Raw genomic sequence first — 230,686 nt, forward strand, 5'->3', positions numbered from 1 at the left:
ATCCGCGCCATTCAAAACCAATCGCGCGCTCATGCGTGCTTGATCGGACGCATTTTGTTTGAAGGTCAGCGCAGCACCAAAAAAGTAGGAGCCTGACACGGGTGCAACGAATTGGTTTGCAGTGGCATCAAAAGCGCTCTGGTCGTTGAATTCAATCTGGTTGATCGCGATTTTGATCCAGGCATCCGCAGCAGCATAGTTGTCAAAGTTTGTCGCCCCTTTGAACCGAGGCAGATTGGGTTGATCAACAATACCGGTCTCCGCATCCACAATGATCCCGTCGTGGAACGAAATACCGTCCGCAGATGTAGCCAGGCGCAGGTTGTCGTTGCCAAACAAGCCGAAGAGCCCGCGCGTGCCAAAATCCTGTTGAAAAACGAAGCCTGTATCGTTGCTTGTGGTTTCCTTGTTCAGGGTGCTTATCATGCTGCCGTCGCCGCCGTCGCTCTGATACAGGCCCGTCCATAGAGCCGCATTCAGTTTTGCCGAAAAGGGCGTGGCGGGCAGGGAGGTCATCCCCAAACCAAAGGCTTCGATATCTTGTATCTCCGCACTTTCGAGATCTATCCAGTCTGCCCCGTCATGCACGATCAACGCTTCGCGCCCGGTCACGTAGGCGCGCCATCCCGCTTTCGGCGCGAAAAACTGCCACCCTCCGTTCTCAAACAGCGCCACATCGCCCTCATGGCCAGTCCAATCACCAGTTGGAGCATCCGCAATAATGTAACGATCGCCATCTGCGGGGACGGCCGGTGGGGTTGCCTGATCGTCTGCCATGACCCCTAATTGGGTGACTACGTCCAGTATGCGGAGCGCTTCGTTATGGGTGACATGCTTTTGGGCCTGACTCGGTTGAATGAACGGCAAAGACAGGCTGCTGGAGGTATCGGCCATTGGATTTCCCTGAGAAATTTTGATCAAGCCCGAAAATGCAGCAGTTCTCTTGCGGCGCGCTTAAAGCAGCGCACGGTCGGGTTAACAGCGCGCTTCGGGAGGCGATCTCCGGACTTCCAATTGCTTTGTTCGGTTTGTGCGAGTGGACCTCTGTTTTAATAGTTCTTGTTTCTTAAAGGAAGTTTCCATTCGCAGGGCTAGGCCAAGGTTTTGCGCAGGCCCATCTTTGAAATAGCGCTGATGAATCGATGGGGATGTGCGACTGCAATGCGCGATATGCTCACACCGGTGGGACCAGTCGCAACGAGCACGTAGTTAAAACTGGGACGTTTTCAGACCCCTCCCCCAAAAAGAGAATGTGCCAAAAACCCAGAAAAAGAACATCACAAGGCTTTAAGCCTGACCTGATGTCTGATCTCCGGTTGGATTATCCCGGGATGTCGCAAACCGTGGCGACACGGTGGCGCGCTTGAAGGTAGGAAGTCCCAGGCGCGCGTAGATCATGGCAAACACTCCGATTGGTTTGCCGCGAGAAACGTTCGTTTCTCAACCCGGGCATGCCCGGTGAAATCAAGTGGAAGCCGAAACCCAATACATACGAACGAATTCAGTGCGACGGAACTACCGGATCGAATTCAACCGTAGATGTTATCGATTGATTCGTTTGTCGGACGTTATTGAGTTCGCGTAGTTCATACCGATGGTTGCGTTGATTGGCATTGAGCTCCAATCGCTCGCCAATAGGATGTAAAATTCTGAAAATTCTTGTCTTGGGCTTTGGTTTGGATAGGATTTCTTAACTATTTTCAAGGTTCGAGGGAGTTAACAATATGCCATTTAAAAAAATCAGAAAAGCTTTTGCGGTCGCGGGGGTCGCCACTCTCGCATTTGTAGGCGCGCACGCGGCGTCCGCAGCGACATTCGATTTTGTATCAATTGCGGACAATGCGGGCGATGCAAATTACATTGGAGGAACGGAACTCAATTGGGGGGATACGGCTTTTGCCGCAGGTCTGACGATTGACGGTATCACTCTGATTGCTTCAGGCAGCAACGTGAACAATAATTTCGCGGATGCGTTTTTTGACAAGGGCACGGCTGGTCTCGGTGTTTGCTCGACTGTTCTTGGCTGTGCGACGGGCGGTCCTGGAAATACCGCGGATGACAATGTCAGTGCGTCGCAGGGCGGTGAAACTTTGACACTAGACTTCGGTACTGAAGTCAGCATCACGGACATTTTCTTCCGTGCCGCCGGTCATGGCGCGCTGACTGGATCACTTAACCTGAATGGAGGTGTTCTTGGTATCACCAACGGTTTCGCCACGAGCGGGCTTTCCTTGTTGTCTGGAGCATCTGTCTACGACTTTAAATACACAAACAGCGAATTCTACATCTCTTCGGCGGTAGTGTCGGCGGTTCCGATCCCCGCTGCCGGTCTCATGCTGTTGACGGCATTGGGTGGCCTGACAGCTGTCCGTCGACGCAAGCAAAAAGCGGCTTAACAGAGTTCAGCGCGTTGAAAAGATTTTAAGGGGCAGCCTGCAAAGGCTGCCCTTTTCGCGTGACTAGATTGCTGTGGAGCGGTCAGACTGCTATTCAGCTACACGGAACTGAACAGCGCAGGTGCATTATGATTGCGGATGTGCGGATGCCTGAATAGGCGTCATATAAAAGTGATATCGTCGTAAATACTGTGAGCGTTTTGCGTGTATAGATCTCTCGTGCATGCGCAGCTTGGACCGTTGGCGTTTTACACGTCCCCCCGGGGCGATCATCGCCGCGTCAACAGTATCGTTTCAAGCATTGGCTGCCGCCGAAAACCTGAACAAAGAGGATGCCAGACCGTGCTGGTGATCATCGAGTGCTTGCGTCGCCGCATGAGCGTTCATCGCAGGGGCAGTCCTTCAATCGTGTTCACATGGCAGATGTCAAAACACTGGGTACCGGCTACATCTTGTGAAAGCAGGCAAAGCATGCATTCTTTGGCCAGTATCCAAATGCTTAACGCATGAAACCCAATTGAAGGAACCCAATGCTCCAGAGCTTCCATGACCTTGCAAGAAAGATGCGGAATTGTAGGATTTGCGAAGGCCTGGAATTAGGACCGCGACCGATTTTTCAATTGGATCAGGGTGCGAAGATCCTCATTGTGGGACAAGCACCCGGCCGTATCACGCATCTGAAAGATCGTCCTTTTGATGACCCATCAGGAGAGCGTCTGCGTGCCTGGTTAGGTGTTACCAGAGAAACCTTTTACGAAGATCGAAGGATCGGTATCTTTCCGATGGGGCTTTGTTTTCCTGGAACCGGCAAAAGCGGCGACAATCCCCCGCGTGCAATTTGTGCTGAAACCTGGCGGTCCAAAGTCATGGCGGCTCTGGATCAGCTCGCACTGACAATTGTGCTTGGACGCTATGCGATTGAATGGCACTTGCCCGAGATGAAAAACAGATCTGTCGGCGACGCGGTGAAGTGTTCAGCAAAAGGTCAAAACGGTGTTTTCGTCCTACCGCATCCCAGTCCGCGCAATAACAGATGGCTCAAACAAAATGAATGGTTTGAGAGGGATGTCATCCCGCGTATGCGACACCGGGTCGCCGAATTGCTGGTTGAGCCAGACGTAAACAGTCAATGAAACGCATTTACAATCAGGCACAGGGCTGCACGATTGATTGCCCATACGGATATATTTTGCCTGGTATGCTGTAAACTTGGCTTCCAAGTCTTTCGGTTTCCGGTCTTGATTACTGGCTCATTGCAGCGCGCGATGTCATTTGGTTGTTTCGAAGAAAAAGACCAATCCTGTTTCAATACCTCTCAGGATTGGATGCCGAGGCCATGTTCACCTTGTGGTTCGAGGTAGTGCCGCATAGATCATCATTTGCGTGCAGCCAAAAAGGGGATCGGGATTTGCGGTGGACTTGCTTTCATGATTGGGGGAGTACACCCTGTGCATCCCAGACACACATGATGATATGCCATATCCTCGGACCTGGCTTGAGCGCGCGACGCCCATACACTCGAAGGTATTGAAGAACGCAATGATTGCTTGCTCCGGTCCGATCCTACATGTGCGGCACATCCGCATGAAAACCTTATGCCCGGGTTTGACATGAATGAACGCACACCGCTGGACGATGCGCATGCCATGATGGAGGCCGCTCCAGATGATGATACCGCCCGGTTGAGGTACTTTGAGCGTTTGGCCGAAAGTGAGCTGTTTTTGATGCTGGCGGCGGACGCTGCGGGCGGAAATCAGGTGACGCCTGAACTGTTTGAGGTCAATGATGCGCGTTATGTTCTGGTGTTTGATCGCGAAGAGCGGCTAGCACATTTTGCCGAACGACCCGCGCCCTACGTTGCGCTTTCTGGTCGCGTCATCGCCGGTATGTTGGCTGCACAGGGCATTGGTCTTGGGGTGAATCTGGACGTGGCACCTTCCGCCATTTTGCTGCCTGCAACAGCGGTGGACTGGCTCAACAGCACTCTTGGAAACACACCTGATGAGATCGAAGCGACTTTTGCGCAGGTCCACCCGCCGACCGGTCTGCCCGAAAACCTGATCTCTGCGATTGACGGCAAACTGGCGACGGCAATGGGGCTGGCGAAATGTGCTTATTTGATAGGAGTGACCTATGACACGGGCGCGCGGGGTCACGTTTTGGGATTTGTGGATGCAGTTGCGGAGGCGCAGGACGCATTGGCCAGCGCCGCAGCTGAGGCACTGACCTTTTCCGGCATTGAAGCAGGTGCCATGGACGTCGGTTTTTTTCGCGCCGGTGATCCGTTGACATCACGCATGGCGAAAGTGGGTTTGCGTTTTGACTTGCCGCAGTTTCAAGAAGCAGCAAGTCCAGCGATCCCGGCACCGGGGTCGGATCCGAGCAAACCGCCGAAATTACGATAAAAAGACACTGTGATCTTCACGACGCGATCACGTAGAAACGTCGCGTTTTCACAAGGGCGCGAGAGTATGCTTCAAAGGGTGCACAGAACGGTTTCGGTCGACTAAGTGTCAGTTGCGACAATGTCGTACAGAGTTGTATCCCTGCTGAACTGGAGCCCTAAATGAACCGTTTCCCTTTGAAAATTGCTGGTATTGCAATCGCCTTGACCATGGCCTCATCGGCTTGGGCTGGCGATCAATATGTCGACCCCACGGGCTTTGCTGTGTCTGGTTATGACGTGGTCGCCTATTTCGATCTGGAACAGAATGCTGTTGGCCAATCACAGCCTGCGGCTGTCCCAGGCAACAAGAGCATCACCTCGACGCACAATGGTGCGACATTCGCATTCGCGACGGAGGCAAATAAGGCAGCTTTTGATGCCGCGCCGGAAAAATATTTGCCGCAATACGACGGGCATTGTGCTTATGGTGTAGCCAAGGGCGGTAAAGTGCCCGGCAACCCGAACTTGTGGCGGATCCTTGATGGCAAACTCTATCTCAACATTACCCAAAATGTTGTTGGGTTCTGGGAGGAGGACATTCCCGGCAATCTCGAGCTTTCGGAAAACAACTGGGTCAGCATCGAAGCAGATCCAGCATCTGATCGCGCGATCCCACAATTCGAAAGTGCTGCACCGGTTGAATAGCTGTGGATAAAAATAACATGCCTGATCAGGCGTCAAAGACCTCGCCGCGCTTGTCGCGACGGGGCTTTTTGGCTTTGGGAGCTATTTCCGCTATTGCGGGTGGAGCCGTTGCTGCGCGCTGGTACAATATTTGGGCGGAGACGGGCGAGGGCGCGTTGACCGCGCCTGAGGCGCATTCTGCTGCGCTATCTGGGGATGTTTTGCTGATCGACATCCGGCGCCCTGATGAGTGGGCGTTGACCGGGGTGGGCGAAGGAGCAATCCCGCTTGATATGCGGCGTGACGACTTCATTGAAGCTTTGATGGTTGAGGCCGACAATGACACAGCGCGTGCTGTTGCCCTGATTTGCGCTCGCGGGGTGCGTTCTCGTCATCAGGGGGCAAAGCTGACGAACGCGGGTTTTGCCCGGATCATTGATGTGCCTGAGGGCATGCTCGGATCGGGAGCGGGTCCCGGGTGGATCAAACGGGGGCTCCCCGTCAGGGAAGTGGTCTGACGCGCTGCAATAAATAACTCCGCCTGCAACATATCATATAGCTGACTCTGGTGGTTCAAAAACGCAGCGGCGTCTTGGCCTTAGGAGGCAAGTAGCGCCATCATGGACGTCCGGCGCGCCATCGCTCGGATGTCACGACCCATGCCGGACCTTGTTTATTCAGCGGGAAAACGCGAGGCGCTCAGCAGAGCCTGTAAACGCAAGCGTTCGATACGCGCACGGCTCACAATACCCGGTTCACGGATTGTATTTGGGCTTTGCATTTTCAAACCGCTCGGCAAGGAACGGGGCAGGGCTACCGCACTCAATGCGGACAGGGGCACGGCAAGGCATAGACTGAACACAATCGGAATGAGCCAAAGCGAAACCAGACCTGCACTCAGACCAATCAGGAGCATCAGGCCAAGAAGAGTTTCCATCCAATGAAATCGGACGAGGGTCCCAAGCGGATAAGCTTGCGCGTGACGGGACTGGGCCACCCAGGTATCCGAACGCCCGAAGAGGGCGCGCAAGACGGCGCGGGTCTGCTGGATCATCATGATGGGTGCGTAGGCAATGGAAAGGAGAATCTCCACCACAAAGGCCATCAGAAAGGCACCGCGTCCGCCGTAAACCCGCGTTGCTTTTGGATGCAGCGCTATGATCCCTGCACCTACCAGCTTGGGCGTTAACAGCATGGCATACATGATGATCAGGAACACCGCAGAGTCGATATGACTCATTTCGGGCGGCCAGTCCGGGAAAAGCGGATTGGATTCATTAAAGTAACGCACCACGTTTGTCTCGGAATCCACGCCGAGTAATGCCCAGACGATGAGTAAAAAGAACCATGCCGGCGAGAGCAGGTAGCTGACGGCGCCGTGGAACAGATGAAACCGCGATACAGGATGCAACCCGGCGGTTTTCAGCAGCCGCAGATGCTGAAGGTTGCCCCTGCACCAGCGCTGATCTCGCAACGCATAGTCGATGAGAGTGCCGGGAGTTTCCTCGAAACTGCCCGTCACGCGGGGCAGAAACCGGACCCGCCAACCGGCCCGCCGCAAAAGACCGGCCTCGACAAAGTCATGGCTCAGGATCAGTTCTGCCTTGCCTTTTCGACCCCGTAAATAGGGCAACCCGGCTGACGCGGCAAAGGCCTTGGTGCGAATGATCGCGTTGTGACCCCAATAATTTCCCTCGCTGCGCGCCCATTTGGCCAGACCTTCAGCCAGTAGCCATCCATAAGCGATATTGGAGAATTGTTGCAGGCGGGCGAAGACCGTCTCAGCGCCAATCAACATGGGGAAGGTTTGGATCAACCCGGCGCGCGGATCAACGCTTAGCTCATCCGCCAGACGTTCAATGGCGCGGCCGGTCATCAGGCTATCCGCGTCCAGTACTAACATCGCCTCGTAAGCCGCGCCCCACCCGGTGATCCAGTCCAACAGATTGCCGACTTTCTTGTCGGAATTGGTCACGCGTCTGCGGTAATGAACGGCAAACCTATCAGGGGCCGAGCCAGACAATGCTGCAAATGCCGTCAATTCCGCTTGCGCAATTATGTCATCACGCGTGTCAGATAGCACAAAGAGTGTGTAGCAATGCAGGCTGTCCCGCCGCGCAAGGTCATCCAGCATCGCAGCAGCATTTCCGAAGACATCGCTTGGCACTTCGTTGTAGATCGGTACAAGCAATGCGACGTCCATTGGGACGATGTCGCAGCGTTGACGTGCATTCGCGTCCTCGCGCGCCAGCAGTCCCGCGATGGCCACGCCGACGGTACTGACGGAAAGCGTCACCCAGATGAAAGTCACGCCGATGAGTGTCAGCAAAACCCATTCCAGGCCTGTCATCCCCGCTTCGGCCAACCACCCGTGCATGCCAGCCACCAGCAACCCGGTTGCAATTACCGCCGGGACAAACAACGCAACACGCCATCCTAAGCTGCGTTCGGCCTGTTGATGCTTGTCGTCGCCCCTTGCTTTTGGAAACGCGGATAGGTCCTGAGCCCGCATACGCAAAGGCGTACGCGGAGGCATCAACGCTGGCAGCGTGTCTGTGTTGCCCATGTTATCTGTCACCCCGTGGTCCACCTGTAGAGCCAAACTTCACTCAGAGGCGCGCCATCCAAACGCAACTGCGCCCTGAATTCTATGTAGGCCGCATCCTCTGGTTCAAAGGTAAACGCCAACCGCGGCCCATTTGTTTCCGGATTTCTTTGTACAAGACCTGATGACAACGATCCTGAACTGCTGCGCAACACAATATCCAGTCGATCAAGGTCAGCAGGCACAAGAGCACCGTCGTCAAAATCAATTGTGACAATCTTACCGCCTTCAGGGCGCCCACCGATTGCCGTGTTCAGCACACGCAGGGGCATTCCGGCCTTGGGCGCAGGATCCTCGCCCCAGTCTAAAAGATAGCTCATCTTGTGACTTTGCCCCGCCGCAATAGGTGCGGCGGGTCGCCAGAAGGCAACGATATTGTCGTAGATCTCAAGATCAGCGGGGATTTCGACCAGCGTTACGGATCCTGGTCCCCAGTCTTCTTGCGGCGTGATCCAGGCGGAGGGACGTGAATGGTAGAGCGCCTCCAAATCAGCGAAATCGCGGAAATTACGCGCGCGCTGCATCAGCCCAAAACCGCGCGGATTATTATCTGAAAATGCGCTGATCTGAAGCGTTATGGGGTTTGCCAAAGGTCGCCAGATGGTTTCGCCCGCGCCGTTGTGAATCAACAATCCGTCATTGTCATGAACAGCAGGGCGGAAATCATCAAACCGCTGGCGCATCGTTTCGTCGAATAAAAACATAGATGTCAGCGGCGCGATTCCCACATGGTTCAGGTCCGAGCGTGCGAATATTTCCGCTGTGACAGACATGCGCAGAGCGTCTCCATGCGCAATATCAAAGCGATAGGCCCCGCTACAACTGGGGCTGTCCAACAGCGCATGAACGACAATTGAATCCGCACCGGGACGCGGCGTTTCCATCCAGAAAGCTGTGAAATCGGGGAATTCCTCGCCCATTGGGTCGCCTGTCTTGAGCGCCAACCCCCGGGCCGACAGCCCGTAGGTTTCTCCGGTGCCGATGCCGCGAAAATAGCTCGCGCCCTGAAAAACCGCATACTCCTGAAAGATACCGGGTTGTTCCAGCTCACCGCGCAAACGCAGGCCAGAATATCCCACTGTGGCATCTATTTCGACCTCTGGGAATTTGTCGGTCGTATCAAAGACGCCCATGTCGAAGGCGAGCGGGCGTGCCATGCCATCTTCGACAACGTTGATTTGAACCGCTTGTGGGAAGTAGAGGCCAGGCGGCAGGAAATCTACGCGCGCGGGGCGCTGAGACCCCTGCCACAAAGAGTTGCGGCCATCAAACCATATCTTGCGGTATTGATCATAACTCAAATTGCGCCAGCTTTCCGGAACCAGCGGGCGCGGTTGGTATTCGCTTGCGCCCAGCGCTTTCGCGTGTGCGCGTACGGTTTCGGCATTGAACGGCAAAGCGTCGCCCAGTTGTAAACCGGGTACGCCTGCGAAGCTGGCAGACGGTAGGACGGCCATTGTGGCCAGTGATTTCAGAACTTCACGCCGCAGCATCATTGCAACGCTTTTTTGCGCCAGGGCTGGGACTTGTACCACCCCGCGCCATAGGCAACCAGAACCAAAACCCCCATGCCGGCGAAATTCACCGCTACGACGGTCCAGGTATCGCGACCAAGGTTATCCATCACAAAGCCGCTGATCCGCGCAATGAACATGCTCGTGATGAAAACCGCCAGGGATTGCTGACCGACCTTAAGGATGATGGCGAGAATGTTTTGCCACAGGCGCGCCAAGCTTCCGTCACCGGTCGCCAGAAGACGCACGCCCTTGTCACCAGCGGCAACCCAGCACAGATAGGCAAGTGCCAGAAAGTGGATATACCGCAGGATCCCGAAATCCGATTTAGTAATCCAGATCGTATTCGCAATCCGCCAGTCCCGGGCCCAGTCAAAGCCAAATTCGCGGACGCCAATATTTGAGAGCGGGATATTCATGAGGACCAACGCCAGGGCCAGACCGATCAGCATCGGCGTCACGGGCGGTTTGGGCAACCAGCCCCGCATGAAGGCAAAACCGGAAAAGAATATCAGTTGCCAGCCAAACGGGTTGAAGAACCATTTGCGCTCTGACCAAGGCTCTGCGGGCAAGCCGAGATGAAAATCCTCGAGGCCAAGCTCAGCGAGCAAGCGGCGTTGCGCAAAGAACCAGACCAGGATCACAAGACCTGCAACCAGTCCCAGATGAATCCGTGACAGCGCCATGAGCAAGGGCATCATCATCAGTACGACCATATACATTGGTAATATGTCGAAATAGTTGGGCACATAGGTGAGCGTGAGCAGGCCCACAAGCTGCGGTCCCGGATCTGCAAAGAACTTCCACAGGTTCAATGTACCGATATACACCTTGTCATATGCACCGGTCATGTCGATGGCAGCAAGAAGTGTCGCGACGGCGAAGAACAACCCGATGTGCGCCCAATAGACCTGCCAGACTCTAAAACTGACACGGGCCGTGCCCAAGCGCCATCCTACGGTATCATAAGCGCGCCCAAACGCGATTGCTGACGCCATACCCGAGCAAAAAACGAATATCTCAGTCGCATCCGAAAAGCCCCAGCGGGCGGGAATCCACGAAGTGAAAAAATTGCCCGGCGTATGCGCAAACAGGATGATGAACATCGCAATGCCGCGAAAGAAATCCAATCGGACATCACGTTGCCTGACCACGGGCGCCGCCTGCGCTGACGTACCAGCGCTTGGCGGTGTAATCTGAGAGGGGTCAGCAAGTGTCATAAGCGGTCTTTATGCTGTGTCCAAAGAAAAGTCATTAGTTTGCTGGTACTACTGTGCGGGGATCCGCCGGGCGTCGTTCAGTGACGCTAGACGGGTGGTTGTGAATCGGTCCTGGCGCCCCGCGCGACGTGCCAATCGATCCAGAAGAACAGTTTCGGTTTGCTCATAGCGCCCCGCGCGCAGACCTGCGTCAATTGTGATCCTCTCAAACACGTCCCGTTGCGCGTGGCTGCCCCCAATAGTCTGTATTGTCGAGCGGACGGATACCAGATCGGCAAAGGCGGCGTCATAGCGCCCTTCGGCAAAGGCATTTAGGCCGGAAAGCGCGCCCAAGCCGGGATCCTTATAGCGTTGCGGCATTTCGCCGGTCTTTGCTGCGTCGCGCGTGAAACGCTGCATCATCGCTTTTTTCGCCTCGGGACGATCAGCTCCCGTCAGCGCCAGCATGTAGTGCAGATCAGCAAACACCACGCACCCGTCGTCGGTCCGATTCTGCGCCAGATCTGCCAGCTCGTCCCAACGGGGACCAACGTCAATGCCCTCCAATTCTAAGCGCACAAGTAGCGAAGTCGCATTGGAGATGTCACGGTAATCATCGGTTTTATCGGCTCGGATCCGTGCATCATACAATCCCAGAGCGGTGTCTAGCTGCCCCTGATCCATATGTAGCAAAGCCTTATGCCACCACACGTGGTAGCGAAAATTGTTGCAATGGTCCCATGCACTTGTGTGTGTTTCGATCAGTTCGATACCAAGGTCAGGGCGCGCCGTCATGTCATAGACATGTGTTATGGCGTGGAGCCCCCATGAATCGTCGGGCGCAAGCTGCAACCCCTTGCGACCAACAGCCTCTGCCTGCTCATACGCGCCGGTTTCTTCAAGGGCGAAGGCGTGACACCCCAGCAGGTACCCACGACACGCGTGATCTTGTTCATGCGCATCAAGGACACGCTCGATGGAAGAACGCATGCCCTGCGCATCACCAAGAATGAACCTTATTGCGTGGCTGACTTTAGCGCTCAGCGTATCTGTCGGATGCTTTGTCATAACATCTTCCATCGCGGCGATGGCCCCGGACGGGCGGCCAGCCAGCCAATGATCCAGCGCATCGACCCAGAGTATTTCACGCGCAGACGCTGGTGAATTTGATAAGGCGATACGGGCAGAGGTCGCCGCTTCTTGCGCGACAGATGTCAGTTCGGCCCGACCCATCATGAGTGAAAACAGGCCGCGTGCTGCGTGCCCCATGGCAAAATCAGGATTGCTTTGCATGACGGCTGCCAGATGGGTGGGCGTTGCTGTACCATGAGCCAGAAAGGCGCGGATCATTCTGTTCCAGTCTTCCACAGCTGAAGGCGTGGAGAGGGACACTGGGCTTTGACAAATGTCATACATCATTAAGATCGCACCTTTTTCAACAAACTGATCAAACGTTTAACGCAATATCAGTATGTACGCAGGCTGATGCGCGGCGAAACACGCCAACGTGAAGGGGCGTGTTGAAACTTTGCCATTATTTCAGCAATTCAACCCTGGAATAGGCGGATTAAGGCCGAATTCTGACAGTTGTTTCACTCCGCTTTGGGCGTGATGCCAAACATTTCAAACACCAGCTGCGTGTCCTGCCCAAACCGGGGCGGGGGGCGACGGTATTGGACGGGCGTGCGGGAAAATTTCAACGGATTACCCAAGAGATCGACCGATCCCCGAGCCGTGCTCTGCACAGGAATGGAAACGACGCTGTCCCGTGCTTTGGACTGATCGGAGTGGAGCGCTTCGGCAACGGTATGGATCGGGCCCGCCGGTACCTTGACGGCATGACAGCGCTTTAGGACCTCGTCGCATGACAGAAAAGAGAGGGCGTCATTGATCAGCTTGCTCAAAGCTACCCGGTTCTCAATACGCGCAAGGTTTGTGGTGTATCGGCCATTGTCCGACACGCCATCCAGCCCCACGGCATCACAAAACCGCGCGAATTGAGCGTCATTGCCGACAGCGAGCAAGATATGTCCGTCAGCGCAGGGAAAGGCATCATAGGGCACGATATTGGGGTGCGCATTGCCCCTGCGTTCCGGCAAATTGCCAGAGGTCAGGAAATTGGTGCCTTCATTGATGAGCCACGCCATTTGCGCATCCACAAGGCTCAGGTCGATATGTTGACCATCGCCTGTTGCATCCCGGTGTCGCAGTGCCGCGAGGACCCCGATAGTCGCATACATGCCGCACATCACGTCCGCGATGCCGACACCGACTTTCATGGGAGGTCCGTCAGGCGCACCGGTCAATGACATGATCCCGCCATAACCCTGCGCCATCAGATCATAACCCGGTTGGTCGCGGTTCGGACCGGTTTGACCAAAGCCCGAGATCGAACAATAAACGAGGGCAGGGTGCGCCTTGAGCAGTGTCGCGTGATCTAACCCGTATTTCACCAATCCGCCGGGTTTGTAGTTTTCCACGACCACGTCTGCGCGCGCGGCAAGGTGGCGTATGGTGTCCTGTCCCTCGGGCGTGGACAGATCAACAGATATTGAAAGCTTGTTGCGGTTGGCCGCCATAAAATAAGCCGACAAGTCAGTGGGTTGTCCCTCTTTGCCCATCGCATAATTTGGCCCCCAGCCTCGGGTGTCATCACCGCTGGATTTGGGGTTTTCCACCTTGATTACGGTGGCCCCCAAATCTCCAAGCATCTGCGTGGCAGTGGGACCTGCCAAAATACGGCTCAGGTCGAGAACGACCAATCCGTCCAGCGCCATTGGGGTGTCAGATGCGGCCATCATAGGCTCCGCGTTCAATCACGGCTGCAATGACGGTAAAGGTGTCTGCGGTCATCGCGGTTTTGAGTGATGCGGCCAAGTCTTCGCGGTTGTGCACGGTATGACCTGCCCCGCCAAATGCGGTGCCCATGGCCGCAAAATCATGTTTGGCAAAATCCACACCACGGTTCTTCATCTGACGCGAGCGTTGTTTGAGTTCAATCAGCGACAGCGAGGCGTCGACAAACACCAGGATGATGGGTTTCAGGCCGAGTTCCGCCGCCGTCGACAACTCCCCGGCGACCATCAGGAACCCGGCGTCTCCGCAGAATCCAATGACGGGGCGATCCGGGGATGCCAGCTTTGTGCCCATCGCAAGCGGTATCGCACACCCCATCGTGCACAGGGCCGTCGATTGTGTCAGCCCTCGCGGCTCGTAACACTGCCACATCTGGCTGAGCAGAATGCGATGAGCGCCGCTATCTACTGTTGCGAGTGTATCGCGTGGCAAAACTTCGCGGCAGGTGTCTATGACTGCTGCTGGACCCCAATCGTCGTCCGCCGGAAAGGCCGTTGTCAGAGCTGATTTCGTAGCTTCAACAGCGCCATCAGGCCATGTCTCGCGGGGTGCGATGCCTTCGGAAAGGGCGGCCAGACTTGCGGCGCAATCGGTGATAAAATTCAGGCCGGCCTGATGCATGTAGTGGTGATTGGGTTCAGCGGTAATGTCGATGACGCGCTGCTGTACTGGGTTCCAGACATTGCGCCATCCCGTGCGCATCTCAATAGGATCATAGCCGACGCACAGGATGAGATCAGCCTTTTCGACCAACGGCAGCAGGTGTCGGTCCGCGAGCGGGGACAGACCCGCGCCACCAAGTGCGAGCTCATGATCCTCCGCCAACAGACCTTTGGCTTTATATGTTGTAATCACCGGCACATTGAATCGTTCGGCAAAGGAAACAATTGCTGCCTCGGCCCCTTCGACCATTGCATCCAACCCAACAATCATGACCGGGCGCAAGGCGTCAGTCAGCCAGTCGCGGGCGGTCGCCAGATCCGCTCCTGAAGGCGCGGTTGTAGAGCTTTTCGATCGCGTCGGTGGCGCGGTGGCAGGAACCTGTGCATCTGCGACAGCAATGGGAACGTCGATGTGCACCGGCCCGGGGCGTCCTTCGGTGGCAATGGCAACGGCCTTATCAATGATGACGTGTGCCGCTCCCGGCACCAGCGAGAAACTGGCCTTTGTGATGGGGCGAAAAACGGCCTGCTGATCCAGTACCTGATGCGTATAAGTCTGTGCTTCATCCGGATCAACGGCGCCTGCCAGAATGATCATTGGCACACGATCCTGATGCGCGTTTTCTACTGCATTCACACCATTCAACGCACCAGGACCAACGGTGGCCACAAGGATACCCGGTGCGCCCGTTCGATGGTAAGCACCTTCCGCCATAAACGCAGCGGCGTTTTCGTGTTTCGCCAGAATAAACTCTATCCCGGCGTCTTCCAGCGCATCAACCAAGGTCAGAACTTCGCCACCGGGCATCCCAAATGCGAAACGGCACCCTTCGGCATAGAGACGGCGTGCGACTGCATCTGCTGCCCTGATCGTGGATTTTGATGGCATTTTTACGTTCCCGTTCGCAAGTTCCTCGCAAGGTCATAAACGATGCAGAGCGGAGCGCAATTCACCATTGCGTTCGAAGTATTGCAGAACCCAAAAACCCGCGCAGTCCGGCGCGGGTTTTTGGGTTTCTCATCTGCTTGCTTGCCTGTTCAGCGACGGCGATCACGCCGGGATGACATTGGCTGGAAAGCTACGCCAACATGGGCCTCGCAATAGGGTTTGCCCTGCTGCACAGGCAAGCCACAGAACCAGAAGTCTTCGGTTGCTGGATCCCCGACGGGCCACTTGCATGTTCGTTCAGTCAACTCCATCAAGCTCAGCCGCTTCGCTTTCTTCTCGATTTCAGAGACTTTGGCGAGGGCCTCCGGACTGATTTCGTTCGCAGAAGGCTGTGGTGGCAGTGGCTGGCCAGCGGGGATGATCTGTTTGCGCGCAGGCAAAGTGCGCGGCACCGGGGGGGCATCTGTCTTGGCTGCCGGTGCTGCCGGTTTTGGTGCGGGCTTTGGTTTCGCTTCCGGTTTTGGTGCGGGTTTTGGTTTGGCGTCTGTCTTGGCAGTAGCAGAGGCAGTTGCACGATTGGACAAACCCAGGCGATGAACCTTGCCGATGACCGCGTTACGCGTCACACCACCCAATTCTTTGGCGATCTGGCTGGCGGATTGTCCTTCGCCCCACATCTTCTTGAGCAGTTCCACGCGATCGTCAGTCCACGACATCAGCCATTCCCTAAGTTAAAAGCGGTCCTGCTGTGCGCGGACCGCTTTGTATCTATCGTCAGCGCCCTATTCTAATCACTAAAAGCGGAGTTACAAGCGGTGAACGCAGGGTCAGTGTAGCCCTTTTCAAAGCTGTTGCTATGCCCTTGCTTAATACGAGCCTAAAACATGACCCTCAGATGGAACGGTTTTGTGCTCGGTAAGAGTGATCTGCTCGGAGAAAGTACCAAACAGGAGTAGTTCATTAAACACCGCGAAAAGCGGCGCTGGAAAAGAGTTCTTAGTTTTGCGCGCGGGTGCGGTTTCCTGTTTTTTGCGTAAGCAACAGGAACGCAGGGAAGCTGCCAAACTCGGATTGAAGAATGTGTTAACGATCTCATCTGCCTGTCGGAAGAGAGGCGGGGCCAACATCATAAGAACATGGGTAAAACTGGTTCGATCCATGCGACAATCAGCGGCAACTCTGGAATGGTCATATACGTCCGCAAGAAAGCCGCAGCATTGATCACCTAAATCTTTGCAAAGGTAAGACGTTCGTTTTGTCCGCCATGGCCTCAAGAAGAGGGCCGTTATTTCGCCATGCGAAACTTGGTCAGACAGTGTATACATTTGAAAAAGCTCGTGGCGTTCATCCAAAACAGCGCGGTACCCCTAGGGATTTGTATTGGATTGAAGGACAAGTGGGCCGAGCGCCCGAAGTTTTCGCCGATTGATCGCAGAAAAACAGCTTTGCAATCCGGCCGCCATGCAATAGGAGGAAGGGATGACCACACTGGCAAATAATTCGATCCGACGACGCACACGCGCCTGACCCGGCCGCTGTGATACTGCGCCTGAAGGCGTGCAATTTCCCAACTTACATTATTGACCTGCCTGCCAGCCTCATGCACGTTCCGTGTTCTTGCCGCAGGCTTTATCCCAAGGAAGATCCGATGATCCCGACCCTATTGCCGACGTATTCCCGCGCTCCCTTCAGCTTTGAAAGAGGCGAAGGGATTTGGCTGATCGAGGCAGACGGGCGACGTTTTCTTGATCTGGGTGCGGGGATTGCGGTGAATGCATTGGGGCATGCCCATCCGACACTCGTTCAGGCACTGACAGACCAGGCGGGCGCTTTGTGGCATACATCGAACCTCTACCAGATTCCCAAGCAACAGGAGTTGGCGGATAAACTCACCGCGCATACTTTTGCCGATACTGTGTTCTTCACCAATTCCGGAACAGAAGCCTGCGAGTTGGCTGTGAAAATGGCGCGCAAATACTGGTTTGAAAAAGGCCAGCCGGAAAAGACCGATATCATCACGTTTTCGGGCTCTTTTCATGGGCGTTCTTCTGCAGGGATCGCCGCCGCGGGCTCTGAAAAAATGACCAAGGGTTTTGGGCCACTCTTGCCCGGGTTTGTGCATCTGGAATTTGGCGATCATGACGCTTTGACCGCGGCGATCACCCAAAACACGGGCGCAATTCTGATCGAACCGGTGCAAGGCGAGGGCGGTATTCGGCCAGTACCCGATCAGTGCCTGAAGGGATTGCGCGATCTCTGTGATGAGCATGGTATTCTGTTGATCTTTGACGAGGTGCAATGCGGTGTGGCGCGGACTGGCAAGCTTTTTGCGCATGAATGGTCCGGGATCACACCAGACATCATGATGGTGGCCAAGGGAATTGGCGGTGGATTTCCGATTGGGGCGCTGCTCGCAACAGAAGAGGCAGCCAGCGGCATGACCCTTGGTACGCATGGTTCGACCTATGGCGGTAACCCATTGGGATGCGCTGTGGGATGTGCGGTTCTGGATCATGTCACCGCGCCAGGATTTCTGGAGGACGTCAACCGAAAAGCGGGCCTGATGCGGCAAAAACTTGAAGGGCTTGTTGCGTCTCATCCTGACGTTTTTGAAGAGGTGCGCGGGTCGGGGCTCATGCTCGGGGTCAAATGTAAAATGGCAAATACCGATGTCGTGAAGGCGGGTTATGACCAATTGATCCTGACTGTGCCCGCCGCCGACAATGTAATCCGGCTCTTGCCACCTTTGACGATTGAAGATGATGAGATTGCCAATGCAATTGATCGTTTGGAGGCTGCCGCAATATCGCTTTCCGCTGCCTGAACCACACATATACCCCTCGCGGTTTTCACGCGCGAGCCAGTTTTTATTGAGACCTAACTATGAACCATTTTCTTGACATTCACTTGACGGATTCTGCCGATTTGCGGCGGATCATTGACTCCGCTGTTCACATGAAATCGGCGAGATCGGGACAACCACGCGGGGCATTGGACGCTGACCAACCTCTTAAAGACCGAATGGTGGCGCTGATTTTCGAGAAACCCTCTACGCGAACGCGGGTGTCTTTCGATGTAGGCGTACGCCAGATGGGTGGGCAGACGATGGTTCTCTCCGGCAGTGACATGCAGTTGGGTCATGGTGAAACCATCGCAGATACGGCGCGCGTGTTAAGCCGTTATGTTGATCTCATCATGATCCGGACCTTTGATGAAGCTGTGCTGACGGAAATGGCGGAATTCGCCACTGTACCGGTCATCAATGGGCTGACAGATCGCACACATCCTTGCCAGATAATGGCGGATCTGCTCACGTTTGAAGAACACCGAGGCCCGATCAAGGGCAAGAAAGTAGTCTGGTCGGGCGACGGCAACAATGTGTGCGCCTCATTTCTGCATGCAGCTGGGCAATTCGGTTTTGATTTTACATTCACAGGGCCCCCAACCTTGGATCCGGAGCAAGAATTCGTCGATCTGGCACGTTCCAAGGGATCGAAGGTGGAAATTGAGCGCGATCCGGTCAAAGCGGTTCAGGAAGCGGATCTCATCGTGACCGATACATGGGTGTCGATGCACGATGCGCAATCCGCTCGAGAACGGCGCCACAATCAACTGAGACCCTACCGCGTGGATGCCCGGCTGATTGCGCAAGCCAAGCCGGATGCTTTGTTCATGCACTGCCTACCGGCACATCGGGATGATGAAGTCACGTCAGAGGTCATGGACGGCCCGCAGTCCGTCATTTTTGACGAGGCCGAAAACAGACTACATGCGCAAAAAGCCATCCTGCGCTGGTGTCTTGAAGTGTAGCCGTTTTAAAGGTCTCGTAAAATCTCTTTGAGCTCAGGCTCTTGGACACGTGATGCAGCTTCGTCCTGGGAGAACCATTGGCGCTCGCGCTGGTGGTCTTCGGGATAGGTTTCCGAAAGAGTTTCCACTTCGGCCAAATAGACCTGCGCCTGTATCGGGGTGACATCGCCACTCGACCGTTTCTTGTCGTAGTCATAATGCCCGACCGGTTTTGTCTCAACGTCTGCCGATTTGACGCCAGCTTCTTCCCAAGCTTCTTGCAATGCAGCTTGCGGATCATCCAAACCTTTGATTGGCCATCCTTTGGGCACGATCCAACGGCCTGTACCGCGGCTGGTGACAAGAAGCACCTTCTTTCCCGCTTTTGTGTCGCGATAGCACAACGCAGCGACCTGCCGCTCGCGCTCGGGGCGCTGGAAGATACGCACGGCGTTTTCAAGGGTCGTTTTTACGATGTTGATCATAGCGTTTTTGTTTTTCTGCCTGCTTTTAAACCACTGTATTTGAATTACTCAGGGATTTCAAATCATTGGGCTGTGATCTGCATGTTCTGAGCTTCGACTGTTTTCAGAGGATAAGCAAAAAGTTCAAATTTTCTGTAAACGACATCACACAGAGTGCGCGACAGGTTCTTCAATCAGCCTGACGTCAGCGCGTGACCCGGATTGCCAACCACGCGGGCGCCGGGGGGAACATCTTTAGTGATGACCGAGCCCGCGCCGACGATTGCGCCTGCTCCGATCCGCACGCCGGGCATGACGATAGCGCCGCCCCCAATCCAGACATCAGCCTCCAAAGTCACTGGAAACGCGCGCTCGATGCCTGCGCGTCGCTTTGAGGGATCGCGATGATGATCGGCGCAGTAAATCTGAACATTTGGACCCAGCATGCAGTGGGATCCAATGTTGACGGGCGCGCTGTCCAGTATGGTAACGCCCGCATTGAAGTAGACGTGATCCCCCAAGGTTGTGTTGCAGCCATAGGACGCATGGAAAGGCGCCTCGATGCAGCATTCGGCCCCTATTGCCTTGAACAATGTCATGAGCGAAGGTTCGATGAGCCCGCGTAGCGCCGGTGTGGATGTATTGTGAGCATGAACCGCGTGCCGCGCGACGTTGCGCAAAGCCTCCAGCTCAGGCACCAATGCGTTGTACCAGTTTCCACTCACCATCTGCGCCAGAGCTGATTGTGTCATCCGCACTACTTTCTTGGTTTTGCCCGCAGAGTTGGGTCTGCCTGTGTAGGATCTTCGGGCCAGGGGTGTTTCGGATAGCGTCCACGCATGTCTTTGCGTACATCTGTGTAAGAAGATCGCCAGAAGCCCGGCAGGTCTTCTGTCACCTGAACAGGTCGCTGTGCGGGTGATAACAAAGTGAGTTGCACGGGTGTTCCAGCTACTGTCGGATGCCGCGTGACGCCAAAAACCTCTTGCAACCGCAGGGAAATACAGGGCTGTGCACCATCATAATCGATGGGAACGTCGCGCCCCAGCGGGGTCGTGTAATGCGCTGGAACCGTTCGGTCCAGCGCGTGTGACTGGTCCCATGTAAGGCGTGCTTTCAAAGCGGGCGTAATGTCAAATCGTTTCCAGTCAGCACTGTTCTTGACGCCCACCATATGCGGTAACAGCCACTCTTGGAGATGCGCCATCAGATGAGATTCCGAAAAATCGGGAAATGTCTTGTCGACATTGCGCATCAGCTTGGCGCGGGCGATAAATCGGGTCGCTTTCGCGCTGGGCAGCAGTCCGAGTTGTCTGATGCCATCCAGCATGGCGCGCGCGATGTCTTCGGGCGGGGCGTCGTGCCATGGACGATCTTCCAAAACAAGGGCTGCGAATTTTTCCTGTTTGCGTGCCAGAACACGTCCTTCCCGACGCGACCAGAGGCACAGATCATGCCACGCAATCTGATTGGGAAAAGTATCACGCAAATCTGCTTTTGATAAAGTGATGGCTTGTCGAATGCGCGCTTCACGCGGGTCGCCGTCCAGATCGGTTGCAACGATCAAGGGAGCCGCAGCCAGCGCGTCACGCTCTGGCATAATCGCGCCTTTGCCTCCGGACAGAACATAGCGAGGCGCATCACCAGATCGTCGTAGCCCAATGCGATCAGGGTACGCCAGTGCAGCCAAAACACCGGGATCCTCAGATCCATGGCTTTGCACCATTGATCTCAAGCGTTTGGTATCGTCTCGGATGCGGGCAAGGGTGGCATGATTGGGTTCCCAATGGTGCCGGGCGCAAAACTGTTTCGTGTCTTTTGCTGCTTGTATGCGGAGCGACAAATCTGTGGGCGCATTTTTCAAAATATCGCGTTCAGACAATATCGAAGCCAAAAGCGGTGCGTCATGACCGCCTTTTGTGACCATATGTGCAAGCCTCGGATGCAAGGGTAGCGCAGCTAAACGTTTGCCATGTGGCGTGATGCGGTTGTCTGGATCCAGTGCACCCAGCATTCTGAGTACGGTTTGCGCTTCTGCAAGGCGGCCTTCGTGGGGCGGCGTGACAAACTGCATCTGATGTGGGGTACCACCCCACATGGCGATTTCAAGTGCCAGACCAGCAAGGTCGCCAACGTCGATTTCCGCTGGAGGATAGGCGGCAAGCGCGCCATCTTCTCCGCGGGTCCAGAGCTTGTAGCATGCCCCTTGCGCAACCCGCCCCGCACGGCCCGCGCGCTGGGTCGCTTCCGCCTTGCTCACGCGGGTTGTGATCAGGCGCGACATGCCGGATGCAGCGTCAAATTCTGCCCTCCGTGCACGACCTGCATCCACGACGATACGAATGTCTTCTATGGTCAGCGAGGTCTCGGCGATTGCCGTCGCCAGAACTATTTTTCGACCTGACGTAACCGGTGCAATGGCTGCGCGCTGATCCTTGAAGGGCATTGCCCCAAACAGAGGGCGCAGGCTGACGTCTGTGGGGAGATGCGGGCGCAGCGCTGCCTCGGTCCTTCTGATTTCTCCTTCGCCGGGCAAGAAAACCAGAACGCTTCCTTCATTTTCTAACATGGCCTTCAGCGTGAGATCCGCAACGGCTTGTTCCAGCCTTTGCTTTTTTGAAATCGGTTTTGACAACCACCGCAGGTCGACATCAAAAGACCGGCCTTGTGAGGTCAATATTGGCGCTTCCATCAGCGACGCGACCGGTTGTGCATCCAGCGTGGCAGACATGGCAATCAGTAAAAGATCATCGCGCAGTGCGCTTGCCACATCCAGCGTCAATGCAAGCCCGAGATCGGCATTAAGGGAACGTTCATGAAACTCATCAAAAATCAGTGCGCCGATATCCGGCACATCCGGGTTCGACTGCAACATGCGGGTCAGTATGCCTTCAGTTACGACCTCAATACGCGTCGATTTCGAGATTTTGGTTGCGCCCCGCATGCGGTAACCGACTGTCTCGCCAACATGCTCGCCCAATGTCTCGGACATTCGCTCGGCCGCCGCCCGAGCTGCAAGACGCCGCGGTTCCAGCATGATAATCTTCTTATCTGTCAGACCTGCGGTCAACACGGCCAATGGAACTCGCGTCGTTTTCCCCGCACCGGGAGGCGCTTGCAGCACCAGACGACCCTTTTCGCGTAGCGCTGCAATTACGTCAGGTAGAACGGCATCAATGGGCAAGGAGAAATCCATGACCCTGCTTAGCGAATGTATTAGACTTGGCCAAGCTCTGGACATTTGCGACTGCCTGCCGGAAAACCACAGCCATGAACAGGGCCAACGATAAAGATATCGCCGATCTGGCGGAACGCGTCGGAAACGGCGAACGGCGCGCTCTGGCCCGGGCGATCACATTGGTGGAAAGCGCGCGCGCCGATCACAAAGCCCAAGCCGCTGATTTGCTGGACGCCTTGCCCAAGGGTCGCCAAGCCTTGCGCATCGGGCTCTCGGGCACGCCAGGCGTGGGTAAGTCGACCTTTATCGAGAGTTTTGGCATGATGTTGACCGCGCAAGGGCTAAAAGTTGCGGTACTGGCGGTGGATCCTTCCTCAACGCGGTCGGGCGGCTCGATCCTGGGTGACAAAACGCGGATGGACAGGCTGTCGCGTGAACCTTCGGCGTTTATTCGCCCCTCACCGAGCCAGACCCATTTGGGCGGTGTGGCGCGCCGCTCGCGTGAGGCTGTGGCGCTCTGTGAGGGGGCGGGATTTGATGTGATCCTGATCGAAACCGTTGGCGTTGGTCAGTCTGAAACAGTTGTGGCGCATATGGCGGACATCTTTTTGTTGTTGCTGGCCCCGGCTGGTGGCGATGAGTTGCAGGGCGTCAAACGCGGGATCATGGAAATTGCTGACATCATCCTGATCAACAAGGCGGATGGCGATCTTAGATCAGCGGCAACGCGGACTTGTGCAGATTATGCTGGCGCATTGCGTCTTTTGCGCAAGCGCGCTCAGGACCCAGAAGGCTACCCTAAGGCAATGTTGGTATCCGCGCTTCAAGAGGACGGTTTGGATACTGTTTGGGCCGATCTGATTGCATTGCGCGATTGGCGGCAGGCAGAAGGTTTCTGGGAAAAGACCCGGGCGGATCAGGCACGCTACTGGTTCGAGCAAGAGGTCAGAAACGCGCTGTTGTCTCAGTTGGAAACCGCTGATGCGCGGGGAGCGCTTGCCGTTTTGGGAGAAGATGTTGCGGCAGGCAAAACATCCCCTGCTTCCGCCGCGCAAAGTTTTCTGGCCAGCCTGCGCCATTCTGATGCATCAAAACCGTGAATCCTGCGCACTCCGGGTTGACCGCCACAGCGATTCCCACTAAAGCCAGCGAACGAAATTCCGGGGCGTGGCCTATGGCTGCCCCCTTTTGTCGTTAACCGGACCGCCGGGACGATGTATCAAAAAAGGATGATCCCATGTCGCGTGTTTGCGAACTGACCGGAAAAGGCCCTATGACGGGCAACAACGTGAGCCACGCCAAAAACAGAACCCGGCGTCGGTTTTTGCCGAACCTGAACGATGTGTCCCTGCAATCCGAAGCATTGGGTCGCGCGTTCAAATTCCGTATTTCTGCGGCGGCTCTGCGCACCGTTGATCACCGCGGTGGATTGGACCAGTTTCTTGCGAAAGCAAAAGACAACGAGCTTTCGGCCAATGCGCTGAAAGTAAAGAAAGCGATCGCTAAATCTTCTGATACGGCTGAAGCGCTGAGCTGATCTGCACTCTACGCGACCGTTAAGACCCTGCTCTATTGGGCGGGGTTTTTGCGTTCATGATGATATTCAACCCTACCCGGCAAGAACATCCTTTACCCATGCGGGCAGTGTCTGCGTCGCGGGACCAATTCGAATATCATTGAACTGGCTGCCGACTAATGAGGGTTCGAGATTGAACTCGATAGTATCTGCACCGTACCTCCGGGCCTCAGCTACGAAACCTGCGGCGGGGTATACATTTCCAGATGTGCCAATGCTGGCAAAAACATCCGCTTCCGACAGATGCTCAAAAATCTCATCCATGTCATAGGGCATTTCGCCGAACCAAACGATATCGGGCCGCGCTGTTGGATTTTTGCATTGAGGACAGGGATCGCCCGGTGCCATGACTATGGGCGCAGGCCACCGGTTGTCGCAGGAGGCACAAAGCGCCCCGTTCAATGCCCCATGCATGTGCATGACTTTTTGCGAACCGGCCTTTTCATGGAGATCATCGACATTTTGCGTGATTAACACGACCTGACCGCGGAATTCCGCTTCGAGCTTCGCCAGAGCGTGGTGTCCGGCATTGGGTTCCGCCTCGGCGGCTTGCGCGCGTCGGGCATTGTAAAAATCGACAACGAGTCTGGGGTCGCGTGCGAACCCTTCTGGTGTGGCGACATCTTCGATCTTGTGCTGCGCCCAAAGCCCGCCTTCTGCGCGGAATGTGCCCAATCCGCTTTCTGCGGAAATTCCTGCTCCGGTAAGGATGACGATTTTTTGCATGATGTTAGCTCCTGTTGCGCTCAGCTTTGATGACGCGCTCAACTCTGAGTGTCAAAAACCATCGCTTGATCGGCTTCCAGAATCCGCAAATGACCTTCCAGAAAGGGCAATGCTGTCAAGGCAGGATCGATCATATGGGTTTGGATCAACTGCCGCATCGTTTTGGCCACGTTCAGTGGAACTTCATGAGTCCAATCTGCGCCGGCAAAGACTGAAATCTGACGCGCGAAGGGCTCAAACGGCAATGGATGCGCCGTAAGCTGGTCGTGAAATCGGTGCGCCCGCATAAAACCCAAAGGCGTTGTAATCGTCCAACCGATGCCGCGCGCGACCATGGCCATAAGTGCCAGATGGCTGCCGATCTCGAATGGGGCAGGGTGGTGCGCGATGTTTTGTGACAAATGCGCGTCGATCTGTTTGGCAATCATCTGATCCGCGTCATATCGCAAAAATGCAAGCTCGTCTGGTGCAGGCAGGCAATCCACCGGGACGCGTGTGCCTTTCGGCGCCACCAGCATAAAAGGGTCCAAGGCCAATGGGTGTTCAACCACCCCTTCGAGGCTGCGCTCGGTACTCGCCGAGATCACCATGTGTAATCGTTGTTCGCAAATGGCGTCGATCAAATCATTGCTGGAGGCCGTGATCATCTTGAACTTGCAGCGCCGCAAGCTTTCCGCGAGGATCGTGGCCAACCGGGGTGTCAAACTATCGTCAAAGTCGTCGATGATGCCAATGCTCAGCGATTGCAGGTGCGCAAGGTCCATAACGGTCAATTCGCTTTGCGCACGTCTGAGTTCGGCCAGCGCGGCTTCAGCCCGGGTCAAAAACAAAATGCCAGCGGGGGTCAATCGCATGGGTCTGCGTCCATGATCGATCAACTCAGTGCTCAGCGCGGCTTCCAGGTTGCGCAATTGCTGACTGACCGCAGGTTGACTCAATCCTGTTAGCGCCGCTGCTTTGGCAACGGAACCCGATGCCGCCAGCGCCTCGAAAACTTCGAGGCCACGCAGCGTGACGCCCTTCATCATATGTGCTGGCCTTCAAGTATATCCCACGGTCCTATGATGCCCGCCTTTAAGCGTGATAGGCAAGCATGCGATTGCGGCAGAGTCTTTCGAAGATAGAAACTGATGCAAGCGAAGGCATCCGCTCTTGCAGAGGGCGCTTGTTTTGGAAACGATGGCTGAACATCAGCATCGGAGTGTTCAGATGAAAATTGCCACCGCCGCCTACCCGTTGGATTTCCTGACATCCTGGGCGCAATATGAAGATAAAATTGCGGCTTGGGTTCTGGACGCGGCCAATGCAGGGGCCAAACTCGCGGTGTTTCCTGAATACGGTGCGATGGAGTTGGCTACGTTGGCGGGGCGCGATGTTGCACAGGATCTGGAGCGGTCGCTCTTTGCGGTGTCCGATCGGCTGGCGGACGCGGACGCATTGCATCAAAGACTAGCGACAGAGCATAACATGCACATTCTGGCGGCGTCCGGATCGGCTGCAACACTGACCCGGCCTGTGAACCGCGCGCGGTTGTTTGCGCCGCACGGCGGGATCGGCGTGCAGGACAAACAAATCATGACCCGGTTTGAGCGTGACATCTGGGGCGTGGTTGGCGGTGATCCCTTGCAGGTTTTTGATACCGCTATTGGCAAAATTGGCGTTTTGATCTGTTATGACAGTGAATTCCCTTTGTTGGGAAGGGCACTGGCGTCCTGTGACATGATTCTCGTCCCCTCCTGTACCGAAGCCCTGTCCGGATATTGGCGGGTGCGTATCGGTGCGATGGCGCGGGCCTTGGAGAATCAATGTGTGAGCATCATGGCATCGCTTGTGGGTGAGGTATCTTGGTCGGAGGCTGTCGATGTGACGACTGGTACGGGGGGTGTATTCGGCCCGCCAGACGTAGGGTTTCCAGACACAGGTGTAGTGGCGCAAGGAGAGATCAATCAGCCCGGATGGACCTACGCCGAGGTCGATCTGGACGTGATTGCCAATGTCCGCGCAGATGGTCGGGTTTTGGGACGGCTGCACTGGGAAGAGCAAAAAGGGCGTGATAACCCGCCGCCAAATGTTGTCTTGCGCTGAATCCCCCTTGAAAACCCCACCAAATGCGCGCATTTAAGCGGCGTCCACAAATGGGTGGACGTGTAATTTAGGAGAAAACATGGCCAAGGAAGATACGCTCGAATTTCCCGGTGTCGTGAAGGAACTCCTGCCGAACGCGACATTTCGGGTCGAGCTTGAAAACGGCCATGAAATCATCGCGCATACGGCAGGCAAGATGCGAAAGAACCGCATCCGTGTTCTGGCTGGCGATAAAGTGCAGGTCGAGATGACCCCCTATGATCTGACCAAGGGTCGGATCAACTACCGCTTCAAATAAGCCCTTGTTTATACTGGGGTCCGGAAGTCCGCGTCGCAAGGAATTGCTGGCGCAAATCGGCATTGTACCCGATGAAATTCGCGCGCCCGATATCAACGAAGACCCGCGCGCACGCGAATTACCACGGCCCTATTGCCAACGGATCGCGCGCGAAAAGGCTGCAGCTGTCACCGCTGGTGACGGGGATATTGTGCTTTGCGCGGATACAACCGTTGCTTTGGGGCGCCGCATCATGGGCAAACCGGCAGATTCTGATGAGGCTGCGGAGTTCCTGCGGGCGCTCTCAGGGCGCAGGCACCGGGTGATTACCGCAGTTGCGGTGCGTTGCGGCACAAAGGTCTGGGAAAGAGACGTCGTAAGCACGGTGCGCATGAAATCCATTTCCGATGAAGAGTTGGACGCCTATTTGCGGACAGAAGACTGGCGCGGCAAAGCGGGCGGTTATGGCATTCAGGGACCGGCTGGCGCGCTGATACCCTGGATCAGCGGCTCATTTACCGGCATCGTGGGGTTGCCGCTGGCAGAAACCGCGAACTTGCTGCGCGTCGCGGGTCACCCGGCGCTGAAAGCATCGTCGTGAAGGGACGCAGCATAATCCTAGATCATCTGGGTGATCTGGAAGCAGCGGCGCTGATCGTGGACGGTCAGCTTGAGGATCTGCTGATTGACGCAGAAGCGCCACGCCCGGGCACGATTTATCGGGCCATTGCGGATCGTCCTGTCAAAGGGCAGGGCGGTATGTTTCTTAAGACGCCGGACGGATCTGCGTTTCTGCGACAGATCAAGGGCCTTGCGCCCGGACAAGCGATTCTGGTGCAAGTGTCTGGTTATGCCGAACCCGGAAAAGCTTTGCCGGTGACGCAGAAGCTACTTTTCAAAAGCCGTTATGGAATTGTGACGCCGGGGGCGCCGGGCATCAACATCAGCCGATCCATCAAGGATGAGGCAGAAAGAGACCGGCTTTTGGAAATCGCCCATGATACATTGGACGGAACGCCGGTGGGCCTGATCCTGCGGTCGTCCTGTGCAGGTGCGCCGGATGATGAAATCGCGCAAGATATATCCAACATGGCCGACCTCGCGACGCGGGTTCTGGAGGATGACAGCTCCGAGATGGAAGTGCTGAGTGAGGGGGATGGTCCGCATGTGTTGGCATGGCGCGACTGGGTCGCTCCGGCAGACATAGTGACCGCACCGGGAGGGTTTGAGGATCACGGGGTTTTGGATGCCTTGGAGGGGCTGCGCTTGGCGCAAGTGTCTTTGGGGGCGGGCGCAAGCATTTATGTGGAACCAACGCGCGCTTTGGTGGCGGTGGATGTGAACACCGGCTCAGATGCCTCCCTGGCCGCCGGAATCAAAGCCAATATGGCCTGCGCCAAAGCCTTGCCGCGTGCCCTGCGCCTGCGCGGGCTCGGCGGACAGATCGTGCTTGATCTGGCCCCCATGCCCAAGAAAGACCGCCGCACCTTCGAAACGGCTTTGCGTCAGAGTTTCCGCGCGGATGATGTTGAGACGGCCCTGGTAGGATGGACGCCTCTGGGGCACTATGAATTGCAACGCAAACGTGCGCGGTTGCCGCTTTCGGAGGTCTTGCAATGAAATGCCCGATGTGTGGTCAACAACCGACACCTGACATGCGTCCTTTTTGCTCCAGACGCTGCGCCGATCTTGACCTCGCACGTTGGTTCAATGAGAGCTATGCACTGCCCTCAGAGGATCCCGGGGATCTTGAACAAGCCCACCATCAGGCGCAGCAAAACAAAATGCACTGATGCATGCGGCGCAAGGCGGGCTTCAGGCCACCCTGCACAATCTGCATATGGTCTTGCAACTGCGTGTTGCGGATGGGTTCCAGAGCACATCTTCCGGATCGAAAGGATGGAGAGCGGCTGGGCATTTGGGGAAGAAGACGCGCTGTAATTGCGGCGATGTCTGTCGCCGGTCCTCCATCACCCGCCGGGTGAGCTTTGCACGTCCGACGGCGTTTCCCATGTTTTCGCCCGCACAACGCGGAGATCGGATGACAAGAGGCAAGCAGGCTCGCTTGCACTTCAGAAAAGTGATCCTGCCTTTTGCTTGCGAACGACTGGACGCGTCGCGAGCGGGTTTTGTGACGTTTACTGCCGTTCCAACAGGTCGTTCGAGATATGGCCGCAGCTCTTGCCGTTGGTTTGTCACACCACTGGCGCACCACATTGGGAACGCGCCGGGCAGGTACGTTTTGTACAGAACTTTTGCCCGATCACTGCGTGACAATGCCAAAGCTGATCCCGCGTATCAGACAAATCACTGATCTTCATCGTCGAGCCATTTGCCGTGAAACCGATTGGCGCCTGTCCTTGTTCGGGATCGTCCTGCAATTCAACGCGCGCCAACTCGGATCGGCGTAATGAATGAATCCCGTCTTTCGCGATCCGGCGGTTGCTGCGGACTGCGATCAAATGGCAGCAGGTTGATCGCGACTGTCTTGGCATTGCATATGTGGGCCGCTTCAAGCACGATAGAGGCTGGCCTGGTGATCGGATCATCCGTCTCAAGTATGCTCTCCATGGAACAATGACCCGCAATGCTCTTTCCGGCAGTGGTTGGGAAGAAGTTTCTAGTGCAGAACAGCTTTCCGTATCGGTGAGGGCCGCCGTCAATGCGCATCAAGCCAGACCTAAAGCCCTGCGCCGTGCCGCGTTCATGATGCGGTGCCAGACCCGAATTCGCGTCAAGCGACGGTCTCCAAACGCCCAATATCCGCCTTACAGAAAGGGGTCATGTTCCACTGCCTCGCAGGGCGGGGGTGCAAGGCGAATCTGCCGATAGGGGCGATGGAATGGGGTCTCGGAAATATTGGGTATTTCCGTTGTGTGCTAGATCGGCAAAGACGATGCTTAAACCAGTCGGTGCGCCGTTGTGCGCAAACCAAGGGCGCAACGACAACGCACTCTGAAACTTCCCGGATGCAGGATGTCTCATGCCTTCTCCCTCTCCAGTACTCCGCCAGCGTAGTCCGACGCGCAGGCCTGAGCGAGTTTTTGGGTGGGCAACACGGTTCAAGCGACTGTGTTGCCGCAACTTTCTCCAGGTCGCGGGACCCCCGACGCAGATCCTTGACCTCATCAGCGGGCCCTGCACGCGCCGTGTCTTTGGCAAGTCGCTTCTTTCCGGCTCCGACAAAATCGTGTTACAAAAAAAAGTTGGCGCTCTCAGAAATGCCTTTGCCAGAGTAAAGGCGGGCCAGTTTTTCTTCTCACAGAGCCCGGCAACAGAATCAAGAGTCGTTCCTGTGCCGAGCACAGCTCTTAGATTATGCGGCGAATGCTCCACACTAATTGGTGAGCAGAGAATTTGAGTCTTCCGTACATCCGTCGTATCCTCTTACTTTGGCGGGTGCGCCGCGCCACAAAACCTCGACCCTTGGAACCCTTGAACTTCTGCAGCAGATGATCGTGACGGGCAATTGGTATCGATGCTACTTGAAAGTGATGCCTTTGACAGAGAGGCCCACGCCTGACGTGTCGTAAAAACAATGACCACCAGCCCCAGAATAACACGCGCACGACGTGTAAGCGTCTAAAGTGTCAGCAATGGGTGCGCTATGCAGCGGAGAAATTGGTGCCGCGCGCAAATTCAATTGCTCACCTCACCGCAGTTTTCTTTCGCCAACGATTCCATTGATCTGGTGATCCATTGAAACAGTTGAGATCGACCTCCTTTTCGATCCCGTCTAAAATCCCCGTTGAGGTATACTGCCAAAACCGCCAATTCCTGATTCCGTAACGTTTTTCAACATGGTTGGCGGTAGATCGCAGCCAGAAATCGCGTTTCAGTCGAGTGATGTCATTGCGCTTCCAAAAGTCGGGGGCCGTGTAAATCACGACTTTTGTTCTGTAATGGCGTTCAACGATGCGGATGAAGGTATTTGCCAAGCGCCGTACTTCGCGGGCTGGAGGGCGGCGAACACAAGTCGGAGAAAATGGGTTCCATTCCAGATCCAGCACTGGAGGCATTCCACCGCGCAGGCGTGGCACATTGTCGATGAACCATCTGGCCTGTGTTTCTGGATCAGTGCAAAAGTAGTAGAAATGATACGCACCGATTGGCACGCCAGCGCGCCTTGCGCCACGCCAGTTCGACTGAAATTCTGGATCAAGGAGATCTCCTCCTTCGGTCGCCTTGAGCCAGGCAAATTGAATCCCTTGCTGTCTGATCATTCGCCAATTCATCTGGCCCTGGAAGCGTGCTGCATCAATACCGTGCACAGGAAAAGACGAGGGGCCGCGGCGGCCAAAATCCACAGGATCTAGATCCCTGAATCTTGAGCGTGCCAGGAGCAAAGAGGGCGCCGATAGGAAGGGCAGGCTGACAAGGCCGGCTAGTGTGGAACGACGCGACAAAGGCAAAAGCTGGACTCCTGACTGAAAGACAAAGGCTCAAACCATTGATGATCATTTCACGCTAGCGCACAATGTTTAACGCAGCCTTGATGGCCTGTTTGAGAATACTGAACTCGAAGCGCAGATCGCTTTGGCGGGTAGAGCCTGTTGGTGTGGTGTTCATCCTCGAGCGGAGTGTGGAGCATGTCCATTACTTTGCGTTCAGTCCGGCACACCCGGTTTGCGCGATACACCGAAGACAGGCCAAATGGGTCGGATGGCGAGGGCGCGTCAGGCTTGAAAGGACTTTTGATAATAAAACTGCGGTCAGCACGCTCCGGAAACGGCGGCCTGGAGGGGCGCTCACGTCGTGCACGTCTGACGATGGATGTACCTTTGGCTAGCCGGCGCAACTGGGTCGGATTATACATCGGGCACACGGGCTCTGATGGCATCCGGAACATCAAAGGCGCGATGTATTGCCCGGGTTTTGTGGTTTAATTCTGCCAAATCCTGCTTCGCCAAAGCACTTCGGGCCCAATGCGTTTTTGGAAATCCTCGCACGCGCTTCGCCGCAACGACGCCGCGCCTGCGCTTGATGCGAAGGGCAGGCGGTCCCTTTACAAGCCACGTGGTGCAGCGGAAGAGACTGACGACCAGTGCCAGGAAACACACAGGAAAACCCACGCAGGCTGTTGGCTGCGTGGGTGGTGTTTGTCAGGCGGTAACGCCCATTGGAAGGTTGCGCCGGCGTTCTCCGGTTGCCTCAAACAATGCGTTTGCTATGGCAGGAGACACCGGTGGTACGCCGGGCTCGCCCACGCCTGTTGCGTGATCCGAAAAGGGGTGCGGTACGATATGTGTCACAACTGACGGATAGTTGTCGGATCGTACGACATCGTAGTCATTGAAATTTGACTCTAAGGCGGCGCCATCCTCAAACGTGATGCCCGAGTGCAGTGCGGTCGACATGCCCATGACTGCCGCGCCCTGCAATTGGCTTTCGATCCGCTCGGGATTGGCGGCAAAGCCGCAATCTATGGCCATATGCATGGCAGGCACGGTGATACGACCATCCACCATCTTTACATGGGCAGCACAGGCCACATAGGACACGAAACTGCGGTGTACGGCCAGTCCGATGCCTTCGCCGTCTGGCAACTCCTTGCCATAGCCAATGCCGTCAGCCGCAAGGTTCAGAACATTGATCAGCCGCCCTGTCTGGATCGGGAATTCCGCCATCGTCTCGCCATAGTTCCAGAAGTTGTCTGGCAGTCCCGCCGCAGCCGGGTCAAGTGTGCGCGGTGTGCCGATAAGTTCCAACCACATTTCCTTCTGATCACGCCCAAGCTCTTCTGCAAGTTCGCCCACAAACGATCCGATCGCCCAAGCATGCGGGATATTGGATACAGCCCGGAACCAACCAATCCGCGTATGGGCCAGAGCCTTGCCACTTTCGCAACGGATATTGGGAATATCAAAGGGCACATCGGTCATGCCCATCGCTTGCTCCAGGGGCAGAACATTGCCTTCGTCGGGCGCAAAAGTGGACAGGATTGAAGGTGCCACAGACCTATGCAACCAACCCGTGACCTTACCCCTATCATCGAGCGCTACCTCGATCCGTTCGGCGGAGGTGGTATGGTAGAAGGAGTGCCGAATATCATCCTCGCGCGTCCATTGCACGCGGACGGGCGCTCCGACCTCGCGCGACAGCAGTGCCGCTTCCGTCACATAGTCACCCTTGGATTTGCGACCGAACCCGCCTCCCAGAAGAGTGACGTTCAATGTGACTTTTTCGGGGTCAAGTCCAAGTGCCGCAGCGGTATCCGTGCGCGCGGTATAGGGGCTTTGTACCGGTGCCCAGATTTCCAACCCGTCGCCTGTGTAATTGGCAATAGCAGCAGGGGGCTCCATCGGGATGTGAGCCATGTGCGACTGCGTATAGGTCCGGGTGAAGGTTTTTGCGGCATTCGCAAAAGCCTGGTCGGTATCGCCCTGATCTCGGGCGGTGGTGCCAGACTGCTCTGACGTTGCGATCATGTCTGCCATGTAGGCTTCGGAATTATAATCGCCGTGTTCGCCGGCCTCCCATTCGATTTGCAGTAGCGCGCGACCCTCGGTCGCAGCCCAGGTGTTGGTCGCGACAACTGCGATACCACCCAGCGGCGCGAACTTCTGCGCCAAACCACCATAGGGGATCTCATGCACGCTTTCGACACCGGGCACAGTCAGCGCTTCGGTTGCATCAAATGACGTGGCTCTGCCGCCTACGACGGGTGGGCGGGCGATGACCGCAAATTTCATGCCCGGAAGAGCCACATCCGCGCCGTACACCGCCTTTCCTGTGGTGATATCATGTAGATCCGTGATCTGAATCTTGCCCTTGCCGATATAGCGGAACTGATCCTCGGTCTTGTAGGCAATTTCTTCGTGAGCCGGGACGGGCTGGGCCATCGCGGCCTTGGCAAGATCGCCGAAGCTCAGGATATTGCCCTTGGAGTTGATGCAGGCATGGTTTTCCACGCGGACGTCCGAAGGATCGACATTCCACTCCGCTGCCGCAGCCCGGGCCAGCATGGTGCGCACAGCCCCGCCCATGCGGCGCGCTGCCTGGATGTGATGCCGCAAGGACCGTGACCCATCTGTATCCTGATTGCCGTATTTCGGCTCATCGCCCGGGGCCTGGATGATCTTCACTTGATCCCAGTCGGCTTCCATCTCATCGGCCATGACCATCGGCAGTGACGTCTTTGCGCCGGTGCCCATTTCAGACCGGTGCGCAACCAGCGTCACAGTGCCGTCTGTGTCGATGGCGATAAAGATCAAAGGATCGTCCACCAACCCGTTGGCCATGTCGACCGCGCCGGTAGCATAAGTGTCAAAGGCCTGAGCAGGTACGGCATAGGCGGCGAGAGTGAAAGCACCCGTGGCACCCAGAAAACCACGACGGCTGATCTTAGTCAGATGCAGCGTAGGTGCGATTTCAGGGGCGGTTTCTTCAAGATATCTCAGCATGGTTCAGCTCCCTGTACTTGCGAGGCGAACCGCATCCACGATCCTCTGATAACAGCCACACCGGCATACGTTGCCCGACATGGCTTCCAGAATATCCTCATCGCTGGGTTTCGGGTTTTCAGTCAGCAAGGACGCGGCTTGCATGATCTGACCGCTCTGACAAAAACCGCATTGAGGCACGTTAAGATCACGCCAGGCGACCTGAACGCTGTGGTTTCCGGCGGGGTCCAGCCCTTCGATGGTGGTAACCTGCTTGTCGGCGACCTCGCCTAGCGTGACCTGGCAGGCGCGCACGGCTTTGCCATCCACATGGACCGTGCAAGCGCCGCAAAGTCCGACGCCACAGCCGTATTTGGTGCCTGTGAGCCCGGCGATATCGCGCACGGCCCAAAGCAGCGGCATGTCACGGGTACCGGATACGTCCTGCTGGACGCCGTTCAAAGTGATCTTTGTCATGGTTCCTCCCAATTTCGATTTCTGATGCGCCTCACAACGTGACAATCGGTACAATGCGACTGTTCCACTTGGGCGAGAATCGTAAACAGAGGGTCAGGATAGCACAGCAATAACGTCCCGAGTCAAAATTAACCGATCCGCAGCCAAGACCCTCCTGCGCCCGAAGGGAAAGCCATGCTCTACGCAAGTGCCTGACGTGATGAAACTGTTTTGCCGAAGTTGTCTTTGAGGGCTTTTGGCCGGTTTGGGCCACCTAAAGTTCAGATTTCCATGGTAGCTGAAGGCGGGTAAATCAGACATATAGCCGTCGCAGCCTTTGCGGATCCACTATGCCAATACAAAAAAGGCTTCGAGTAGAGCGTTAAGGGGCGGAAAACTTGGCGTTTCCCGCGTCTGATCCTTCATGCCGACACCCCCAAAAGACAGTCCAGCGTTGGTGCATCGCTGTACCAAAGCACGCCATAGGTAAATGATAATGGTGGCAGACCCTTACTGCCCTGAACCGCGTTGCAAAACCGGCCGACTTGCCAAGCCTCAGGGTATCCGTGAGATTTGATTCTTGACGCGGCGCAACGGAATTGAAGATTCGATGGAGGATACGCCACGCACTTTGGTCAGGCGTTGAGTTAGAAAACGCTCAAACTCCTTCAGATCTGTGGTAACAACACGCATGAGGTAGTCGCGATTGCCTGTCATTAACCAGCAATCAACTACTTCTTCAAAGGCCGACACCGCTTGTTCGAAAGTCGCGAGGGCCTCATCAATCTGCTTGTCAAGTTGGACAGACACAAAGACCGTCACCGAATAGCCCAATGCGTCTTCGTTGAATCGCGCGTTATAACCGGTAATGACACCGGCATCTTCAAGTGCACGCACCCGACGCGCCGTCGGGGTTGCGCTCAACCCGACAGCGTCCCCCAACTCGTTCATCGCGATCCGCCCATCTTTAGCGAGGCGGCGAACGATTCGTTTATCCAGATCATCCATAGCGCCATAATATGCTATGCTAGCCTGGATTTGCGAGATTTTACTGCGTAAAAGTCGGGATTGGTGGCGAAGTTTAGCGACCTTCATGCCAGACCCGGCACTATACCGTTCCCGATCTTGAAGGATAAAAGATAAAAGATGCCTCTTTTCGACCGAACAGAAATTGAATCTGCCGCTGAACTTGTTCACCAACAAATGGCTCCAACCCCTCAATACAGTTGGCCATTGCTGAATGAAGAACTGGGCACCGAGGTTTGGGTAAAGCACGAAAACCACGGCCCGACTGGTGCATTCAAAGTGCGCGGCGGGGTTACCTTCATCGACTGGCTCAAACGCACTCGGCCAGATATGCGTGGCATCTGCACAGCGACCCGGGGCAACCACGGTCAGAGCCAAGCACGTGCGGCGACGCGTGCCGGGCTCATCGCAAAAATCTATGTTCCCGAGGGCAATTCGATCGAAAAAAACGCCGCGATGGCGGCATTTGGCGGGGAGATTATTGTCCACGGTGCTGATTTCGACGTGGCGCGTATTGAGGCGATGCGGGTCGCTGAAGTTGATGGGCTTGCACCGGTTCCGCCATTTCATCCAGAGCTGGTGCGCGGCGTTTCCTCTTATGCTTTGGAATTCTTTACCCACGTACCTGATCTGGATACAGTTTATGTCCCGATCGGTTGCGGATCCGGTATCTGTTCAGTCATCACAGTCCGTGACGCTCTTGGCCTCAAAACAAAAGTTGTCGGCGTCGTCTCCACGGAGGCGCAAGCGGCCAAACTGTCCTTTGAAGCAGGCCGTTTGATCGAGACGAATTCGGCAAACACCTTCGCGGACGGCATGGCCGTTCGTATTCCGGTGAAAGAAGCTTTTGACATCTATTCAGAAGGCGCAGAGCGCATCGTGGCGGTATCTGACGTTGAAGTGGCTGACGCCATACGCGCTTATTTCCGGTGTACCCACAATGTCGCTGAAGGGGCTGGTGCTGCCCCACTTGCAGCACTGATGCAGGAGCGGGACGCGATGCGCGGCAAGCGCGTTGGTGTCATTCATTGCGGTGGAAACATCGACACGGACAAATTTCTTACAGTCCTCAAGGGCGGAGTGCCACAGGTTTGAACCACCTCAAGATAATCGAACAGCGCCTGTTATGGTTGTCCCACTGGATGATCCACAATGCGAATAACATCCGCCCAAAGGCCGATGGGATAAAGGTTGGAGGACACCAGGCGTCGTCGGCCTCGATGGTATCCATCATGACCGCCCTCTATTTCGGAGCCTTGCGGCCGGAAGATCGTGTGGCGGTCAAACCGCATGCTTCGCCCGTTTTTCATGCAATGCAGTACCTGATGGGCCATGTCACCCGCGAAAAGATGGAAAATTTCCGGGGCTTTGGAGGCGTACAGAGTTATCCGTCCAGAACCAAAGACGTGGATGATGTGGATTTCTCAACCGGATCAGTCGGACTTGGTGTGGCAATCACGTCCTTTGCATCCATGATACAAGATTACGTGCAGGCCAAAGCCTGGGGGAAAGACATCCGCCCTGGCCGTATGATCGCTCTGATGGGAGATGCCGAACTTGACGAGGGCAACATCTATGAGTGCTTGCAAGAAGGTTGGAAAAACGACCTGCGCAAGACCTGGTGGATCATTGACTACAACAGACAATCGCTCGACGGGATCGTGCGTGAGGGGCTGTTTGAACGGGCCGAGAGAGTGTTTGAGGCCTTTGGCTGGGAAGTTGTGCGTATCAAGTATGGCGCCCTGCAACGTGCGGCCTTCCTGGAACCCGGGGGGGATAAATTGCGCGCATGGATCGATGCCTGCCCGAACCAGCTTTACGCCGCGCTGACTTTCATGGGTGGGGCCGTTTGGCGCAAACATCTGATGGATGACCTTGGCGATCAGGGCGATGTGACCGCGCTTCTGGACGCGCGAGATGACTCCGCACTCGCGGCCCTGATGGAAAACCTTGGCGGCAACTGCGTGGACACCATGGCTGCGACCTTCGCCGCCATAGACCATGACCGCCCGGTGTGTTTTCTTGCCTATACAATCAAAGGCTGGGGCACCCCGATTGCAGGTCACAAAGACAATCACGGCGGTCTGATGAACACAGCACAGATGACCGATTGGCAGATACATATGGGCGTGCCCAAGGGGGCGGAATGGGATCCCATGGCAACAGTTGAGGACCAACACGGTTTCAGACGTTTCCTTGATACGGTGCCTTTTTTTGCAACAGGCGCGCGGCGTTTCACCGATGATGCGATCGACGTCCCCCAAATTGATGTCTCAGTTGGTCAGGAAATTTCCACCCAGATGAGTTTTGGCAAGATCCTCGATGATTTATCCAAAGGCGACAGCACCTTGGCAGAACGCATTGTCACCACGTCGCCCGATGTTACGGGAACAACGAGCCTTGGTCCCTGGGTGAACCGGCGCAAGTTGTTTGCGCGGACGCAGCAGGCAGATACTTTCAAGGATCACAAAATTCCCTCGACTGCCAAATGGGAATTTGCGCCGGAAGGCCAGCATATCGAACTGGGTATTGCCGAGATGAACCTGATGCTGTTGCTTGGGGCTGCGGGTCTCTCCCATTCCTTGTTCGGCAAGCGGCTGGTCCCGATCGGGACAGTCTATGATCCCTTTGTTTCGCGCGGGCTCGATGCATTGAACTATGCGTGTTATCAAAACGCACGGTTCATGCTGGTCGGGACACCGTCAGGCGTGACACTTGCCCCTGAGGGTGGTGCACACCAATCCATGGCGTCGCCTCTCATTGGCATGTCACAAGACGGGTTGGCCGCTTTCGAGCCTGCGTTTGCTGATGAATTGGCAATCATAATGCGGTGGGCTTTTGACTACCTGCAGCGCGATGGTGACGGCGACCCGAATGAGCGTACGTGGCTGCGTGACGAAACCGGCGGTTCGGTCTATCTGCGGCTTTCGACCAACCCGATTGAGCAACCGGGCAAGCGTGATGATGAAGCATTCCACCAGGGTGTGGTCGATGGGGCTTATTGGATGCGCAAACCGGGGCCCAATTGCGCCATCGTCATCGCTTATCAGGGGGTGGTTGCGCCAGAGGCAATAGCCGCTGCGGGGATGATCGGTGAATACCGCCGCGATGTTGGCGTGTTGGCCGTCACATCAGCAGATCGTCTGAATGCGGGTTGGAACGCTGCGCAGAGGGACAGGGCGCGGGGCAACAATAAGGCCACCAGCCATATTGAAGCCCTCATGGATGGATTGCCGAGCAATTGCACACTTGTCACCGTGATCGACGGGCACCCCGCAACCCTGTCCTGGATTGGCTCCGTCGCCGGGCATAAAACCATTCCCCACGGAGTAGAACATTTTGGCCAAACAGGCACGATCAATGATCTCTATCAGCATTTCCGCATTGACCGCCATTCCATCGTAGAATCCGTCAGCCAGTTGACAAAAGGAGGCCGGCCGCCCTCTGCCCAGCGGCGTGTTTCGCAACCGTCTTGAATTGCGGCCAGCGTCCATTTCTTCGCTGGTTGCACACAACAGCCTTGCCACTCTGTTCGCCTGCTTCCAACGCGCTGAGTCATAAGCAAATGGTCATGCCAAGCGGTTCCTTCATAGACGCGCAAAGACTTTTGTCTTTGCATACCCCATCGTTGACCCAAACGGGCACCGCCAGGCGATGGAATCCCCTGATTTTCTGCCTCCACTGAGGTCAGTCATCTGCAGTCCTTCATCGCCGGCTTCAGTCGATTGCATTTGGCTTATTTGCCAAACAACCCTCTGATTTCAAATTATTCTGGAGGCCCTTCCAATATTTCACATGCAAACATCGACGTACTGGCTTTGCCTCAGATGCCCGACCCATGGCGGGGATAGATGTCGAAATTGATCCGCTTCATTCTGGGATCAGAATTCAATCCGTGTTGGGGCGTGGTTTGTGACAACCTGGTCCGTTTGAAGACGGCGTATCGCGAAGCAAGCTGAGCATGGTGCGCGACCTTTGCGGATGATAGGTGATCCCAAAGCGTTTTTCAGGATTGAGATCGTTGAATTTCGGAGGTTTTTGCGAGCTTAAACGTACCCCTGCATTGCGAATGAACCGGAACGCAAAGTCACGCAACCGGTATGGAATATAGGTTGCCGTTGCGCGGGCATTGATGCGGGCGGCGGTCGCAAATGCGGATATTGAAGCCGAGATATTTCCGGCGCGTATATATGCAATCGCCAGTTCGGTGGTCGCGTAGGACCGCGCAATCGTCATGACTCTGTTGGAAACGTCCAAGTCTTTCGCGCCGATTATGTCCAGCATTTTGAGCCGGGCCAAAGCCATTCGCGTGTGGTCTCGGGACATGGATCCTTGATCGAACCGATAGCCAGTCAAATATTCTGGAACCACGCCAACAGTCCAGTCATGCGAAATGAGCAGTTGTAGCAGATAATCCTCGCATCCCCGTCGGTTCAGCGCCATGGAATAGCCGCCCGCTTGTTCGAACGCCTTGCGTCTTAACATGATCGAGCTTCCATTCCCGACACAATTGTAAAGAAGTGATGCGTCAAAAATTTCGCCGGACCAGCAGGTAAAAGCGCCATCGCGGATCAGGAAGTCCCATTGGTCTATCCGTCGAAACAGCGTGTAGACCATACCGATGTCGTCACCGCCCATGGCGAACTCCAGAAGTTGTTTCCGGATTTTTTCTGGATGCCAGACATCATCGCCATCTATGGGCGCGATGAACTCACCACGTCCCGCACGGGCGCCGGTATTTCGCGCCGCACATAAACCGTGGTTGGGCGTCACGACAACCGCGATCCGATCATCTTGTTCCGCATGGCGGCGGACCACCGACTCGGTCGCGTCTGTTGCGCCGTCTATCACAACGACAATTTCAAGGTTGCGATGGGTTTGATTGCGGACGCTGTCAAGCGTTGTGTCTATGGTCGCCTCGACGTTGTAAGCGGGAATGACCGCCGTAACCAAGACTTCATGATGTACCATTATTCTCGTCCGCCCGCGTCCGTCTATCACTCAGCTCAGTCCAAGCCCATATGCCAATGTGCTCCAGTGACGCAAAAGCAATCTTACAATCAACATAACAATCAAATGATAATGTTGTATGATTGACCGACGCGCAAGCATATCGCGGTGTGGATGCCGTTTCCTCCACGTCCATAGGGTAAATTCTTTTAAATCGCGGCATTTGTTTTGGCGGGTGGCATAAGGCACCCGAAGTTCGAATCCAGGTTCGATCGGGCCATAGAGAGCGCGCGGCGATGTTATCAATTCTATGCGCAACATTTTCGCGACAGATTAGTGAATTTGAATCGCCAGGTAATGCAGTCTCATCTCACTGCTCTCGGTGTGATGCCCAGCCTTGTTTCGATACACACGTTTCGCGAAGGGCTCCCGGTCGCGTGTCTTGAGCGGGATGTGGTAAATGGAATTGTATGGTCTCAGGCCGTAAGGGAATTGCGGAACCAAAGTGATCCGGGACTATTCGGCGTTTCATGTATCCACTCTCCTGCGGCGCAGTCGAGTTGACCTGGATCGACTTGTCACCGCCTTTGTTCAGCCCGTCTTGCAACGACGCTGCTGTTTTTTGAACTAATGCCAAAGCGGATCTGTACTTGCCTCGTGCACGGCTTAGACGTCTTTGGGGGGGGGTAGTAGGATGCTCGATAATGTTGTCCTTTCAAGGGTGCTGAGAGCGAGCTGAAAACGCCGACTTAGTGGCAAAAGACAGGGTTTGAGACACTGCGGGATCATGATGGCTTGCCGCGCCTGATCGGCCATTTTGTTCGCTGTGTTTCCAAAACTGTCCAGTGCAAACGCCTGCCAGATAGCCATAAGCCGGTTTAGAGATGATGGCCATCGACCATGACGCTGACGGTTTGATCGCTGATGTCAGCAAAATGCCTGCTTTGAACGCTCCAACATGACTGCAAAAGGCGGGGTTGCTGAGCGAGAAACTGTTCGACAACCGGGACGACGCCTGTCGAAAACTGCCGCGCTGGTAGTCGGATTACAACCAAATCAGGCCGTATCCATCTGAGGACGGACAAAAATTTTGCAATACCGCTCCGAACGCTGGAGCAACGTGAAGCGCCGCGCAAGACGCGCGCGCAAACTGAAATCGCGGGATAAGAGATACAATTCAAGAACGTGACACTGCGAAAGGATTTTTTTTGGAAACACTATTCTGAAACAGAGAGTTGTCAGTGGCAAATACCCGCAAGGCTGCAGCAGTGCTTGTATTATTGTCATCTTGGTGGTTGATGACGCCGGTGCCCGCCGCGCAGGCGGCAATGAGTTTGGCTGACGCAGGCGAAGTTGGGAATCGAGATCATATGAGCCTTCGGCGCGCAATTCGTGACAGGTTATTGAGCCGTCCCGCCGTAATGGCCGCCCATGCTGTTGCGCTGGTCGTTCTGTCGCGCCTGTTGTCGCCAACCGATTTCGGACTTTTTGCATTGGCGGCGGTTGTCCATCAGATTGTGGTCGCGATTGCTGATCTCGGCATCAAATCGCAATTGCTCAAGACCACGACGCTGGATCCAAGGCACCACGGCGAAGCGTTTGGATTGGCGCTTTTGTCAGCGTTTATCGTGGGCGTTGCCTTTCTTGGCGTCATTCATCTCCTGCCGGATGAGGTTGTGTCGCCGCGACTGGATCCAGCGCTCTGGATTCTGGCAGCGATGATTTTTCTCGGCCCGCTTGAACTATTGTTCAATATCCCGTTGATGCAGAGCATGCGCTTCGGACTGGTTTCGGTGATCAACGTCGCTGGCGCGTGGGTGCGCTGCGTTGTATCGATCGTTGCGGCAGTTTACGGGGCCGGACCGGCCGCGCTGGCAGCAGGTTTTCTGGCCGAACAGATCGTATCCTTTGCATTGTTCGCCTGTGCGCGGCGCGGCGACGCCATGCCGACCCCTCGGATAACTGGATGGTATGGGTTGATCGCCGACGGCTTGCATCTGAGTAGCGCTCAGGTTGTACGCCGCCTGGGCGATCTGGGCATGATGGGAGCGATCTCAGCGGTTCTTGGGGTTGCAACACTGGGCATTTACAACCGCGCCGATCAGATCATCAAGCTGTTCGACAAGGTTTTTATCGACAGCATCAGCCCTGTGGTCTTGCCGGCGTTTGTTCAGGCGATCGAGCACGGGCATCGTCCGGCGGCAATTTACCTCAAAAAAGTTGAGTTACTCTCCGCCTTGATCTGGCCGGCCTTCGCAATGCTAGCTCTGCTGGCGGAGCCTCTGTGTCGCGTGGTTCTGGGGCCCGGATGGCCCGCTGCACCCGCCATTGTGCAGTTCTTGGCGGTCATAGGAATTGTGAAACCATTTACTAAAATGAACCAGGCCCTCTTCATTGCGCTTGGTGAATTGAGGCTTGGCACTCGGTTGGACATTCTGCACCACGTCACCCGTGCCACCTTCGCGAGTGCGGGTGCATTGATATCACTTGAGGCCGCCTGTGTGGGTCTCATCCTTGCACAGATCACCAGTGGTGTCTGGCAAACTCTCGCATTCGGGCGTTTGACGGGGGTATCAAAGAAACAGCTTTCGAGTGTGGCTTTGAGTTCTGGTCTCCTCATGGCCTTTGCAGTTGGATCCGCTGCAGCGACCCTGTATTTTGTACCCAACGACAAAGACCTGTTGCAACTTTTCGTTGCTGGGATGGCAGGTGCCGCGGGTTTTGCAATCGCAGCGGTCATCATGCGCCATGCATTGTACTTCGAGGCACGAAAGGCCCTCAAAAGCCTTTCGTTCTAGTGTTTGCATCAACAGTGATATCGCGCAGAGGGTTGACTTCAGGTTCTGGGCCGCAATCGGCGTCTTATGGCGCTGATACCTTGCCAAAGTGCCTTTGGCAGTACCACCTTGATGATGGCAAAAGCTGCGCTGGACCCAAGCGTGCCCGGCAGAACCAGATACGGATAGAACATAACCGACGCGAGCCAAAAACGGAGCGCAGTTCCAACTTGTTTGTGGCGCGCCGCGATGAGCGACCAATATGCCCGCACCAGACCGAAATGGCGCATTCGCCCGAAAACGCCAATGTCGCGTAGTAAAGTCTCATGATTGCGCAGAAAACGTTTATGGCCTTCTTGCATACGTCGAACATCCGATGTGATCTGAGCCGATCTGATGCGATAATCGACGAAAGCATGGCCGCATTTCACCAGTTTTGACCGTCTAGCGCAGAGTATGCGCAACCAGCAATCGATATCATTGTTTGACTTCAGTGTTGTGTCAAAACCGCCTCCAGCCTTGAAAGCGTCCAGGCGGACGAGCACCCCGGTCGCGCTTTCTGCGGGTGACCCCACCAGTGTTTCACCCGCATCGAAGAGGTTGATTTCATTGCTTGGTTGCTGCGTCGCCCTCACCTGTTCGCCCAAGTAATTTACTTCCTCGCCATCTTCGTTAATCCGCCGATAGCGTGGGCATGCGATGTCGCATTTCGGGAAGCCATCAAGTGTTTCAACCAGATGAGCCAGCGTATCGGGTGACCACCTATCATCTGCGTCAATGAACGCTACCAAATCGCCTTTGGCCTTAGCGACGCCTGTGTTGCGTGCGCAGGCTGCGCCAGCATTGGGCTGATGCAAGAGTTTCAGTTCGCCGCTTGTTGGCGGCCAGGACTCCTTTGCGGAAAGCAAGATCTCCGGCGTGGCGTCGGTTGAGCCATCATCGACCAGGATCAATTCGAAAGACTGGAATGTCTGCACCGCAATCGAGTCAATCGCTTCGGTAACAAACCGCTGAACATTATGCGCAGGCATAATGATGGAAACACGTGGCGCATACATCATGCCTTGAGGGTCCACCCAAAACCAAAGCGATCTTGAACGGGTGTGCCGTATCCTGGACATACCAATTGTGTTGGAGTTGTCCGCCAAACCGAGTTTTCACGGAGATAGTGTCTCTCAGCCGTTTGAAGCCGTATTTTTTTTGACAAAAAATCCGGATAGCCCATCACGCGGTAATTCAATGGCACTGGCGAACACATCCTTCGGGGCCGCAGTTACATCCCTCACACAAGACTTCAATCGCTCCTCTTTGTCCGCGTTCCTCACCAAGATCTGACACTCGAACCTTTTGGACAAGATATAGCTGGCGGGATGCAGTGACCGAACGGGGCCGACGTATAACGGGTTGTCGCGCCAATTTAAAGCGTGGAGTGGGCGGTAGACATGACATGAAGGATGATGGTCGGGTCTCCTTTGCTTAGCCTATGCCGTGGGCACATTTTTGTGCAGAATACTTTCCGGTTCTGAGCCTGATGCCTTTTTATGGGATTGGCCACAGCGCTGTGCAACGCGAGCGTGTCTTTCCGCAACACTGCCATCGAACAGGAAGATGCCGACGCGTGATCGTCCGGCCCGCACCTCATAGAAATTGATTTTGATATCTGTATCATGGGCCCTGCGCTAAGCGCATATTACATTGAAATGCATCTGGCCGCAAAACGCTGAAATAATGGCGGGGTTCGGGTTTTGGTGTGCATGTCGCAATTCGACTCCACCAGGCATATCGCCGCGTTTTCGCGTAAAGGGATGCGGTCGCGGAAGACTGCTAGCATTTCGCGGGTTGGGGTCTTGAAGTGCGACGCGCGCCTTCTGGCGGTTTTCTCGTCGGTCCACACCGTTCCGTTCAAGCCAGCCGACAAGCCCGCACTGCCTTAAGCGATAGCGGGCATGGGCGCAGTGGGCCGATTGATAGACAAGAAAGGTTTCGATCAATTTGTTTGGGCGCGTTTGGAAAGCGGCCGCGCAGGCAGATGAAAAGTCGTCGTAAGTCTTTTTCGCCTGTCATGGCCACCTGAAAAATCGATGGATGCCAAAAAACGCTGTAAACGGAAAGCGATCAATGAGTGAGATCCCCGCCGTTTTAATCGCCAAGGAATGTGACTCATTGGAACTGACCCATGCGTTGCTTGAAAGCCTTTGGCGTGTGCCCTGTTGACCATTCAGGGCGACTTTGTTGATGGCGGGTGATCAAAGAAAACAATAGAAATTCTGCAAGAATAATCCGAAATACGTGTCTCCACGCATTTTCGCAGTGAATCTTTCCTGACTCCGAGTGAGGCGCGCTGTCTGAGGATTCTTTTCGCTCAGACCGTCAAGGTCATCATGATGCGGCCGCACCAATGGCCAGACTTCAGAGGACATTCGACAGACCAAGAGACGAGGTTACGCTCGGTGTTTAGCAACCCGAGGCAATCCAAAGGATTTCGCGAAGGAGAATAGCGTGGAACGGAGAAGCTACACCCCCTTTTTGACCGGCAGGGCATGTATACATGCCCGGGAGGGGGAATCTGACGGCCCAAATGGTCATCTTCGATCTGGACAGTCATGAGATCACGGCGCGTGCGCGATCTCACCCGGGCCACGATCCGCGCGGCGATCAACAGGCCGTCTGTGGGCGCCCCGGTCAATGCAGGAGGTTTCTGGCGGGTATGAATCCGCGGTCAGGTGCCGTCGTGTGGTCGGCCTCAAGATGTGGTTCGAACACGCCACGGATCCTTATGGGATATGCGCGGATCAGATCCATCTTGGATACGCGCGCTCAAAGGCGCACGGCCGATGTCGGGTTCTCCCGATCCCGTCTCGTGGCGTGTTGTCCTTAGTTAACCTGCGACCTGCCCACATACCCGGCACATGCCGGAGCCCTACAGGTCTCATGCGTCGTCTTCCGAGCTCAGGCGATGCGCGCCATCTTGTTGGCCAGTGCAACGCTCACGAGCATCCTGGGCTTGTGGGCCAGCCTCTGCCCGAGCCAACCACCATGGGTCTCACCCCGTCGAATGTCCCATCACAGGACAGATGCAGAACCGATGACAAGAAGGCGTCACAGGTCACGCTGGCCGATCTTTGATGTGCTCTTTGCCGCCTGATGAAGGTTGCTCGGGTGTAAGCCCGGTCCAGGCGGCGTCGTCGCGCCCTTTGCTAAAGGCGGCTGGAGATGGGCAGAGAGCAGCAAGGACTATGGCGGTGATCAGCCCAATGCCCAGGACCGTCATCAGCCGCTTTACAACAGGCCCCTGCAGCGCAGCAGGGTCAGTGGCGCGCGCTTGAGGTTAACAGCTGCCGAATTGCGATCCTTTTCGCTCTGTTCTGATGCCGTGCCAACCACATTAGCGTACCAAAACAATGATCCTGGGAACTGGGTCCCATGGCCCGATGCCGGTTACGGAAAAGCGCCCCGATCTTCACGACTTTGCAAACCCATCGCTGTCCCGCCTGCGAAATGCATCGCTGTTGAGGTGCCATCATCGACCGGGTGATCAACTGTGGCGGGGGTCACGAATTCATCGCCGCGATGTTTGAATGGCAGTTCTTAATGGGCACCGCATGTGTCATGCCGGTGACCGCATGGCTAATCGACGTCCACAGAACGCAAATCGACGGACCTTACGATGGTCTTCCGGGATGCGTCCTCAGCGCGTCAACCAAAATCGTGATGCGAGCAATTTGACGGGCTCGGCACAGGTGCTTCTGGAGAAAGCACAAAAAAGCTCTGTCTTGTCGTCAAAAACGTTGACCCGCAATCTTAGGAAAGGTTTACTCAATTGCAGGGGAAATCAAGGTGCGGTTTTTATTTACATGTTTATAGCAATTAATTGCGGGTGCGGCGCGTGAGCGAAGTCGTAAATGGTGATGCGGTCACAGATACTCAAATTGATCCGGAAGTGTTACGAAAAGTAGCGCAGGTCCGGTCGCAAGTCCGTGAGAATTTCGGTAAAATCGCAATGTCCATGATGGCGTTGCCACGGTACAGGCATCAATCGATCGGCGATTTGCAGCATCTGGTGCTGGAGCCTTTAGTGCGTGATCGTATCGCGATCGCCTACCCGGCAGACAAAGAGCAATCTGAATTGATTGACATCACAGGGCTGGCCATCTGGGCGAGTGTATCCAGCGAGGTGGATGCCAAGATCCGCGAGCAAATCAAGGCCGGCGTATTTCCGGTGCGGCTCAAATCCGAAGACTGGACATCAGGGAATATCAATTGGCTTCTGGATGTGATTGCCCCTGATACCAAAACCACTGCCTCTGTCATTGCGAATTTTCGCAAGGTCGTGTCGGAGGGTGATCTCAGGCTTCATCCATTGGTCACGCGCTTGGTGGATCCCGAAACACTGGAGCAAATGAAAAAGGCCAATCTAAAAGTCGGGACGTAACGAATTGCTTGTGTTGAGGGGGAGAGTTTCGAATGGCAGATGAAGTTTGGGCCAGCACAATCTACGGCAACAGTGATTTTTACACTGACCCGCTGCGCGTTCAGCACGCGCTCGACGATGGCCCGCGTATCGTGGAAATGTCCCAGCGCAACCTTCGTGGCGACGTGTTTGAAGCGTCCGAATTTCCACAGGTTATGGTCTACTCGGATCCGAAAAAGCAAATTGCAACTTTGCCTCACCTGTTTCTGGCAGGGGATTACATCGGCGTTTCCGAGCTTGCCGCCGAAGCAATCAAAGTGGATGAAATGGGGGCATGTTCGTTGTATCCGGTGGCCGCGTTTCAGGCCGACCAGACAACGCCAATTTCCGGCACGTATTTTTTGATCAATTTCGGCAATGTCAAATCGGGTGGTTTTTTGCCCGAACAATCAACCAAAATGCGTGCTGATCCTTTCCGCCAAGGCATTTGGCACGCACGCCAGACACTGAAAAACGGGCAGCTGGCGGTGTCAGCAGACGTGTTAAATGGCCCGGGAATTTGGGTTGATGATCGGCTGGAAGATGTTTTTTTCCTGTCCGGTTCTGTCGTTAAGGCACTGAAAAAGAAAAGTATTTTTGCAGGACTGCAGCTTAGAAAGTGTACCATCGTTTAAGTGAGCTCCGTGGGCTCTTTTTTGATCGGACGTAATTATGGTTGAGATTTATACCCAATTTGAGATGGAGCATAAGATTGCGAAGTCTCTTTTCAACAAGCCCGGAATGACAACGGTCATCGGTGATGCCTTGGCGCGTGCGGGGATGACCCCTGACATGCGCGGCAACCTCATTGCGCTTTATCGTAATGCTGAATTTGTTGAGGCCCTGCAGAACGGGCCGCAGTCCATGCAGGATTCGGTACAAGAAGCAGGTTGGGGCCTTGCCCAGCACCGGGGGAATGGACCCGGCGGCAATCAGAGGGGCAAGAATGACTTCCTGCGGGAAGAAATTCTGCTCATTGAAAGGTCTGGCGCTTCTGCTGAGGCCAAAGACGCTGCGATCTGGAATCTGGCGCGATGGGTCGATGATTATACGCGTGGAAACGTCACGGGTGCGGACGGTCGTCCCTTGCCGGTCATGGGCAACGCGGAATTTGCCGAAGTATTGGAGACGGCATTCAATTCAGACCGGATCGATCCTACTGCCATAGATGATCCGACCAATGCGCAGGCGCAGGCCGTCAAGGCGCAGGCGGACGCATATCAGGCGGGGTTTGACACCTCTTCGGCAGATCCAACGACCACTCAACGGGCGGAACGGGTCGAAGCTTTGACCAACCAGCTGGCTGACGATGGGCTGATCACGCAGGACCAGAAGAACGCAGCTTTGACAGCGCTTGGGGACCGCACGCCCGTTGAAGTTCAGAACGCTATTATCATGGCGTCATCAGATGCTACGGCCACCCTGAACAACCTGACGGGTGGAGATGACGCGGTTGCCCAAAGGATGACGGCCGGGACAACGACAGAATTGAAAAATGTGGCCGCGTTCAACGAGGAATTGCAGAAAAACGCCCAGATCATCGCGCAGGAAAGGGCCAATCAGCAAAACTTCCTGCCAACAATTGCGGATGCTAGCCCGGAAGCAGAGGCAAACGCGATAAGGTCACTCAACAACGTAATGGCAGGTGTCGGTGGCGGATTTGCCGGGGATGCGGTTGAGTATCTAAATATCAGCTATGACTCTTTGAAAAAGGGTTTGGCCACGGGCGAATGGGGCGATTTCTTTAAGGCCAGTGCGACTTTCGCCGCGTCCGCCGTTGTGAGTGCTGCTGTGATTGCAACCTCTATCATGGTTGCCGCGGCGATCCCGGTTGTTGGACCCGTGGCAGCCACCGTGGTTGCTGCGGGTTGGGCGATCTATGGCATCTATGACGTGATCACCAACGGCGCCGAGCTTCTGGGCAAAATCGGTAAGGACATTCAGGAAGCGATTGCTCTCGCGCAACAGGAATTCAACGACATTACCGATGCCATCGCCAACAAGGTTCTGGCGACGTTCGAGGTTGGCAAAGAGGCCCCGATCACCGAGCCCTTCAGCATTGCCTATGTAGCGGATGATCAGAATGATGAATTTGCTGACATCCTCATCGGTACTGACGGCGGCGAGGAAATGTTCGCGCTCAATGGTGCGCGGCTTGAGGGACGGGGCGGGAATGACGTCCTGCACCACCGCGGCTATGGTCAGGTACTGGGTGGCGATGGTGATGACCGCATTCTCGTGTTCCAGCCGGGCCCGACCATTTTCGCTGATGGTGGTGCGGGCAATGACATTGTTCTGTCGCAAGACGGCGCGGGCGGTGTGTTTCTGGGCGGAGAGGGGCGCGACTGGATTTTCGTCAAAACGCCCGGGGCGATCCTTTTTGGCGATACCATTGATGGGCTTGGGGCCGATGGCAACAATCTGGGCGGATCGGAGAATTCTGACAATTTCTGGTGGTGGCGCGGCACAACAATTTTTGATCCGAGCCCCAATGATGTTCTGAAATTCTTTGGTCTTCCCATGGTGGGCGGCAACAATAACATTCCTTTTGTCAGCCTGGGCCCCCTGAGTAGTTTCGGCCTTGGACTGGCTACCTTCCGCAGCCCGCTCTATTTTGATTTCCTGTTGCCATTCATGACTTACATGGTGGTCGACGGAAAACTCTATATTGCAAATGTTTTCGACCAGCTCTTCGGTCTGCCTGCGCCCACGGAATTGGGCGACGGAACATCCATTGTGGGCGCTCAGGCGGTGGTGAATTTCACAGCCCCGCGCACGATCTGGGGCGCGCAACTGCTGGATCCGGATTTCAAAGGTGATCTGGGCATGGCCTTCAAGGTGGCCAACCCGTTCCTTGCCATTCTGAGTATTATCCCGGTGCCCGCCATCGGAGGGTTGCTGCGCACGCTTCCGTTGATTGATGAATTGTTGACGCTGGCGGGGGCGTTGCAACGTGTCGCAAAAGTCGCGCAATGGGCTGACGGTGTGGACCCGCTGATCATTGATCTGGACGGGGACGGGATCGAGACGATTTCGATTGCAGATGCGGATGTCTATTTTGACATGGACGGGGATTTATTCGCAGAACGCACCGGGTGGCTGTCTGGCGATGACGGATTTCTTGTCCGGGACGCCAACGGCAACGGCTTGATCGACGACATCAGCGAATTGTTCGGGGGGCCGGGCGCTTTAGGCCTCGAAGAACTGGCGAGTTTTGACAGCAACGCGGACGGCAAAATTGATGTGGCGGACCTCATCTGGTCCGAATTGCAGGTCTGGCGTGATATTGATGGCGACGGAGAAACCGACGACGGGGAGCTTTTCTCGCTGGATGAGTTGGGTATTCTTTCCTTCAGCCTGTCGAGCACCGATGTAAACTCGGAAACGCCGCAGGGTGCTCTGTTGTTATCATTTGCAGATGTCCAGTTCGAAGATCGGGTGGGTCGGGCATTCGAGGCGATCTTTGATCTCAACGATACCGATACGCAGTTTGATGGCGAAGCGGGGATCGCGCCGTGGCTCGAAGGCTCGCAACTCAATGCACGCGGCTTTGGCAGGGTCACTGATCTGGCTGTCGCGCTGTCCAATGACTTCGAGCTGCGCGAGACAGCGCAAGCGGCGGCCGCACAGATGGTCAATCCGGACCTGAAAGAATTGCGCGCGCTGTCAGGAGAGACATTGGGTCAGTGGGGTTTTGCGCTGGAGCAGACCCGTGAATTGACGCCCGTGCTGCTGGAGACAGTGGGCGGCACCGTCACATTGGTTGATCGTGGGGTCTATGTGGAGGACGCCTCTGGCGGTTTTTGGACATTGGCGTCAGGGGCTGCGGTGTTGGACGAGGCCGGTGCGGAGATATTGCGACCAACGCTCGAAGACATTTTGGCGCAAGGTGCTGCAACCGGGCAGGGTTGGCAACTGGAGCAGGCTTTCTCGCCCACGTCGCGCGGCGAAGCGCTGAATTTCCGTTCGGAAGCGCCTTACCTTTACGAGGTAGTCGAGGGCCGCGCCGTCATTCTGGATTACGGTATCGACAATGGCGATGGCAGTTGGCGGCTGGCCAGCGGTGCAGATGTGTTGGACGGCGCGGGCGCAGTTATTGCGGCCCCGACGCTGGCAGACGTGCTGGCGCAGGCGACAGCGCAAGGCCGGAACTGGCGCACAGAGGCACTTGGGTTCAACCCGTACGGAGCCATCGAAGTAGAGGCCATTGGCGTCAATTTCATCGACGGCATCGTGGTCGATTATACAGTGGAAGTGACAGACCGGGACGGCAGTTTCTATGTTTGGGCACGCAATCTGGACCGTGCACTGGAATTGCAGGCGAAATTTGGCACGCCGCGTGATTTCAACCTGCGAAATTTCGAAGTGGACTTTGAGACGCTGGATGAGGTCGGATCGACGGACGACAGCACGTTTCGAGTGGAATTGCTGACGCCTGGACAATTCCATTTCGCAACCTCGTTGAATGGGATTGATTTCCAACCCGAAATCTTGACAGCCACGATCGACGACGTGGATGGCACGATTGATTATGCGGTGAACGATTCCGGGCAGACCAGCCTACGCGACGACATCTTTGACAGTGGCATCGATACGATGATCGAGTTGCTGGACATCGTCATGACGCAATACATCACCGTGAGCAGGGCTTTCGCGGCGCGTCTGGCGCTGCAAGGCGGGTTGAGCGATTTTGCGCGTGGCATCGCCTATGACGTGGAGGATGGGCTTTATAAACCCACCACAGACCGCGAACTGGCCCCAATGTTCGAGGCGATTTTCGAGGGTGCCCCGGCGGGATATGATGAGTCCTACGCCTACCTGCAAAGCTGGAATGAAATCCTCGCGCAGGTCTATCCGGAATATGAACTGTCCGGTGACGGCAATCTCTACGGCACCTCTGTCTCCGTCGATCAGCGGTTTGTGTTCCAGATGATGCTGCCTGCTTTTGAGAATGTGGGCATTGATGTCGACATCCGTGCAGCGATGGACGCACTTTCCATTGATGAAACAAGGCTGCGTGATCACGCCCCGGATGCGACGGAAGTCAACGGCACATCAGGCATTGATTTCTTTTACATGAGCCTTGGCGATCAGGTGTATCGTGGTGGGCGCGGGGCGGATATCTATTTCGTCGGCAAGGATTTTGGCACTGACTATATCTTTGATCAGGACCGCGGCGGTGTGGATGAGCTACGCTTCACGGATGTAAAATCCTCTGATGTCACAATGGTGCGCGACGGTCAGGATCTGATCATCACCATTGACGGTCGAGATGACGTTTTGCGCATCACAGATCAATTCCTGGGCGAGTTGAACCCGGTGCAGGGCGACAAGCGCCTGGAATCCGGCGTGGATACGATTGTCTTTGCAGATGGCGTCTATTGGGACCGCTTCCGCATGTCGATGGAGGTCGCTGATCCGCGTGACACCAATGACAGCTATCAGGGCTCGGGTGATGCGGATGTCCTGTGGGGCGGCAAGGGCAACGATGTGTTGCGCGGCGGTCTGGGCGGTGACTTCTACATTTTCGAACGTGGACACGGTCAGGATGTTGTGGGCGATGGCGGCGGTTTTAACGTTGGCCCGCTGAAGGGTGGGCTCGATTTCATCCGTTTCACCGGTGACGATATTTCCTCACAGGATCTTCTGTTGCGCCGTGATGGGGCAAGCGATGATTTGCAAATCACATTGCTTGATGAGCAAGGCAATGAGACCACCGATACAATCCTCGTCGAAGGTCAGTTCGGTGGCATTCGCCTGAATCTTGGAATCCTCGGCGATTTCGATCCATCGCTGGATATCGATTATGTTTCGCCCAACCTGATTGAACGGTTCATCTTTGAGGATGGCACGTCGATTGATTTCGAAGAGATCGCTGAGCGTGTCATACTGAACGCCAAAACCGACGGCGACGATGCGATCTACGGACTGCTCAATGAAAACACGCTGGATGGGGGCGCAGGCGATGACTATCTGAGCGCGCTGGAAGGGGGCGACACCTATATCTTCGGGCGCGGCTACGGCGATGATATCATTGAGGATGATGACTTCAGCTTGAAGATTTTCGGCGCGGATCCAGACCGTCTGAAATTCGTGGATGACCTGCGCTGGACCGATTTCGACTACCTGCGCGACGGGCCCTCGGACACGCTGACCATGCGCATTTCCGGGACCGAAGATCAGGTCACATTGTTGGATAATCTCGAAAGCATTCTCTTTATCGGATATACTAACCTGATTGAGGAAATCGAGTTTGGGGACGGGACGGTCTGGTCCTATACCAAACTTCACCAGCATTTCATCGACACTGCCAAAACTGCTGGAAATGACCTGATCTATGGTTTTGATCTGGCGGATTTCATTGACGGTGGTGCGGGTGATGACCGCCTTGAAGGTTTGGGCGGTTCGGACACCTATGTCTTCGCTCGGGGCTACGGTACGGACACGATCCTCGATGCAGGCGGTTCGGAACGCTTGATCCTTGAAGGTATAAACGCGGCGGACGTGACCTTCACGCGGACACCGCTGGATCTGATCATTACGGTGGACGATACAGGTGACCAGATTGTGCTGGAAAACCAATATGTGCGTGCAGGCCAGCAGGCTTTCGCTGTGGAGAGTTTCGAGTTTGCCGACCAGACGCTCCGGTTTACGGATTTCAATCCCGAGGATATCGATATTATCGGCACCTCCGCCGGTGAGACGCTGAACGGATCGAACTTTGGCGAAGTCATTGACGGGCGCGCCGGCGACGATACGCTTGTGGGCCGCGACGGCGGTGACATCTACAAATTTGACGTGGGTTACGGCGCTGATGTGATCATCGACCGCCAGGAGCGTGCCGCATGGGAAGACCGCCGGGGCGTCAATGTACGAACTGACGATGTTGTGGAATTCGGTGCCGACATCACCCGCGACAACGTGGTTTTCACCAAGGACAACCTTGATCTGGTGATCTCGATCGAAGGGCGCACTGATACGCTGCGCGTTCGCAACCAGTTCCGCGATATCGAGGACGGCGTGGAGCGTTTCAAGTTCTTTGATGGCTCGGAACTGTTGATTTCTGATGTCGAAGAATTGCTTCAGATCGAAGGTGGCAATCGTGGCGACAACGTCATTGAGGGGGTCCCGGATCAACCCAACACGCTTGACGGGCGACAGGGTGACGATCTGCTGATTGGCGGCACGGCTGCGGATACTTATGCGTTCTCGGCAGGGTATGATTTTGACACGGTTCAGGAGCGTAACGATCAGGCAGGGGTAATTGATCGGATCATTTTTGGCGCGACAGTACAGGCAGATGTCATCGTGGTGCGGCGCCAGGGCGAGGATCTGTTAATTGATCTGGGGAACGGCGCGGATGTTCTGACCATCAAAGGGGGCCTTGGCACCACAACGGTGGAAGAATTCCAGTTTGCCGATGGCACCGTCTGGACGGTGGAAACACTGCGCGACCGTCTGCTGGAAGGCAGTGACACGGACGATCAGCTGATCGGATTTGACGGGCGGGCCGATACCCTTGACGGGGGCGCAGGTTCTGACGCGCTGATCGGTGGTACGGGGGATGATACCTACCTGTTTGGCTTTGACGGGGGGCGCGACAGCATCGAGGAAACCGGAGGCGTGGACCGCGTTGTCTTTGGGACAGGTGTTACGCGAGGACAGGTCAAATTCGAAGACATCAACGGCGATCTGCTGATCACACTGCTTGCGACGGGCGACAATCTGGTGATATTTGGCGGGGCGTCTTTTGCGCCTGCCTCGGCGCATGTGGAAAGTTTCCTTTTCGCCGACGGTGAAAGCCTGAGCCTTGAAGAAGTTCGCAGCATCATCCGTTCCGAACAGACCAACACAGGTATGGATCTGATTGATGCACGAGGGCTTGATCCTGCCTTTGAGGTGACGCCGGGTGGGGCGTTCGACACCGTCATCATGGGATCGAATACCCAGCTTGTCTTCTCCGAAGGGGATGGTCTGGACCGGGTAATTTTGCCAGCTTCTGTTGGGAGCGCGGAAATACGATTCACTGATCTGACTTCCATTGGCGTCGAGGTGCGGGCGACCAATGCATCTGGTGGCGATCTTGTTCTGGCTTTCCCTGACACTGGCGATCAGGTGTTGCTGGCGGGTGCGCGCGATGCAGTACAAATTCCGACGATCCGTTTTGCAGATGGCGTAAGTTGGGACTATTCGGCGCTGATCGCGCGTTCCGTGGCCGACCAGATTGGCGAGGAGGCCGATGTTGTCTTTGGTACTGCGGGTGCAGACGTCATCGAAGCCTCGGGCGGTGATGACGATATCTTTGCAGGCGCGGGCAATGATGTTGTGATATTCCGTCGCGGTGACGGGCGCGACGTCATAACGGATGAAAGCGGTACCGACAGGCTGGAAATCTTTGGCTATCTCGCCGAGGAGATGCTGGTATCACGACCCGTTGCGGATCGCGACGAACTGGTGCTCAGTTTCGCCGGTTCCGACGATCAGATCGTCCTGAGATATGACAGCAGCTTGCGTGGCATTGACTCCGTGGTGTTCAGCGATGGCACAACCTTTTCGCGCGCGGCACTGTTCTCCCAAACTGTGGGACAGGGCACAGATTTTGATGATGTGCTGACCGGCACGACGGGTGCGGATACGCTTGTGGGCGGTCTGGGGGATGATACCCTGCGCGGTGAGAGCGGTGCAGACATCTACATTTTCCGCCGCGGCGATGGGCGCGATATCATCGACGAGTCCGGATCGCGGTTTGATCAGAACGTGTTGCGCCTGCCGGATCACTCAGCAGCAGAGGCATCTGTGATTGCGGTTGAAAGCCGAACCAATGATGTGGTGCTGCGCCTTGGGGGCGGCGATGAACTGGTGCTGGAATGGGCGTTGTCCACTTTCAATGCACGGGTTCAGCGGATCGAATTTGGCAGCGGCGAAGTCTGGACTCAGACTCAAATCAGGGCAGCGCTTGAGTCCTCCACCGCGGACGGCGGCCCATTGCTTTTGAACGGAACAAGCGCCAACAACCGTCTGGAAGGCACTTCAGAGGATGAGATTTTCGCCGGGGGCGATGGCAGTGACACCTTTGTCTATCAGCGCGGTGGTGGCCGGGATGTAGTTCGTTCCGAACCGGACAGCAATGCGGTCAATACGCTGATCCTCGAAGGGTTTACTCTGGCGGAGGCGCGTTTTACCCGCTCCGATGCTGATCCGCGCGATGTGGTTATCTCGCTTGGGGATGCCGGGGACGAGGTGCTGATCGAAGATGCGTTTTACAACAGCTCATACACATCTTCGGGTGGGTCGCGCACGTTTTGGCGCACAGTTGAAAACTTCCAGTTTGATGATCAGACCCTGAATTTCGCACAATTTCAGGCGCGGATTCTGGGCGACCAGATCAGTGACGGCGATGATGTGGTACGCGCGACTGACGCCATTGACGTGATCGAGGCGGGCCTCGGCGATGACGTGATCATCACCGATAACCAGCAGTCTTTCTTTAACGAGGTTGTGGTCTTCAATCGCGGCGACGGGCGGGACGAAATTCGCGGTAAGACCACGAGTGACGACGATGTCGATCTGCAGCTGCGTGGCTATTTGCCCGAAGATGTGATCGTGACCGCGCACCCCTATGAGCCAAAAGGGCTGGTCCTGACATTTGTTGGCACGGATGACCGCATAGAAATCCGCGCAGGCGACAGCAATTTTTCAAATCCCGCGATTGAACAGGTTATCTTTGAAGGCGGAACCACCTGGTCTCGTTCTTTTCTGCAAAGCCAGGTCGTCAGCGCCAGCAGCGAGGTTACCGCAGGTGACGACTACACCGTCGGCTCCGTCGGAGACGACATATTCGCCAGCACCACCGGGGATGACCTCATCGACCCGGTGCGAGGCGACGACACACTGATTTACGCCTTTGGCGACGGGGTGAAAACCGTGGCGGATGGTACGTCTTATGATCTGTCCATCACTTTCACCGACCTGTTGCCTGAGGATATCCGGATCGTTGAGAGCCCTTTCTACACAGGCTTCGGTACCCGTGATCTGGAAGTGCAGATTGTCGGTGACCGCGGTCGCATCTGGATTGTCGATACGAATTTCCAACTGCAAAATTTCCGTTTCTCTGACGACACAGTCTGGACCTACAACGACATACAGGCCGCAGTGACATTTTATGCGACGCCCGAAGGCGGGGAACGCGAGATTGTTCTGCCCGGTGGTGGTACAGGTTATTTCTCGACGCCTGCGGATGAACTCTTTTATGGGTACACATTTGAAGGGTATTTCGAGCAAACCGAGATCACCTACGCAAGTGGCGGCGGTCATGACCGGATTTCACTTCTCGATTATGACTACGGCTATGATGACGATAATGTGCAGATCATTCTGTCTGACATTGCGTCCACAGAAGTCACTGTCCAAAAACTGGCAACGATTTTTGAAGACAACGTCTTCAGCTCAGCCGAAGGTGATTTGCTGCTGACTTTCGGAACGCCTGGTGACAGCCTGCGTCTGATCGGGGCATCCAGCACTGGGCCGATTGAGGAAGGGTCGCGGATTACGTCGGTTGTGTTCTCCGATCTGGTTACGCTGACACTGCAGGACCTCACGGTCATGGCCGAGTCCTATGATCCGGATGATGCGCGTGTGGCAAGTGATACACTGACCTTTGAGCGCGGCGTTGATGCCGGTATTTATCAGCTTTCTCTGAACGGGCTGGATGGATTTGACGGACCCGGACGCCCGATTGAAGTGGGCTTTACGGAAGGTTCCGGGGACGATGGTCTGTTTGCGGATGAACCCCTTTTCAATGGCCCTTTTGGTCCGGGACAACTCATCCGTGATCTGACGCTGATTGGCGTGACAGCGGATGAGTTGAGCCTCGAAAATCGAGGGCCGGAAACAGTTCTTCTGATCGATGCTCGGTTGCCTGATGGGTCAGACGCCGGCGAAATCTGGCTGGATCGGTCTGAGGCCCTGGAATCGCTCAGAATTGCATTGGACGACGGCACTTTGATCAGCGGCGGTCTGATTCAGGCTGTGATTGCAACCGGTTCTGATCTCCCGATTGATGGCATCACGCGCAGCTTTACCGCCGAGGCGACGCTGGAACGGGGCGTGGATGCTGGTCTGTTTGCGCTCACGAATAATTTTGAGGTGTCCCAGACAGATCCGGACACAGGGGAACCGCTCTTTATATTCGAGAATGCTCTGACACTGAATGACGTTCTTGCTGAAGAGATTACCAGCCGTACCGTAAACAGCGACATTTACATCGATGTGGCGGCCCGCGCGCCGGATGGCAGTGACGCTATGACCATCTGGCTCGGTCGGTTGGCAAATGACATCATGACAACCGTTACACTGGAGGACGGTACCGTTTTGAACAGTGCCGCACTCTTGGCACGCCCGGCGCCGATTATTGGCTCGGATGCAGATGATGTCTTGCGCGATGATGCCATCGACAGCATTGCGCCGGTGGTTATCGATGCGGGCCTCGGCGATGATGTGATAAAGACCAACCGCTTCGCTGAAATCGTTTATGCTCGTGGTGATGGCGCTGATACGATCCGCGCCTTGTCTGATCCGATCATAAACCTGCAAGGCATTGATCCGGCAGATGTCACGCTCTTGAACCACAAGACGCATCTTCTCATCCGAATTGAGGAGAGCGCACCGGGCGCTGGGGACGGTGGACTTTTGCGTTTGGTCGATGCCGTTGAAGTGGGCGGAACGCCGCAGTCTCCCTCTATTGCCGATCTGCGTTTGCTGGAACTGCGTTTTGACGATGGTACAATTTGGAATAACGCCTTTGTCACCGATGCAATCGCCCGACCGATCGCGACGGACGGTGATGATGCCGTCAACAATCCTGGCATCGGACAGATCTACGAATTGGGCCTTGGGGACGACACCGTCAGGACAAGCGGGCAGGTAGACACCTATATTTATCGTAACGGCGACGGTCACGACCTGTATGTCGATACCGGCAATCAGGCGGATCTGCTTAGTCTGCCCGATCTGGCGGCAAATGATATTGAGATCACCCGGCGTGGCGATGATCTGATCGTGAAGGTTATTGAGGATCTTGCGCGCGGTATTTCTGCCGGTTCCATCACATTGCGTGATGCCTTTACCAGCACAGAGACTGCATCGCGGATGATCGAAACGCTGCGGTTCTCGGACGGCGTGGATCTGAGCACAGCGGATTTGGTTGCCGGTTTGATCAGTGATACCGCAACAGCGGGCAATGACGTTCAGATTGGCAGTAATCTGGATGATACACTACAGGCCGGAACCGGCGCTGACATCATGAAGGGTCTATTGGGATCAGATACATACATTTGGTCACGGGGCGACGGCAATGATGAAATCGTCGAAATTGACGGGTCCGGCGATACCGATACATTGAAACTTGTGGGCGTGGCGGCGGACACCCTCAGTTTCGAAAAAGCCTACCGTGGTTTGGTTCTGAACATTGCTCAAAGCGGGCCAGACGCAGGTGACAGCGCACAACTGCTGCTCACGGACATGTTTGTCGAAGGTGCCGGCACTGGAAGCGGCATCGAGCGGATCGAGTTGGATGACGGCACTGTCTTGACCGCCGGCGACATTTCCAATTCTCTGATCAGTGAGTTGGCGAGCCCATTTGCGGACCGTTTGGTCGGCACCGATGCGGATGAGCGTTTCGACGGTCTGGGCGGGGATGACGTCCTGATCGGTGAAGATGGCAGTGACACCTATGTTTACCGCCGGGGGGATGGGTTTGACCGCATTTCCGAGAGTTTTGATCGCGATAGCGTGGATGTTCTGGAACTCTATGGGATCACACCAGATCAGGTGAATTTCCGCCAAGGGTATGACGATGATCTGGAACTGATCATTGCAGACAGCGCGCCGGGCGCGGGTGACGGCAGTCGTTTGACGATCACGCAAGGGTTGTTGACCTTCTCCGGCTACGGCTTGGAGAAAATCGTCTTCGAGGATGGGACGGAAATCCTAAATACCAGCTTTGCGTCCCTGCTGGATCGCAATCCACCGACCGAAGGCGATGACCGCCTCACAGGGACGACTGGTGAGGATGTGCTGGAAGGGCGCGGAGGCGATGATTTGCTTTTGGGCCTCGGCGGCAATGATACCTACATTTATACCCGTGGGGATGGTGCTGACACTATAAGCGACAGTGGATTCGACAGCGCGGATCGCCTCGAAATCACCGGTTATGACGAGACCGAGATCAGTTTCTCGCGGCGAGGAATTGAAGGAGAAGACCTGATCATCCGTCTGTCCGATCTCGGGGATGAAATCACCATCGTTGGCGGGTTATCGACCTCATCGCGTGATGTGATCGAAGAGATCGTGCTGATCGACAGTGGCAAGACATTCACCCAGGCGGAAATTGCCTTGGGGCTATTGGCACAAACCGCGACCGATGAAGGTGATGTCATTGTCGGAAGCAATGGCAATGACATAATTCAGGGTGGTTTGGGCAATGATCTGCTGGAAGGCGGACGCGGCAACGACACCTATATTTACCTTGCTGGCGACGGGGATGACCGGATATCGGATGAAAGCGGATCGGCTGATGTTTTGGATCTGCAGGATCTCACACCGGAAGATCTGGCCTACGCTTTACGGGCTGGGCCTGACAGCCTCGATCTGGTGTTGCGCTTTGTGGGTGAACGCGACCGGATCATTATCGACAATGCGCTGGCAGATTTTGGTACAAGCATTGAAACAATCCGGTTTTCCAATGGTGTCGAATGGGACCGCGATGAGATGCGCGCCCAGTCCATTGTAAGTGCGGAAACTGCCAGAGATGACGCCGTTTATGGCTTTGATGGTGATGATGTTTTTGACGGTGACACGGGCAATGACCGCCTGATTGGGCGAGAAGGCAACGATCTTTATGTTTATGCCCGTGGTGATGGGCAGGATACCATTGCTGACCTCGGAACGGCCACAGGAGATGTGGACCAGGTGACGTTTGAAGATTTCGTAGCCTCTGAGACAACCGTCGAACGTCTCTTTAAGGGCAGTGACACAATTGTCTTCCGCTTTGCCTCAGCGCCCGAAGACTCGCTGACCATCATTGATGCATTGGCAGAAGACCAGCGTGGCATTGAAAGCTACACTTTCACAGATGGGGTGATCTGGACAAAGGCGATCCTGGACACTTTGCTGGACAACCGAGCGCCTGTGGCCACGGATGATGGGTATTTCACGACCGTGACGGGTGAGCCCGCTCTCATTCTGGCGCAGGATCTGCTGCGTAACGATTTTGATGCCGATGGTGATCCTGTGCAGATCATCGCCGTCAACGGTGGCGAAAATGGCGTGGCCGAACTCGATGCGGACGGCAACATCCTCTACACCGCGCAAGACGGTTATTTCGGTCCTACGCAGTTTACCTATACTGTATCGGATGGGCGCAATGGTCAGGCGACAGCAAGTGTCGATTTGCGCGTCCGCCCGGTTGCCGAAGCCCGCGATGACGAGGGTTTCGAAGTTGAGGAAGATGGGTTCCTGACAATCCGGACCGAACGTTTGCTGTCTAACGATTTGGATGGTGATCGCTTGCTGGTGGCGCAGATATTTGGTGCGCAGGGCGGTACGGCCAACCTGTCCTCCAATGGTGAAATTCTATTCACACCAGACGCGGATTATTCTGGGCCAGCGCGGTTTACCTATGTCGCCAATACGCCCGAAGGCGGTCGCGCCGAAGCCCAGGTCTTTATCAACGTCACTCCGGTCAATGATAATCCCGAAGCGCGCAACGACAGCGGATTTGCGACGCTGGAAGATGAGGCGTTCCAGATTGATACCGCCATCCTTCTGTCCAACGACAGGGATCAGGACGGTGACAGCATTCAATTGACCTCAGTGTCCAGCAATGCTGATCTGTCATTGGAACTGACCGAGGACGGTGTCGTAATCGTCACGCCAAGGCCGTATTTCTTTGGGGCAACGTCCTTTGAGTATACGATTGAGGATTCCCAGGGGGCGACTGATACGGGGACGGTGTCGCTGTTCGTAACGCCCGTTAACAATCGGCCTGAACCGCAAGATGACCGTTTCACCACAGACGAAGGCCTGCCGATCCGCGAAGACAATCCGATTGTCATCAATGTCGATGATCTGCTGGCCAATGACATTGAGCGCGATGGCGATCTTCTGACGGTAACCGGTATCGGTGCAGATTTTGGCGGCAATGCGCGCCTGCTGGATAATGGTACGGTACTGTTTACGCCCAGCTCAAATTTCAACGGCGAAGCGTATTTTGACTATATTGTCGATGACGGGCAGGGCGATACCGCCTCGGCGCGTGCCTTCATCGAGTATCAGGCGGTCAATGACGTACCTGTGGCGCGTAACGAGGGATACAACCCTACGCGACAGACACCCTATGAGGGGGATGAAGACATCCCGCTGGAAATTCCGATTTCGCTGCTGTTGGGCAATGATTTTGACCCCGAAGGTCTGGCGGTCACTTTCCAGAGCGCGGGCAACGCGATCAATGGCGATATCGAAATCACTGTTGATGACACGATCATCTTTACACCTGATCCTGACTTCTGGGGCGTTGCGACGTTCACCTATCTGATTGCGGATCCTGAAGGTGCCGTTGATGATGCGCAGGTAACGCTGTTTTTCAACAACGTGGGCGACGCTCCGCCGGTCGCGGTTGAGGACCAGATTCTGGTTCGCGAAGACGTGCCGACGGTGATCCCGATCGCAGCCCTTCTCGGCAATGATACGGATATTGACCGCGATACCATCGAATTTGTGAGTTGGCGCTACGCCAGCGCTCTTGATCCACGTGTGTTCTTTGAGGGTCCGATCAATGGCGACATTGTTTACAATGATGATGGCGACCTGCTTTTCACGCCGGATCTGAATTCGGAACGCTCCGGTGGTTTCTATTACCGGATCACGGATAATGCACAGGGAGAAGCTGAGGGCTGGGTCGATATCCAGATGATCCCGGTCGATGATGAGCCAACCGTTGTGGATGATGTGGAAGTGGCCACCGCCCAGTTCGGCGTCCCGGTCATCATCCGCATTGCCGATTTGATGGCCAATGACTTTGACGTTGATCAGGACGGCGAGCAACCGGTTGCTTTTGTTAGTGTGGACTCCGTCTCAAACGGGACAGTGGAGCGCTATGACGCTGATTTCCTGATCTTGCGGCCGACTGACGGCTTTAGCGGCGAGATCACCCTGACTTACCGGATCACGGATCCCACCGGACTGGAAGACACCGGCATGGCGACGACGCTGGTCTTTGACAGTTACAATGGGGAAATCAACGGCACGCCCCTGCGCGATCTGCTGATTGGGACCGAAGCGGGCGAAACCATCCGGGCGCTGGCGTCAAATGACGACATTCAGGCGCTCGGCGGGGATGATCTGATCGATGGTGGCGATGGCGACGATCTGATTGATGCCGGCGCTGGCAACGACACGATCATTGGCGGCGATGGTGCGGATGAGATCAACGGTGGCGAAGGGTTTGACATCGTTGATCTGGGCGGTTCTGACGTGCGACAGCGTGCTGATCTGGAATCCCGTGTCGGGCAGGGCGGTCACGCACAAGGCGATGTTTATCAGAACATCGAAGCACTTGCCGGCGGTTCATTCGCTGATGATCTGGGCGGTGATGGCGGGGATAACCTGCTCATCGGGCGCGATGGGGATGATCTTCTCGAAGGGCGTGACGGGATGGACCGGTTGCGTGGGGATGCTGGTGACGACACGCTGGATGGTGGCGCCGGGGCCGATGATCTGCAAGGCGGTGAAGGCTCGGATACTGCGCGGTACTTCTTTTCTGCCGGAGCCGTGCAGATCTCTCTCGCGGATGGTACGGCCGCGGGCGGTGAGGCCGCGGGCGATGTGCTGACCAGTATCGAAAACCTCACAGGTACTGAATTCGGCGATGTGCTGACGGGCGACAGCAACGACAACACTTTGGACGGCGGGCGTGGCGATGACCGGCTTGATGCGGGTGATGGCGATGACCGGTTGATTGGCGGGCGTGGCGCGGATCAGCTGATTGGTGGCGACGGCATTGATGTTGCAAGTTACAGCCTGTCCAACGACGGCGTGATCATCGACATGCAAACCGCCAGCGCGGGCGGCGGCGATGCGCTTGGCGATACATTCAGTGGGATCGAGATTATCGAGGCCTCTTTTGCGGATGATGAAATCCGCGGCGACGGGGAAGATAACATCATTCGCGGCGGGCGCGGCGCCGACATAATCGATGGGCGTGGTGGGTTTGACACCGCAGATTACAGTCAGGCCGACGAAGCAGTTGAAATTGATCTCGCTCTTGGTCAGGGCCTCGCGGGCGAAGCGCTGGGGGATCAAATCAGCAATATCGAATTGCTGCGCGGTTCCACTTTTAACGATGTGTTCCTTGGAAGCTCGGGTGCGGATAGTTTCGATGGCGAATTTGGCGATGACCGTCTTGAAGGTCGCGGGGGGAGCGACACCTATTTCTTTGGCTATGACAGCGACAATGATGTGGTCATTGAAGCCGGCGCAGGCACGGATGTGGACCGTGTTCAAATCCTGCCTGGTGTGGCACCGAAAGACGTCTCGCTGATCCGCGAGGGCGATGATTTGCTTCTCGAACTGGAGCGCGATGATGGCTTCCTGATCGACACGATGCGGGTCACCAATCACTTCGTTAGTGCGGAAGACGGCATCGAAGAAGTTGCGTTTGACGATGGCACAGTCTGGAACCGTGCCACAATCGAATTGCTGCAACGTCAAGGTCGCTTCAACGCTGCGGATGATGTCTACCGTCTGGGTGTGGAGGATGTGGTTGCCGTGATTGATCCGGTCGCGGATCTCATCGGCAACGATGCCGCCGAGGGTCTTGATCAGATCACGCTGGTTTCCGTTCAGGATGGCGTCAATGGCACGGCGACGATCAACGCTGAGGGCATGATCGAATTCCTCGGGGACGAAAATTTCAACGGCGATGCGTTTTTTGACTATACCGTACGGGACCAGTTCGGTCGTGAATCCACTGCGCGCGTGGAAGTCAATCTGGCGCCAGTGAACGATGCACCAACGGGTGTGGACGATCCCGTGATCAATGGGACCGAGGACACAATCCTGCGGATTTCCTTTGCCGATCTTCTGGCCAATGACTTTGACATTGACGGTGATCCGCTGACGATCGTAGGTCTTGGGCCGCTGCTGGATGATCAGGGCAACCCGCTCGGGACAGGTCTCTTCCATGACCTCACCAACGGCGACGGCAAGCTGCTCGGTGGGTTTGTTGAATTCGAGCCGATAGCGGATCATTTCGGATTCGCAGGATTCACTTATGTGCTTGCCGATCCTGATGGGCTGACCTCAACAGCCTCGGTTGAATTGTACATCGAGCCAGTCAATGACGCGCCCCGCAGCGGGCGCGATGAACGCACCGTCCGCCTGGGCGAGACGATAGAGATTACGCTGGCTTCCCTGCTCAGCAACGATTTTGACGTCGAGAATGATGCCTTTAGCGCACAAGGCGTGCATTCGGCCAGCAACGGCAGTCTGATTTATGATGCGGATACGGGGCTTATCCGCTTTACCCCGGACGCGCTGGGCGAGGCCACGTTCCAATACGATCTGATTGACGCCCGTGGCGCGCAAAGCACAATCACCGTTGAACTGGATGTGATCCCACTGAATGATCCGCCGAACGCAAGGGATGACACGGGTTTCGAAACACTCGAAGACGAGACGATTTTCTTTGAAGTGTCGGACCTACTGGCCAATGACAGCGATCCAAACGGAGATCCGCTGACGATTTCCGGGTTGGAGCGCTTTCCGCTCAATGGCAATGTCGGCTTTACGGATGACGGGCGCATCGCCTTCGTGCCCCGTTCAGATTACAACGGACCGGCCGGGTTCCTTTACCAGATCAGCGACGGGCGTGGTGGGTTTGACACGGCCTTTGTGTCGATCACCGTTCTGCCATCCAATGACGCGGCGATCCTGCGGGATGACATCACTGACGGATTTGAGGATATCCCAATTGTCGTGCTGGCGGCAGAAGCCTTTGGCAATGACATTGAACCGGATGGTGACGTGCTTTTCTTCGAAAGCACCTCCGTTTTAGGTAGGATTGACAATGAATATCTGTCTGACCCTGTCGAAGTTACCGCAACACTGGAGAGTGGCGCTGCCTTGCCTGCCTGGTTGGAGTTTGATGCCGACGCATTGAGCTTCAGCGGCGCGGTGCCCGCGGGTATTGTCGATCCAATTGATGTGACGATCACGTTTGCCTATTCCGAAGAGGGCACGGCGTTTGAACGATCCTTCAGCATTGATCCAACTGATCCTGAACTGGTGGACGGGGTTGCATACGATGGCGCATTGGCGGACAGCTACCAGGTACGTGCGCCCTTTGCCGATGCGTTGGAATTCACGCAGGCGGGAGACGGCGTTAGCGTAACGGCGACTTTGGATGACGGCACCGATCTGCCCCTCTGGTTGACCTTTGACCCCGTTGCTCTGTCTCTGAGCGGGACGCCACCCGTTGGTGTGACAGACGCGTTTGATGTGACCTTGACGTTTGCGATCGGAGGCCCGGCGCCTGAAGACATCAAGTCATTCGTAGACAAGATAGCAGTCGACCCGGCCGATACTGCTCTGGTTGATGGCATTGTCTATGACAGCGATCTGGCTCTCTTCGACATTGAAACAGCTACCGTGAGCGCGCAACTGGCCAGCGGGCGTCCGTTGCCGGCGTGGCTCGACGTTGATCTTGATACCATGACGCTTGGTTTCACCGACGTGGCGCCAGAGTCGGACGCCGATGTGGCGCGGGTCCAAATCGTCTTCACGCCGGAAGTGCCCGACCAGACCGCGCAGGGCATCTACACCACCAATGACAAACGGGTGACGCTGGAGTTTCTGGTTGACCCGGCTGTCGGCATTGACCCTGCGATCAACGCATTGCTGCAAAACGACCCTTTCTTCGCGGAACAGGGCTTGTTGGCGCTTGACCTTGGCGCGTCGCCCGAGGTCACGGCCCGCAAGGAAAACCTTGCCGATCTGCCGGATTGGCTGACATTTGATGCTGAGAGCATCAGCTTTGCGGGAACACCACCAGCGACCTTCGTTGGTACCGTGCCGGTGCGTTTGGATGTTGCGGGTAACGGGACTGACTTGCCGGCGATGTCGGTGATCACAGGTGTCGCGGTGGACGAAACTTATCGCATCATTGACGATGGCGGCATCGATGCATCTCTGGCGTCTGAACGGATCACCGTGACCACCGCTGAGGACTTCAACGGCGCATTGGCGATCACCTATACGGCAACCGATGAAAAAGGCGCGGTGTCTGAAGAACCGGCGATCATCATCGTAAACGTGTTGCCTTTGCCGGAAGTGCCTGATGCGGAAGCGGATGCCCTTGAGGCAATAGAAAATACCCCCCGGTCCTACCTTGCGGCGGAATTGCTGGCCAATGACCGCGACGATGATGGCGATGCCTTTTACCTGATCGGGATCGAGCAGCCGCAAAACGGGCAGATCGATATTGAAATCCCGGCGCAGGATGTCCCGGTTCCTGCGGGTTTGCCGATTCTGACGGGTGGCTTATACAGTGCCACGTTGGCGGATGGGACCGCATTGCCAGACTGGGTGAGCATTGATCCCGCGACAGGTATCCTGACAGCGATTCCGCCCCTTGGCCTGCCATTTGATCTGGAAATTACGGTTTTCGTTGATGATGGCAGCACGCAGGCATCCGAGACGATTGAAATCCAGTTTGTCGCGCAGGACGTGGCTTTCACCTATACACCTGATGCTGGTTTCTCCGGCAAAGACACATTCAATTACTTTATTTCTGACGGGAAAGAAGGCGAAGACTCTGCCACGGTGACGATAGATGTCGCAGCCACTGACGATGGGCCCGTAGCGGTAAGCGATACCGTGCAGGGGCTGGAAGATACGGTAACGATCATTAATCCGGCAACGCTGCTTGCCAACGACGTCGACGTGGATGGCGATCCGCTCACGTTGACCTCCGTTTTGAATGCAATCAACGGCACCGTGGAATTGGTTGGCGGTGAAATCGTCTTTACGCCGACGCCGAACTTCGACGGGCAGGCATTCTTTGACTATGTGGTCACCGATGGCATTGACGGTGATGACACGGGCCGTGTGACGGTGAATGTGGTCAAAACCAATCAGGGCCCGGTTGCGGGCCTCGATGTGGTCAACGGTCTGGAAGACACGCCGGTCACGGTTGCTATTGCCGATTTGCTGGCGAATGACTTTGACCCCGAGGGCGAAGCGTTTGATTTCGTTTCCATTCAGGCGGTATCCGGCGATGTGCGGTCCTTTATTCTGCCCGGTGGCGAAATCCAGTTCGTGCCTGATGAGAACGTTTTTGGCACTTATGATTTCAACTATACGGTCAGCGACGGGCGCGATAGCGGCACAGGCGTTGTGCAAGTTACGTTTGCTGCTCTGAACGACGCACCGATTGCCAATCCCGATGGACCGTTTCAGGGGAGCGAAGACACCGATCTTGTCCTCGACTTTGCGGATTTGCTTGCAAATGACCGGGATGTCGAAGGAGATAGCTTCACGATCACCGGTATCGAAGAAGCGGACAATGGGACTGCGCAAATCGTCGGCGATGCGATCGTCTTTACCCCGCGCGAAGATTATTTTGGCAACGCTGGAGTTTCCTACATCGTGCGCGATGCGAACGGGGCTGAGAGCACAGGGTTTGTCGCGATTACGCTACTGCCGCAGAACGACTTGCCGATTGCCGTGTCTGACGCAGGTTTTGTGGTGACCGAAGACAGTTTCATTGACATTGATGCGGCTGTTCTGCTGGCCAATGACATTGACCCGGACGGCGACGCACTGACCTTCCTCGGGTTGGGCGGCGCCGTCCAGCAGGCAAACGGTCTTTGGCGGGTGACACCTTCCCAAAACGCGGTGGATGACTTCACCCTGAGCTATCAGATTGCAGATCCCAGTGGCTTTGTCGTGACCGGTACGGTCTCATTCAGCATCACACCTACGCCTGATGCGCCGGAGGCGGGCGACGATACCTTGACCGGCACTGAAGACGTACCGATTGATCTGCTGGTCGGTGACCTTTTGTTGAACGATCGCGATATAGATGGCGATGCGATTGTTCTTGATGAAATCGTGGCAACGAATGGTGTGACGGTGACATTGGACGGAGACGGCCGCCTCCTGATCACACCGGATGCAAACCGTTCCGGCGAAGCGACGTTTGATTACCGCGTGGCGGACTCAACCGGCCTGACGGATATTGCGCGGGTGACAATCAATCTGGCTGCGGTCAATGACGCCCCCCAGATCGGCGTCGTAGATGTGATCGAAGGCACCGAGGACACCGCGTTCAGCGCAACGCTTCCGGTAGATCTTTTCTCTGACGCGGAAGGTGACGCACTCTTTATCGACCTGCGCGGACCAGACGACACGCCGTTGCCGGATTGGGTAAACTTTGATCGTAATACCCTGACACTTTCCGGCACGCCGCCTGCCGATCTTGATGGTTCGATATTTCTTGAGCTTTTGGTCTCGGATGGGCAGATCGCCACCACACAACCCGTCGAGATCGCACTTGCGCCGGTAAATGACGCGCCGGTTGCGGTTGAGGATCAATTGGAAGGCGGCACGGATACAACGATAACCATTCCTGTAGTCACTTTGCTTGCCAATGATGTGGACGTAGATGGTGATAGCCTCGCGATTGTAAGCGTGGCAAATGGACCGGGCTTTACGGCGGTACTGGATGGCCTTGGCAATATCGTCATCACCCGTGACGTGACACTGCAAGGGCCGTTGGAGTTGACTTATACAGTGTCGGATGGCGTGCTCGAGGATAGCGCGATCGCCACAATTGACCTGGTCGCCGTGAGCAACACAGTGCCAACGATTGATGTGATCGAAGCGCAGATCAGCGCCGAGGATACGGAAATCGATCTCGCCCTGCCTGATAACGTCGCCAGTGATGTGGACGGTGATCCTCTGGCGCTGACACTCACACGGGCAGGCGGCACGGAAAAACCGGAATGGTTGTCATTTGATGCCACGACGGGCCGGATTACGGGAACACCACCGTCAAACTTCTTTGGCACCATCGCTTTGGCTTTGGTTGCGGATGACGGTATTGCAAGCACCTCACGAGATTTCGATCTTGTCATCACACCGGTCAACGATATTCCGGTGCTGTCTGCGCCTTTCTCCGACCGTTTCTCCTCTGAAGACACGGCCATTAATCTACAATTGCAGCAAGGTCTGATCACGGATGTGGATGGTGATCCGCTGACCTTCGATCTGCGCCTTGATGATGGTAATGCCCTGCCCGATTGGCTGGGGTTCGATGCAACGACACTGGCACTGACGGGTCTGCCACCGCAGAATTTTGCAGGCGATATCGACCTACGACTGTTTATATCTGATGGCACTGCTGAAATCTCTGATGACTTCACACTCAGCATCACCAATATCAATGATGCGCCGGTGCTCGATGCGCCGCTCAATGATGTAACTGAGGATGATGGCGGCGAGACATTGGCCACCGGTCAAGCTTTCGTAGTCACTGCGGAAACCGATAATTTCTCCGATATTGACGATGATGCGCTTGCCTTTGGCGCATTGCTTGGGGATGGCTCGGCGCTGCCGGAGTGGCTCAGCTTTGACGGAGTGGCGTTCTCGGGACGCGCGCCAAGAGACGCCGCTGGTGTTCTCGAAATCGAACTCAAAGCCACGGATGGTCAATTCGAAGTTTCCGATATCTTCACCTTAACCTTTGAAGACCGCAATTCCGGTCCGGTTGCCGGGGATGATGCTTTTGACGCGGTCATTCCCGACAGCGTTGAAATTCCGGTTGCACTCCTGTTGCAAAACGACACGGATTTTGACGGCGACGCGCTTTCCATTACGGAGGTCACAAGTTCCGCCAATGCGTCCGTGACGCTTCAGGACGGCGTCATCACATATGACCCTGGTGTCGATTTCGAAGGCTCGGACCAGTTCACCTACACACTCAGTGACGGAACGGACACTGCTACAGGAACCGTCACCATGAATGTGACCAACCCATATGACAGTGTTACCGAAGGCACTGGCGGCAGTGATCGCTACAACGGCGGTGACGGTAATGACTATATCGACGCAGGTGCCGGCAACGACAGGGTGTCAGGGGGCGCCGGCGCAGATACAATCTTGGGTGGTCTTGGACGCGACCGTCTCTTTGGCGGCGCAGGGGCGGACCTTCTGGATGGCGGCGATGACCGCGACACTCTTGTCGGGGATCTTGGAGCCGACACACTGATTGGCGGCGGCGGTAACGATACCCTTTACGGGGGCGAGGGCGAGGACTCGCTGCGCGGCGGCACAGGAAATGACCGGCTTTTTGGCGGCGAAGGATCAGACACGTTTTTCTATGAAAACGGGGACGGCCGTGACGCCATCTGGGACTATCAGGTATCACAGTCTGGCGCGCGCGGGTTTATTCCTGGCGATCAACTGGCGTTGTCCGTCGAAGGTGTCGAGAGTTTTGCCGACCTGCTGGCCATTGCCGAAGAACGTAACGGCGGCGTGTTCTTCGACTTTGGAAATGGCGACTCGGTCTTCCTTCGCGGTACTCAGCTTGCAGCGCTGGATAGTGATCAGTTTTCGTTCTACTAAGGTGAAGCTGGTCGGCTGACCGGGGTAAAGAGGACGAATAGTGCGGACCGTAAAAAGCCCATATCGCGTCGCGACCGCGCGTTTGAAACGCACGTTCCTGCTGGTGGGCGTGTTCAGCGCCATCGTGAATATCCTCATGCTCACAGGCCCAATGTTCATGTTGCAGGTCTATGACCGGGTTTTGTCGAGCGGATCGATTGCGACGCTTCAGGGCCTCTTCATTATCGTGGTGGTTTGCTATGGATTTCTTGGACTCTATGACTTCCTGCGGACGCGGTTGTTGTCGCGCGCGGCGTACCGCCTGGATCAGGATGTAGGAAAATACGCGTTTGACGCTTGGGTGCGGTCCGGGCTGAGCAATGACCTTGGCACGCAACGGCCCTTGGTTGATCTATCCGTCCTGCGCGGGTTTCTGGCCAGCCCGGCGATGCTCGGATTTTTTGATCTGCCGTGGATTCCATTGTACCTTGCCGTAGTATTTTTTGTTCATCCATGGCTTGGGTGGCTGGCTTTGGCAGGGGCTATTGTCGTTGTGGTTGCAGCTCTGTTGAACCAATGGGCGACGCATCGGCATTTCGCGCGCGCCATGGGCATGGATGGGGCGGAGGCGGCTTTTGTCGAACAAAGCCACCGCACGGGGGAGGCCCTTGTTCCTTTGGGGATGTTGCAAAAGGTCCGCTCCCACTGGCAGAGCATGCATGCGCGCAGTCTCGCCACCGGACAGGTCGGTGGCGACCGTGCCGAGGGTTTTGCAGCGTTCTCCAAGTCGTTTCGTCTGCTCTTGCAGTCCTCACTTCTGGGTCTTGGTGGGTATCTGGCGTTGCAACAGGAAATATCCGCCGGGATGATCGTCGCGGCATCCATCATTGCCGGCCGCGCGTTGGCCCCCATCGACCAGGTCATCGGACAATGGCGCAATGTGGTGCGCAGCCGCGAAGCACACCGGCGATTGGGTGAGGCTCTTTCCGGGTCAGCTGCACCGGAAAAACGCACCTCCTTACCAGATCCAAAAGGACATCTGGATGTTTCCGGTGTGACAAAGTTCCCTCCGGGGTTAGGTCATAGGGGCGACGTACCCCCAATGCTGCAAAACCTGTCTTTCTCATTGGAACCCGGCGACGGGCTGGGTGTCATTGGACCAAGTGCCTCGGGGAAAACCACGCTGGCGCGAATCCTTGTTGGGGCATGGCAGCCCGACGCAGGCGAAGTGCGCCTTGACGGCGCGACGTTAAGTCAATGGGAGCCCGATCAATTGGGTCGCTTCATTGGATACTTGCCGCAATCCATGGAACTGCTGGCTGGTACGATCCGGGACAATATTTGCCGATTCAGCCCTGATGCCGAGGATGCTGCGATCGTACAAGCCGCCCAGATGGCAGGAGTCCACGAGATGATACTGCAATTGGCAGACGGCTATGAAACACGGTTGGACTATGGTGTGCCTCCGTTGTCGGGCGGTCAGATGCAACGCGTAGGACTGGCGCGCGCGGTGTATGGCCTACCCAAACTTGTGATCCTTGATGAGCCAAATGCCAATCTGGATGCGACCGGCGACGAGGCTCTGGCTTCCGCTATTGCCGGTTTGCGTGAAGCGGGATCCGTGGTGATTGTCATGGCACACCGTCCCAGTGCGATCGCAGCAGTCAACAAATTGATGGTTCTTAACAGCGGAAAGGTCGCAGACTTTGGCGAAAAGGCAGAAGTCTTGCGGCGGGCAACCCGGCCCACCAGCGGTCAGAGTCAAACAGCGCAATCAAAGGAACAGAGCATTGACCGGACAGGCTGATCCTTACGGCGATACACCCCTGCGCACAGCGCTGCGATGGCCTGCGGTTTTGGGGGTCATCGCCTCACTGATCATGGTCGGGGCAGGTGTTGGTTGGGCGCAATGGACCAAGATTAACGGAGCGGTCATTGCGTCGGGTTCGGTTGTCGTGCGTGGCAAGCCCAAGTCCGTGCAGCATCTCGATGGGGGCATTGTAGAAGAAATCCTAGTGCAGGATGGGGACAGGGTCCGGCGCGGTGATCCCTTGGTACGGCTTGACGCTGTTTTGTTGAGCGCAAACCTTGATATTTACCGCACAAGGCTCGCAGAAGCCCTGGCCCGACATGCAAGACTGGACGCTGAACGTAGTGGCGCGGAGACAGTGGAATTCGGTGCTGCCTCCGACCTGCTACAGGGGCAGGCCCTGGACGCCAGCCAACGCGGGCAGGTCGAGATTTTTTCGTCACGCCGCGAAGTACAGAAAGGGCGGTATGAGCAGCTGGCTGAAAAAGTGCGGCAATATGGCAATCAGGCAAATGGAACCAGCGCATTGAAGGCCGCGAAAGAAGATCAATTGGATCTGATCGGACAGGAACTCAAAACGATGCAGGACCTGGCCGACAAGGGTTTGACCCGCGAAAGTCAGGTTCTGGCGATCCAGCGCAGCCGCGCTGACCTTCTCGGCCAGGTTGCCGAGCACGAAAGCGAACTGGCGCGGATCGTGAATTCAATTCGGGACACGGAACTGGAGATGTTGCTCCTGGATATGCAGTTCAAAGAAGAAGCCGTAACTGAATTGCGCGAGGTGCGGACCCAGATCGAAGAGTTGACGCAGCAAATCATATCCACAGAAAAACAACTGGAGCGAGTCGATGTGCGCGCGCCTGTGGATGGGACCGTGCATGAAATGCAGGTTGTGACCGTTGGCGGCGTGGTGGCCCCGGGCGCTGTCATCTTACAGGTCATCCCAACGGGCGACGGCTTGCAATTTGAGACACAAGTTAACCCGGCGGCTATTGATCAAGTCTATATTGGCCAGAATGCGACGCTGCGCCTGACCGCGTTCAACCAACGAACAACGCCTGAACTCAAGGGAACGGTCTCCGGTATTTCACCTAATACGGTGACTGATCCGACCACAGGCATGGTGTTTTACCGCGCATTGTTGAGTGTATCACCAGAAGAAATTGCGCGGCTGGATGGTTTGGAAATTGTACCCGGAATGCCTGTTGAGGCTTTCATGCAAACCGGCGAACGCAGTGTATTGAGTTACCTGACCCGCCCTCTTCAGGACCAGTTGGACCGGGCCTTCCGAGAGGAATAGGGCTGTCCCCTTGCACCACGCGTCAGCAGATGACCTTGATACAACAGGTCTCAAACCTGCCATGCTCCTGCGGGTCACCTAAGGCAGGTTTCTCGATCCTGAAGCTCGATCGGCAGGCGTAGGATTGATCCGGTCCAACTGGGAATTGCGCTCGGTGTTACGTTGCTGCAATCCAGCCGCGTCATATGGCATCTTCCGTGTTAAATCTTACGGCAGGGCAAACATTGACGTTAAGACCGATTTTTCGAATTTGCCAACGACGCCTTTGTTGTTGGCGTCGTTTGTCCGCAAGGTACCGCGACTGGAACGAGGGGCAGACCCTACTCGCGTCTTTATGTTCCCGGTAAAAGGCGAGACCGGAAGGGTGCACGCGGCAAATCCGTTGTGAATCTTGCATTTTCTGACCTTGCCGCAACGAGATGCAGTCAATGGCTTCGATTCAACCCACGATTTGTTGATCCTTGCAGACGACACATATAAGCTGTCTGCGGAGAGTTATGGGAAGGGTTGCGATTCATCGTGAGAGTCGTGATCAGTCCACTATACTGAAAGAGTGGGAAAAAAGTATTAATTTGGTGTGGGTCGCCTCGCGACTTTCTGTTACATTGAGCGCCGATGTTAAAGGGATTTTGATTATGAAGTATTTATTTGGTTCAGGCGCGGCTCAACTGCGTCAAGGCATTGTAACAATGGTGCTGGCAGCAGGTATGATGTGTGGCGCTGGTGTTGCGCAGGCGGCAACAATAGGCAGTGTGATTGTTGGTGACGTAATTTACGAAGAAACCAGCCTGGATGTCATTGCAGATGACACTTTTATCGAGGCATCAGCTTTTAACTCCGATACAGTATTCGTCTCCGCTTTCCTTGACGGGTCGAGCAATGCCGTCCCTGGCCTTTTCGGCATTGATGCTGATCTTGACATCACAGACATCAACTTCTTTCCGGTTCTGCTCGGCGTGGCGCATGATGTTTCGGTGGACACCGGGGCGGACACCATCAGCATTCTTTACAAACTTAGTGAAAATACCCTGAGTTTCGATCCTTTCGCCTTGGCCGTCTTGTTCTTCGACGATGGCGTGTTTTCTGATCCGTTTAACTTCACAGACGTCGATTTTGCATTCGCGGATCTGAAAATTTACGGTGCGACAAGTGCGAGCGTTGTTCCGCTGCCTGCGGGTCTGCCCTTATTGCTGGTAGGGCTCGGGGGATTTGCGGTGGCCCGCCGTTTTAAAAAACGTACCCCCAGTTAAGATTTGGGCGGGCCACGAAACGTAAAAGTTCTTGCGATGCCTGCCCCATCCTATGACTTCCGGTGCTGACCGCTTGCCAAGCAAGGGTGAACGGCGCTGCCCGTGCGTTTAAACACACGATCAAGAAGTGTTCGGCAGTGGCCCCAGTACTGGCAGCGCGTGTCTGAAGTAACCGGTCTGACAACCAAAAACCGATGCTTGTCTTTGGCTCAAAATAGGTGCTGGCCATAACTTGTACCTGCCAATCACTCACGCCTTACTTACTGTTGAAACATTGCGGCGAAGGTCTTGTTTCAGATACGCGACAGTCCAGCGCCGCAAGTTTCCTCCAGCAAGGGTTTTTTCATATCCGATTGAGGCAAATGGTTACGGCACCGATCAGAGACTCCGGGCACTGGCGGCCGCGATTGCGTGTTTTGCCCTCCGTTTTCACCTGAAATTGTCATGACAAGGGTTGATAGAGCAGTTTCACTGCACACCCATTTTTGCACGTTCCCCGAAAAAATCCTTACACCTGTGGTTGAATTTTCCTATTTTGGCACATGCGGGAACCTTGTTCTCTTTGCGAAATGAATAGGGGCCGTCGAGCGCCGTTGCGCTGTTGTACAATCTGCAGGGGCTTTGCAAACCAGCAATAATTCATTGCAAAAAACGTTTTACCAGAAGGTTTTTTGCATGTGCCAAAAGCTGATCATCGGCGCGCGACAGTCTCAGTATTTCGGTGGATAACTCTGAAAAATCCAATTCAACGGGGCTTTTGTCGTGAACGTTTTGGAAAGAAATTCATGAAAAAAAACTTTCACAGCTAGTGCTAGGAGCGAATCAAATGTCGATTGTAATGCGTATTTATTTGGGAATGGGTGCAATGATTGCATTGGTTCTCGTTGTCGGGGGCTTTGCCTCTTTCCAGACGAACAACATCGCGAACACCTTTGTCGAGTATCGTAAAACGGCGCGGGAAAGCTTGCTCGCGGGCGATATCATGGAAGATATGTTCGAGGCGCGCTTGGCAGCTGGCAAGTACCGGCTCGTCAAAGATGAGAAATACCTCGACGTCCTGCGGGAAAATGTCGCCGAAATCACCGTGCTGGAAGCGGAACTTCATGACATGATGACGGGATATGAGGGGTTGGACAGCCTTGATGAGATCCCGGTTATGCTGGAAGAATATCAACAAGCGATGGATCAGGCTTTCGTATTGCAAAACCAGCGAGACGCGCTGGTTGAGGCAACCGAGACAACAGGCCTCAAGGCACGACAGCAGTTGTCGGAAGTGATGGAAACGGCGCTGCTCGACAATGATGCCCAGGCGAGCGCAGCTGCCGGACAGGCGAGTACCAACCTGATGTTGGCACGTTTTTATCTTGAAAAGTTTCTGGTCGACAATTTGCCAGAAGATGCAATCCGGTCCACCGAAGAAGTCGAAGCCGCCCGCGTTGGTTTGACCCGCCTGTTGGGGGAGCTGCAGAACCCGCGCCGACGCGAGTTGACACAGGCCACCATGGCGGATCTGGACGCCTTTGATGCTGCCTCGTCAGAGGTCGCAGAGGTAATCAAAGCCCGCAACGCGCACTATGACCGAATGGACGAAATTGGCCCCGAAGCGCTGCTGCGCGTCGAAGCGGCGGTTGATGCCGTTGTTGATCAGCAAAACACGCTTGGGCCAGCCGGTGCCGCCCTCGCGCAACGCGCCATCTTTGTGGTCTCTGTCTTCGTAGTGGTCGGCGCGGTTATCGGCGGTCTGCTTGCGTTCTTTACCGGACGGATCATCGCAATGCGTCTGAATACGATTACCGAAGGCATGAGCGAGTTGGCCGACGGAAACCTTGATGTCGACATTAAACCTAGCGAGGACAAGCACGAAATTGGCAAAATGACGAATGCCATGGTGGTGTTTCTGGACAACGCTCGCAAAGCGCGCGATCTGGACATTGAGGTCAAAGAGAAAGAGAAACAGGAACGCGAACGCGAGGAAGCAGACCGGGCAAAAGAAGCCGAGTTGGAAGAGGAACGTCGCGCGACCGAGAAACGCGAACGCGAAGTTGAACGTGCTCGCATGGAAACGCTCCAGAACTTCCAACAGGATATGGAGCGGGTCTTGGGTGACGCTGCGTCCGGCAACTTCTCCAACCGCATGTCAGATGATGTAGAGGACGAAAGCCTGGCAGGACTTGCAAATGTGATCAATCAGTTGCTGGAAGCCACCGAATCCAACATCGCGGACGTCGTCAGCAGCATTGGAGAATTGGCAAAAGGGAACCTTGGTATCCGCATAGAAGGCGAACGAGAGGGTGCATTTGAGCGGATGCAGAATGATTTCAACGAGGCTCTGACATCTTTGGCGCAAACCATGGGCAAGATCATGAACAGCGGCCAGAGTGTATCATCCACATCAGCTGAACTGGAAACGTCGTCTCTTGGTATGGCCCGGCGTGCGGAAGACAGCGCCGCCGCTGTTGAAGAAACCTCGGCAGCCGTTGAGGAAATCACGGCCAGTATCCACCAAGTGGTCACAAACGCGAAGACAGCGAATGAAGCTACTCAAAAGGTTCGCGAAAGTGCTGACAGAACACGTGAGGTCTCGAACAAGACGGAGGCTTCCATAAACGCGATGACAGAAGCTTCGGCTCAGATCACGCGCGTGGTCAAAGTGATCGAGGATATTGCTTTCCAAATCAACCTACTTGCCCTCAACGCTGGTGTGGAAGCTGCACGAGCCGGAGAGGCGGGTCGCGGCTTCTCCGTGGTTGCTTCTGAAGTCCGTGCTCTGGCGCAGCGCTCCCAAGAGGCGGTGCAGGAAATCAGCCAGGTCATTGATCAAAACACCCAAAGTGTCGAGGCGGGCGTCGAACAAGTTGGCCTGTCACGTGAAGCTCTGGAGGGGATTATTTCTGAGGTCGAAGTCGCATCAGATCAAATTTCTGACATTGCAAAGGCCGTTGAGGAACAATCGATGGGCATTGGCGAGGTCAATACCGCCATCCGATCAATCGATTCAACTGCGCAGACAAACGCAGCGGCTTTGGAAGAAATGACCGCCTCCAGTGTTTCTTTGAGCGAAGAAGCAACAAGTTTGGCTGACGCTTTGCGCCAATTCTATGGTGTTTCTTTGGACAAGGCGGAAACCGAAACGAGCAAAACTGTCAAGCCGGAAAGCCAGACTTCCAAGCCATCCCCGGCTCCTGCGAAAGCAGCGGTCGCTGGTGGCAGCGCACAGCCGTCACATGATGGATGGGATGAGTTTTGAGCAATTTGAGCGCGCGGGAGGGTTTAGTCCTCCCGCGCCCTTTTTTCGATAAATGAAAGGCACAAATATGTCTGACACTGATGTACTCGCCCGTTCGCAGTCCATGGAATACCTATCCTTCCAAGTCGGCGGTGAAGACTATGCAATCGACATCAGGCTCGTGCGCGAAATCCGAGGTTGGACGACACCATCGCCTATGCCGGATGCGCCGGCCTTTGTGCTTGGTGTTATCAACCTGAGAGGGGAGGTGTTGCCCCTCTTGGATCTTGCGGCGCGCCTGGGGTTAACCACCCAGGATGCCACAGAAAGAAATGTCACGATTGTAGCAGAAGTGGACAACGGTCAGATTGGTTTGCTGGTTGATGCCGTCTCCGACATTGTTGTGTTGTCTGAAGATGACATGCAACCTGCACCAGACATTGCAAACGCAGGCCAGCAGTCTTCGGTTCGAGCACTTACTTTCATTGGGGAGGAAACTGTCAGAATTCTTGATCTCGAAGCCATATTGCCAATGATGAATGCCGCACAAGACCAAACCTAAAGCCAGCTTCTGTCTCAAAAAAGGTCATCGGAAAAGCATCTAGTCAAAAAGTATTTTTCGCGCGCAGATTTCGGCGGATCTACCTGAATGAGCGTTTTGAGTGCTTATTGCTCAAGGCTTTTTTGGTTCCCGGTTCATTAAGGTGCAAGCAACCGGCGGTATGTATGGTCTCGTTGGTATTCTTTGTTTCTTGCGTTCTCTGCCAGGCCTTTTTTGGACGCTCTTAGCTTTTCTGCTGCGCGTAGGCGGAAACATCATCTTTGTTCGGTAGATCTTTCACGTCAATTTTTTTCAATTGATGCCATCGTTGATCTTGAGAGGTTTAGTTTTGCGTCCAAAGCAAATCCATGCTCGGCCAAATCGAAGTCAGCGCTGAGCGGTGGCATGTATGAACTATGCGACGGTGCCTGCGTGCGGGAGTGCAATTTCACTCTGTGGCACCGAGTCTATTTGAGGGGCCGCGGGATGGCGTGGTCATAGTAAAAAACGGGTTTTTCAGCTCAGATGTTTAGCATATCTAATCGCCAAGCTTCGGCACCAAGCCGTGTCTTGACACAATGCATCTATGGCTGCTTTTGCTCGCTGCCATCGGTGGCGAATGTGCGCTGACCACTGCGTTTCATATGTCAAACCTCTTAGGGCGGTGACAAAGAGTTGCTGATTTGGATTGGAGGTGGTCCGGCACGCAGAAGTATTGTTTTATGGCAGAACGGATTGATAAAACCCGAGCGAGATTCTCCGCCGATCAACATGCCCGCGTCGACGTTTCTTGTAACTGGAATGGCTGACGGCTGTTCTTGACGTTACCTGGGAAGCCTTCGAAGCAACAGTGTGCGACGTCAGGCGCAGAGTTTTGTTTGACATTGCTGTACGGCTAGATTTCGTCGGTGGTAATGAGTTTCGACATTCTGCTCTGCGTCATCACCTACTAACACAGCTTAGAAGTTGTTGCGGTTTTGACGCGTCCCCACCGAAGGAAAAAACCTAAAATGTCGTATTCTGATCCATGATCAATCTCCGCCGGAGCTCTGTGCTTTTGGTTCACTAGGTAACGTCGCTTACGTGCCAAAAGTTACAGAACTGACCTTGTTCGCCAGCAAGTCGTATCGGAGATAAACTTTGCAGGTGCGCGAAAAAAGGGAGCATGAATGGTCCCTTGTGCCAACTGTTGTCCGATCAGATATTGAGCATTTCAAATGCCCAGTCAAAGAAAGACAGCATGGGGCTACCGAGAATATACCACAGCAACGTCGACAAAAGCACATTTCCATAGCGTCATCACATACGAAACCCCTTAACAAGTTACAAAAGAAGCCGGGTATCAGCGAGAGGTGGCTTGTTCACGACATACGTGGCGACGAGATATTGCCCCAACTCGAGACCGCAAAGCACTCGGTTCGGGTAATTTCCGGTTCGGCACCAAACGCGAAACGACTCGTCGCCATGACAATCTACTTGTAATTTCTGCTCAGCCAAGTGCGGTCCAATCGATACCGCCGCATCGATCAGAACATTTTTTCCTAAGGCAAGCTCAATTGAGACATCCGTCCCCCGTCGATTGCATAAATCTGCCCAGTCACAAATCCGCTTTCTGCCGCTGCCAAAAAGGCGACCAAGGCTGCAACTTCACTAGGGTCGCCTGATCGTCCGACCGGGTGAATTCTGCCAATTTTGGTGCGAAAACTGGCTGGATATTCCATTGAGCCTATGAAGCCCTCATTGAGGTTTGTATCGATCCAACCGGGCGCCACAGCGTTGCAACGTACGCCTTCAGTACCGTGGTCGACAGCCACCGCGCGCGTTAATCCATGAAGTCCGGCTTTGGATGCGCAATAGGCTGCATGCGCCGAGTTGCTCCCCAGACCTTCAATTGACCCCACGTTTACAATACGACCACCTGTTTTTCGTAAATGAGACATTGCTGCTTTGATGATCAGAAAAGGGGCGGTCAGATTGATCATCAGAGTCCTGTGCCAGTCTTCCAGCGATATGTCTTCGATTTTGGATTCTTGCATCACGCCTGCATTGTTTACAACCACATCCAGGCCGTCGAGAGCGTCTCGCGCCGCAAGTGGCAACCCGCAGGAATATTCGGTGTTGGTGAGATCACCCGGCAGATGGGCGTCAGCTTCGACGCCGGTGACATCGCGATCTGCAACTGCAACGATTGCGCCAGAACTCCGCAACAGTCTCGCTATTGCGGAACCAATGCCCCCGGCGGCCCCGGTCACCAATGCACGTTTTCCTGAAAAATCCAATTTTCTCCTGCCTTTTAAAACGATGCGATGGGTGCCCCGAAGAGTGCTTCATCCGGTACTATTCCAAGGCCAGAGCCTTTGGGCAGGGCGATGTGGCCATTGACGATCTTAACGCCATCATTCTGGTCGTAGTGGCCGTCGATGTAGGGTTGCGCAAGCCAAACGCCCTCCAACAAGCGTGGGTTTACTGTTGCACCGATATGCACGCAGGCAGCCGCAATGATGTCGCCACCCCAGCTGTCGTCGCAGGTGTGCGGGAGCGCGCGTGCTTCACAAATATCGCGCACGGTTCGCATGGGGTGCAGACCTCCGATGCGGGTTACTTTCATACCGAAACCGTCGACGAGCTCAGACCCAACGGCGTTAATCACGGTCGCGACGTCAACCGAGCTTTCGTCCAGATAGACTGCATGTTGGACTTGAGCGCGAATTTTTCGCAAGTCATCCAGTGTATTGCAGGGTTGTTCCAAGATGAACGGGATTTGCGACAATTCGCGGCTCACCCGCAATGCATCTCGAGTGTTCCAGCCGCGATTGGCATCAACCGCCAGTCGCACGCCGGTGCTTCTCACGCCTTGCCAAACTTTGCGGATCGTTTCAATATCCAGTTCGACCGGGCGACCACCGACTTTGATCTGCAAACGAGGATATCCCTCTGCTTGTTTTTCAATTGCCAGCCGCGCGATTTCATCCGGCGCGCCGACGCCGGTGGCATAATAAGAAGGTACGCGATTTGTCGACGCCCCACCAAGCAGAGCGCTAACGCTCATTCCCAGAGCCCTACCCAGCGCATCATGGCCGGCGATATCTATCGCAGCCTTGGCGTAGTTGTGCCCATTCAGCAACCCGGCCATGCGACGCTGGAGGGTCAGTGGCAAAACGTCAGTGCCAATTAATCCCGGGGCCATTTCGCACAGCGCTGCCCTCGCGCCTCTCGCGTGGGCTTCAGCATAGGTTGGACCGACGGGACAGGTCTCGCCCCAGCCGACAACGCCATTCTCCAAGACAATTTTGACCAGCGTGGTTTCCAACTTCCAAACCTCGGCATTCGCCATGGTATAGGGGCCGTTCCTGACGGGGAGGTCATGTTTGAAAACGTGAATTTCCTTGATGATCATCGTCGCGTTGGCTTTCCCGTCTGACGGTCTGGATGCGAAGGTTTATCCGCACAGACAGATTTCGGTCTGGCGACGTCAGGTAAAAAGATTGAGCGAAAACTGTCGTTGCCGCCCAATCATGTCATTTCTTGCAGGGCGTTATTCTGCAGGGGCACCTGCTGGTTTGTGCATGACACCAGCTTTTTCACGTTTGCCATCACGCCACAGTGCTTTTGCCAGAGCCACACACATCAGGCCCATCACCATGGTAAAGGGCAGGGCACCGATGATCATGGCATTGCGCAGCGCATCCATCGGGTTGTTTTCGCCTGCCGCCAGGATTAGCGTGCCGATCACAGCCGTCAGAATGATACCCCAGATTATCTTGTGTTTGTTGCCGACTTCCTGCTCGCCGCCGGACATGATCGTATTCATCACAAGGATGCCTGAGTCCGCCGAAGTCACAAGGAATGTCATGATCAGTACAACACACATGATTGTAATCGCTGACAACAAACCGTCGCTGATCATCTGTCCCAAAGTGACAAACAGTTTCGCGGTGTTGGACGCAGCAATAATGGTCCCATCCGCACCACCTGTCAGCTCCAGATCAATCGCTGTGCCACCTAGAATGGTCATCCAGGCAAAGCAAACCATGGCAGGCGCGACAACACATCCCAGGATGAACTCACGTACGGTACGACCTTTGGAAATCCGCGCCAGAAACAGGCCGACGAAAGGTGAGAAAGCAATCCACCATGCCCAATAGAAGGTTGTCCAACCCGCTTGCCAGCCAAACTGACGCCCTTGATTGCCAGCCTCATAAACGGCAGCCAGTGTTTCAGGGGGCAGGGCTGCTGCATCTCCTTCAAGTCCAGACACAAACCCGTCAAAACTGCCCCAAGGATTTGTTGCACCTGCATAAAGCTGATCCGCGACCGGTCTTGCCGCTTCGGGCAGGGTTGATGCAAACGCGGTTGTATCCTGTGGTCCCCACGCCCCAAAGCCCAGTGACATGAAATTGATGAGATAGTCTATGAACGCTAGCCCGTAACTCGACATGGCAAAGGCAAAAGAGCCAAAGATCACGAACGTCATCAGCAGCACGAAAGACAAAACGAGGTTGAGGTTGGACAGGTACTTCACACCCCGTCCCACGCCCGAGACCGCCGAGATGATCGACATGCCCATGATGACCACGAGACCGGCGACAAGACCGACCTTGCCGGGCACAGGTGCTTCGCCTTCGGTAATGTTCATCATCCAGTCCATGCCTGTGATGGCGTAGAGACCGTCAATGAACTGGCTCACACCATAACCGATCGTTACCGATACGCCCAGAATTGTCGCGACCACTCCAAGGACATCCACGATATGGCCCAGAACGCCATTCATCGCCTTGCCAAAGAGCGGGGTGAGTGCGGAACGAATAGTCAACGGCATGTCGCGCGTGTAGGCGTAATAGGCCAAGGACAGGCCTGTCACGACATAAATGGCCCATGCATGAAACCCGTAATGCGCAAATGTGTAGCGCCAGGCCGATTGCAACGCATCTTCTGTATTGCCTTGGACGTCACCTGCAATGACCACCGGGTTCGAGCCCCAGAGTCCCAAGGGTTCGGCGGTCGCAAAGACCATTAGACCCACACCCAAACCCGCTCCAAACATCATTGAAAACCAGGAAAAGTTCGAAAACTCGGGTTTTTGCCCCGGCGTTCCCATAACGCGGGCACCGGTTTTAGGCAGGATTGCGATTGCGATCAGAAAGATCACGAAAATTCCGACTATATAGATGTAGAATGTGTTGAACACTTCCAGCAATTGACTGTTGAGGCTGCCTAGCGTGCCATTGGCGTTTGCCGGGAAAAGTAGAGCCCAAAGCACAAGTGCGACCATAATACCTTTGGAAATCAGGGCGATGGGAAGGCTGTTGTCTTTGTAAAAGCCCTCATCCTGCGTCTTGATGTCCAAATCCGTGAAGGGTGGTTTTATTGACATAATTTCCTCCGTTTCCGTTGGTTGCTGGCAATTTCTACAGTTCTGCGCCTGCTTTCATTTCTTGCCATTTGAGAAGCGCATATGCGCTGGGTTTCGTTAAGAATAATGGGGGGAGTCTGGTGGGGGCCGGCGCTGCAAGCGCCCTGTCAAGACGCTGGGATTTTGTCTGTGTGGCGAGTTCCGCCGCCAGCATTCCGGACAGCGTGCCGCGTGTTGTGCCTAGTCCATTCTGACAGCAAGCCGAATAAAGATCGCTTTCCAATTCTGTTACGACACTGACGTTATTACGACTAAGACAAAGGCGCCCACCCCAGCGATATTGCATCTCCACGTCATGCAGCATTGGGAAGCGTGCTTGAAATGCGCGATCATGATCCCGTTTGACTGACTGCATGCGATCTTCCGTGACCTCCATACTTGGCTCAAAGGTAAAGCGATTGCGCACGACAATGCGATCACCGTCAAGGCTGGAGATCCGGCGTACCGTCGTCCCCATGGGATCAGCCGGTGTTAACCCCCAAATCGACTGACCCCCGAGCCTTGCAGATTCATCTGCAGTAAGTGTCCGGGTCATTGATGCGTAGGTGAAGACATGCATCAATTGGTTTTTCAGATATCCGAAACTGTTGAGATGCCCGTTCACGGCGAGAATTACTTTTGCCGCCTTCACCGAACCGCTTGGTGTGCTTGCTGTCCAAGTGCCGTTCCGTTCCAATCGGATCACGGGGCTGTTCTCATAAATCTGCACCCGGTTTGACGACAATCCCTTGGCGACGCCACGCACATAGGCTGCAGGCTGAATCATGGCGGTTCCGGCCGTGAACAGTCCGCTGCAGTAATAGCTGGTGCCGGTCAGGGCCTTCATTTCGTCGCTGTTCAACAGCTCATACGGCTCACCCATGGCCGCGAGGTGTTTGGCGTACGCCCGGTTGTGCTTGTCGCCTTTTGCGGTTGCCGCGCCGTTTACTTTTCCGCTCTGACTGAAGACCTGCTGTCCCAGCCCGAAATCGGACGCCATTTGCGCGGCAAAATCAATAGCGTAACGATTGTCTGAGGTGAGGGTCATATCATGGTCCACAGCGCCGCCATAGTCGGAAGATGTCAAATCATGCGGCAGGTCGATCATGAACCCGGAGTTTCGCCCTGCTGGTCCGTCTGCGACGCGGCGTGCTTCCAATACGACGATGCGATCGGTCGGGCAGAGTTGCGAAAGGCGCCGCGCGGCAGCCAACCCGGCAAAGCCGGCACCAATCACCAACCAATCAGATTTGACATCTTGCGTGAGCGGACAGGCAGGCTGTGGCGCATCCAATATATTGTTCCATGCAGCCGGACCAGGGTCCACGGGTAACTTGCTGACCTCAATCCGGCTCATACTAGTGGTCCTGATTCAACGCGTCTGCGGGGGGTATTTCACGTTCCCTGCGCGCAATATAGTCTAGCAGCGCCTCATCTACTGCTGGATCAAGTTTGGGTTCCTCATATTCATTGAGCAGATCACGCGCCCTTGTGAGTGCACGCTTATTGATCTCCACAGCACCATCCGCCTCCCATTGCTCGATAGAATTGTTGTCAAACATTTCAGGCATGAAAAACGCCTGTTGGAAGTTTTCCAAGGTATGTGGATGCCCAAGATAGTGCCCGCCAGGGCCAACGTCGCGCACGGCCTGCAACGCCTCTTCGAAATCGTTCCAATTGATACCTGAAACCATCCGGTGGCCCATGGCGCATTGCTCCGCGTCCACGATGAATTTCGCCATCGAACAGTGCATACCTGCTTCGTTCCATCCAGCCGAGTGCCAAATGTAGTTTGCGCCCGACATCAGCACAGCCATCATCGTGCTGGCACTTTCATATCCCGCTTGTGCATCAAAGGTCTTGGCACCACCCAACGTGTTCGAGGTCCGCCACGGAACGTCATAATACCGTGCCATCTGGCCAATCATCATGTTCATCAGGCTGATCTCGGGCGTGCCCGCCATCGGAGCACCAGACTTCATTGAAACGGTGGAAAGGTAATGCCCATAGATTGCGGGTGTGCCCTTCTGGACGACTTGCGTGTAGGCCAAACCGCTCAGCGCTTCGGCGTTCAACTGCGCCACGGTGGGTGCCACACCAGCAGGTGTGTTGGCCCCCCCCAGGACAAAGGGTGAGCACAGCACAGGTTGATTGTATCTTGCGAAAGCACGCATCGCGCCGAGCATGGTTTCATCCCAGACCAGAGGCGAGTTGCCATTGCAATTACCTGTCACAACCGGGTTGTTCATCATGAACTCCTGGCCAAACAGAATAGCGCACATCTCCATAACGTCCTCCGCGTTCTTGGGGCTGGTGGTCATGCCCATGAACGTCTTGTCCGAGTGCTTCATCGATGAATAGGTGATGCGTAAATGTCGTTGGCTGATCGGATGGTCGTAAGGTTCGACAATATGATGCGCGGACGAATGGATCGCAGGCAGCATATGGCTGAGTTTGTGGAAATTTGCGAGATCATCAAGCGTAGGGTTGCGACGTTTGTCATCGAGGTCGCGCAGATAGGGAGCCCCTGTCATCGGCACAAAGATCGAGTGGTCATTGCCAAAGGGCAGGTTATTTACCGGGTTACGCGCGTTATAAGTAAAGCTTGCCGGGATGGAGCGGATCAATTCGCGGATCAGGCCACGATCCAGATGCACGGTTTCACCACGCACATCAGCGCCGGCACGTCTCCAGTCCGCGAGCGCTACAGGATCGCGAAAAACGACACCAACATCTTCGAGTATGGCAAGGGATGCGCCGTCAATCCGTGCGACTTGCTCTGCACTCATGGGCTCCACCAGAGGAATACCACGTTTCAGTGCGGGCAGCATATTGATGTCGCGTTTTTGACGCACTGCCTTGCGCGCACCGCGTCCACGCCGGGTTTTTCCTACGGCTTCAACGTTCATTCGACAGCGTCTCCTTCGGACGGATCGGTCAGATCGATCCAAATCGTTTTCAATTCTGTAAATTGATCGTGGGCATGAATGCCATTGTCGCGCCCCCCAAAACCGGATTGTTTGTACCCCCCGAACGGTGTCGAAATATCACCTTCGCCATAGCAATTCACCGTGACAGTGCCTGCTCTTATGTCGCGTGCGGCACGAATGGCGTTGCGGGTGTTGGCGGTGAACACGCTGGCTGAGAGCCCGTATTCGGTCTGATTGGCGATCTCGATGGCTTCGTCATTTGATGCGGCGTCAATCACGCTAAGGACCGGTCCAAAAATTTCGTTCTTTGCTTTTGGATCATCCTTGGCGACATGATAGATCACCGGCGACACAAACGGCCCGGTGCCTTTATCTTTCTTTTCCAGAAAACTGCGCACCTTTTCGCAATGCTCCGCGTCGATTAAGGCACCGATATGTATGCCCGGATCTAGCGGATCCCCGGTTTGCCAATCCCGCAACCGCGCCTCGATCCGTTTCATCAGGGGTGCCTTGACATTTTTATGGACAATCAACCGCGAAGTGGCGGAACAATTCTGACCTGCGTTCCAGAACGCCGCATTGACCACATGTCCGGCAACGGAATCGAGGTTTTCCGCATCGTCAAAAACCACAGCAGGGTTCTTGCCACCGCATTCCAAAACCACCTTCTTGAGGTTGCTGTCTGCCGCATAGCGCAAGAAACGTTTGCCGGTTTCTGTTGAGCCCGTGAAGCTGACCATATCCACATCCATATGCAATCCGAGCGGTGCGCCCGTATCGGGGCCATCCCCTGGCAAGACTTGCAAAACGCCACGTGGTACGCCGGCTTCATGGGCCAATTCGGCCACCCGTAACGCGGTCAATGATGTCTGTTCAGCCGGTTTGACGATCACCGAACACCCTGCCGCCAACGCGGGCCCAATTTTCCAGGCCATCATCATCAGCGGAAAATTCCAAGGCAAAACGGCGGCCACGACACCAATGGGTTCGCGCACAATCATCGAGATCGCGTCATCCCCATTCGGGCCGGTTTGACCATAAATCTTGTCAGCGGCCTCTGCGTGCCATTTGATGCAGTGGATTGTTTCGGGAACATCAATGGTTTCGCAATCCAGAATTGGTTTGCCGCTGTCGAGGCTTTCCATCACGGCCAATTCGCGACGGTTGCGCGTGATCAGTTTGCACAAACGGATCAGAACATCTTTTCGCTCTGACGGATGCAGCTTTGACCAATGCCCTTGTTCAAAGGCTGCACGCGCTTTTTCCACTGCAAAGTCAACGTCTTCCGCATTGCATCCTGAGATATCAGCCAGATTTTCGCCAGTCGCAGGGTTAATTGCTGCAAAAACCTTGCCGCTTCCTGCGCGGTACTTGCCGTCAATGAAGGGCGTTTTGGGGAGGTCCAGGCTTTGGGCAATCGCCTGATATTCGGCGTGGGTCAGTAAATCGCTCATATCGCCTTTCCGGTGATCATTGAAATTGTGGTGTTCATGGTGCGAATGACCTCGGCCAATTGACGTTTGTCGTCTTTATTGAGAGGTTGCAGCGGTTTGCGCGGTGGGCCCGCGTCAATGCCGCGCAGGGTCAATCCATATTTGATGCATTGAACGAACTTGCCGCCCTGCTCCAGCACGCTCATCAGAGGCAGCATGGCCGACATGATGGCCCGACCCTTCGTGAAATCACCCTCCAAAGCGCAGGCCGTGTACAGGGCGATATGAGCTTCAGGCGCGAAATTGGACCCTGCACAGACCCAAGACCGCGCGCCCCATGCGAAAAACTCAAGAGCCTGGTCATCCATGCCACAACTCAGCGCGATATGAGGGTAATCTCGCGCCAACATGTGAACCCGATTGATGTCACCAGAACTTTCCTTGATCGCGCAGAAATTGGGAGAACGACCAAGTCGATCCAGTGTTTCCTCGTCCATATTGACTGACATGCGGCCGGGATAATTGTACAGCAGCACCGGAAGGTTCGCGGCGCGATCTATGGCCAAAGCATGCAACGCAATCTCACGACCCGTTGGATAGGCATAGGGCGGTGTCGCAATCAACAATGCGTCAGCACCGGCTGCTTTGGCTGCCTGCGCCAAACGAATACTGTCTTCTGTACGGATGGCTCCCGTGCCGACAACCATTGGCACTCGACGGTTTATGAGATCAGCGCAGCGATTCATCATCCAGATACGCTCTTCTTCTGTCTGGGCGTAATATTCGCCTGTGGATCCAGCCACGATGATCCCATGTACACCGCTGTCAATCAGGTGTTCGACGGTTTGCGCGAGAGCGGCCTCATTGCAGGAAAAATCCTCAAAATAGGGCGTGACGATGGGAGTATAGATGCCCTCAAAGTGCATGACGTCTGTCTTTCAGCGAGATCACATCCAAAGGAAGCGGATCCGGTCGGACGTATTTCTCTAGCTGGTCACGTGACAGATCCCAGTGTTGAAGTGTCAAATCAGTTGCCAAGGTCAACTCGCGTCTTTCGATGGCCGAAATCATCGCATCATGCTGTTCAATCGCTTTGTTCACGCGAGTCTCATCTGCCGGAGACTGCGGTGCAAAAAAAGTTTGGCTGAGACGTGTGTGATCAACCAGCATGCGTTTGAGCCCGGCGAAGAGATATGGGTTCTGCGCCATATTCCCGATCTGTTCGTGAAAGTCGTGATTGAGCAGGCCCGCGATTGCTGCGTCTCCGTTCTTGGCGGCCTTTGAGAATTCAAGTTGGATGTCTTTGAGTTTTAAAATTTGTCGCGCGGATCGGTTTTCTGCCGCTTGACGTGCGATAGAGCAATAAATCAGCGGCGCAGTCTGAAAAAACACGCGCAGTGTTCCAAAATCCATGGATTCAACCTTCGCCCCGCGGTTCTCTTCGAGACGCACAAATCCACCTCCCGCCAAGCGGTGCAAAACTTCGCGCAGCGGCGTTCTGGAAATGCCGTATTCCTCGGCCAGACTTGCTTCATCGAGATCCGCGCCGGGCGGGATGGCTTGCGTCAGAATGCGAGCTCGCAGATCAGCCTCGCAAAAAGATTTTTTGTGTTTTGACAAAATTTTTCTCCTATATGAATTGTATACAAATAAAATACAAATTGGGTCAACGCGCATTCTGCTTCGCCTGCAGTGGAAAAAAGCTCTTCAGAAGAAACAGCGACTTTCCAAGGATCGGTTGCCGGGTCTGGCGAGCAAAGGGCGGCCAAAGCTTAGGCGGTGAGTCTGTTAAGCACTGGACATGCACAACGAAGGTCGAGCTCGCAAGGGTTCAAACACGTCCGGAGATGTGGTGCGTCGGCTGACGTGAAAGACAACAAAACAGCGCTTTGGTTATAATCCCTTGCCCGTTTGCAAGAACCCATCAGCGCGTCATCCCGTTTGCCTCTTGCCAACTTGGGATCGCTGGCGGACCCGGCCCTTGAGTCATCATCGTCACGGACAAACATTGGGTCCAGCACAGTCACCGACACGCTTCACGGTGTTTCCAATGCTGCTTTCCCGCAGCTCGCCTCCTGCACTACCGATCTGGATTTCTTTTCCGGCCCCGTCAAAGATTGGGTTATCCCCGCCAACTGCGTTGATCGCCACCGCTCAGCGTATTGTCACCGTCTCCCCTGTAGAGATTGTCATTGCCAGTGAATCGGAGAATGCAGTTATTTTCCGCTTGACCAAGTACGGCCACGTGGATTGCACGCGCCCAAGTTTGTCGTGAAAGTTGCCATGTTGGTTGGAGCATCTGCATTGACATATCACTCCCGGGGAGTCTTGCGAGTCGCTCGTCATTGCTCGCGGCTGTGATGGTCCTTGCAAAAACGACATTGGTATTGGTCGATGTTTGGACGGAAAACGCGATATTGCGCCCGCCGTGATCATTTTCTTGCAAGCGATAACGAAACTACCGGTGTTTAACATCGCGACACCCCTGAGCGGTTGTATTTAAAAATTTTTTTGGGCGGCGGGCAACCCAATGTCAACATTTGCAGACCGTTCAGTAACGCCGGCGTTGACGTCGATACTTCCACTGGAAAGGTATTTCTCGGTGATGAAAGTCTGGTCGTTACCCGGCGTTAGACTGGTGTCAATCTGTTGACCGTGCAGAAAACCATAGCGACATTCCTAACCTTGATCGGATCAAACCGCACTTCTGTCCGGGCCGCTTGGCCGAAACCGGCGTCAAACAAGCTTCTGGCAAAACGGGATGCATTGCTCAGATGTCAAACTCGCCGACATCAACAAGGTAGATCCCCCAAGGCCTAGCCGGCGCAAATTGTTTCCTTCGGCAGCAAGAAAAGTGGCAACAACGTCAGTTACACTCTCTGGCTCGACCATTCACGGCTCGCTTTTGAAACTGACCAAAACAATGCCCCTGTTTGCTGTCCCGACGAAACTGGGTTGCGCTGTAAAGCCGCTTTCGATTGGAACTGCTCACAGGGGCATTGTTGGTCATCGAATAGCAAGTCGATCTCCAAATTAGTCTCAATACAGTAACTATCGATACCAGACGATTGATAACCACCGCGCTCACGTGGCCTACCCATGCCACGGACTTCCATTGATCGATTGCTGTGCAATGATGTGTTGAAGTTGCTTGAAACAAATTAAAGCCGAACCGATTTGCCCAAGCGCTAACGTATTCTTTGTCTTTTAGCGCCCAAATAGCAGCCGGCACTACGAGTTTTGGAGCGATCATGTCTGCGTTTCAACAGATACAATGTCAGCCGCGCTGAAGGTGCCTGGACTGGAACTCGCTGCACAATCAGTTTCCTACCCGAGCGGTGCGGTGATGCGCATGACGCTGGTACTCGCGCCATCAACAAGGTGCCGCTTTGCGTGTTCATCGCAATTGCATGAACGTATTAACTGCGGTCAAAAAAACCATTAATCAGGAAAGGCGTTGGAATTTAAGAGGGCATGACGTTCTCTGAAGAGAACCTGTGGCGAGTCGATCGAAACAAAAGTCAAAGGCTTTGCGGCTAGCTCTGAACCTCTCGTCAAACATCAAGCGAAAAAGACCCGGGGAAACCAGCTCCTTTTGGCTGCGCCGGATATGCATTGTCTCAACCGTCCGACGTCTTCAGATTAGTGTGACGCCGTTTCGAGGCACCCGAATAATCAAGTGGTTCATGAGGGTCTCAAGTCACCACGCGCATTGCTGATGATCAGCGAGACGGCTCAGTATTCTTAACACATACTGGCAATTCTCGGGCTGCGATTTTCATTTGAAAGGAGTGAAATCCTCTCGCGACAATAAAGGTCAGCGCAAAAGGATTTCGGTAACAATATGAGGGCCCCGATTTAGAGGATGACGGGCGCGAATGATTGCTTCCGCCACAAGGCTGCAGTCAGGTTTGTGTGACGAAGACGCCACGCTTCGCACCGCCAGCGAGTTTAGGAGGCCCCATAAGCCTTGGGTCAGAGATTGGGGTACATCGGGAAACGAGCACACATCGCTTTGACGTCTGCTTTTACCTTAGCCTCCACGGCTGCATTGCCTTCTTCACCGTTTGCCGCAAGCCCGTCGACGACTTCGATGATCCAATCTGCGATCTGGCGGAATTCAGGCTCTCCGAACCCGCGCGTCGTGCCCGCAGGTGATCCCAGCCGAATTCCCGATGTAACCATTGGTTTTTCAGGATCAAACGGCACGCCGTTCTTGTTGCAGGTAATGTGAGCGCGCCCCAAGGCCTTTTCGGTGGCATTCCCCTTAACGCCTTTGGGTCGCAGATCCACCAGCAGAACATGCGTATCCGTGCCATGCGTGATGGTGTCCAAACCGCCCTTGATCAGTTGATCGCTGAGGGCCTGAGCATTGAGGATGACCTGTTTGATGTAGTCTTTGAACCCTGGCTGCAGTGCTTCGCCGAAAGCCACGGCTTTGCCTGCGATGACATGCATCAGGGGGCCGCCTTGAATGCCCGGAAAAATGGCGGAATTGAATTTCTTGGCCAGCGCTTCGTCGTTGGTCAGGATCATACCGCCACGTGGTCCGCGTAATGTCTTATGGGTCGTGGTCGTTGCCACATGCGCGTGTGGAAAGGGGGAAGGGTGCTCACCAGCCGCAACAAGGCCGGCAAAATGCGCCATGTCGACATGCAGATAGGCCCCGACCATATCGGCAATTGCGCGCATTTTTGCAAAGTCGATCTGGCGCGGGATGGCAGAACCACCCGCAATGATCATCTTGGGCTGATGCTCTTTCGCCAGAGCCTCGACCTGATCATAATCGAGCAGATTGTCTTCTTTGCGCACACCGTACTGAATGGCATTGAACCACTTACCGGACTGGTTGGGCTTTGCGCCGTGGGTTAGGTGGCCACCCGCATCCAGGGACATGCCCAGAATGGTATCGCCCGGCTGCAAAAGCGCCTGAAAGACACCTTGGTTTGCCTGTGACCCCGAATTGGGCTGCACGTTTGCAAACCCGCACTGAAACAGCTTGCACGCACGCTCAATCGCCAGTTCTTCGGCCACATCGACAAATTGGCACCCACCATAATACCGACGCCCGGGATATCCTTCGGCGTATTTGTTGGTCATGATCGACCCCTGCGCTTCGAGCACAGCGGCAGATACAATATTTTCAGATGCGATCAGTTCGATCTCGTCGCGCTGGCGCCCCAACTCATCGGTGATTGAGGCAAAAATTTCAGGATCGCTTTCAGCCAGCGACTTGGTGAAAAAGCCGGGGGCACGGTGCGGGGCATTCATGAGCGGTCTCCCTATCGAGTGAGCAAAGTTGCGAATTCCTAACGGAAAGTAAGCCGCCCGCAAAGAGTGTAAAGCAACCTTTGATTTATTCTATGCGGCCTTGATACGGTGCCGCGTGATCCGGCGCAATCCAGCCGAAAGGTGGTATCGGTGCAAAGCTGGCCATGGCGAGCGATATGTGATTGTTTCGGATCATAAAGTCGCGGATCGGAATACAGATGACCCCTAAGATCGCATTTACCGCCAGCCGCGCCGAGGTGGCGCAGACGGCGCGTGCCGCATTGATCACGCGCTATGGAAATGTGCCACTTGAAGACGCAGACATTATTGTTGCTCTGGGGGGTGATGGTTTCATGCTGCAAACTTTGCATGATGTAGAAAACTTGAAAAAACCAGTTTATGGTATGAACCGAGGTACCATCGGGTTTTTGATGAATACCTATTCAGAAACGGATTTGCCGGAAAGACTTCAAGCCGCCGAGGAGGCGGGGCTCAACCCTCTCAGTATGACAGCAACCCGGACAGATGGATCTGTGACTCAAGCGCTCGCCATAAACGAGGTCTCTTTGTTGCGCGCAGGTCCACAGGCGGCGAAGCTGAAAATTACCGTAGATGGGCGGTTGCGGATGCAGGAACTGGTCTGTGACGGCGCGTTGGTCAGCACACCTGCCGGGTCGACGGCCTATAATTATTCAGCGCATGGCCCGATTATTCCCATTGGTTCGGAAGTGTTGGCGCTCACGGCCATGAGCGCTTTTCGCCCACGCCGCTGGCGTGGCGCCTTACTGCCGAAAAAGGCTGTGGTACGCTTTGACGTGCTGGAGGCGGAAAAGCGCCCCGTTATGGCTGAAGCCGATGCCAATTCGGTGATGGGGGTGACAAGCGTGGAAATCAGGTCAGATCCAAGTACGGTGCACCGTATTTTGTTCGATCCCGGTCATGGGCTTGAAGAACGCTTGATCAACGAGCAGTTTACGTGATCCAGACGCCCGCCATTGGACCCGCCGAACCGCGCGGGCTTTGCACGGATTGTGGCGTATCGCGGATGAAAGACGCCAAAGCCTGCGGACGGGCTTGTCAGTTCATTGCGCCGGATTACCCGCGTTTTGAAACCCAGGTGCACGGGCGCGCCCGACGACATGGGGACGAGACGTTCTTTGGACCTTTTCAGGCTATGTACCGCGCCGAGATGATCGCGCCCAAACCTGGCGCGCAATGGACCGGCATCACGACTTCGCTGGGCGCGCGGTTGTTGGAAACCAAAGAGGTTGAGGCCGTTTTGACCATGGTGCCGGACCCGGCAGACGTCTGGCGGCCCAAACCGGCGCTGATCACCGAACCGCAGGACATGGCCAAGGCGCGCGGCATGCGCATGGGATACGCGCCATTACTGGCACTTCTTGAAACGGCGCAGGCGCAGGGGCTAACACGTCTGGCTGTGATCGGAATCCCTTGTCAGATTTACGCCCTGCGTGCTTTGGAAGCCGACCTCGGCTTGGACCGGCTTTTCGTGATCGGGACGCCCTGCTCGGACAACACCACAACCGAAAATTTTCACCACTTTCTCGGCTTGTTGGAAGAAGACCCTGCTTCAATAACATATCTGGAATTTCGCACTGATTTCAAAGTCGAACTGCGCTATTTGGATGGTCGGACGCGCCTGATCCCCTTTTTGTCGCTGCCCATTTCAGACCTGCCCCGTGATTTCTTTCCACTGACCTGCCGCAGCTGTGTGGATTACACCAATGCATTGGCAGATATTACTGTTGGCTATATGGGAGGGCAGGGGGAACAATGGCTTATCGTGCGCAACGCGCGCGGTGCGCAGATGCTTGAAACCCTCGCAGGCGATATCAGACTGAGTGCGCTGGGCACAGCCGGCAAGCGCGCAGGCGCAGTACGCGGATTTGTTGCCAATACCGAAAGAGCGGCCGGCGGCCTGCCTTTGCGCCGGATGCCCGACTGGTTGCGCCCAATTGTCAGTTGGCTACAACCGCGTGTGGGTCCGCGTGGGCTTGAGTTTGCGCGCGCACGTCTGGAGATGAAGGCCGCCGAAGCGATCCTGCATTTGCGACGCGAAGCCCCGGCCAAGATGAAGAATATGATCCCCCAACATGTTTGGGCTATCGCAAAACCATATGGATTAACGCCCCAAACCGGCGAAAACGATCAGAAAAAGAAATAAGCTTCGAACCCGCGCCGCCCTTAACCTTGCGGCGCCAGATACGCGCGCACGATCTCGGCCGTGCGATCGGTATCCAGAATAGGTGGCAAGAGCGTCAGCATTTCCCCTGACGCGTCGAGCAAATGCACAAAGCTGCCATGCGAGTAGATCCATCCGTATTCCGGATCCTGAAAAAGCGGTTCGACTTCAACGGAAAAAGCATCATAGGCCGTTTGCAACGCGTTCTCATCCCCAGTCAAGCCGATGAAGTCTTCGTGAACAACGGCCAAAGGCGCACCCATTGTCTCTACGCGGTCCTGATCCGGCGCGACGGTGATCATAACCGGAGTGATCGAAATTCCTTCGGCGTTCAATATGTCCACAACATCCGCCATGAGGGGCAGGGCCGCTGAACAGATATTCTGGCAGTTTGCATAGCCAAAAAACAAAAGCTGCGCGCGGCCATCTGGGTCAGCCTGTGTGCGCGTGTCGCCGTATTGATCCACCAGTGCGTACGGTCCACCGAGGTCAAAAGGTAGTGGGTTTTCAGCCTGGGCTGTTCCTGCGACTAGAAAAACCAGTGCTGCGCGCCACATCAAAAATTCTCTTCTGCATATGTGTCGTCGGCCTCAAGGCCCAAGCCCAAATATCCTTCTGAGGCAATGATGGATTTGATACGCGGATCGCGGCGAAACCAGGGACCTTTGCCTTTGGCCTCAGGATATTTAGCAGCCCATTTTTTGGTCCAGCTGTTTGCCTTGATCCAATCCGCATCACCTGACTTGATGCGTTGTACCAGATAGATGTTGGACGCGCCGACGTCTTCGTCCTCGATCATCAGGCCATCCACCTCGATCACCTGATTGCAATAGGGGGCGAGTTCTTCGGCAGCACCGGTAAACGCCGCTTGACTGTTTTTCATGGCCAGCACCATGACATCGTCAGCCGTTCGGATCAGACCGAGCTGGCGCTTACCCTGCCCACAATTTGCAGCGCAGTCGCCGGTCAGTTCACACAGCACATCGACGACCTTGGCTTTAAAGCGCGCGGGAACTTCTCCATAGAGGTTCCAAGATTTAGCCTCTGAGGTTTCGGAAAAGTCCTGTGCGGCGAGCGGGCTGGCCATGAGAGCCAGTATCAAGATCAGTTTCCGCATCATTTCGGCTCCGGGAATGAAAACGAGGGGATTGTGCCATAGTCTTCATGGGTTGGATTTACGATATCCATATCGCTGACCACCTCATTGACCACCAGATATTTTAGGCCATCGCGTTCATAGAGCATGGCATCGGCTGTGACCGTATGGGCGGCAAGGCTCAGTTGCGTATCTCCGCTTGCAGACTCAGCATCCTGCGCAATTTTGAGCACGGTATAGACGGTGCCGTCTTCCGCCAGCAACCCCACTGGAATGCCACCGGCCGAACACCAAAGCGCGCACGTATGATGACCAGACCCAACAACAGCATCTGGCCCCCCCATGACACCGGAGTAATAACACCACGTGTCGATGATCTCACCTGTGACCTGAATACGGGTGCCTTCGCTGGCGGCCCATCCGGGCAGGGCAAGACAGGTTAACACTAGGGATAGAATGCTTCGCACTTCACAACCTCCATCTGGGTGGCACAAGCCTAGGCGGGCTTGTCGGCGCAATCAATGCGCCTTCGAGCCCGCACTGATCACTTTTTTACGGAACCTTTCGCATTTAGCTGGCGTTAACCCCGCAAGAACACGTGAAACACATGTGTTTGGTTCAATGAGATCAACTTGCGAAGGAGAGACCAATGAACTGGGACGTAATTAAAGGCAACTGGAAGCAAATGTCCGGCCAAATTCAATCCAAATGGGGCGAATTGACCGACGACGAACTTGATCAGGTCGAGGGCGACCGCGAGCAGCTTGTGGGCCTCATTCAAGAGCGCTACGGCATTGCCAAAGACGAAGCGGAGCGGCAGATCGACAGTTTTGTTGCAGAGGCTAAATCGGCCGCTTGAACGATATCGGAGCGACTGATTTTCAAAGGGCGGTTCCCAATCACGGGAGCCGCCTTTTTTATGCCAAATAGTCACCGATACCGGAAATCGAGATCAATTGAAGTGCCCGACACTTACAGACCAGACAAATGAAAACCTGATCCCGGCGCAAAAGAATTGTGGGTCAAGATTTACCTGGCGTGGGCGCTGAACCTCGCCCGAAATTGAGTTACCCGCTGGGGGCAAGAAGCACTTAGCTTTTCTTGTTGAGGTTTGAAAAGTAACTGTCTCGTTCAGCCCCATTGCGACAAGCATGGGCTCAATAACCACGAATTCGGCAAAGGAAAAAGTGAAACACCGGCCCACTGCTTCTGGTCGATCAGTTTGATTTATAGAGATAGCAAATACCGGTGACTTTTATCGGGCCGAAGTAACTTCACGTCTGACGCCCACTCTTGGCACCGGCCGCAACTGGACGTCAGCTTCATAATCTGCGCCTGATACACCGACGTCAGGCCCCGCTTGTAAGTTTAACCAAACAAGGAACCTGCAGTCGCACGCTCAGAAGATCCGCCCATAACCGGACCCTACCGGTCAGAGGCAATGGCCTGTTGGGGATGATTTGTCAGCCTATCCCTGCGCATAGCCAATCGTTTGCAGCGCCACCTTGATCTCGTCCAGAATGGCAGGATCGTCGATGGTGGCGGGCATTTTGAAGTCTTGATTGTCAGCGATCTTGACCACGGTTGCCCGCAGAATTTTGCCAGATCTTGTTTTCGGTAAGCGATCTATCACAAGCGCGTTCTTAAACGCCGCCACAGGCCCGATCTTTTCACGCACGAGTTTCACGCATTCTGACGATATTTCAGAATGGGGGCGGGTTACACCCTTTGTGAGGCACAAAAGACCCAGTGGCGATTGCCCTTTTAGCTGATCTGAAACGCCGACCACCGCGCATTCCGCGACGTCGGGATGTGCTGCGAGCACCTCCTCCATCGCGCCTGTGCTCAATCTATGCCCGGCCACGTTGATCACGTCATCCGTGCGCGCCATGATATATAGATACCCGTCTGAGTCGATCATGCCGGCGTCGCCGGTTTCATAATACCCCGGAAATGCAGTCAGATAGCTTTTGCGAAACCTGTCGGCTGCATTCCAGAGTGTTGGCAACGTACCTGGCGGCAAAGGCAGCTTGATGGCGATCGCGCCCAATTCACCGGGTTTTTGCGGATGTCCTGCTTCGTCCAGAATTTGCACATCAAACCCCGGCATGGCCACGGTCGGAGAGCCGATTTTGACAGGCAAAGCTTCAAGACCGGCAGGGTTGCCTGCGATTGTGTAGCCCGTCTCGGTTTGCCACCAGTGATCATAGACGGGAACACCAAGAATATCGCCGGCCCACTCAATTGTATCCGGGTCTGCGCGCTCCCCTGCAAGATAGAGAGCGCGCAGGCAGGAAAGGTCATATTTCTGGCGTTCGACCCCCTTTGGATCTTCGCGTTTAACCGCACGGATTGCAGTTGGCGCGGTAAAGAAACTGCGCACTTTATGCTCGGAAATCACCCGCCAGAACGTGCCTGCGTCCGGCGTGCCGACTGGCTTGCCCTCAAACACAATCGTGGTGTTTCCATGGATCAACGGCGCGTAACAGATGTAACTGTGACCCACGACCCAGCCCACATCGGAAGCCGCCCAAAAGACGTCACCCGGATCGCATTGGTAGATGTTTTTCATCGTCCAGTTCAACGCTACCAGATGCCCGCCTGTCGGGCGCACCACACCTTTTGGCGCGCCTGTGGTGCCAGACGTATAAAGGATATAGGCTGGATGATTGCCCTCGACGGGTACGCAATCGGCAGGGGTCACGCCTTCTTGTGCTGCATGCCAGTCGAGATCGCGCCCGGTTTTCAGATCGGCGCGCTCCTGCTCCCGTTGGAGGATCAGACAGATCTGTGGTTTGTGATTGGCAAGTTCAATTGCGCCGTCCAGCAGGGGTTTGTAGTGGATCACACGCCCCGGTTCCAGCCCGCAGGAAGCGGCAAGGATCGCCTTTGGTTTGCAATCGTCTATACGAACGGCCAGCTCATTCGCCGCAAAACCGCCGAAGACGACCGAATGCACGGCGCCGATGCGCGCACAAGCGAGCATCGCTTCCAGCGCTTCCGGCACCATTGGCATATAGATGATGACACGGTCGCCTTTGGTCACGCCTTGCGCGACGAGCGCCCCGGCCAGTGAGGCGACACGCGTTTGCAATTCGGCATAAGAAATGCTGGATTTGGTGTCTGTGATCGGGCTGTCATGGATAATGGCGATCTGGTCGCCGCGCCCATCTGCGACATGGCGATCTACAGCGTTGTAACACCCATTGGTCAACCCATCAGCATACCATTCGTAAAGATCATCGCCGCGATCAAAGAGTGCCTTGCTGGGAGCTTTGGTCCAGTGGATCGCTTTTGCGGCATTCATCCAGAATGTTTCCGGATCTGCCATGCTGGCAGCATATGTTTCTTTGTAGCCCATTTGTCCCTCCCGGCCCTACGACGTGTCTTGGTTTAGCCGTCGCGCAGGGCTGACCGCAAGAGGGGGCGTTCAAAGCCCGAAAGGCAAGGTGTAAATATTTGCGTCACCAGAGCCTTCTGCCGCACTGCGGGCCTCACCACGTTCAGCGCGACGCACAATCTTTGCACATTTCTGCTGTTCCCCCGGCGTGCAGCTTACACGCAATGCCCCAAGCGAAATGGTTGTGGTGGCAAAGGTCTCCGCATTGGCGTCGTTGCCGGTTCTGAATGCACGCACGATGGTTGGATAGGTTTTACCATCGACGGCAATGGTGCCCTGGGTCCGACTGCTGAGAGTGGTGCATCCTGTGAGGATGAGGAGCGTTGTGATGGTCACAAAAATCCACGTCATTCGCATCAGAAGGTCCGTCCTTTTTAAAGCACATTAAGTCACAAGACACCCATTGTGCGCGTTTCGGCTTCTGAGACTAAACAAGACAAAATTTGTCGACTTCATCGTATGCGCGGCCATTTGCTTGATGTGTCAAAGCATTGCTTCGCACTGAAACCTAAAATCGGTCAATTGGTGCGTCCAATCCTTCGCGCACGGCGGCCTCGCAATCGCCTTTACTCTCGGGCAAGCATTGATAGTGGAGACCGTATACCTGCACGCTGGAGGTCTGATAGGTGCCATTAGCGCCGTCAATTGTGCGCGTGCGGATTTTGTAAGTGTCGTCATCCACGACGATCGTACTGTAGGTCTCGTTCGTAATGGTACCGCATGCGCTCAGTGCAACAAGGGCCGCCAGCGGAAACATTGCCAGTTTTTTGATCACGACACACTCCGTTCGAGGTATTGGCCTGACTGTTTTTCAGTACCTACTATAAGGTGTTGGCAGGGTGAAATCAAAACCAAGTGTAGTCTGTTTTGTCATCAACCCAAATTGGCGCGCAGTGAAATTAAATGCGCAACACGTATCGCATTCGGCGACAGATCGTTTCCCGATTGCCTCTCAAGTATATCAACGTAGCCTGCGAGACGCAGGACACTCGCGTTCAAGTGTGTATTAAGGGATGCCAAACAGTGACGATGGCAAGATCAGTCATTGTCCGAACTGCTCTTCCGACCTTCTCTGATCGCAGCTTCACAATCGCCAGGGCTGTCGGGTTTGCAAAGGTAATAGGATCCTCGCACCTGCACACTTGATGTCTCATATGGTCCGTTGGGCCCGTCTATTGTGCGTGTGCGCAGCTCATATGAACGGCCTTCCAAAACCACTGTGCTGAAGGTTTCGCTCGTTACCGAGGCGCAGCCGCTCAGAGCAATTGCACCAACGACGCAGAGAAATTGGAGTTTTCCTGACATTATGTGCTCCAGTCAATCGGGTTGCGTTAGGCATCTACGGCTCCCACGCTCTAGGACTGAGTTGGGTTCAATTTTGGTGAATTCAACCAAAACTTGCAACAAGTTCTCCCCTTCCATGCGCGATCTTTGTTGCGACATCTCGAATTTGCATGACTGTTCTTTGTAAGCCCAGCCCTCCGCCCCGCAGCTGGACATTCAACGATCAACCATAGTGATCCACAGGAGTGCCCGCTATCGCCGACATGTTAAGAAGTCCGCGCGCCGTGATGGAGGGCGATACGATGTGTGCCTTGTTCCCCATGCCCATCAAAATGGGTCCGACTTCAAGCCCACCGCCCTTCATTTTCAGGATATTTCGCACCCCAGAGGCAGCGTCAGCATGGGCAAAAACCAGTACATTGGCCGGTCCTTCCATGCGATTGGACGGCATAACACGGGCGCGCAGATCTGCATCGAGGGCGGTGTCGATGTTCATTTCACCTTCATAACAAAAGTCATGCCCCTGTGCGTCCAGCAGTCGGATGGCCGCGCGCAGGCGCCCCCCGGTTCCTTCACCTTGATTGCCAAACTGAGATTGCGAGCAGAAGGCAACTTTGGGTTCGATCCCAAAGCGACGCACATGTCGGGCAGCACCGATGGCGATTTTTGCGATCTGTTCAGGATCAGGATGTAGATGCACTTGGGTATCCGCGACGAAAAGAGGACCGTCTTCGAGGATCATCATGGACAATGCGCCATCAGGCTTGAGCCCATCCCGTCCAAGGATCTGTTGCAGATAATTGAGATGCCAGCCGAATTCCCCAAATGTGCCGCAAATCAGGCTGTCGGCTTCCTGCCGCTGTACCATGACCGCGCCGATGGCGGTCGTATTGGTGCGCATGATTGCGCGCGCAATATCTGGTGTAGCGCCCCGGCGTGCCATTAATTCATGGTAGGTTTCCCAATAATCACGGTAGCGGGGGTCGTTTTCCGGGTTCACCAGATCAACATCCTTGCCCAGACGAATGGTTAATCCCGCCCGCGCAATACGGGTTTCTATGACATCAGGGCGACCGATCAGGATTGGCTTTTCCGTTGTCTCCTCAAGCACCGCCTGTGCGCAACGCAATACGCGTTCGTCTTCGCTCTCCGCAAAGACAATTTTTCGCGGGGCGGCCCGCGCAGCCTGGAAAACCGGGCGCATCAGCAGCGCGGATTTGAATACTGAGCCGTCCAGTTTCTGGCGATACGCGTCAAGATCGTCAATTGGTCGCGTTGCAACGCCTGTTTCCATCGCCGCGCGTGCCACGGCGGAGGAAACTACCCCCACCAGACGTGGATCGAAGGGTTTGGGAATGAGGTATTCCGCGCCGAATGTCAGTTGTTCACCCTGATAGGCGGCGGCAGCTTCGGCAGATGTTGTCGCGCGGGCCAGTTCGGCAATCCCATCGATGCAAGCGATTTCCATATGATCATTGATCGTTGTCGCCCCCACATCCAACGCACCGCGAAAGATGAACGGAAAACACAGCACGTTGTTGACCTGATTGGGGAAATCAGACCGTCCCGTCGCAATAATTGCGTTTGGCGCGACCTCTCGTACGAGATCAGGCAGGATTTCCGGCGTCGGATTGGCCAACGCGAAAACGATCGGAGGGTCTGCCATTTGTGATATCATTTCAGGCTTCAATACGCCGGGGCCCGACAGCCCCAGAAAGAGATCCGCCCCCGGTATCACCTGATCCAGGCTGCGCAAATCAGAAGCTTGCGCAAACTCGGATTTGCTGGGGTTCATATCGATCTCACGGCCTTCATAAACAAGCCCGTGAATGTCACACAGCCAGACATTTTCACGTTTTACGCCCAATTTCAGCAGCATGTTGAGGCACGCGATGCCAGCCGCCCCGCCGCCGGTTGAGACGATTTTTATGTCGTCGAATTTCTTGTTTGCAACATATAGGGCATTCGTGACCGCTGCTCCGACAACGATGGCGGTTCCGTGCTGATCGTCATGAAAAACCGGGATATTCATTCGCTCGCGACAAAGCCGTTCGACAGTGAAACAATCGGGGGCCTTGATGTCTTCGAGGTTGATCGCGCCAAATGTCGGACCGAGGGCACAGACGATATCTGCTAGCTTCTCGGGGTCGGTTTCGTCGACTTCGATGTCAAAACAGTCGATCCCTGCGAACTTCTTGAACAGAACGGCTTTGCCTTCCATGACCGGTTTGGAGGCGAGCGCACCGATGTTGCCGAGGCCCAGTACGGCTGATCCGTTGCTGACCACGCCGACCAGGTTACCGCGTGAAGTGTAACGTGCAGCGCTCGACGGGTCGTCCTTGATCTCAAGACAGGCTTCTGCCACGCCCGGGGAATATGCGCGCGCCAGATCTCTACCGTTCGCCAGCGGTTTTGTCGCGCGGATTTCCAGTTTTCCTGGCTTTGGGAATTCGTGATAGTCAAGCGCGGCTTGCCTCAAATTCTTGGATTCAGTCATGAAGTAAAAGCTCCTCCCAGAGAATAGTTTAGTGTTAAACGACTTGGATGGTCGCGCCAAGGTGCTCTTTTGCCGTGCGCTGTATCGCTCTTTGACGCGCGCTGATGCCGCGATTTGAGAGGCTAGCCAAAGCTTGTGTATCCAGGTGCCGTGCCGCAGGATGCAAGGAGTTTCAGGAGATCACATGAACACAACCAAAGCTGAGATTCTGCTACCAACACAGGAGTTACGTCTCGATATTCCGTTTTTTACCAAAACGCTGGGGATGAGGATGGACATGATTTATCCTGCCGACGATCCATCTGTGGCGGTGTTTTCCGGCCATGGCTTGCGGGTGCGAATTGACAAGGATGCAGATGTTGAACCGGGACGGATGCGCATTTTGTGCGAGGATCCAGCGGATTTTGCAGAGGGTCAAACATCTCTGATCGCTCCCAATGGGACGCAAATCGATATTGTCGCTTTGAACGAACCGCTGATCATGCCGGAAACCGTGCACAGTTTCGTGGTGCGACGTTTGGCGGATCAGGCCCCTTGGGTCATAGGGCGTGCAGGCATGCATTATAGAGATCTCATTCCCGACAGGTTGGGCGGATCCATCATTGCGAGCCACATTCGAATCCCGGATGGTGGGCCTGTGCCGGATATGGTGCACTATCACACGGTTGGGTTTCAGCTGATCTTTTGCTATCGAGGCTGGGTTGATCTGGTGTATGAAGATCAGGGCGAACCTTTCCGGCTTCACGCTGGCAACTGCGTGATTCAACCGCCCCAAATCCGGCACCGGGTTTTATATGCCTCAGACAACATTGAAGTGATCGAAATTGGTGTCCCGGCAGAGCATGTCACCACTATTGATCATGACATGGAATTGCCCAATGGTCCCGCCGATCCGAGCCGTGTTTTTTCGGGGCAAACTTTTGTGCATCATCAAGCGGAAACGGCGCAGTGGTTGCCATTTCGCCTGCCCGGATTTGAAAGTCGCGACACTGCGATTGCAGCACATACCGGCAGTGTTGCAGGAGTTCATGTGGTGCGCCGGGCGACGGGAAAGACCACGTGGACGAAGCACAACGGCGAAATTCTGTTTACCTTCGTGATGGAGGGGCGTCTGGTATTGGAGGGAGAGGGACGGGCCCCGTTTGCTCTCGAGGCTGGCGACGCATTTGTCGTTCCACCGGGGATGCGTGTGAGGTACAATGAGCCATCAGAAGATATTGAACTTCTCGAAGTTTCACTGCCCGGTGTATTCGACACAACACTTGACCCGGAATAATTGCTCTGCGCAGCCCTTGCAAACCTGATCAACTGGAGACACGCTGTCGCTTGAAGATCATGTTGAAAGGTTCGTTCATGACTCTGAGAGAGGCCGCTACTGCCGTGCGCGAAAACGCTCACGCGCCTTACTCCAAGTTCAAGGTCGGCGCGGCGGTCCGTGCGGTATCAGGTAAGGTCTATGTCGGATGCAACGTTGAAAATGTTGCCTATCCAGAAGGTACATGCGCCGAAGCCGGTGCGGTTGCCGCGATGGTCGCTGCGGGCGATACGGTGCTGTCAGAAGTCTATGTGATCGCAGGGTCACCGATGCCGGTCACCCCTTGTGGCGGGTGCCGGCAGAAACTGGCTGAGTTTGGCGCCGGGGATGTTCGCGTCACAATGGCAACAACCTCGGGCGTAGAGCAAGTCACGACAATCAGTGAGTTATTGCCGGGCAAGTTCAGTTCGTCGCATATGGCTTCATGAGCGCGATAAACGCACGTATGTTGCTGGCACAACTCCGGCATGGTACTGCTTTGGACAAAGAGGGCCTCAGGTGGTTGGCCCGGAATCTGGCTGACGGCGCTATAAGCGATGCGCAAGCGGGCGCTTTTGCAATGGGGATCTGTGTGCGGGGCCTCAGCGACGAGTCGCGAGTTGCTCTGACGCTTGCCATGCGCGACAGCGGCAAGGTGTTGGACTGGGACCTTGATGGCCCGGTTCTGGACAAACACTCCACCGGTGGGGTCGGCGATTGTGTTTCGCTGATCCTCGCGCCCGCGCTCGCTGCCTGTGGTGCCTATGTCCCAATGATATCGGGCCGGGGTCTGGGGCACACCGGCGGTACATTGGATAAACTCGATGCGATTCCCGGGCTCGTCACAGAACTGAATGAGGATCGATTTCGCGAGGTTGTTGCCAAAGCAGGGTGTGCCATCGTTGCAGCGAATGCTGAAATCGCCCCTGCGGACAAACGCCTTTATGCGGTGCGGGATGTGACGTCGACGGTTGATAGTCTTGATCTCATCACAGCCTCTATTTTGTCCAAAAAACTCGCTGGTGGGCTGGACGGCTTGATCTTGGATGTGAAGGTTGGCAGCGGAGCCTTCATGAAGGACGTTGACGCTGCGCGCGCTTTGGCTCAAGCCCTTGTAGAAACAGCCAACGCAGCCGGGTGCAAGACAACGGCTCTGATCAGCGACATGAGCCAACCGCTTGCGCCCAGTCTGGGTAATGCTCTCGAAGTGGCGGAAGTCATGCGCGTGTTTTCTGGTGATGCGCAAGGCGCACTGTTGGAGATATCGGCGGCGTTGGGAGGCGTTTTACTGGCGAATGCAGGTCTTGTCGGGGACGCTCAGGCGGGTTCGGATGCCATACTAAAAGCTGTACAAAGCGGGCATGCAGCAGAAAAGTTTGGCAAAATGATTGCGGCGATGGGTGGCCCTGTTCAATTTGTCGAGAACTGGGAGCGTTTCTTGCCTGAGGCCACGGTAATCCGCGAAGTCACAGCACAGCAGTCCGGGTATGTTTCGGCCATTGATGGCGAGGCGCTCGGACTAGCTGTGGTCAATCTGGGCGGTGGGCGAAATGTAGAAACTGACAAAGTCGATCCTGCTGTGGGCATTGCGCAAGTAGTCGGCTTGGGGCACAGGGTTTCTCAGGGCCAACCGCTGGCTGTGATCCATGCTGCGCGCCCGGACGCGGCGGACCGCGCTGCCAAAGCAGTAAGGGCAGCGGTTGAATTGACGGAAATCCCGCCAGACCAATTGCCAATTCTGATCCGCGAAAGGGTTGGGTGATGGCGCGGGCTTTTCTGGTCGTTATGGATTCTGTCGGCATTGGCGGCGCACCGGATGCGGGCGACTTTTTCAACGGAACGGTTCCGGATACTGGAGCTAACACGCTTGCACATATCGCGCAGGCTTGCGCAGATGGCCTTGCCTTCGAGGGGCGCAGGGGTCAATTGAAGTTACCAAATTTGGATCGGCTGGGGTTGGGCCAGGCAATACAATTGGCTAGCGGCGTTCTTCCATCCGGGATGGGTCAGGAACCTGAGGGAAACTGGGGCGTGGCCACCGAGGTTTCAAAGGGCAAAGACACCCCTTCGGGGCATTGGGAACTGGCGGGTGTACCGGTACCTTGGGACTGGCATTACTTCCCGTCCAAGGGTGATGCTTTTCCGCATGACTTGGTCAAAAGAACCTGTGATCTCGCAGGCGTTGATGGCATTTTGGGCAATTGCCACGCCTCTGGCACAGCTATCATTGATAAGTGGGGCGCGGTGCATGTGCGCAGCCAGCAACCGATCTGTTACACATCAGCCGATTCTGTTTTTCAGATCGCGGCCCATGAGGAAGCCTTCGGGTTGGACAGGCTTTTGTCACTTTGTGAATCTTTAGCGCCCTGTTTGCATAAGATGAAGGTAGGGCGTGTGATTGCGCGTCCCTTTTTAGGCAGCTCTGAAAACGGATTCACCCGCACCACAAACCGCCGCGACTATGCAATCAAACCTCCGGAACCGATTTTGACCAATTGGGTGCAGGACGCGGGGCGTAAAGTCTATGGCGTCGGCAAAATAGGCGATATCCTCTCTATGCAAGGTATTGATGAGGTCCAAAAAGGACCTGATGAGAGACTGATGAAACACCTTCGCGGTCTGATTGACACGGCCGAAGACGGCAGCCTGACCTTTGCGAATTTCGTGGAGTTCGACAGCCTTTATGGTCACCGGCGCGATGTGGCGGGATATGCCCGTGCACTGGAATGGTTTGACTACGAGATCGGCAAACTGACTCAAGAGCTGAGGCGCGGCGACATCATGGTCCTTACGGCGGATCATGGTAACGATCCTACGTGGGTGGGAACAGATCACACGCGCGAGCGGGTGCCTGTATTGATCGCGGGGGCTGGAGCCGGCGCGCTGGGTCATATTGGATTCCGTGACGTTGCAGCAATTGTCGCGCGCCATTTGGGCGTGGCGGTACCCTGACCCCATCTGCGCTGGAACCGGTGCCGTTTTGGTTCTGTGGGTTGCGATGCTATTGTATTCAGGTCTAAACGGAATGAGATAGAAAAGAGGCCCGTTATGACTGACCATCTCACTGTTGTTGAACACCCATTGGTGCAACATAAACTCACCATCATGCGGGCCAAGGACACACCGACTGCCGTTTTTCGCCAGCTTCTGCGTGAAATCAGTCAGTTGCTGGCCTATGAAGTCACGCGCGGTCTGCCGATGACAACCAAGAAAATCGAAACGCCGATGCAACAGATGGACGCGCCCACGCTGGATGGCAAAAAACTGGCGCTGATTTCCATTTTGCGTGCTGGCAATGGGTTGCTGGATGGTGTTCTGGAGTTGATCCCGTCCGCGCGTGTCGGATTTGTGGGCCTGTACCGCGATGAGGAAACGCTCCAGCCTGTACAGTATTACTTCAAAGTGCCTGAAGCGCTGGAAGATCGCCTTGTTATTGCGGTCGATCCGATGTTGGCTACGGGCAATTCATCCGTCGCCGCGATTGACCTGTTAAAGAAGTCTGGAGCAACAAATATTCGCTTTCTGTGCCTTCTGGCCGCACCTGAGGGAATCGCCCGGATGCGGGAGGCCCATCCTGATGTGCCGATTGTAACGGCCGCCGTAGACGAAAAACTCAATGATATTGGGTATATTGTGCCTGGCTTGGGAGATGCTGGTGACCGGATGTTTGGTACAAAGTAATCCACCGCCAATACCTTTGCGGTTTTTTGTGCGTTGGGATCGGTCAACCTGAGCAGATGTTCTGCAACCGGATCCAGTCTGCGTCACTCAGAAGCGATTTGGCAGGTTTGCCCGCCATTGGGTCGGCCTCGATCAACGGCAGTACTGTTTCACCCGTGACGTCGCGTGCATAAGCATAAGGCGTGCTTCTCAGTTGAGCTTCGGAAAAAACAGGCAAGAGGCTTTCTGCGCTGGGGTGAACAGACTCTTGAGTGAGAAGATATTCGGCGTAACTGTCCAGGGTTTCCCGTTTCAATGCACCCGTCGTGAGCAGTTGAAAGCTCGCCCAGGTGCCGCTCACTTCAAGAAGTTCTCGCAGTGGATCCCGGTTGCGGGCTTGTGTTTGTGCAACCATGACGTAGCCCGCTGTCACATCCGGTTCTTCGAAATCCTCAACCAGCGCCCTGTTCAAAAGAATTCTTCCGCCTGGAAGGTGCAAACTGTTCTGCAGGGATCCGGGCATGACACTCAACTCATCCGAGCCCAGTCGGGCCCGAAGCGTCGTGAGCGCCTTCAAGCCCGCCGCATCGCTGCACGCAGGTCCCGTCATGCGTTCGATCCGAGACAGGAGGGCATTGCCAATTTCCACGCGTTTCACCTCAGGTACGACCGATATCGCATGGTTAACGATCGCTTGAGGGACCCAGAAAACGCCTGCGGCAACAACGGCCGCAATCGACACACTCATCCCCAACCACCGCAACCTGCCGGGACGCGGACGGGAACGCTCCACCGCGCGGCGTAACTTTTCAATCGCGTCGATCATTTGTTTTTCGTCGACGCCCAGTTCCAGTGTTTCCCCCGGATCCCCTTCCGGGTGAAACAAGGCGGGTCGTTTGCCCGGATTATAGCGCTGCACCGCGGCGAGCGACCAATGGGTGATCGCTTGATCCCGCATGTCAGAAATTACCAGCGTTGCATCCCCGATTGACACGACGACCTCACGGCGCTGGGCATCTTCTGACGGACGCCAAAGCCCGGTTGCTTCCAGTCGTTCATATTTTTTTAATGCCGTCATGGCGTGTGCTGGTACTGCCCAAATTTGAGTAATGACAAGCTTACCATCTGCCCGCGTCCAGACAATGGGCTACCGTAGGTTGGGCTTCAGGCTACCTTGTCTGAGGTCAGTCCAGCAGTTGCGCTTTTTTACGCAGTTCGAATTTCTGAATCTTTCCTGTTGAGGTCTTTGGCAATTCCGAAAACACAATCGACTTGGGCGTTTTGAAACCTGCCAGTTTCTGACGTGCAAAGGCGCGCAGAGAATCTGCGTCGGGCGCAGCGCCAGGTTTCAGTTCAACGAAAGCGCAAGGTACCTCGCCCCATTTTTCATCCGGCTTGGCCACAACCGCTGCCAGCAACACATCTTCGTGCCCCATCAAGACGCCTTCGACTTCGACAGAGGAAATATTCTCACCGCCTGAAATGATGATATCCTTGGCACGATCCGCGATTTGCATGTATCCATCACCGTGTTGCACCGCGATGTCACCTGAATGGAAATAGCCATCTGCAAAAGCTTCCTGCGTCGCTTCCGCATTTTTGAAATACCCTTTCATGACAGAATTGCCTCTGATCATGATTTCGCCCTGCGTCGTGCCATCCTTAGGGATCTGCTGCATTGCATCATCCATGACCGTGATGCTTTCCATCATGGGAAATGCCACGCCTTGCCGCGCCTTGATCGCCGCACGTTCGGGTCTGTCCAGAGCATTCCAGTCCTCCCCGCGCCAAAGGCATTCGGTGACATGCCCATAGGTTTCTGTCAGCCCATAAACCTGCGTGACATTAAATCCGAGGCTTTCAATCTTACTCAAGGTTGCTGGCGCTGGCGGCGCGCCGGCTGTGAAAACTTCTACCGCATGATCGAAAGGGCGTCTTTCCTGCTCCGGGGCATTTACCAGCATGTTCAAGACAATTGGGGCACCGCCGAAATGTGTAACACCCTCATCTGCAATGGCCCCAAAGATCGCCGGCGCGGTAATATCGCGGCAGCAAACCACCGTCCCGCCAATCAGTGGCATCATCCAGGTGTGGTTCCAGCCGTTACAGTGAAAAAGCGGCACAATGGTGAGATAGACCGGATGCAGCACCATACGCCAGCTTATGACTGTGCCCATCGTCATAAGATAGGCACCACGATGATGATACACGACGCCTTTGGGTCTTCCGGTGGTGCCGGAGGTATAGTTCAGCGCAAGGCTCTCCCACTCGTCTTGAGGCATGATCCAGTCATACTCCGGATCAGCCTGCGCGAGCATATCTTCATAGTTTTCAAATCGACCGCTTGCGGGAAAACCGGCTCCGGCATCGGGAACTTCGATCAATGTTGGCTTGGGGCCGTCTAACTCTGCGCACGCCATTTCAGCGAGCTCCAGAAACTGAGTATCCACCAGAACGAACTTGGCCTCCCCATGCGCAAAGATATAACTCACAGTATCCACATCGAGACGCGTATTTATGGTGTTGAGCACGGCACCGCAGGCGGGGACCCCAAAGTGAGCCTCGATCTGAGCCGGGACATTCGGGAGGAGCGTCGCGACAACATCGCCCGGTTCAACACCCCTGGCTGCAAGCGCGGAGGCAAGGCGCGTGCAACGGTCATGGTACTCGGCATAGGTGACGCGGTGCGCGCCATAGACGACCGCCAATTTATGCGCAAACACATGCGAAGCGCGTCTAAGGTGCGACAGCGGCGTCAGTGCGACGTAATTTGCATCGCATTTTTCCAACCCGGTTTCGTCATTCATCCAGCCCATTGATCTTCTCTCCCCATCCGCGCGTGGTTCCGCCACCTCACCGCGCATCCCACGATATTGGATTTGGGAAATTTGAAAAGCGAATTGTCATACAATTCGAAGCTTTATGGTCGCGCCCTTCTTCAAGAGAGTCATGGTGACCTTCAAGCGGTGGGAACCGGAATCCGGTCTCGGTGTTTCGCGGTGAGCTTGGACCATTGTCATTGGATATCGCCTCGTCCGACAACTTTGACGAACACAGCGACGTGCTTCCATGAATTGCGAAAATAGCGGCGGTAAAAATTATTTCGCGTCCCCTGAGACATGCCCGCAGAATATGAAAAGCTATGTATCAGGCGGCGGGGTTCAACCAGGCAATATGAAGAAGGCTATGTTCGTGTTGCGAAGCGGCTCTTGTCGCTCTGTCAAGTGGCTGGACAATTGCTGGGCGCGGTGAGGAACGCGAAGTTATCCTGTTCACAGCAAAAGGCGCTTTGCAATCGCGGGAATCGTCACGTCGCATAAGTCGTAGTGCTGCAAGGGGGGGAGACCCCCTTGCCTTTCTTCAGGCCGCGATCGGTTCCTTCCTGAAACGTCCGTAAAAGCTTTGACCCTTGACCGCCATGTCCCGTAGCAGTTCAGGACAGGTAAAACGATCCCCATAGGTTGCGCTCAACTGGTCGCACCGTTCGGCAGCGTATGGCGCGCCAATCATATCGAGCCAACTGAGGGGTCCACCGGACCATGGCGCAAATCCCCAACCTAAAATGGCACCGACATCGCCTTCACGGATGTCCATCAAGACGCCTTCCTCAAGCGCGCGAACAGCTTCAAGCGATTGCGAAAACAGCAGGCGGTGCTGAACATCAGTCAGAGCGGGTTGATCATCTAAGGCCGGATATTTTTCAGCCAACCCTTCCCACAAGCCCTGCCGCTTACCTTTTTCGTCATAGGCATAAAATCCCGCGCTGGATTTGCGGCCCAGGCGTTCTTCGCCCTCCATCCAGAAGATAACGTCATCCACGGCGCCGTCAGGATAGGCATCGCCCATTGCAGCCTTGGTGGCGCGGGCGATTTTTGCGCCCAGATCAATGGAGGTTTCATCAACCAGTTGCAGCGGGCCAAGTGGCATGCCGACCAGTTTGGCCGCGTTTTCAATCAAGGCAGGTGCAACCCCTTCGGCCACCATGCGCATGCCCTCGTTGATGTAGGGGATTATGCAGCGGTTGGCATAAAAGAAGCGCGCATCATTGACGACAATCGGGGTCTTGCGGATCTGACGCACATAATCCAACGCCTTGGCGACGGCCCGATCACCTGTACCTTTGCCCTTGATGATTTCCACCAGCAGCATTTTTTCGACGGGGGAGAAAAAGTGGATGCCAATGAATTGTTCCGGGCGGCTCGATGCTTTGGCCAATTCCGTGATCGGCAGGGTCGAGGTGTTGGAGGCAAAGATACAGTCATCCGGGATCACGGCTTCGACCTTTGCGGTCATCTCTGCTTTCACCTTTGGATCTTCAAAAACGGCTTCGATGATCAGATCGCACCCTTCAAGAGCACCTAGATCGGTTGTCGCGGTGATCAGATCAAGCAGCTGTTCTTTCTTTTCCGGCGTGGTCTTTTTGCGTGCAATGCCTTTGTCGGCAAAATTCGCAGTATAAGCCTTGCCCCGGTCCGCCGCTTCTTGGTTCTGGTCGATCAGAACGACTTCGATTCCCGCTTGAACCGAAACCAGTGTGATGCCCGCACCCATCATGCCCGCGCCCAAAACACCAAGTTTCTTTACCCGTTGATCAGGTACATCTGTGGGACGCACAGCGCCTTTTTCCAGCGCTTCCTTGTTGATGAACAACGAACGGATCATCGCTTCTGAGGAGGGATTCAACAAGACCGACGTGAACCAGCGCGCCTCAATTTTCAGGGCCGTGTCAAAGGGGACCAATGCGCCTTCGTAGACGGCGGACAAGAGAGCCTTGGCGGCGGGATACACGCCTTGCGTTTTACCGTTCACCATTGCCGACGCGCCCACAAAGGTCATGAACCCGGCGGGGTGATAGGGTGCACCACCGGGCATTTTATAGCCTTTGGCGTCCCATGGCTTGACGAGATCGGCGTCGTTGGCGTTCAGAACCCAGTCCCGTGCTGCCGCCATTGGATCTTCGGATACCTCGTCAATCAACCCTGCTGCTTTAGCTGCCGCCGGCGCAACCAGTTTGCCTTCGAGCAGGAACGGCGACGCTCCCATGGCCCCCAATTTGCGTACCAACCGGGTCGTCCCACCGGCCCCCGGAAAGATACCGACCATGATTTCAGGTAGGCCGATCTTGGCTTTGGGGTTAGTGGCGGCAAAAATGCGATGCGTGGAAAGCGGCAGTTCGAGGCCAATGCCCAAGGCCGTGCCAGGCAAAACCGTTGCGATCGGCTTGCCACCCTTCAGCGTTTTTGGATCCATTCCCGCGCGTTCGATTTTTCGTAACAAGGCGTGCATCTGCATGGTGCCATCGAAAAGCCCCTTGGCTGGATTGTCTCCTGCGTCATCGCGCATTTTGGCAATCAGGTTCAGATCCATGCCACCCGCAAATGAACCTTCTTTTCCAGAGGTCAGAATAATGCCTTTTACCGCATCATCTGCGATGGCTCTGTCCATTAAATCGCCTATCTGTGCAAGCCCTTCAAAAGACATCACATTCATGGATTTTCCGGGTACATCCCAGACAATGGTGGCAATGCCCTCGGCATCAGTGGTCATGGTAAACTCGGTCATTTCCGGGTCCTTTCCTGGATTGTTCGCAGTGTCACCAGAGCATTTGAGGGCTTTGGGACGTGATAGGGGAATTTTGAATTTTGAAGCGAATTGGTAACGGACTTTAGATACCAACGGCTCCCCGCGCGCTGTAACAGCATGCGGGATTTGATTGGGCCAAATCGAGGTACTTCATCCGCGCAGAACTCTGTCGTATGATAGCCGCAAATCAGATCGGCCGAGATGAACTCGGCTTCTCCCGCGCGGCGAACGATGCGGTTGCAGTGCTTTTCTTTCACTGTATCGCGCAGCATTTCAAAGAACGGCCGCACTTCTTCTCTTGCGGAAATGATCGTATCCGAGGTGTCTGTATGTGACAAATATGGGAACATCAGGTGGCTGCAATACAGATCGAAATCATCCTGATTGCTGGCCTCTGACAGGTCATTGATGAAGCGTTGATAGATTTCAATCGGGCTAGCGGCTTGCTTTCGCGCGTCATTTTCGGGTTTTGGTGGTGGAATCTTGTTGGCCGCGTCCTGTCGTACGCGCGGAATATAAATCGGCCAATGCAGGTTATTCAGCATGCTGTCGACTTCCAGCATCTTCCAAACACCTTTGTCGCGGATAAGAACCATCCGGTTCGCATAGCTTGCCATGACTGGTTTGGCGTCCTGCAGTGTATGGGTCATATGGTACCCGGTGATGTAATTTTCGCTCAAAAACTCAGCCTCAACGACCAAACGTACCAGATTAGTGGTTCCTTGCCCTTTGAGTGCGTCACCAAATGTCAGAAGACCGGTGATCAAGTCTTCCTCCGTCTCAACGATGGTTTCATTGCTGAGCGTGCGTCTCAAATGGGGCAATTTGGTCCGCGCCAGCGCTGTTGCTGCGTCCCCTGTCATGATGGCATCGGACAAGACGTCCAACACCTCCTGATAGATTACCATGGCATCAGCGCTGGTCATTAATCAGACCCGCTCGATGATCGTGGCGGCTCCCATTCCTGATGCGATACATAAAGTGGCCAGACCAACTTCCTTGTCGGCACGTTCCATTTCATCCAGCAGCGTGCCGATGATCATGGCACCTGTCGCGCCCAGCGGGTGACCCATCGCGATTGACCCACCATTGACGTTTACCTTTTCGCTTTCGACATCAAAGGCCTGCATGAACCGCAAGACCACGGCGGCAAAAGCTTCATTCACTTCGAAAAGGTCAATGTCTTTGATGTTCATTCCATTATCAGCAAGTATTTTTTCGGTAACGGGCACAGGGCCGGTCAACATGATCGTTGGATCGGTCCCGATTTTTGCTGTGGCCCGGATGCGCGCACGCGGTTCAAGACCGTGTTGTTCTCCAAAGGCCTTTGAACCGATCAGAACGGCAGCCGCGCCATCGACGATACCGGAAGAGTTGCCTGCATGGTGGATGTGGTTGATCCGCTCAAGATGCGGATACTTCATCAAAGCAACCTTATCGAAACCGGGCATCACTTCACCCATTGCCTGAAACGCCGGGTTCAGTGCGCCAAGGCTTTGCATGTCAGTTTGCGGGCGCATGTATTCGTCGTGATCCAGAATCGGCAGGCCGTTTTGATCGCGAATTTCGATCACAGATTTGGCGAAGCGTTTATCGTCCCACGCGGCTTTGGCGCGTCGCTGGGATTCCACTGCGAGTTGATCCGCGTCATCGCGACTAAAGCCATACTCAGTTGCAATAATATCCGCGCTAATGCCCTGCGGTACGAAGTATTTTTCCATTGCCAGTGTTGGATCGACGGCGATTGCCGCGCCGTCCGCGCCCATCGGAACACGCCCCATCATCTCAACACCGCCCGCGATGTAAGCTTCACCTGCGCCGCCGCGCACTTGATTGGCTGCGAGATTTACCGCTTCCATGCCGGAGGCACAAAACCGGTTGATCGCAAGGCCGGGAATGCGTTCATCCAGGTCAGAAGCCAGAACAGCAGAGCGCGCAAGACACCCTCCCTGTTCCATGACTTGCGTGACATTGCCCCAGATCACATCTTCAACAGCGTGCCCTTCGAGATTGTTGCGCTCTTTCAGAGCGTTCAGCGTTTGGGCGGACAGACGCAGGGACGTTACCTCGTGCAGGCTGCCATCTTTGCGACCCTTGCCCCGCGGCGTGCGCAACGCATCGTAAATATAGGCTTCTGTCATTTCTTTCTCCTTCTCGCGCGTTCCCACGCGGTATTTTGTTCAGGCGCTTTTTGGCGTTCTGTTTCGCTTATGCGCGATCAGCAGGGCTGCCCGGCATCAGATCATAGGGGTGCTTCCATCCCGGCGTTTCAGAAAGGCGTGTGAGCCAGGCATCAGTGTTAGGCCAATCCGCGCGTTCAAACCCAAATTTTTCTGGGTAGTAGAGGTATCCGCAGCAGCTTAGATCAGCGTTGGTGATCCCATCGCCCACGATCCAGTCGCGATCCTCAAGGTGATCGTTGAGAATGGCATAGGCAGCTTTCAAGCGTCCCTGATTGAAGCCGATGACTTCTTTTGGACGCTTATCTTCTGGCAGGAAATGCATCAAAAACCGCGTAGGTCCGGCAACTGAACTGAGCTTGTGATTGTCCCAAAGCACCCAACGCAGAACTTCGCGGCGTTCATTTGCATCTTTGCCTGCGAACTTCCCGGATTTTTCAGAAACGTAATCCTGGATGACACCTGATTGCGTCAACTGCAGATCGCCGTCCACCATCACGGGCACTTCGCCCATACTGTTGATTTTGGCGCGATACTCAGGCGTGCGGGCTTCGCCGCCAAAAAAATCGACTTTCACCGGCTCCCAATCGAGGCCAGACAACTGAAGCGCAAGTGCCGCCTTATAGGCATTCCCGCTCTCTCCAAAGCAATAGAGTTGGATCGTCATAAGGTCCTCGCAATCAGTTCTTTCATTATTTCATTCGTCCCGCCGTAGATGCGCTGCACCCGTGCGTCGGCCCACATTTCTGCCACCGCGTATTCCTGCATGAAACCATAGCCGCCATGCAGTTGCACGCATTCATCCAAAACCTCACATTGCGTATCCGTGAGCCAATACTTGCTCATCGCGGCCTTTTCGACACTCAGGTCACCACGTAGATGTTCGCAGATGCATTGATCGAGAAAGGCGCGCGCAACTGTGGTCCGCGTTTTGCATTCAGCCAGCTTGAAACGGGTGTTTTGGAATTGCGTCAAGGGGCCACCAAAGGCCTCGCGTTCCTTGCAATAGGTGATTGTGCGTTCAACGGCCCCTTCCATGGCCCCGACGGCGCCGCAGCCGATGATCAGACGTTCCTGCGGCAACTGCTGCATCATCTGATAAAACCCCTGGCCCTCCTCGCCGCCCAATATGTTTTCAGGAGCAATCTCGACGTCATCAAAAAACAACTCTGAAGTATCTGCCGCATGCAGGCCAACTTTTTCCAGGTTCCGACCGCGTGCAAAACCCTGTGCACCATCGGTTTCCACGACCACGAGGGAAACGCCTTTGGACCCTTCGGCAGGGTCTGTTTTCGCAGCTACAATGATCAGATTGGCGTGTTGCCCGTTGGTGATGAAGGTTTTCTGCCCTGACAACCGATAGGCATTTCCGTCACGTGTTGCGCGTGTTTTAATGCGTTGCACGTCCGATCCCGTTGAGGGTTCCGTCATGGCCAATGCGCCAACCAATTCGCCTGAAACCATCTTGGGTAACCAGCGTTTTTTCTGATCCTCTGTGCCGTAGGCAAGCACGTAATGCGCCACAATACCGGAATGGATACCATGCCCCCAACTGGCCAGATTGGCGCGGGAGGCTTCCATGAGAATGGCTGCTTCATGGCCGAAATCGCCGCCCGGACCACCATATTCTTCGGGAACAGAAGGACACAGTAATCCTAACTCACCAGCTTCAGCCCATGTTTCGCGGTCCATCTGACCCTGCTTGCGCCATTTTTCGAAATTTGGGGCCCATTCATTGGTGATGAATTGCGCGGTCATTTGCGCAATCATACTGTGCTCTTCGGTCATCCAGTTAGATGTTCCGGTTGATCCAGCCATTATGTCACCCCCCTCCAGATGCACCTGCGCATTTGCCGCTTCAGGTAGTTTGATCAGGCCAAAAACGTTTTGCCCCAACCTGATTTCAACCTGTCACTGGCCGATCAGCCCACCGGGAAGGGCGAGCGTTTTCGTAGCATCATGGTTCAAAAGTTCGCCGCCTCCAGCGCCATCACCGTATCGGCACCGGATTGTATACGGTTCAGGTGCAGGGATGTGGCCGGTAACTGACGCGCCATGTAGTAGCGCCCGGTGTGCAGCTTGGATTCGTAAAAGGCCGTATCCGATGCGCCGTTTTCCAATGCAACCATAGCCGCTTTGCCCATTTTCGCCCACATCAGGCCCAGACAAACATGACCGAACATATGCATGAAATCATAAGAGCCCGAGAGCGCGTTATTGGGGTTCTTCATGCCGTTCTGCATGAAATACATGCCTGCGGCCTGCAAATCCTTGCTGGCGGCTTTCAGTGGATCGAGGAATTGTGCGTCAAAATCGGAGTCATGTCCGGCGTTTTCCTTGATGAAGGTTTTTACCAGATCAAAGAAAGCCATCACATGTTTGCCGCCATCCTGCGCCAGTTTGCGCCCTACAAGGTCCAACGCCTGAACGCCGTTGGCGCCTTCATAGATCATCGCAATGCGCGAATCCCGGGTGAATTGGGACATGCCCCATTCTTCGATGTATCCATGCCCGCCATAGACCTGTTGCGCTTTGATGGTCATGTCATAGCCCTGATCGGTCAGGAAACCTTTGATCACGGGGGTGAGCAGCGAGACCAACCCATCGGCGTCCTTGTCATCTGCCCGATGTGCCGCGTCCAAAAGCGTTGAGCCCCAAAGGATGAACGCGCGTGCGCCCTCAGCAAAGCTTTTCTGATCCATCAACGAACGACGGATATCGGGATGCACAATCAAAGGATCTGCGGGACCATCGGGGTTTTTCTCACCCGTCACGTCACGGCCTTGAAGCCGATCCTTGGCATAATCCAACGCGTTCTGATACGCCGCTTCGGCCTGCGACATGCCTTGCATGCCCACACCGAGGCGCGCTTCGTTCATCATGGTGAACATGGCGCGCATGCCTTTATGCTCTTCGCCCAGAAGATAACCGTTCGCACCATCATAATTCATCACACAGGTGGAATTGCCGTGGATGCCCATCTTTTCTTCGATATTGCCGACGGCCACCGCGTTGCGTTCGCCCAGTGATCCATCCTCTTTGACGATGAATTTTGGCACGATGAAAAGCGAAACACCCTTGATCCCTTCCGGCCCGCCGGTGATTTTCGCCAAAACCAGATGAATGATGTTATCGGCCATGTCGTGTTCGCCGGCTGAGATGAAAATCTTCTGTCCCGTGATTTTATAGCTGCCATCATCCTGAGGCTCTGCTTTGGTGCGCATCAGACCCAGATCGGTGCCACAATGGGGCTCAGTCAGGTTCATTGTGCCGGTCCAGTCACAAGAAACCATATTGGGCAGATAGGTGTCTTTCTGGGCCTCAGAGCCATGTGCCAGAATAGCCGAAGCCGCGCCATGCGTCAGACCTTGATACATGGTGAAGGCCATGTTGGCCGAGGAGAACATCTCGCCCACCGCTGTGCCGATCACAATCGGCATGTTCTGCCCGCCATATTGCTCCGGCATATCGAGGCCAGGCCAGCCGCCTTCCTTGACTGTCTCAAAAGCATCTTTGAACCCGGTCGGCGTGCGCACGACGCCATTTTCAAGTGTGCAGCCTTCTGTATCGCCTATCCGGTTGAGCGGGGCAATCACGCCAGAGGTCAGTTTACCTGCCTCTTCCAGAATGGCTGAAGTGAAATCGGCATCCAGGTCATCGTAACCCGGGATCGGCTGTTCCAGGACGTTCAGCACATTGTGGAGAACGAATTGCATGTCCTTGGTGGGGGCTGTGTAGCGGGGCATCTGTTTTCTCCCTTAAACGTGATGGTTTGTCTTTATTCGGCGGCGTTGCGGGGTGCACGCAGTGACGCAATCATTTCGGCACCCCATTTGAGTTGGGTTTTCAAGTCATCAATCGCTTCATTCAAAGCATCGCGCTGGCTTTCCATTTCCGACAGGCGCTTCACGCCGACGTCATAGGATGCCTGCACTTGAGTTTGTTGCTGGTCGCCCAAATCGTAAAGGTCCAGCAGTTGACGCAGTTCTTCAAGACTGACGCCAAACCGCTTGCCGCGCAGTATCAGTTTCAACCGAGCCCGGTCCCGGCGCGTGAAAAGCCGCTTTTGGCCCTCGCGGACCGGAAACAACAGTTCTTTGGACTCGTAAAAACGCAATGTGCGTGGCGTGACGCCAAAAGCGTCGCACATTTGCCGGATCGTCATAAATTCATCGGTCATCCATAAACCTCTTTTCATCAACTTCTCACCGAGCAGATATGGCCTGATGGATCAGCTACAATATCAGGTGACGTTTACGTAAGCTGAACGTCACGTCACTTTGTAAGGTGCCACGGCGGAAACCTGCGAGAACGCAAAAAGTTGACCTAATGTACTTTGAATCTGGCGCCCTGTTGATGTGCGATCAAAAACTCCGCATGTCGGATTGGCGCATGGCAAAACGCGTTCGGATCAGGGCGTGTCGAGTTCTTTGGCGATGGAATCGCGCAGATCACGCAGTTCGTCAATTGCCTCATCCAGTTGCGCGCGTTGTTCGGCCAGTTCGCTGAGTTGGCCATCCGCCAGATTTACCCATGCCGCCATTTGCGCGGCAGTGCCTTCATTTTCGTAGATCAGCAGCCATTGCCGTATGTCTTCCAATTGAAATCCAAACTTGCGACCGCGCAGGATCAATTTCATCCGCGCACTTTCACGCGGGCCATAAAACCGGGCGCGACCCTCGCGGTCAGGTTTCAGCAGCTCAATGTATTCATAATAGCGCAAAGTCCGCGGTGTCACGTCGAATTCGGCGCACATTTCTTTGAATGTCAGGCGCGGTTCTGTCATGCGGTCTTTCTCCCTATGGTTAGGCTAGGGCGCTAACTACCCGAGCGCAACCACCCCTCTTGCTCTTGGCGGTGCTCTGGGATGATAAAGGGCTCAAGAAACCCGGGCTCAGCCTGAGCGGAGCAAATTTACATGGCCACAAAGACCGACATCGCGCGACAGTTCATTGAAGCGATCCCCCATAGCAAGGCGCTGGGTATGCGCTTGACCGAAATGGCCGAGGGTACGGCCAGCATCGAAATGCCCTATGATGAAAAACTGGTCGGTGACCCTGAGACAGGTGTCATCCATGGCGGTGCCGTATCGGCGTTGATGGATACCTGTTGTGGCGCGGCCGTCATGAGTCATCCGAAAAACCCCGGCGGAACGGCCACCATTGATTTGCGCATTGACTACATGCGCGCTGCAACGCCGGGTCAGGCGATCACTGCGCAGGCCACTTGCTATCACGTAACGCGCACGGTGGCATTTGTGCGCGCAACGGCGACGGACGCTGATACGGGTAATCCGGTCGCTGCTGCAACGGGTGCCTTTACGGTGGAGGGCCGTCGATGAAAGCGCCGCGTCGTCCACCCGAACCGGTTCAGGTGATCAAGCAACGTCGAGATGCGACGTTGCGCGCATTAGTCGAGGGTGTGCCCTATATCCGATATCTCGGAATGCAGTTTGAGCGCAAAGGGGATGAGTTGACAGGCGTCTTGCCGTTTGATCAGAAGCTGATTGGTAATCCGATGTTGCCGGCCATTCATGGCGGCGTGACAGCGGCCTTTCTTGAGGTAACCGCGATCATTACGCTCAGCTGGACCTATTTGTGGGAAGATGTGGAATCCGGTGCAATTGACACGGATGCCCTGCAAACAGCTGGATTGCCTCGACTGCCGAAAACAATAGATATTTCAACAGATTACTTGCGTTCGGGCTTGCCGCGCGACGCCTATGCGCGCGCGCGGATCAATCGTTCTGGGCGACGTTATGCCTCTGTTCATGTAGAAGCCTGGCAAGACAATCGCAGTCGCCTGTTTGCGCAGGCGACCGGTCATTTCCTTATGCCCCAACCACGTGAATAGCGCCCAGACTGACGCCAAGGCGGCTGTAACGCACCGGCGGGTTTTGAAAATTGCGCTGCCGATTGTTTTGTCAAATGCGACGGTGCCGATCCTGGGCGCGGTCGATGTAGGCGTCGTTGGGCAGTTGGGAGAAGCCGCCCCAATTGGCGCGGTCGCTCTTGGAGCAATCATTCTGTCCACCGTATACTGGATTTTTGGGTTTCTGCGCATGGGCACAGTTGGCCTCGTCGGACAGGCCGAAGGAGCAGGGGACAAAGCCGAAGTTTCCGCATGGTTGACCCGCGCCTTGATCGTGGCCTTGGGGGCGGGGTTGACGTTGATCATCCTGCAACCGCTGATTTTTTGGGGGGCCTTACGCCTTGCCCCGGCGAGCCAGGACGTCGAGAGCCTCGCCTGGGCCTATCTGAGCATCCGCATCTGGACGGCGCCGGCTGCGATTGCTGTTTACGCGTTGACTGGCTGGTTGGTCGCAATGGAACGGACATCCGGCGTGTTCTGGGTTCAACTGGTGATGAACAGCGTCAATATCCTGCTTGATCTGCTTTTTGTCCTGGTTTTTGACTGGGGTGTACCAGGTGTTGCCATCGCCACGGTCATTGCGGAATTGACGGGCGCCGCGCTTGGGCTCTGGTTTTGCCGGGCGGCGTTTCAACGCCCCGACTGGCGGGATTGGTCGCGCGTCTTGAACCGGGCCAAACTGATCCGCATGGCGGTATTGAACACCGATATTTTGTTGCGGTCGGCCATGTTGATGATCATCTTTTTATCGGTGAATTTCATCAGCGCAAAATTCGGTGACGTCACGCTGGCGGGCAATGCGGTACTGGTGCAATTCATGTACATTACCGCCTATGCGATGGACGGTTTTGCCTTTGCGGCGGAAACCCTGATCGCGCGGGCGATTGGACGTGGGGATCGCGCTTATGTCAGACGCAGCGCGGTATTGACCTCTCTGTGGGGGATGGTGGTTTGCGTATTGATGGCCTGTGGTTTTGCCCTGGCCGGGGGGTGGCTCGTCGAGGTGATGGCCAAGGATCCGGACGTCCAGGCGGCGGCCCGCCAGTTCCTGCCCTATATGATCGTGGCCCCGATTGTTGGCTGCGCATCCTGGATGTTAGATGGCATTTTTATTGGCGCAACGCGCAGCCGGGACATGCGCAATATGATGGCCCTCAGCTTCATCATCTATTGGGCCGCGATCTCGATGCTGGTGCCACCTTTCGGAAATCACGGTCTTTGGCTGGCGCTGTTGATTTCTTTCGTTGCACGCGGGATTACGTTGGGTTGGCGGTATCCCGCTTTGGAAGCGTCGGCAACGAGGCCTTCATAACCAGTCGGTGCGGCGCGTACCTACGGCCTCTTGAACTGAGTTAAATCCATCACGCGCCAGCAGGTCATCAAGTCCTTCGACGATTTCGCTTACCAGTGACAACCCACCAAACACCAGCGCGGTGTAAAGCTGTACAGCGGACGCACCGGCACAGATCTTTGCGTATGCTTGCTGGGCAGAGCCAACGCCGCCAGCGCCAATCAACGGGATATCCGTTTGTGCCGAAAGCTGCGCCAAAACGCGGGTGGATCGGACGAACAGCGGTTGCCCCGACAAACCACCCGCCTCACCGGCTTGTGGACTGCGCAATCCGTCGCGTGCCAGGGTTGTATTGGTGGCGATGATCGCTTCCACCTTTGCATCCCGCGCAATCACTGCAATATCCGCAATTTCATCCTCGCTCAGATCTGGTGCGATCTTCAAGAATACCGGTGTGGTGCCACGTACCTGCATCACACCGTCGAGCAGGGCGGCGAGCGCTGCAGAACCCTGCAAGTCCCGTAGTTTCTCAGTATTGGGCGAGGACACATTTACCGTCGCAAAATCTACATCGTCCCCAAGATGGGACAGGACTGTCGCAAAATCTGCGGCACGGTCGTTACTGGTTTTATTCGCCCCAAGGTTGATCCCGACAGGCACCGCCGCTGACGCGGCTTTCAGGCGCGCACCGATGATGTCCATGCCTTCATTGTTGAAGCCAAAACGATTGATCGCAGCGGAATCCTCAGCAAGCCGGAATGACCGTGGCCGCGGGTTGCCAGGTTGCGCAAGCGGTGTTGCCGCACCCACCTCAAGAAAGCCAAAGCCCGCCCGCGACAGGGGCGAAACCGCCTCCGCATTCTTGTCAAATCCTGCAGCCATACCAACAGGATTTAGGAGTTCGATACCCGCTATTTGTGTTTTCAAACGATCAGAGGTCCGAGGACCCGGCGCGGGGACCAGTCCGGTTCGCAATGCCTTGATTGCCCATCCATGCGCGTCTTCGGGATCCATCCGGCGCAAGGCCCGCAGGCCGATATTTTCCAGCGCTCGTCTCATGGGAGCGTCAAGTTCATGTGCTGGCCGCGTCCAGACCGGCTGGAAACTGATGTACGCCGTTTTGCAGCGGAAGCGGTTGCGCCCAGACCACATCATCCATTTTCAGCGCGCGATAGAGATGAGGAAACAGTTGATCACCGCGCGACACTTCCCACTTCAAATCATCCCCCAAGCGATCTGCCTCAACGGCCAGCAGCATCAGATCATCCACGCCGGCAAAGTGTTTCGCGGCGGTTTCGGCCGCTTGGCTGGCCGTTGAAAAGTGAACGTAACCATCGGAAACATCGATAGGCGCACCAGCGGTCTTGCCCGTCGCGCGCAGATCATCCCATTCATCGGAGCGAAATATCTTGAATATCATCATATGCGTCTGATGCCCCGCGGCTCTCTCAGGGTCAAGGCTCAGAGTATGAGTAAATTATTTGGACCGATTTGACCTGTGACGCCGGGTCATCCAGCGATCCTTGACTCAGAGGCTTTGACAGTTGTCGCACCAGTCGCCACCATAACGCCAGATTCCAACTGAGGGGAAAAACATGAAACGATTCCTGACGGCCACGGCGGCCCTGGCACTCACAAGTGGTATGGCGGCAGCCGAGTATCGCCTGACCATACTGCACACCAATGATTTCCACGCCCGATTTGAACCGATCAGCAAATACGACAGCGGCTGTTCGTCCGAAGATGATGCGGAAGGCAAGTGTTTCGGCGGGTCCGCCCGGCTTGTTACGGCGATTGCCGAGGCCCGCGCACGTTCGGATAATGCCATTCTCGTTGATGGTGGCGACCAATTTCAGGGCACATTGTTTTACACCTACTACAAGGGTGCGCTTGCGGCTGAGATGATGAACAAACTTGGCTATGACGGCATGACCGTCGGCAACCATGAATTTGACGATGGCCCCGAAGTGCTGCGCGGATTTATGGATGCGGTCAATTTCCCGGTTTTGATGTCAAATGCCGATGTGTCCGGTGAACCCTTGTTGGCGGACAAACTCGCGAAATCTACCGTGATCGAGCGCAACGGTGAAAAGATTGGGCTGATTGGTCTGACGCCTGAGGATACCGACGAATTGGCGTCTCCTGGCGATAATATCTCGTTCTCTGATCCAGTTGCGGCGGTTCAGGGCGAAGTTGACAGGCTGACTGGTGAAGGCGTCAACAAGATCATCGTATTGAGCCATTCCAGCTATCGTGTAGATCAGCGGGTTGCGGCGGAAACCACGGGCGTCGATGTGATCGTGGGCGGTCATTCCAATTCTTTACTGTCCAATACAATTGAAGGGGCAGAAGGTCCCTATCCCACGATGGTCGGCGATACAGCCATTGTTCAGGCCTACGCCTATGGCAAATTTCTTGGCGAGCTGAACGTGACATTTGATGATGCGGGTAACATCACACAGGCGGTCGGCGAACCGATCATCATTGATGCCAGCGTGGCCAAAGATGCCGACACGGAAGCGCGTATCGCCGAGGCAGCCGCACCGCTGGAAGAAATCCGCAGCAGGGTTGTTGCAGAAACCGCGGCTGAAATTGTCGGTGTGCGCGAAGACTGCCGTGCAAGGGAATGCGCGATGGGCAATCTGATCGCTGACGCAATGCTGGCGCGTGTCAAAGATCAAGGTGTCGAAATCGCCATTCAAAACGGCGGTGGCATCCGGGCAAGCATTGATGCCGGTGAGGTGACCATGGGCGAAGTTCTCACAGTGCTCCCTTTTCAGAACACGCTGAGCACGTTCGATGTAACGGGCGAAACTATCCTTTCCGCCCTGGAAAACGGTGTCAGTGAACATGAGGAGGGCGCGGGTCGCTTTCTGCAGGTCGCAGGGATGAGCTATACGTTTGATGTTACGAAACCGGCAGGCAGCCGCATCAGCGATGTGATGGTGGGCGATGTGCCCATTGATCTGGCAAAAGTCTACTCCGTCGTATCCAACAATTATGTGCGCAATGGCGGCGATGGGTTTGCGATGTTCAAATCTGCTGACAATGCTTACGACTTTGGGCCGGATCTGGCGGATGTTACGGCGGAGTTTCTCGCTGAAAAAGGACCTTACACGCCTTACACGGACGGTCGCATCACTGCGAAGTGATCAGTTGACAATAATCTTTTGGCGCGCCCGACGATCGTTCGGGCGCGTTTTTTCTGCGTCAGAGCCTCTGGATCAAAATGCTAGGCCGCGTTAAGTTTTGACTATGTGCGGACGTTTTGCCACCACCTTGCCTAGTGATGCGATGGCGCAATTATTTGCAGCACAGCCCGGCAATGATTTGCCCGATGTACCGAATTTCAACGTCTGTCCCACCAATCAGATCCACGTGGTGACAGGCGCTGGTGATGGCACGCGGCGGTTGAGCGCCATGCGGTGGGGATTTGTGCCGCGCTGGTATAAAAAGCCCAATGGTGGTCCCTTACTAATCAACGCGCGCGCTGAAACCATCGCGACAAAACCAGCTTTTGCGGAGGCGGCACGCTTACGGCGCGCATTGGTCATTGCCAGCGGGTTTTATGAGTGGACCAAAACGCCCGAAGGCATACGCAACCCCTGGTACATCACGCCAACCCGTGGCGAGGTGCTGGCCATGGCTGCGGTTTGGCAGGACTGGACCAGCACGCAGGGAGATCTGCTGCGTTGCTGTGCATTGGTGACGACGGCGGCCAACAGGAAAATGGGCAAAATTCATCACCGCATGCCCGTAATCGTGAAGCAAGAAGACTGGGCGCTCTGGTTGGGCGAGGCGGGGCATGGTGCTGCCAAGCTCATGCATGCAGCGGATGAGGAAGCGCTGCAAATGCACCGGGTCGATCGAGCGGTTAATTCCAATCGGGCATCGGGCGTCGATCTGATTGCGCCGCTGCTGGATGAAGACGACACGTTTTAAAAAAATTTAGACGGCCGCCAATGACCGTGGCGCTATCTGATCAGCGGCGCGCGGATCAGATTCATTTGCCCTTCGATCAAACCGTCGGCCCAACCCTGAAACCGACCGGTCACTGCGTGTTCGATGCGCAAAGTAACCTCAGAACCGTTTTCAAATGGCCCGATAGACCATATCCCTTCGGCACTGCTGAGTGCGTGATGGCTGCCGCTTGCATTCACGAAGCGCACGGTATCACCTATTTCGACGTCGATCAGTTCCGGAGAATAGGCGGATTGCAAAACGGTAACGACGTGTTCATTGGCATGTACGGGTTTGCCTAATGTTGAAACAGTAACAAGAAATGCCACGGCAAGTCGCAAAACTGAGTTGCTTGGCATGGCGGGTTCCTTTCGACCGATAGCGTCAAGAGGCTACAGATGAATTGCGGCTGAAAAAGGCCACTCTCATGTTGATAAGGTGACGAAACGCATGTTTGCGGGGGGTTTTGGTCGTTCCAATGCAGCGACGGCGCAACCTCTGTAAGAGGCGCGTTGAGGTATTAACCAGTGAGCGGTTGTGTTGTCAGCCAATTCCTGAACGAGGATAGGGCCGGGGGATCTTCGCGCTCGCTTGGCCAGACCAAGTAGTAGTTTCCGATGCTTTCCGATGTGCGTTCAGAGGCAAGGACCAATTGCCCGCTGGAAAGGTACGGTTCCGCAAAAAAGGTGGGTAGCAGTGCGATGCCTAACCCGTGAATGGCGGCCTGTGCCATGGTCGAGAACTGATCAAAAATCATCCCCGGAGGCAGCTTGGCTTCGATGCCCAGGGTGCGCATCCACCGGGTCCAGCCGAGGGGACGCGTATCAAGATGCAACAAGTCGTATTGCAAGATTTGGTGTGCGTCCGTGAGCGGCGCGGTGATCAGGCCGGGTGCGCAAACCGGCACGACGGTCTCCGGCAGAAGCGGCAGGTAGCTGACGTTTGGCCAATCCTCCCGCCCAAAATGAATTGCCGCATTGAAAGGAGAAACCTGAAAGTCGAAAGGCGCAAGTCGCGTTGACAGATTCACCGTGACTTCGGGGTGACGGCGCGCAAAATCGCGTAAACGAGGGGCAAGCCAGTGCATGCCAAAAGCCGGCAGGATCGCAAGGTTGAGCGTGCCGCTTTCCGTATTTGTTTGCACCGAAATTGTAGCTTGCCCCAAGCGTTGCAAAATACTGCGGACTTCGCGCACGTATTCTTCCCCTTGAGGCGTCAGTACCAGTCCACGCCCTTTGCGTGCCAAGAGGGCTACACCTACCTGGTCTTCAAGGGAGTTGAGTTGGCGGCTTACGGCGCTTTGTGTCAATGCCAGTTCACCGGCCGCCAACGTGGCACTGCCAAGGCGCGCGACGGCTTCAAAAGCGACGAGTGCGGAAATGGATGGCAGATAGCGGCGCGGAACGGACATATGAGTTTTTCTCATGCATTGCAAAACAAAGCATCGTTAGTCTTTTGCACTGGGGTTTGCAATAATGGCGCAAAGCTGACGTAACTCCGTTTCGAGTGAGAGGAAAAGACATGAACGCTGAGAGCCCCATTCTGAAAGCCAAAGACGCACCCGATTTGGGCGCCTTTGAATGGTCGGACCCTTTCCGCCTGTCTGAGCAACTGCAAGAAGACGAGCGCATGATACAGGACTCCGCGCGGGCTTATGCGCAGGAAAAACTGCAGCCACGCATCATTGACGCTTTCGCAAATGAAACGACTGATGCGTCTATCTTTCGCGAAATGGGCGATATGGGGTTGCTTGGGGTGACGTGCCCCGAAGAATACGGTGGTTTGGGTGGATCATACGTGTCCTATGGTCTGGTGGCGCGCGAAGTTGAGCGGGTCGATTCCGGATATCGCTCAATGATGTCCGTGCAATCCAGTCTCGTGATCTATCCGATTTACGCATATGGCTCAGAGGCGCAGCGCACGAAATACCTGCCCAAGCTCTGCTCCGGTGAGTGGATCGGGTGCTTCGGTTTGACTGAACCGGATGCAGGTTCGGATCCGGCAGGCATGAAGACCCGGGCCGTCAAAACCGCAACGGGCTACAAATTGACGGGGTCCAAAATGTGGATCTCGAATGCGCCGATCGCTGATGTTTTTGTGATCTGGGCGAAGTCCGAAGAACACGGCGGTAAAATCCGCGGCTTTGTGCTTGAAAAGGGCATGACGGGTCTCAGCGCCCCCAAAGTCGGTAACAAGCTGTCGCTTCGTGCATCAATCACCGGCGAGATTGTTATGGAAGGCGTCGAGGTGAGCGAGGATGCTCTATTGCCGAATGTGCAGGGTCTCAAGGGACCGTTTGGATGTCTGAACCGCGCGCGCTACGGCATTAGTTGGGGTGCAATGGGCGCGGCTGAGTTTTGTTGGCATGCAGCACGGCAATACGGGCTTGACCGGCATCAATTTGGCAAACCGCTTGCGGGCACGCAGTTGTTCCAGAAAAAGCTCGCGGATATGATGACCGAAATCTCGCTTGGGCTGCAAGGCGCGCTGCAGGTGGGCCGTTTAATGGATCAAGCCAAAGCAGCCCCCGAGATGGTCAGTATTGTCAAACGCAACAATTGCGGCAAGGCGTTGGATATTGCGCGGATGTCACGTGACATGCATGGCGGCAATGGCATTAGCGGTGAATTTCAGGTGATCCGCCACATGATGAACCTCGAAACGGTGAATACGTATGAAGGGACGCATGACGTTCATGCGCTGATCCTGGGGCGTGCGCAAACTGGCATACAGGCATTTTTCTGAGGTCATTTGCCGGGCCGGGACAATCCAACAACAATGAGTAACTGATGGACCGCGTTCAAATCGTTCATGAAAATTTCCTGTCGCGTCTCACGTCTCAGGATTTCCCCGAAGGACGCGCACCAAAAGGTCAGCTTTCCAACGAGGTCGCTTTTAGCCTGTACAAGTCTCAGGTGCTGAGCCGCGCCTTGGATATTGAGAGCCGCGCGATGCAACGGGCGGGACAGGGGTTTTACACCATCGGTTCCTCGGGCCACGAAGGCATGGCCGCCATAGCACAAGCCCTGCGACCAGATGACATCGCTTTTCTGCATTACCGCGATGCGGCGTTTCAGATCGCACGGGCAGCGCAAGCCGGTCAGAATGGCATGATGCGCGACATTCTGCTGAGTTTCGCCTGCTCATCAGAGGATCCAACAAGTGGGGGGCGGCATAAAGTGCTGGGCAGCCGTGCTTTGATGATCCCGCCCCAAACATCCACCATCGCCAGTCATTTGCCAAAAGCTTTGGGAGCGGCCTATAGCATCGGGCTTACGCGCCGCCGTGCACCCGAACATCAATGCCTGGCACGTGACGGCCTTGCAATGGTCTCTTTTGGGGATGCGTCGGCCAATCATTCGACGGCGCAAGGCATGATCAACGCGGCAGGCTGGACTTCTGTCCAAGGGGTGCCTTTGCCGCTTTTGATGGTTTGTGAGGACAACGGCATTGGCATTTCGACGAAAACGCCAAGAGGCTGGACAAAGGCCTCGATGCAACATCGACCCGGCATTGCGTATTTCGAGGCGGATGGATTGGATATTTTTGATGCCTTCGCCGTGGCCAGCGAGGCGGCGGAATATGTCAGAACCAAACGCAAGCCCGCGTTCTTACATTTGACGACTATTCGGCTCTATGGGCATGCAGGCGCAGATGTTGTCACAAGCTATCTGCCGCGCGCTGAAGTTGAGGCCGATGAAGCGAATGATCCTCTTTTGCATAGTGCCCGGCTCTTGATCGAGGCAAAAGCGGCGACTGCGGATGTTTTGTTGCAAGTGTATCAAGATACGTTGGAGGCGGTTCACGCAGACGCGAAACTGGTTGTAAAACGCCCGCATCTGCAATCGGCACAAGACGTGATGTCGAGCATTGTGCCACCGCCGCGTGCCTGCGCTCCTAGTAACGGCCCTGATCCAAAACACCGCAAGAGCTTGTTTGGCTCAGATTTTGCGCAAATGGACACGCCGCAGCCGATGTCGCGTCTGATCAATTGGGCGTTGCACGATTTGATGTTGGAGCATCCTGAGACATTGGTTATGGGCGAAGATGTTGGCCGAAAAGGCGGCGTTTATGGCGTCACCCAAAAGCTGCAAGCGCGCTTTGGCCCTGATCGTGTGATTGATACGCTGTTGGATGAACAATCCATTTTGGGTCTGGCGATTGGCATGGCGCACAACGGATTTATCCCGATGCCGGAGATTCAATTCCTCGCATACCTGCACAATGCGGAGGACCAACTGCGCGGCGAAGCGGCAACACTACCGTTTTTCTCCAATGGTCAGTGGAGCAACCCAATGGTGTTGCGCATCGCGGGTTTGGGCTATCAAAAAGGGTTTGGCGGGCATTTTCACAACGACAATTCGCTGGCGGTGCTGCGGGACATACCGGGTCTGATTGTTGCGTGCCCATCAAACGGGCATGATGCGGCGCAGATGCTGCGCGAATGCCACCGGCTTGCGCGAGAAGAGCAGCGCGTCTGTGTGTTCGTGGAGCCGATTGCCTTGTATCCAATGCGAGATCTGCACCATGAAGGTGACGGGGCGTGGATGACACCGTATCCAGAACCAGATGCGCGGCTTCCGCTTGGATCCATTGGCGTCCACGGTGATGGGGCGGAGGTTGCGATCGTGACCTATGGCAACGGTCACTATCTGTCGCGACAGGCACAGGAGGTGTTGGAAGCCGAAAATATCGGAACGCGGGTCATTGACTTGCGCTGGCTGGCACCTTTGCCGGAAACCGCTCTGTTGGAGGCGATCCGAGGATGCCACCGCATTCTGATTGTAGATGAATGCCGTCGTACCGGCGGCCAGGCGGAAGCCTTGATGGCATTGTTTGCCGAAAACAACGTAGCACAAGTTGCGCGTTTAAGCGCGACGGATAGTTTCATTGCAACTGGACCGGCCTATGCCGCAACGCTTCCGTCACGGGACAGTATTGTGTCGGCGGTCAAAGATTTGTTGGGCTTATACAGCTCGGAATGAGAAGCCCGCTGGAGCAACGATGCGACGATTCGTTCCCGGTTCATGCCATAGAGCCAACACGCATAAAGTTTGAGCTTTCCGACAAAACGATTGTTGAAGGGTCGGGCGAAACCTCAACGTGGTGGTATTGTTGAAACGACAAACAAACTATGTGCCGACAGACCTGATTAAATCGGACTGGCGATGTCGACTTGGAAATGTGGCGGAAAGCTCGCCGTTGGATTGGACCGTCATGTTTCAGAAAACGAACCAATTGACATTTATAGACATTTTCCCGGTCGCGTCGAATGCGCTTCAAAGGGATTGATACGTCTGTTTCGGGAGACGTCATAGTACCTGTCATCGAAAGCAGGAATTCTAGAATTCTGACTTGAAAATACGCACCGTCACACGCCAATCCACGCGCTTTTGCACACGTGTGCAAAAAAAACTTGCCAAGAGGCAATCTGAATGTCTAGCGTTAGGTGACGCTTGCAAAAAGCAGGTCTGCGACGGCGGGGTTATCATGGCTGAAATTCAACTGCGAAACATCAACAAGCGGTGGGGAAGCTTTGTAGGCGTCGATAATTTCGACCTCACAATTGCGGATCAGGAATTTCTTGTCTTGCTGGGTCCGTCGGGCTGCGGAAAGACAACAACCATGCGGATGATTGCCGGGCTGGAAGATGCCACAGATGGCGAGATCATTATCGACGGCAGAGTAGTCAACGATCTGGATCCCAAGGATCGCGATGTCGCGATGGTGTTTCAGTCTTATGGTCTTTATCCGAACATGAACGTCTACGATAACATCCGCTTTCCGCTGAAAGTTCGGAAAATTCCCGAAAACGAACACGACGAACGTGTACGACGTGCATCGGCCATGGTTGAATTGGATGAATTTCTCCATCGCAAGCCTGCCGAACTCTCCGGCGGCCAACGCCAGCGCGTTGCGCTCGCGCGGGCAATTGTACGCGAGCCTAATGTCTTTTTGATGGATGAACCACTGTCGAACCTCGATGCAAAACTGCGCGTGTCGACGCGCGCTCAAATCAAGAACCTGAGCCACGAACTCAAAGTGACGACTGTTTACGTAACACATGACCAGATTGAGGCCATGACGTTGGCGGATCGGGTGGTCGTTATGAAACAGGGCAAGGTGCAACAGGTCGGCACGCCCACGGACATCTATGATCATCCGGAAAACACCTTCGTGGCGAGCTTTATCGGCAGCCCGGCAATGAACCTGATGGATGGTTCGATCAGCGGCGGAGTATTCAGCGGCGACAAAGTCTCAATCCCCGGACTGTCTGGCGGTGAGGGGCCGGTCATTCTGGGATTTCGTGCCGAGGATGCGACCTTGGCGGAGGGCACCAACGGCCAGATCACGGCACCCATCTATACCATCGAGTTATTGGGTGATGCGACGATGTTGACGGTGCGCGCAGGCGGACAACTCGTTTCAGTCAAAGCGCACAAGGAGTTTCGTGCCGAGATCGGGGATATAGTGTCTTTCGACGTGCCGGTCTCCATCTGTCATTTGTTTGATGAAAAAACCGGGACGCGCATCAACGCGGCTTGATCCAATCCGCCCCTTTGTGGGGCCCACAAAGGGTGCAGCCTTGCAAGATGCACCCAAGCCAATTGCAACAGGGAGTTTGCATATGTTTTTTAGGAAAATTGCACTGGCGGGCGCGATCTCGCTTATGGGGAGCGCTTCTTTTGCGACCTGTTCTTACGAAAATACCACCCCGATCAAATCATTGTCGGCGGGATTTGAAGCTTGGAAAGCAGTTACAGACGCCATGGCGGAATGCGGAAACTTTCAAGCAGAGCTGGATCAGGAATTCCGCACAAAACAGCCTGCAGCTTTTGAGGCCAACCCATCGCTATACCAGATCGGGGGCGTCTCGAACGGGACAATCACACCGCTGATCAATGCCGGGACCATTCGTCCACTGGATGATCTGGTGGCAAAATATGGGCAGAACCTTACGCCAAACCAACTCATTCGCATCAACGGCGAAATTATGGCCGTTGCAATGATGGTGAATACGCAGCACCTGATGTACCGTTCGGATGTGTTCGCGGATCTGGGCATCGACGTTCCGACAAGCTGGGACGAAGTCTATGCGGCCGCTGAGAAAATTCAGGCGGCGGGCGTGGTGGATTACCCCTTGGGAGCAACCATGAAATCCGGCTGGAATCTCGCGCAGGAATTCGTGAACATGTATCCGGGCTTTGGCGGAAAATTCTTCAATGAGGATAACACGGCGGCCGTCAATTCCGACGCGGGTATGCAAGCGCTCGCTACGATGCAAAAGGCGCTGGCATTCACTGATCCAGAAGTTCTTGTGAGTGATTCAACCTATGTTCAGCAACAGTTTCAGCAGGGCAAGATCGCGATGGCAAACCTGTGGGCGAGCCGTGCCGGTGCCATGAATGATGCGGCGGAAAGCCAGGTTGTTGGAAAGGTTGCGATGGCCGCCGCTCCGGCGGCTGTTGAAGGCGGAGCGCCAGCAACGACACTTTGGTGGGACGGTATCGTCATCGCCAAGAATATTACGGACGAGGAAGCCGATGCGGCCTTCCGTCTGGCGATGGAAGGGCTTGATGCGGAGACGGTTCAGGGCGCAAATGAAGCTGCGATCTGGTTGGTGCAAGGCTATGAACCAACAGATATCGCTGCAGGTGCGATCGCTACTGCGACAGCCAATCCGGCACCTCCTGCATACCCTTCAACCACGCAGATGGGTTTGATGCATACGGTTTTGGGCAACGAGTTGCCCGCGTTCTTAACCGGCGAACGTGACGCTCAAGCGACGCTCGTGGCCATTGAAGAAGCCTATACGACCTCTGCCAAAGAAGCGGGCGTTTTGAAGTAACGGACCATGCGCTGGTTGGTGCATGTACCGGCCAGCGCATGGTTTTCAGCGGTTTGCAAAGCCGGTCTGGATACATTGCAAAGCGGTTTTTCGCGAGGAGTGCTCAATGAAATTCAAGACATTCGCAGCCTTTGTAGGACCCTCCGTCTTTATGATGTTGCTATTCATCGCCGCGCCTTTGGTCAGCGTTTTCATCCAGAGCTTTCAGGTCACGCAACCCATTCTGGAGCGCGTGGAGGTTGAAACCTGCACGCCTGGTTTCCTGACCCAGACCTGTACGACCGAAACCAAAACCGTTCCCGTGCTTGATGACAATGGCAAGACCATTACACAGACCCGATGGGTTGGTTTGCAAAGCTACCAAAACGTTTTGCAAATGGACAAATTCTGGGAAGCCGTCAGCAACGGAAGCTGGCGCGATATTATGCAGATTGATTTTTGGAAAGCGCTGCGTTTCACGCTGTCTTTTACCCTGCTGACCTTGCCGCTCGTGATCGGTGTCGGGTTGGCCATTGCGTTGGCGGTGAACAACGCCACGCGCGCAATCCGGGGTCCAATCATCTTTATCTCTTTGTTGCCTTTTATCATCACGCCAGTGATCGGGTCATTGTCAATCTACTGGTTGTTTGTCGGAGACGGTATCCTGACCGCCATGATGGAGCGCTGGACGGGCACCAATATCTCCATGTTCGCACAGGCATGGACCATTGAGCTCCTGATGTATTTCTACCGGGTCTGGCACGTCGCGCCTTTTGCCTTCGTGATTTTTTATGCCGGGCTGCAGACCGTGAATATGGACACTCTGGAATCGGCCGTGATCGACGGTGCCAGTCGCTGGGAACGTCTGCGCCATGTGATCGTGCCGCATCTGATGCCGCTCATTGTCTTCATCGCGCTGATCCATCTGATGGACTGTTATCGCGTCTTTGAGGAAATTGTCGGTTTCCGCAGTCAGGCGCATGTGATCTCGCTGCAATGGCTGACGTATGACTTCATGACGCCGGATGATGCGGGCAACCGCGCGATTTCACGCGCCTCGGCCTCGGCCATGCTGACCATGATCGGGATTGTATTCTTGTTGATTCTGCCGCTGCGTCGCACATGGCGCGACCACAAAGGGAGCGCGCACTGATGTCCACGCCCAAAGCCATGCAGCAGTCGTTGGCACTGCGTCTATCATCTGGTGCGTTCCTCGCCTTCTGGTGTGTTCTGGCCGCCTTTCCGATCTTTTGGATTGCGGTCATGAGTTTCAAATCCCCCGTGGATGCTTTTGCGGCCAGCCCGTGGGATGTGATCTTCGGTCCAGCGACTCGCGCCGGGGGCGATGGCCTTTCGGTGATCGACATCGCCTTTGGGTTGGTGGTGATCTTTTTTGCCATCCGTTGGGCCTTTACCAAACTGCCCGCGATGGTGCAGATCTACTGCCCGCCGGGTCTGATGATCCTGGGGTGGATCTTTGGTGCCGTGCTTTATGCGGTTGGTTTCGTGCTGATCTTCTTTGGTCTCATGCCGTTGATTCTGGGCGTGCTGAACAGCCTGCTGGGCCCTCTCGGAGCACCCGTGCTGGGCCTGACGACCGAACACTACGTCGCGGTCTGGGGTGAAAACGAATTCTACCGCAACTTCCTGAACTCCATGCTGGTGACGGCGGGTGTGGTCACGATTTCGCTGACGGTGGGAACGTTGGCGGGCTACGGCCTCGCGCGGTCCGGCTCTGATCTGGCGTTCTGGCTGCTGATCCTCGCGCTCGTGTTTCGTGCTCTGCCACATTCCGTACTTGTGGCGGGTTATCTGCCAGTTTTCATCAATTCCTCAGAGATCCTGCGCCCGATTCTTGGTGAAGGCGCTCCAACGCTTTATGGCCAGCCCTGGGCGGTTATCGCGGTGCTGGTCTCGATCAACCAACCCTTCACCATCTGGATGCTGCGGTCCTTCTTCCAGAATATTCCGGCCGAACTTGATGAGGCTGCCCGTGTGGATGGATGCAGCCATTTTCAAGCTTTCCGCCGGGTGATCATGCCAGTCATGTGGCCGGGCGTCATCACAACAGGTCTGTTCAGCTTTCTGCTGGGGTACAACGATTTCCTCGTCACCTCGCTGCTGCTGGATGCGCAAAACCAGACGATGGTCCCGGCGATCGCGGGGTATTTCAACCGTGAAACCACAACCACGGATCAGGTTGAAGCCGTGGCGGCTGCGGTCTCGATTACTGCGCCTCTGTTTCTCTTGGTTATGGTGTTTCAACGCCAAATCGTATCGGGTCTGACGGCGGGGGCTGTGAAGGGCTGATGAGTAAGAATGCCAGATCCGGGCTTATGCAGCGCCACCCAGCCCTCAACAGAGTGCCTCGAGATTTTATCTTGAACCGCGCGGGATCACGCCATGCGCATTTTCAAAATCAAGATGAAAGGACTCCCAATTGAAGGGTTCGAGACCAGAACAGGCGATACTCAGTCGCGACACTGACATGAGCAAGACAGATGAAACCCGCGCCGTGATCGAAGGCATGGTGGATGGATTGAACGATCACAGAATAGACGACATCGGTGCGTTTTTCGCCGAAAGTTTTCGTTGGATGGGCAATCAGGGATGTGGGTCAAAAACCGGGTTGCAGGAGTTTCAGGACAATTGGCAACGCCCGTTTCAGGCGGCTTTTTCGGATAAGGTTTGTGTGGATGAAGCGCGCCTGTTCATGGGTGAATGGGCTGCGGCCTTCGGGCGCCAGGAAGCTACGCATTCGGGGGACTTCATGGGCGTTGCTGCCACCGGCAAGCGGATCGAAATCCGCTACATGGATTTCTGGAAGGTCGAGCAGGGCCGCATTACTGACAATTGGGTGATGGTCGATTTTCCCCACGTATTGGACCAGTTGGGCCGAGATGTATTTCAGGGTGAAGGCTGGGAGGCTTTTGATCGGGGCGAAAAGACGCCGCCGCGCCCTGCGTCTTGAGGAGTTTGCAAAGTGACGATTGAGTATTTGAAAACAGGCAAACCTGCATTGGAACGCGCGGAAGATGACGCGAAAACGCGCGCGTCGGTTGAGGCTATTCTGTCTGATATCGAGGCGCGGGGTGACGTCGCCGTGCGCGAGCTATCTGAAAAATTCGACAATTACGCTCCCGCCAGTTTCAAACTGAGTGCTGCAGAGATTGACGATTTAATCGCGCAACTGTCTCAGCGCGAGTTGGACGACATTAGGTTTGCCCAAGCGCAGGTGCGCAATTTCGCGCAGGCACAACGGGACAGCATGCTCGATATCGAAGTGGAAACCATGCCTGGCGTTATTCTGGGCCACAAAAATATCCCGGTGCAATCCGTGGGCTGTTACGTGCCCGGCGGTAAATTTCCTATGGTGGCCAGTGCGCATATGTCGGTTGCCACCGCGAGTGTCGCAAAGGTACCGCGCATCATCGCTTGCACGCCCCCGTTTAAGGGCAAACCAAATCCGGGCGTCATCGCCGCGATGCATTTGGGTGGCGCGCATGAGATTTACGTCATGGGCGGTATTCAGGCGGTCGGTGCCATGGCCATTGGCACGGACACGATTGATCCGGTTCACATGATCGTAGGGCCCGGCAATGCCTATGTGGCTGAGGCAAAAAGACAGCTTTTCGGGCGCGTCGGCATTGATCTGTTCGCAGGACCCACCGAGACGATGGTAATTGCCGATGATACGGTGGATGCGGAACTATGCGCCACTGATCTGCTGGGTCAGGCAGAGCACGGATACAATTCGCCTGCTGTTTTGCTGACCAATTCGCGTAAACTGGCGGAAAATACCCTTCGCGAAATCGACCGTATTCTTGAGATCCTACCGACGGCAGAAACGGCCTGCGTCAGTTGGGAGGATTACGGAGAGGTGATCCTTTGTGATACATATGACGAGATGCTGGCGGTCGCGGATGACATCGCCTCGGAGCACGTACAGGTGATGACAGATCGTGATGATTGGTTCCTGGAAAACATGACCTGTTACGGCGCGCTTTTTCTGGGAGCACGCACGAATGTGGCCAATGGCGACAAGGTGATCGGGACAAATCACACTTTGCCTACCAAGAGAGCCGGACGGTACACTGGCGGGCTTTGGGTTGGGAAATTCCTTAAAACACATAGTTACCAGAAGATTTTGACGGATGAGGCGGCGGTAGAGATCGGGTCCTATGGGTCGCGCCTGTGTATGCTCGAAGGTTTCGTGGGCCATGCGGAGCAATGCAATCTGAGGGTGAGACGCTATGGTGGTATCAATATCCCCTACGGCGAAGGGGCCCCGGCAGAGGAAACCGCGGAGTAGGCAGGGACGCCGGGGCGTTGCCCCAGACCCCAGAGTATTTCAGGCCAAAAGAAATCATGGACCAACACTCAAGACACAAAGAGTTAATGACGCCGCTGCGCGGGACGATGTATGATTTTGACCTTGCAGATCTGCGTCGGGTTTTGTGCGAGATCTGTGCGCCTGATGTGGTGTTTAACCTTGCCTTCCCGTTTGAAACCATCGGCGGAGTGGATGCCTATGTGGACCAGGTGTACGCACCCTTGTTACGTGCATGGCCAGACCTAGAGCGGCGAGATCATATCGTTATGGCGGGGTCGACGCCGGAGGGCTGTGATTGGGTCGGCTGTGGTGGGTTCTATCTTGGCACCTTCACGGACGCCTGGCTGGACATCCCACCATCCGGCCATACCGCGCATATGAGATTTCATGAGTTTTATCGTTTCAAAGATGGCAAGTTGGTGGAAATGCAGGCGCTTTGGGATATCCCAGAAGTGATGATGCAGTCTGAGGCCTGGCCAATGACCCCCAGCCTCGGGCGAGAATGGCATATACCAGGGCCTGCCACCTGTGATGGTATCATAACCGCGCCTTACGATGATAAAAAGGGCCGTGCCACCTGTCAGCATATTATCGATATGCTGGAATTCCTGAAACGCCACCCTTCCCAAGGTGGGCCGGAAGTCATGCAGATGGAACGGTTCTGGCATCCGCGGATGACATGGTATGGGCCGGCGGGCATTGGCACGGGGCGCGGCATCGACGGGTTTCGCAAGTGGCACCAGATCCCATTCCTGAATGGTATGCCGGATCGCGGTCAATACGTGGATGAGATCGAATATCATTTCTTTGGTGATCACAATTATGCTGCCGTAACCGGTTGGCCAGATATGTATCAGTCCATTACCCATGGGGGGTGGCTTGGGATTGCGCCGACTGGGCAAAAGATCGAAATGCGCAGCTTGGATTTCTGGCGCGTGGAAAACGGATTGATACGCGAAAACTGGGTATTGGTGGACCTGTTGCACATGTATGATCAGATTGGCGTGGATGTTTTTGCGCGCATGCGGGAATTTAACAAGGCCCGTTCGGGATTTGACAGCGAAACGGGGAAGGCACTTTGATGGACCTGCCAAGAACGCCGAAATTTGATCTGACCGGCGAGCGCGCCTTGGTGACGGGCGCGTCGTCAGGCATTGGGTTGGGGTGTGCCATTGCATTGGCAGAAGCGGGCGCACATGTGGTTTGTGCAGCGCGTCGAGCGGATGTGCTCGAAGCCTCGGTGAACGCAATGGCGGCGCAGGGCTTATCGGTCGAAGCCATGCAACTGGATCAAACGGATATTGCGGCTTTGCCGGATGTTTTTGTTGCGCCGTTTGAAATTGTAATCAACTCAGCAGGTCTTGCGCGGCATTCCCCTGCGGTTGAAACGACACCGGATGATTTTGACGCCGTGATGAATATTAATCTGCGCGGTGCGTATTTCCTCTCAAGCCATGCGGCAAAGGCACTGATGAAGGCTGGTAAAAGAGGTTCTATTATCCATATCTCGAGTCAGATGGGCCATGTGGGTGGTGTGGATCGCGCGGTATACTGCGCCTCCAAACATGCGTTGGAAGGCATGGTCAAATCCATGGCCATAGAGTGGGGCAAGTCCGGTATCCGCATCAACACGATTTGTCCGACGTTTATCCGCACCCCTCTTTCTGCCGTGACTTTTGACAACCCGGAACGGCTCGCGTGGATCATGGAAAAGATAAAACTGCCGCGCGTCGGGGAGGTAGAGGATATTATGGGCGCTGCGTTGTTTCTGGCTTCTGACGCCTCTGCGATGATTACGGGGACATCCTTGAAGATTGACGGCGGCTGGACGGCGGGTTGATGGGCAGGCTTGAATAATATGGGCAAGGTGACATCCATGGAAGTGGCCGAAAAGGCGGGCGTCAGCCGTTCCGCCGTGAGCCGCGTGTTCACGCCCGGTGCATCTGTGAGCAAGAGTACCGCCGACAAGGTACGTCGGGCGGCGGCGGCGCTCGGGTATCGTCCCAACGTGCTGGCGCGGTCTTTGATCACGGGGCGCAGCCGGATCATCGGGCTTGTGGTGGCCTATCTGGAAAATCAGTTTTATCCCGAAGCGATTGAACGTTTGTCCAAGGCTTTGCAGGCCAAAGGATACCACGTGCTTGTCTTTATGGCCTCAAATGATCACGAAGCGACGCAGGGTGTTATTGACGAACTGCTCGACTACCAAGTGGATGCGATTATTGCCGCCTCTGTGGGACTGTCCAATGACCTGACCAAACGTTGTGAGGGGCTCGGCATCCCCATCGTGTTGTTCAACCGGCATCAATATGACGAACGCCTGACCAGCGTAACATCCGACAACGTTACGGGCGGGCGTAAGCTGGCTGAATTCCTTGTTGCAGGTGGGCACAAACGTATCGCTCACATCGCTGGGTGGGAAGGCGCATCCACCCAGATCGACCGAGAGGCTGGTTTCATGGCGGGCCTCAAAGACGCCGGTCAAACGCTTTTTGCGCGTGGCACCGGGAATTTCAATTTTGAAAAGGCGAAATCTGCGGCGCGTGAGATGTTCGGTGCGCAAGAACGCCCTGATGCGGTCTTTGTTGCAAATGACCATATGGCCTTCGCCGTGATGGATGTGCTGCGGTATGAATTGGATCTGAGTGTTCCGCAGGATGTTTCTGTGGTTGGATATGATGACGTGACGCTGTCCCATTGGCCAAGCTATGACCTCACAACCGTGCGCCAGCCGACGAACCAGATGGTCTCGGCCACTGTTACGGCACTTTTGGCCCGTCTTGCTGAGGATGATGAAGAACCGCGCCGCATTACCCTCGACGGCCCGTTGATTATCCGCGGCTCTGCCCGCAAACCGGAAGGTAACCAGCCATGAAAGGCTTCGATCCGAAATTCAAGGATTTCCCAGACTATATCATCGGGATTACACGCGAAATCTGGGAAGAGCGCGGGATAGCGACGCTACACCAGTACTATTCGGATGACATCGTCGTGCGCTCCCCTGCCTCCGTTGTGATTGGCAATCAAAATGTAATCGGCGCGACAATGGCGACATTGGCCGAATTCCCGGACCGTACCCTCTTGGGAGAAGACGTGATTTGGTCCGGTACACCCGAAGAAGGGATGTTATCCTCGCATCGGCTGCTGAGCACGGCGACCCATACCCATGATGGGGTTTATGGCAAAGCAACGGGTAAAAAGCTCACCTATAGGATTATGGCGGATTGCCATGCGATCAACAATCAGATCAATGACGAATGGCTGATCCGGGATCAGGGAGCGATCGTGCGACAATTGGGATGGCATCCCAAGGACTATGCCGCTGATCTGATCGAACGCGAAGGTGGGCCCGAAACATGCGTTAAGCCACTGGCGCCGGAAACAGATCAACCCGGCCCCTATAAAGGGCAGGGCAACGAAAACGAATGGGGCGCTAAATACGCCGATATCATCACCCGTATCATGGGTGCGGATATGGCGGCGATCCCTGTGGAATACGACCGTGCAGTTCATGTGGAATACCCTGGTGGCGTGACCGGTCATAGTCACGGCGATGTCGATCAGTTCTGGATGGGGCTGCGCGCGTCCTTCCCGGATGCGACGTTCCAGATAGATCACCAGATTGGTCGCGATGATCCGTTAATGCCGCCACGCGCCGCATTGCGTTGGTCATTGACGGGTAAACACAGCGGCTGGGGTAGCTTTGGCGCGCCAACCGGGGCACAGGTCTACCTTTTGGGTATTTGCCATGCAGAATTTGGCCCTTGGGGGTTGCGCCGTGAGTATGTGATTTTCGATGAAACGACGATCTGGAAACAGATCCTGCTCCACACAGGCTAAACCGATGAATTTCAAGACTTTGATTGGCTAGGCTATTCCTTTCGAAATTTGTAGAGGCAGAAATGCACATTCAGTTTAATTATCCCACTTTGAAGGACGTTTTCGATAGCTTTGCTGCGCCCGTTCGAGAACGTTTCGTGCCCGTGATAGGTGGCAACATCAAAGCACAACAGGGTGGGAACGCGGAGGACGCACGATTTTATCCCCGAATGAGTTCCGGATGGACCACCGTGAAAAATCAACGGATAGAACGGACGGACATGATCGCATTGGCCGATGCTTTGGTCGAGATTGCTCGTGACGCGGATTCTGACGGAAAGGAAAAAAACCAATGACCCCTACCGAGATGGAAGCCCGGATTGTACGCTACGGCGATCTGATGCCTTGCAAGACCGCTTTTATTGACGCGCATACGCCGGGGAGCGATCAGAAAGAAAACTTCACGATCATCGGCGGAGGGGTGTCGGAAAGCCCGGACCAGCATGTTCATATTTCGATCCCGCATGGGTTCAACATTGGCGCTGCTGGGCAACCACCTAAGTGCCGCAATTCACTTCACAGTCACCGGACCGCTGAAGTATTTTTCGTCCTGAAAGGAAGGTGGCGGTTTTTCTGGGGGCGCTGGGGGGATGCGGGTGAGGTCGTTCTGGAAGAGGGCGACATCATCAACATTCCAACTGGGATTTTTCGCGGCTTTGAAAACATTGGCACCGATTACGGGATGATCATGGCGATCCTTGGCGGGGATGACGCGGGCGGTGGCGTGCTTTGGGCGCCGCAAGTGATCGAGGATGCGAAGGATCACGGCCTGATCCTCGGAGAAAACGGGAAACTCTATGATAGCAAGCAGGGGGCCTGTCTGCCTGACGGCGTACATCCCATGGCAGTTTTGAGCGACGCGGAGCTCAAGACTTTTCCGGAACTGTCACCGATGGAAGTCGTCGGATTTGGTGTGCGCCGGTACAACGATATGGTGGCCATGGCGCAAAGAACGCCCTGTCTTGTGATCGGAGAGACCGGGATCATCCGGGACAAACCGGGGTTTGAAGTGAGCTTTCTCACCGGCGCATCCGCCAGCACAGAAATGCACAAACATGATCGTGCATCCGTTTTGATGCCCATGAAAGGACACTGGCACCTCACATGGGCAGGCTCTGATCTAGGCTCGGACGGGCAAGTCACGTTAAACCCAGGGGATACGGTTTCTGTGCCCGAAGGCGTTATGCACAAGGCAACGCCGTCGATGACGGGTGAAGCGTCCCTTTTTCATATCATTGCCACGGATGATGCCGCTGGCCCAACATGGAGCGGCACATGAACATCGCAACCACACACGTCGGCAGCCTTCCTCGCACCCAGGAAATCGTAGACTTCATCTTCGCGCGCGAACGTGAAGAACCCTATGATGAGGCTGCTTTTGATGCTGCCATGGCAGCGGCGGTATCGGAAACGGTGGCAAAACAAATCGCCGCTGGCGTGGATATCGTCAGCGATGGCGAGACGTCAAAGATCTCTTATGCGACCTATGTCAAAGATCGCTACACTGGGTTTTCCGGTGACAGCCCACGCAATGCGCCAGCTGATCTCAAGAAGTTCCCCAGTTTCCTAAAGCGCTTGGCGGATGATGGTGGCACGCCGAAATATGCGCGCCCCATGTGTACTGGTGAGGTGACTTCCAAAGGGCAGGGGGAACTGCAAAAGGATATCGCAAACCTCAAAGCGGCGATGGCACAGCACGGGGCACAGCGCGGTTTCATGAATGCGGCCAGCCCCGGTGTGATTTCTCTGTTCCTGCAAAACGATTTCTACAAGACTCGAGAGGCTTACCTGGCGGCGCTGGCAGATGCGATGCGTGAGGAATACCAAACCATTGTGGCCGCCGGTCTGGATGTGCAACTTGACTGTCCTGATCTGGCGCTGTCACGGCACATGCTGTTCAACGATCTAAGCGATACGGAGTTTTTGAAAATCGCTGGGGCGCATGTAGAAGCGTTGAACCACGCTTTGCAGGATGTGCCTGAAGACCGTGTGCGCATCCACATCTGCTGGGGCAACTACGAGGGGCCGCATGTCTGCGATATCGGGATGGAAAAAGTGTTCGATACGCTGATGTCCGCAAAGGCGCGCCATGTATTGTTTGAGACTTCTAACCCCAGGCATGCCCATGAATGGACGGTGTTTCGGGATCGCAAAGCCGATATCCCGGACACCAAAGTGCTGGTGCCGGGCGTGGTGGATACGACGACAAATTTCGTCGAACATCCTGAACTGGTGGCACAGCGGATCGAGCGGTTCACCGGAATTGTGGGTGCACAGCGCGTGATTGCCGGATCGGATTGTGGTTTTGGGACGTTCGCTGGGTTCGGCGCGGTTGATCCAGAGATCGCCTTTGCCAAGCTGCAAGCCTTGTCTGACGGGGCAAAACTGGCAGGGCAGCGATAATGGACGACGCCCTTTTGGACCTGCTGCGCCGTGTGGATACACCCACTGTTTGCAATGCGATTGAGGTCGCACAAGGAAAACGCGGGTTCAACGATTTCACCCGAGGCACGATGCTGGCGTCTGATCCGAGCGCTGGGGCGATGGTGGGTTATGCGCGCACAGCACGTATTCAAGCTGTGAACGCCCCAAGTGAGGCACCCGACGTTATCCGTGCGCGCCGCATGGGGTACTATAAATACATGGCGGAAGGGCCGCGCCCTGGGGTTGCGGTCGTCCAGGACATGGATGTGCCGAATGCAATTGGTGCCTATTGGGGTGAAGTGAACACCAATATTCACAAGGCATTTGGCTTGTCGGGGGCCTTAACTGATGGCGTGATGCGCGACCTTGGCGACCTACCGGATGGGTTTCCGGTGGTTGCCGGATCCGTTGGACCCAGCCATGGGTTTGTCCATGTGATCGATTTTGATCAACCAGTGCAGATTTTTGGAATGAAGGTTGCGCCGGGTGACTTGATTCACGCGGATCGTCACGGGGCTGTGGTGATTCCGGAAGAGGTTGTTCCGGGTTTAAGCGATGCGATTGAACAGCTCTTTAAATCCGAAAAGATTGTTTTTGATGCCGTGAAAGATAAGCAAATCAGCTTTGCGGAATTCGAGGCGGTTTGGGCGGCGTTCGAGGCCTCCCGTACCTGAACAAAGACGTCAATCCGTTGGAGCCGGTGCGCCCCCTTCAAACGCATTACCGTCCACGTAGTCACAGGGTTCTTCGCGCATTTCCAGATGCAGGCCGGTGCCGGTGTAGGGATGCGCGCGGGCGAGGTCTTCATCGACCTCAATGCCCAAACCCGGGGTTTCCGGCGGGGTTACAAATCCATTTTCGACGCGGATGGTGTCCTTGATCAAGGCGGTATGAAAAGACGTTTCAATTGTTTCGGCCATGAGCAGGTTTGGAATAGATGCAGCGAGGTGGATATTGGCCGCCCATTCCACCGGCCCAGCATAGAGATGCGGCGCCATTTGCGCGTTATAGACTTCGGCTAAAGCGGCGATTTTCTTTGTTTCCCAAATGCCGCCAGCCCGACCCAAAGCGGGTTGCAGGATCGTGGCAGCCCCGGCGCGCAACACGGGTGCAAATTCCGCTTTGGTTGTCAGGCGTTCGCCTGTTGCGACAGGGATGCGGACGGCGCGGGCGACTTTCGCCATCTCTTCAACGGCATCCGGCGGGATAGGTTCCTCGAACCAAAGCGGTGAGTAGGGTTCCAAGGCTTGGCCAAGGCGAATTGCACCTGCCGTCGTGAATTGACCGTGTGTCCCAAAAAGAAGATCAGCCTTGTCGCCGACAGCCTCACGGATGGCATTGCAAAAGGCAACGGATTGCGAAATGTCGCGCATGCCGGGCATATGGCCCCCGCGCATTGTGTAGGGACCCGCAGGGTCAAACTTAACTGCCGTGTAGCCTTTGGCGACCATGGTGGCAGCGCTTTCGGCAGCCATTTCCGGCGATGCCCAAAAGGCTGAGATGTCATGTTCTGGCTGAGGATATAGGTAGGTATAGGCGCGGATACGATCGTTCATCCGCCCCCCGAGAAGCGCCCAAACAGGGCGGTTGCGCGCCTTGCCCAGAATGTCCCAACAAGCGATCTCCAAACCTGAAAAAGCCCCCATAACCGTTAAGTCCGGTCGTTGTGTGAAGCCCGAGGAATAGGTCCGGCGGAACATCAACTCGATGTTCTCGGGGTTTTCACCAGCCATATGACGGGAAAAGACGTCCTCGATCACTGTGCGCATTGCGTCTGGGCCAATAGACGCCGCGTAGCACTCGCCCCACCCCGTGATACCATCGTCAGTCGTGAGTTTGACCAAGATCCAGTAACGCCCGCCCCATCCGGGAGCAGGAGGGGCCGTGACGATGACATCGAGGTCAGCAAGTTTCATGGAGGGCTCCTCTATTCCGCACAGCGGTGGCCTAAAGCCCACCTTGCCAGTAGTTGCTTCTTCTCAGGCATTACCTGTTAAAAATAATCACGTTGCGCCGTGCGCCGCCTGTTTTAGTATCGGCAATCGCCTCGTTGATCTGATCAAGGCTCCAGCGACCTGAAATGAGTTCATCGAGCTTTAAACGTTTCTGCGCGTAGAGATCCGCCATCCATGGAATATCCCGTTGGATGACGACATCACCCATTTTAGAACCGACCATGCCCTGCCCCAAAGCCGCCAGAACAACGGGTTCGTAGCTGGAATAGGCGCCCGAATGGGGCATTCCGACCATGATCACCTTGCCCCCCTGCGCCAGATAACGCGGGGCCTGATCATAGGCGGGAATTGCGCCCACTGTCACAATCACTGCATCAGCACCCCGACCGCCAAGCGCCTTGAACGCTTGTTTCCAAGGCTTTTCGTCTGTGGCAAGCACGCCGTCTGTTGCACCAAAATCCCGCGCTGTTTCGAGCTTTTCAGGGCTCATATCGACCGCGATGATACGGCGCGCACCGGCGATGCGCGCGCCCTGGATAGCATTCAGGCCGACACCGCCCGCGCCTATAACCACAACGTCCTGTCCTGGGCGCAGGGCGGCGGCGTTGACTACGGCGCCAACGCCGGTGATCACGCCACAGGCAATCAGGCTGGCGGCAGCCTTGGGCATGTCGGGGTCGATGCGCACGACTTGGTTTTGATCCACAACGACTTTTTCCGCAAAAGCCCCCGTTGCCATCGCTTGGTGCAGTTTCCCGCCCGTTGCCGTTTTGATCGGACCATGATCCCCATCGTAAGGCGTTTCACAGAGCGTTGGTTTGCCGCCCGCGCAACTGCCGCAGGTGCCGCACGCGCGGATGAGGGTTACCACCACGCTGTCACCTTCGGATATCCCGCGCACACCTGATCCCAGACCAGTTACAATACCTGCAGCTTCATGGCCGTATACCGCCGGTAGCGATCCACCCCACGCGCCCTCCGCATAGGAAATATCTGAATGGCAGATGGCCACGGCATCCAGTGAAACTTCGACTTCGCCCATTTCAGGTGCGCGTAATTGGATGTCTTCGATCTGAAGAGGTTCGCCAAAACTATGGCAAACAGCGGCTTTGATTGTCTGCATGGAGGTCAGGTCTTTCTGTTGTGCATGTATCGCTTGGATGAGGGTGCCGTCAGGACAGCCAGCGTGCAAGATGCTTTCCGACATGGGGTGTCGTTATTCATCACCCTTTTGTGGCGGGTTTTCGAGGTGGGAAAGCCACAAAAACCAACAGTCCGGCAACGATCAGGATAGCCGAAAGGATGAATGGAGCGCCTGGCAGATACATTGTGGCCTGAGGGTCTGTGAAGGTCGCAAAAACACCTGTCATCGCCATCGGCGACAGGATCATGGCAAGGGCGCTGGCTGAAGTGAGCGCGCCTTGCAGCTCGCCTTGCGCATCAGCAGCGACGGCTTTGGACATAATGCCTTGTAGAGCCGGCGTGATCACGGCAGCCAAAGCGGCAAGGGGCGTTAGGATCAGCGCAAGCGTGCCGCTGGTGACAAATGCCAGTGCCAGAAAGGCACCGATGTCAAAGAAATGACCATAAATTACGGTACCTCGCTCGCCCAGAAGGCGCAGGACAGGGCGGATCAATCCCCCCTGCACAATGGCCAGCATGATGCCAAATAGCGCCAGACTGAGGCCAATGGTTGAAGGCTCCCAGCCAAAGCGTTCCTTGCCAAAGAAAGCCCAGATCGCGGGATAGACCATGAAGGCGACCTGATAGAGGAAAAATACAATTAAGAGCGGTCCAACGCCCGGCAATCGACCCAGTTGGCGGATGCTGCCTAGTGGGTTTGCACGTGCCCAACGGAAAGGGCGCCGCATTTCGGGCGTCACTGTTTCGCGCAGCACGAAGTAGCCAAACACCGCGTTCAATGCGGCCAGAGCAGCGGCTGCATAAAAAGGCGCGCGGGTTCCATATTCGGCCAGAAACCCACCCAGTAAGGGACCCAACACGAACCCCAGGCCAAAAGCTGCGCCGATAAGGCCGAAATTTGCGGCACGGTCTTCTGGGCGCGATATATCTGCCATGTAAGCATTTGCAGTGGATTGAGTTGCAGCCGTGATACCGCCCACAACACGCCCGATGAAGAGCAAAGCGATGGTTCCTGCGACCGCCATCACCAGATAATCAAGCGCCATGACCACAAGTGATGTCAGCAACACGGGCCGCCTGCCAAAACGATCTGACAGCCCGCCGATAACGGGGCCGAAAAGAAATTGCATCACCGCAAACGTGGTCGAGAGAACCCCGCCCCAGAGTGCGGCATTGCTCAAACCCGTTCCTTGAATGTCCTGAATAAGGTCCGGCATCACAGGAATGATCAGGCCAATGCCCATTGAGTCGAGCATGACCGTGATCAGGATGAACAAAACGGCAGGGCGCATCGCTCAGAGCGCCCTGACCCGAGCGACGAATGCGCGCGCGTCCGCAGGTGCCTGACCCAACTGCATACGCGGGTCGAACAGGGTTTCAGGCAGGTTCGGATACGTGGCACGGGCCAGTTCAGAAAGGGGCCTGCCGGTACGCGCGACTTCTTGGCAAAGCGTTTTAACGGCGGCTTGGGCCTGAGGACGCGGCATGCTTTCCGTCAGCGCGAAACTCAGCGCTTCGCTGTGCAGCAGTTCGAGACCTTTTTCGAAGGCCTGCGCCATCTGTATCGGATGCGGGGTCAGGTGCTGGCTGAGTTGTAAGGCATGTTGCAAACCCGCCGCGCAACCGAGTGCGATCTGCGGTACCAGCATCCATTCGGTGAACCAAGCGGCCCCATCGCGCTGATGCTGATGTGAAGCCGCAATTTGCAAGGATCCCTGTAAACCGTTCATCTGGTTTGACAGCGCGACAAGGGCGCTGGCGCTTACAGGATTTTGCTTTTGTGGCATTGTCGAGGACGCACCAGCCCCGCCCAGGCTGACCTCCTGAAGTTCAGTCGCTGAGAGAGCAATCAGTGTTTGGCCCATTGCGCCAAGCGTGGCCATGACCTGCGCCATCCAGGCGGTGATGCGCAAAATCGGGCCGCGGTCGGTGTGCCAGGACCGTTTGGGGTCCCAAAGTCCCAATCCCTCAGCGAGAGACATGCGCACAGCCGCGGCCTCGGGCCCAAGCGCCGAAGACGTTCCCGACGCGCCAGAGAGCGAGACCCATAAGGCGTCTGCGCGCAGGGTAGGCAGCATATCAATGGCATCCAGAAGTGGCACCCCCCAGCTTGCCAGAACCGCTCCCCAACTGGTCGGTGTCGCCTGTTGAGCATAAGTGCGCCCGGCCATTGGCAAATCGGCATGTTGGCCTGCCTGATCTGCCAGCGTCGCTAAAACCACGCGTAAATCCGCCTCAGCCAATACAAGCGCTTGTCGGAGCCGCAACATCAATCCGGTGTCGATAATATCCTGTGACGTGGCACCCCAATGGACATATTGCGCATGTTCCGGCGCGTTCATTTCAGCGCGAAAGGCCGTGACCAAAGCTGGAATGCACACACCGTTTTCGCCCGTTTCTTTAGCCAATGCCCCGGGGTCTATCTGGATCTCAAGCGTGGCACGGTGAATCGCGGCAGCGCTGATTTCGGGGATAATACCAAGCTCGCCCTGCGCTTTGGCCAATGCGCCTTCCACCAAGAGCATGGCGCGCAGAGCGGCACTGTCTGAAAACAACCGGCCCGTTTCGCCGGTCGGAAACAAGCGTGCATGAAGCGGGCTGTCAAAAACGCTTGCCGCCACGTGTCAGACCGCCCTAACGCTGCGTATTGTGCTATACATGGCCCACATCTTTCAAGAAATCGGTCAGCAAGTTCGCATATTCCTGCGGTTTCTCAACACAAGGCAAATGCCCGGCTTTGCGGATCACATGGCACCGGCTTCCGGGGATCAAATCCGTCGTTTCACGCACGAGATCAGGCGGGGTCGAGCCATCCTCATCCCCTGATATTCCAAGTGTGGGCAAGCGCAGCTTGGCGGTCGTGGCGTAAAAATCAGTACCCGAAATCGCGGCTGAGCACCCCATGTACCCTTCATCTTCCTGACGGGTCAGCATGTTGCGCCACAGTTCCAATTCCGGCAATGCGCAAAAGCCTTTGGAAAACCACCGGGTCATGACCGCATCTGCGAGACTTTCAATGCCGCCATTTCGAACGCCTTCAATGCGCTCTGACCACATTTCCGGCGTGCCGATCTTGGCGGCTGTATTTGACAGGACCATGGCGCGGATCATGTCCAGACGCTTGACCGCAAGACCCTGCGCGATCATGCCGCCAATCGATAATCCTACAAACACGCAATCTTTGACCTTTAGATAATCCAGTAGTTTTTCAGTATCTGCGACCAAAGCCCCCATCGAATAGGGGCTGGGTGGACACGTCGAGAGACCGTGCCCCCGTTTGTCAAACCGAATGATCCGAAGACCCGTGGGGAGAAGCGGTAGGATGGGATCCCACAGACGTAAATCGGTCCCCAACGAGTTCGCGAAGACAACGGGCGCCCCGTCATTCGGCCCGTCAACGCGGTAGTGAATCCTGACGTCGCCCACATCTAACAGGTTCATGCCGCATCTCCTTGCTGAACATCTTGATCTGCCATCTGCAACGCCTGTTGAAAAACGCCTGCATCGACGTTGCCCCCGCTTATCACCACGATAACGTCATTCCCTTCGATCTGATCCTGTCGAAAGAGTGCTGCCGCAAGGGCGACGGCACCACCCGGTTCAGCGACGAGTTTCAACCGGTTGAACGCATGTGCGACCGCCCTGAGAGCGTCGTTTTCGGTGACCATGAAGCCCGGTCCCGCCAGTTTTTTCAGAATTGGAAAGGTCAGGTCGCCGGGCTGCTGCGTGATGATTGCATCGCATAGGCTTCCCGAAATCCTGCTATTGCGTTCAATCTTGCCAGATCGCAGCGATCGCGCCACATCATCGAAGTTTTCGGGCTCAGCCGTGCGCACCCGCAAGCCGGGCGCATCGGTCTCAAGCGCCAGCGCGATACCTGAGGACAAACCGCCGCCACCGCAGCATACAATGACGTCAGCCTGTTTCACGCCTACCTCTGCGGCTTGTTGCGCAATTTCCAAACCTGTGGTGCCTTGGCCTGCGATGACCTGTGGTTCATCATAGGGTTTTATCAGCGTTAAACCACGCGCGCTGGCAATTTCGGTACCAACGGCGCCACGATCTTCGCCCGCCGCGCGGTCGTAAAGCACGACCTCTGCTCCAAGGCTCCGAGTATTGTCGATTTTGACCCTTGGCGCGTCACGCGGCATGATAATCACGGACGATGTTCCGTGTGATCTTGCTGCCAATGCCACCCCTTGCGCGTGATTCCCGCTGGAAAATGCGATAACGCCGCGTGCACGCGCCTCTGCGGGCAAGGCAGAGACAGCAGACCACGCGCCACGAAACTTGAAGCTGCCCGTGTGTTGCAGGCATTCCGGTTTGATCCAGACACGACGCCCGGCAATATCATCCAAAAACGGCGAAGACAGGAAAGGGGTGTGCCTGATGTGGCCTTCCAGACGCCCGGCCGCGGCGCGGATCATTTCAATGTTCATGACAGTTTTTCCACCCATGCTTGGAGGGCCGCAACCGCTTCGGGTTCATCCAGAAAGGGAATGTGCCCCCGGTTTGGGACCGTGACGCTTATCATATCGGGTCTGCGCCGTTCCATCTCACGCAGCGTTTCCGGGCTCAGCAAATCAGAGTTTTCGCCTCGAATGCAGGCGATCGGAAGCCCTTGCAGCGCATCAAAATAGGGCCATAGATCAGGTGCTGCCTGGGCGCCCAAGGCTTCAATGGCATCGCGCAGCTTTGGATCATAGGTAATCTCCAGCCCGTTTGCTGTTTGACGGAAATGCTTTTGTGCTTCTTCCACCCAACGCGATTTGGGAACCCCATGAAAGCCACTGTATGCCTTTTGCATCGCTTGCGCGGCCTCAGCATGCGATTTCGCCGCTGGATTGCGTCCCAGATACTCGGAGATGAACGCAAGACCCTCGGCGTCGATGACCGGCCCGATATCGTTCAGGGCAACCCCGATCAACCGATCTTTGGCCCCTGCCGCGAGACCCATTGCATTCAACCCACCGCGTGATGTGCCGATAATGGCAGCCTTGTCGATTTCAAGGTGATCGAGGAGTTCAATTACATCACGGCATTCAACAGGCAACGCGTAATTTTGCCAATTCGGATCCCAATCAGATGCCCCACGCCCCCGATAGTCCATTTTGATCAGCCGCAAATTCGTAAGAAACGGCGTCATGTAGTCGAAGTCAGCGGTAGTCCGCGTCAGGCCTGCAAGGCAGAGAACCGGAATGCCGTCGCCGCTTTCCGTGTAGTACAAACTCAAACCGTCCGATGTCTTGTACCGCGTCATGGCAGGCCCGCCACGTCCGGAATGCTGGACAAATCTGGCCTGATATGGGCCGGCCGCCACGGCAGGCGATCCACTGGATCACCCGCGCGATTGACCCAGACTGACGAAAAGCCATACCCGGTGGCGCAACCGGCGTCCCATCCGTTTGACGAAACGAACAGAACCTCGCTTTTTTCGCAACCAAACCGTTTGCCGACCAGATCGTAAACGCGCGCATCGGGCTTGAAGACACCTACGCTTTGAACCGAAAGAGTGTCATCCAGCAGATCCTGTATCCCTGCGGAAGTGACCGCCCCTTGCAACATATCCGGTGACCCGTTTGACAGGATTGCAGTTGCCATTCCGGATGCCTTCAAACGTTGCAGCATCTCGGGCACCTCAGGATAACTTTGGAGTTCCCAATAGAGTGCAAGCAGGCGTTCGCGCAGAGCTGCATTCCCGTCCAGCCCGGTTTTTTCCAATGCCCAGTCGAGGCCGTCCTGCGTCACTTGCCAAAAATCACCATGGGCATCGGTCACCGCACGCAACCAGGTGTATTGCAGTTGTTTTTGACGCCAATGCTCGGCCAAGTCAGGCCAGCTATCCGTCAATTCTGCAAAATCAGGCTCAGAGGCCGCTTGGCGTGCCGCCGCCGCCACATCAAACAAGGTACCGTAGGCGTCAAAGATGCATGTGGTGATTGGCATTCAAGGGGCTCCAGTCGTCGTTTACCGCAGAGTGTCATGGCGAGGCTTGAGCGAAAAGACCGAAATGCCCGGTTTTTGACTTTACTCATGCGAACAGGACGGGCAGTTTGCAGATGTACCCGGAGAACCCGTGCGGTCACGCGGCCTCCCACACTCATTTTCCAAGCATGATCGGAGTTTCAATGACCCAGGTTAAAATGGGCGATATCGTCGGCATCCATTACAAGGGCACGCTGCTTGACGGCACAATCTTTGACAGCTCGGAAGGACGTGATCCTCTGGAATTCGAAGTTGGCTCCGGGCAAATCATTCCCGGCCTGGATGTTGCATTGCCAGGCATGACGGTGGGTGACAAAAAAACTGTCAAGGTCCCGTGTGATCAGGCTTATGGACCCGTCAATCCTGAAATGCGGCAAACCATCCCGCGTGAAGGTATTCCAGCAGATGTGCCTTTGGACATAGGGACGCAGCTCAACGTGCAAACACCGGAAGGTCAGGCCATGCAGGTAATGGTTGTTGCGGTGGATGATGCGACCGTGACCATTGACGCCAATCACGCGTTGGCGGGGCAAGATCTGACCTTCGATATTGAACTGATGTCGATCGCCTGACGGGCGTATCGGACGCGCCCGAAGAAGGTCTAGCCGTCGACTTCCGGTCGGTTGATCGGTGTCTTCGAGGCAGGCAATCCTGACATGCCCGCATTGAATTCCGCGGCTGCAACAAAGCCCTCACCTTGCTGCCCCGGGTCGATATCAGGGGACGAACCGCTTTCGATCATGCTCGAAACGATTGGTTTAACAACTTCAAGTCCGGCCAGCAGTTTTGGTTGGAGAACGGGGTCCGACCATAAGGCTGCGGACATCGTAACCGATGCCACGGGAACCAAAGCCCAACCCAGAAGCCTAGCACGTCGCGCGCGGCTCCTGTAGCGCTCTTGGCGCAGATTGCGAGAATCGATAACACTGCCCATCTTTGTAGCGTGCAACACAAATGTGGCATTACTAAGGCGGTATGCGCCGTAGGGTGGGCTTCAGGCCACCCTGACTTAGATGTTCTCCCCCTGCGGCATGCCCAGAACATGGTACCCGCCATCAACACGAATAATTTCACCAGTTGTGCAGGCGCCAGCATCTGAAGCCAGATAAACGGCTGTACCGCCAACTGCTTCCAGCGTGGCATTGGAGCGCATAGGCGCGTTTTGATCCGTATGTTTGTAGGTTTTGCGGGCGCCACCGATGGCGGCTCCGGCCAGTGTTTTCATTGGTCCGGGAGAAATTGCATTTACCCGGATGCCCTCCGGACCAAGATCATTTGCCAGATAACGCGTGGCGCTTTCCAAAGCCGCCTTCGCCACGCCCATGACATTGTAATTCGGCACGACGGTATTGCTGCCCTGATAGGTCAAGGTCAATAAAGTGCCGCCGTTTTCCACCATCAACGGGTGCGCGCGCCGTGCAACTTCAACAAAGGAGTAGGCGCTGATGTCCATCGTTTGTTTGAAATTTGCCCGGCTGGTGTTCAAAAATCGTCCAGTAAGTTCGTTTTTGTCCGAAAACGCAATGGCGTGTACGACAAAATCAATGGTGGACCAGCGCGCTTCCAACTGCGCAAAAGCGGTATCGAGCGACGCGTCATCGGTCACGTCGACGTCGACCATGAAGTCCGACCCCACGGATGCCGCGAGTGGGGCCAACCGTGTACCGAAAGCATCGCCCTGATAGGTAAACGCCAGTTCCGCGCCAGCACCTGCCATGGCTTTTGCGATCCCCCAGGCGATGGAGCGTTCATTGGCCACGCCCATAACAAGCCCGCGTTTTCCGTCCAACAAACCGGTCATGAACGCTCTCCTATCCCAAGTATTTCGACAGGATCATCGATCCGTTTGTGCCACCAAACCCAAATGAGTTGGTCATCACGGACTCCAGTCCGGCGTTGTCGACGCGTTCAAGCGCAATCTCTGTATCATCCAGCGCGGGGTCAAGTTCTACCACATTGATAGACTTTGTGATGAAGTCATTGTCCAGCATCAGCAGGCTGAAGATGGCTTCAAGCGCGCCTGCAGCTCCCTGTGCGTGACCCGTCATGGACTTGGTGGAACTGACAAGCGGGGTGGTGCCTTTGCCAAAGACCCGGCGAACCGCTTCGATCTCTCCCACATCCCCGACCGGCGTGGAGGTCCCATGGGCATTAATGTATCCGACTTTGTGCCCTTCCGGCAGGGTGCTCAGCGCCAGACGCATGGCGCGCTCGCCGCCTTCGCCGGATGGGGCCACCATATCGTGCCCATCAGAAGTGGCTGCATACCCGGTGACTTCTGCGTAGATTTTTGCACCCCGCGCCAAAGCATGTTCGAGGTCTTCCAGCACAACGATGCCACCGCCGCCCGAGATCACAAACCCGTCGCGCGTCGCGTCGAACGCCCGGCTCGCAGTCTCCGGCGCGTCATTATATTTGCTGCTCATTGCACCCATAGCGTCAAACAGGCACGACAGCGTCCAATCCAATTCCTCGCCGCCACCGGCAAACATCACATCCTGTTTGCCCATCATGATCTGCTCTGCTGCGTTGCCAATGCAATGCAGTGACGTGGAGCACGCCGACGTTATAGAGTAATTTATGCCTTTGATTTTATAGGCAGTGCTGAGGTTAGCGCTGACCGTTGAGGACATGCATTTGGGCACGGCAAAAGGTCCGATGCGTTTGGTCGCGCCCGTGTTTTTGACAACTTCATGGGCCGTTAACATTGCGCTGGTAGACGGCCCGCCGGATCCGGCAACCAGACCCGTGCGCGGGTTTGATACAACTTCGTCGTCCAGACCTGCGTCTGCAATCGCCTGACCCATTGCAATGTACGCATAGGCCGCACCCGGTCCCATGAAGCGCAATGTGCGTTTGTCGATATGTTCCGAGACGTCAATTTTGAGCGTGCCTGCCACCTGACTGCGGAACCCGTGTTCTGCCATTTCCGGGCTGGCCACGATGCCGCTTCTTCCTGCCTTGAGTGAGGACAGGACCTCTTCGGCATTATTCCCAATGGATGAGACAATGCCCAATCCTGTCACGACGACGCGGCGCATGGTTTTCTCCTTCGTGATCTCTAAGTCAGACGTCTGATAAGGCGACACGCATGCCGGTTACTTCGTAGATTGTATCCCCATCAGCTTCCACCCGGCCATTGGCGACACCCATTGTCAAGCGACGGGTTTGCAACGCTTTGGTGAAATCTACGTGATAGGTCAGCATTTTACGATCCGGACGCACCATGCCGGTGAGCCGCACTTCCCCGACACCAACTGCCATGCCCCGTCCAGTCCAGCCGCGCCAGCCAAGGTTGAAACCGGTCAGCTGCCAAAGCCCGTCAAGACCTAGGCAGCCGGGCATGATCGGGTTGCCCGGAAAGTGACAGTCAAAGAACCAGAGGTCAGGGTGGATGTCGAATTCTGCCGTGACATGGCCCTTGCCATTCGTGCCGCCATCATCAGATATATCCGTGATCCGGTCCATCATAAGCATAGGCGGCTCAGGCAGTTGCGCATTACCGGGACCAAACAGTTCTCCCCGCGCGCATTTCAGCAGCTCATCTTTATCAAAGCTTTTGGGGTAATTGGCCATGACGGCAGGTCTCCTGCTGAAGTATTTTGTTGATCAAACCCCTCTAGCATCGGCTTTGCAGGCTCTGCAAGAGCGCTGGCGGGAGCTCTGATGCGTCTTTTGTGCAAATGCCGATGATGCTTATCAGAGACAAAATCGGCATAATCAATTGAAAATGACTCGCAATACGCCCTATATAGAGGGTGAGATGACCAAGAGGACGCCATGACAAGCGCGCAACAAGACATAGGAGCCGCCTGGCTTGAGACGGCCGGGGTGCGACCAACGCGACAGAGAGTGACGCTTGCCACGCTGCTGATCGGCGATGGTCAGGATCGGCATGTCACGGCCGAGAGTTTGTTTGCGTCAGCAAAGAAGCAGGGCGAAGCTGTCTCTTTGGCGACAGTCTACAACACCCTGCGGGCTTTCTGTGATGCGGGCCTGATGCAGGAAGTAACCGTGGATGGGTCCAAGAGCTATTTTGACACCAACACGCATGACCACCCGCATTTTTTCTGGGAAGACGAGGCGAAGCTTACGGATGCACCCTCCGATCAATTGGTGATTGCGCAAATCCCCGATGCGCCCGAAGGCGCAGAAATAGCTTCAGTGGACGTTGTGATCAGGCTGCGCCGCAAGTCTTGACGTGGCGGTGGACGAGCGTCCACCCTACGGTGCTGCCGTTATGCGACGCGATGACGTTTACCTTTGTGCTGGGCTTCCAGCGGTCTTGGATAGTCGGTTAGCCCGCCACCGATAAATACCTAATACCCTGCGTCACAGGGCGCGCGGATTGGCACATTTTTTCCTTTGCAGTTTGCCCGACTTTTGCTCGACGGTTCGACCTATCTTTGAAAGCTTTGCTTAAAGTTCATTTGTCCATGAATGCGGAGGCATCCGTTTTGCGATTATTGCAAGAGATTGTCCGTACTGCTAAGCACCGCGCCAACGCCCTGTGAACCGGAATTTCCAATGACCGCGCCCAAAAAGCTCTTCATCAAAACCTATGGCTGTCAGATGAACGTCTATGACAGTGAGCGCATGGCGGAATCGCTGGGCGGACAGGGCTATGTGGAAACCGCGGATGCTACCGATGCGGACATGATCCTGTTGAACACTTGTCATATTCGGGAAAAAGCGGCTGAAAAGGTCTATTCTGAACTCGGGCGCCTCAAAAGTTTGAAAACGCAAAACCCTGATTTGAAGATTGGGGTGACCGGATGCGTGGCACAGGCTGAAGGTGAAGAGATCATGCGGCGTCAACCGGCCGTAGACCTGGTGGTTGGGCCGCAGTCCTATCACCGTTTGCCGCAGATGGAAGCCCGCGTGCGCGCAGGGCAGACTGCGTTGGATACAGATTTCCCGGAAGACGACAAATTCGAAACGCTGACGAAGCGCAGTGCAATAAAACGCGCGCCTTCCGCGTTTTTGACCGTACAGGAGGGATGCGACAAATTCTGTGCATTCTGCGTTGTGCCCTATACGCGCGGTGCCGAAGCAAGCCGTCCCGTCCCCCGAATTCTCGACGAAGCCCGCGAACTGGTTGCGCGCGGTGTGCGCGAAATCACCCTGCTGGGGCAAAATGTAAATGCCTATCACGGCACCGGTTCGGATGGATCAGACCAAAGTCTCGCGCAGTTGATATGGGCCTTGAATGAAGTCGATGGCCTGGAACGCATCAGGTTTACCACGTCCCATCCCAATGACATGACCGATGACTTGATCGAAGCTCTTGGTCGCTGTGAAAAGCTCATGCCCTATTTGCATTTGCCTGTTCAATCCGGTTCTGATCGCATTCTAAAGCGGATGAACCGCAGCCACACGGCAGAGAGCTACTTGCGTGTCATCGAGCGAATCAGATCAGCCCGTCCGGATATTGTGATGTCGGGGGATTTTATTGTTGGCTTCCCGGAGGAAACGGAGGCGGATTTTCAAGCGACGCTCGATTTGATTGAAGCAGTTAACTATGGCTATGCCTATTCGTTTAAGTACTCGACCCGCCCCGGGACACCTGCTGCGGAAAGGCCACAGGTTGATGTGCACGCTGCGGATGATCGCCTGCGTCGGATTCAAGCCTTGATAACCCGCCAGCAACAGGCAATCCAAAACAGCATGGTAGGGCGTGATCTGCTGGTCCTAGTGGAAAAAACCGGGCGCAAACCCGGTCAAATGGTTGGAAAATCACAATACCTTCATGCTGTGCATATCGAAGATTCGGACGCCACTGTAGGTGACATCGTGTCGGTACGGATCACGCAGGCCAAGCGCAATTCTTTGGCAGCCATTGCCAAAGCAAAAGTTAGTGCTGGGCGGTAGGTTTGCGGTTGTCAGGCATTTCGTTGATCGCTTGGTCCCAACTGGTACAGATGGCGATAGGATGACGCCGACAAGATCGGCGTGCGCCCCGTCGACGCCGCCTATTTGGCCGTAAATTGGTTTCAAGTAGAGATTTTTCCATCCATACGCTTGCGCTGCCGGTTTGGAATTGGCACCGTCTTTTGTAACCCTATGCTTGAGGAGCGGCGATTGGCCCCCAGCGACCAGAACCCGACTGATACACTCACCGCACCCCCAGGGGGCACGGTCGAATTCCCAGACAACAGACTGTTGATTGATTTATGTGGGGTCTATGACGCCAATCTCACTCAGATCGAGGCCGCGCTTGGCGTGCAGATTGTGCGACGCGGCAATCAACTGGCGGTCATGGGCGAACCAGATTCGCAGACCGATGCCATGCGCGTTCTGCATACACTTTACGCGCGTCTGGAAAGTGGGCGTGCAGTAGAATCAGCGGATGTGGACCGAGAATTGCGTATGGGACCCTTTGAAGAGGCCAGCGGTCTCCAAAATGGCGACCAATTGGAGATGCCCATCGGCAACCGCATTGAAATCCAAACCCGCAAGAAGAACGTTGAACCGCGTACCGAGGCGCAAAAAGCCTATGTTCATTCGCTTTTTGAAAACGAGCTGGCTTTTGGTATTGGCCCGGCCGGGACCGGCAAGACATATCTTGCAGTCGCTGTGGGCGTATCCATGTTTCTTGCAGGTCAGGTGGACAAGATCATCTTGTCGCGACCCGCGGTCGAAGCAGGCGAACGGCTCGGATTTCTGCCTGGCGACATGAAAGACAAAGTCGACCCCTACATGCAGCCACTTTATGACGCCTTGGGCGACTTTCTGCCAGGAAAACAACTTGCAAAACTCTTTGAGGAAAAGCAGATCGAAATCGCGCCACTTGCGTTCATGCGGGGTCGCACGTTGTCCAATGCCTTTGTCGTGCTGGATGAGGCGCAAAACGCTACATCTATGCAGATGAAGATGTTTCTGACGCGCTTGGGAGAAGGTTCTCGCATGGTCATTACCGGCGATAGAACGCAGGTTGATTTGCCTCGCGGTGTGTCTTCTGGTCTCGCGGATGCCGAGCGGTTGTTGAAGACAATTCCCAAAATCAGCTTCAATTACTTCACCTCGAAAGATGTGGTCCGCCACCCTCTGGTGGCTGCAATTATCGAAGCCTATGAGGCGGAAACCCCACCAGGATGAAGGGTTCGGGGCTCATTTTCCCGTCCATCACTATGATATGGTGAGCATTTTGATAGAGGCTGCAGCTTGGAAGGCAATCTCGTTTGAAGCTGTGGCCGCTGAAGCGATTGCAAAAACACTGGTGCGGGTGAAATTGCCCGAGGCCGCCACAGAAATCTCTCTGCTCGCTTGCGACGACGCGCGTATTACCAGATTGAACGCTGATTTTCGGGATCGTGAGCGATCAACCAACGTCTTAAGCTGGCCCGCGGCCGACTTGTCACCCGAGATTGAAGGTGACGGGCCGGTGTTACCGAAGCCCGATGGCGAAGGTGTTTATGAGTTGGGTGACATTGCAATTGCTTTTGAGACCTGCGCCCGCGAGGCCGATGAATTGCAAATACCGCTGGAGAGCCATACGGCCCATTTGATCGTTCATGGAACGTTACACCTTTTAGGATATGACCACATCCGTGACCGCGATGCCACGGTCATGCAGGCATTAGAAATCGAAATACTTGGCAAAATGGGTATAGATGACCCATATAGGAACTGATCGGTGATCGCGCCGAGCCATTCTAGAACAGGACCCAATGGGCGACAACGACGGACAGTCTGACGCAGCGCAGCGCGCGCATGTGGAAGCAGACACAATAGCAGATACTGAGACCACGCGGTCCAGTGGATTTTTGAGCCGGGTCATCGGGGCGTTAAGCCCCTCAGAGGCCGAGGACTCAGAACCGGTTTCAGCTAAGCTTGCTGAACAACCCCAAACCCACGGTATGATCAACCTGAGACGCATGCGGGTTGAGGACGTGTCCATTCCCAAAGCGGATATCATTTCGATCGCTGTGACCGCGCCACTTGAAGAGGTCGTGACGATTTTCAAGGAAAGCGGTCTGACCAGATTGCCGGCTTATGATGGGACACTTGATACGCCGATCGGATTTTTGCACCTCAAGGATCTGGCTCTTACGCATGGATTCAATGGGGACAGCCACGATTTCGATATGCGCGCAATGTTGCGCCCTCTTCTTTTTGTGCCTCCTTCGATGACGATTGGCGTATTGCTCACGAAAATGCAGGCTGAAAGGCGCCACATGGCGCTAGTGATCGATGAATATGGCGGTGTCGACGGTCTGGTAACCATCGAAAACCTGATAGAGCAGGTCATTGGCGAGATCGAAGACGAACATGACGTTGATGAAGGGTTGTATTGGACGCAGGAAAAACCGGGTTGTTATCTTGCGCTGGCGAAAACGCCGCTTGATGCTTTTGAGGCGGAGATTGGACAATCGCTGACCGAACACGACGAGGTCGATGAAGAGGAAATCGACACTTTGGGGGGTCTTGTCTTCATGCTATCGGGACGGGTTCCGGCTCGGGGTGAAGTGGTTGTGCATCCTGACGGGCCAGAGTTTGAAGTACTTGATGCGGATCCGCGACGCATCAAACGACTGCGTGTGCGGACTGCTGCAACCGTCCCGCAGTGACAGAAACCCGGCACGGTCTGGCTAGTCTGCAGTCTTGGTACAGGGGCCTAACGCGTAGGCCTCGCTTGCTTGTCGCTGGCGTGCTCGGGGCAATTGCATCGCTTGGTCAAGCGCCTTATGAGCAACCCATCGCCATGCTTTTGGCATTTTCGCTGGCGTTTGTGATGCTGCGGGTCGAAATGCGCGCGGGAGGAGCGGCATTGACAGGCTGGGCCTTGGGCCTTGGGTATTTCGGCGTTGCCTTGTTCTGGATTGTAGAGCCCTTCCAGATTGATCCCGACCAGCACGCCTGGATGGCACCATTTGCACTTTTCTTCATGAGCGCAGGTCTGGCGCTTTTCTGGGGTGGTGCCTTCTGGGTGGCACGCTGGTTGACCTCAGGCACATGGCCCCTGATCCTGTCATGGACCGCAGCCGAAGTCGCGCGCGCCTATGTTTTCACGGGATTTCCCTGGGCCAGTCCGGCTCAAGCACTTGTTGCAGGTTCGGCAGGTCAGGGCCTTGCTATTGTCGGCCCGCATGGGTTGATGTTTTGTTTGATGTTGACCGCATGGTGCTTGTCTCTTTCAACGATACCGGGGATAAAACATGGTGTACGTTCGGGACAGGCCCTTTTGCTCTTTGGCGCGATCGTCCTAATCTACATGCCGCCGCCGTTGCCTGGGTCACCACTGACGGGGCATTGGGTGCGCTTGATTCAGCCCAATGCTGCACAGCATCTGAAATGGCAGCCTGAATTTGCTCAGGCATTCTATGACAAACAGTTGCAGTTTACTGCCGCACCCCCTGCATCAGATAGGCCCCCACCAAGCCTGACGGTTTGGCCGGAAACAGCGATCCCCTGGAGGCTGGAAACGGCGGCGCCCGCCCTTGTGCAGATTGCAAATGCGGCAGGCGGCAAATCCGTCGCTCTTGGTCTTTTGCGCCAAGAAGATGATGCTTTGTTTAATGCGCTAGCGGTTTTGGATGCTACCGGCAACGCGTCGCAAGTCTATGACAAACATCATTTGGTACCATTTGGTGAATACATCCCCTTCGGCAGCCTTTTGAACCAATTCGGCCTTACCGGACTGGCGCAAAACTCTGCGATTGGATTCGCGAGCGGCGAGGGTCCGGAGTTGCTTGACTTTGGCGTGCTGGGCCGCGGACTTCCGTTAATCTGCTACGAGGTGGTATTCGCTCATGGGGTCAATGGACTTTCAGAACGTCCGGCGTTTTTGCTGCAAATAACCAATGATGCGTGGTTTGGGCAAAATGTAGGACCGCAACAGCACCTTGCACAGGCACGAATGCGTGCAATTGAACAAGGATTGCCTCTGATGCGGGCGGCCAATACAGGCATTTCTGCGATGATCGACCCAAAAGGCCGGATCCTCGCGAGCCTTCCGATGGACACGGCCGGCTATGTCGATGCACCCCTTCCCATGGCGAGTAGTGCAACAGTTTACAGTAGGCTCGGGGACGGACCGATAGTGATTTTGCTCGCTTTCGGACTGTTTGGTGCAAGATGGACACGTGGGCGGCATTGAGAATTCGATTGACGGTTGTATGTCGGCCACGTAAGCACTGCGGAACTCGCCACAACGGCTTCCTGACGTGGCTTGTCCTTTTCTCTATCGGAGCGATTCATGTCTCGTAAAAACTATACTTTCACCTCAGAATCCGTTTCTGAGGGACACCCGGATAAAGTCTGCGACCGTATCTCTGATGCAGTTTTGGATGCTTTTCTGGCCGTTGAACCCGAAGCGCGGGTGGCTGCCGAAACATTTGCAACAACAAATCGCGTTGTGATTGGCGGCGAAGTGGGCCTTTCCAACAAGGACACCTTGAAAGACTACATGGGGCGCATCGAAGATATCGCCCGCGCCTGCATCAAAGACATTGGCTACGAACAGGACAAATTCCACCACGCCACCTGTGAGATTACCAATCTGTTGCACGAGCAATCAGCCCACATTGCTCAGGGCGTGGATGCCAGTGGCAATAAAGACGAGGGCGCTGGCGATCAGGGTATTATGTTCGGCTTTGCAACCCGTGAGACGCCCGAGCTGATGCCTGCTCCAATTCACTATGCTCACGCGATTTTGCGGCGCTTGGCTGAAGTTCGCAAAGACGGTACCGAACCGACGCTGCGTCCCGACGCAAAGAGCCAGCTCTCTGTGCTTTATAAGGATGGAAAGCCAGTTGGGGTAAGTTCGATTGTTCTGTCTACGCAACACTCGGAGGAAAGCCAGACGTCGCATGACATCAAGGATATTGTTGAGCCATACATCCGCGAAGTCTTGCCTGAGGGATGGATCACGCCAGAGACCGAATGGTGGGTAAATCCTACGGGCACTTTCGTCATAGGTGGACCGGACGGTGATGCTGGTCTGACGGGACGCAAAATTATTGTGGACACATATGGCGGGGCGGCGCCACACGGCGGCGGAGCTTTCTCGGGCAAAGATCCGACAAAAGTGGATCGGTCCGCAGCATATGTCGCGCGATATCTGGCCAAAAATGTTGTGGCCTCCGGTCTGGCGGATAAATGCACGATCCAGCTTAGTTACGCCATCGGCGTCAGTAAGCCGCTTTCCATTTATTGCGATACCTTCGGCACCGGGGAGGTGGAAGACAGCGCAGTCGAAAACGCGATTGGTCAGATTATCGACCTTACCCCACGCGGGATTCGCGAGCACTTGCAGCTTAACAAACCGATTTACGCGCGTACGGCGGCGTATGGGCATTTCGGCAGAGCGCCAGAGGCTGACGGCGGTTTCAGTTGGGAAAAAACGGATCTGGTAGACGCCCTCAAGGCCGCTGTTTAGAAACCGGCCAAATGATTGGACCTAATTGAATGGAACCGCGTGGTATGTTGGCGCGGTTCCATTTGTTTGTTTACAGAAAAGAGCGTGCCATTCCGCACACGGCGCGTGATTGGGAGTTACCCGTTCTGAAACCTGCAGATTAGATTTCGCTTGTATAAATAATCACGATGCGCTGACGGTAAGTTGCAGAAGCCGCAAGACCCCGCTAAAGGGCGGCCATGTCACAAAAAATACGCCCCCACCGGAATTTTTACGGCCGTTTGAAAGGTAAAACGCTCAAGCGCTCACAGAGAGGATACCTGGACGAAGACCTCGTCGCACTCTCCCCGGGACGGGTTTCTTGGGAGGAAAACCCCGAAAGAACGCCGCTTGATTTGACTGCTCTCTTTGATGGCAAACCGGTTTGGCTTGAAGTGGGGTTCGGTGGTGGGGAACATCTGGTCCATCAGGCGATCAGCAATCCTAACGTCGGCATCATCGGAGCAGAACCCTACATCAACGGCGTGGCGATGCTTTTGGGCAAAATCCGGCGTGCCGGGGTTCAGAATCTTGCGGTGCATCCCGGTGATGTGCGCGATTTGTTTGACGTTCTGCCAGAAAATGGGATTGATCGCGCGTTTTTGCTATATCCGGATCCCTGGCCCAAAGCACGCCACCATCGCCGTCGGTTTGTTACGCACGAACATCTGCAACCGCTTGCGAAAACCTTGAAATCGGGCGCTACGTTTCGCGTGGCCACAGATATCGAAGACTATGTACGCCAGACTCTGGAAGAAGTGCCGAGGCATGGATTCGAATGGATGGCGGAACGTCCGCAGGATTGGCGGGACCCTTGGGGTGATTGGTTATCAACGCGTTACGAGCAAAAAGCGCTTCGGGAAGGACGCAGACCCCATTATCTGACTTTTCGAAAGATTTGACGCGTCTGCAGGGGCTGGACGCTAATGATCCGAGCAGATAAGCCTCGCGCTTAACACTTGATCCAGTTGAGAAGCATATGTCCAGTCACGGTGCGCCAATTCCCATAACGTCAACATCCTGCGGCCCCTTGTCCGGTGTAGCGCAAGTACCCGGCGATAAATCCATTTCCCACCGGTCTCTAATTCTGGGCGCGCTGAGTGTCGGGAAAACAGAAATTACCGGTTTGCTCGACGGACAGGATGTTCTGGATACGGCCAAGGCGATGCGTGCCTTTGGTGCTGAAGTCACGGACCATGGTGACGGCAACTGGGCGGTTCACGGCGTGGGGGTCGGCGGGTTTGCAGAGCCTGAGAATGTGATTGATTGTGGCAATTCAGGCACCGGTGTTCGGTTGATCATGGGGGCTATGGCCACCTCGCCGATAAGCGCGACGTTTACAGGCGACGCTTCCCTAACAGGCCGCCCTATGGCGCGCGTCACCGATCCGTTGGCGCTTTTTGGCACGCAGTCCTTTGGCCGGGCAGGCGGGCGTCTGCCAATGACCATTGTCGGCGCGGCGGACCCCGTCCCGGTCGAATATACGGTTCCCGTTCCATCCGCTCAGGTGAAATCGGCTGTGTTGCTTGCAGGTTTGAATGCGCCAGGCAAAACCGTCGTGATCGAGGCCGAAGCAACGCGCGATCATACGGAACGCATGCTGGCGGGTTTCGGCGCAGAGATCACCATCGAAGAGACAGACGCTTGCCGGGTCATCACACTGACAGGCCAGCCAGAACTGAAACCACAAAGGATAGATGTGCCGCGCGATCCTTCCTCAGCGGCGTTTCCGGTTTGTGCGGCTTTGATCGTGCCGGGGTCTGATGTGTCGGTGCCGGGTATCGGTCTCAACCCGACGCGCGCGGGCCTTTTCACAACGCTGCGGGAGATGGGTGCGGACCTGACCTATGAAAATGAGCGTTTGGAGGGGGGCGAACCGGTTGCTGATTTACGGGCGCGGTTCTCGCCGGATCTGCATGGCATCGAGGTGCCTCCGGCGCGCGCCGCGAGCATGATTGACGAATATCCGGTACTTTCGGTGGTTGCAGCGTTTGCGCAAGGTCAAACCGTCATGCGGGGCGTTAAAGAACTGCGGGTCAAGGAAAGCGACCGTATTGATGCGATGGCGGTTGGTCTGCGTGCGAATGGCATTGCCGTTGATGATGGTCCGGATTGGTGGACGGTGACGGGCCTTGGTCATGGTAACGTACCGGGGGGCGCAACATGTGCAAGCCATCTGGATCACCGGATTGCCATGTCTTTCCTGATCCTTGGGATGGCCACTCAAAATCCGGTGAGCGTGGACGATGGGGGTCCGATAGCCACATCATTCCCTGTTTTTGAGCCGTTGATGACCGCCTTGGGCGCGCAGTTGATGCGCTCAAATGTGTGAGCAATATGACCGAGCCTTTCACAATTGCCGTGGACGGTCCCGCGGCAGCGGGGAAGGGCACAATTTCCAAAGCCATTGCGGAACACTTTGGATTTGCGCATCTTGATACGGGACTCTTGTACCGCGCGGTTGGTGCGAAGTATTTGCTGGGAATGGACCCGGTGGACGCTGCGCAGCGTCTGACTACGCAGGACTTGGAAGGTAGTGGGTTGCGTGGCCCAGAAGCGGCGCAGGCCGCCAGTAAAGTCGCGGTCATTGAAGAGGTGCGCGCGGCTTTACTCGATTTCCAGCGTAGCTTCGCCCGCAGAGCCGGAGGAGCAGTTCTGGACGGGCGCGATATCGGCACGGTCATTTGCCCTCAGGCCGAGGCGAAACTATTCGTGACAGCGAGCGCAGAAGTCCGCGCGGATAGACGCTTTGCGGAGCTGGTGGCCGCAGGTTCCGCGATCAGCCGCGCGCAGGTGCTGGCAGATGTGAGAGAGCGCGATGCGCGCGACCGGGACCGCGCCACAGCGCCGCTGAAGCCCGCCGAGGATGCCTTTACCATTGATACAACAAGTATGACGATCAAGGATGCGATCGAGGCTGCCCTTGTAGCTGTTGAACTGCGGCACAACGCTTAGGATGCCGTGCCATTATCGTCCGCCCTGCCGGCGATAATCGGTCGGCGCAGGCGGTATAAAATCCAAACACGTATGAAGCCTGCATTTTCCACGTCGCCGCGTTACAAATTTGCCTCTTCGTTTGAGGCGGCCCTCCACGAACGTGGTGAAGCATCTCTTTGCAAAGCGATGCGTCACCTGAAACGTTCATTTGTCACAACCAAATTGCCGGTGGCGCAATTGGAGAGGGTGACTTCGTGGGGCGACACATCCACCTGTCCTGAAACGGGACTCAAGTCCTCTGAATACTGGCTACTTTAAGGTATCAGTCCCGTGCCGGGCGCGCTGCTTACTCGAAAGTTTGAGGTCAAAAGCTTTGCTTTCAAATCGGACATCTATGCGGCTGAATGCGAATGAACTGGCGCATGTCTCTAAAGAAACACATGCGACATTTGCCAAACCATCCGCGCATAATCTGAAGAGTGGTCAACATCATTTGAACGGGTCCAATAAATCACCGATTGGATCATCGGGCGCACAGGTTTCGCGCGGGATGTTGAGCAGCTTGGGTGAGATCAGAAGAACGCGCGGCTTTGCCGGAGAAGGCATCAGCGTCGAAATCTCACGCAAACAAACCAAATGAACGAGTTAACAGGTCATTGCTGGAAAGCGGCGAGTCTGGTGGAAGATCAAGTGAGTACCTGTTTCAAGCTCGTTGATGGAAGCCAAGTGGTGCGCGATCATCGACATGTCGCATTTCGCAGGATTACCAAAATTGTTGCAAAGCGATCACCAAAGGGTGCTTGGCGTTTGAGCGAAAGCCTGTCTAGCGTCATGTCAGTTTATTGCGAAAGGTATTCTCATGGCACGACTTCTTTTCACGTTGGCGTTTGTTTTTTTAGCAACGCTCGGTTGGGCGCAGGAAAACGACGCGCCTGACGCAACGCCGCAGATAGAGGGGCCCATGACCTTGCAGCGGCTCTCCGAAATCATTCTGGTGATTGATGCTGACGCGCGGGTGCAAGGCGCGGCAATGGAATTCACTGTTCAGGATATTCCTGTGGTCGTTATCGCCGATCCGCGCGCAGACAGAATGCGGGCTATGGTGCCGATCAGATCCGCTCAGGATCTCAAAGAGGCAGATTTACTGCGCATGATGCAGGCGAATTTCGATTCTGCGCTCGATGCACGCTATGCCGTTGCCAGAGGCCGTCTTTGGGGCGTCTTCATCCATCCACTATCGCCCTTGAAACAGGACCAGTTCCTTTCTGCGGTGGCGCAGACAGTGAATGTCGCGCGCACTTACGGACAAACCTACTCGGGGGGCGCGCAGGTTTTTGGTGGTGGGGATAGCAATGGCATCTACCAAGAGCTGCTGGACGATCTGCGCAAGGGGCAAAAGCTCTAACGTCGCAAAACTCCGTTGTATCAAAGCGCCTAAATGGGTTGATCCCGCAGCGAAACCAATTTATACGCGCGAGCGTTGACAAGGCGGGAACAGCCTTCGCAGCAGAGCAAATGGGCAGGGTCGGTGAATACCGGCCCTTCGTTTGTTTTGTGTAAAGAGTCCGCTTGCGTCAACAAATTAAGCCCAAAGACCGGCGGAGACAACCGCGCGGCCAGAAACAAACGCACAAAGGAACACACGCTACATGGCGCAAAACGCAACTATGGAAGACTTCGAAGCCCTCTTGGAAGAAAGCTTCGAAATGGACACACCCGAAGAAGGGTCTGTTGTCAAAGGTAAGGTGATCGCAATCGAAGCGGGCCAAGCCATCATCGACGTCGGCTATAAAATGGAAGGCCGCGTTGAACTCAAAGAATTCGCAGACCCCGGTGAAGCCCCCAAGATCGAAGTGGGCGACGAGGTCGAGGTTTTCCTCCGTCAGGTTGAAAACACCCGTGGCGAAGCCGTCATTTCGCGTGAAATGGCCCGTCGCGAAGAAGCATGGGACCGTCTGGAGAAAGCCTACGCCGACGAATTGCGCGTCGAAGGTGCAATCTTTGGCCGTGTCAAAGGCGGCTTTACAGTTGATCTTGGCGGCGCTGTGGCCTTCTTGCCCGGTTCGCAAGTTGATGTGCGCCCCGTGCGCGATGCAGGCCCGTTGATGGGTCTGAAACAGCCGTTCCAGATCTTGAAAATGGACCGTCGCCGGGGCAATATCGTTGTGTCGCGTCGCGCGATCCTCGAAGAATCCCGTGCCGAGCAGCGCGCCGAAGTGATTGGCAACCTCACAGAGGGCCAAACAGTCGACGGTGTGGTCAAAAACATCACTGAATACGGCGCGTTTGTAGATCTTGGCGGCGTAGACGGCCTGTTGCACGTGACAGATATGGCATGGCGCCGTGTGAACCACCCGTCCGAGATTTTGTCCATTGGCGAAACGATCAAGGTGCAGGTCATCAAGATCAACAAAGATACACATCGTATCTCGCTGGGCATGAAGCAGTTGCAGGAAGATCCATGGGATCTGGTGGCCGCGAAGTATCCGCTGGAATCCTCACACACTGGTCGCGTGACCAACATCACCGACTACGGTGCCTTTGTTGAACTTGAAGCCGGCGTTGAAGGTCTCGTGCACGTGTCCGAGATGTCCTGGACCAAAAAGAACGTACATCCGGGCAAAATCGTTTCCACAAGCCAGGAAGTCGAAGTGATGGTTCTGGAAATCGATGGCGCAAAGCGCCGCGTTTCCCTTGGTCTGAAACAAACCATGCGCAACCCATGGGAAGTGTTTGCAGAAACGCATCCCGAGGGCACGGAAGTTGAAGGCGAAGTCAAAAATATCACTGAATTTGGCCTGTTTGTTGGTCTTGAAGGTGACATTGACGGCATGGTTCACCTGTCCGACTTGTCGTGGGATGAACGCGGCGAAGACGCGATCCAGAGCTACCACAAAAACGACGTGGTGCGTGCAGTGGTCTCAGAAGTCGACGTTGAAAAAGAGCGCATCAGCCTCTCAATCAAAGGCGTCGGTGGTGACAAATTCGCTGAAGCTGTGGGCGGCGTAAAACGTGGTTCCATCGTCACGGTAAACGTGACTGCGATCGAAGAGGGCGGCATCGAAGTGGAATATGAAGGCATGAAATCCTTCATCCGTCGTTCTGATCTGTCGCGTGATCGAGCCGAACAGCGCCCAGAGCGTTTCTCGGTTGGCGACAAAGTCGACGTGCGTATCACCAATGTTGATACCAAGACACGTCGTCTGGGCGTTTCCATAAAGGCGCGCGAGATAGCGGAAGAGAAGGAAGCGGTCCAACAGTACGGCTCTTCGGATTCGGGCGCATCGCTTGGAGATATTCTGGGCGCAGCACTCAAAGACAAAGAATAACCGCGACGCTTGTCGGGAACACAAAGCCTCGCAGAGCGATCTGCGGGGCCTTTTTATTAAAAGTCCTGCGGCGTTCGTGTGGTTTCAGAGGCGGCAGGACGCTTCGACGTGCACCGTGTTTACGTCGACATCACGGCCAGACGCGCCGATGCCGCAGAAACTGTGACGCAAATACTCGTTGCCCAGATCAAAAAGGATGGCGGGTCTGAGGTGAGCGATCTTATCAAGAGACGCGGTATCGCCTCAAATGCGTCAGTCACCGTGATGTCTGTGAAGACATACTGAATTTCCGGTCCGAAACACCAGCCGTTGCAATGCTGCCAGAGATAACCGGCAGTAAAGCCACCAGTGACGCTGTTTTTGTCGAAATGTCCCGGACGGCTGCTCAGATCGTTATCGAAAAACACTTCGGGTGCAAAACGGGTCGCACAAGAAGATGCATCACTTCGTCAACAGATATTCTTTTTTTATTGAGGAGTCAGCATTCCAAACCGCTGCATCCCAGATCAATTGACCTGCAGTAGCGCCAAGTTCCAGATAGAAGTCCATCGGTAAAAAGCATACTTCTTGATGCAAGGCTGCTTTCACCCATGTTATTTTTGCTGCTGCGCCGTCCTGGTATTCGCAGATCGTTTGAGAGCATTTCTTTTGTTTACAGAGATATAAAGTGATGGAGACGGCGGCGGCCATGCTTTCAGCTTTGTCGACCTGTAACCTGCTCGAGTGAAAAATTGTATGGCGCGCCGGGGATGGCGCAGCGTGGATAACTATCGCAAATCGTTCGTCTTTACGCTGGGCTCCGTCCGCTCGCTGTTGATATAGCGCTTCGCGACAAGCGGTGATCCAGACAGGCGTCGCAGATCAGAGCCTCGGTCAGAACGGTCTAGGGCTTCTGCATGATTATTCCGCTGCGGTCTGTCTTGCGGTCACTGTGCTCAAACCTTGTTTTTTCAAGAACGCGCTGATCTGCCGGTGCGCAACATCAGATGGTGCCAAATCATCTGCAACATCTTTGAAGGTCATGCGCATCACAGTACAGGCATTTTCGTCGCGTTCTGCACGCGGCCGCCAATCCGCATCCAAATGATCAGCCAAATGTACTTCGCCGAGTTGAACGCCTGACCGGAAATGTCGGATGACAGGATGAATGAACGCGTCTGGTGTGTCACCAAATACATTATGCGCGCGTTTCACATGCATCGTGTCATCACCAAAGTCACCATACTCCAGCGTCACAATGAGATATTCGTGATCCCTGATCGAAGCCTGCGTTTGCACCCACTCAACGGGCACATCCTGATAGCTCCGCCCCGGCCGTTCGCCATCTATCAAGATCACGTCACATAAAAACCCAGGCTGAAGAAAAACACCGGAACACGTGCTGATCCGGTCGATAATTGCACCGGGCAGAAGTTCAACCTCCATCGGTATCTGCGTGCTCGGATAGGCTGTTCCCTGCACGCGCCCGGCGATGAATTCTGCTAGACATTTCACATTGTGCCGAAAACCATGCACAAACCCGGACATGGTTTTGCGGTAGTCGCGAGATTGCATGATTGTGCCGGCAAAAAACAATCCCGGAACGTCTACACTTTCCCATTCCGCCGTCATCTCCGGAAATTTGTCAAAATGGCGCAGTTCGGGCCTGATTTCTTCAGCAAAAATATCCGCGTCGAAACGAAATCCGGTGCAAGCGATCACGCGATCATAGGTCAGAACAATCTGATGGTCTTCCGCGGCGCGCATTTCGGCGGTAACAGTGTAAACACCGCCCTCGCGTTCGATCTTGACCGCCTTTGCGTCAATCACGGCGTTTTGCGACTTCAACTGATACGTATCGAGGAAATTGTTGTTTACCGCGCGTAGATGCCCGACGAAATGGGTTTGCCAGGCGAAGCGGACCGGGTTGGGGCTCATGACATGAATAGCGGCCGCGTGTTCGACCAGAGAATCCGCGGTTTCAAATGCCGAATTACCTTTGCCCAAGATCAGTACACGTTCATTCTCAAATTGTTCCGGGCTCGGGTCGAAATCGAAGTAATTGTCCACCAGTTCGAAACCCTCAATGCCCGGATCCCACGGTTGTGAAACACCGGTTGCCACAATTACATTGCGGGCGTGATGTGTCGTTCCGTCGGCGCAGCGCAACGCAAAAACGCCATCGGTTTTAGTAATTTCAACAACACTGCTGTCGCATAATATGTGGTCTTTCATCTGCGCTGCAAAAGCCTCGGCATAGTCGACAAAGTCGTCGGCAGATGGAAAATACTTCCGACTCCAGTTTTTGAACAAAAGGCCTTCGTCATTCAGAAGCGAGTTCCAGTCATAGCGGAGCCGCGTTTCCGGTTTTGACAGCCCGGTGTGGACCTTGTTTATTGATATGAACTGACGGTGTCTGGGAAATTTGCGAAAGAAACTGCAAACTTCTGATCCGCGTTCGAGGATTACGAAATCCATCCCTTTTTTTTGAAAGTAGTATCCGGCCTGCAGTCCAGCCGGCCCAGATCCAATCACGCATACATCGCGTGTTCCAGTTTTGAGTGACATCAACATATCCCTTGTCGCAACGACATTCAGTTTTGCCCTTTTTCTCATGACGGAAAATTTCGGGCTCCCTTGATACGAGATAGATCAGATTGCCCCTCTGCACGCAATGCGAGAGGTGGCCTGAATACGCTCTCCATTTCGTTTAGTTTGGCACCGCTCATTTGTTTTGCATATACTGGTGCCCGGGCTGGGGATTTGCCACGATTGTCAATTTGCATGGCGCGGTTCACTTCAGTCGCTCGAATGTGCCAAGCGCTTTGCATCGGTGAGCAAAAGCGCGTTCGCAACAGGATCTGCACGTCTTGCAACAGACGGCGAATCGTTTTGGATGCTGCGATGCAGAATGTGAACCCACCTCGTCTCAATGGCGAATATTATCAGTTGGTTTGGGAAAAACTGCACAAATACAGGGCCTTCCTGCCAAAAAACTGCCGAACGCAGGCAATGGCTCACTTTCCGAAGGCCACCTTTCTTTCTATAGTTCAATGAATGGGCGCGCCAAAAGCGTCCGATAGCCAACGAGGGGTGCTGCCATGATCCGTTCCGAACTGATCCAAAAGATCGCAGACGAAAATCCACATCTATACCAGCGAGACGTTGAGCGTATCGTCAACACAATCTTTGAAGAAGTCACAGGTGCGATGTCGCGTGGTGACCGGGTTGAGCTGCGCGGTTTTGGTGCCTTCTCTGTCAAAAAGCGCGACTCGCGCGTCGGGCGCAACCCGCGTACGGGCGAAACGGTCCATGTGGAAGAAAAGCACGTTCCATTTTTCAAGACTGGCAAACTTTTACGTGATCGCCTGAACGGGAAATCCTGATGCGATATATCCGATATGCCTGTATTGCCACATTTGCCGTGGCTCTCATCTCGGTTGCAGTGGCCAATCGCCAGATGGTCTCCTTGCAACTTATTCCGTCCGAAGTTGCAGGATGGTTTCATGTGAATCCGGGCATAGATTTGCCGCTTTTCATCGTGATCTTTGGTGGCATCATTGTCGGATTGCTGGTTGGCTTCGTTTGGGAATGGGTGCGCGAACACAACCAGCGCGCGGAAGCGGCCCGCCAAGCTCGTGAAATGCGCCGGATGGAACGTGAGATTGTAAGGCTCAAAGGCGAAAAACATCAGGGTAAAGATGAGGTTTTGGCACTTTTGGACGAGGCAAGCTGAACTTCACCCTCTTGTGCCCTGTCCCGGACCGTGATCCAACCCGAGCATGTCTAGGAATACATCAGTCAAGATTTGCGGCCTGCGTACTGAGCGGGATGTCGATGTGGTTGCGACCGCAGGGGCAGCTTATTGCGGTTTTGTATTTTTTGACAAATCTCCACGTCACGTCTCCATGGATTTGGCGCGCGCGTTGGCGTTGAAATCGCCAATCGGGTTGGCCAAGGTTGCGCTGGTCGTCAATGCGGATGACAGTTTTCTAGATGCTCTGACAGATCAGGTGCCACTGGATATGTTGCAGTTGCACGGGGCGGAAACTCCTGAGCGCGTGGCCGCCATCAAAACGCGTTTTGGATTGCCCGTTATGAAAGCCGTTGGTGTGGCAGATGCCTCTGACCTTGCAATTGTGGAAAGCTATTTCCCTGTTGCGGATCAGATTCTGGTTGACGCGAAACCGCCAAAGAATGCCGCCTTGCCGGGTGGGAACGGTCTGGCTTTTGATTGGCGGCTGATGGCAGGGCGGCGCTGGCCTGTGCCCTGGATGCTGGCCGGTGGGTTGAACCCTGAAAATGTAGCGGAAGCGATTGAGATGACCGGAGCGCAACAAGTGGATGTGTCCTCCGGTGTCGAAACAGAACCCGGCGTAAAAGATGGGTCTCTTATTAAGGCGTTTGTGTCAGCGGCAATAGGGTGATCCATACGGGGGCCGCGGGCGTACCTAAGAGCAAGGAGATCACCCATGCCACTCATCGCGATCGGTGCTGTAAAGCTCAAACATTGGATCTGGGGACCTGAGTTCTTTTGGCGGACGACGCTTTCACTTCGACAGGCCCGTACAAACGGTGATTGTACGCATGCCGAAGTCTTTGGATGGCAAGAGTATTATCTGTCACTGACCGCGTGGAGAGATGGCGCGGCGATGAAACGCTACGCGCAGTCTGGTCATCATGCGCGCGCCATGAGATGGTCGTCGCGCATTGCCATCCCGCTGCATTTTCGCCACGTGCAATTGGATCACGTGCCTTCTCACGCTCAGGCATTCGACCTTTGGCATGAAGGGCTGCGCCCGAACGAATTGCCGCTGGTCAATCATCCGTGTTCTTCATAAAACCAAACCCAAGCTAGGACGGAGAAAATTATGGCCAATGATCTTTTTAATTCCTTCATGACCGGTCCGGATGAAAACGGTCGGTTTGGTGATTTTGGTGGACGTTTTGTTTCCGAGACCCTGATGCCACTGATCCTTGAGCTTGAAGAACAATATGAGAATGCCAAGACGGATGAGACTTTTTGGGCGGAGATGAATGATCTCTGGACCAATTATGTCGGCCGCCCCAGCCCGCTCTACCTTGCCGAACGGCTGACAGCTCACTTGGGTGGTGCAAAGGTCTATATGAAACGTGACGAGTTGAACCACACCGGCGCGCATAAGATCAACAATGTTTTGGGCCAGATCATTCTGGCGCGGCGCATGGGAAAAACGCGGATCATTGCAGAAACCGGCGCTGGTCAGCACGGCGTGGCGACAGCCACAGTTTGTGCGAAATTCGGTCTGAAATGCGTGGTTTACATGGGCGCACACGACGTGGAACGTCAGGCACCGAACGTGTTTCGGATGCGTTTGTTAGGGGCAGAAGTGGTGCCTGTGACGTCGGGGCGTGGTACGCTGAAGGATGCGATGAATGACGCGTTGCGCGATTGGGTGACCAACGTTCGTGATACATTTTACTGCATCGGCACTGTTGCAGGGCCGCATCCTTACCCCGCGATGGTGAGGGATTTTCAGGCTATCATCGGCAAGGAAGTGCGCGAGCAGATGATTGCTGCCGAGGGGCGTTTTCCAGATACGTTGATCGCTGCGATTGGCGGCGGGTCTAATGCGATGGGCCTATTCTACCCGTTTTTGGATGAGAACGACGTTGGAATCATCGGTGTCGAGGCAGGGGGTAAGGGCGTAAATGCGAAAATGGAGCACTGTGCCTCCCTTACGGGCGGCCGTCCGGGCGTTTTGCATGGAAATCGCACTTATTTGTTGCAGGACGATGACGGGCAAATTCTTGAAGGATTTTCAATTTCCGCAGGATTGGACTATCCGGGCATTGGCCCCGAACACGCGTGGCTGCATGACATCGGACGGGCGAAATACGTATCGATCACGGACAACGAGGCGCTTGAAGCGTTTCAACTTTGTTGTGAGCTGGAAGGTATTATCCCGGCTCTGGAGCCAAGCCACGCGCTGGCGCATGTCATGAAAATTGCTCCTGACCTTCCCGAGGATCACATCATTTGCATGAACATGTGTGGCCGTGGCGACAAGGACATCTTTACCGTTGCCAAAGCGCTGGGATTTGAGATGGGCGAATTTGCGTGACCAACAGGCAGTACGAGACGTTGACCCATTTTCTGAATGAATTTGGCGACAGAAATGTCTCTCTTCCGGTTCGGACGTAAACGCTCTCACTCTAAGCTTTTGGGTCTTGCCGCCAATGATCCGCCATTGATGTTAACGGAAGGCCTCGAGGAACAGAGGCCTTCCAGACCGTTAACGTTGCGCCAGATCCCAATGGTCGCTGGTGGCGCAGAGCGTGGATGGCTTGTGCGCGGGATCATCTTTCAGTCTTTGGGTGGCGCGCGCTCCCAAATATCCAAGAACAGTGATGAAACCAATTGTGCCGAACGCGAGGACTGTCATTAAACTTCCCATTTTGATCTCCTTTGCTGATGATGCAACGTTTACGCAAGATGGCGGGTAACGGATTAAAATTTTATATTGATTTCAATAGTATACATTTGCATACGCGGAAAACCCAATGTTTTTCATAGGTTTGATCGCACTGCGTCAAGCTGTCACGCCGTTTAGCGGAAAACTGCAATCACGACGGCAAAATAGATGAAAAGGCCCCATACGCCAAAACTCGCGGCCAAGAGCGCAAGAGCGAAAAAGGAGCCAAAGACGGCAAACGCTTCACAATAGCTGCGAGATTTCGGTTGTTTGTCCAATCGGTCGAGCTCCGACTTGATGTCCCTGCTCAAAAGGCGTGACAACACATGCGCAGTGATCCGAAAAACGGTGGTTTCAACTGCTGCCAGTAACGGAAACACAACTTTCATATCGGCGACAATATCGCTCACCACGATAAGTGCCAAGACCCATGAAAGACAGCGATTTAGGGGTGTGGTATGTGAAGACTGCCTAAACGCGTTGCTGTTTACCGGGCAATCTTGCGATCAAGCAGATAGGGCGTTTTCATTCAAAACTTCAATCGGCACGATTTCCAATGCGCGTCTGTGCGTGGCGGCGATATGAACTTTAGGGGCGCATCCCTCGTCATGCGCCTGCAGGAACCGGCTCGCACAAAGGCACCATGGATCACCAGGTTTCAACCCGGCAAAGCCAAATTCCGGCCGGGGCGTGCTCAGATCGTTTCCGACGTATTTGGAATAGGCCAGAAATTCCTTCGTCATCACGGCGCAAACCGTATGACTGCCCTGATCGGCGGCACAGGTATTGCAATGCCCATCGCGGAAAAACCCCGTGACCGGATCAGTGCCACAGACCACAAGGGTCTCTCCCAGAACGTTGATACTGTCATCTTTCTCCATCGGGATCTCCCTGCAAACCGTCCGCAGTCTCGCGAAACAGTGTAATATTCTGGCGCTGCACCGCTGAATCGCGAAACTGCAAATCCGCTGCTGTCAGGGCGATCACGACCCCTGCTTCCTCATTGATGTAGAGGTATTGCCCGTAAATGCCACGCCCCATGTATTCACGCGGGCGCGCATCTCGGGGCGTCCACCACTGATATCCGTAGCCGTATTGATCTGCGTCTGTTGGTGCAGAAGGCGTGGTTGACGCCATCACCCAATCACGGGGAACAATCTGCTGACCACGCCATGCACCACCTTGCAGGAACATCTGACCAAAGCGGGCATAATCGCGTGTGGTGCTGTTCAGACCGCCCAGAACAAAGGCGACACCGGTGCCATCGGTCAGATAATAAGGAGCGCGTTCCACACCGAGAGGTGCGATGATCTTTTCGCCCATCAGATCAATGATCGAGCGACCAGTGGCCGCACGGATCACCATGCCGAGCACATGGGTATCAATCGAGACATACTGCCAATCCGTTCCTGGTTCGGCGAAGGTTTCAGTGATTCCAGCAGCGAAGGTATCCATTTCTCCCCCAAGGGCCAAGACCCGGCCCATGCGGTTAATATCGGAGGATTTATCCAGGTAATCTTCATCAAAAGTTACGCCGGTCGCCATGTTCAGCACGTTGCGAATCGTTGTGCGCGCATAAGCACTGCCGCGCAATTGCGGTACATAATCGACAACGAGGTCGTCCAGACTGCCAATGTCGCCTTGTTCAAGCACGATACCCATAAGCGCCGAAAGATAGCTTTTGGCGAGTGACCAGCTGATGCGCAGATCCTCTGCCGTCGTGTCCTGGTAATAGCCTTCAAAGACCAGTGCGCCATCTTTCAACACTACGATGGATGTGACATTGCGGTCGGCTACAAAAGCCTCGAAACTTGCGGGCAGGGAGGCACGTGATCCCTTTGGCAGCGGGCTCGGGGCGGTATCACCGGCCGGAACCGGGGTGCTTAGGAAGGCGCGGTCCATATTGCTGAAATTGGCAACAATCCGGTCGGGCAGAAACAGGCGGTTGACCGCAATGACCCGCTTAAGTTCTTCGCGTTTCCAAACGCCCAAGACAAGGGCTGCAAGTATGAAGCCCGCGAGGACCCTCAGAGACCATTTGACAACACTACGCATGGTGTTTCATCGCGGATCACCCGGGTCCTGCCATTTGACCCAACGGCCATGAAAATCTGCACGGCCCAGATTGTAAGTGCGGTCACCCGGCCACAGGCGCAAAGTGAGCGCCGCGCCTATTCTGCCCGTTTTGTCACCATCGCTTTCCATAGCGAGCCATGCAAGGGGACGCCTGGTCGAGGCCGCGCGCCCGGCCGCTTCGATAAGAGCTGTGCCGCGGTCTTGTGCATGAGATGGGAAATACTGCCAGGCTACCGTGTGCTGTATCAAATGAACGTGTCCTTCAGGCGCATCCTCCAGACGATGTGCGAGCCAGTCGATCGCATCACCACGCGCAATGTGTGCCGTCATCGCGCCTGCTGCAGCGCGGGTAAGATCCAAACGATGCGGTTGGTCCGGCCACAGATACGCTGTCAGGCGTAAAAGGTCATCCGGGTTTGCAGGATTGAGCGGGTTCAAATCCACACCGGACCGCGCTGACACCAGGGGTATTTTGCCAGGCGGGTTTGGGCCTTCCCATTCGGGTGTGAGCGTGAGGACGGGATTTTCGGGCGCCAACGTCATCCCCGGTAACACCAGGGCATATCTGTCCCATATCAGGTTCAATCCTGCGCTGGCTCCCAACTCCGATATGACAAATGGCAAATCAAACGCGTTCGCAGCTACGCAGGCACCGGGGATCAAGGCAGCCGAACGGCGGACCTCATTTGTCTGTGGTGGGCTTTCGACCCAATTGAGCATGAAGTCTTCATGAAACTGGAGTGCGGCGCGCACCGCTGACCACAAGGCGTCATCTGTTACTGCATGTGGTGGGTAGACGTCAGCTAATTCCGGGGTGCGCCCTGACAGCACCAGCGCATGAAGCCCGCCTGCCATTCGCAGTGGTAATGAAGCCCCCGCTGGACCAATATCGCCCTCAAATTGCGCGAACCTTGCATCCAACCGTGTCCCCCTCGACCAACGCTCTGCAAGAAGCCGCAACAATTGGCCCATGAAAGGTGACCCCAGTTTCTCACAACTGGCTGCTTGCTGTGAGAAGGCTTCACAGAGACTCACCGAAACCGTTCCATCAATTTTTGCAGAGCGCTCTTGTCGTTCTTGTCAGGTTCGGTGGTTGAACCCGTTTTTGACGGTTCCTCGGACGTCTTGGTGTCTTGGTGTCTTTGGCTTGTTTTGGCGCGGGGAGGGGAGAGGCGCATACCAACGGCATTCATGAATTTTCCTGCATCATCCACCGCGAGCCACGGAGCGCCATCGCTTACCCCGCGCAAGACATCATCCAACCATGCCTCATCGGCTTTTGCAAAGTCGTGCAGCACGTAAGAGGGCACGCGATCCTTATGTCCCGGATGCCCCACACCAAGTCGCACACGCGCATACTCCGGACCGATATGTGTGTGGATGGAGCGCAACCCATTGTGGCCCGCATGGCCCCCGCCAACTTTGTGTTTGACCTTACCGGGCGCCAGGTCAATTTCATCGTGCAGTACAACAACGTCTGCCGGTTCCAGCTTGTAAAACCGCATCGCGGCCTGAACCGACTGTCCTGAGTTGTTCATGAAGGTTTCAGGTTTCAACAGGACAACCCGATCCGATCCGATCCGACCCTCTGTGACGCTGCTTTGGTGTTTGCTCTTCCATGCACTGAAGCCGTGATCATCGGCGATCCGGTCCACCGCCATGAAGCCGATGTTATGACGGTTTTTGGCATATTTGGCCCCTGGGTTCCCCAATCCAACAATCAATCTCATGGCATGACTCCTTCATGTTGCGGTGCAGCATAGCAAAGCCTGATCCCAAACGAAATACGGGGCCGCAAGCGGCCCCGTTTCAAAACAATTCCCGAAGGGAGGCGTCTTATTCTTCCGTGTCTTCTGCCTCTGGTGCGTCTTCGCCTTCAGCGGTGTCTTCGTCTTCGTCATCTGCCGATACAAGTCCCGCAGGTGCTGACAGTTGCGCAATCACGAAATCACGGTCAATCGTTGGCTTTGCGCCTTCGGGCAAATTGACCGACGAAATGGTGATATTGTCGCCAATTTCCATTTCGGAAATGTCGATTGTGACGTGATCGGGAATGTCCCCTGCGGTCACGATCAATTCAACTTCCGGGCGGATCAGGGTTAGAACACCACCCTTTTTCAAGCCAGGTGCAACATCTTCGCCTTCCACTTCAACCGCGATGAACAGGTTGATTTTGGTGGTGCGGCGCAGGCGCATGAAATCGATGTGGGTTGGTAAATCTTTGACAACATGACGCTGCACATCGCGGCAGATCACGCGCACGTCGTCGTGGCCCTCTACCTTCATGTTGAACAGCGTCGATTTGAACCGACCTTCGCGCAGTTTCTTGATCAGCACGTTGAACGGAATGTTGATCGGTAGCGGGTCTACATCGCCACCAAATACAATCCCAGGAACCATGCCATTGCGGCGTGCCTGACGAGCGGCGCCCTTGCCTGTCCCCGTCCGTTCCTGAGCTTCAAGATCCGGAATTTCTCCAGCCATCTTTTCGTCTCCAATATGTTTAGGGCGGGGCTCCTCCAAGGCTGTAGCCCCGCGTGAAGCCGCGCGTATAGACCGGTTTGCGCGCCATGGAAAGATGTTTTTCGCGCGTGGTCTCTTGTGATAACTCAGGCCTCATGTCAGGCATCACCGATGGGTCTGATAAACGACATAAAACTCTCACGCAAACCACTTGCGGGCTTTCTGGTGATTGGCTGTGCCTGGGCCACTTGTTTTGCACAGATGCCCGCGATCAAGGCAGGGATCGGTGCATCAGACGCGGTGTTGGGCACGGCAATCTTGTTTTCCTCGATGGGGGCTATTGCAGCAATGTGGCTGGCGCCTCTGGCCGACCGTTTAGCCGGGCGCTGGGCGCTGCCGTTCTTTGCCTGCCTGGTCGGGGTCGGCATGCTTCTTGCAGGTGCGGCATCAGTGGTGGTTGCCTTTACTTTCGGCATGTTATTGGCGGCTATTGGGTCTGGTGTTGTGGATGTGCTGATAAATGTACGCGTTTCGGAAATCGAGGCGCGCTCAGGGCGCATCCTGATGAACCTTAACCACGCCCTTTATTCTTTTACCTATGCGGGTGCGGCACTTGCCACCGGCGCATTGCGAGAAGCGGGCTGGACGCCCTTGCAGGTTTTTACCGTTTTAGGGTTCGTGATCGCGGTGTTGGCATGGATGTCGCTTGATGCCCGCACGCCACCCGAGATGGAAACAGAGGTGCCACAGGGTGTCGAGATGCCCCATGGAGTAGTATGGCTGGCGGGTTTCCTCGTAATGGTCGCGTTCCTGTCAGAGGCCTCCGCCGAAGGATGGTCTGCGCTGCACCTCGAACGCACCCTGGGAGGAGGGGCCGGCGAGGGTGCGCTTGGTCCGGCCATTCTGGGTTTGACCATGGGTGTGGGGCGATTGGCCGGTCATTGGATCGCACACCGTGTGGCCGACACCGCCATGATGATTTCCGCCTGTCTGTTGTCGGCTTTTGGACTTGCGCTTGCGGGGGCTGCCCCAACGCTCTGGGTCGCCTACGTCGGATTTGGCTTTGGCGGCCTCGGCATTTCGGTTCTGGCCCCTTTGACCCTGGCGTTGGTCGGTCGAATCGTCCCGCCCAAGGCCCGGCTCGCTGCGATCAGTCGGGCGTCTGTGCTGGGATACGGAGCGTTTTTCCTTGGGCCACCTTTGATGGGTTTCACTTCAGAACTGTTCGGGCTGCGCGTCGCCTTTTTCGTGGTTTCTGGCGTCTTGATCGTCGCCTGCGTCACACTTGTCCCCGCGCTCGCGCGCGGCGTAAGGCGCGCGGAACGAACTGTTTGACGGCTTTGCGAACTTGCCTTTAGGTCTGCCAGCGACCTTCGAAATCTTCCGGGATCAAAAGGTCATGACGTCCCAGATCGGTGACTTTTGTTTCCCCGCAAAGCGCCATGGTCACGTCCAACTCCTTATGGATGACTTCCAACGCCTTGGTCACACCAGCTTCGCCCATTGCCCCCAGCCCATGCACAAATGCACGGCCGATGTAGGTCCCTTTGGCGCCCATGGCGAGCGCTTTGAGCACGTCTTGACCAGACCGAATTCCACTGTCGAGATGAACTTCGACCTTGTCACCCACGGCATCCATGATGGCCGGTAGAGCCCGAATGGAGGATAGCGCGCCGTCCAGCTGACGCCCGCCGTGGTTGGATACAACAATCGCATCCGCGCCGACCTGTAAGGCCATTTTCGCGTCATCGGCGTCCAGGATTCCCTTCAGTATAATGGGTCCGCCCCACATCTTCTTAATTTCTTTGACTTCTTCCCAGTTAAGTTGCGGATCAAAGCTTTCAGCGGCCCAGACCGCCAGCGACGACAGATCGCTGATGCCATCGATATGCCCCACGATGTTGCCAAACTCGCGGCGTTTGGTCTTGGCCATACCAGCAATCCAACGCCACTTTGTCGCGAGATCAATCAGGTTGGGTAGCGTTGGTCTGATCGGGATGCTCAGGCCGTTTTTGATATCCTTGTGGCGCTGTCCGAGAACTTGCAGGTCAAGCGTCACAACCAGCGCCGAACAGTTTGCATCCTTCGCGCGCTGAATGATGTTTTTTATGAAAGTCTTGTCTCGCATGGCATAAAGCTGAAACCAGAAGGGTTTGGTGGTATTTTCTGCGACGTCTTCTATGGAACAGATTGACATCGTCGACAGGGTGAAAGGCACGCCGAACTTCTCAGCAGCCTTGGCCGCGAGAATCTCACCATCTGCGTGTTGCATCCCGGTTGAGCCAACGGGAGCCAGAGCAACAGGCATGGACACATCTTGCCCAATCATCTGGCTGGCAGTGGAGCGCCCGGTCATATCGACCGCGACGCGCTGGCGCAGCCTGATTTTTTCAAAATCAGTCGTATTCTCGCGAAATGTCTGTTCCGTCCAACTGCCGGATTCGGTGTAGTCATAGAACATGCGGGGCGTCCGACGGCGATGCAGATCCTTCAGATCCTGTATTGTTGTAATGACTGGCATGATATCCCCTGATTTTGGTCACTTTTAATTACCAATTCACGGCGCAAAGATCAATTGGATAACGACCGTAAGAATTTTGTTGATTAGTGCGAAATCGTACGATAAAAGTGCGAAATCGTACTAAATAGAGGAATCACCATGCCACTCTCACGCCGTCGGACACTCGCCCTCATCGGAGGCGGCACTATTTTTGCCGCGTCGACATCAGCTGCTACTTTCCTGAGCACTCGAACACCAAAGGATGCGCTAAGCCCTTGGTCGGCTGCGGGAGAATATGATGATCCCCGGCTGAACGCGTTGAGCTTCGCCTTACTGGCCCCCAACCCCCACAACCTTCAGCCTTGGAGCGTCGCCTTGGAGGGGGATGATACAGTCCTTTTGTACCAGGACACTGCGCGCCGGTTGCCACACACCGACCCGTTTGACCGTCAAATCACAATTGGCCTGGGTTGTTTCCTTGAACAAATGATGCTCGCTGCCGGCGCGCAAGGGTTCAATGTCGATCTGGAGCTTTTCCCGAAGGAAGAGCAAGGCGCTGTCGCGCGCGCTGTTTTTGGCTCTGGCGGTGCCGCCGACCCACTGTTCGATTACGTTATGGAAAGAAGGTCGTGCAAAGAACCTTTCGAGCCGACCCCGTTGAAGGCAGCCCATGCCAACGAGCTAGAGTTGTTTGCGGACGTTTACACCGACGAAACCACCGTGAATGCTTTGAAAAAACTTACTTGGGATGCATGGGCCGTGGAGGCAAACACAGAGCGCACCAATCAGGAGTCTGTCGATCTAATGCGGTTTGGAAAAGCTGAAATTAACGAAAACCCGGATGGGATTGACCTTGGTGGGCCATTTCTGGAAACCCTCATGCTGGCCGGGGTTCTGAATCGGACTGTTCTTTCTGATCCGCAAAGCAACGGTTCCAAACAAGGGGCGCAGATTTACGCCGAAATGCTAAACGCGACACCGGCTTATGCGGCGCTGGTGTCTGAGGGAAACGAGCGTAGCGACCAGATTAAAGTGGGTCGGCAATGGTTGCGACTCAACCTCAAATGCACGGCACTTGGGGTAGCACTTCATCCGGTCAGCCAATGCCTTCAGGAGTTTCCGGAAATGGCCGGACACTATGCGCATGCCCACAAAATTCTGGCACCTTCGGGCCAGACGGTTCAAATGCTAGGACGTTTGGGCTACGGTCCCACAACGCCACGCACGCCGCGCTGGCCCCTTGAGGCGAAACTAATGAATGTCTGATCAAAAAAGTGCGGTATATTTTGATGTTTTCAACGAAATTGGCATCATTGAACAACTCAGCCGGACTTTGCTGGAAGCGCGTCTGCCCAAGGGTTTGATTGCACCGCATTTTTCTGTGATCAACCACCTTATCCGCCTTGGCGACGGGCGCGCGTTGGTCGATATTGCGCGGGCATTTCAGGTTCCCAAGACAACAATGACACATACGATCAAAGGTTTGGAGGCGCACGATCTGATTGAAACGCGTCCGAACCCTGAAGACGGTCGATCAAAGCTTGTGTGGTTGACGCCTAAAGGACGCAGAATGCGCGACCAAGCCATTGTGGACCTTGGCCCGGACTTTCAAAGACTGACGCGTGGTTTCGATGCGGATCGCCTGCGCGATATCTTACCGGTTCTCCGAGAGCTACGTGCCTTTCTTGATCAGGATCGCAATGGGCCGTCGTCCGTCTGATCCGGGGCGTGCGAATTTTCAAACTCGTCCTCGATATAGGCAAGGCTGAGTGCCGCGGCTGTCAGGCAAATCGCAAAAATTCCGACCAGCTCGAAGGGTACTCGCATAACACCATCCATAACCGGGCTGCCTGTTTCGGGAAGAAGCCAGAGCAACACGCCGCTGCTGATCACAAAGAAAAGGATATTCCCGCCCCACAGCCGACCCAATGCCCGCCAAAAACTCTTGCGCCCGCGCCGCCAGGCAGAACCGAGGCTCGTTGAACCTTCGACTGCTGCCGCTGGAAACATGGTGCCAAATGCCGCGAGAACCGGGAGGGTGATGACCACGGTCAGTATAAGCCCGACGAAGATCAGGCCGGCGGATTCGTCAGGTGTGATATTCTGGTCTGGTAAAAAGCTAGCCCTTCTAAGTGCTAAAAAACAAAATGCCCAGACGGCGGCGGCGAATGTCCACCACCCAAACATGCGCCATAAAAACGGCCCCATTTTTATAGGCTGGGCATCTTTGCTCGGGCGCCAGAGCGCGTTCCGCCAGCTCAGCCGCTCATCAAGCAGAATGGCCCGGTGCGCATAAAATGCAATGATTGCGAAAGCAATCAGCGATCCGTCGAAAATGGATGTGCTTGATAAGAACTGCTTCGCCAGCGCAACCATTGCGCTGATCACGATGGCCAACGGGAAAATGTCAAGAAATGCTCTTGTCGCTGTCCGATACATTTGGATCATGCGCTGTGTGCGCCATCCGCGAGGCTTTTGACGAAGGCCAGAACATCTGCGACGCTGTGCCCTGCACCAATTTTCGCCACAATTGCTGATCCGACGACAACACCATCGGCAACGCTGGCAATGGCGCGTGATTTTTCGGGTGTGTTGACACCAAAACCCACGATAACGGGCAAACCGCCCTGTGTTTTGATCCGCGCGACTTCTGGTGCGACGTCGCCCGCTTCGGCTTCTGCGGCGCCTGTAATACCTGTGATCGACACGTAATATACAAAACCAGAGGTATTTTGAAGCACGCGCGGCAGACGCTTGTCATCCGTCGTTGGTGTGGCCAATCGGATGAAATTCAATCCGGCGGCCTGCGCAGGCAGACATAGTTCGCTGTCTTCTTCCGGGGGCAGGTCCACCACAATCAACCCGTCGATCCCTGCATCTTTTGCTTCCTTGAGGAATTCTTCGACGCCGCGGCTGTAAATTGGATTGTAGTATCCCATCAGGACGATCGGTGTAGACTGATCGCTTTCCCGAAAAGCGCGCGCCAAGTCCAGCGTGCGTTGCAACGTCATGCCAGTGTCCAGAGCCCGTTGGCCAGCCAGTTGTATTGTGGGCCCATCAGCCATCGGGTCCGTAAACGGCAAGCCCAGTTCGATCACATCAACGCCTGCTTTGGGCAACCCGCGTACAATTTCCAACGATGTGTCAAAATCGGGATCGCCAGCCATTACATAGGATACGAAAGCTTTCTTATCAGCGTTGGAAAGCTCTTTAAATTTAGCCTCAATACGGGTCATATGGTGCGCCTTTCTTAGATTTGCATCGCAATGCCGAAAACTCACACGGAAATCAATGCGGCAAAGACCCAAGACCGCGCGAGGATTTGTTTTCGAATTGCAGGATCGGACGTCCTTTTCCCCTTTTCGGTTTCGGCGATGATGCCTAGGTTGTTGCTATGAATTATTTACTCGCCATACTCCTGCCACCGCTTTCAATTCTGTTGACGGGCCGCCCGATCATTGCGGTGTTGGTCTTTCTGATCTGGATCCCGGCACTGTTTTTTTCAGGTGGGCTCACACACCCAATGTTCATCTTGCTGGCATGGTTTTTGATTTTCCATGCGCGCGAAGACAGACGGCAGCGATTTTGAAAGGGGTGCGCGTGTGATTTGCTCTATGCCGGGACTTGCCTTGGTTCAATAGACGCCCTAGGACGTGCGCCAACATAAAAGGACGCCGACATGGGTTTCAAAATGGGTATCGTGGGTCTGCCGAATGTCGGTAAATCCACTCTTTTCAATGCGCTGACGCGTACTGCAGCAGCGCAAGCTGCGAACTTTCCATTCTGTACGATTGAACCAAATGTGGGCGAAGTTGCAGTTCCGGATGCAAGACTGGATCAATTGGCTGAGATCGCACAGTCAAAACAGATCATTCCGACGCGTATGACATTTGTTGACATCGCCGGGTTGGTAAAGGGAGCTTCCAAGGGAGAGGGATTGGGCAATCAGTTTCTCGCAAATATTCGTGAGGTTGACGCCATTGCACATGTTCTCAGGTGTTTTGAGGATGGCGATGTGACCCATGTTCAGGGTCGCGTGGACCCAGTTGCGGATGCTGAAACGATCGAGACCGAACTGATGCTGGCGGATATCGAAAGTATCGAGAAACGCCTTCAAAACATCGTTCGCAAAGTACGTGGTGGCGACAAAGAAGCACTTCAGCAAGAGCGCTTGATGCGCATTGCGCTGTCTGCTCTGGAAGAAGGCAATCCAGCGCGTGTCGCAGTGGTTGATGAGGAAGATCTTCGCGCGTGGAACATGTTGCAATTGCTGACGACCAAACCTGTGCTTTATGTTTGCAATGTGGGCGAAGCTGAGGCCGCCACGGGCAACACCCATTCTGAAAAAGTTGCTGGCATGGCGGCAGCACAAGGTAACGCCCATGTTGTGATTTCCGCACAAATCGAGGAAGAGATTAGTCAATTGGAGCTGGAAGAAGCGTCCATGTTCCTTGATGAAATGGGATTGGCTGAAGCCGGTTTGGATCGGTTGATTCAAGCGGGGTATGAGCTGCTTCATTTGGAAACATATTTTACGGTTGGCCCAAAAGAAGCACGTGCCTGGACAATTCGAAATGGAACTAGCGCGCCAAAAGCTGCTGGAGTTATCCATGGCGACTTTGAAAAAGGATTTATTCGTGCTGAGACAATTTCATTCGAGGATTTTGTTTCCTTCGGTGGAGAAAACGCCGCGAAAGAGGCCGGCAAAATGCGGGCTGAGGGCAAATCTTATACGGTTAAAGACGGCGATGTCCTGCACTTTCTTTTTAACACCTGAAGATCTCGGTCCGTTGTAACCATATTAAAGTTGCCAGTACTTTTTCTCAGATTGACTCTGCGAAGATCCATGTGATTGTTTTGCGGGATATTGGTAGCTTCAGTTTTTCAGGCCTGTTGGAATGTCTCGCAGCACAGATGAGGTTTTGATGTTGAGCGCTCCTTTTTTGTGTCTTTAAAACTGACGCTGTATCGCTCGCCCTATTGCTTACCTAGGTTTGCATGAAGCGGCTTTGCCTCAAACTTTTTTTATCGAGCGGAGAGTTCAAGAAGTGGGATTAGCCACCTTACTTGCGGCATTCGCGCCAATTGGCAAAGAGACTTTTCAACTGCTGGGCATGGGCGCGTTAGGCTGGTTTTGAACAACTAACCAACTTGGAAATCGATGACCTCAGGCGGGTCCAGCTATCACTCTTGCGGGTGCAAGATGACGCGGGTAAGGCGGCACAAGCGTCTCGGTGGCGCCCGGAGATACTGTGCTAAGTTTACCGATCGGTTGCACGTCATTCGCGGCATTTGTGTGGTTGAGCTTGTTCTGCATCAGATCAGAAATCGTTCTGCGCGGGAGCTTTATTTCACTCCGTCGTCGCTCAGAGGTCTTGAAAGTTTCCAGGTTAAAAAACCCTACGGTTTTGCTGAAGACCATTTATCTGTTATTTCAAGCTGCAAGGTCGTATTTTTCACCCCTTCATCCTATGCGCTCTTTGCTTGTTTTGGTGTGATGTACCCTGGTGCCCAAGAAGCTGATATGTGTTGGACCCATGATCCTATTTGCACGTTTACAATGCGATTTTCGGTTTGGATTTCCACGCTCCAAGGCGTTTGAGGACCTGGGTTCAGAACAGATCGAATGCCGTTTTGGCAAGCGCGTTGTCCGATGAAACACCAAGGCTGACGACAGTGGGCTTCTCCTCGGTAGTGCGCAGTCTTTAGGAGTTGATCCATGCACATTGGTAGCTGCGATCAGAGGGGTGCATGCGCTGTTCAGAAGTTCGGCGGGCGTAACTGGCCCGTTCCAACGCATTTCGGACGAATGGATGTTGCCGTACCATCAATATCGGAAACGGTAAGGCCGGGCCGACGAAACTTGGTAAGTTTCTAGTAATCTACTGTTCGATAAACTGGTTTCCCTTCATTTTTGCAATGGCTAGTATCAATAAAGGACAACCATTAGCGCCCTACAAATACTTGGGCAAAGCGTGTTTTTAAACTTCATTTGGGCGGATAAAGAAATGATGAAGACACTTTTTAAAAACATGCCAGCAAAACTTGTAGTTTCTTTACTCGTAATACTGGCAGCTTACGTTGATACTGATTTTAGAGGCAACACTTGGGCTCAGATTGTTACCGCCGGCGTTCTACTTCTGTTGTTTTTTGGTGAAGTTGTTTGGAAGTTTCTAAGCGACTTGAGCAGCAAGTAACGTTTTTATGCAGAGGGACAGGCAACTCTTTCATGTTGACTCGAGCCACCCCACGCGTCTCAAGCGCTTCTTGAAACTTCGAAGTTTGAACTTTCGGTTGAGTGTTCTGATTTGCTTGCGCCAGTCGGCACAGTGAAACCGGCTACCAATTGAGAAAGTTTTCCAGACTCCCCGGTCAACGCTTGACTAGCTGCCGTTGTCGTTTCGAACATTGCCGCATTTTGTTGCGTCGACCGGTCCAGCTGCTCCATCGAAGTATTGATTTCAGCAATTCCAGTGGACTGTTCATTGGCTGAGTTTGCAATGTCAGTAACGTTTTTCGCTACATCTGAGATACCATCGAGTATGGTTTGCAGAGCGCCGCTGGTTTGGTCAATCAGCGCGACGCCATTCTCAACATGACCTGCCGAATCGGATATCAGCGTATTTATCTGCAACGCTGCTTCAGAACAGCGATGTGCAAGACTTCGTACTTCTGAAGCGACTACAGCAAATCCGCGGCCTGCATCGCCCGCGCGAGCGGCTTCTACGCCGGCATTCAGAGCCAGAAGGTTGGTTTGAAATGCGATTGCGTCGATGACTTCAACTATTTTTGAGATTTCAGTTGATGAGCCCTCAATTTCACTCATAGCGTCGACTGCGTTGGCCATCACTTTCCGGCTGGTCTCAGCATCTGCTTTGACCGTTTCGACTGTAACAGATGCATCCGACGCGCCCCGAGCTGCAGAAGAAACGCTGCTCGTCAATTCGCTGAGGGCGGCGGCCGTTTCTTCTAGAGTTGCGGCGGAATTCTCTGTTCGTTTCGAGAGTTCCAGCGAAGACGACGCAATTTCGGCACTGCTTGCGTCTATCGACCCCGCACTGTCGCCAATGCGTTGAATCAAGTTTGCCAAGTTTTGGATCGCAGCGTTGTAGTCGTGACGCAATGCTTCGTATGAACCTGGAAAGGCTGTGTCGATTGTATGTGTGAGATCTCCGATTGACAAACGTTTAAGGCTCTTTGCCAATTCACTGACGACAGCTTCTTGTTCATCTGAGTGCGCTTTTCTTTCAGCTTCTGCACTTGCTCGGACTTCTTCGTTTCGAGCTTGCTCACTTGCTTTTCGGTCACGCTCTTGACGTTCTTGAGTTTCCTTTGCTTCGCGCTCCCGCAACTCAGCTTCGCGTCGCGTTTTTTCCGCAGCTCGTTCGGCCTCTAACACTTCGCTTTGCCGACGCTTGTCGTCTTCCTGCAATTGGATGCGTTCCAAGGCACCATTTCGAAACACTTCCAGAGCTTTGGCCAAACGCCCAATTTCACCCTTGCGCGCGCCTACATTCTCGATTTCGGTCAGATCTCCTTGCGCAAGTCGTTCGGTCACAGATGTGACTCGATTTAACGGACGCGTCACCATCATCCAAATCAAGAGCGGCGCCAAAACGACAAGTCCGATACTAGCGAGTCCAATCTGCTGCATGCGCGCGCGCGCCTGCGCGACTTCCGCATTCAACGCTTCTGCTGTTTTGTCAATCTCATCTTGAGCGGTCGCAGCGAACCCGCTAACGTCGGTGGCAATATTTTGTACGGCACTGGCAGCCGAATTTGCCGCCACGGCAGCGCTATTCTGTGCGATCAACGCAGCTCTGCGTATTTCGGCAATCCCTGTTTTCGGGTCTGCGATCTCTAACATGGGTTCGAGTGTTTCTACGATTTCCGAGGATGCGCCGACCATCGCGTCGCGTACCTTTTGGCTGTTGACAAGTAAAGCATCCTGAAAAACGGCAAGCTCATTTTCGTCACGTGCGAGAGCAGTCTGCATGGCCACAGCGAAAAAAGTCTTGGACGCAGAATCCAGGGCCGCCTGGGTTCTTATGCGATTGACCTGTTCATCCATCAACATTCTCACGGAGTCTTCGTTCATGGTCTTTGCGTCGTCGCTGTTAATAACCAGCTGGAAATAGATATCATCCAAAGCCGATGCCAGAGCGGCGTCGATTCCCTGTCTCAGTGACAAGATGCGTTCCGGAATGATGCGCGCCCCGGTACGCGTGAATGTTTGTTCCAAATCTGACAGCGAACCCTCGACGTTGGCATGTAGTTCGACAGTCGCTTCGTTCTGCGCCAGTATCGGCAGTAGCAAATTGACCTGATCCAGCGCTGCTTCGGCCAGATCGGACAGAATTGACAACATCGCAGGATCGCGTGTCTGTAGGACGTTTAAGGCCAGTCCAGAGAGCAAATTTATTTCGGCGCGCATTTGTAGCGTTGCCTGGTACAGCGCGAAGTCGCTTTCGATTAATTGGCTCAAAGTGGCGTCGATCGTGGCAATGGTGTCGTCAGCCCCCATGACAAGATCAAAATAGGCATCGTCGGTGGCCTGATCTAAAAGAGCACTGGCCTGGACGGAAAACGAAAATGCGTTTTCGATGTTCGCTTTTAAACTGTTGTGGCGACTCATTTGATCCATTCGTAACGCCATCAGATTGAAGAGCTGGGTATTTACGTCGGCGAGGCTGTCCGAGAGTGAAGCCGTCTTTTGTGCGCCTACGCCTTCTGCCGAAGACATCAATTCTTCCATGGCAGCCCTGGTGTCGCCATCGAGCATGATCAAGCCTTCGAAATCTTCAACCAAAAGGATGTTTGAAAGCACGTGTCGCACACGGTCCACTGCAGCAACTACGCGCGCGCTGTTGCGCAATTCGGGTAAGCGCTCTTCAGACAAGACTGACATATTAGCTGCGATTGACTGAAAAACCATCCAGCCGACAACAATAGCTGCTGCTGTCATGGCGGCGAGGGCACCGTAAATCAATGCAAGCCGCATCAAAACGGATCCGAAAAAGTTTGAAACGACAGAAGCCATCAGGAGCCCTTTTCAACAGTTTTTCGCGGGTAATCCCGCCGTAAGACGTTAAGGAAGTCTAACCGAGCCCGAACAGGTTGCCGGGCCCGGTGGTAGTTTTAGCTGCCTGCGCCCATGGCTTCAAACGAACCATCAGGTAGAATGCGGGTCAGGAAAACGTCGTCGGAACCCTGATTGTCTCCTGGGCCAAAGGTCATTGTCATGCCGCCAAGATCAACGCTTCCAAGTGTGTTCATGGCAGTCATGTAGCTTTCACGGGTCAAGTCAGCGCCTGCATTGCGCAACCCTTCGATAGCCAAACGGCCAGCGACATAGCCTTCCAAAGAAACAAACCCCGGCTCTGCGCCTGCATCCAGTGCACTAAGCGCAGCCTGATATTCAGCAACGATCGGCAAGCTGTCATCCCATGGCTGCGGCACGACCTGGCTTACGATCACACCATCGCCATCAGGACCCAACTCCGCCGCCAACGCTTTGGAGCCGACAAAAGAAATGGTCACGAACGTTGGGTCCATTTTCATTTTGCGCGACAGTTTAATGAATTCTGCCAATGGTTTATAGGCGCCGACCATGACGATCGCCTGTGGCTTTGCTTTGCGGATATCCAGAAGGGCTGTTTTGACAGCAACCGTATTACGCGTATAGCTGCCTTCGGCCACGAGTGTCATGCCACGCGCTTCCAGCGCCTTTGTCACACCGGACAAGCCAACACGACCAAAACCGTCATCCTGGTACAGGATAGCGATGTCAGTGTGGCCTAGATCATCGACGAGATAGTCGATCCAAGCCTGTGTCTCGGCGTCATAGGTAGCGCGCAGATTGACAACATTTGTCAAGGACGGGTCGCGCAAGAAACCTGCGCCTGTAAAAGGCGCGATCATCGGCATATTAGCTTCTGTTGCAATGGGTTGCGTTGCTTTTGTGGTAGGCGTCCCGACGGGGCCGATCAGGGCCAGATAATCGTCGCTTTCAATTGCGGCGCGCACCTCTGTAACAGAGCGATCAGGCTCATAGCCATCATCCATGCTGTTCAGGCTGATCATACGTCCGTTGATGCCACCGGCCCGGTTTGCCTCTTCAAAAGCTGCCAGAAGTCCCTGGCGCATGCCAGAACCGAGCGCCGCAGCGGGACCCTCCAGAGCAGCCACTTGTGCGAAGGAGATGCTAGTGTCAGTGACGCCCTGCTGTGCAGCGGCGGGCACTGCCGCGATGGACAATGCGGCAAATGCGGCCGCACGTGAGAATTGGAGCATTTTGTGATTCCTGATCTTGTTGAAACTCAGGACACTACAACGCTCATGCATCAAGAAAGTTTTAACGCGGACCGATTGCATTTGACCGTACATCTCAATCCGATAGCCAAAAACAAATTCTTGACTGGAAACGCGTTGTCTTGCTCGCGCATTCAGATATGAAAAGAAAATAAATTCAAAGTTCTGCGGCTTTTCTCGGTGCCAGTCGCTGCGTTTTAGTTAGCATTAGATGTATCGCAATCGTTACGCCAAATATGCCTATTTTGTAGGCGCTTTGTGAGGGTTGTTGGCAAACAAAAACCTAACGAAACACACGCAACAGGTTTGCACCCAATTCGCTTCGGGTCGGCGTCCGTTACGGCTTGGACGGTCGCACCTTAGGTATCGCGCCTGAAACGGTGCCGCGATCAAAACGCTTCGGATCGCGACAGGGGACCACCCCCTGGCTTTACGTTAGTCCAGCGCAGAAAGCCTGGATGCGACCACACGCTTCCGTCAGTGCTTCGTCTGATGTCGCGTAGCTGACCCGAAAGTTGGGCGAAAGTCCAAAAGCCGCGCCAAACACGACTGCAACGCCTGTCTCTTCAAGCAATGCAGTCGCGAATGTTTCGTCATCCGAGATTTTTACACCTGCTGCCGAGGTCTTGCCAATGCAGTCGGCGATCGACGGATAGACATAAAACGCGCCATCCGGAACGGGACACCTGACCCCTTTGGCCGCGTTCAACATCTCGACTACAAGATCCCGACGCCGCCTGAAAATCTCGTTGTTCGGGGCTAGAAAATCCTGCGGTCCGTTCAAGGCCTCAACGGCGGCCCATTGGCTGATGCTGCAAGGATTTGAGGTGCTTTGGGATTGAACCTTGCGCATCGCACCGATCAATTTCTCGGGGCCGGCGGCATAACCAATCCGCCAACCGGTCATCGCGTAAGCCTTTGACACACCATTGACCGTCAGCGTCCTGTCATAAAGACGCGGTTCCACCTGCGCCGGGGTGCAGAATTCGAAATCGCCGTAAACAAGATGTTCATACATATCGTCCGTCATCACCCAGACATGGGGATGGCGCATCAATACGTCTGTCAGCTCTTTCAGTTCGTCCCAGGTATATCCGGCACCTGTCGGATTGGACGGCGAATTAAAGATCAGCCACTTTGTCTTGTCTGTGATCGCGGCTTCCAACTGGTCTGCGGTCAGTTTGAAGCCAGTTTGAATTGACGCCTCCGCAACGACCGGTGTGCCACCTGCCAATAAAACCATATCGGGGTAACTAACCCAGTAAGGGGCTGGAATGACGACCTCGTCACCTTCGTTCAGCGTCGCCATCAGCGCGTTGTAAAGGATTTGTTTACCACCTGTGCCCACACTGACCTGTGAAGGGGTGTATGTCAGGTCATTGTCACGTTTCAGTTTGTCGCAGATGGCTTTCTTTAGTTCTGGAATACCATCTACGGCGGTATACTTTGTTTTACCGGACGCAATGGCGGCGACAGCGGCGTCCTTTATGTTCTGTGGCGTATCAAAATCCGGCTCGCCCGCGCCAAGGCCGATGACGTCTCGGCCTGCTGCTTTCAATTCGGCGGCTTTGGTTGTAACCGCTATGGTCGGAGACGGTTTGACGCGGGCAAGTGTCGTAGACAGGAATTCCATTTCGGCCTCTGTTTGATAGAACGATGGGCGAGTCATAGGGGGCGTCCCCCCACCATTCAAGCGCGATCATCGCGAAGGAGATCACAGATGCACGACACGAAAGACTGGTACAGCCCGGAAATGGCAACATTTGGAGATCGGGTCGCAGCAGCGCGTGAGGTGGCAGAGATGACGCAAGCGCAACTGGCCCGGCGTCTTGGTGTCAGGGTTGCAACGCTGCGGGCCTGGGAAGACGATATGAGCGAGCCGCGCGCCAACCGTCTGTCGATCATGGCGGGGTTGCTGAACGTGTCCATGATGTGGTTGATCAATGGACAGGGCGAAGGTCTGGACGCTCCACTTGAAGAGGCGAGTCTGCCAGCTTCGGCGAGCGACATCCTGAATGAAATGCGCGACCTGCGCACGGATATGCTTGCGCGGGTCGAGCAGTTGGGCCGTCTTGAGAAGAAATTGCGTACTGCTTTGAAAGAAGAGGCGCATGAGCGAGCCGCATGAATACCGCGTCAAACGGCTGAAAATGCGCTCCATGCGGCGCGGGATCAAGGAAATGGACCTGATCCTGCAACGTTTTGCTGAGGCGCGTCTTGGCACCATGGATGACGCAGAATTGAGCCTCTATGACGCCATGCTCAACGAGAACGACCATGATCTTTATCAATGGGTTAGCGGGCAAGTTCCGGCACGAGAACCCTATTCTGAGCTTATTGATCAGATCATCGCCGAATTGCCGCCAGCTGCACCCTGAACGAAGCGCGAACGTCTTCTTTTTGATCTTTTAACGAATTATTGGCTTTTCCAGCGCAAATTCTGACCAAATTAGAAAGAGTCGGAGCGCGCAAATGAGTATTCAAGATCCAATTCCAACAGACCCGCCGGCAGCAAACAGGTCTCAGGGCTTCATGGTCAATTACCTTGAAGCCCTCTCACTGGTGGAGCGTTTGCACCGCCTTCTGCTTGATGTAATCAAAGATGAATTCGAGCGGGTCGGCGTTCTGGAAATCAACGCCGTTCAGGCATTGCTACTGTTTAACATCGGTGACAACGAAGTGACAGCAGGCGAATTGAAAAGCCGAGGTTACTATCAGGGCAGTAATGTCAGCTACAACCTGAAGAAACTGGTCGATATGGGGTACATGCATCACCAGCGATGTGAAATTGACCGCCGTTCGGTTCGGGTTAAACTCACTGACAAGGGCCAGAAAGTGCGCAATGTTGTGTCTGACCTTTTTGGACGTCATGCAGATGGACTTGAGGCCAAAGGCGTCCTGGGGCCGGATGGAATCGATGACATCACACATTCTCTCAAGCGGATGGAACGCTACTGGTCCGACCAGATCCGCTATATCTACTGAAGCCCGCTTACAGCGAGACCGTCAAGCTCTCTCTCTAGCTTGACGGTCATTGCGTCTGCGTATGCTTCAAAACCCAGAGCGGTTTGGACAAATGCATTCGGCCCGGTGATAACTTCGGCGCGAAAGTAGGACGACAATTCGCCAATATCTGATTGTCTGCTGTCGTCCCCGAGTTGTGCATCAGATCCGATCACCAAAGCGTTGATCGTGATGCCGCGCGCACCGATTTCCTGTTTCACATCGCGGGGCCGTGATCCGAGATTTGACTGTCCATCTCCAGAAATATCCAGTGTGCGTTTCCAGCAGTCCTTCCGCTCATCCAGATACTGAGCGCCCAAGGTCATCGCGACTCCGAGGGCCGTGCCGGGCGTAGCTTCCCGCCTTTTCGTTCCGGCCAGCGTTTTGCTGATATCGGCAATATCCGCAAGACCTGTTATGAACGTCCAGGGGATCAACACGACCTGATCGGAAGGTCCGCTCCATTCAAAAACCAGCACAGCTACGGGGGCGCTCGGGGAAACAAGCAAAGCATCAACAACATCGGGATGGTTCAGCGCTGTGACAAGCCCATCCAGTTGAAGCCTGTATTCGCGCAGATCGACAGACCCGGAAACATCCAAACCCAACGCGAGCGCGTGTCTGCAATTTGCCATGACAGACGGGGCCAGGGCGGCGAAGAAAAGAGCGCTCAATAGCCACGCGCGCATTGCTTTAGCCTTTCGGAGTTGTTCGTGTTTTCGTGTCCGAACCGATAACTGGAGGCGTCAATTCGCGCTCCAACTTGCGGCGCATCGCCCTTGTGTAGTCTTCAAAACCCTGGGCGATTTCGATGAAAGCGCCAGGACCGTGTAGCACTTGGCTCTTGTAAAATGCGATTAATCCCGTCTCGGCCTCGTAATCCGCGCCATTCACAACCAGACCGTTCACCGTCACATCCGCGAAAGGAAACTCAGCATAAGCACTGGCTGGCCCAAAACCCTCATTGTTCTGTCCGTCACCAGCGATATCCAAGGTCTTGTATAGACAGGGTGGTGCGCGTTCCAGCATACCGGCTCCATAGCCCAAGGCATACCCCATCGCGGTCGGGAAGTCATTGTGACTGCGTTTGCTGTTTGCAATAACCCGAGCTGACGCCAGAAGATCCTGCGGACTCTTGACAAGGGTCCAGTCCAGCAAAATTTCTTGATTGTAACGACCTGACCACTCAAATGCGGCGAGAGCTACATGTTGATCGGTTGCAAAAAAAGCCGCCCTCACTTCAGGTGCGGTCAAGGCGGTCACCAGACCGCCTCGCTGCAAGGCATCTTCTTTGGCATCAACAGAACTGGATACATCTATTGCCAGAACCAATGCCAGACGGCATTCGCCGGCCTCAACCGTCCCCGCGCAAAGCGCCAAACTGATGATGCTGAAGCGGATCACCAATGGCCGGTATTCTGCATGCTAGCCCAAGGTTCCGCAGGTGGCAGGTTGTCACCTTCCTGCAACAACTCGATGGACACATTATCTGGTGAGCGCACAAATGCCATATGTCCATCGCGAGGCGGACGGTTAATCGTCACGCCGTTGTCCATGAGGTGCTGGCAAACCTCGTAAATATTACTTACGCGATAGGCCAGATGTCCAAAATGACGGCTGTCATCGGGCAGTGCGTCATCCCCATCCCAATTGTATGTCAACTCAACCGGGCATTCCTCCTGTCCGGGAGGCGCCATGAATAAAAGCGTAAAACGTCCGCCGTCACTGTCCATCCGCCGCGTTTCTTTCAGACCCAACAGTTTGTAAAACGCGATCGATGCTTCAAGATCTTTGACCCGGACCATAGTGTGCAGATACTTCAGGCTCATCTCGCCCTCCAAGTTTGGTTTTCCTCGAAACGAACCTAACACGCATCGCATTAGATGCCAGTAGGTTCAGTCAGTTGTGATCTGAACTGATCTCAATTCCAAATTACCCCATATAGTTGTTCCGCCCACAGGTCTGCCCAGATATAGTCACACCCGACTCACCTTTCAAAAGGATCGCCCCCATGCCTCTGAGCCCTGAACAACAGGCGGAAATTGACGCACAACGCAGCCAACCTGTACCAACCCTGCGCGCCGTATCCCCCGGCATGGAGCAACACCTCTACAAGGCTCAACCCGTCCTGGACCACGGCTTTGTTCGTGTCATTGACTACATGGGTGACGACGCCGCGATTTGTCAGGCCGCACGAGTCTCATATGGTAAGGGTACCAAGTCTGTACAGAATGACGAAGGCTTGATCCGCTACCTGATGCGCCACTGGCACTCAACGCCATTCGAGATGTGCGAAATCAAACTCCATGTCAAACTCCCCGTTTTCGTGGCGCGTCAATGGATCCGCCATCGCACCGCCAACGTCAACGAGTATTCCGCGCGTTATTCGATCCTTGATCGCGAATTCTACATCCCGGCCCCTGAACATATTAACGCGCAATCAGTAGTGAATAATCAAGGGCGGGGTGGCGTACTTGAAGGGGCGGAGGCCTCGCGTGTGCTCGAGATACTCAAGTCCGACAGTAATCGAGCCTATGACAACTACGAATCCATGATTTCTGAAGAGGGCCCCGATGGAGAAAAACAGGACGGTTTGGCCCGCGAACTCGCGCGTATGAACCTGCCTGCCAATGTCTACACTCAATGGTACTGGAAGGTTGACCTGCACAATCTCTTCCATTTCCTGCGCTTGCGTGCGGACAGCCATGCCCAATACGAAATCCGCGTATATGCCGACGCGATCTGCGCCATGGTCGCGGACTGGGTGCCAGCAGCATACGGCGCGTTCGAAGATTACCGTTTGGGTGGCGCTACCATGTCGGGTAAGGCTCTCGACTGTATCAAGCGCATGTTGAAAGGCGAACTGGTTACTCAGGAGACGTCCGGGATGTCGAAAGGCGAATGGCGGGAATTTGACGGTATCATTCGTTAAGTGCCAATGAAATCATTCTGCTACAAAGGCTGCGTGGGTTTGCTGTGACACACTTTGTCGGATCAGACATTTTTGAGCGCGTGAAATCGCAACGATATGAGACAGGAAAATCTCACTGCGTCTATTTATTGCGGAAAAACAAAGCGTTGCGCGTAAAAAAGTAGTTTCTTGAAGAGCGCGTTACTACCTTTTCAATTAGGTCGTGTGTTTTTACCGCAGTGCAGAAAGGACCTTGGTGAGATTGCCGAGGATTGGTTGCAAGGAAGCGGAATGTGTCTTGTGCATCGCAAAGGCAGCATGTTCCCAGTCAAGAGGCCCAAGGATGCAATTGTCTGAATCGTTGCAAAACCATCATCGCGGCCATCACGCGCTTGCAACCGGTTCTGTCGAAAAGCGCAAAACCCTGATTTGTATTTTGACCCTTCTGACTTAAAACCCGGTCGTCGCCCCGTTGAGTGCATGTCGCGATGCGCATTCGTCACTTTGGTGATATGGGATATCCATTTGGCCTGCCCAACTACGACTTCACACGTCGCAAACACGATCCTTTGACGAAACTGCTGCCCCGCGTCGTGAGGATCATTATGGAATAAACCGGATGATCGGCTTCCTTACAAAACAGATTTCCAAAAGAGGTGTTTTGTAAGGAAGATGCGGGTCAAAAAAATTGCTCGTTGCGTTCCCGCTGGTCGTAGCGGCATGGCTGGCCTACACTCTACAAATGAGCAAAGATCCCCGATTCATTCACCTGCGCAGCCACTCAGAGTATTCGTTATTGGAGGGTGCTCTGCGTTTGAAGAAACTACCCGAGTTATGTCAAAAAGCCGGGATGCCGGCGTTGGCGCTGACGGACAAAAATAACATGTTTGCGGCTCTCGAATATTCCGTGGCGATGTCGGGAGCCGGATTGCAACCCATATTGGGATGTCAGTTCGACGTCGCGTATGTTGAAACACGACCAGGCGAAAAATCACATGTTCCTGCGCCCTTGGTATTGTTAGCGCAATCCGAGACCGGGTACGAAAACCTGATGAAACTGAACTCCTGCCTTTACATTGATAAGGGCGGCGCGTTGCCGCAGGTCACGTTGGATCAGCTTGAAACGTATTCCGATGATGTCATCTGCTTGACAGGTGGCGCCGGTGGGCCTGTTGGCATGCTCTTGCAAACCGCGCAGGGGCCTGCCGCGCAAGCTTTGATGGATCGTCTCAAATTCATTTTCGCGGATCGACTTTACGTCGAATTGCAACGCCATCCGGGTGAAGACGGGCAACCCGAAGCGGAGCGTTTAACGGAACGTGGACTTGTCGAAATGGCCTATGCCATGGATTTGCCGCTGGTGGCGACCAATGACGTCTATTTCCCGAAACCGGATATGTATGAGGCGCACGACGCGTTGATCTGTATCGCCGAAGGGGCCTATGTCGATCAGCAGGACGCACGTCGCAAGCTTACGGCGCAACACTATTTCAAGTCACAATCCGAGATGGTGACGCTTTTTGCAGACCTGCCTGAGGCGATTGAAAACACTGTTGAGATTGCCAAGCGCTGTGCATTTCAAGCTTACAGGCGCGACCCAATCCTGCCCAAATTTGCCGACAACGAAATCGAAGAATTGCGCCAACAGGCGCACGCCGGTCTCAAGCGGCGTTTGGCGGTAATTCCGCACGCAACCAGCGTCGACGAATATGAAAAGCGTTTGGATTTCGAACTCGGGATCATCGAAGGTATGGGATTTCCGGGGTACTTCCTGATCGTAGCGGACTTTATCAAATGGGCTAAAGATAACACAATCCCGGTCGGCCCGGGTCGGGGGTCAGGAGCGGGTTCCTTGGTTGCCTACTCCCTTACAATCACGGATCTGGACCCGCTGCGATACAACCTGCTTTTTGAACGCTTCCTGAACCCGGAGCGCGTGTCGATGCCGGACTTCGACATCGACTTCTGTATGGATCGACGAGAAGAAGTCATAAGGTATGTTCAAGACAAGTATGGCCGTGACAAGGTGGGGCAAATCATCACTTTTGGTGCGCTTTTGTCAAAGGCTGCGGTGCGAGATATCGGGCGTGTTCTGCAAATGCCCTATGGCCAGGTGGACCGATTGTCCAAAATGATACCCGTTGAAGGGGTCAAGCCAGTGTCGATCGAAAAGGCACTCGCAGACGAGCCGCGCCTGCGCGAAGAGGCGCGAAACGAGGAAGTTGTGGCGCGCCTTCTGGAGTACGGTCAGCAGGTCGAGGGGCTGCTGCGCAATGCCTCCACCCACGCGGCAGGAGTAGTCATTGGTGACCGCCCGCTGGACGCCCTTGTGCCGCTTTATCAGGATCCGCGGTCGGACATGCCTGCGACCCAATTCAATATGAAATGGGTGGAACAGGCGGGTTTGGTCAAATTCGACTTTTTGGGTCTGAAAACTCTGACTGTGATCCAAAATGCCGTGGATCAAATCAAAGCCAATGGGCGGCATTTGCACATCGCGGCGGATGGTACGGAACTCTTTGAGCCGCCCGAAGGTCTGGTGGATGATATCGGAACGATCCCGCTGGACGATGAGGCGTCCTATAAACTCTATGCTGCGGCAAAGACTGTGGCTGTGTTCCAGGTGGAAAGCTCGGGCATGATGGATGCGCTCAAGCGCATGAAGCCGACCTGCATCGAGGACATCGTAGCCCTTGTGGCGCTCTATCGTCCTGGCCCCATGGAAAATATTCCGACCTATTGCGAGGTGAAAAACGGCCTGCGAGAATTGGAATCCATCCATCCGTTGATTGATGACATTCTGAAGGAAACCCAAGGCATCATCGTTTATCAGGAGCAGGTGATGCAAATCGCGCAGGTCATGGCGGGATACAGCCTTGGCGGTGCGGACCTGTTGCGCCGTGCCATGGGTAAAAAAATCGCCGAAGAGATGGCCAAGGAGCGCCCCAAGTTCGAAAAGGGCGCGATGGAAAACGGGGTGGACAAAAAGAAGGCCACCGAAGTTTTTGACCTTCTTGAGAAATTCGCCAACTACGGCTTCAACAAATCCCATGCGGCGGCCTATGCGGTGGTCAGCTATCAAACTGCGTGGCTCAAGGCGAACCATCCGGTCGAATTCATGGCCGGTGTGATGAATTGCGACATCCACCTGACGGATAAACTTGCCGTTTATTTCGAAGAGGTGCGCAAGCGGTTGGAACTGCCTTGGGTGCCGCCTTGCGTGAATCGGTCGGATGCGACGTTCAAGGTTGTCGATGGAGCCTTGGTTTATGCCCTCGGCGCGTTGAAAAATGTGGGCGTCGAGGCGATGAAGTTGATCACGGACGGGCGTCGTGCGGACCCAAGCGTTCCGGATAGTCCTGACAAACCCTTTGCCACGCTCTTTGATCTCGCCCGTCGTGTGGACCTCAAACGTGTCGGCAAACGTCCCTTGGAAATGTTGGCCCGTTCGGGCGCCTTCGATCAATTGGACCCGAACCGACGCCGCGTGTTTGGCGCATTGGATGCGCTTGTGGGGTATTCAGCGGCCATTCATGAGCAAAAAGCGTCCAATCAGGTATCGCTCTTTGGTGAAGCCGGCGATGATCTGCCAGAACCGCGATTGCACGCCATGGATGACTGGTTACCCGCAGAACGTCTGGGCGAAGAATTCAAGGCGGTAGGGTTCTACCTTTCCGGGCACCCGCTCGATGACTATATGGGTCCGCTCAAACGCAAAGGTATCCTGACCCTCGATGAGCTGCGTGCAAAGGCAGAAAACGGCCCGATGAATGCGAAACTTGCGGGCGTTGTTGCCGGGCGTCAGGAACGTAAGTCCGCGCGCGGTAATCGTTTTGCATTTTGCCAGATGTCGGATGCGACAGGCGCATTTGAAGTAACTTTGTTTTCGGACACCTTGGAGAAATGCCGCGAGCATCTTGAAGTCGACGCCAAGGTTGTTGTCGCCGTAGAAGCAACGCTGGAAGCGGATCAGCTCAAACTTCTGGGCCGGTCCGTCTCTCCGATTGATGCTGTAACGGCGGATGCAGGTGGCATGGGACTGCGCGTGTTCGTTGATGCGCCCGAGGCGATTTCGGCTGTGGCGAGCGTGTTGGAAGGTGCAGCGAATGCGGTGAAGTCCATCGGGCGCGGTCCTGTTGAATTCTGCCTGATGGATCCAACCTTGCCGGGCGAGGTCGAAGTCGAGTTGGGCCAGGAGTTCGTCGTAAACCCGCAGATCAAGGGCGCGATCAAATCGCTGAGTGGCGTTCTGGAGGTCGAAGACCTTTAGTAATGCGGTGGGCGTTCATCGGCGATCACCATGCCGCCAGATTGCTGGGCCTCCCGCTCACCCTCACGCTGCATAAGCATAAACACGCGCCGGGTCAGGGTTGCGATCTCGGTTTCCTGGCGTGCGACCACATCAGACAAATCTTCGACGGTGCGCATCAGATGCGCAAATTGTTCTTCGAGCTTTTCCATAATGTCGTCCCTTTCTGAGCCTGAGCGCCTAGCACGTGAACGCCATTCCATAAAGAGGGCACATCACCTTGTTTGTACCTTCCCCATCCGCTAGACCGCGCGCGAAACCAAAAGCCAAAGGTAGACCCATGGCCAAGCCCAAAAAGACCCCGCGCCCCAAGGCAGAGACGCCCAAGGGTTTCCGTGATTATTTCGGCGCTGAAGTGACGCAGCGTAGCGAAATGCTGCGCGCGATTGCCGGGGTTTATCATCGTTATGGGTTTGATGCGCTGGAAAGTTCAGGCGTGGAAACGGTTGAAGCCTTAGGCAAATTCCTGCCGGACGTGGACCGCCCTAACGAGGGGGTTTTTGCTTGGCAGGAAGATGCGGATGCCGAAAAACCGGGCGACTGGCTGGCTTTGCGCTATGACCTGACGGCCCCTTTGGCGCGCGTTTATGCGCAACATCAGAACGATTTGCCCAAACCCTATCGCCGTTATGCGATGGGGCCGGTTTGGCGCAACGAAAAACCCGGACCGGGGCGCTTTCGTCAGTTTTATCAATGTGATGCGGATACAGTCGGCGCGCCTTCCGTGGCTGCGGATGCTGAGATCTGCGCGATGTTGGCGGATTGCCTTGAAGCTGTCGGGATCGAGCGCGGCGACTATGTGATCCGCGTGAACAACCGCAAAGTTCTGAATGGTGTGATGGAGGTAGCAGGTCTCGCAGGGGACGACAAGGAGCGCGAACGTGGGATCGTTCTGCGTGCGATCGACAAATTGGATCGGCTCGGGATCAAAGGTGTTCGGGCGCTTTTGGGAGAAGGGCGTAAAGACGAGAGCGGCGATTTCACGGATGGCGCAGGTTTGGACGAAGCTCAGGCCGACATTATTGTTGGTTTTATGGAGGCAAAACAAGGCAGTGGGTCAGAAACCGTTTCGCGATTGCACGCCCTCGTGGAGGGATCAGGCATTGGATTGCAAGGTGTCAGCGAACTGGAAACGATAGCGGGTTTACTGAGCGCCGGAGGTTATGGCCCGGATCGAATTGAAATTGACCCTTCTGTCGTGCGCGGTCTCGGTTATTACACCGGTCCCGTATATGAGGCCGAATTGACTTTTGACATCCAGGACGAAAAGGGTCGCACGCGCAACTTTGGCTCTGTCGCGGGCGGGGGTCGGTACGATGATCTGGTCAAGCGCTTTACCGGGCAGGAAGTCCCGGCAACGGGTGTTTCCATCGGTGTGGATCGCTTGCTGGCCGCATTGCACGCAAAAGGACGCATGAAGGCGGACGTACAGGGACCCGTTGTCGTAACCGTAATGGATCGCGACCGCATGGCGGATTATCAGGGCATGGTAGCAGAATTGCGCAAGGCAGGCATCCGCGCAGAAGTCTATCTTGGCAATCCCAAGAATTTCGGCAACCAGTTGAAATACGCGGATAAACGGGGCAGCCCCATCGCCATCATCGAAGGCGGTGACGAGAAGGACAAGGGTGTCATTCAGATCAAGGATCTGATCCTTGGTGCGCAGATTGCTGAATCCGCGACGCTGGAAGAATGGAAAGACCGCCCCAGCCAGTTTGAAGTGCCGCGCGATCAGCTAGTTGAAAAGACTCGCGAAATCCTGCGCCAACATGGGTTGCCCGGCGGCGATACAGAGCAATGATCACGCGCGCGCAGACGCTCGCCCGGGCCGCAGAATTGCGCATTCGTTTTGAGGAAGCCGGTGCGGTTCCCGTGGAAACGTCGATTTTGCAACCGGCGCATACATTGCTGGACCTCTATGGCGAGGAAATCCGGGCACGGGCCTATGTGACCACAGACGCCTTGCGTGGAGAGCAAATGCTGCGCCCGGATTTCACCGTGCCGGTCGTTCAGATGCATATGGCGGAGGGGGCTGAACCTGCGCGTTACACCTATTCAGGCGAGGTGTTCCGGCGCCAGGAACATGACCCGGATCGCGCGAATGAATACATTCAGGTCGGATTTGAGGTTTTTGACCGCGCGGATCCCGCCCGGGCGGATGCCGAAGTTTTTGGTAAGATCGCCAGTCTGATCGCGCCATTGAACCTGCGGGCGGCGACTGGAGACATTGGGATCTTGATGGCGGCGGTCAAGGGTTTGCACACAACCGAGCCGCGCAAGGCCGCATTGTTGCGCCACATTTGGCGTCCGCGCCGGTTCCGCGCGTTGCTGGATCGCTATTCCGGTCGCGTTTCGATAAGCGCGGAACGCCAGAACCTACTGGACGGGAATTGCGCGGAAACCGAAGCACCGTTGATCGGAAAACGCACCCAGCGGGAGATTGATCAACGCCTGGAACGTTTACGCGATGATGCCATTGCACTGCCGCTGAGCAAGACCGAAGTGGACTTGCTGGAAGCGCTATTGGATGTGCGCGAGACGATGCCTTTTGCGCTCGAGCGTTTGCGCGACATTACCGTGGATCTGTCGTCGATCTCCTCGGCAGTGGCGCTGATGGCAGCACGTGCCGATGCGCTTTCGGATCGCGGCATCGATGTGGATCATCTGCCGTTCGAAACCAGTTTTGGTCGCACGTCGATGGAGTATTATGACGGGTTCGTTTTCGGATTTTTCAGCACCATGCGTCCTGATCTCCCGGCGATTGCCACCGGAGGGCGATATGATGCGCTAACACGCAGATTGGGACAGGGTGTCGAGATCCCAGCTGTGGGCGGGGTGTTACGGCCCGGCTTGATGCTCGAATTGGAGGGCGCGGTATGACCATCAAACTGGGTGTGCCCTCCAAAGGGCGCCTGATGGAGAAGACCTTTTATTGGTTTGGCCAACGTGGGGTGACGCTCGCCCGTACGGGCTCGGATCGGGAATACGCGGCGACCGTGGACGGTATTTCCGGCGTTTCACTGGTGCTGTTGTCCGCGGGCGAAGTTCCGCGTGAATTAGCCACAGGTCGCATCCATTTTGGGGTTACCGGGACCGATCTGGTGCAGGAAAAACTACCACTTTGGGAACAACAAACCGAGTCTATTGTGGAGATGGGCTTTGGCCATGCAGATCTTATTCTGGCGGTGCCCAGTGCATGGGTCGATGTGGACACGCTGGATGATCTGGACGCGGTAGCGACTGCGTTCCGAGAAACACATGGCATGCGCCTGCGGATAGCAACAAAGTATCACCGTCTGGTACGCGACTACCTGCGCCACGGCGGCGTTGCAGATTATGCGTTGGTGGACAGTCAGGGTGCGACAGAGGGAACTGTGGCAAATGAAACTGCCGAAGCCATCGCTGATATTACATCAAGTGGTGAAACCCTTCGCGCAAATCATTTGAAAGTGCTCAAGGAAGAACCTGTTCTCAAATCGCAGGCGACACTCTGGCGGAGCCGCTCTGCAGATGTGGCCGATGAAGACCGAGCAGTCGTCTCGGAATTTATCGCACGTCTGTCAGGCGATGGTTAGAGAACGCCGATTTCAGCCAAGGCCCTGTTCAATTCGACCGGTAGTGGGTCTTCTTTCAGTCTTCCTTTTGGCAGGTCTGGCGGGGCGTCGTTGACTTGTAGATATCGCCATCCTTGAAAGGGCCGTTTTAAGCTGCCCTGTGTTCGGATGACTTCGGGATCCAATACGATGGCGCAGCGCCTGATCCCGTCATTACCGAAAACCTCATCCAACCGAATGACCTTCTGTCGACACTGAATGACACCCTTCACGACCCAATAAATCGATCCGCCCGCGAGGATTTCGGCTTCCCGCTTGGGCCACATCCGGGTGACATGCCGAGGCAACCCGTCCTCCGTTTGCGCCCGCTTTGTAGCCTGCCAGACAATCATATCATCAACCGTCTCTGAGCCCACTGAGAGCTTGATCAGATTCACGTATTTATCCACAGGTTTTCCCACCGAAGTACTCACAGAATCTCATTTACAAACACAATATATATTAGCTCACTTGCTGTCGTCTTCAACTTGTTGTGGAAAACACCAAGAATCTAGGTTAAATTGCATTTCTTCTCCAAACTTGAGGGATCCGTGTGATGACCCGTTTTTCCGCCCCCATTGCCGAACAGATCTGGGATATGAAGTACCGTTTCAAAGAAGCCGATGGCACCGCCAAAGATGCCACGGTCGAGGATACATGGCGTCGTATTGCCGCCGATTTGGCGCAGGTGGAGAATGAGCCAAAAGTTTGGGAAGACCGCTTTTACGTGGCACTGGAAGATTTCAAGTATCTGCCGGCGGGACGGATCACGGCAGGCGCGGGGACGGCGCGGTCTGTGACGCTTTTCAATTGCTTTGTCATGGGCACAGTTCCCGACAGTATGGGTGGCATTTTTGATATGCTCAAAGAGGCCGCTTTGACCATGCAGCAGGGCGGGGGAATCGGGTATGATTTTTCCACGATCCGTCCAAAAGGTGCGGACGTCAAAGGCGTGGCTGCAGATGCATCCGGACCTTTGAGCTTTATGGATGTATGGGATGCGATGTGCCGCACGATCATGTCGGCAGGATCGCGCCGCGGCGCGATGATGGCCACGATGCGCTGTGATCACCCCGACGTAGAGGATTTCATTGCTGCAAAATCAGATCCTGCACGTTTGCGCATGTTCAACATGTCCGTGTTGATCACCGACCCTTTTATGGAAGCTGTCAAGGCCGATCAACCGTGGGACTTGACGTTCGATGGTGTGGTTTTCCGAACAGTTCAGGCCCGCGACTTGTGGAATGGCATCATGCGGGCGACGTATGATTATGCCGAGCCAGGTGTAATATTCATCGACCGCATAAACGCGGCGAATAATCTGAATTATTGCGAAACGATTGCCGCGACGAATCCTTGTGGGGAGCAACCATTGCCGCCCTATGGAGCTTGTCTGTTGGGCTCGATAAACATGGCGCGATTGGTGTCTGACCCGTTTGAAGAAGCGGCGGCGCTGGATGAAGACGCGATGCAGGATCTCGTGGCCACGGCTGTTCGCATGATGGACAACGTCGTGGACGTCTCGCGCTTCCCGCTTGAAGCGCAGGCGGCAGAGGCGCAAGCCAAGCGGCGGATCGGGCTTGGAGTGACGGGGCTCGCGGATGCGCTTTTGATGGTCGGTTTGCGCTATGGATCAGACGAGGCAGCGCGTCAGACCGAGCGCTGGCTGCGCGCGATCGCCCGCGCTGCATATCTGGCGTCCGTGGACTTGGCGAAGGAAAAAGGCGCGTTTCCTTTGTTTGATGCGGATGCGTTTCTGTCGTCGGGTTCGATGCAGGGTATGGACGAGGATGTGCGCGAGGCGGTTCGCAAACATGGGATCAGAAATGCGCTGTTAACCTCCATCGCACCCACCGGAACGATCAGCCTTTATGCGGGGAATGTGAGTTCAGGGATCGAACCGGTCTTTGCTTACGCATATACGCGCAAAGTATTGCAGAAAGACGGGTCGCGCACCGAAGAAGAAGTGGTTGACTATGCTGTCACGCTCTGGCGGGAGAAGTTCGGGGATGCGCCCTTGCCCGAGTATTTCGTGAACGCACAGACGCTGGCGCCGCTGGAGCATGTGAAGATGCAAGCGGCTGCGCAGAAATGGGTGGATTCGTCTATTTCCAAGACCATCAACTGCCCCGAAGACATCAGTTTTGAGGCTTTCAAGGACGTCTATATGGAGGCGTGGGATACAGGCTGTAAAGGGTGTACGACGTACAGGCCTAACGCGGTGACGGGGTCAGTTTTGAGCGTGGCCGAGGAGAAGCCAGAGGGTTTGGAAGTTGATTTTCGTAAGTCTCTCGCTGCGCTAATCGAAAATTCGGGCAAGACGATGCGGCAGATTGCCCTAGAGGCGGATCTGAGTCACGACTATCTGCACGGTGTGATAAACGAGGGTAAGGAGCCTTCTGTTGATCGGTTAAAGACGGTCGCCAAAGTTTTGGGTGTGGGTTTGTCCGAAATTATGGGAGGTACCGAATACGCCTCCGAAGTCATCACTACAGATGATGCCGAACCCCAGCGACCCCATGGCGATGTGATCTACATGTCTGAGCCGCTGGACCGGCCTAACGAGTTGGAAGGCAACACATATAAGGTCAAATGGCCTGATAGTGAGCACGCGCTTTACATCACCATCAACGACATTGTGTTGAACGGGCACCGCCGGCCTTTCGAGGTTTTCATCAACTCCAAGAATATGGAGCATTTTGCATGGACGGTGGCCTTGACGCGGATGATTTCGGCTGTGTTTCGGCGTGGCGGGGATGTGTCCTTTGTGGTTGAGGAACTCAAAGCGGTTTTCGATCCACGCGGTGGTGCATGGATGAGCGGCAAATACATCCCTTCGATTTTGGCAGCCATTGGCGGGGTGATCGAGCAGCATATGATTGCGACTGGATTCATTGCCGGCGAAGGCATGGGTTTGAAGACCGATCCGCAGGCGCAAGTTGTGGGTTTAGGCGACAACCGGGGAGTTGCTTGTGGAAGTTGCGGTCAATATGAGTTGCGCATGGTCGAAGGCTGTATGACCTGTGGGAGTTGCGGGTACTCGAAATGCTCCTAGCCACTGAGCAATGCTTTTGTGGACGTACCCAAAGTTTTGCCATTTTGCCCCCAGGGATTGCCATTCTGATCTGATAGTTTTGCCCTTGAGTTGTAGACAAGGGTTCAGCCTTGGCGTTCTCACCAGTCGGGAACCACCAATACTCGACCAAGGTAAGCCGGCTCAGATCAGGCTGAGCCTTTTTTCCGATCCGATCCGGATGATGACAGATCTTGCGAAGACTCGTTTAAACTGGAACGCTTGACCCAAAAACCTGTAAGTGGACCTTCAGCATCAACATCCTTCAATGCATCTTTCGAATGTCCACTTGCACGCCACACGGATACCTCATCGCCATAAATTCTTTGACAGACGAGACATAGAGCCACGAAGATTTTGGGGCCCATAGGTACCAACACGAAGCGTGCAGACTCCAGCAGAGACTGGAGAATTGACGACATAAGTGAAAAGGCATGCAAAGGGTCATCCACAGGATACCTGACGACCCGAGATGGCTTTACCTGCGAGATGAGAGGCTTGTTCGCCACCTCTACTGCATCAGCGAAACGCGTATCGTGACCCTTGGGGAAGAAGCAAAAGGTTGCACTTGGATCAAGTTATTCCACCGCACCCAAAGCATGATCTGCTTCGTATCCTAGACCCAAGATCATAGCGAGTGGAAGCTCTGGCGATTTGGTCCAACCTGAAAAATCATCCATTGGATCGAAATTTAGAAAGTCAAAGTCAAAACTGGTGGGCTCGGAAAAATCAGCCACTGCGCAAACGATTGCAATTTCTGCTCCATGATACAGATCATCGTCGAGCAGTTAGGCCAGAACCGCAGACAAAACCGTCCTGCTCATGGACGAAACATCAACGAGTATTCGCTTTCCATCGAGTGATGCAGTCTTCTCCTGCATGGCGACACGAATTTGACTACATCGTAGAGACTTTTCCTGTTGGTCCGGGCGAGACTGTCCTTGGGCAAGTCGTCGAGCAACGCCGCGTCCATCATCTGACAAGTTTTGCGCGCGATTGCCGTGCATCAACGAAGCGTTGTCGACAAGCACTTGTTGCCGCTGGGTTCTTGAGACCATCAACGGCGACAAGTGATGATTTCGTTAGTCAGATCTTCTGTGCGAAGGCATCTAAGCCGGTGCTCGAAAAGTTGAATGGCTGTATCACGCGCCGGACGGCCATCAAGCAGCTCCACATTCCGCGCGCGCAATTCGATGCGCTTCTTTCGGAAGGTATTTTGCGTCCGATGCCGGGGCTCGGTGAGATCACACCATGTTATGTCAAAACAGACGTCCTGCGGCTCTTGGAAACAGGCGCTGAGCGAACCTTTCGATGGCGAGACCTTTGTCGCGACACACCATTCGCCACATCCCAGCGTGCTTGACGGATTTTTGAACGATCTTGCGGCTGCCTATGCCAGCGATCTGAGCGCACTCATTTTGAAGCACCGACCTGAACGCTGGCTTTTCGGACACTGTCACGGCGCGAAGAATACGCGTGTAGGTGAGACGAAACTGATCAATGTGTCGCTTGGATATCCTGATGAAGTGGCGGATCCGGCGGATCGGATCAGGGATTTGATTTTGAGATTTGAACCGCCGCACTCAACCAGAAGGCGCTTTACATAACACCCGTTCAGCGACGTTCACGGTTCGTTATGACACATGGTTTCTGCCAGGGGTTGTCTGTGCGTACTCCCAATATGAAGAGCACGCACAGGCAGATTGGAACAGAATTGGCCGGGCATTGGGCCCGGCATGATGTGCGCCGACGGGTTCGCCGCCATCCCCATCACCGCACTTGATCCGCCACACAGTGCGGCGTCTCCTGTGGTCCCCGCGCTTCATGGGTTGGCGATGAATGAAATTTCCGTAGATCATCACGAGTGGGCCTCAGCGCAATGCGCACTGTTGGAAAAAATATTCGGCAACACCCGAACCTATTCTCAGTTTAAGACGCAATTCCAGGAGCTGCTGTACAAGCGCCGCGCGGGGGCGCAGGCAGGTTTGGACACGGAAACGGAAGGGATTTTGCTCGCCGGAGCACCCGGTGGTGGAAAAAAGTGGTTGTTGAAAAACGTCGTTAAGTCACTTCCAGACGTTCGCCGGAACGCCACTGACCGTCAATTGGATATAATATTGGTGCGCGTTCCAGGGACAGGGACACACGATCCTGTTTGAAAGGGAAAAAACAAAAAGAAGAAACATGAAACTAAGGCGCTTGCAGCACGCCAAATCCGCGGCTCAAATCAAACCAGATGAGCGATGACTCCTCAAAGTCAAAACCCCATCTGTCTCAAAAAAACATGATGATGGACACAAAGCTGAGCGAATAACGCATTGGAATAAGGCCGATCTCGGTTCTGGGTTCGCGCGCGCCATTGGCTAGCTTCCAAGTTTTGGGCCAGCAGTAGTGGCTCATAAATGCTTGAAAGTAGTGTGACGAGCGCAGGCCATGGCGGCCCTCGGTTGATCAAACCGCTGTATCTTTCGGTGCAGTCATCGTGTTTCGGCGCGTTAACACAATGATCTCGAGCAGGTCATTTTGGTTTTCACAGCACGCAGAAGCCCTTCACTCTCGGTTTTGACTATGATGCGTGCATCTCAAATCACCAGAAGAACAAATAATACGGTCAAACTAAAGGTGCTGTACCTGGTTCAATTAGCATCTGCCCAATCGCTGCTTAGAAAATCCGAAGTATCAGGTGGCTTTCAAGTGGGTTAAACTCTGTATCCAACGCATGGAGCGTACTTCAAAGGGAATGTCATGTCAGATGAGACCGTCGATACGCTCGTTGTTGGAGGCGGTCAGGCCGGATTGGCCATGAGCGAACATCTCAGCAAGCGCGGGATCGATCACTTGGTTCTTGAACGACACCGCATTGCAGAACGGTGGCGCAGCGAGCGGTGGGACAGTCTGGTCGCAAACGGTCCGGCATGGCATGATCGATTTCCCACCATGGAGTTCTCGGATACGGGCCCTGACGAATTTGCGACAAAGACCAGTGTTGCCACTTATTTTGAGGAGTTTGTCGAGGCAATGAAGGTCCCCATCCGGTGTGGGGTCGAGGTTTTGTCGCTTGAAAAGACTCAGGACGGATCAGGATTTATCGCCCAGACATCGCAAGGCACTGTCCGGGCCCGCAATGTGGTGGCGGCGACGGGACCGTTTCAGCATCCATCCATCCCGCCCGTTGTGCCGGAGCAATCGGGCTTAGCGCAGATACATTCTACGGCCTACCGCAATTCCGCACAGCTGGAGGACGGGGCAGTTTTGGTCGTCGGGGCAGGGTCATCGGGGTCTCAGATCGCGGAAGAATTACGCGCGAAGGGGCGCGATGTGTATCTGTCAGTCGGTCCGCATGATCGCCCGCCGCGCCGATATCGGGGGCGTGATTTTGTCTGGTGGCTTGGCGTTTTGGGGAAATGGGAAATGAAGCTGCCACCCGCAGGTGCGGAACATGTCACCATCGCCGTTAGTGGCGCCAATGGCGGACAAACCGTTGATTTCAGGCGTTTTGCCGCGCAAGGTATATCTCTTGTTGGCATGACCAGAAGTTTTGAGGACGGGATTTTGACGTTTGCACCGGATTTGGCGCGCAATATTGCGCAGGGCGATGCGAATTACCTCTCCATCCTGGACGAGGCAGATGAATACGTGGTGCGTGAAGGGCTTGATTTGCCACCAGAACCAAAGGCGCGTGACATCGGTCCAGACCCGGACAGTATCAAAAATCCAACGCTGGAGCTCGACCTTTCGCAGGCTGGGATCACGACGATCATCTGGGCCACCGGGTTTACCCAGAATTTCGACTGGTTAAAGACGGACGCCTTTGATGCTGCGGGCAGACCCCAGCATGAACGCGGCGTCTCCTCCGAGCCGGGCATATATTTTCTGGGCTTGCCATGGCTGTCCATGCGCGGATCGTCGTTTATCTGGGGCGTCTGGATCGATGCGCAATATCTGGCGAACCATATCGCTGAAGCCAGAAAAACAGGCGTTGCTGTGTGACGCATACAACTGATCTGCTGGGCGATCTGATCGCGTTCCCTACGGTCAGCGCAAATTCCAATCTGGCCCTGATCGACTATTGCAAGGATCTATTGCGTAATGCTGGTGCGCAGGTGGATATCATCAAGGACGCAAGCGGCCAGAAGGCCAACCTCTATGCAACGATTGGCCCTTTGGACTGCCCCGGCGTGTTGTTGTCAGGACATACAGATGTGGTCCCTGCCGAAGGTCAGAACTGGACACTGCCGCCCTTTGAGATGACCGAGCGCAATGGCGCGTTATATGGGCGCGGAACGGCAGATATGAAAGGATTTGTGGCTTGCGCCTTGTCAGCGGCGACACGCGCGGCACGGATGGAGCTGACGACGCCCCTGCATATTGCGTTGTCATATGACGAAGAGATTGGCTGTGTCGGCGTGCGCTCTTTGATGGATATGCTGACCGCCGCCCCGTTCCGCCCGCAGTTTTGCATCGTAGGCGAGCCGACCTTGATGCAGGTCGCCACCGGCCACAAAGGCAAAACAGCAGCGCGGGTGACGACAACCGGACGGGCAAGCCACTCGGCACAGGCGCCTAACGCGCTCAATGCCATCCACATGGCGTGCGACATGATCAATGTCATCCGTGAAATCCAAGCTGCGATTGCCCGGACCGGGGCGCGGGACAGTGATTATGATGTGCCCTATACCACCCTGCATGTCGGTACGTTGAATGGCGGCACGGCACTGAACATCGTGCCCGACAAGACTGAGTTCATGTTCGAAATCCGCAATCTGGCGCAGGATGATCCGCAGCAGGTATTGGCGCAGATCAAACAGCGCCGCGATGATTACTTGTTGCCCCTGAGACGAGCCTTTCCAGAGGCAGATATCACCATTGAAGTTAGCAACAGCTATCCGTCCCTATGCACCAACCCGGACAGCGCTGTGACGCATCTTGTCCGGTCACTCAGCGGTTGCAGCGCGACGATCAAAGTCGCGTTTGGTACTGAGGGCGGGTTGTTTTCGCGCCGGCTTGACGTGCCAACGGTGGTTTGCGGGCCAGGCTCGATGGATCAGGGACACAAGCCGGATGAGTTCATCAGCAAGACGCAATTGAACGCCTGTGATGCCATGCTGGACGCATTGTTGCAGCGTTTGGTGGACGGTCTTTAACTCTAAACTTTCAAAGCTCAATGGCACTGATCTGGCCAGCAACATGGTCAAAAAACGCCGCGACGATAGCCGACTTCTTGTCAGTCTGAAAGGTTGCAAGACCAAGGGTTACGGGTTTGACCTCTTCAAGCACGGGCAAGATTGCGAGCTCAAAACCATCTGGTGAGCGCTTGTTTTCGGTCCCAATATTGAGCAATGAATACCCAAATCCATTTGCAACCAAGGAACGTACCAGCGCGATGTCACCCGCGCGTTCCGCAATGTCGGGCCTCACATTGGCCATCTGAAAGGTGGACAGAAAGTAATCCCGGCTCAGCGGCAGGTCGAGGAGAACCATCGGTTCATTCTCCAGCGCTTTCAGCGACACAGCCGGGCAAACCGCCATTGGATGATCCATGGGCAGCATGACCTTTGGCGCTAGAGATGTCAGAGGCTGGAAGTGAATATCGGTGGGCAGCTGCATGTCATAAGTAATGGCAACATCAATCTCGGCGCGGCCAAGCATGCGAAATAATTCGACCTGATCTCCCATATGCAATGTTACCCGCGCGTCCGGGTAAGCCTGTTCAAATGATCGGCGCATGCGCGCACTTACAACGGGCGCGATGGTCGAAAGTGCGCCGATCGAAATGGAGCCACGCGGCAGATTATTGATTTCATTCGCCAGATCGTTCAACGCTACGGCATCTGCAAGGATGCGTTTTGCTTCGTTGTAAACACGTCTTCCGCCTGGCGTCAGACACAGTCCCTGCGCGTGGTGACGCACAAAAAGCTGTATGCCCAAATGCCCTTCAAGCTGGTTGATCGCGGTGGAAATGGACGGCGATGAGACGTTCAGTTGTTGCGAAGCCATGGCAATGGTGCCTTCATCGCCAACGGCGACGAGATACTCCAGCTGTCGAAAGGTGAAACGCAAAGCCATGGCAGCACAATGCCGGCCTGCGGCTAAAATTCAAGCGCGGTGCCGTAAATACTGCAGATCAAGTTGCGCTCAAGTCGCCACCGCGTCCTGACGCGCCAGCCACAAAAGAAAGTCATGCACGGTACCTTCAAAGTCTTCCCCCGCAAGCGGGCCACCCGTGGCATGGATTGATCCCAACGCCACTTGCATCGATTCCAGTTTTTCACGGTCTTCGCGATTCACCTCTTCCCAAAGTGCGATGCGCTGATCAATCGTGTCGCCATCCAGCGCATCGCCATAGACTGACATCGTCCAGCGCACGTCAATCGAGGTGGGCGTTAATGGGCGAATGCTCAGCGACACCAGTAAGGAGGCCGCAACACTGACAACCTGACACGGGAAAGCCGCAAACAGCGTGGAGCGTTGCTTGGCCTCCGGATCCAGCCCCGGCGCACCCTCGCCACGGGCGGGAATATTGTCGGGGTAATTGGCAAAATAGCTGGTGTAACCCGCACCTGACGGCCCTTTGCGGCTAAGTCCGGTTGGTGTATAGCCATGCAGGGTTTGCGGATGAACCACCGACAGATGGTAGCCTTCCATGAAATTCTCAACCAGAGTTTTCCAGTTGCACTGCCACACCTCGCTCGCGGCATGCACGATGCGATAGTCCTTGGGTTGATATGCGTCGATCAGATCGCCCAACCCGCTCAACTCCAAGTCGATATCGGGTGGAACGTCTGTAAGACTGACATAGACAAAGCCGAAACGCTCAGCGCAAGGGAACTGACCGAGTTTGCAGGTCTTGGGCTCAAAGCCTGCATTTTTCATGCGTGGAGCGCGCAGCAACTTGCCATCCGTGCCATAGGTCCAGGCGTGATACCGGCAAATAAACCTGTTGGCGTTTCCGCTGCCTTCGGCCAAAGGCATACCTCGGTGACGGCACACGTTTGACAGTGCTTTGATCTCGGTTTCATCCCGGACAATCAGCAAGGGTTCACCCAGCAAATTGAGGGTCAGGTAATCGCCGGCGTTCTCCAGTTCATCAGCGCGCCCGACACAATGCCAGCCTCGGCGTAGAAGTGTGGTGCATTCGTGTTGGAAAAGGGCAGGATCGGTATAAGATTGTCCTCGCAAGCCACGCGGAGCATCGTAAGGGGCCGCCGCGCATTCCGCCAGATGGTGCCGCAAAGAGCCTAGCGTTTTTGCCTCTTTGGACACGTCATTCATTCCCCGGCACCCCGTAAGAGGGTGCAGAGCGCGGATCGAGTGCGCGTTGCACGTAGGCATCCATTTGCGGCTTGTAGACCTGCCAAGCCGTTGCAATAGCCGTGATCGGGCAGCTGTCCGTCCAGTCACAGCGCAGATCGACTGTCGGCCAGGCGACAGTGTCACAGATTTGCATCCCTGCCGAATGAACCGGACCTGCCTCGCCGCCCGCCGCCGCCCCGCTTTGCAAGGCCGCAATCAGCCGATCACCGAGATGACCCTTGGCCTTTTCGAACCCATCAACAATGGCCTGCGGGACCGTCGGGTTGGCCAGAAGATTGCCCGCAGCGATGACGTCGCATCCGGCGGCATCTGTCCAAACTCCCAATGAATTCGGGCCCGAATGGATGGCAGTTTGCCCCTGTTCATCGATTGCTAAAACCTGTCGGTAGTCGATGAATGCGCCCTCGTCGCGGACGCGGGCAATCGCGTCCATGGCATTCATGCCGTCCTGCATCAGATCAAGCGCGAGGGGGCCAAGACGGGGATCGGTAATATTTTGACTGGCCACAGCACCCACGCCTGCGCGCGTGTAGACGCAGCGTGCTGCAACCGCAGGAGAGGACGAGGATATGGCAATCCCGAACATGCCCGTGTCAGCGCAGCGTGCGACAACAGAAAACGTCATTCCGGGATCACGGCTGTGCCGTCAATTTCGACGAGCCATTCTGGTCGGGCCAGTGCCTGAACCACCAAACCGGTCGAAACCGGATGCACGCCTTTGATGTATTCACCCATAGTGCGGTAGATCGCCTCCCGGTGCCGCACATCCGTGATATAGACAACGACCTTGACAAGATGGCTCATGTCACCACCAGCCTCTTCGATCAATTGTTTGATGTTTTGCATGACTTTGTGGGTCTGCTGAACGGGGTCATGGCTATCGATGTTCTTGGCATCCTCCAAGTTCTGCGGACATTGCCCGCGTAACCACACGATACGGCCGCCATTGGTCACAACAGCCTGGCAGAGATCATTGTCGAGCGCCTGCTCTGGATAGGTGTCTTTGGTGTTGAACTTACGTATGCGGGTATGCGCCATTGCTCTCGTCCTGTCAGCCGGTGCTTTGAACACAGGCATTGATGTATTGGGCAAAGTCATAATTGGGTCGCTCAAGATGTGACAAGTGCCCCGGTTTGGCTGTATGCGCGCACAAACCACGATATACTTTCTCTGTGCAGCCTTTGTCCTCGACATTGACGTTATCAAGCAGTGTCTTGAGTTGTTTGAAATTTTCCTGCGCATCCGGGTCATCGGCGTAGTCGTTGGACATGCCACCCCCGAACCCGATGCGCACCCGCCCTACGCCATCAGGATGCAGCGTGAGATACCAGAAGTATCCGGGTGTCAGAGTGATCAGCAGGCTGGGATAGATCGCGATCAAATAGGTTGTACGGCGGCGTTCACCTTTCATCCGGGTATTGCTGGGGTGCGCCATCGCGATTTTGAGCGATGTGTCCTTGAGGATCGTGTGGTAATTGAACGCGTCTTCACCGGGCGGGCAGATCATGTCATCAAGTTTGGACAGGCCGCCGATCGTGCCGGCATGGCAAACCGGCAGATGATAGCTTTCCATAAAATTCTCGGCCAGTACCTTCCAGTTTGTGTCCCAGACGTGGGTCTCGAAGAAGGTCTCCGTATATTCGGTCATGTTGTAGTCACTGACCATATCCCCAAGCTTCAAGAGCTGGTCGGACACATCCGGCGCATCCGGATTCAGCGTCACAAACACCCAGCCCTGCCATTCCTGACAGCGTATCTCTGGCAGTTTGTAGTCACTCTTGCAGAACCCCTCATTTTGGGTCATCGCAGGGGCGCCGCGGAGCGCGCCGTCCAGATTATAGGTCCAGGCATGATAGGGGCAGACGATACTGCGCACATTGCCGCGCCCTTCCAGAAGCGTCGACATCCTGTGGCGACAGACATTCGACATGGCTTTGAGCATACCTTTAGCATCCCGCAAAACGATGAGAGGCTGACCCGCAAGGTCGAGCGTAACATAGTCACCCGGGGCAGAAAGCGTCGAATCGCGACCAACGCAAAACCAGTCCTTGGAGAAAATCTTGTCCAGCTCAAGGTTCAGAAAGTCCTGCGATGTATATACAGACGGCGGCATTGCGCGCGCACGCTCAAAGGGCATGGAAACGTTTCTGCTCAGCTCGTCTGCCGCGTCTTTCATGGTTTTGCTCCTTAGTTGCCACAGGGCAAAGTCTGTTTTCGCAAGACAGGTGACAGTGGTGTTCTGGAACAGCCACCAACGCCTTGGAAACAGTGACCCTCACGCAGCAAAGCAAGTTTGGTATCAAAAGCCATCAGCGTAAAGGACACTCTTTAAAACAGGTGATTTGAGAGAGCCTAATCAGCTTTCATTGCAAAAGGTAATTGTCCTGCGCGCTTCTTGCGTTCGCCAAGAGAAATAAGCCTGTCTCTTCGCCAATTCCGAATGTTTTGGCGAATTCGCTCGCTCAAAAAGCCAAATTAATTGGATGCACCGACAATAGGTGAGTCTGGGCGCGCGCAGCGGCAATGAACGCCATGTGATTTTGACGAAAACGCAATGAACAGCGACTTCATCTGCGCACAAGCGCCTTTGCGGTCCGTCTTTGCGCGGTTGTTGCCGTTTGGGGATGATCCCGGCCACTTTGTTGTACTTTGCTCGAGGGGCGGTTTTAAGCAATTTGCCAAGAAGCGCGGTCCAGATGCGCTTGTTGGCACGGTTGTCTTTCGGACCTGATCCCGCCGCAATATCCCACCAAGAGCATCCGGATCTGACGTTCGGGATCGACCGACATGCGGCCCGCGTGGCTGCTGGAACCTGCCACGTGCGCCTGGAAGTTGCTCAAATCTCCAAAACCGAATTGCCGACCGCAGAAGATGATCCAGCGGAACACGGTCTTCCAGCAAGAGATCATAGATCAATGCCGTTGGCCCTGCCGGCCTCGGTCTCACAAAACTCCAATCCTCGCGCTTACTGCGGGAGCTCAATCAAAAATGTCCAACTGATCGAACCAGGCGCGTCAGTAAAATAGTCCATCCACATTCAGATATCGTCCGAGACCGACGTCGGCTTTTGGCCAGTAGGCCGCACGGATGGCGGTGAACAATTCCAGATAATCTCACCAGGGCAGTCTAAATGTTACAACCCATTCGGGTCAGACAGTCGTAATGGTCTCTGTTTCTATCTTGACCTTGGAAGGCAACTGAAAAGCCCGCCTCGAGTAGCCGGAGATTGGGTTTGAATGCTATTTGGTAAACAAGTCGTGGAACTCTGTCTTGTCAGCCAGTTTCGAAAAATCCTCATCAAATTTCATCCAAAGCCCCAGACGTCGCCGATGCTTGGCCGCCACTTTGAAGGCACGGTTCAGATGTGACATGGCCGCCGCCAGGTCGCCATTGATTGCGAAAGATCGAGCGATATTATATTGAACAAGGCAATCATCCGGTGCAATTGCCAGTGCCCACTCTGACCAGGTTGCCGCGCGGTCAATTTCACCAAGATCGCTGAGAACCGCCGCACCAAATGCCAGAGCGCCGGCATTGTCAGGGTGGCCTTCAAGCTCGTGTTCGACCGAACGAAGAGACGCTCTGAACTTGTCCTGTGCCTCATCTTCACGATCAAGCGCTTGCAATTCTTCGCCAAGTAATCCGGTCGCACGAAAGTCCTCTTGTCGCAGGTCGCTGGCGTGAGCGAAGTACTTTGCCGCGCCCGAACGATCGCCTTGCAGGCGAAGGTCTCGTGCCAGAAAGAAATGAGCTTCGAAAAGTTGCGAGTCGAGTGCAATCGATTTCCGCAAGGCGGCTTCAGCAGCTTGATAATCGCCCGCTGCATAATGGACCAGGCCAAGCGCGGCGTGCCCCAGGGCGAGGTTCGGATTAATCTCAAGGGCCCGAACAGCTGCGGATGCGCCGTCTTCAAGATGGGGCAATCCGGTCGGTTGCGCGTTGCTCAGGACCAGATGCGATCGACAAATGGATATTTGTGCATGGCCTCGCGCAAACTCAGGATCAATCTCCACTGCGCGCGCCAACAACGCTTCTGCCGCCTTTAGAGAGTGGATGTAAATACCACGCAAATAAAGAGATCGCGCTTTTAGAAAGAGTTCGTATGCATGGGGATTTGGTGATCCGACCGCCGTTTCAGGAAGGGGTGTCGGCGACAGCTCGAGTCTTAAAGCAGCGGCGACGTCGCGCGATATGTCATCATGTGCGGCGAAAACCCGCTCTGAGTGATGTTCGTATCGTTCCGCCCAAACGATCCGTCCACTGTTTGCTTCAACAAGTTGCGCGTTCACGCGCAGCAGATTGTCTGATCTTTGCAGACTTCCATTCAGAACATGGCTTGCATTGCGCGACAGGGCCGTTTTGGTGTCCACTGGAGCACCGCTGGGGAAACTGCTGCGCGGAAGTATTCCGAGGCCCGGCGTCTGAGCAAGTTCTGTCGCGATGTCATCGATCAAACCATCCGCATAGAATTTCTGAGTCGGATCAGCATCCAGAACGATCAAAGAGGAAACGGCTATCACTCTCTGGCTGGTTTGTGGTGCGGCGGGGATGTCTGCGGTATTGACGGTTGCGACACCCGTCTCCCTTGTGTGTTCTTCGAACGCCAGAGCGGGAGAAGTATCTGCCTCGGGAATCAAATCGGCGGCGTGGTCAAAGTTGTATCCGGCCTCCAATAGTCGACGGATACGCATGAGCTTTATTTCGTTATCTAGCATTGCCCGCGCTTCCGCGACGTCGCTATCAAACCGCGGCGAGTCCCGCCGAATGAGCAAATACCTTGAAGACTCTGGCCGCTCCGTGTCCAGATCAAACCACGAAATATAGCCGTCCAGACGCGTCAGGTTCCGAATGCCAGATGTCACGAAGGCAGCGCAATCGAGCGGGAAAGGCCATTGCTCTGACCTGGTCTGCCCGCTGAAAACGTTGTCAGTGAGGAAACAATCCTCCAGACGATCAAGCATGACACCTTCACGCGTTTCGATGGTCGTATGACCATGAACTGATTTCCCGGTCTGGATCAGGTCTGCCTTCTCTTGAATCAGATATGGCTGTCCGAACCGGTCAGCGCCGATGTAAAGCCCGACCCATGACCCTGTCAGGTTGTGTGGTTCGCCCGCGCCGTCCACCGGCTCAGCGTCATCAATGAGCCGATCCATGTCGACGTCAAGCTGTCTGGCCATTGCGGCAAGATAGGACTTGAGGACTGGCCCGCCTCGTTCGGCTCGATATACCGTTGGCGTCGAAACGCTGCCACAGGCCGCAGCAAAGGCTTCGGCAGACGGGAATATCTTTTTGCGCATGAATCTGAGATCTCGCCCTTTAACACGCGTCGAGTTTGTCAAATTATCTGACACCTGATCCCCTTTTGAAAATTACTGATCAATTACCAGAATTTTGCTCAGCAAAATAGATTTTTTCATTTCGCGCGCTGATCCCACCCTGAGCGAGACGCATCCAGTCTCCGGACATACAGTACGGTTATGCGCCGGGATTTGGCGTGACATTCGTGCGATTACCTCCTGCCGGTTTCGTCCGCATGGAGACAATTTCAAAATTTTTCATTGTGATTGCAGATATTTAAGAAAGGAATGCAGCATGTCCGTTTTAACACTCGATAGCCTTGTAGACATCGGCGAAAACCATGTAAGCTATCATGGGAACAAGTACTTTCGCAGAAACGCCGACCGCGTTGAACTGGGAAGCCACGGCCGCAAAAAGGACTCCGTCCTCAGTGTCAATTACATGTCTATCAGCGCCAAAATCGCGCGTCGTCATCTGGAAACGGTTCCGATCAACGTGGGTGATCCTATTGGCGTGAATTGGTCAGAGACCTCGCAGGATAGTCTGTCACATTGGGGCGGATTGAAATTCTTCGGCATGAATTCTGAAATCGCCACAAGCTTTGATCACCGAACAGCAGAAACCCAGCGCCTGAAGTTGATGTGCATCTGGATCAATGAGGATCCGCTCAAGAAGTGCCTGAATTATGATGCAAACACAGTGCGCGAGAATATGGCCGAGGAAGGAAAGGATGCACGCATAGTATCCTCCCTTCTGATTGTCGCAGACACCCATCTCGCAGAACACTTCGCGACCCATTCTTCCGACGCGCTCACAATGAAGGCAAAAGATGCCGATCTTGCAATCACGGCAGGAACCGGACGCGTTGGCAGCAAGACGATCCGACTCGCGGCGGGGACATGCTTTGCCTATGGGCTGCACAAGCCGAAGAAGTGGACCAAAGGTAAAGATCAAATTGAGCGCCTCGAGGATGATTGGTTTTCATTCGGATGAGGTCTGTGGGGTGGGCGACGCCCGCCCCCTTTTTATTTGGAGAGTATCGATGCAAATTCGTCCATCATTCTTCGCGCAGATCCTGGGGCTTCTGGCACTCGTTGCGCCAGCGCAGGCCCAAGTCTCATGCGCTTCAGGTGCCAGCCCTATGACCTGCAACAATCCAGAGTTCCGTGCGTGTACCATCGCCTCTGGTGGCGCGCAGCGCCAGTTCTGCATCCATGAACCCGCACTCCCTGCGACTGATGTCTCGGTGATTTTTGCGTTTCATGGCGGTGGCGGTGAGGCCAGTGCGGCTGTTGGCTGGATCGCCAAACATACCGAACAAGGGATGATCCTTGTCGCACCATCGGCGCAACAAAGCACGGTGAGTTATCCCGCGTCGGGAGGCGTTGGGTGCGCGACAGCATGGCGGCATCTCGGTGCAAATTTGAACGGCGCATTTAATGACATGTCGCAACTCGGCGATCCGCCGCAATGCGGGCCTGGTTTGAATGGCGATGACCTCGATCTCATGGTTGATCTCATCGATGCTTTGCGCGCCCAATTTGATATCGGGGGCTACTATGCGATGGGCTTTTCGAACGGGGCGGGTTTTGTGCACCAGCTCAAGATCACCCAACCCTTTGCAAGCCTGTTTTCCGGTTTCGCAATGATCAGCGCCGGGATCAATGCAGAGAAGGAAGCCATGGTCGCAATTGGCGCGGCGCCAATCCCAGGATCTCGCTATCGCAT

Annotated in this window: 183 protein-coding genes, 2 pseudogenes and 1 riboswitch (2 of these 186 running past the window's edge); of the genes and pseudogenes, 93 read left to right on the top strand and 92 right to left on the bottom strand. The window is 55.0% G+C overall.

Features of this window, described 5'->3' with window-relative positions; translation table 11 throughout:
- Window positions 1-894: the 5' portion of a DUF2793 domain-containing protein gene (locus R8G34_17980; protein MDW3224740.1), read on the bottom strand. It extends 183 nt beyond the left edge of the window; the window shows 894 of its 1,077 coding nt (coding positions 1-894); its start codon is at window positions 892-894; its stop codon lies beyond the left edge, outside the window.
- Between the two features lie 830 nt (window positions 895-1,724).
- On the opposite strand from R8G34_17980, the gene R8G34_17985 reads away from it, so the two are divergent.
- The 5 genes from R8G34_17985 (at window position 1,725) to R8G34_18005 (ending at window position 5,984) form a co-directional block, all read left to right on the top strand.
- The gene (locus R8G34_17985; GenBank protein MDW3224741.1) at window positions 1,725-2,396 is read left to right on the top strand and encodes a VPLPA-CTERM sorting domain-containing protein; all 672 of its coding nucleotides are present in this window, start codon (window positions 1,725-1,727) and stop codon (window positions 2,394-2,396) included.
- Window positions 2,397-2,959: 563 nt separating this feature from the next.
- A complete protein-coding gene (locus tag R8G34_17990) occupies window positions 2,960-3,529 on the top strand; it encodes a uracil-DNA glycosylase family protein (protein MDW3224742.1) in 570 nt (189 codons plus the stop codon).
- Between the two features lie 477 nt (window positions 3,530-4,006).
- Window positions 4,007-4,801, top strand: coding sequence for an SseB family protein (locus tag R8G34_17995; protein ID MDW3224743.1), 795 nt, complete (start codon window positions 4,007-4,009; stop codon window positions 4,799-4,801).
- A 161-nt stretch (window positions 4,802-4,962) separates the two neighbouring features.
- Entirely contained in the window at window positions 4,963-5,487 is a 525-nt protein-coding gene (locus R8G34_18000; GenBank protein ID MDW3224744.1) for a YHS domain-containing (seleno)protein, read from the top strand.
- 17 nt (window positions 5,488-5,504) lie between these two features.
- Window positions 5,505-5,984: a rhodanese-like domain-containing protein gene (locus tag R8G34_18005; GenBank protein ID MDW3224745.1), complete on the top strand. Its 480-nt coding sequence runs from the start codon at window positions 5,505-5,507 to the stop codon at window positions 5,982-5,984.
- Window positions 5,985-6,139: 155 nt separating this feature from the next.
- Here R8G34_18005 and mdoH read toward each other — a convergent pair whose 3' ends face one another.
- From mdoH to R8G34_18040, 7 genes are all read right to left on the bottom strand, one after another.
- A complete protein-coding gene (gene mdoH, locus R8G34_18010) occupies window positions 6,140-8,032 on the bottom strand; it encodes a glucans biosynthesis glucosyltransferase MdoH (GenBank protein MDW3224746.1) in 1,893 nt (630 codons plus the stop codon).
- 8 nt (window positions 8,033-8,040) lie between these two features.
- Window positions 8,041-9,564, bottom strand: a complete 1,524-nt coding sequence (locus tag R8G34_18015) for a glucan biosynthesis protein G (GenBank protein ID MDW3224747.1) — start codon at window positions 9,562-9,564, stop codon at window positions 8,041-8,043.
- A complete protein-coding gene (locus R8G34_18020; protein MDW3224748.1) occupies window positions 9,564-10,805 on the bottom strand; it encodes an OpgC domain-containing protein in 1,242 nt (413 codons plus the stop codon). Before R8G34_18020 ends, R8G34_18015 begins: the two co-directional genes overlap by 1 nt.
- A 48-nt stretch (window positions 10,806-10,853) precedes the next feature.
- On the bottom strand, window positions 10,854-12,200 hold the full coding sequence (locus tag R8G34_18025) for a tetratricopeptide repeat protein (GenBank protein MDW3224749.1): 1,347 nt from the start codon (window positions 12,198-12,200) through the stop codon (window positions 10,854-10,856).
- Window positions 12,201-12,376: 176 nt separating this feature from the next.
- A complete protein-coding gene (locus R8G34_18030) occupies window positions 12,377-13,582 on the bottom strand; it encodes a CoA transferase (protein ID MDW3224750.1) in 1,206 nt (401 codons plus the stop codon).
- Window positions 13,569-15,191: a thiamine pyrophosphate-binding protein gene (locus R8G34_18035; GenBank protein ID MDW3224751.1), complete on the bottom strand. Its 1,623-nt coding sequence runs from the start codon at window positions 15,189-15,191 to the stop codon at window positions 13,569-13,571. Before R8G34_18035 ends, R8G34_18030 begins: the two co-directional genes overlap by 14 nt.
- Before the next feature lie 149 nt (window positions 15,192-15,340).
- On the bottom strand, window positions 15,341-15,907 hold the full coding sequence (locus R8G34_18040; protein MDW3224752.1) for a GcrA family cell cycle regulator: 567 nt from the start codon (window positions 15,905-15,907) through the stop codon (window positions 15,341-15,343).
- Between the two features lie 932 nt (window positions 15,908-16,839).
- Between R8G34_18040 and R8G34_18045 the strand changes: the two genes are divergently transcribed.
- Window positions 16,840-18,015, top strand: coding sequence for an aspartate aminotransferase family protein (locus R8G34_18045; GenBank protein ID MDW3224753.1), 1,176 nt, complete (start codon window positions 16,840-16,842; stop codon window positions 18,013-18,015).
- A 59-nt stretch (window positions 18,016-18,074) separates the two neighbouring features.
- On the top strand, window positions 18,075-19,001 hold the full coding sequence (gene argF / locus R8G34_18050) for an ornithine carbamoyltransferase (protein MDW3224754.1): 927 nt from the start codon (window positions 18,075-18,077) through the stop codon (window positions 18,999-19,001).
- Window positions 19,002-19,006: 5 nt separating this feature from the next.
- On the opposite strand, the gene R8G34_18055 is transcribed toward argF, so the two are convergent.
- The 3 genes from R8G34_18055 to hrpB form a co-directional block, all read right to left on the bottom strand.
- Window positions 19,007-19,465, bottom strand: coding sequence for an NUDIX hydrolase (locus R8G34_18055; GenBank protein MDW3224755.1), 459 nt, complete (start codon window positions 19,463-19,465; stop codon window positions 19,007-19,009).
- Between the two features lie 173 nt (window positions 19,466-19,638).
- Window positions 19,639-20,196 carry a sugar O-acetyltransferase gene (locus tag R8G34_18060; protein MDW3224756.1) on the bottom strand — a complete coding sequence of 186 codons (558 nt, stop codon included), beginning with the start codon at window positions 20,194-20,196 and terminating at the stop codon, window positions 19,639-19,641.
- A gap of 5 nt (window positions 20,197-20,201) precedes the next feature.
- Entirely contained in the window at window positions 20,202-22,640 is a 2,439-nt protein-coding gene (hrpB, locus tag R8G34_18065) for an ATP-dependent helicase HrpB (GenBank protein ID MDW3224757.1), read from the bottom strand.
- A 74-nt stretch (window positions 22,641-22,714) separates the two neighbouring features.
- Between hrpB and meaB the strand changes: the two genes are divergently transcribed.
- Complete coding sequence (gene meaB, locus R8G34_18070; protein MDW3224758.1) at window positions 22,715-23,722, top strand: methylmalonyl Co-A mutase-associated GTPase MeaB; 1,008 nt, start codon at window positions 22,715-22,717, stop codon at window positions 23,720-23,722.
- Window positions 23,723-23,859: 137 nt separating this feature from the next.
- Window positions 23,860-24,159 carry a 50S ribosomal protein L28 gene (rpmB, locus tag R8G34_18075; protein MDW3224759.1) on the top strand — a complete coding sequence of 100 codons (300 nt, stop codon included), beginning with the start codon at window positions 23,860-23,862 and terminating at the stop codon, window positions 24,157-24,159.
- A 72-nt stretch (window positions 24,160-24,231) separates the two neighbouring features.
- Here rpmB and R8G34_18080 read toward each other — a convergent pair whose 3' ends face one another.
- Both R8G34_18080 and R8G34_18085 read right to left on the bottom strand, forming a co-directional pair.
- Window positions 24,232-24,924: an NAD-dependent deacylase gene (locus R8G34_18080; protein ID MDW3224760.1), complete on the bottom strand. Its 693-nt coding sequence runs from the start codon at window positions 24,922-24,924 to the stop codon at window positions 24,232-24,234.
- A gap of 38 nt (window positions 24,925-24,962) precedes the next feature.
- The gene (locus R8G34_18085; protein ID MDW3224761.1) at window positions 24,963-25,949 is read right to left on the bottom strand and encodes a LysR family transcriptional regulator; all 987 of its coding nucleotides are present in this window, start codon (window positions 25,947-25,949) and stop codon (window positions 24,963-24,965) included.
- 184 nt (window positions 25,950-26,133) lie between these two features.
- On the opposite strand from R8G34_18085, the gene R8G34_18090 reads away from it, so the two are divergent.
- From R8G34_18090 to yacG, 5 genes are all read left to right on the top strand, one after another.
- A complete protein-coding gene (locus tag R8G34_18090; GenBank protein ID MDW3224762.1) occupies window positions 26,134-27,009 on the top strand; it encodes a carbon-nitrogen hydrolase family protein in 876 nt (291 codons plus the stop codon).
- Between the two features lie 79 nt (window positions 27,010-27,088).
- Complete coding sequence (gene infA / locus R8G34_18095; GenBank protein MDW3224763.1) at window positions 27,089-27,307, top strand: translation initiation factor IF-1; 219 nt, start codon at window positions 27,089-27,091, stop codon at window positions 27,305-27,307.
- Between the two features lie 4 nt (window positions 27,308-27,311).
- Window positions 27,312-27,887 (top strand): Maf family protein, encoded by a 576-nt coding sequence (locus R8G34_18100; GenBank protein ID MDW3224764.1) that lies wholly within the window; start codon window positions 27,312-27,314, stop codon window positions 27,885-27,887.
- The gene (locus tag R8G34_18105) at window positions 27,884-28,906 is read left to right on the top strand and encodes a ribonuclease E/G (GenBank protein MDW3224765.1); all 1,023 of its coding nucleotides are present in this window, start codon (window positions 27,884-27,886) and stop codon (window positions 28,904-28,906) included. The genes R8G34_18100 and R8G34_18105 overlap by 4 nt, the downstream gene beginning before the upstream one ends.
- Before the next feature lie 35 nt (window positions 28,907-28,941).
- Window positions 28,942-29,079, top strand: coding sequence for a DNA gyrase inhibitor YacG (gene yacG / locus R8G34_18110; protein MDW3224766.1), 138 nt, complete (start codon window positions 28,942-28,944; stop codon window positions 29,077-29,079).
- Between the two features lie 589 nt (window positions 29,080-29,668).
- Here the strand turns inward: yacG and R8G34_18115 are convergent.
- On the bottom strand, window positions 29,669-29,857 hold the full coding sequence (locus R8G34_18115; GenBank protein MDW3224767.1) for a hypothetical protein: 189 nt from the start codon (window positions 29,855-29,857) through the stop codon (window positions 29,669-29,671).
- A gap of 1,076 nt (window positions 29,858-30,933) precedes the next feature.
- Entirely contained in the window at window positions 30,934-31,593 is a 660-nt protein-coding gene (locus R8G34_18120) for a GH25 family lysozyme (protein ID MDW3224768.1), read from the bottom strand.
- Between the two features lie 282 nt (window positions 31,594-31,875).
- Here R8G34_18120 and R8G34_18125 point away from each other — a divergent pair, with 282 nt between their 5' ends.
- Window positions 31,876-32,172 carry a hypothetical protein gene (locus R8G34_18125; GenBank protein MDW3224769.1) on the top strand — a complete coding sequence of 99 codons (297 nt, stop codon included), beginning with the start codon at window positions 31,876-31,878 and terminating at the stop codon, window positions 32,170-32,172.
- 216 nt (window positions 32,173-32,388) lie between these two features.
- Here R8G34_18125 and R8G34_18130 read toward each other — a convergent pair whose 3' ends face one another.
- From R8G34_18130 to R8G34_18140, 3 genes are all read right to left on the bottom strand, one after another.
- A complete protein-coding gene (locus tag R8G34_18130; GenBank protein MDW3224770.1) occupies window positions 32,389-34,689 on the bottom strand; it encodes a molybdopterin cofactor-binding domain-containing protein in 2,301 nt (766 codons plus the stop codon).
- Window positions 34,690-34,692: 3 nt separating this feature from the next.
- Window positions 34,693-35,145: a (2Fe-2S)-binding protein gene (locus R8G34_18135; GenBank protein ID MDW3224771.1), complete on the bottom strand. Its 453-nt coding sequence runs from the start codon at window positions 35,143-35,145 to the stop codon at window positions 34,693-34,695.
- Between the two features lie 534 nt (window positions 35,146-35,679).
- Window positions 35,680-36,132 (bottom strand): Lrp/AsnC family transcriptional regulator, encoded by a 453-nt coding sequence (locus R8G34_18140; GenBank protein ID MDW3224772.1) that lies wholly within the window; start codon window positions 36,130-36,132, stop codon window positions 35,680-35,682.
- Window positions 36,133-36,270: 138 nt separating this feature from the next.
- Here R8G34_18140 and R8G34_18145 point away from each other — a divergent pair, with 138 nt between their 5' ends.
- A complete protein-coding gene (locus R8G34_18145) occupies window positions 36,271-37,245 on the top strand; it encodes a threonine dehydratase (protein ID MDW3224773.1) in 975 nt (324 codons plus the stop codon).
- Window positions 37,246-37,292: 47 nt separating this feature from the next.
- A complete protein-coding gene (locus R8G34_18150) occupies window positions 37,293-39,626 on the top strand; it encodes a transketolase (GenBank protein ID MDW3224774.1) in 2,334 nt (777 codons plus the stop codon).
- Between the two features lie 412 nt (window positions 39,627-40,038).
- On the opposite strand, the gene R8G34_18155 is transcribed toward R8G34_18150, so the two are convergent.
- Window positions 40,039-41,121 carry a glycosyltransferase family 2 protein gene (locus R8G34_18155; GenBank protein MDW3224775.1) on the bottom strand — a complete coding sequence of 361 codons (1,083 nt, stop codon included), beginning with the start codon at window positions 41,119-41,121 and terminating at the stop codon, window positions 40,039-40,041.
- Between the two features lie 1,220 nt (window positions 41,122-42,341).
- Here R8G34_18155 and R8G34_18160 point away from each other — a divergent pair.
- Window positions 42,342-43,898 (top strand): oligosaccharide flippase family protein, encoded by a 1,557-nt coding sequence (locus R8G34_18160; GenBank protein MDW3224776.1) that lies wholly within the window; start codon window positions 42,342-42,344, stop codon window positions 43,896-43,898.
- Window positions 43,899-43,936: 38 nt separating this feature from the next.
- Here the strand turns inward: R8G34_18160 and R8G34_18165 are convergent, their stop codons facing one another.
- The gene (locus R8G34_18165; GenBank protein MDW3224777.1) at window positions 43,937-44,938 is read right to left on the bottom strand and encodes a glycosyltransferase family 2 protein; all 1,002 of its coding nucleotides are present in this window, start codon (window positions 44,936-44,938) and stop codon (window positions 43,937-43,939) included.
- 2,825 nt (window positions 44,939-47,763) lie between these two features.
- On the opposite strand from R8G34_18165, the gene R8G34_18170 reads away from it, so the two are divergent.
- The 8 genes from R8G34_18170 to R8G34_18205 all read left to right on the top strand — a co-directional run bounded on the left by R8G34_18170 (window position 47,764) and on the right by R8G34_18205 (window position 81,135).
- The gene (locus tag R8G34_18170; protein MDW3224778.1) at window positions 47,764-48,309 is read left to right on the top strand and encodes a toxin-activating lysine-acyltransferase; all 546 of its coding nucleotides are present in this window, start codon (window positions 47,764-47,766) and stop codon (window positions 48,307-48,309) included.
- A gap of 32 nt (window positions 48,310-48,341) precedes the next feature.
- On the top strand, window positions 48,342-48,962 hold the full coding sequence (locus R8G34_18175; protein MDW3224779.1) for a hypothetical protein: 621 nt from the start codon (window positions 48,342-48,344) through the stop codon (window positions 48,960-48,962).
- Window positions 48,963-48,999: 37 nt separating this feature from the next.
- A complete protein-coding gene (locus R8G34_18180; GenBank protein MDW3224780.1) occupies window positions 49,000-73,008 on the top strand; it encodes a tandem-95 repeat protein in 24,009 nt (8,002 codons plus the stop codon).
- Between the two features lie 40 nt (window positions 73,009-73,048).
- Entirely contained in the window at window positions 73,049-74,794 is a 1,746-nt protein-coding gene (locus tag R8G34_18185) for a type I secretion system permease/ATPase (protein MDW3224781.1), read from the top strand.
- Entirely contained in the window at window positions 74,778-76,097 is a 1,320-nt protein-coding gene (locus R8G34_18190) for an HlyD family type I secretion periplasmic adaptor subunit (GenBank protein ID MDW3224782.1), read from the top strand. The genes R8G34_18185 and R8G34_18190 overlap by 17 nt, the downstream gene beginning before the upstream one ends.
- 497 nt (window positions 76,098-76,594) lie before the next feature.
- Complete coding sequence (locus R8G34_18195; GenBank protein MDW3224783.1) at window positions 76,595-77,347, top strand: VPLPA-CTERM sorting domain-containing protein; 753 nt, start codon at window positions 76,595-76,597, stop codon at window positions 77,345-77,347.
- A gap of 826 nt (window positions 77,348-78,173) precedes the next feature.
- Window positions 78,174-80,594 (top strand): methyl-accepting chemotaxis protein, encoded by a 2,421-nt coding sequence (locus tag R8G34_18200; GenBank protein MDW3224784.1) that lies wholly within the window; start codon window positions 78,174-78,176, stop codon window positions 80,592-80,594.
- Window positions 80,595-80,661: 67 nt separating this feature from the next.
- The gene (locus R8G34_18205; GenBank protein MDW3224785.1) at window positions 80,662-81,135 is read left to right on the top strand and encodes a chemotaxis protein CheW; all 474 of its coding nucleotides are present in this window, start codon (window positions 80,662-80,664) and stop codon (window positions 81,133-81,135) included.
- Between the two features lie 1,520 nt (window positions 81,136-82,655).
- Here the strand turns inward: R8G34_18205 and R8G34_18210 are convergent.
- From R8G34_18210 to glyA, 9 genes are all read right to left on the bottom strand, one after another.
- On the bottom strand, window positions 82,656-83,393 hold the full coding sequence (locus tag R8G34_18210; GenBank protein ID MDW3224786.1) for an SDR family oxidoreductase: 738 nt from the start codon (window positions 83,391-83,393) through the stop codon (window positions 82,656-82,658).
- Between the two features lie 14 nt (window positions 83,394-83,407).
- Window positions 83,408-84,511, bottom strand: a complete 1,104-nt coding sequence (locus tag R8G34_18215; GenBank protein MDW3224787.1) for a mandelate racemase/muconate lactonizing enzyme family protein — start codon at window positions 84,509-84,511, stop codon at window positions 83,408-83,410.
- 138 nt (window positions 84,512-84,649) lie between these two features.
- On the bottom strand, window positions 84,650-86,488 hold the full coding sequence (locus R8G34_18220) for a BCCT family transporter (protein ID MDW3224788.1): 1,839 nt from the start codon (window positions 86,486-86,488) through the stop codon (window positions 84,650-84,652).
- 34 nt (window positions 86,489-86,522) lie between these two features.
- Entirely contained in the window at window positions 86,523-87,863 is a 1,341-nt protein-coding gene (locus R8G34_18225; GenBank protein MDW3224789.1) for an FAD-binding oxidoreductase, read from the bottom strand.
- A 1-nt stretch (window position 87,864) separates the two neighbouring features.
- The gene (locus R8G34_18230; GenBank protein ID MDW3224790.1) at window positions 87,865-89,415 is read right to left on the bottom strand and encodes a trimethylamine methyltransferase family protein; all 1,551 of its coding nucleotides are present in this window, start codon (window positions 89,413-89,415) and stop codon (window positions 87,865-87,867) included.
- Window positions 89,412-90,890: an aldehyde dehydrogenase gene (locus tag R8G34_18235; protein MDW3224791.1), complete on the bottom strand. Its 1,479-nt coding sequence runs from the start codon at window positions 90,888-90,890 to the stop codon at window positions 89,412-89,414. Before R8G34_18235 ends, R8G34_18230 begins: the two co-directional genes overlap by 4 nt.
- On the bottom strand, window positions 90,887-91,795 hold the full coding sequence (locus R8G34_18240; protein ID MDW3224792.1) for a dihydrodipicolinate synthase family protein: 909 nt from the start codon (window positions 91,793-91,795) through the stop codon (window positions 90,887-90,889). The genes R8G34_18235 and R8G34_18240 overlap by 4 nt, the downstream gene beginning before the upstream one ends.
- Window positions 91,785-92,489 carry a GntR family transcriptional regulator gene (locus tag R8G34_18245; GenBank protein ID MDW3224793.1) on the bottom strand — a complete coding sequence of 235 codons (705 nt, stop codon included), beginning with the start codon at window positions 92,487-92,489 and terminating at the stop codon, window positions 91,785-91,787. Before R8G34_18245 ends, R8G34_18240 begins: the two co-directional genes overlap by 11 nt.
- Before the next feature lie 2,355 nt (window positions 92,490-94,844).
- On the bottom strand, window positions 94,845-96,140 hold the full coding sequence (gene glyA, locus R8G34_18250; GenBank protein MDW3224794.1) for a serine hydroxymethyltransferase: 1,296 nt from the start codon (window positions 96,138-96,140) through the stop codon (window positions 94,845-94,847).
- Between the two features lie 218 nt (window positions 96,141-96,358).
- On the opposite strand from glyA, the gene R8G34_18255 reads away from it, so the two are divergent.
- Together R8G34_18255 and R8G34_18260 are read left to right on the top strand one after the other, a co-directional pair.
- On the top strand, window positions 96,359-97,120 hold the full coding sequence (locus R8G34_18255) for an NAD kinase (protein ID MDW3224795.1): 762 nt from the start codon (window positions 96,359-96,361) through the stop codon (window positions 97,118-97,120).
- A complete protein-coding gene (locus tag R8G34_18260; GenBank protein ID MDW3224796.1) occupies window positions 97,117-98,325 on the top strand; it encodes a Coenzyme F420 hydrogenase/dehydrogenase, beta subunit C-terminal domain in 1,209 nt (402 codons plus the stop codon). The genes R8G34_18255 and R8G34_18260 overlap by 4 nt, the downstream gene beginning before the upstream one ends.
- A 20-nt stretch (window positions 98,326-98,345) precedes the next feature.
- Here the strand turns inward: R8G34_18260 and R8G34_18265 are convergent, their stop codons facing one another.
- The 3 genes from R8G34_18265 to R8G34_18275 are packed head-to-tail and all read right to left on the bottom strand — an operon-like array spanning window position 98,346 to window position 99,906.
- Complete coding sequence (locus tag R8G34_18265; GenBank protein ID MDW3224797.1) at window positions 98,346-98,900, bottom strand: SCO family protein; 555 nt, start codon at window positions 98,898-98,900, stop codon at window positions 98,346-98,348.
- The gene (locus R8G34_18270) at window positions 98,900-99,463 is read right to left on the bottom strand and encodes a hypothetical protein (GenBank protein MDW3224798.1); all 564 of its coding nucleotides are present in this window, start codon (window positions 99,461-99,463) and stop codon (window positions 98,900-98,902) included. The genes R8G34_18265 and R8G34_18270 overlap by 1 nt, the downstream gene beginning before the upstream one ends.
- A complete protein-coding gene (locus tag R8G34_18275; GenBank protein MDW3224799.1) occupies window positions 99,460-99,906 on the bottom strand; it encodes a hypothetical protein in 447 nt (148 codons plus the stop codon). Before R8G34_18275 ends, R8G34_18270 begins: the two co-directional genes overlap by 4 nt.
- Before the next feature lie 182 nt (window positions 99,907-100,088).
- Between R8G34_18275 and R8G34_18280 the strand changes: the two genes are divergently transcribed.
- Window positions 100,089-100,298, top strand: coding sequence for a CsbD family protein (locus tag R8G34_18280; GenBank protein MDW3224800.1), 210 nt, complete (start codon window positions 100,089-100,091; stop codon window positions 100,296-100,298).
- 609 nt (window positions 100,299-100,907) lie between these two features.
- Here the strand turns inward: R8G34_18280 and R8G34_18285 are convergent.
- The 5 genes from R8G34_18285 to R8G34_18305 form a co-directional block, all read right to left on the bottom strand.
- Complete coding sequence (locus R8G34_18285) at window positions 100,908-102,800, bottom strand: propionyl-CoA synthetase (GenBank protein ID MDW3224801.1); 1,893 nt, start codon at window positions 102,798-102,800, stop codon at window positions 100,908-100,910.
- A 69-nt stretch (window positions 102,801-102,869) separates the two neighbouring features.
- Entirely contained in the window at window positions 102,870-103,190 is a 321-nt protein-coding gene (locus R8G34_18290) for a hypothetical protein (protein MDW3224802.1), read from the bottom strand.
- A 157-nt stretch (window positions 103,191-103,347) separates the two neighbouring features.
- Window positions 103,348-103,614 (bottom strand): hypothetical protein, encoded by a 267-nt coding sequence (locus tag R8G34_18295; protein MDW3224803.1) that lies wholly within the window; start codon window positions 103,612-103,614, stop codon window positions 103,348-103,350.
- A 263-nt stretch (window positions 103,615-103,877) separates the two neighbouring features.
- Entirely contained in the window at window positions 103,878-104,144 is a 267-nt protein-coding gene (locus R8G34_18300; protein ID MDW3224804.1) for a hypothetical protein, read from the bottom strand.
- 202 nt (window positions 104,145-104,346) lie between these two features.
- Window positions 104,347-106,620 (bottom strand): NADP-dependent malic enzyme, encoded by a 2,274-nt coding sequence (locus R8G34_18305; GenBank protein ID MDW3224805.1) that lies wholly within the window; start codon window positions 106,618-106,620, stop codon window positions 104,347-104,349.
- Window positions 106,621-106,804: 184 nt separating this feature from the next.
- Between R8G34_18305 and R8G34_18310 the strand changes: the two genes are divergently transcribed.
- The 5 genes from R8G34_18310 (at window position 106,805) to upp (ending at window position 111,595) form a co-directional block, all read left to right on the top strand.
- Window positions 106,805-107,896 carry a cupin domain-containing protein gene (locus tag R8G34_18310; protein ID MDW3224806.1) on the top strand — a complete coding sequence of 364 codons (1,092 nt, stop codon included), beginning with the start codon at window positions 106,805-106,807 and terminating at the stop codon, window positions 107,894-107,896.
- Between the two features lie 77 nt (window positions 107,897-107,973).
- Window positions 107,974-108,363, top strand: a complete 390-nt coding sequence (locus R8G34_18315; GenBank protein MDW3224807.1) for a cytidine deaminase — start codon at window positions 107,974-107,976, stop codon at window positions 108,361-108,363.
- Between the two features lie 5 nt (window positions 108,364-108,368).
- A complete protein-coding gene (locus R8G34_18320) occupies window positions 108,369-109,676 on the top strand; it encodes a thymidine phosphorylase (protein MDW3224808.1) in 1,308 nt (435 codons plus the stop codon).
- A complete protein-coding gene (locus R8G34_18325) occupies window positions 109,676-110,866 on the top strand; it encodes a phosphopentomutase (GenBank protein ID MDW3224809.1) in 1,191 nt (396 codons plus the stop codon). Before R8G34_18320 ends, R8G34_18325 begins: the two co-directional genes overlap by 1 nt.
- Window positions 110,867-110,962: 96 nt before the next feature.
- Entirely contained in the window at window positions 110,963-111,595 is a 633-nt protein-coding gene (gene upp, locus R8G34_18330; GenBank protein MDW3224810.1) for a uracil phosphoribosyltransferase, read from the top strand.
- A 43-nt stretch (window positions 111,596-111,638) separates the two neighbouring features.
- On the opposite strand, the gene R8G34_18335 is transcribed toward upp, so the two are convergent.
- The 10 genes from R8G34_18335 to R8G34_18380 form a co-directional block, all read right to left on the bottom strand.
- The gene (locus R8G34_18335; protein ID MDW3224811.1) at window positions 111,639-112,652 is read right to left on the bottom strand and encodes a hypothetical protein; all 1,014 of its coding nucleotides are present in this window, start codon (window positions 112,650-112,652) and stop codon (window positions 111,639-111,641) included.
- 106 nt (window positions 112,653-112,758) lie between these two features.
- On the bottom strand, window positions 112,759-114,390 hold the full coding sequence (locus R8G34_18340; protein MDW3224812.1) for an AMP-binding protein: 1,632 nt from the start codon (window positions 114,388-114,390) through the stop codon (window positions 112,759-112,761).
- A 544-nt stretch (window positions 114,391-114,934) separates the two neighbouring features.
- Window positions 114,935-117,136, bottom strand: coding sequence for a 3-hydroxyacyl-CoA dehydrogenase NAD-binding domain-containing protein (locus tag R8G34_18345; protein ID MDW3224813.1), 2,202 nt, complete (start codon window positions 117,134-117,136; stop codon window positions 114,935-114,937).
- Complete coding sequence (locus R8G34_18350; protein MDW3224814.1) at window positions 117,133-118,083, bottom strand: hypothetical protein; 951 nt, start codon at window positions 118,081-118,083, stop codon at window positions 117,133-117,135. The genes R8G34_18345 and R8G34_18350 overlap by 4 nt, the downstream gene beginning before the upstream one ends.
- A gap of 3 nt (window positions 118,084-118,086) precedes the next feature.
- Window positions 118,087-119,298 carry an acetyl-CoA C-acetyltransferase gene (locus tag R8G34_18355; GenBank protein ID MDW3224815.1) on the bottom strand — a complete coding sequence of 404 codons (1,212 nt, stop codon included), beginning with the start codon at window positions 119,296-119,298 and terminating at the stop codon, window positions 118,087-118,089.
- Window positions 119,299-119,365: 67 nt separating this feature from the next.
- The gene (locus tag R8G34_18360; protein MDW3224816.1) at window positions 119,366-120,004 is read right to left on the bottom strand and encodes a glutathione S-transferase; all 639 of its coding nucleotides are present in this window, start codon (window positions 120,002-120,004) and stop codon (window positions 119,366-119,368) included.
- Window positions 120,001-121,155, bottom strand: a complete 1,155-nt coding sequence (locus R8G34_18365; GenBank protein MDW3224817.1) for an acyl-CoA dehydrogenase family protein — start codon at window positions 121,153-121,155, stop codon at window positions 120,001-120,003. Before R8G34_18365 ends, R8G34_18360 begins: the two co-directional genes overlap by 4 nt.
- Window positions 121,156-121,301: 146 nt before the next feature.
- Window positions 121,302-123,083, bottom strand: a complete 1,782-nt coding sequence (locus R8G34_18370; protein ID MDW3224818.1) for an acyl-CoA dehydrogenase C-terminal domain-containing protein — start codon at window positions 123,081-123,083, stop codon at window positions 121,302-121,304.
- 32 nt (window positions 123,084-123,115) lie between these two features.
- Window positions 123,116-123,517 (bottom strand): MerR family DNA-binding transcriptional regulator, encoded by a 402-nt coding sequence (locus tag R8G34_18375; GenBank protein ID MDW3224819.1) that lies wholly within the window; start codon window positions 123,515-123,517, stop codon window positions 123,116-123,118.
- 231 nt (window positions 123,518-123,748) lie between these two features.
- On the bottom strand, window positions 123,749-124,123 hold the full coding sequence (locus R8G34_18380; protein ID MDW3224820.1) for a MerR family DNA-binding transcriptional regulator: 375 nt from the start codon (window positions 124,121-124,123) through the stop codon (window positions 123,749-123,751).
- A 132-nt stretch (window positions 124,124-124,255) separates the two neighbouring features.
- Here R8G34_18380 and R8G34_18385 point away from each other — a divergent pair, with 132 nt between their 5' ends.
- From R8G34_18385 to R8G34_18395, 3 genes are read left to right on the top strand one after another with little or no spacing between them, the layout of a single operon-like run.
- The gene (locus R8G34_18385; protein ID MDW3224821.1) at window positions 124,256-124,678 is read left to right on the top strand and encodes a PaaI family thioesterase; all 423 of its coding nucleotides are present in this window, start codon (window positions 124,256-124,258) and stop codon (window positions 124,676-124,678) included.
- On the top strand, window positions 124,675-125,190 hold the full coding sequence (locus R8G34_18390; protein ID MDW3224822.1) for a PaaI family thioesterase: 516 nt from the start codon (window positions 124,675-124,677) through the stop codon (window positions 125,188-125,190). Before R8G34_18385 ends, R8G34_18390 begins: the two co-directional genes overlap by 4 nt.
- A complete protein-coding gene (locus tag R8G34_18395) occupies window positions 125,183-126,520 on the top strand; it encodes an MATE family efflux transporter (protein ID MDW3224823.1) in 1,338 nt (445 codons plus the stop codon). The genes R8G34_18390 and R8G34_18395 overlap by 8 nt, the downstream gene beginning before the upstream one ends.
- On the opposite strand, the gene R8G34_18400 is transcribed toward R8G34_18395, so the two are convergent.
- Entirely contained in the window at window positions 126,515-127,558 is a 1,044-nt protein-coding gene (locus R8G34_18400; GenBank protein ID MDW3224824.1) for a quinone-dependent dihydroorotate dehydrogenase, read from the bottom strand. The genes R8G34_18395 and R8G34_18400 overlap by 6 nt on opposite strands.
- A 13-nt stretch (window positions 127,559-127,571) precedes the next feature.
- Window positions 127,572-127,922: a DUF952 domain-containing protein gene (locus tag R8G34_18405; protein MDW3224825.1), complete on the bottom strand. Its 351-nt coding sequence runs from the start codon at window positions 127,920-127,922 to the stop codon at window positions 127,572-127,574.
- A 172-nt stretch (window positions 127,923-128,094) separates the two neighbouring features.
- On the opposite strand from R8G34_18405, the gene R8G34_18410 reads away from it, so the two are divergent.
- Window positions 128,095-129,651, top strand: a complete 1,557-nt coding sequence (locus R8G34_18410; protein MDW3224826.1) for a bifunctional metallophosphatase/5'-nucleotidase — start codon at window positions 128,095-128,097, stop codon at window positions 129,649-129,651.
- Window positions 129,652-129,754: 103 nt separating this feature from the next.
- On the top strand, window positions 129,755-130,441 hold the full coding sequence (locus tag R8G34_18415; GenBank protein MDW3224827.1) for an SOS response-associated peptidase: 687 nt from the start codon (window positions 129,755-129,757) through the stop codon (window positions 130,439-130,441).
- Between the two features lie 32 nt (window positions 130,442-130,473).
- Here the strand turns inward: R8G34_18415 and R8G34_18420 are convergent, their stop codons facing one another.
- Together R8G34_18420 and R8G34_18425 are read right to left on the bottom strand one after the other, a co-directional pair.
- Window positions 130,474-130,818 carry a hypothetical protein gene (locus tag R8G34_18420; protein ID MDW3224828.1) on the bottom strand — a complete coding sequence of 115 codons (345 nt, stop codon included), beginning with the start codon at window positions 130,816-130,818 and terminating at the stop codon, window positions 130,474-130,476.
- 161 nt (window positions 130,819-130,979) lie between these two features.
- Window positions 130,980-131,870: a LysR substrate-binding domain-containing protein gene (locus R8G34_18425; protein MDW3224829.1), complete on the bottom strand. Its 891-nt coding sequence runs from the start codon at window positions 131,868-131,870 to the stop codon at window positions 130,980-130,982.
- A 110-nt stretch (window positions 131,871-131,980) separates the two neighbouring features.
- On the opposite strand from R8G34_18425, the gene R8G34_18430 reads away from it, so the two are divergent.
- From R8G34_18430 to R8G34_18500, 15 genes are all read left to right on the top strand, one after another.
- Entirely contained in the window at window positions 131,981-133,204 is a 1,224-nt protein-coding gene (locus tag R8G34_18430) for an acyl-CoA dehydrogenase (GenBank protein ID MDW3224830.1), read from the top strand.
- 44 nt (window positions 133,205-133,248) lie between these two features.
- Window positions 133,249-135,444 carry a thiamine pyrophosphate-dependent enzyme gene (locus R8G34_18435; GenBank protein MDW3224831.1) on the top strand — a complete coding sequence of 732 codons (2,196 nt, stop codon included), beginning with the start codon at window positions 133,249-133,251 and terminating at the stop codon, window positions 135,442-135,444.
- A gap of 505 nt (window positions 135,445-135,949) precedes the next feature.
- Window positions 135,950-137,005 (top strand): ABC transporter ATP-binding protein, encoded by a 1,056-nt coding sequence (locus R8G34_18440; GenBank protein MDW3224832.1) that lies wholly within the window; start codon window positions 135,950-135,952, stop codon window positions 137,003-137,005.
- 82 nt (window positions 137,006-137,087) lie between these two features.
- Window positions 137,088-138,308 carry an extracellular solute-binding protein gene (locus tag R8G34_18445; GenBank protein MDW3224833.1) on the top strand — a complete coding sequence of 407 codons (1,221 nt, stop codon included), beginning with the start codon at window positions 137,088-137,090 and terminating at the stop codon, window positions 138,306-138,308.
- Between the two features lie 106 nt (window positions 138,309-138,414).
- Window positions 138,415-139,440 (top strand): sugar ABC transporter permease, encoded by a 1,026-nt coding sequence (locus tag R8G34_18450; GenBank protein ID MDW3224834.1) that lies wholly within the window; start codon window positions 138,415-138,417, stop codon window positions 139,438-139,440.
- Window positions 139,440-140,597 carry a carbohydrate ABC transporter permease gene (locus R8G34_18455; protein ID MDW3224835.1) on the top strand — a complete coding sequence of 386 codons (1,158 nt, stop codon included), beginning with the start codon at window positions 139,440-139,442 and terminating at the stop codon, window positions 140,595-140,597. The genes R8G34_18450 and R8G34_18455 overlap by 1 nt, the downstream gene beginning before the upstream one ends.
- Window positions 140,598-140,727: 130 nt before the next feature.
- Entirely contained in the window at window positions 140,728-141,258 is a 531-nt protein-coding gene (locus tag R8G34_18460) for an ester cyclase (GenBank protein MDW3224836.1), read from the top strand.
- Between the two features lie 12 nt (window positions 141,259-141,270).
- The gene (gene hisD / locus R8G34_18465; protein ID MDW3224837.1) at window positions 141,271-142,599 is read left to right on the top strand and encodes a histidinol dehydrogenase; all 1,329 of its coding nucleotides are present in this window, start codon (window positions 141,271-141,273) and stop codon (window positions 142,597-142,599) included.
- Between the two features lie 86 nt (window positions 142,600-142,685).
- The gene (locus R8G34_18470; protein MDW3224838.1) at window positions 142,686-143,702 is read left to right on the top strand and encodes an ester cyclase; all 1,017 of its coding nucleotides are present in this window, start codon (window positions 142,686-142,688) and stop codon (window positions 143,700-143,702) included.
- Window positions 143,702-144,460 carry an SDR family oxidoreductase gene (locus tag R8G34_18475; GenBank protein MDW3224839.1) on the top strand — a complete coding sequence of 253 codons (759 nt, stop codon included), beginning with the start codon at window positions 143,702-143,704 and terminating at the stop codon, window positions 144,458-144,460. Before R8G34_18470 ends, R8G34_18475 begins: the two co-directional genes overlap by 1 nt.
- An 18-nt stretch (window positions 144,461-144,478) precedes the next feature.
- Window positions 144,479-145,495 (top strand): LacI family DNA-binding transcriptional regulator, encoded by a 1,017-nt coding sequence (locus R8G34_18480; protein MDW3224840.1) that lies wholly within the window; start codon window positions 144,479-144,481, stop codon window positions 145,493-145,495.
- A complete protein-coding gene (locus R8G34_18485) occupies window positions 145,492-146,460 on the top strand; it encodes an ester cyclase (protein ID MDW3224841.1) in 969 nt (322 codons plus the stop codon). The genes R8G34_18480 and R8G34_18485 overlap by 4 nt, the downstream gene beginning before the upstream one ends.
- Before the next feature lie 331 nt (window positions 146,461-146,791).
- Window positions 146,792-147,778 (top strand): cupin domain-containing protein, encoded by a 987-nt coding sequence (locus R8G34_18490; protein ID MDW3224842.1) that lies wholly within the window; start codon window positions 146,792-146,794, stop codon window positions 147,776-147,778.
- The gene (locus R8G34_18495) at window positions 147,775-148,902 is read left to right on the top strand and encodes a cobalamin-independent methionine synthase II family protein (protein ID MDW3224843.1); all 1,128 of its coding nucleotides are present in this window, start codon (window positions 147,775-147,777) and stop codon (window positions 148,900-148,902) included. The genes R8G34_18490 and R8G34_18495 overlap by 4 nt, the downstream gene beginning before the upstream one ends.
- Window positions 148,902-149,597: an RraA family protein gene (locus tag R8G34_18500; protein MDW3224844.1), complete on the top strand. Its 696-nt coding sequence runs from the start codon at window positions 148,902-148,904 to the stop codon at window positions 149,595-149,597. Before R8G34_18495 ends, R8G34_18500 begins: the two co-directional genes overlap by 1 nt.
- Window positions 149,598-149,606: 9 nt before the next feature.
- Here R8G34_18500 and R8G34_18505 read toward each other — a convergent pair whose 3' ends face one another.
- From R8G34_18505 to R8G34_18540, 8 genes are all read right to left on the bottom strand, one after another.
- On the bottom strand, window positions 149,607-150,839 hold the full coding sequence (locus R8G34_18505) for a mandelate racemase/muconate lactonizing enzyme family protein (GenBank protein MDW3224845.1): 1,233 nt from the start codon (window positions 150,837-150,839) through the stop codon (window positions 149,607-149,609).
- A 70-nt stretch (window positions 150,840-150,909) separates the two neighbouring features.
- Complete coding sequence (locus tag R8G34_18510; GenBank protein ID MDW3224846.1) at window positions 150,910-152,001, bottom strand: Zn-dependent alcohol dehydrogenase; 1,092 nt, start codon at window positions 151,999-152,001, stop codon at window positions 150,910-150,912.
- A gap of 100 nt (window positions 152,002-152,101) precedes the next feature.
- Complete coding sequence (locus R8G34_18515) at window positions 152,102-153,313, bottom strand: TCR/Tet family MFS transporter (protein ID MDW3224847.1); 1,212 nt, start codon at window positions 153,311-153,313, stop codon at window positions 152,102-152,104.
- A gap of 3 nt (window positions 153,314-153,316) precedes the next feature.
- On the bottom strand, window positions 153,317-154,642 hold the full coding sequence (locus R8G34_18520; GenBank protein ID MDW3224848.1) for a lyase family protein: 1,326 nt from the start codon (window positions 154,640-154,642) through the stop codon (window positions 153,317-153,319).
- A 31-nt stretch (window positions 154,643-154,673) separates the two neighbouring features.
- Window positions 154,674-155,462: a 3-oxoadipate enol-lactonase gene (pcaD, locus tag R8G34_18525; protein ID MDW3224849.1), complete on the bottom strand. Its 789-nt coding sequence runs from the start codon at window positions 155,460-155,462 to the stop codon at window positions 154,674-154,676.
- On the bottom strand, window positions 155,459-156,460 hold the full coding sequence (locus tag R8G34_18530) for a threonine/serine dehydratase (protein ID MDW3224850.1): 1,002 nt from the start codon (window positions 156,458-156,460) through the stop codon (window positions 155,459-155,461). Before R8G34_18530 ends, pcaD begins: the two co-directional genes overlap by 4 nt.
- Complete coding sequence (locus tag R8G34_18535; GenBank protein MDW3224851.1) at window positions 156,457-157,281, bottom strand: alpha/beta hydrolase; 825 nt, start codon at window positions 157,279-157,281, stop codon at window positions 156,457-156,459. The genes R8G34_18530 and R8G34_18535 overlap by 4 nt, the downstream gene beginning before the upstream one ends.
- Complete coding sequence (locus R8G34_18540) at window positions 157,278-157,967, bottom strand: haloacid dehalogenase type II (protein ID MDW3224852.1); 690 nt, start codon at window positions 157,965-157,967, stop codon at window positions 157,278-157,280. Before R8G34_18540 ends, R8G34_18535 begins: the two co-directional genes overlap by 4 nt.
- 182 nt (window positions 157,968-158,149) lie before the next feature.
- On the opposite strand from R8G34_18540, the gene R8G34_18545 reads away from it, so the two are divergent.
- The gene (locus R8G34_18545; protein ID MDW3224853.1) at window positions 158,150-158,578 is read left to right on the top strand and encodes a peptidylprolyl isomerase; all 429 of its coding nucleotides are present in this window, start codon (window positions 158,150-158,152) and stop codon (window positions 158,576-158,578) included.
- A gap of 29 nt (window positions 158,579-158,607) precedes the next feature.
- On the opposite strand, the gene R8G34_18550 is transcribed toward R8G34_18545, so the two are convergent.
- The 4 genes from R8G34_18550 to fabA all read right to left on the bottom strand — a co-directional run bounded on the left by R8G34_18550 (window position 158,608) and on the right by fabA (window position 161,582).
- Entirely contained in the window at window positions 158,608-158,940 is a 333-nt protein-coding gene (locus R8G34_18550; GenBank protein ID MDW3224854.1) for a hypothetical protein, read from the bottom strand.
- A gap of 75 nt (window positions 158,941-159,015) precedes the next feature.
- A complete protein-coding gene (locus R8G34_18555) occupies window positions 159,016-159,807 on the bottom strand; it encodes an enoyl-ACP reductase (GenBank protein MDW3224855.1) in 792 nt (263 codons plus the stop codon).
- A gap of 10 nt (window positions 159,808-159,817) precedes the next feature.
- Entirely contained in the window at window positions 159,818-161,047 is a 1,230-nt protein-coding gene (gene fabB / locus R8G34_18560; GenBank protein MDW3224856.1) for a beta-ketoacyl-ACP synthase I, read from the bottom strand.
- Between the two features lie 25 nt (window positions 161,048-161,072).
- A complete protein-coding gene (fabA, locus tag R8G34_18565) occupies window positions 161,073-161,582 on the bottom strand; it encodes a bifunctional 3-hydroxydecanoyl-ACP dehydratase/trans-2-decenoyl-ACP isomerase (protein MDW3224857.1) in 510 nt (169 codons plus the stop codon).
- Between the two features lie 204 nt (window positions 161,583-161,786).
- Between fabA and R8G34_18570 the strand changes: the two genes are divergently transcribed.
- From R8G34_18570 to rpsA, 12 genes and pseudogenes are all read left to right on the top strand, one after another.
- Window positions 161,787-162,206, top strand: a complete 420-nt coding sequence (locus R8G34_18570; protein ID MDW3224858.1) for a Fur family transcriptional regulator — start codon at window positions 161,787-161,789, stop codon at window positions 162,204-162,206.
- Between the two features lie 327 nt (window positions 162,207-162,533).
- Window positions 162,534-163,877, top strand: a complete 1,344-nt coding sequence (gene miaB / locus R8G34_18575; GenBank protein ID MDW3224859.1) for a tRNA (N6-isopentenyl adenosine(37)-C2)-methylthiotransferase MiaB — start codon at window positions 162,534-162,536, stop codon at window positions 163,875-163,877.
- Between the two features lie 210 nt (window positions 163,878-164,087).
- The gene (locus R8G34_18580; protein ID MDW3224860.1) at window positions 164,088-165,104 is read left to right on the top strand and encodes a PhoH family protein; all 1,017 of its coding nucleotides are present in this window, start codon (window positions 164,088-164,090) and stop codon (window positions 165,102-165,104) included.
- 37 nt (window positions 165,105-165,141) lie between these two features.
- Window positions 165,142-165,639 carry an rRNA maturation RNase YbeY gene (gene ybeY, locus R8G34_18585; protein ID MDW3224861.1) on the top strand — a complete coding sequence of 166 codons (498 nt, stop codon included), beginning with the start codon at window positions 165,142-165,144 and terminating at the stop codon, window positions 165,637-165,639.
- Window positions 165,640-165,676: 37 nt separating this feature from the next.
- Entirely contained in the window at window positions 165,677-166,576 is a 900-nt protein-coding gene (locus tag R8G34_18590) for a hemolysin family protein (protein MDW3224862.1), read from the top strand.
- A gap of 80 nt (window positions 166,577-166,656) precedes the next feature.
- Window positions 166,657-168,105: an apolipoprotein N-acyltransferase gene (gene lnt, locus R8G34_18595; protein ID MDW3224863.1), complete on the top strand. Its 1,449-nt coding sequence runs from the start codon at window positions 166,657-166,659 to the stop codon at window positions 168,103-168,105.
- A 43-nt stretch (window positions 168,106-168,148) separates the two neighbouring features.
- A riboswitch (SAM-SAH riboswitch) is annotated at window positions 168,149-168,200 on the top strand.
- Between the two features lie 4 nt (window positions 168,201-168,204).
- Window positions 168,205-169,386: a methionine adenosyltransferase gene (gene metK / locus R8G34_18600; protein MDW3224864.1), complete on the top strand. Its 1,182-nt coding sequence runs from the start codon at window positions 168,205-168,207 to the stop codon at window positions 169,384-169,386.
- A gap of 218 nt (window positions 169,387-169,604) precedes the next feature.
- Complete coding sequence (locus R8G34_18605; GenBank protein MDW3224865.1) at window positions 169,605-170,306, top strand: tRNA (guanine(46)-N(7))-methyltransferase TrmB; 702 nt, start codon at window positions 169,605-169,607, stop codon at window positions 170,304-170,306.
- A 77-nt stretch (window positions 170,307-170,383) separates the two neighbouring features.
- The gene (aroA, locus tag R8G34_18610; protein ID MDW3224866.1) at window positions 170,384-171,736 is read left to right on the top strand and encodes a 3-phosphoshikimate 1-carboxyvinyltransferase; all 1,353 of its coding nucleotides are present in this window, start codon (window positions 170,384-170,386) and stop codon (window positions 171,734-171,736) included.
- Between the two features lie 5 nt (window positions 171,737-171,741).
- On the top strand, window positions 171,742-172,359 hold the full coding sequence (locus R8G34_18615) for a (d)CMP kinase (protein ID MDW3224867.1): 618 nt from the start codon (window positions 171,742-171,744) through the stop codon (window positions 172,357-172,359).
- Window positions 172,360-173,200: 841 nt separating this feature from the next.
- Entirely contained in the window at window positions 173,201-173,746 is a 546-nt protein-coding gene (locus R8G34_18620; GenBank protein MDW3224868.1) for a hypothetical protein, read from the top strand.
- Window positions 173,747-173,972: 226 nt separating this feature from the next.
- Window positions 173,973-175,670: pseudogene (rpsA, locus tag R8G34_18625) on the top strand (30S ribosomal protein S1).
- A 119-nt stretch (window positions 175,671-175,789) separates the two neighbouring features.
- Here the strand turns inward: rpsA and R8G34_18630 are convergent.
- From R8G34_18630 to R8G34_18640, 3 genes are all read right to left on the bottom strand, one after another.
- Window positions 175,790-176,077 carry a hypothetical protein gene (locus R8G34_18630; GenBank protein MDW3224869.1) on the bottom strand — a complete coding sequence of 96 codons (288 nt, stop codon included), beginning with the start codon at window positions 176,075-176,077 and terminating at the stop codon, window positions 175,790-175,792.
- 34 nt (window positions 176,078-176,111) lie between these two features.
- Window positions 176,112-176,360, bottom strand: coding sequence for a hypothetical protein (locus R8G34_18635; GenBank protein ID MDW3224870.1), 249 nt, complete (start codon window positions 176,358-176,360; stop codon window positions 176,112-176,114).
- A gap of 210 nt (window positions 176,361-176,570) precedes the next feature.
- Complete coding sequence (locus R8G34_18640; protein MDW3224871.1) at window positions 176,571-178,217, bottom strand: NAD(P)-binding domain-containing protein; 1,647 nt, start codon at window positions 178,215-178,217, stop codon at window positions 176,571-176,573.
- A gap of 533 nt (window positions 178,218-178,750) precedes the next feature.
- Here R8G34_18640 and ihfB point away from each other — a divergent pair.
- Genes ihfB through trpB form a run of 5 tightly spaced genes read left to right on the top strand, consistent with a single transcriptional unit; the run spans window position 178,751 to window position 181,753 of the window.
- Window positions 178,751-179,035: an integration host factor subunit beta gene (ihfB, locus tag R8G34_18645; protein ID MDW3224872.1), complete on the top strand. Its 285-nt coding sequence runs from the start codon at window positions 178,751-178,753 to the stop codon at window positions 179,033-179,035.
- Window positions 179,035-179,385: a LapA family protein gene (locus R8G34_18650; protein MDW3224873.1), complete on the top strand. Its 351-nt coding sequence runs from the start codon at window positions 179,035-179,037 to the stop codon at window positions 179,383-179,385. The genes ihfB and R8G34_18650 overlap by 1 nt, the downstream gene beginning before the upstream one ends.
- 46 nt (window positions 179,386-179,431) lie before the next feature.
- On the top strand, window positions 179,432-180,076 hold the full coding sequence (locus R8G34_18655) for a phosphoribosylanthranilate isomerase (protein MDW3224874.1): 645 nt from the start codon (window positions 179,432-179,434) through the stop codon (window positions 180,074-180,076).
- 45 nt (window positions 180,077-180,121) lie between these two features.
- Window positions 180,122-180,490: a hypothetical protein gene (locus R8G34_18660; GenBank protein ID MDW3224875.1), complete on the top strand. Its 369-nt coding sequence runs from the start codon at window positions 180,122-180,124 to the stop codon at window positions 180,488-180,490.
- Between the two features lie 30 nt (window positions 180,491-180,520).
- Complete coding sequence (gene trpB, locus R8G34_18665; protein MDW3224876.1) at window positions 180,521-181,753, top strand: tryptophan synthase subunit beta; 1,233 nt, start codon at window positions 180,521-180,523, stop codon at window positions 181,751-181,753.
- A gap of 171 nt (window positions 181,754-181,924) precedes the next feature.
- Here trpB and R8G34_18670 read toward each other — a convergent pair whose 3' ends face one another.
- From R8G34_18670 to R8G34_18700, 7 genes are all read right to left on the bottom strand, one after another.
- Window positions 181,925-182,086 carry a hypothetical protein gene (locus R8G34_18670; GenBank protein MDW3224877.1) on the bottom strand — a complete coding sequence of 54 codons (162 nt, stop codon included), beginning with the start codon at window positions 182,084-182,086 and terminating at the stop codon, window positions 181,925-181,927.
- 152 nt (window positions 182,087-182,238) lie between these two features.
- Window positions 182,239-182,514: a hypothetical protein gene (locus R8G34_18675; GenBank protein MDW3224878.1), complete on the bottom strand. Its 276-nt coding sequence runs from the start codon at window positions 182,512-182,514 to the stop codon at window positions 182,239-182,241.
- Window positions 182,515-182,610: 96 nt separating this feature from the next.
- Window positions 182,611-182,985, bottom strand: coding sequence for a DUF2237 domain-containing protein (locus R8G34_18680; protein ID MDW3224879.1), 375 nt, complete (start codon window positions 182,983-182,985; stop codon window positions 182,611-182,613).
- A complete protein-coding gene (locus R8G34_18685) occupies window positions 182,972-184,159 on the bottom strand; it encodes a serine hydrolase (GenBank protein ID MDW3224880.1) in 1,188 nt (395 codons plus the stop codon). The genes R8G34_18680 and R8G34_18685 overlap by 14 nt, the downstream gene beginning before the upstream one ends.
- A gap of 6 nt (window positions 184,160-184,165) precedes the next feature.
- The gene (locus tag R8G34_18690; protein MDW3224881.1) at window positions 184,166-185,215 is read right to left on the bottom strand and encodes a DUF2332 family protein; all 1,050 of its coding nucleotides are present in this window, start codon (window positions 185,213-185,215) and stop codon (window positions 184,166-184,168) included.
- Window positions 185,212-185,910 carry an aminoacyl-tRNA hydrolase gene (pth, locus tag R8G34_18695; protein ID MDW3224882.1) on the bottom strand — a complete coding sequence of 233 codons (699 nt, stop codon included), beginning with the start codon at window positions 185,908-185,910 and terminating at the stop codon, window positions 185,212-185,214. The genes R8G34_18690 and pth overlap by 4 nt, the downstream gene beginning before the upstream one ends.
- A 106-nt stretch (window positions 185,911-186,016) precedes the next feature.
- On the bottom strand, window positions 186,017-186,664 hold the full coding sequence (locus tag R8G34_18700) for a 50S ribosomal protein L25/general stress protein Ctc (GenBank protein ID MDW3224883.1): 648 nt from the start codon (window positions 186,662-186,664) through the stop codon (window positions 186,017-186,019).
- 150 nt (window positions 186,665-186,814) lie between these two features.
- Between R8G34_18700 and R8G34_18705 the strand changes: the two genes are divergently transcribed.
- Complete coding sequence (locus R8G34_18705; GenBank protein ID MDW3224884.1) at window positions 186,815-187,978, top strand: MFS transporter; 1,164 nt, start codon at window positions 186,815-186,817, stop codon at window positions 187,976-187,978.
- Window positions 187,979-187,997: 19 nt separating this feature from the next.
- Here R8G34_18705 and R8G34_18710 read toward each other — a convergent pair whose 3' ends face one another.
- The gene (locus R8G34_18710; GenBank protein ID MDW3224885.1) at window positions 187,998-189,164 is read right to left on the bottom strand and encodes an alpha-hydroxy acid oxidase; all 1,167 of its coding nucleotides are present in this window, start codon (window positions 189,162-189,164) and stop codon (window positions 187,998-188,000) included.
- A 138-nt stretch (window positions 189,165-189,302) separates the two neighbouring features.
- Here R8G34_18710 and R8G34_18715 point away from each other — a divergent pair, with 138 nt between their 5' ends.
- Window positions 189,303-190,409 carry a twin-arginine translocation pathway signal protein gene (locus tag R8G34_18715; protein MDW3224886.1) on the top strand — a complete coding sequence of 369 codons (1,107 nt, stop codon included), beginning with the start codon at window positions 189,303-189,305 and terminating at the stop codon, window positions 190,407-190,409.
- Window positions 190,402-190,863 carry a MarR family winged helix-turn-helix transcriptional regulator gene (locus tag R8G34_18720; GenBank protein MDW3224887.1) on the top strand — a complete coding sequence of 154 codons (462 nt, stop codon included), beginning with the start codon at window positions 190,402-190,404 and terminating at the stop codon, window positions 190,861-190,863. Before R8G34_18715 ends, R8G34_18720 begins: the two co-directional genes overlap by 8 nt.
- Here the strand turns inward: R8G34_18720 and R8G34_18725 are convergent.
- The gene (locus tag R8G34_18725) at window positions 190,833-191,519 is read right to left on the bottom strand and encodes a hypothetical protein (GenBank protein MDW3224888.1); all 687 of its coding nucleotides are present in this window, start codon (window positions 191,517-191,519) and stop codon (window positions 190,833-190,835) included. The two genes, R8G34_18720 and R8G34_18725, sit on opposite strands and share 31 nt — an antisense overlap.
- 68 nt (window positions 191,520-191,587) lie before the next feature.
- Complete coding sequence (gene trpA, locus R8G34_18730; protein ID MDW3224889.1) at window positions 191,588-192,379, bottom strand: tryptophan synthase subunit alpha; 792 nt, start codon at window positions 192,377-192,379, stop codon at window positions 191,588-191,590.
- Window positions 192,380-192,537: 158 nt separating this feature from the next.
- Here trpA and R8G34_18735 point away from each other — a divergent pair, with 158 nt between their 5' ends.
- The 3 genes from R8G34_18735 (at window position 192,538) to R8G34_18745 (ending at window position 195,340) form a co-directional block, all read left to right on the top strand.
- The gene (locus R8G34_18735) at window positions 192,538-192,732 is read left to right on the top strand and encodes a hypothetical protein (GenBank protein MDW3224890.1); all 195 of its coding nucleotides are present in this window, start codon (window positions 192,538-192,540) and stop codon (window positions 192,730-192,732) included.
- Window positions 192,733-192,822: 90 nt separating this feature from the next.
- On the top strand, window positions 192,823-193,920 hold the full coding sequence (gene ychF, locus R8G34_18740) for a redox-regulated ATPase YchF (GenBank protein MDW3224891.1): 1,098 nt from the start codon (window positions 192,823-192,825) through the stop codon (window positions 193,918-193,920).
- Window positions 193,921-195,151: 1,231 nt separating this feature from the next.
- Complete coding sequence (locus R8G34_18745) at window positions 195,152-195,340, top strand: hypothetical protein (GenBank protein ID MDW3224892.1); 189 nt, start codon at window positions 195,152-195,154, stop codon at window positions 195,338-195,340.
- A gap of 59 nt (window positions 195,341-195,399) precedes the next feature.
- Here the strand turns inward: R8G34_18745 and R8G34_18750 are convergent, their stop codons facing one another.
- The 3 genes from R8G34_18750 to R8G34_18760 form a co-directional block, all read right to left on the bottom strand.
- On the bottom strand, window positions 195,400-198,144 hold the full coding sequence (locus R8G34_18750) for a methyl-accepting chemotaxis protein (protein MDW3224893.1): 2,745 nt from the start codon (window positions 198,142-198,144) through the stop codon (window positions 195,400-195,402).
- A gap of 137 nt (window positions 198,145-198,281) precedes the next feature.
- A complete protein-coding gene (locus R8G34_18755) occupies window positions 198,282-199,436 on the bottom strand; it encodes an ABC transporter substrate-binding protein (GenBank protein MDW3224894.1) in 1,155 nt (384 codons plus the stop codon).
- Window positions 199,437-199,884: 448 nt separating this feature from the next.
- On the bottom strand, window positions 199,885-201,087 hold the full coding sequence (locus R8G34_18760) for a pyridoxal phosphate-dependent aminotransferase (GenBank protein MDW3224895.1): 1,203 nt from the start codon (window positions 201,085-201,087) through the stop codon (window positions 199,885-199,887).
- Window positions 201,088-201,174: 87 nt separating this feature from the next.
- Here R8G34_18760 and R8G34_18765 point away from each other — a divergent pair, with 87 nt between their 5' ends.
- From R8G34_18765 to R8G34_18775, 3 genes are all read left to right on the top strand, one after another.
- Window positions 201,175-201,582 carry a helix-turn-helix domain-containing protein gene (locus R8G34_18765; protein MDW3224896.1) on the top strand — a complete coding sequence of 136 codons (408 nt, stop codon included), beginning with the start codon at window positions 201,175-201,177 and terminating at the stop codon, window positions 201,580-201,582.
- On the top strand, window positions 201,566-201,832 hold the full coding sequence (locus tag R8G34_18770) for a succinate dehydrogenase assembly factor 2 (protein MDW3224897.1): 267 nt from the start codon (window positions 201,566-201,568) through the stop codon (window positions 201,830-201,832). The genes R8G34_18765 and R8G34_18770 overlap by 17 nt, the downstream gene beginning before the upstream one ends.
- Before the next feature lie 94 nt (window positions 201,833-201,926).
- Window positions 201,927-202,439 (top strand): winged helix DNA-binding protein, encoded by a 513-nt coding sequence (locus R8G34_18775; GenBank protein ID MDW3224898.1) that lies wholly within the window; start codon window positions 201,927-201,929, stop codon window positions 202,437-202,439.
- Here the strand turns inward: R8G34_18775 and R8G34_18780 are convergent.
- Genes R8G34_18780 through R8G34_18790 form a run of 3 tightly spaced genes read right to left on the bottom strand, consistent with a single transcriptional unit; the run spans window position 202,433 to window position 204,286 of the window.
- Entirely contained in the window at window positions 202,433-203,146 is a 714-nt protein-coding gene (locus R8G34_18780) for a DUF1194 domain-containing protein (GenBank protein ID MDW3224899.1), read from the bottom strand. The genes R8G34_18775 and R8G34_18780 overlap by 7 nt on opposite strands.
- A 4-nt stretch (window positions 203,147-203,150) precedes the next feature.
- Window positions 203,151-203,861 (bottom strand): DUF1194 domain-containing protein, encoded by a 711-nt coding sequence (locus tag R8G34_18785; protein MDW3224900.1) that lies wholly within the window; start codon window positions 203,859-203,861, stop codon window positions 203,151-203,153.
- A complete protein-coding gene (locus R8G34_18790) occupies window positions 203,858-204,286 on the bottom strand; it encodes a VOC family protein (GenBank protein ID MDW3224901.1) in 429 nt (142 codons plus the stop codon). The genes R8G34_18785 and R8G34_18790 overlap by 4 nt, the downstream gene beginning before the upstream one ends.
- Window positions 204,287-204,468: 182 nt before the next feature.
- Here R8G34_18790 and thyX point away from each other — a divergent pair, with 182 nt between their 5' ends.
- Window positions 204,469-205,389, top strand: coding sequence for an FAD-dependent thymidylate synthase (thyX, locus tag R8G34_18795; GenBank protein ID MDW3224902.1), 921 nt, complete (start codon window positions 204,469-204,471; stop codon window positions 205,387-205,389).
- Between the two features lie 721 nt (window positions 205,390-206,110).
- The gene (gene dnaE / locus R8G34_18800) at window positions 206,111-209,638 is read left to right on the top strand and encodes a DNA polymerase III subunit alpha (protein ID MDW3224903.1); all 3,528 of its coding nucleotides are present in this window, start codon (window positions 206,111-206,113) and stop codon (window positions 209,636-209,638) included.
- On the opposite strand, the gene R8G34_18805 is transcribed toward dnaE, so the two are convergent.
- Window positions 209,635-209,829 carry a SlyX family protein gene (locus R8G34_18805; protein MDW3224904.1) on the bottom strand — a complete coding sequence of 65 codons (195 nt, stop codon included), beginning with the start codon at window positions 209,827-209,829 and terminating at the stop codon, window positions 209,635-209,637. The genes dnaE and R8G34_18805 overlap by 4 nt on opposite strands.
- Before the next feature lie 128 nt (window positions 209,830-209,957).
- Between R8G34_18805 and hisS the strand changes: the two genes are divergently transcribed.
- From hisS to hisG, 3 genes are read left to right on the top strand one after another with little or no spacing between them, the layout of a single operon-like run.
- The gene (gene hisS, locus R8G34_18810; protein ID MDW3224905.1) at window positions 209,958-211,478 is read left to right on the top strand and encodes a histidine--tRNA ligase; all 1,521 of its coding nucleotides are present in this window, start codon (window positions 209,958-209,960) and stop codon (window positions 211,476-211,478) included.
- Entirely contained in the window at window positions 211,475-212,557 is a 1,083-nt protein-coding gene (locus R8G34_18815; protein ID MDW3224906.1) for an ATP phosphoribosyltransferase regulatory subunit, read from the top strand. The genes hisS and R8G34_18815 overlap by 4 nt, the downstream gene beginning before the upstream one ends.
- A complete protein-coding gene (hisG, locus tag R8G34_18820; protein MDW3224907.1) occupies window positions 212,554-213,252 on the top strand; it encodes an ATP phosphoribosyltransferase in 699 nt (232 codons plus the stop codon). Before R8G34_18815 ends, hisG begins: the two co-directional genes overlap by 4 nt.
- On the opposite strand, the gene R8G34_18825 is transcribed toward hisG, so the two are convergent.
- Window positions 213,249-213,680 carry a DUF1489 domain-containing protein gene (locus tag R8G34_18825; GenBank protein MDW3224908.1) on the bottom strand — a complete coding sequence of 144 codons (432 nt, stop codon included), beginning with the start codon at window positions 213,678-213,680 and terminating at the stop codon, window positions 213,249-213,251. The two genes, hisG and R8G34_18825, sit on opposite strands and share 4 nt — an antisense overlap.
- A 146-nt stretch (window positions 213,681-213,826) precedes the next feature.
- Between R8G34_18825 and R8G34_18830 the strand changes: the two genes are divergently transcribed.
- Window positions 213,827-216,325, top strand: coding sequence for an adenosylcobalamin-dependent ribonucleoside-diphosphate reductase (locus R8G34_18830; GenBank protein ID MDW3224909.1), 2,499 nt, complete (start codon window positions 213,827-213,829; stop codon window positions 216,323-216,325).
- Window positions 216,326-216,921: 596 nt separating this feature from the next.
- On the opposite strand, the gene R8G34_18835 is transcribed toward R8G34_18830, so the two are convergent.
- Window positions 216,922-217,080, bottom strand: coding sequence for a hypothetical protein (locus R8G34_18835; GenBank protein MDW3224910.1), 159 nt, complete (start codon window positions 217,078-217,080; stop codon window positions 216,922-216,924).
- A 519-nt stretch (window positions 217,081-217,599) separates the two neighbouring features.
- Between R8G34_18835 and R8G34_18840 the strand changes: the two genes are divergently transcribed.
- The 4 genes from R8G34_18840 to argE all read left to right on the top strand — a co-directional run bounded on the left by R8G34_18840 (window position 217,600) and on the right by argE (window position 221,487).
- On the top strand, window positions 217,600-217,950 hold the full coding sequence (locus R8G34_18840; GenBank protein ID MDW3224911.1) for a hypothetical protein: 351 nt from the start codon (window positions 217,600-217,602) through the stop codon (window positions 217,948-217,950).
- Between the two features lie 129 nt (window positions 217,951-218,079).
- Window positions 218,080-218,502, top strand: a complete 423-nt coding sequence (locus R8G34_18845) for a hypothetical protein (GenBank protein ID MDW3224912.1) — start codon at window positions 218,080-218,082, stop codon at window positions 218,500-218,502.
- Window positions 218,503-219,088: 586 nt separating this feature from the next.
- Entirely contained in the window at window positions 219,089-220,333 is a 1,245-nt protein-coding gene (locus tag R8G34_18850; protein ID MDW3224913.1) for an NAD(P)/FAD-dependent oxidoreductase, read from the top strand.
- Entirely contained in the window at window positions 220,330-221,487 is a 1,158-nt protein-coding gene (argE, locus tag R8G34_18855) for an acetylornithine deacetylase (protein ID MDW3224914.1), read from the top strand. The genes R8G34_18850 and argE overlap by 4 nt, the downstream gene beginning before the upstream one ends.
- Before the next feature lie 10 nt (window positions 221,488-221,497).
- Here argE and R8G34_18860 read toward each other — a convergent pair whose 3' ends face one another.
- The 7 genes and pseudogenes from R8G34_18860 to R8G34_18890 all read right to left on the bottom strand — a co-directional run bounded on the left by R8G34_18860 (window position 221,498) and on the right by R8G34_18890 (window position 228,957).
- Entirely contained in the window at window positions 221,498-222,409 is a 912-nt protein-coding gene (locus tag R8G34_18860) for a LysR substrate-binding domain-containing protein (protein MDW3224915.1), read from the bottom strand.
- 69 nt (window positions 222,410-222,478) lie between these two features.
- Window positions 222,479-223,615: an SRPBCC family protein gene (locus tag R8G34_18865; protein MDW3224916.1), complete on the bottom strand. Its 1,137-nt coding sequence runs from the start codon at window positions 223,613-223,615 to the stop codon at window positions 222,479-222,481.
- Window positions 223,608-224,282: a DUF1028 domain-containing protein gene (locus R8G34_18870; protein ID MDW3224917.1), complete on the bottom strand. Its 675-nt coding sequence runs from the start codon at window positions 224,280-224,282 to the stop codon at window positions 223,608-223,610. The genes R8G34_18865 and R8G34_18870 overlap by 8 nt, the downstream gene beginning before the upstream one ends.
- Entirely contained in the window at window positions 224,279-224,695 is a 417-nt protein-coding gene (locus tag R8G34_18875; GenBank protein MDW3224918.1) for a RidA family protein, read from the bottom strand. The genes R8G34_18870 and R8G34_18875 overlap by 4 nt, the downstream gene beginning before the upstream one ends.
- A gap of 13 nt (window positions 224,696-224,708) precedes the next feature.
- Window positions 224,709-225,833: a Rieske 2Fe-2S domain-containing protein gene (locus R8G34_18880; GenBank protein ID MDW3224919.1), complete on the bottom strand. Its 1,125-nt coding sequence runs from the start codon at window positions 225,831-225,833 to the stop codon at window positions 224,709-224,711.
- Window positions 225,834-226,341: 508 nt separating this feature from the next.
- Window positions 226,342-226,603, bottom strand: a pseudogene (locus R8G34_18885) (IS5/IS1182 family transposase).
- A 293-nt stretch (window positions 226,604-226,896) separates the two neighbouring features.
- Window positions 226,897-228,957, bottom strand: coding sequence for a hypothetical protein (locus R8G34_18890; GenBank protein MDW3224920.1), 2,061 nt, complete (start codon window positions 228,955-228,957; stop codon window positions 226,897-226,899).
- Window positions 228,958-229,252: 295 nt separating this feature from the next.
- On the opposite strand from R8G34_18890, the gene R8G34_18895 reads away from it, so the two are divergent.
- Both R8G34_18895 and R8G34_18900 read left to right on the top strand, forming a co-directional pair.
- Complete coding sequence (locus R8G34_18895) at window positions 229,253-229,951, top strand: hypothetical protein (protein ID MDW3224921.1); 699 nt, start codon at window positions 229,253-229,255, stop codon at window positions 229,949-229,951.
- Between the two features lie 49 nt (window positions 229,952-230,000).
- Window positions 230,001-230,686: the 5' portion of a hypothetical protein gene (locus R8G34_18900; GenBank protein ID MDW3224922.1), read on the top strand. Its footprint extends 568 nt past the window's final position; the window shows 686 of its 1,254 coding nt (coding positions 1-686); its start codon is at window positions 230,001-230,003; its stop codon lies off the right edge, out of view.

The sequence above is a fragment of the Paracoccaceae bacterium genome (assembly GCA_033344815.1).
Lineage (GTDB): Bacteria > Pseudomonadota > Alphaproteobacteria > Rhodobacterales > Rhodobacteraceae > Roseobacter.

What these genes read in the sequence shown, in the direction of transcription:
- R8G34_17985 (MDW3224741.1), top strand. Translation starts at nt 1,725, where the DNA reads ATGCCATTTAAAAAAATCAGAAAAGCTTTTGCGGTCGCGGGGGTCGCC.
- R8G34_17990 (MDW3224742.1), top strand. Translation starts at nt 2,960, where the DNA reads ATGCGGAATTGTAGGATTTGCGAAGGCCTGGAATTAGGACCGCGACCG.
- R8G34_17995 (MDW3224743.1), top strand. Translation starts at nt 4,007, where the DNA reads ATGAATGAACGCACACCGCTGGACGATGCGCATGCCATGATGGAGGCC.
- R8G34_18000 (MDW3224744.1), top strand. Translation starts at nt 4,963, where the DNA reads ATGAACCGTTTCCCTTTGAAAATTGCTGGTATTGCAATCGCCTTGACC.
- R8G34_18005 (MDW3224745.1), top strand. Translation starts at nt 5,505, where the DNA reads ATGCCTGATCAGGCGTCAAAGACCTCGCCGCGCTTGTCGCGACGGGGC.
- mdoH (MDW3224746.1), bottom strand. Translation starts at nt 8,032, where the DNA reads ATGGGCAACACAGACACGCTGCCAGCGTTGATGCCTCCGCGTACGCCT.
- R8G34_18015 (MDW3224747.1), bottom strand. Translation starts at nt 9,564, where the DNA reads ATGCTGCGGCGTGAAGTTCTGAAATCACTGGCCACAATGGCCGTCCTA.
- R8G34_18020 (MDW3224748.1), bottom strand. Translation starts at nt 10,805, where the DNA reads ATGACACTTGCTGACCCCTCTCAGATTACACCGCCAAGCGCTGGTACG.
- R8G34_18025 (MDW3224749.1), bottom strand. Translation starts at nt 12,200, where the DNA reads ATGTATGACATTTGTCAAAGCCCAGTGTCCCTCTCCACGCCTTCAGCT.
- R8G34_18030 (MDW3224750.1), bottom strand. Translation starts at nt 13,582, where the DNA reads ATGGCCGCATCTGACACCCCAATGGCGCTGGACGGATTGGTCGTTCTC.
- R8G34_18035 (MDW3224751.1), bottom strand. Translation starts at nt 15,191, where the DNA reads ATGCCATCAAAATCCACGATCAGGGCAGCAGATGCAGTCGCACGCCGT.
- R8G34_18040 (MDW3224752.1), bottom strand. Translation starts at nt 15,907, where the DNA reads ATGTCGTGGACTGACGATCGCGTGGAACTGCTCAAGAAGATGTGGGGC.
- R8G34_18045 (MDW3224753.1), top strand. Translation starts at nt 16,840, where the DNA reads ATGATCCCGACCCTATTGCCGACGTATTCCCGCGCTCCCTTCAGCTTT.
- argF (MDW3224754.1), top strand. Translation starts at nt 18,075, where the DNA reads ATGAACCATTTTCTTGACATTCACTTGACGGATTCTGCCGATTTGCGG.
- R8G34_18055 (MDW3224755.1), bottom strand. Translation starts at nt 19,465, where the DNA reads ATGATCAACATCGTAAAAACGACCCTTGAAAACGCCGTGCGTATCTTC.
- R8G34_18060 (MDW3224756.1), bottom strand. Translation starts at nt 20,196, where the DNA reads ATGACACAATCAGCTCTGGCGCAGATGGTGAGTGGAAACTGGTACAAC.
- hrpB (MDW3224757.1), bottom strand. Translation starts at nt 22,640, where the DNA reads ATGGATTTCTCCTTGCCCATTGATGCCGTTCTACCTGACGTAATTGCA.
- meaB (MDW3224758.1), top strand. Translation starts at nt 22,715, where the DNA reads ATGAACAGGGCCAACGATAAAGATATCGCCGATCTGGCGGAACGCGTC.
- rpmB (MDW3224759.1), top strand. Translation starts at nt 23,860, where the DNA reads ATGTCGCGTGTTTGCGAACTGACCGGAAAAGGCCCTATGACGGGCAAC.
- R8G34_18080 (MDW3224760.1), bottom strand. Translation starts at nt 24,924, where the DNA reads ATGCAAAAAATCGTCATCCTTACCGGAGCAGGAATTTCCGCAGAAAGC.
- R8G34_18085 (MDW3224761.1), bottom strand. Translation starts at nt 25,949, where the DNA reads ATGAAGGGCGTCACGCTGCGTGGCCTCGAAGTTTTCGAGGCGCTGGCG.
- R8G34_18090 (MDW3224762.1), top strand. Translation starts at nt 26,134, where the DNA reads ATGAAAATTGCCACCGCCGCCTACCCGTTGGATTTCCTGACATCCTGG.
- infA (MDW3224763.1), top strand. Translation starts at nt 27,089, where the DNA reads ATGGCCAAGGAAGATACGCTCGAATTTCCCGGTGTCGTGAAGGAACTC.
- yacG (MDW3224766.1), top strand. Translation starts at nt 28,942, where the DNA reads ATGCGTCCTTTTTGCTCCAGACGCTGCGCCGATCTTGACCTCGCACGT.
- R8G34_18115 (MDW3224767.1), bottom strand. Translation starts at nt 29,857, where the DNA reads ATGGAGAGCATACTTGAGACGGATGATCCGATCACCAGGCCAGCCTCT.
- R8G34_18125 (MDW3224769.1), top strand. Translation starts at nt 31,876, where the DNA reads ATGTCCATTACTTTGCGTTCAGTCCGGCACACCCGGTTTGCGCGATAC.
- R8G34_18130 (MDW3224770.1), bottom strand. Translation starts at nt 34,689, where the DNA reads ATGCTGAGATATCTTGAAGAAACCGCCCCTGAAATCGCACCTACGCTG.
- R8G34_18135 (MDW3224771.1), bottom strand. Translation starts at nt 35,145, where the DNA reads ATGACAAAGATCACTTTGAACGGCGTCCAGCAGGACGTATCCGGTACC.
- R8G34_18140 (MDW3224772.1), bottom strand. Translation starts at nt 36,132, where the DNA reads ATGGATGATCTGGATAAACGAATCGTTCGCCGCCTCGCTAAAGATGGG.
- R8G34_18145 (MDW3224773.1), top strand. Translation starts at nt 36,271, where the DNA reads ATGCCTCTTTTCGACCGAACAGAAATTGAATCTGCCGCTGAACTTGTT.
- R8G34_18150 (MDW3224774.1), top strand. Translation starts at nt 37,293, where the DNA reads ATGATCCACAATGCGAATAACATCCGCCCAAAGGCCGATGGGATAAAG.
- R8G34_18155 (MDW3224775.1), bottom strand. Translation starts at nt 41,121, where the DNA reads ATGGTACATCATGAAGTCTTGGTTACGGCGGTCATTCCCGCTTACAAC.
- R8G34_18165 (MDW3224777.1), bottom strand. Translation starts at nt 44,938, where the DNA reads ATGATGTATGCGCCACGTGTTTCCATCATTATGCCTGCGCATAATGTT.
- R8G34_18175 (MDW3224779.1), top strand. Translation starts at nt 48,342, where the DNA reads ATGGCAGATGAAGTTTGGGCCAGCACAATCTACGGCAACAGTGATTTT.
- R8G34_18180 (MDW3224780.1), top strand. Translation starts at nt 49,000, where the DNA reads ATGGTTGAGATTTATACCCAATTTGAGATGGAGCATAAGATTGCGAAG.
- R8G34_18195 (MDW3224783.1), top strand. Translation starts at nt 76,595, where the DNA reads ATGGGAAGGGTTGCGATTCATCGTGAGAGTCGTGATCAGTCCACTATA.
- R8G34_18200 (MDW3224784.1), top strand. Translation starts at nt 78,174, where the DNA reads ATGTCGATTGTAATGCGTATTTATTTGGGAATGGGTGCAATGATTGCA.
- R8G34_18205 (MDW3224785.1), top strand. Translation starts at nt 80,662, where the DNA reads ATGTCTGACACTGATGTACTCGCCCGTTCGCAGTCCATGGAATACCTA.
- R8G34_18215 (MDW3224787.1), bottom strand. Translation starts at nt 84,511, where the DNA reads ATGATCATCAAGGAAATTCACGTTTTCAAACATGACCTCCCCGTCAGG.
- R8G34_18220 (MDW3224788.1), bottom strand. Translation starts at nt 86,488, where the DNA reads ATGTCAATAAAACCACCCTTCACGGATTTGGACATCAAGACGCAGGAT.
- R8G34_18225 (MDW3224789.1), bottom strand. Translation starts at nt 87,863, where the DNA reads ATGAGCCGGATTGAGGTCAGCAAGTTACCCGTGGACCCTGGTCCGGCT.
- R8G34_18230 (MDW3224790.1), bottom strand. Translation starts at nt 89,415, where the DNA reads ATGAACGTTGAAGCCGTAGGAAAAACCCGGCGTGGACGCGGTGCGCGC.
- R8G34_18235 (MDW3224791.1), bottom strand. Translation starts at nt 90,890, where the DNA reads ATGAGCGATTTACTGACCCACGCCGAATATCAGGCGATTGCCCAAAGC.
- R8G34_18240 (MDW3224792.1), bottom strand. Translation starts at nt 91,795, where the DNA reads ATGCACTTTGAGGGCATCTATACTCCCATCGTCACGCCCTATTTTGAG.
- glyA (MDW3224794.1), bottom strand. Translation starts at nt 96,140, where the DNA reads ATGAATGCCCCGCACCGTGCCCCCGGCTTTTTCACCAAGTCGCTGGCT.
- R8G34_18255 (MDW3224795.1), top strand. Translation starts at nt 96,359, where the DNA reads ATGACCCCTAAGATCGCATTTACCGCCAGCCGCGCCGAGGTGGCGCAG.
- R8G34_18265 (MDW3224797.1), bottom strand. Translation starts at nt 98,900, where the DNA reads ATGTGGCGCGCAGCACTGGTTTTTCTAGTCGCAGGAACAGCCCAGGCT.
- R8G34_18270 (MDW3224798.1), bottom strand. Translation starts at nt 99,463, where the DNA reads ATGATGCGGAAACTGATCTTGATACTGGCTCTCATGGCCAGCCCGCTC.
- R8G34_18280 (MDW3224800.1), top strand. Translation starts at nt 100,089, where the DNA reads ATGAACTGGGACGTAATTAAAGGCAACTGGAAGCAAATGTCCGGCCAA.
- R8G34_18285 (MDW3224801.1), bottom strand. Translation starts at nt 102,800, where the DNA reads ATGGGCTACAAAGAAACATATGCTGCCAGCATGGCAGATCCGGAAACA.
- R8G34_18290 (MDW3224802.1), bottom strand. Translation starts at nt 103,190, where the DNA reads ATGACGTGGATTTTTGTGACCATCACAACGCTCCTCATCCTCACAGGA.
- R8G34_18300 (MDW3224804.1), bottom strand. Translation starts at nt 104,144, where the DNA reads ATGTCAGGAAAACTCCAATTTCTCTGCGTCGTTGGTGCAATTGCTCTG.
- R8G34_18305 (MDW3224805.1), bottom strand. Translation starts at nt 106,620, where the DNA reads ATGACTGAATCCAAGAATTTGAGGCAAGCCGCGCTTGACTATCACGAA.
- R8G34_18310 (MDW3224806.1), top strand. Translation starts at nt 106,805, where the DNA reads ATGAACACAACCAAAGCTGAGATTCTGCTACCAACACAGGAGTTACGT.
- R8G34_18315 (MDW3224807.1), top strand. Translation starts at nt 107,974, where the DNA reads ATGACTCTGAGAGAGGCCGCTACTGCCGTGCGCGAAAACGCTCACGCG.
- R8G34_18325 (MDW3224809.1), top strand. Translation starts at nt 109,676, where the DNA reads ATGGCGCGGGCTTTTCTGGTCGTTATGGATTCTGTCGGCATTGGCGGC.
- upp (MDW3224810.1), top strand. Translation starts at nt 110,963, where the DNA reads ATGACTGACCATCTCACTGTTGTTGAACACCCATTGGTGCAACATAAA.
- R8G34_18335 (MDW3224811.1), bottom strand. Translation starts at nt 112,652, where the DNA reads ATGACGGCATTAAAAAAATATGAACGACTGGAAGCAACCGGGCTTTGG.
- R8G34_18340 (MDW3224812.1), bottom strand. Translation starts at nt 114,390, where the DNA reads ATGGGCTGGATGAATGACGAAACCGGGTTGGAAAAATGCGATGCAAAT.
- R8G34_18345 (MDW3224813.1), bottom strand. Translation starts at nt 117,136, where the DNA reads ATGACCGAGTTTACCATGACCACTGATGCCGAGGGCATTGCCACCATT.
- R8G34_18350 (MDW3224814.1), bottom strand. Translation starts at nt 118,083, where the DNA reads ATGACCAGCGCTGATGCCATGGTAATCTATCAGGAGGTGTTGGACGTC.
- R8G34_18355 (MDW3224815.1), bottom strand. Translation starts at nt 119,298, where the DNA reads ATGACAGAAGCCTATATTTACGATGCGTTGCGCACGCCGCGGGGCAAG.
- R8G34_18360 (MDW3224816.1), bottom strand. Translation starts at nt 120,004, where the DNA reads ATGACGATCCAACTCTATTGCTTTGGAGAGAGCGGGAATGCCTATAAG.
- R8G34_18365 (MDW3224817.1), bottom strand. Translation starts at nt 121,155, where the DNA reads ATGGCTGGATCAACCGGAACATCTAACTGGATGACCGAAGAGCACAGT.
- R8G34_18370 (MDW3224818.1), bottom strand. Translation starts at nt 123,083, where the DNA reads ATGCCCCGCTACACAGCCCCCACCAAGGACATGCAATTCGTTCTCCAC.
- R8G34_18375 (MDW3224819.1), bottom strand. Translation starts at nt 123,517, where the DNA reads ATGACCGATGAATTTATGACGATCCGGCAAATGTGCGACGCTTTTGGC.
- R8G34_18380 (MDW3224820.1), bottom strand. Translation starts at nt 124,123, where the DNA reads ATGACAGAACCGCGCCTGACATTCAAAGAAATGTGCGCCGAATTCGAC.
- R8G34_18385 (MDW3224821.1), top strand. Translation starts at nt 124,256, where the DNA reads ATGGCCACAAAGACCGACATCGCGCGACAGTTCATTGAAGCGATCCCC.
- R8G34_18390 (MDW3224822.1), top strand. Translation starts at nt 124,675, where the DNA reads ATGAAAGCGCCGCGTCGTCCACCCGAACCGGTTCAGGTGATCAAGCAA.
- R8G34_18400 (MDW3224824.1), bottom strand. Translation starts at nt 127,558, where the DNA reads ATGAGACGAGCGCTGGAAAATATCGGCCTGCGGGCCTTGCGCCGGATG.
- R8G34_18405 (MDW3224825.1), bottom strand. Translation starts at nt 127,922, where the DNA reads ATGATGATATTCAAGATATTTCGCTCCGATGAATGGGATGATCTGCGC.
- R8G34_18410 (MDW3224826.1), top strand. Translation starts at nt 128,095, where the DNA reads ATGAAACGATTCCTGACGGCCACGGCGGCCCTGGCACTCACAAGTGGT.
- R8G34_18415 (MDW3224827.1), top strand. Translation starts at nt 129,755, where the DNA reads ATGTGCGGACGTTTTGCCACCACCTTGCCTAGTGATGCGATGGCGCAA.
- R8G34_18420 (MDW3224828.1), bottom strand. Translation starts at nt 130,818, where the DNA reads ATGCCAAGCAACTCAGTTTTGCGACTTGCCGTGGCATTTCTTGTTACT.
- R8G34_18425 (MDW3224829.1), bottom strand. Translation starts at nt 131,870, where the DNA reads ATGTCCGTTCCGCGCCGCTATCTGCCATCCATTTCCGCACTCGTCGCT.
- R8G34_18430 (MDW3224830.1), top strand. Translation starts at nt 131,981, where the DNA reads ATGAACGCTGAGAGCCCCATTCTGAAAGCCAAAGACGCACCCGATTTG.
- R8G34_18435 (MDW3224831.1), top strand. Translation starts at nt 133,249, where the DNA reads ATGGACCGCGTTCAAATCGTTCATGAAAATTTCCTGTCGCGTCTCACG.
- R8G34_18440 (MDW3224832.1), top strand. Translation starts at nt 135,950, where the DNA reads ATGGCTGAAATTCAACTGCGAAACATCAACAAGCGGTGGGGAAGCTTT.
- R8G34_18445 (MDW3224833.1), top strand. Translation starts at nt 137,088, where the DNA reads ATGTTTTTTAGGAAAATTGCACTGGCGGGCGCGATCTCGCTTATGGGG.
- R8G34_18450 (MDW3224834.1), top strand. Translation starts at nt 138,415, where the DNA reads ATGAAATTCAAGACATTCGCAGCCTTTGTAGGACCCTCCGTCTTTATG.
- R8G34_18455 (MDW3224835.1), top strand. Translation starts at nt 139,440, where the DNA reads ATGTCCACGCCCAAAGCCATGCAGCAGTCGTTGGCACTGCGTCTATCA.
- R8G34_18470 (MDW3224838.1), top strand. Translation starts at nt 142,686, where the DNA reads ATGACGCCGCTGCGCGGGACGATGTATGATTTTGACCTTGCAGATCTG.
- R8G34_18475 (MDW3224839.1), top strand. Translation starts at nt 143,702, where the DNA reads ATGGACCTGCCAAGAACGCCGAAATTTGATCTGACCGGCGAGCGCGCC.
- R8G34_18480 (MDW3224840.1), top strand. Translation starts at nt 144,479, where the DNA reads ATGGGCAAGGTGACATCCATGGAAGTGGCCGAAAAGGCGGGCGTCAGC.
- R8G34_18485 (MDW3224841.1), top strand. Translation starts at nt 145,492, where the DNA reads ATGAAAGGCTTCGATCCGAAATTCAAGGATTTCCCAGACTATATCATC.
- R8G34_18490 (MDW3224842.1), top strand. Translation starts at nt 146,792, where the DNA reads ATGACCCCTACCGAGATGGAAGCCCGGATTGTACGCTACGGCGATCTG.
- R8G34_18495 (MDW3224843.1), top strand. Translation starts at nt 147,775, where the DNA reads ATGAACATCGCAACCACACACGTCGGCAGCCTTCCTCGCACCCAGGAA.
- R8G34_18500 (MDW3224844.1), top strand. Translation starts at nt 148,902, where the DNA reads ATGGACGACGCCCTTTTGGACCTGCTGCGCCGTGTGGATACACCCACT.
- R8G34_18505 (MDW3224845.1), bottom strand. Translation starts at nt 150,839, where the DNA reads ATGAAACTTGCTGACCTCGATGTCATCGTCACGGCCCCTCCTGCTCCC.
- R8G34_18510 (MDW3224846.1), bottom strand. Translation starts at nt 152,001, where the DNA reads ATGCAGACAATCAAAGCCGCTGTTTGCCATAGTTTTGGCGAACCTCTT.
- R8G34_18515 (MDW3224847.1), bottom strand. Translation starts at nt 153,313, where the DNA reads ATGCGCCCTGCCGTTTTGTTCATCCTGATCACGGTCATGCTCGACTCA.
- pcaD (MDW3224849.1), bottom strand. Translation starts at nt 155,462, where the DNA reads ATGAACCTGTTAGATGTGGGCGACGTCAGGATTCACTACCGCGTTGAC.
- R8G34_18530 (MDW3224850.1), bottom strand. Translation starts at nt 156,460, where the DNA reads ATGAACATTGAAATGATCCGCGCCGCGGCCGGGCGTCTGGAAGGCCAC.
- R8G34_18535 (MDW3224851.1), bottom strand. Translation starts at nt 157,281, where the DNA reads ATGACGCGGTACAAGACATCGGACGGTTTGAGTTTGTACTACACGGAA.
- R8G34_18540 (MDW3224852.1), bottom strand. Translation starts at nt 157,967, where the DNA reads ATGCCAATCACCACATGCATCTTTGACGCCTACGGTACCTTGTTTGAT.
- R8G34_18545 (MDW3224853.1), top strand. Translation starts at nt 158,150, where the DNA reads ATGACCCAGGTTAAAATGGGCGATATCGTCGGCATCCATTACAAGGGC.
- R8G34_18550 (MDW3224854.1), bottom strand. Translation starts at nt 158,940, where the DNA reads ATGGGCAGTGTTATCGATTCTCGCAATCTGCGCCAAGAGCGCTACAGG.
- R8G34_18555 (MDW3224855.1), bottom strand. Translation starts at nt 159,807, where the DNA reads ATGACCGGTTTGTTGGACGGAAAACGCGGGCTTGTTATGGGCGTGGCC.
- fabB (MDW3224856.1), bottom strand. Translation starts at nt 161,047, where the DNA reads ATGCGCCGCGTCGTCGTGACAGGATTGGGCATTGTCTCATCCATTGGG.
- fabA (MDW3224857.1), bottom strand. Translation starts at nt 161,582, where the DNA reads ATGGCCAATTACCCCAAAAGCTTTGATAAAGATGAGCTGCTGAAATGC.
- R8G34_18570 (MDW3224858.1), top strand. Translation starts at nt 161,787, where the DNA reads ATGACAAGCGCGCAACAAGACATAGGAGCCGCCTGGCTTGAGACGGCC.
- miaB (MDW3224859.1), top strand. Translation starts at nt 162,534, where the DNA reads ATGACCGCGCCCAAAAAGCTCTTCATCAAAACCTATGGCTGTCAGATG.
- ybeY (MDW3224861.1), top strand. Translation starts at nt 165,142, where the DNA reads ATGGTGAGCATTTTGATAGAGGCTGCAGCTTGGAAGGCAATCTCGTTT.
- R8G34_18590 (MDW3224862.1), top strand. Translation starts at nt 165,677, where the DNA reads ATGGGCGACAACGACGGACAGTCTGACGCAGCGCAGCGCGCGCATGTG.
- metK (MDW3224864.1), top strand. Translation starts at nt 168,205, where the DNA reads ATGTCTCGTAAAAACTATACTTTCACCTCAGAATCCGTTTCTGAGGGA.
- R8G34_18605 (MDW3224865.1), top strand. Translation starts at nt 169,605, where the DNA reads ATGTCACAAAAAATACGCCCCCACCGGAATTTTTACGGCCGTTTGAAA.
- aroA (MDW3224866.1), top strand. Translation starts at nt 170,384, where the DNA reads ATGTCCAGTCACGGTGCGCCAATTCCCATAACGTCAACATCCTGCGGC.
- R8G34_18615 (MDW3224867.1), top strand. Translation starts at nt 171,742, where the DNA reads ATGACCGAGCCTTTCACAATTGCCGTGGACGGTCCCGCGGCAGCGGGG.
- R8G34_18620 (MDW3224868.1), top strand. Translation starts at nt 173,201, where the DNA reads ATGGCACGACTTCTTTTCACGTTGGCGTTTGTTTTTTTAGCAACGCTC.
- R8G34_18635 (MDW3224870.1), bottom strand. Translation starts at nt 176,360, where the DNA reads ATGGCCGCCGCCGTCTCCATCACTTTATATCTCTGTAAACAAAAGAAA.
- R8G34_18640 (MDW3224871.1), bottom strand. Translation starts at nt 178,217, where the DNA reads ATGTCACTCAAAACTGGAACACGCGATGTATGCGTGATTGGATCTGGG.
- ihfB (MDW3224872.1), top strand. Translation starts at nt 178,751, where the DNA reads ATGATCCGTTCCGAACTGATCCAAAAGATCGCAGACGAAAATCCACAT.
- R8G34_18650 (MDW3224873.1), top strand. Translation starts at nt 179,035, where the DNA reads ATGCGATATATCCGATATGCCTGTATTGCCACATTTGCCGTGGCTCTC.
- R8G34_18655 (MDW3224874.1), top strand. Translation starts at nt 179,432, where the DNA reads ATGTCTAGGAATACATCAGTCAAGATTTGCGGCCTGCGTACTGAGCGG.
- R8G34_18660 (MDW3224875.1), top strand. Translation starts at nt 180,122, where the DNA reads ATGCCACTCATCGCGATCGGTGCTGTAAAGCTCAAACATTGGATCTGG.
- trpB (MDW3224876.1), top strand. Translation starts at nt 180,521, where the DNA reads ATGGCCAATGATCTTTTTAATTCCTTCATGACCGGTCCGGATGAAAAC.
- R8G34_18670 (MDW3224877.1), bottom strand. Translation starts at nt 182,086, where the DNA reads ATGGGAAGTTTAATGACAGTCCTCGCGTTCGGCACAATTGGTTTCATC.
- R8G34_18680 (MDW3224879.1), bottom strand. Translation starts at nt 182,985, where the DNA reads ATGGAGAAAGATGACAGTATCAACGTTCTGGGAGAGACCCTTGTGGTC.
- R8G34_18685 (MDW3224880.1), bottom strand. Translation starts at nt 184,159, where the DNA reads ATGCGTAGTGTTGTCAAATGGTCTCTGAGGGTCCTCGCGGGCTTCATA.
- pth (MDW3224882.1), bottom strand. Translation starts at nt 185,910, where the DNA reads ATGAGATTGATTGTTGGATTGGGGAACCCAGGGGCCAAATATGCCAAA.
- R8G34_18700 (MDW3224883.1), bottom strand. Translation starts at nt 186,664, where the DNA reads ATGGCTGGAGAAATTCCGGATCTTGAAGCTCAGGAACGGACGGGGACA.
- R8G34_18705 (MDW3224884.1), top strand. Translation starts at nt 186,815, where the DNA reads ATGGGTCTGATAAACGACATAAAACTCTCACGCAAACCACTTGCGGGC.
- R8G34_18710 (MDW3224885.1), bottom strand. Translation starts at nt 189,164, where the DNA reads ATGCCAGTCATTACAACAATACAGGATCTGAAGGATCTGCATCGCCGT.
- R8G34_18715 (MDW3224886.1), top strand. Translation starts at nt 189,303, where the DNA reads ATGCCACTCTCACGCCGTCGGACACTCGCCCTCATCGGAGGCGGCACT.
- R8G34_18720 (MDW3224887.1), top strand. Translation starts at nt 190,402, where the DNA reads ATGTCTGATCAAAAAAGTGCGGTATATTTTGATGTTTTCAACGAAATT.
- R8G34_18725 (MDW3224888.1), bottom strand. Translation starts at nt 191,519, where the DNA reads ATGGTTGCGCTGGCGAAGCAGTTCTTATCAAGCACATCCATTTTCGAC.
- trpA (MDW3224889.1), bottom strand. Translation starts at nt 192,379, where the DNA reads ATGACCCGTATTGAGGCTAAATTTAAAGAGCTTTCCAACGCTGATAAG.
- R8G34_18735 (MDW3224890.1), top strand. Translation starts at nt 192,538, where the DNA reads ATGAATTATTTACTCGCCATACTCCTGCCACCGCTTTCAATTCTGTTG.
- ychF (MDW3224891.1), top strand. Translation starts at nt 192,823, where the DNA reads ATGGGTTTCAAAATGGGTATCGTGGGTCTGCCGAATGTCGGTAAATCC.
- R8G34_18745 (MDW3224892.1), top strand. Translation starts at nt 195,152, where the DNA reads ATGATGAAGACACTTTTTAAAAACATGCCAGCAAAACTTGTAGTTTCT.
- R8G34_18750 (MDW3224893.1), bottom strand. Translation starts at nt 198,144, where the DNA reads ATGCGGCTTGCATTGATTTACGGTGCCCTCGCCGCCATGACAGCAGCA.
- R8G34_18755 (MDW3224894.1), bottom strand. Translation starts at nt 199,436, where the DNA reads ATGCTCCAATTCTCACGTGCGGCCGCATTTGCCGCATTGTCCATCGCG.
- R8G34_18760 (MDW3224895.1), bottom strand. Translation starts at nt 201,087, where the DNA reads ATGGAATTCCTGTCTACGACACTTGCCCGCGTCAAACCGTCTCCGACC.
- R8G34_18765 (MDW3224896.1), top strand. Translation starts at nt 201,175, where the DNA reads ATGCACGACACGAAAGACTGGTACAGCCCGGAAATGGCAACATTTGGA.
- R8G34_18770 (MDW3224897.1), top strand. Translation starts at nt 201,566, where the DNA reads ATGAGCGAGCCGCATGAATACCGCGTCAAACGGCTGAAAATGCGCTCC.
- R8G34_18775 (MDW3224898.1), top strand. Translation starts at nt 201,927, where the DNA reads ATGAGTATTCAAGATCCAATTCCAACAGACCCGCCGGCAGCAAACAGG.
- R8G34_18780 (MDW3224899.1), bottom strand. Translation starts at nt 203,146, where the DNA reads ATGCGCGCGTGGCTATTGAGCGCTCTTTTCTTCGCCGCCCTGGCCCCG.
- R8G34_18790 (MDW3224901.1), bottom strand. Translation starts at nt 204,286, where the DNA reads ATGAGCCTGAAGTATCTGCACACTATGGTCCGGGTCAAAGATCTTGAA.
- thyX (MDW3224902.1), top strand. Translation starts at nt 204,469, where the DNA reads ATGCCTCTGAGCCCTGAACAACAGGCGGAAATTGACGCACAACGCAGC.
- dnaE (MDW3224903.1), top strand. Translation starts at nt 206,111, where the DNA reads ATGAGCAAAGATCCCCGATTCATTCACCTGCGCAGCCACTCAGAGTAT.
- R8G34_18805 (MDW3224904.1), bottom strand. Translation starts at nt 209,829, where the DNA reads ATGGAAAAGCTCGAAGAACAATTTGCGCATCTGATGCGCACCGTCGAA.
- hisS (MDW3224905.1), top strand. Translation starts at nt 209,958, where the DNA reads ATGGCCAAGCCCAAAAAGACCCCGCGCCCCAAGGCAGAGACGCCCAAG.
- R8G34_18815 (MDW3224906.1), top strand. Translation starts at nt 211,475, where the DNA reads ATGATCACGCGCGCGCAGACGCTCGCCCGGGCCGCAGAATTGCGCATT.
- hisG (MDW3224907.1), top strand. Translation starts at nt 212,554, where the DNA reads ATGACCATCAAACTGGGTGTGCCCTCCAAAGGGCGCCTGATGGAGAAG.
- R8G34_18830 (MDW3224909.1), top strand. Translation starts at nt 213,827, where the DNA reads ATGACCCGTTTTTCCGCCCCCATTGCCGAACAGATCTGGGATATGAAG.
- R8G34_18840 (MDW3224911.1), top strand. Translation starts at nt 217,600, where the DNA reads ATGTCAAAACAGACGTCCTGCGGCTCTTGGAAACAGGCGCTGAGCGAA.
- R8G34_18845 (MDW3224912.1), top strand. Translation starts at nt 218,080, where the DNA reads ATGATGTGCGCCGACGGGTTCGCCGCCATCCCCATCACCGCACTTGAT.
- R8G34_18850 (MDW3224913.1), top strand. Translation starts at nt 219,089, where the DNA reads ATGTCAGATGAGACCGTCGATACGCTCGTTGTTGGAGGCGGTCAGGCC.
- R8G34_18860 (MDW3224915.1), bottom strand. Translation starts at nt 222,409, where the DNA reads ATGGCTTTGCGTTTCACCTTTCGACAGCTGGAGTATCTCGTCGCCGTT.
- R8G34_18865 (MDW3224916.1), bottom strand. Translation starts at nt 223,615, where the DNA reads ATGAATGACGTGTCCAAAGAGGCAAAAACGCTAGGCTCTTTGCGGCAC.
- R8G34_18870 (MDW3224917.1), bottom strand. Translation starts at nt 224,282, where the DNA reads ATGACGTTTTCTGTTGTCGCACGCTGCGCTGACACGGGCATGTTCGGG.
- R8G34_18875 (MDW3224918.1), bottom strand. Translation starts at nt 224,695, where the DNA reads ATGGCGCATACCCGCATACGTAAGTTCAACACCAAAGACACCTATCCA.
- R8G34_18880 (MDW3224919.1), bottom strand. Translation starts at nt 225,833, where the DNA reads ATGAAAGACGCGGCAGACGAGCTGAGCAGAAACGTTTCCATGCCCTTT.
- R8G34_18890 (MDW3224920.1), bottom strand. Translation starts at nt 228,957, where the DNA reads ATGCGCAAAAAGATATTCCCGTCTGCCGAAGCCTTTGCTGCGGCCTGT.
- R8G34_18895 (MDW3224921.1), top strand. Translation starts at nt 229,253, where the DNA reads ATGTCCGTTTTAACACTCGATAGCCTTGTAGACATCGGCGAAAACCAT.